192 protein-coding genes, 4 tRNA genes, 3 rRNA genes, 1 pseudogene, 1 riboswitch and 2 other annotated features (1 of these 203 cut by a window edge) are annotated in these 230,686 nt (G+C 52.3%); of the genes and pseudogenes, 31 read left to right on the top strand and 169 right to left on the bottom strand.

The features are described 5' to 3' along the window. Window positions 1-24: 24 nt before the first annotated feature. The 42 genes from NST04_RS11245 to NST04_RS11040 form a co-directional block, all read right to left on the bottom strand. Window positions 25-100 (bottom strand) — tRNA-Val (locus NST04_RS11245). An 87-nt stretch (window positions 101-187) separates the two neighbouring features. After that, window positions 188-262 (bottom strand) — tRNA-Glu (locus tag NST04_RS11240). A gap of 150 nt (window positions 263-412) precedes the next feature. Then, on the bottom strand, window positions 413-931 hold the full coding sequence (locus NST04_RS11235; RefSeq protein ID WP_341184301.1) for an AAA family ATPase: 519 nt from the start codon (window positions 929-931) through the stop codon (window positions 413-415). A 72-nt stretch (window positions 932-1,003) separates the two neighbouring features. Further along, window positions 1,004-1,120: ribosomal RNA gene (gene rrf / locus NST04_RS11230) — 5S ribosomal RNA — on the bottom strand. Between the two features lie 148 nt (window positions 1,121-1,268). Then, window positions 1,269-4,197, bottom strand: a 23S ribosomal RNA gene (locus NST04_RS11225). Between the two features lie 293 nt (window positions 4,198-4,490). After that, a 16S ribosomal RNA gene (locus NST04_RS11220) occupies window positions 4,491-6,051 on the bottom strand. Together the 16S, 23S and 5S rRNA genes form the textbook arrangement of a ribosomal RNA operon. A 464-nt stretch (window positions 6,052-6,515) precedes the next feature. After that, window positions 6,516-8,045 (bottom strand): LysM peptidoglycan-binding domain-containing protein, encoded by a 1,530-nt coding sequence (locus tag NST04_RS11215; protein WP_341184300.1) that lies wholly within the window; start codon window positions 8,043-8,045, stop codon window positions 6,516-6,518. Between the two features lie 214 nt (window positions 8,046-8,259). Then, window positions 8,260-9,141, bottom strand: coding sequence for a branched-chain-amino-acid transaminase (ilvE, locus tag NST04_RS11210; protein WP_340752117.1), 882 nt, complete (start codon window positions 9,139-9,141; stop codon window positions 8,260-8,262). A gap of 4 nt (window positions 9,142-9,145) precedes the next feature. Next, window positions 9,146-10,033, bottom strand: a complete 888-nt coding sequence (pheA, locus tag NST04_RS11205; RefSeq protein ID WP_209877018.1) for a prephenate dehydratase — start codon at window positions 10,031-10,033, stop codon at window positions 9,146-9,148. Continuing rightward, window positions 10,030-11,010 carry a homoserine kinase gene (gene thrB, locus NST04_RS11200; RefSeq protein ID WP_341184299.1) on the bottom strand — a complete coding sequence of 327 codons (981 nt, stop codon included), beginning with the start codon at window positions 11,008-11,010 and terminating at the stop codon, window positions 10,030-10,032. Before thrB ends, pheA begins: the two co-directional genes overlap by 4 nt. A gap of 64 nt (window positions 11,011-11,074) precedes the next feature. Then, complete coding sequence (locus tag NST04_RS11195) at window positions 11,075-12,361, bottom strand: homoserine dehydrogenase (RefSeq protein WP_341184298.1); 1,287 nt, start codon at window positions 12,359-12,361, stop codon at window positions 11,075-11,077. An 8-nt stretch (window positions 12,362-12,369) separates the two neighbouring features. Further along, entirely contained in the window at window positions 12,370-12,807 is a 438-nt protein-coding gene (locus tag NST04_RS11190) for an ACT domain-containing protein (protein WP_036698990.1), read from the bottom strand. Between the two features lie 169 nt (window positions 12,808-12,976). After that, window positions 12,977-13,735, bottom strand: a complete 759-nt coding sequence (locus NST04_RS11185) for a hypothetical protein (RefSeq protein ID WP_341184297.1) — start codon at window positions 13,733-13,735, stop codon at window positions 12,977-12,979. Between the two features lie 15 nt (window positions 13,736-13,750). Continuing rightward, window positions 13,751-14,497 carry a hypothetical protein gene (locus NST04_RS11180; RefSeq protein ID WP_341184296.1) on the bottom strand — a complete coding sequence of 249 codons (747 nt, stop codon included), beginning with the start codon at window positions 14,495-14,497 and terminating at the stop codon, window positions 13,751-13,753. A gap of 5 nt (window positions 14,498-14,502) precedes the next feature. Continuing rightward, on the bottom strand, window positions 14,503-15,678 hold the full coding sequence (locus tag NST04_RS11175) for an SPFH domain-containing protein (RefSeq protein ID WP_341184295.1): 1,176 nt from the start codon (window positions 15,676-15,678) through the stop codon (window positions 14,503-14,505). Between the two features lie 225 nt (window positions 15,679-15,903). Further along, window positions 15,904-17,211 carry a GTPase ObgE gene (gene obgE, locus NST04_RS11170; RefSeq protein ID WP_341017233.1) on the bottom strand — a complete coding sequence of 436 codons (1,308 nt, stop codon included), beginning with the start codon at window positions 17,209-17,211 and terminating at the stop codon, window positions 15,904-15,906. Window positions 17,212-17,226: 15 nt separating this feature from the next. After that, window positions 17,227-17,967, bottom strand: coding sequence for a Spo0B domain-containing protein (locus NST04_RS11165; protein WP_341184294.1), 741 nt, complete (start codon window positions 17,965-17,967; stop codon window positions 17,227-17,229). Window positions 17,968-18,219: 252 nt separating this feature from the next. Next, entirely contained in the window at window positions 18,220-18,531 is a 312-nt protein-coding gene (gene rpmA, locus NST04_RS11160) for a 50S ribosomal protein L27 (RefSeq protein WP_020429282.1), read from the bottom strand. A 17-nt stretch (window positions 18,532-18,548) separates the two neighbouring features. Further along, window positions 18,549-18,884 (bottom strand): ribosomal-processing cysteine protease Prp, encoded by a 336-nt coding sequence (locus tag NST04_RS11155; RefSeq protein ID WP_036698984.1) that lies wholly within the window; start codon window positions 18,882-18,884, stop codon window positions 18,549-18,551. A 12-nt stretch (window positions 18,885-18,896) separates the two neighbouring features. Beyond that, entirely contained in the window at window positions 18,897-19,208 is a 312-nt protein-coding gene (gene rplU / locus NST04_RS11150) for a 50S ribosomal protein L21 (protein ID WP_036698983.1), read from the bottom strand. A gap of 205 nt (window positions 19,209-19,413) precedes the next feature. Beyond that, the gene (locus NST04_RS11145) at window positions 19,414-20,655 is read right to left on the bottom strand and encodes an Rne/Rng family ribonuclease (protein WP_341184293.1); all 1,242 of its coding nucleotides are present in this window, start codon (window positions 20,653-20,655) and stop codon (window positions 19,414-19,416) included. Window positions 20,656-20,689: 34 nt separating this feature from the next. Continuing rightward, window positions 20,690-21,532: a M50 family metallopeptidase gene (locus tag NST04_RS11140; protein WP_341184292.1), complete on the bottom strand. Its 843-nt coding sequence runs from the start codon at window positions 21,530-21,532 to the stop codon at window positions 20,690-20,692. Continuing rightward, entirely contained in the window at window positions 21,525-22,391 is an 867-nt protein-coding gene (locus tag NST04_RS11135; RefSeq protein ID WP_341184291.1) for a M23 family metallopeptidase, read from the bottom strand. The genes NST04_RS11140 and NST04_RS11135 overlap by 8 nt, the downstream gene beginning before the upstream one ends. Before the next feature lie 165 nt (window positions 22,392-22,556). Further along, window positions 22,557-23,351 (bottom strand): septum site-determining protein MinD, encoded by a 795-nt coding sequence (minD, locus tag NST04_RS11130; RefSeq protein ID WP_076079452.1) that lies wholly within the window; start codon window positions 23,349-23,351, stop codon window positions 22,557-22,559. A gap of 5 nt (window positions 23,352-23,356) precedes the next feature. Next, window positions 23,357-24,016 carry a septum site-determining protein MinC gene (minC, locus tag NST04_RS11125; RefSeq protein WP_341184290.1) on the bottom strand — a complete coding sequence of 220 codons (660 nt, stop codon included), beginning with the start codon at window positions 24,014-24,016 and terminating at the stop codon, window positions 23,357-23,359. Between the two features lie 81 nt (window positions 24,017-24,097). Further along, entirely contained in the window at window positions 24,098-24,628 is a 531-nt protein-coding gene (mreD, locus tag NST04_RS11120) for a rod shape-determining protein MreD (RefSeq protein WP_340752103.1), read from the bottom strand. Beyond that, window positions 24,628-25,497 carry a rod shape-determining protein MreC gene (gene mreC, locus NST04_RS11115; protein ID WP_341184289.1) on the bottom strand — a complete coding sequence of 290 codons (870 nt, stop codon included), beginning with the start codon at window positions 25,495-25,497 and terminating at the stop codon, window positions 24,628-24,630. The genes mreD and mreC overlap by 1 nt, the downstream gene beginning before the upstream one ends. 67 nt (window positions 25,498-25,564) lie before the next feature. Further along, window positions 25,565-26,599 carry a rod shape-determining protein gene (locus NST04_RS11110; RefSeq protein WP_036698969.1) on the bottom strand — a complete coding sequence of 345 codons (1,035 nt, stop codon included), beginning with the start codon at window positions 26,597-26,599 and terminating at the stop codon, window positions 25,565-25,567. 39 nt (window positions 26,600-26,638) lie between these two features. Beyond that, window positions 26,639-27,328 carry a RadC family protein gene (gene radC / locus NST04_RS11105; protein ID WP_341184288.1) on the bottom strand — a complete coding sequence of 230 codons (690 nt, stop codon included), beginning with the start codon at window positions 27,326-27,328 and terminating at the stop codon, window positions 26,639-26,641. Between the two features lie 26 nt (window positions 27,329-27,354). Then, complete coding sequence (locus NST04_RS11100) at window positions 27,355-27,957, bottom strand: Maf family protein (RefSeq protein ID WP_341348304.1); 603 nt, start codon at window positions 27,955-27,957, stop codon at window positions 27,355-27,357. A gap of 35 nt (window positions 27,958-27,992) precedes the next feature. Next, window positions 27,993-28,238 carry a DUF4321 domain-containing protein gene (locus NST04_RS11095; RefSeq protein ID WP_036698966.1) on the bottom strand — a complete coding sequence of 82 codons (246 nt, stop codon included), beginning with the start codon at window positions 28,236-28,238 and terminating at the stop codon, window positions 27,993-27,995. 227 nt (window positions 28,239-28,465) lie between these two features. Next, window positions 28,466-29,806, bottom strand: a complete 1,341-nt coding sequence (locus NST04_RS11090; protein ID WP_341184286.1) for an SPOR domain-containing protein — start codon at window positions 29,804-29,806, stop codon at window positions 28,466-28,468. Between the two features lie 91 nt (window positions 29,807-29,897). Further along, window positions 29,898-31,085, bottom strand: a complete 1,188-nt coding sequence (locus NST04_RS11085) for a glycosyltransferase (protein ID WP_341184285.1) — start codon at window positions 31,083-31,085, stop codon at window positions 29,898-29,900. A 175-nt stretch (window positions 31,086-31,260) separates the two neighbouring features. After that, a complete protein-coding gene (locus NST04_RS11080; RefSeq protein WP_341184284.1) occupies window positions 31,261-32,442 on the bottom strand; it encodes a glycosyltransferase family 4 protein in 1,182 nt (393 codons plus the stop codon). Between the two features lie 160 nt (window positions 32,443-32,602). Next, window positions 32,603-33,799, bottom strand: a complete 1,197-nt coding sequence (locus tag NST04_RS11075) for a GGDEF domain-containing protein (protein ID WP_341184283.1) — start codon at window positions 33,797-33,799, stop codon at window positions 32,603-32,605. Between the two features lie 58 nt (window positions 33,800-33,857). Beyond that, complete coding sequence (locus NST04_RS11070; RefSeq protein ID WP_341184282.1) at window positions 33,858-35,015, bottom strand: GGDEF domain-containing protein; 1,158 nt, start codon at window positions 35,013-35,015, stop codon at window positions 33,858-33,860. A gap of 195 nt (window positions 35,016-35,210) precedes the next feature. Next, complete coding sequence (gene murC, locus NST04_RS11065; protein WP_341184281.1) at window positions 35,211-36,587, bottom strand: UDP-N-acetylmuramate--L-alanine ligase; 1,377 nt, start codon at window positions 36,585-36,587, stop codon at window positions 35,211-35,213. A gap of 7 nt (window positions 36,588-36,594) precedes the next feature. Continuing rightward, window positions 36,595-37,971, bottom strand: coding sequence for a bifunctional folylpolyglutamate synthase/dihydrofolate synthase (locus NST04_RS11060; protein ID WP_341184280.1), 1,377 nt, complete (start codon window positions 37,969-37,971; stop codon window positions 36,595-36,597). Window positions 37,972-37,976: 5 nt separating this feature from the next. After that, complete coding sequence (locus tag NST04_RS11055) at window positions 37,977-40,613, bottom strand: valine--tRNA ligase (RefSeq protein WP_341185223.1); 2,637 nt, start codon at window positions 40,611-40,613, stop codon at window positions 37,977-37,979. A 159-nt stretch (window positions 40,614-40,772) separates the two neighbouring features. Then, window positions 40,773-41,057 (bottom strand) — a binding site (T-box leader). Window positions 41,058-41,149: 92 nt separating this feature from the next. Then, complete coding sequence (locus NST04_RS11050) at window positions 41,150-41,812, bottom strand: stalk domain-containing protein (RefSeq protein WP_341184279.1); 663 nt, start codon at window positions 41,810-41,812, stop codon at window positions 41,150-41,152. 201 nt (window positions 41,813-42,013) lie between these two features. Beyond that, on the bottom strand, window positions 42,014-43,267 hold the full coding sequence (locus NST04_RS11045) for a LysM peptidoglycan-binding domain-containing protein (protein ID WP_341184278.1): 1,254 nt from the start codon (window positions 43,265-43,267) through the stop codon (window positions 42,014-42,016). Between the two features lie 138 nt (window positions 43,268-43,405). Further along, entirely contained in the window at window positions 43,406-44,824 is a 1,419-nt protein-coding gene (locus tag NST04_RS11040; RefSeq protein WP_341184277.1) for a glycosyltransferase family 4 protein, read from the bottom strand. Window positions 44,825-45,020: 196 nt separating this feature from the next. On the opposite strand from NST04_RS11040, the gene NST04_RS11035 reads away from it, so the two are divergent. From NST04_RS11035 to NST04_RS11025, 3 genes are all read left to right on the top strand, one after another. Beyond that, the gene (locus tag NST04_RS11035) at window positions 45,021-46,262 is read left to right on the top strand and encodes a GGDEF domain-containing protein (RefSeq protein WP_341184276.1); all 1,242 of its coding nucleotides are present in this window, start codon (window positions 45,021-45,023) and stop codon (window positions 46,260-46,262) included. Between the two features lie 236 nt (window positions 46,263-46,498). Continuing rightward, window positions 46,499-46,813, top strand: a complete 315-nt coding sequence (locus tag NST04_RS11030; RefSeq protein ID WP_340750738.1) for a helix-turn-helix domain-containing protein — start codon at window positions 46,499-46,501, stop codon at window positions 46,811-46,813. A gap of 5 nt (window positions 46,814-46,818) precedes the next feature. Then, a complete protein-coding gene (locus NST04_RS11025) occupies window positions 46,819-47,751 on the top strand; it encodes an IS3 family transposase (protein ID WP_340750729.1) in 933 nt (310 codons plus the stop codon). A gap of 307 nt (window positions 47,752-48,058) precedes the next feature. Here the strand turns inward: NST04_RS11025 and ypfJ are convergent, their stop codons facing one another. The 12 genes and pseudogenes from ypfJ to hemA form a co-directional block, all read right to left on the bottom strand. Further along, window positions 48,059-48,919, bottom strand: a complete 861-nt coding sequence (gene ypfJ / locus NST04_RS11020; protein WP_340752088.1) for a KPN_02809 family neutral zinc metallopeptidase — start codon at window positions 48,917-48,919, stop codon at window positions 48,059-48,061. A 194-nt stretch (window positions 48,920-49,113) separates the two neighbouring features. Then, complete coding sequence (locus NST04_RS11015) at window positions 49,114-49,665, bottom strand: hypothetical protein (RefSeq protein ID WP_340752087.1); 552 nt, start codon at window positions 49,663-49,665, stop codon at window positions 49,114-49,116. Between the two features lie 118 nt (window positions 49,666-49,783). Then, entirely contained in the window at window positions 49,784-50,203 is a 420-nt protein-coding gene (locus tag NST04_RS11010) for a hypothetical protein (protein WP_341184275.1), read from the bottom strand. A 776-nt stretch (window positions 50,204-50,979) separates the two neighbouring features. After that, a pseudogene (locus NST04_RS11005) lies at window positions 50,980-51,699 on the bottom strand (RluA family pseudouridine synthase); the annotation flags it as partial. A 125-nt stretch (window positions 51,700-51,824) separates the two neighbouring features. Then, on the bottom strand, window positions 51,825-53,126 hold the full coding sequence (hemL, locus tag NST04_RS11000; protein WP_341184274.1) for a glutamate-1-semialdehyde 2,1-aminomutase: 1,302 nt from the start codon (window positions 53,124-53,126) through the stop codon (window positions 51,825-51,827). 18 nt (window positions 53,127-53,144) lie between these two features. Beyond that, window positions 53,145-54,143 (bottom strand): porphobilinogen synthase, encoded by a 999-nt coding sequence (gene hemB, locus NST04_RS10995; RefSeq protein WP_036698946.1) that lies wholly within the window; start codon window positions 54,141-54,143, stop codon window positions 53,145-53,147. Between the two features lie 161 nt (window positions 54,144-54,304). Then, window positions 54,305-55,852, bottom strand: coding sequence for a uroporphyrinogen-III C-methyltransferase (gene cobA, locus NST04_RS10990; RefSeq protein ID WP_341184273.1), 1,548 nt, complete (start codon window positions 55,850-55,852; stop codon window positions 54,305-54,307). A gap of 101 nt (window positions 55,853-55,953) precedes the next feature. Then, the gene (gene hemC / locus NST04_RS10985; protein ID WP_341184272.1) at window positions 55,954-56,901 is read right to left on the bottom strand and encodes a hydroxymethylbilane synthase; all 948 of its coding nucleotides are present in this window, start codon (window positions 56,899-56,901) and stop codon (window positions 55,954-55,956) included. Window positions 56,902-57,196: 295 nt separating this feature from the next. Beyond that, window positions 57,197-57,844 carry a precorrin-2 dehydrogenase/sirohydrochlorin ferrochelatase family protein gene (locus NST04_RS10980; protein ID WP_341185222.1) on the bottom strand — a complete coding sequence of 216 codons (648 nt, stop codon included), beginning with the start codon at window positions 57,842-57,844 and terminating at the stop codon, window positions 57,197-57,199. Window positions 57,845-57,882: 38 nt separating this feature from the next. Then, complete coding sequence (locus NST04_RS10975; protein ID WP_341184271.1) at window positions 57,883-58,035, bottom strand: hypothetical protein; 153 nt, start codon at window positions 58,033-58,035, stop codon at window positions 57,883-57,885. A gap of 152 nt (window positions 58,036-58,187) precedes the next feature. After that, window positions 58,188-59,015, bottom strand: coding sequence for a cytochrome c biogenesis protein CcsA (gene ccsA, locus NST04_RS10970; RefSeq protein ID WP_341185221.1), 828 nt, complete (start codon window positions 59,013-59,015; stop codon window positions 58,188-58,190). 5 nt (window positions 59,016-59,020) lie between these two features. Further along, window positions 59,021-60,412 (bottom strand): glutamyl-tRNA reductase, encoded by a 1,392-nt coding sequence (gene hemA, locus NST04_RS10965; RefSeq protein WP_341184270.1) that lies wholly within the window; start codon window positions 60,410-60,412, stop codon window positions 59,021-59,023. A gap of 331 nt (window positions 60,413-60,743) precedes the next feature. Continuing rightward, window positions 60,744-60,846: riboswitch (purine riboswitch) on the top strand. Window positions 60,847-60,971: 125 nt separating this feature from the next. Between hemA and NST04_RS10960 the strand changes: the two genes are divergently transcribed. The 3 genes from NST04_RS10960 to hpt are packed head-to-tail and all read left to right on the top strand — an operon-like array spanning window position 60,972 to window position 63,638. Continuing rightward, on the top strand, window positions 60,972-61,532 hold the full coding sequence (locus NST04_RS10960; protein WP_341184269.1) for a phosphoribosyltransferase: 561 nt from the start codon (window positions 60,972-60,974) through the stop codon (window positions 61,530-61,532). A gap of 33 nt (window positions 61,533-61,565) precedes the next feature. Further along, the gene (locus tag NST04_RS10955; protein ID WP_341184268.1) at window positions 61,566-63,080 is read left to right on the top strand and encodes an IMP dehydrogenase; all 1,515 of its coding nucleotides are present in this window, start codon (window positions 61,566-61,568) and stop codon (window positions 63,078-63,080) included. A 30-nt stretch (window positions 63,081-63,110) separates the two neighbouring features. Further along, the gene (gene hpt / locus NST04_RS10950; protein ID WP_076079431.1) at window positions 63,111-63,638 is read left to right on the top strand and encodes a hypoxanthine phosphoribosyltransferase; all 528 of its coding nucleotides are present in this window, start codon (window positions 63,111-63,113) and stop codon (window positions 63,636-63,638) included. A 113-nt stretch (window positions 63,639-63,751) separates the two neighbouring features. Here the strand turns inward: hpt and NST04_RS10945 are convergent, their stop codons facing one another. From NST04_RS10945 to NST04_RS10845, 21 genes are all read right to left on the bottom strand, one after another. After that, window positions 63,752-64,036, bottom strand: coding sequence for a hypothetical protein (locus NST04_RS10945; RefSeq protein ID WP_341184267.1), 285 nt, complete (start codon window positions 64,034-64,036; stop codon window positions 63,752-63,754). 26 nt (window positions 64,037-64,062) lie between these two features. Next, window positions 64,063-65,625 carry a glycoside hydrolase family 76 protein gene (locus NST04_RS10940; RefSeq protein WP_341184266.1) on the bottom strand — a complete coding sequence of 521 codons (1,563 nt, stop codon included), beginning with the start codon at window positions 65,623-65,625 and terminating at the stop codon, window positions 64,063-64,065. Window positions 65,626-65,681: 56 nt separating this feature from the next. After that, on the bottom strand, window positions 65,682-66,740 hold the full coding sequence (locus tag NST04_RS10935) for a glycoside hydrolase family 76 protein (protein ID WP_341184265.1): 1,059 nt from the start codon (window positions 66,738-66,740) through the stop codon (window positions 65,682-65,684). Window positions 66,741-66,758: 18 nt separating this feature from the next. Continuing rightward, window positions 66,759-67,835 (bottom strand): glycoside hydrolase family 76 protein, encoded by a 1,077-nt coding sequence (locus NST04_RS10930; protein ID WP_341184264.1) that lies wholly within the window; start codon window positions 67,833-67,835, stop codon window positions 66,759-66,761. A 41-nt stretch (window positions 67,836-67,876) separates the two neighbouring features. Further along, window positions 67,877-68,764: a carbohydrate ABC transporter permease gene (locus NST04_RS10925; protein ID WP_341184263.1), complete on the bottom strand. Its 888-nt coding sequence runs from the start codon at window positions 68,762-68,764 to the stop codon at window positions 67,877-67,879. Between the two features lie 33 nt (window positions 68,765-68,797). Beyond that, window positions 68,798-69,685, bottom strand: coding sequence for a carbohydrate ABC transporter permease (locus NST04_RS10920; protein ID WP_339250561.1), 888 nt, complete (start codon window positions 69,683-69,685; stop codon window positions 68,798-68,800). Between the two features lie 48 nt (window positions 69,686-69,733). After that, window positions 69,734-71,035: an ABC transporter substrate-binding protein gene (locus tag NST04_RS10915; protein ID WP_341184262.1), complete on the bottom strand. Its 1,302-nt coding sequence runs from the start codon at window positions 71,033-71,035 to the stop codon at window positions 69,734-69,736. A gap of 49 nt (window positions 71,036-71,084) precedes the next feature. After that, complete coding sequence (locus tag NST04_RS10910) at window positions 71,085-72,371, bottom strand: glycoside hydrolase family 125 protein (protein WP_341185220.1); 1,287 nt, start codon at window positions 72,369-72,371, stop codon at window positions 71,085-71,087. A 248-nt stretch (window positions 72,372-72,619) separates the two neighbouring features. Beyond that, window positions 72,620-73,777: a GntR family transcriptional regulator gene (locus NST04_RS10905; protein WP_341184261.1), complete on the bottom strand. Its 1,158-nt coding sequence runs from the start codon at window positions 73,775-73,777 to the stop codon at window positions 72,620-72,622. 95 nt (window positions 73,778-73,872) lie between these two features. Then, window positions 73,873-75,033 (bottom strand): glycoside hydrolase family 88 protein, encoded by a 1,161-nt coding sequence (locus NST04_RS10900; RefSeq protein ID WP_341184260.1) that lies wholly within the window; start codon window positions 75,031-75,033, stop codon window positions 73,873-73,875. Continuing rightward, window positions 75,026-76,393: a hypothetical protein gene (locus tag NST04_RS10895; protein WP_341184259.1), complete on the bottom strand. Its 1,368-nt coding sequence runs from the start codon at window positions 76,391-76,393 to the stop codon at window positions 75,026-75,028. Before NST04_RS10895 ends, NST04_RS10900 begins: the two co-directional genes overlap by 8 nt. Window positions 76,394-76,464: 71 nt before the next feature. Further along, window positions 76,465-78,240 carry a cache domain-containing sensor histidine kinase gene (locus NST04_RS10890; protein ID WP_341184258.1) on the bottom strand — a complete coding sequence of 592 codons (1,776 nt, stop codon included), beginning with the start codon at window positions 78,238-78,240 and terminating at the stop codon, window positions 76,465-76,467. Next, window positions 78,237-79,853 (bottom strand): response regulator, encoded by a 1,617-nt coding sequence (locus NST04_RS10885; protein WP_341184257.1) that lies wholly within the window; start codon window positions 79,851-79,853, stop codon window positions 78,237-78,239. Before NST04_RS10885 ends, NST04_RS10890 begins: the two co-directional genes overlap by 4 nt. Window positions 79,854-79,903: 50 nt before the next feature. Continuing rightward, complete coding sequence (locus NST04_RS10880; protein WP_340980097.1) at window positions 79,904-81,502, bottom strand: extracellular solute-binding protein; 1,599 nt, start codon at window positions 81,500-81,502, stop codon at window positions 79,904-79,906. A 100-nt stretch (window positions 81,503-81,602) separates the two neighbouring features. Continuing rightward, window positions 81,603-82,469, bottom strand: coding sequence for a carbohydrate ABC transporter permease (locus NST04_RS10875; protein ID WP_340980098.1), 867 nt, complete (start codon window positions 82,467-82,469; stop codon window positions 81,603-81,605). 11 nt (window positions 82,470-82,480) lie between these two features. Continuing rightward, window positions 82,481-83,440, bottom strand: a complete 960-nt coding sequence (locus NST04_RS10870) for an ABC transporter permease (RefSeq protein WP_340980099.1) — start codon at window positions 83,438-83,440, stop codon at window positions 82,481-82,483. A gap of 269 nt (window positions 83,441-83,709) precedes the next feature. Then, the gene (locus NST04_RS10865) at window positions 83,710-83,976 is read right to left on the bottom strand and encodes a hypothetical protein (RefSeq protein ID WP_339250580.1); all 267 of its coding nucleotides are present in this window, start codon (window positions 83,974-83,976) and stop codon (window positions 83,710-83,712) included. Window positions 83,977-84,105: 129 nt separating this feature from the next. Beyond that, window positions 84,106-84,438, bottom strand: a complete 333-nt coding sequence (locus NST04_RS10860; RefSeq protein ID WP_341184256.1) for a DUF3139 domain-containing protein — start codon at window positions 84,436-84,438, stop codon at window positions 84,106-84,108. 409 nt (window positions 84,439-84,847) lie between these two features. After that, window positions 84,848-85,627, bottom strand: a complete 780-nt coding sequence (locus tag NST04_RS10855; RefSeq protein WP_339311318.1) for an SDR family NAD(P)-dependent oxidoreductase — start codon at window positions 85,625-85,627, stop codon at window positions 84,848-84,850. 116 nt (window positions 85,628-85,743) lie between these two features. Next, window positions 85,744-86,061, bottom strand: coding sequence for a hypothetical protein (locus NST04_RS10850; RefSeq protein WP_076079414.1), 318 nt, complete (start codon window positions 86,059-86,061; stop codon window positions 85,744-85,746). Between the two features lie 860 nt (window positions 86,062-86,921). Then, entirely contained in the window at window positions 86,922-88,112 is a 1,191-nt protein-coding gene (locus NST04_RS10845) for a hypothetical protein (protein ID WP_341184255.1), read from the bottom strand. A gap of 204 nt (window positions 88,113-88,316) precedes the next feature. Between NST04_RS10845 and NST04_RS10840 the strand changes: the two genes are divergently transcribed. Further along, entirely contained in the window at window positions 88,317-88,496 is a 180-nt protein-coding gene (locus NST04_RS10840; protein WP_341184254.1) for a hypothetical protein, read from the top strand. Between the two features lie 73 nt (window positions 88,497-88,569). Here the strand turns inward: NST04_RS10840 and NST04_RS10835 are convergent, their stop codons facing one another. From NST04_RS10835 to NST04_RS10815, 5 genes are all read right to left on the bottom strand, one after another. Next, window positions 88,570-89,460 (bottom strand): sugar phosphate isomerase/epimerase family protein, encoded by an 891-nt coding sequence (locus NST04_RS10835; RefSeq protein WP_341184253.1) that lies wholly within the window; start codon window positions 89,458-89,460, stop codon window positions 88,570-88,572. A gap of 44 nt (window positions 89,461-89,504) precedes the next feature. Further along, window positions 89,505-90,527, bottom strand: coding sequence for a LacI family DNA-binding transcriptional regulator (locus NST04_RS10830; RefSeq protein WP_209876948.1), 1,023 nt, complete (start codon window positions 90,525-90,527; stop codon window positions 89,505-89,507). A gap of 65 nt (window positions 90,528-90,592) precedes the next feature. Next, the gene (locus NST04_RS10825) at window positions 90,593-92,164 is read right to left on the bottom strand and encodes a DUF3502 domain-containing protein (RefSeq protein ID WP_341184252.1); all 1,572 of its coding nucleotides are present in this window, start codon (window positions 92,162-92,164) and stop codon (window positions 90,593-90,595) included. Window positions 92,165-92,242: 78 nt separating this feature from the next. Next, window positions 92,243-93,139: a carbohydrate ABC transporter permease gene (locus NST04_RS10820; RefSeq protein ID WP_340938624.1), complete on the bottom strand. Its 897-nt coding sequence runs from the start codon at window positions 93,137-93,139 to the stop codon at window positions 92,243-92,245. 27 nt (window positions 93,140-93,166) lie between these two features. Then, on the bottom strand, window positions 93,167-94,102 hold the full coding sequence (locus tag NST04_RS10815; protein ID WP_036725975.1) for an ABC transporter permease: 936 nt from the start codon (window positions 94,100-94,102) through the stop codon (window positions 93,167-93,169). 409 nt (window positions 94,103-94,511) lie between these two features. Between NST04_RS10815 and NST04_RS10810 the strand changes: the two genes are divergently transcribed. Both NST04_RS10810 and bglX read left to right on the top strand, forming a co-directional pair. Beyond that, the gene (locus tag NST04_RS10810; RefSeq protein ID WP_341184251.1) at window positions 94,512-97,838 is read left to right on the top strand and encodes a GH36-type glycosyl hydrolase domain-containing protein; all 3,327 of its coding nucleotides are present in this window, start codon (window positions 94,512-94,514) and stop codon (window positions 97,836-97,838) included. Window positions 97,839-97,867: 29 nt separating this feature from the next. Then, a complete protein-coding gene (gene bglX, locus NST04_RS10805) occupies window positions 97,868-100,033 on the top strand; it encodes a beta-glucosidase BglX (protein WP_341184250.1) in 2,166 nt (721 codons plus the stop codon). A 158-nt stretch (window positions 100,034-100,191) separates the two neighbouring features. Here bglX and NST04_RS10800 read toward each other — a convergent pair whose 3' ends face one another. After that, a complete protein-coding gene (locus NST04_RS10800) occupies window positions 100,192-100,962 on the bottom strand; it encodes a DeoR/GlpR family DNA-binding transcription regulator (RefSeq protein ID WP_341184249.1) in 771 nt (256 codons plus the stop codon). Between the two features lie 1,306 nt (window positions 100,963-102,268). Between NST04_RS10800 and NST04_RS10795 the strand changes: the two genes are divergently transcribed. From NST04_RS10795 to NST04_RS10785, 3 genes are all read left to right on the top strand, one after another. Next, entirely contained in the window at window positions 102,269-103,237 is a 969-nt protein-coding gene (locus NST04_RS10795; RefSeq protein ID WP_341184248.1) for a metallophosphoesterase family protein, read from the top strand. Window positions 103,238-103,261: 24 nt separating this feature from the next. After that, window positions 103,262-104,140: a DMT family transporter gene (locus NST04_RS10790; RefSeq protein WP_341184247.1), complete on the top strand. Its 879-nt coding sequence runs from the start codon at window positions 103,262-103,264 to the stop codon at window positions 104,138-104,140. Window positions 104,141-104,209: 69 nt separating this feature from the next. Beyond that, complete coding sequence (locus NST04_RS10785) at window positions 104,210-107,362, top strand: hybrid sensor histidine kinase/response regulator (protein ID WP_341184246.1); 3,153 nt, start codon at window positions 104,210-104,212, stop codon at window positions 107,360-107,362. A gap of 100 nt (window positions 107,363-107,462) precedes the next feature. Here the strand turns inward: NST04_RS10785 and NST04_RS10780 are convergent, their stop codons facing one another. The 33 genes from NST04_RS10780 to lonB all read right to left on the bottom strand — a co-directional run bounded on the left by NST04_RS10780 (window position 107,463) and on the right by lonB (window position 148,606). Then, entirely contained in the window at window positions 107,463-109,652 is a 2,190-nt protein-coding gene (locus NST04_RS10780; RefSeq protein WP_341184245.1) for an S-layer homology domain-containing protein, read from the bottom strand. A 144-nt stretch (window positions 109,653-109,796) separates the two neighbouring features. Beyond that, complete coding sequence (locus tag NST04_RS10775) at window positions 109,797-111,581, bottom strand: aminopeptidase P family protein (protein ID WP_341184244.1); 1,785 nt, start codon at window positions 111,579-111,581, stop codon at window positions 109,797-109,799. 77 nt (window positions 111,582-111,658) lie between these two features. Continuing rightward, the gene (locus NST04_RS10770; protein WP_340938610.1) at window positions 111,659-111,811 is read right to left on the bottom strand and encodes a hypothetical protein; all 153 of its coding nucleotides are present in this window, start codon (window positions 111,809-111,811) and stop codon (window positions 111,659-111,661) included. Window positions 111,812-111,976: 165 nt separating this feature from the next. Beyond that, window positions 111,977-113,335, bottom strand: a complete 1,359-nt coding sequence (locus NST04_RS10765; RefSeq protein ID WP_341184243.1) for a helix-turn-helix domain-containing protein — start codon at window positions 113,333-113,335, stop codon at window positions 111,977-111,979. A 226-nt stretch (window positions 113,336-113,561) separates the two neighbouring features. Further along, window positions 113,562-113,684 (bottom strand): hypothetical protein, encoded by a 123-nt coding sequence (locus NST04_RS10760; protein WP_341184242.1) that lies wholly within the window; start codon window positions 113,682-113,684, stop codon window positions 113,562-113,564. Window positions 113,685-113,791: 107 nt separating this feature from the next. Further along, the gene (locus NST04_RS10755) at window positions 113,792-115,171 is read right to left on the bottom strand and encodes a helix-turn-helix domain-containing protein (protein WP_341184241.1); all 1,380 of its coding nucleotides are present in this window, start codon (window positions 115,169-115,171) and stop codon (window positions 113,792-113,794) included. Between the two features lie 536 nt (window positions 115,172-115,707). Then, window positions 115,708-116,172, bottom strand: coding sequence for an immunity protein YezG family protein (locus NST04_RS10750; RefSeq protein ID WP_341184240.1), 465 nt, complete (start codon window positions 116,170-116,172; stop codon window positions 115,708-115,710). 7 nt (window positions 116,173-116,179) lie between these two features. Further along, window positions 116,180-120,028, bottom strand: a complete 3,849-nt coding sequence (locus NST04_RS10745) for a DNA/RNA non-specific endonuclease (RefSeq protein WP_341184239.1) — start codon at window positions 120,026-120,028, stop codon at window positions 116,180-116,182. Window positions 120,029-120,495: 467 nt separating this feature from the next. Continuing rightward, the gene (locus NST04_RS10740; protein WP_341184238.1) at window positions 120,496-121,116 is read right to left on the bottom strand and encodes a YdcF family protein; all 621 of its coding nucleotides are present in this window, start codon (window positions 121,114-121,116) and stop codon (window positions 120,496-120,498) included. A 30-nt stretch (window positions 121,117-121,146) separates the two neighbouring features. After that, window positions 121,147-122,142: a dTDP-glucose 4,6-dehydratase gene (gene rfbB, locus NST04_RS10735; RefSeq protein WP_341184237.1), complete on the bottom strand. Its 996-nt coding sequence runs from the start codon at window positions 122,140-122,142 to the stop codon at window positions 121,147-121,149. Between the two features lie 41 nt (window positions 122,143-122,183). Then, a complete protein-coding gene (gene rfbC, locus NST04_RS10730; RefSeq protein WP_341184236.1) occupies window positions 122,184-122,744 on the bottom strand; it encodes a dTDP-4-dehydrorhamnose 3,5-epimerase in 561 nt (186 codons plus the stop codon). A gap of 20 nt (window positions 122,745-122,764) precedes the next feature. Continuing rightward, window positions 122,765-123,643 carry a glucose-1-phosphate thymidylyltransferase RfbA gene (rfbA, locus tag NST04_RS10725; RefSeq protein ID WP_341184235.1) on the bottom strand — a complete coding sequence of 293 codons (879 nt, stop codon included), beginning with the start codon at window positions 123,641-123,643 and terminating at the stop codon, window positions 122,765-122,767. Window positions 123,644-123,691: 48 nt separating this feature from the next. Further along, the gene (locus NST04_RS10720) at window positions 123,692-124,942 is read right to left on the bottom strand and encodes a glycosyltransferase (protein ID WP_341184234.1); all 1,251 of its coding nucleotides are present in this window, start codon (window positions 124,940-124,942) and stop codon (window positions 123,692-123,694) included. Window positions 124,943-124,965: 23 nt separating this feature from the next. Further along, entirely contained in the window at window positions 124,966-126,222 is a 1,257-nt protein-coding gene (locus tag NST04_RS10715) for an O-antigen polymerase (protein WP_341184233.1), read from the bottom strand. Next, window positions 126,222-127,661 carry a lipopolysaccharide biosynthesis protein gene (locus NST04_RS10710; RefSeq protein ID WP_341184232.1) on the bottom strand — a complete coding sequence of 480 codons (1,440 nt, stop codon included), beginning with the start codon at window positions 127,659-127,661 and terminating at the stop codon, window positions 126,222-126,224. Before NST04_RS10710 ends, NST04_RS10715 begins: the two co-directional genes overlap by 1 nt. Window positions 127,662-127,737: 76 nt before the next feature. Continuing rightward, window positions 127,738-128,733 (bottom strand): glycosyltransferase, encoded by a 996-nt coding sequence (locus tag NST04_RS10705; RefSeq protein ID WP_341184231.1) that lies wholly within the window; start codon window positions 128,731-128,733, stop codon window positions 127,738-127,740. A gap of 149 nt (window positions 128,734-128,882) precedes the next feature. Beyond that, on the bottom strand, window positions 128,883-129,857 hold the full coding sequence (locus NST04_RS10700) for an SDR family oxidoreductase (RefSeq protein ID WP_341184230.1): 975 nt from the start codon (window positions 129,855-129,857) through the stop codon (window positions 128,883-128,885). Window positions 129,858-129,859: 2 nt separating this feature from the next. Further along, window positions 129,860-131,182 carry a nucleotide sugar dehydrogenase gene (locus NST04_RS10695; RefSeq protein WP_340980126.1) on the bottom strand — a complete coding sequence of 441 codons (1,323 nt, stop codon included), beginning with the start codon at window positions 131,180-131,182 and terminating at the stop codon, window positions 129,860-129,862. A 26-nt stretch (window positions 131,183-131,208) separates the two neighbouring features. Continuing rightward, the gene (locus NST04_RS10690) at window positions 131,209-132,309 is read right to left on the bottom strand and encodes a glycosyltransferase family 4 protein (RefSeq protein WP_341184229.1); all 1,101 of its coding nucleotides are present in this window, start codon (window positions 132,307-132,309) and stop codon (window positions 131,209-131,211) included. Continuing rightward, on the bottom strand, window positions 132,306-133,412 hold the full coding sequence (locus tag NST04_RS10685) for a DegT/DnrJ/EryC1/StrS family aminotransferase (protein WP_341184228.1): 1,107 nt from the start codon (window positions 133,410-133,412) through the stop codon (window positions 132,306-132,308). The genes NST04_RS10690 and NST04_RS10685 overlap by 4 nt, the downstream gene beginning before the upstream one ends. Before the next feature lie 32 nt (window positions 133,413-133,444). After that, window positions 133,445-134,083, bottom strand: a complete 639-nt coding sequence (locus NST04_RS10680; protein WP_341184227.1) for an acetyltransferase — start codon at window positions 134,081-134,083, stop codon at window positions 133,445-133,447. Between the two features lie 28 nt (window positions 134,084-134,111). Next, complete coding sequence (locus NST04_RS10675) at window positions 134,112-134,732, bottom strand: sugar transferase (protein ID WP_341184226.1); 621 nt, start codon at window positions 134,730-134,732, stop codon at window positions 134,112-134,114. A gap of 98 nt (window positions 134,733-134,830) precedes the next feature. Further along, window positions 134,831-135,883, bottom strand: coding sequence for a stalk domain-containing protein (locus tag NST04_RS10670; RefSeq protein WP_341184225.1), 1,053 nt, complete (start codon window positions 135,881-135,883; stop codon window positions 134,831-134,833). A 2-nt stretch (window positions 135,884-135,885) separates the two neighbouring features. Next, on the bottom strand, window positions 135,886-136,566 hold the full coding sequence (locus NST04_RS10665) for a hypothetical protein (RefSeq protein WP_341184224.1): 681 nt from the start codon (window positions 136,564-136,566) through the stop codon (window positions 135,886-135,888). 23 nt (window positions 136,567-136,589) lie between these two features. Continuing rightward, a complete protein-coding gene (locus NST04_RS10660) occupies window positions 136,590-138,422 on the bottom strand; it encodes a polysaccharide biosynthesis protein (RefSeq protein WP_341184223.1) in 1,833 nt (610 codons plus the stop codon). Between the two features lie 41 nt (window positions 138,423-138,463). After that, on the bottom strand, window positions 138,464-139,150 hold the full coding sequence (locus tag NST04_RS10655; protein WP_341184222.1) for a CpsD/CapB family tyrosine-protein kinase: 687 nt from the start codon (window positions 139,148-139,150) through the stop codon (window positions 138,464-138,466). Then, entirely contained in the window at window positions 139,131-139,913 is a 783-nt protein-coding gene (locus NST04_RS10650) for a YveK family protein (RefSeq protein ID WP_341184221.1), read from the bottom strand. Before NST04_RS10650 ends, NST04_RS10655 begins: the two co-directional genes overlap by 20 nt. A gap of 87 nt (window positions 139,914-140,000) precedes the next feature. After that, window positions 140,001-141,998, bottom strand: coding sequence for an S-layer homology domain-containing protein (locus tag NST04_RS10645; RefSeq protein ID WP_341184220.1), 1,998 nt, complete (start codon window positions 141,996-141,998; stop codon window positions 140,001-140,003). 92 nt (window positions 141,999-142,090) lie between these two features. Beyond that, window positions 142,091-142,873, bottom strand: coding sequence for a tyrosine-protein phosphatase (locus NST04_RS10640; protein ID WP_341184219.1), 783 nt, complete (start codon window positions 142,871-142,873; stop codon window positions 142,091-142,093). A gap of 101 nt (window positions 142,874-142,974) precedes the next feature. Then, window positions 142,975-143,562: a non-ribosomal peptide synthetase module gene (locus NST04_RS10635; RefSeq protein ID WP_341184218.1), complete on the bottom strand. Its 588-nt coding sequence runs from the start codon at window positions 143,560-143,562 to the stop codon at window positions 142,975-142,977. A 30-nt stretch (window positions 143,563-143,592) separates the two neighbouring features. After that, a complete protein-coding gene (gene yihA, locus NST04_RS10630; RefSeq protein WP_341184217.1) occupies window positions 143,593-144,258 on the bottom strand; it encodes a ribosome biogenesis GTP-binding protein YihA/YsxC in 666 nt (221 codons plus the stop codon). Window positions 144,259-144,270: 12 nt separating this feature from the next. Beyond that, complete coding sequence (gene lon, locus NST04_RS10625; RefSeq protein WP_341184216.1) at window positions 144,271-146,664, bottom strand: endopeptidase La; 2,394 nt, start codon at window positions 146,662-146,664, stop codon at window positions 144,271-144,273. Between the two features lie 232 nt (window positions 146,665-146,896). Beyond that, window positions 146,897-148,606 (bottom strand): ATP-dependent protease LonB, encoded by a 1,710-nt coding sequence (lonB, locus tag NST04_RS10620; protein WP_341017106.1) that lies wholly within the window; start codon window positions 148,604-148,606, stop codon window positions 146,897-146,899. Between the two features lie 184 nt (window positions 148,607-148,790). Here lonB and NST04_RS10615 point away from each other — a divergent pair, with 184 nt between their 5' ends. From NST04_RS10615 to NST04_RS10600, 4 genes are read left to right on the top strand one after another with little or no spacing between them, the layout of a single operon-like run. Continuing rightward, window positions 148,791-150,254, top strand: a complete 1,464-nt coding sequence (locus NST04_RS10615) for a spore germination protein (protein ID WP_341184215.1) — start codon at window positions 148,791-148,793, stop codon at window positions 150,252-150,254. Between the two features lie 18 nt (window positions 150,255-150,272). Continuing rightward, window positions 150,273-151,493 (top strand): Ger(x)C family spore germination protein, encoded by a 1,221-nt coding sequence (locus NST04_RS10610; protein ID WP_341184214.1) that lies wholly within the window; start codon window positions 150,273-150,275, stop codon window positions 151,491-151,493. Then, window positions 151,490-151,702, top strand: a complete 213-nt coding sequence (locus tag NST04_RS10605; protein ID WP_036726024.1) for a hypothetical protein — start codon at window positions 151,490-151,492, stop codon at window positions 151,700-151,702. Before NST04_RS10610 ends, NST04_RS10605 begins: the two co-directional genes overlap by 4 nt. A 31-nt stretch (window positions 151,703-151,733) precedes the next feature. Next, entirely contained in the window at window positions 151,734-152,837 is a 1,104-nt protein-coding gene (locus tag NST04_RS10600; RefSeq protein WP_036726026.1) for a GerAB/ArcD/ProY family transporter, read from the top strand. A gap of 98 nt (window positions 152,838-152,935) precedes the next feature. On the opposite strand, the gene ispG is transcribed toward NST04_RS10600, so the two are convergent. The 5 genes from ispG to NST04_RS10575 form a co-directional block, all read right to left on the bottom strand. Next, window positions 152,936-154,075 carry a flavodoxin-dependent (E)-4-hydroxy-3-methylbut-2-enyl-diphosphate synthase gene (ispG, locus tag NST04_RS10595; protein WP_209993588.1) on the bottom strand — a complete coding sequence of 380 codons (1,140 nt, stop codon included), beginning with the start codon at window positions 154,073-154,075 and terminating at the stop codon, window positions 152,936-152,938. Between the two features lie 130 nt (window positions 154,076-154,205). After that, a complete protein-coding gene (gene clpX / locus NST04_RS10590) occupies window positions 154,206-155,462 on the bottom strand; it encodes an ATP-dependent Clp protease ATP-binding subunit ClpX (protein ID WP_341184213.1) in 1,257 nt (418 codons plus the stop codon). A 12-nt stretch (window positions 155,463-155,474) separates the two neighbouring features. Next, the gene (clpP, locus tag NST04_RS10585) at window positions 155,475-156,065 is read right to left on the bottom strand and encodes an ATP-dependent Clp endopeptidase proteolytic subunit ClpP (protein ID WP_036697575.1); all 591 of its coding nucleotides are present in this window, start codon (window positions 156,063-156,065) and stop codon (window positions 155,475-155,477) included. A 282-nt stretch (window positions 156,066-156,347) separates the two neighbouring features. Then, window positions 156,348-157,691 carry a trigger factor gene (tig, locus tag NST04_RS10580; RefSeq protein ID WP_341184212.1) on the bottom strand — a complete coding sequence of 448 codons (1,344 nt, stop codon included), beginning with the start codon at window positions 157,689-157,691 and terminating at the stop codon, window positions 156,348-156,350. A 95-nt stretch (window positions 157,692-157,786) separates the two neighbouring features. Beyond that, entirely contained in the window at window positions 157,787-158,716 is a 930-nt protein-coding gene (locus tag NST04_RS10575; protein WP_341184211.1) for a hypothetical protein, read from the bottom strand. A gap of 153 nt (window positions 158,717-158,869) precedes the next feature. Between NST04_RS10575 and NST04_RS10570 the strand changes: the two genes are divergently transcribed. Next, a tRNA-Arg gene (locus NST04_RS10570) sits at window positions 158,870-158,943 on the top strand. A 1,114-nt stretch (window positions 158,944-160,057) separates the two neighbouring features. Here the strand turns inward: NST04_RS10570 and NST04_RS33995 are convergent. The 6 genes from NST04_RS33995 to NST04_RS10545 form a co-directional block, all read right to left on the bottom strand. Next, window positions 160,058-160,138, bottom strand: coding sequence for an SEC-C metal-binding domain-containing protein (locus NST04_RS33995; protein WP_445667910.1), 81 nt, complete (start codon window positions 160,136-160,138; stop codon window positions 160,058-160,060). A gap of 458 nt (window positions 160,139-160,596) precedes the next feature. Further along, window positions 160,597-161,478, bottom strand: coding sequence for a phosphate ABC transporter permease PstA (gene pstA / locus NST04_RS10565; RefSeq protein WP_341184210.1), 882 nt, complete (start codon window positions 161,476-161,478; stop codon window positions 160,597-160,599). Continuing rightward, the gene (gene pstC / locus NST04_RS10560; protein WP_341184209.1) at window positions 161,478-162,422 is read right to left on the bottom strand and encodes a phosphate ABC transporter permease subunit PstC; all 945 of its coding nucleotides are present in this window, start codon (window positions 162,420-162,422) and stop codon (window positions 161,478-161,480) included. Before pstC ends, pstA begins: the two co-directional genes overlap by 1 nt. A gap of 90 nt (window positions 162,423-162,512) precedes the next feature. Then, complete coding sequence (locus NST04_RS10555; RefSeq protein WP_341184208.1) at window positions 162,513-163,376, bottom strand: phosphate ABC transporter substrate-binding protein; 864 nt, start codon at window positions 163,374-163,376, stop codon at window positions 162,513-162,515. A gap of 44 nt (window positions 163,377-163,420) precedes the next feature. Further along, window positions 163,421-164,857: a stalk domain-containing protein gene (locus NST04_RS10550; RefSeq protein ID WP_341184207.1), complete on the bottom strand. Its 1,437-nt coding sequence runs from the start codon at window positions 164,855-164,857 to the stop codon at window positions 163,421-163,423. Between the two features lie 171 nt (window positions 164,858-165,028). Continuing rightward, window positions 165,029-165,472: a hypothetical protein gene (locus NST04_RS10545; protein ID WP_341184206.1), complete on the bottom strand. Its 444-nt coding sequence runs from the start codon at window positions 165,470-165,472 to the stop codon at window positions 165,029-165,031. A 184-nt stretch (window positions 165,473-165,656) separates the two neighbouring features. Between NST04_RS10545 and NST04_RS10540 the strand changes: the two genes are divergently transcribed. From NST04_RS10540 to NST04_RS10525, 4 genes are all read left to right on the top strand, one after another. Then, on the top strand, window positions 165,657-166,388 hold the full coding sequence (locus NST04_RS10540) for an ABC transporter ATP-binding protein (RefSeq protein WP_341184205.1): 732 nt from the start codon (window positions 165,657-165,659) through the stop codon (window positions 166,386-166,388). Then, complete coding sequence (locus NST04_RS10535) at window positions 166,385-167,422, top strand: ABC transporter permease (RefSeq protein ID WP_341184204.1); 1,038 nt, start codon at window positions 166,385-166,387, stop codon at window positions 167,420-167,422. Before NST04_RS10540 ends, NST04_RS10535 begins: the two co-directional genes overlap by 4 nt. Window positions 167,423-167,479: 57 nt before the next feature. Next, the gene (locus NST04_RS10530; RefSeq protein WP_341184203.1) at window positions 167,480-168,166 is read left to right on the top strand and encodes a TetR/AcrR family transcriptional regulator; all 687 of its coding nucleotides are present in this window, start codon (window positions 167,480-167,482) and stop codon (window positions 168,164-168,166) included. A 77-nt stretch (window positions 168,167-168,243) separates the two neighbouring features. Then, window positions 168,244-171,576: a DEAD/DEAH box helicase gene (locus tag NST04_RS10525; RefSeq protein WP_445667884.1), complete on the top strand. Its 3,333-nt coding sequence runs from the start codon at window positions 168,244-168,246 to the stop codon at window positions 171,574-171,576. Between the two features lie 472 nt (window positions 171,577-172,048). Here NST04_RS10525 and NST04_RS10520 read toward each other — a convergent pair whose 3' ends face one another. After that, window positions 172,049-172,408, bottom strand: a complete 360-nt coding sequence (locus tag NST04_RS10520; RefSeq protein ID WP_341184201.1) for a hypothetical protein — start codon at window positions 172,406-172,408, stop codon at window positions 172,049-172,051. A 193-nt stretch (window positions 172,409-172,601) separates the two neighbouring features. On the opposite strand from NST04_RS10520, the gene NST04_RS10515 reads away from it, so the two are divergent. Together NST04_RS10515 and argS are read left to right on the top strand one after the other, a co-directional pair. Then, window positions 172,602-172,907, top strand: coding sequence for a hypothetical protein (locus NST04_RS10515; RefSeq protein WP_341184200.1), 306 nt, complete (start codon window positions 172,602-172,604; stop codon window positions 172,905-172,907). Between the two features lie 233 nt (window positions 172,908-173,140). Continuing rightward, window positions 173,141-173,363, top strand: a binding site (T-box leader). Window positions 173,364-173,416: 53 nt separating this feature from the next. Next, entirely contained in the window at window positions 173,417-175,597 is a 2,181-nt protein-coding gene (gene argS, locus NST04_RS10510; protein ID WP_341185219.1) for an arginine--tRNA ligase domain-containing protein, read from the top strand. A gap of 602 nt (window positions 175,598-176,199) precedes the next feature. On the opposite strand, the gene NST04_RS10505 is transcribed toward argS, so the two are convergent. Beyond that, window positions 176,200-176,273: transfer RNA gene (locus tag NST04_RS10505), tRNA-Arg, on the bottom strand. A 190-nt stretch (window positions 176,274-176,463) separates the two neighbouring features. Beyond that, window positions 176,464-176,820: a hypothetical protein gene (locus tag NST04_RS10500; protein WP_076083164.1), complete on the bottom strand. Its 357-nt coding sequence runs from the start codon at window positions 176,818-176,820 to the stop codon at window positions 176,464-176,466. A gap of 148 nt (window positions 176,821-176,968) precedes the next feature. On the opposite strand from NST04_RS10500, the gene asnB reads away from it, so the two are divergent. Next, window positions 176,969-178,813 (top strand): asparagine synthase (glutamine-hydrolyzing), encoded by a 1,845-nt coding sequence (gene asnB / locus NST04_RS10495; RefSeq protein WP_341184199.1) that lies wholly within the window; start codon window positions 176,969-176,971, stop codon window positions 178,811-178,813. A 192-nt stretch (window positions 178,814-179,005) separates the two neighbouring features. Here the strand turns inward: asnB and NST04_RS10490 are convergent, their stop codons facing one another. From NST04_RS10490 to NST04_RS10455, 8 genes are all read right to left on the bottom strand, one after another. Next, window positions 179,006-179,842: an aldo/keto reductase gene (locus tag NST04_RS10490; RefSeq protein ID WP_341184198.1), complete on the bottom strand. Its 837-nt coding sequence runs from the start codon at window positions 179,840-179,842 to the stop codon at window positions 179,006-179,008. A 190-nt stretch (window positions 179,843-180,032) separates the two neighbouring features. After that, on the bottom strand, window positions 180,033-180,491 hold the full coding sequence (locus tag NST04_RS10485) for a cupin domain-containing protein (protein WP_341184197.1): 459 nt from the start codon (window positions 180,489-180,491) through the stop codon (window positions 180,033-180,035). Window positions 180,492-180,636: 145 nt separating this feature from the next. Continuing rightward, the gene (locus tag NST04_RS10480; RefSeq protein ID WP_341184196.1) at window positions 180,637-181,572 is read right to left on the bottom strand and encodes an SPFH domain-containing protein; all 936 of its coding nucleotides are present in this window, start codon (window positions 181,570-181,572) and stop codon (window positions 180,637-180,639) included. Then, complete coding sequence (locus NST04_RS10475; RefSeq protein WP_036694816.1) at window positions 181,572-182,006, bottom strand: NfeD family protein; 435 nt, start codon at window positions 182,004-182,006, stop codon at window positions 181,572-181,574. The genes NST04_RS10480 and NST04_RS10475 overlap by 1 nt, the downstream gene beginning before the upstream one ends. 696 nt (window positions 182,007-182,702) lie before the next feature. Then, on the bottom strand, window positions 182,703-184,655 hold the full coding sequence (locus tag NST04_RS10470) for a glycosyl hydrolase family 18 protein (RefSeq protein ID WP_341184195.1): 1,953 nt from the start codon (window positions 184,653-184,655) through the stop codon (window positions 182,703-182,705). A gap of 481 nt (window positions 184,656-185,136) precedes the next feature. Then, on the bottom strand, window positions 185,137-185,778 hold the full coding sequence (locus NST04_RS10465; RefSeq protein WP_341026634.1) for an XTP/dITP diphosphatase: 642 nt from the start codon (window positions 185,776-185,778) through the stop codon (window positions 185,137-185,139). Between the two features lies 1 nt (window position 185,779). Next, window positions 185,780-186,538, bottom strand: a complete 759-nt coding sequence (gene rph, locus NST04_RS10460) for a ribonuclease PH (RefSeq protein ID WP_340938506.1) — start codon at window positions 186,536-186,538, stop codon at window positions 185,780-185,782. Window positions 186,539-186,729: 191 nt separating this feature from the next. Further along, window positions 186,730-187,851: a GerMN domain-containing protein gene (locus tag NST04_RS10455; protein WP_341184194.1), complete on the bottom strand. Its 1,122-nt coding sequence runs from the start codon at window positions 187,849-187,851 to the stop codon at window positions 186,730-186,732. Between the two features lie 263 nt (window positions 187,852-188,114). Here NST04_RS10455 and NST04_RS10450 point away from each other — a divergent pair, with 263 nt between their 5' ends. Continuing rightward, window positions 188,115-188,714, top strand: coding sequence for a phosphatidylglycerophosphatase A family protein (locus NST04_RS10450; RefSeq protein ID WP_341184193.1), 600 nt, complete (start codon window positions 188,115-188,117; stop codon window positions 188,712-188,714). Window positions 188,715-188,756: 42 nt separating this feature from the next. Further along, a complete protein-coding gene (locus NST04_RS10445) occupies window positions 188,757-189,599 on the top strand; it encodes a hypothetical protein (RefSeq protein WP_341184192.1) in 843 nt (280 codons plus the stop codon). Window positions 189,600-189,639: 40 nt separating this feature from the next. Here NST04_RS10445 and NST04_RS10440 read toward each other — a convergent pair whose 3' ends face one another. The 16 genes from NST04_RS10440 to nifB form a co-directional block, all read right to left on the bottom strand. After that, entirely contained in the window at window positions 189,640-190,224 is a 585-nt protein-coding gene (locus NST04_RS10440; RefSeq protein ID WP_341184191.1) for a TetR/AcrR family transcriptional regulator, read from the bottom strand. A 733-nt stretch (window positions 190,225-190,957) separates the two neighbouring features. Next, on the bottom strand, window positions 190,958-191,953 hold the full coding sequence (locus tag NST04_RS10435; protein ID WP_341184190.1) for an MBL fold metallo-hydrolase: 996 nt from the start codon (window positions 191,951-191,953) through the stop codon (window positions 190,958-190,960). 41 nt (window positions 191,954-191,994) lie between these two features. Further along, window positions 191,995-192,732 carry a class I SAM-dependent methyltransferase gene (locus NST04_RS10430; protein WP_341184189.1) on the bottom strand — a complete coding sequence of 246 codons (738 nt, stop codon included), beginning with the start codon at window positions 192,730-192,732 and terminating at the stop codon, window positions 191,995-191,997. Window positions 192,733-193,012: 280 nt separating this feature from the next. After that, window positions 193,013-194,719 carry a glycoside hydrolase family 13 protein gene (locus NST04_RS10425; RefSeq protein WP_036699929.1) on the bottom strand — a complete coding sequence of 569 codons (1,707 nt, stop codon included), beginning with the start codon at window positions 194,717-194,719 and terminating at the stop codon, window positions 193,013-193,015. Window positions 194,720-194,976: 257 nt separating this feature from the next. Beyond that, on the bottom strand, window positions 194,977-196,167 hold the full coding sequence (locus NST04_RS10420) for a BclA C-terminal domain-containing protein (RefSeq protein ID WP_341184188.1): 1,191 nt from the start codon (window positions 196,165-196,167) through the stop codon (window positions 194,977-194,979). Between the two features lie 316 nt (window positions 196,168-196,483). Next, window positions 196,484-197,254, bottom strand: a complete 771-nt coding sequence (locus NST04_RS10415; RefSeq protein WP_341184187.1) for a Cof-type HAD-IIB family hydrolase — start codon at window positions 197,252-197,254, stop codon at window positions 196,484-196,486. Window positions 197,255-197,522: 268 nt separating this feature from the next. Beyond that, window positions 197,523-198,665, bottom strand: coding sequence for a homocitrate synthase/isopropylmalate synthase family protein (locus NST04_RS10410; protein WP_341184186.1), 1,143 nt, complete (start codon window positions 198,663-198,665; stop codon window positions 197,523-197,525). Next, complete coding sequence (locus NST04_RS10405; RefSeq protein ID WP_341184185.1) at window positions 198,662-199,414, bottom strand: HesA/MoeB/ThiF family protein; 753 nt, start codon at window positions 199,412-199,414, stop codon at window positions 198,662-198,664. The genes NST04_RS10410 and NST04_RS10405 overlap by 4 nt, the downstream gene beginning before the upstream one ends. A gap of 36 nt (window positions 199,415-199,450) precedes the next feature. Beyond that, window positions 199,451-200,017: a DUF269 domain-containing protein gene (locus tag NST04_RS10400; protein WP_341184184.1), complete on the bottom strand. Its 567-nt coding sequence runs from the start codon at window positions 200,015-200,017 to the stop codon at window positions 199,451-199,453. Beyond that, entirely contained in the window at window positions 200,001-200,411 is a 411-nt protein-coding gene (gene nifX, locus NST04_RS10395) for a nitrogen fixation protein NifX (protein WP_341184183.1), read from the bottom strand. The genes NST04_RS10400 and nifX overlap by 17 nt, the downstream gene beginning before the upstream one ends. Further along, the gene (gene nifN / locus NST04_RS10390; RefSeq protein WP_341184182.1) at window positions 200,386-201,714 is read right to left on the bottom strand and encodes a nitrogenase iron-molybdenum cofactor biosynthesis protein NifN; all 1,329 of its coding nucleotides are present in this window, start codon (window positions 201,712-201,714) and stop codon (window positions 200,386-200,388) included. Before nifN ends, nifX begins: the two co-directional genes overlap by 26 nt. Beyond that, window positions 201,704-203,215 (bottom strand): nitrogenase iron-molybdenum cofactor biosynthesis protein NifE, encoded by a 1,512-nt coding sequence (nifE, locus tag NST04_RS10385; protein ID WP_341184181.1) that lies wholly within the window; start codon window positions 203,213-203,215, stop codon window positions 201,704-201,706. The genes nifN and nifE overlap by 11 nt, the downstream gene beginning before the upstream one ends. A 68-nt stretch (window positions 203,216-203,283) precedes the next feature. Next, window positions 203,284-204,843: a nitrogenase molybdenum-iron protein subunit beta gene (gene nifK, locus NST04_RS10380; protein ID WP_341184180.1), complete on the bottom strand. Its 1,560-nt coding sequence runs from the start codon at window positions 204,841-204,843 to the stop codon at window positions 203,284-203,286. Continuing rightward, window positions 204,840-206,297, bottom strand: a complete 1,458-nt coding sequence (nifD, locus tag NST04_RS10375) for a nitrogenase molybdenum-iron protein alpha chain (RefSeq protein ID WP_341184179.1) — start codon at window positions 206,295-206,297, stop codon at window positions 204,840-204,842. Before nifD ends, nifK begins: the two co-directional genes overlap by 4 nt. A gap of 33 nt (window positions 206,298-206,330) precedes the next feature. Beyond that, a complete protein-coding gene (gene nifH / locus NST04_RS10370; RefSeq protein WP_036695744.1) occupies window positions 206,331-207,197 on the bottom strand; it encodes a nitrogenase iron protein in 867 nt (288 codons plus the stop codon). 6 nt (window positions 207,198-207,203) lie between these two features. Beyond that, a complete protein-coding gene (gene nifB, locus NST04_RS10365) occupies window positions 207,204-208,571 on the bottom strand; it encodes a nitrogenase cofactor biosynthesis protein NifB (protein WP_341184178.1) in 1,368 nt (455 codons plus the stop codon). A gap of 766 nt (window positions 208,572-209,337) precedes the next feature. On the opposite strand from nifB, the gene NST04_RS10360 reads away from it, so the two are divergent. Further along, complete coding sequence (locus NST04_RS10360) at window positions 209,338-210,165, top strand: TerC family protein (RefSeq protein ID WP_341184177.1); 828 nt, start codon at window positions 209,338-209,340, stop codon at window positions 210,163-210,165. A 232-nt stretch (window positions 210,166-210,397) separates the two neighbouring features. Here the strand turns inward: NST04_RS10360 and NST04_RS10355 are convergent, their stop codons facing one another. From NST04_RS10355 to NST04_RS10345, 3 genes are read right to left on the bottom strand one after another with little or no spacing between them, the layout of a single operon-like run. After that, a complete protein-coding gene (locus NST04_RS10355) occupies window positions 210,398-211,150 on the bottom strand; it encodes an ABC transporter permease (protein ID WP_341184176.1) in 753 nt (250 codons plus the stop codon). After that, the gene (locus NST04_RS10350) at window positions 211,144-211,926 is read right to left on the bottom strand and encodes an ABC transporter ATP-binding protein (RefSeq protein ID WP_341184175.1); all 783 of its coding nucleotides are present in this window, start codon (window positions 211,924-211,926) and stop codon (window positions 211,144-211,146) included. The genes NST04_RS10355 and NST04_RS10350 overlap by 7 nt, the downstream gene beginning before the upstream one ends. Continuing rightward, a complete protein-coding gene (locus tag NST04_RS10345) occupies window positions 211,907-212,878 on the bottom strand; it encodes an ABC transporter substrate-binding protein (protein ID WP_341184174.1) in 972 nt (323 codons plus the stop codon). Before NST04_RS10345 ends, NST04_RS10350 begins: the two co-directional genes overlap by 20 nt. 280 nt (window positions 212,879-213,158) lie before the next feature. Between NST04_RS10345 and NST04_RS10340 the strand changes: the two genes are divergently transcribed. Together NST04_RS10340 and NST04_RS10335 are read left to right on the top strand one after the other, a co-directional pair. Further along, window positions 213,159-213,725 (top strand): hypothetical protein, encoded by a 567-nt coding sequence (locus NST04_RS10340; protein ID WP_341184173.1) that lies wholly within the window; start codon window positions 213,159-213,161, stop codon window positions 213,723-213,725. Between the two features lie 252 nt (window positions 213,726-213,977). Then, window positions 213,978-214,163 carry a hypothetical protein gene (locus tag NST04_RS10335; RefSeq protein WP_036695723.1) on the top strand — a complete coding sequence of 62 codons (186 nt, stop codon included), beginning with the start codon at window positions 213,978-213,980 and terminating at the stop codon, window positions 214,161-214,163. A 104-nt stretch (window positions 214,164-214,267) separates the two neighbouring features. Here NST04_RS10335 and NST04_RS10330 read toward each other — a convergent pair whose 3' ends face one another. The 3 genes from NST04_RS10330 to NST04_RS10320 are packed head-to-tail and all read right to left on the bottom strand — an operon-like array spanning window position 214,268 to window position 215,987. Next, on the bottom strand, window positions 214,268-215,104 hold the full coding sequence (locus NST04_RS10330) for an alpha/beta hydrolase (protein WP_341184172.1): 837 nt from the start codon (window positions 215,102-215,104) through the stop codon (window positions 214,268-214,270). Between the two features lie 52 nt (window positions 215,105-215,156). Further along, the gene (locus NST04_RS10325; RefSeq protein ID WP_341184171.1) at window positions 215,157-215,579 is read right to left on the bottom strand and encodes a MarR family winged helix-turn-helix transcriptional regulator; all 423 of its coding nucleotides are present in this window, start codon (window positions 215,577-215,579) and stop codon (window positions 215,157-215,159) included. Window positions 215,580-215,627: 48 nt separating this feature from the next. Beyond that, a complete protein-coding gene (locus NST04_RS10320) occupies window positions 215,628-215,987 on the bottom strand; it encodes a winged helix-turn-helix transcriptional regulator (RefSeq protein WP_341184170.1) in 360 nt (119 codons plus the stop codon). Between the two features lie 193 nt (window positions 215,988-216,180). Between NST04_RS10320 and NST04_RS10315 the strand changes: the two genes are divergently transcribed. Next, on the top strand, window positions 216,181-216,711 hold the full coding sequence (locus NST04_RS10315) for an NAD(P)H-dependent oxidoreductase (protein ID WP_341184169.1): 531 nt from the start codon (window positions 216,181-216,183) through the stop codon (window positions 216,709-216,711). Window positions 216,712-216,718: 7 nt separating this feature from the next. On the opposite strand, the gene NST04_RS10310 is transcribed toward NST04_RS10315, so the two are convergent. The 10 genes from NST04_RS10310 to NST04_RS10265 all read right to left on the bottom strand — a co-directional run bounded on the left by NST04_RS10310 (window position 216,719) and on the right by NST04_RS10265 (window position 228,696). Further along, a complete protein-coding gene (locus NST04_RS10310; RefSeq protein WP_341184168.1) occupies window positions 216,719-217,480 on the bottom strand; it encodes a SagB/ThcOx family dehydrogenase in 762 nt (253 codons plus the stop codon). A gap of 246 nt (window positions 217,481-217,726) precedes the next feature. Beyond that, a complete protein-coding gene (locus NST04_RS10305) occupies window positions 217,727-219,448 on the bottom strand; it encodes a protein O-GlcNAcase (RefSeq protein ID WP_341184167.1) in 1,722 nt (573 codons plus the stop codon). 14 nt (window positions 219,449-219,462) lie between these two features. After that, window positions 219,463-221,169, bottom strand: coding sequence for a family 10 glycosylhydrolase (locus tag NST04_RS10300; protein WP_341184166.1), 1,707 nt, complete (start codon window positions 221,167-221,169; stop codon window positions 219,463-219,465). An 83-nt stretch (window positions 221,170-221,252) separates the two neighbouring features. Then, window positions 221,253-222,887: an extracellular solute-binding protein gene (locus NST04_RS10295; RefSeq protein WP_341184165.1), complete on the bottom strand. Its 1,635-nt coding sequence runs from the start codon at window positions 222,885-222,887 to the stop codon at window positions 221,253-221,255. Between the two features lie 34 nt (window positions 222,888-222,921). Continuing rightward, window positions 222,922-223,812 (bottom strand): carbohydrate ABC transporter permease, encoded by an 891-nt coding sequence (locus NST04_RS10290; protein WP_341184164.1) that lies wholly within the window; start codon window positions 223,810-223,812, stop codon window positions 222,922-222,924. A gap of 94 nt (window positions 223,813-223,906) precedes the next feature. Further along, the gene (locus NST04_RS10285; protein WP_341184163.1) at window positions 223,907-224,833 is read right to left on the bottom strand and encodes an ABC transporter permease; all 927 of its coding nucleotides are present in this window, start codon (window positions 224,831-224,833) and stop codon (window positions 223,907-223,909) included. A gap of 24 nt (window positions 224,834-224,857) precedes the next feature. Then, the gene (locus tag NST04_RS10280; protein WP_341184162.1) at window positions 224,858-226,156 is read right to left on the bottom strand and encodes a 6-phospho-beta-glucosidase; all 1,299 of its coding nucleotides are present in this window, start codon (window positions 226,154-226,156) and stop codon (window positions 224,858-224,860) included. Further along, window positions 226,141-227,130, bottom strand: coding sequence for an N-acetylglucosamine kinase (locus tag NST04_RS10275; protein WP_341184161.1), 990 nt, complete (start codon window positions 227,128-227,130; stop codon window positions 226,141-226,143). The genes NST04_RS10280 and NST04_RS10275 overlap by 16 nt, the downstream gene beginning before the upstream one ends. A gap of 19 nt (window positions 227,131-227,149) precedes the next feature. Beyond that, a complete protein-coding gene (locus NST04_RS10270) occupies window positions 227,150-228,139 on the bottom strand; it encodes a LacI family DNA-binding transcriptional regulator (RefSeq protein ID WP_341184160.1) in 990 nt (329 codons plus the stop codon). Between the two features lie 332 nt (window positions 228,140-228,471). Next, the gene (locus NST04_RS10265; protein WP_019908812.1) at window positions 228,472-228,696 is read right to left on the bottom strand and encodes a helix-turn-helix domain-containing protein; all 225 of its coding nucleotides are present in this window, start codon (window positions 228,694-228,696) and stop codon (window positions 228,472-228,474) included. A gap of 422 nt (window positions 228,697-229,118) precedes the next feature. On the opposite strand from NST04_RS10265, the gene NST04_RS10260 reads away from it, so the two are divergent. Next, entirely contained in the window at window positions 229,119-230,096 is a 978-nt protein-coding gene (locus tag NST04_RS10260; protein ID WP_341184159.1) for a LacI family DNA-binding transcriptional regulator, read from the top strand. Window positions 230,097-230,188: 92 nt separating this feature from the next. On the opposite strand, the gene NST04_RS10255 is transcribed toward NST04_RS10260, so the two are convergent. After that, on the bottom strand, window positions 230,189-230,686 hold the 3' portion of the coding sequence (locus NST04_RS10255) for an IS4 family transposase (RefSeq protein WP_341182832.1). It continues 633 nt past the right edge of the window; the window shows 498 of its 1,131 coding nt (coding positions 634-1,131); its start codon lies beyond the right edge, outside the window; it ends in the stop codon at window positions 230,189-230,191.

The following is a 230,686-nucleotide window of genomic DNA, read 5'->3' as shown; positions in this document are numbered from 1 at the left end:
CTCTTCTGGCTTGCAAAGTCTGCATGGTGGAGGCTGAGGGGTTCGAACCCCCGACCCTCTGCTTGTAAGGCAGATGCTCTCCCAGCTGAGCTAAGCCTCCATCGAAGAAGCAACTTAATGATCATAACACATTTACATGAGATATACAACCATTATTTATTTCCGCTTTAGAGATTAAAGAAGTGAATGGTGACTCGTATGGGATTCGAACCCATGTTACCTCCGTGAAAGGGAGGTGTCTTAACCCCTTGACCAACGAGCCAGATCAACAAGCATTCTTTCGACAACAAAATATATTATATCAAATATATGAGAATAGTGCAACAAGAAACAACATTATTATTAAAAAACTAATGAGCCTCTAGTTCCACTTCAATGCTAACCTGAACAGACGATTCCCGCTCTCACTGTCCTAATCCTGTGTTTCTATCATAGCTATAATAACCTCAGCAACCTGTGAAATCGACTTATACTCCGTATCCACATGATGTTCGAAGACCTTGTTCTTAAGCCCTTTAAGACATCTCTGCATCTGTAGAGCAGCCCAGGAGTCTCTGCCATCTCCACGGCTCTTAAGTCTGTCAAGCAGGGTCTCAGGTGAAGCAAACAACGTAAAATGACGAACTTGCCGGCCCTCACTTCTTAGTCTACCCACTATCTCTATAAAATAATCCGGATCCACTAGAGTCATAGGTACAATAATCGTTCCTTCATACTCTGAGTCAATACATTTAAGCATCGAATAGGTAAACTCGCGCCACAGATAGTGTTTCTGGAAATCATCCTCTGCCATTTCAGCAGGAATATTGTCACGGATGTAATAGCCTGCATTCTCCGGATCGAATACATAAGAATCTGGAATTCTCCGGTGGAGTTCAGCCGCCGTCTGCGTCTTTCCCGAACCAAAGGTTCCATTCAGCCAAATAATCACACCCGCACCTCCTTCATATTCAGCTTACCCATAACAAAAAACCACCATTGATAATCAACAGTGGTCTTGTGTGCTTGGCAACGTCCTACTCTCCCAGGACCCTTCGGTCCAAGTACCATCGGCGCTGGAGGGCTTAACGGTCGTGTTCGGGATGGGTACGTGTGGAACCCCTCCGCTATCGCCACCAAACGGGCATTTGAGTATCAAATGCTATTATTCAGGTCTCAGCATCGCCAAATGCTGAAAACAAATCTTCTTTACCGAGCTACTTGAGCTCCATAAATTACAATTTGATTCCTGAAAACTGAATCCGAAACGAATCTGCGCGTTAGAATTTTTGGATAAGCCCTCGACCGATTAGTATTGGTCAGCTCCATGCATTGCTGCACTTCCACCTCCAACCTATCTACCTCGTCGTCTTCAAGGGGTCTTACATACTGGGAAATCTCATCTTGAGGGGGGCTTCACGCTTAGATGCTTTCAGCGCTTATCCCGTCCGTACGTAGCTACTCAGCCATGCTCCTGGCGGAACAACTGATGCACCAGCGGTACGTCCATCCCGGTCCTCTCGTACTAAGGACAGCTCCTCTCAAATTTCCTGCGCCCACGACAGATAGGGACCGAACTGTCTCACGACGTTCTGAACCCAGCTCGCGTACCGCTTTAATGGGCGAACAGCCCAACCCTTGGGACCTACTTCAGCCCCAGGATGCGATGAGCCGACATCGAGGTGCCAAACCTCCCCGTCGATGTGGACTCTTGGGGGAGATAAGCCTGTTATCCCCAGGGTAGCTTTTATCCGTTGAGCGATGGCCCTTCCATGCGGTACCACCGGATCACTAAGTCCGACTTTCGTCCCTGCTCGACTTGTAGGTCTCGCAGTCAAGCTCCCTTATGCCTTTGCACTCTGCGAATGATTTCCAACCATTCTGAGGGAACCTTTGAACGCCTCCGTTACTCTTTAGGAGGCGACCGCCCCAGTCAAACTGCCCGCCTGACACGGTCCCCGTACCCGATAAGGGCACCAGGTTAGAACCTAGATACGATCAGGGTGGTATCCCAACGGCGCCTCCGCAGAAGCTTGCGCTCCTGCCTCCACGGCTCCCACCTATCCTGTACAGATCGTACCCAAATTCAATATCAAGCTGCAGTAAAGCTCCATGGGGTCTTTCCGTCTTGTCGCGGGTAACCTGCATCTTCACAGGTATTAAAATTTCACCGGATCTCTCGTTGAGACAGCGCCCAAGTCGTTACGCCATTCGTGCGGGTCAGAATTTACCTGACAAGGAATTTCGCTACCTTAGGACCGTTATAGTTACGGCCGCCGTTTACTGGGGCTTCGGTTCACAGCTTCGGGTTTAACCCCTAACCGCTCCCCTTAACCTTCCAGCACCGGGCAGGCGTCAGCCCGTATACTTCGCCTTACGGCTTCGCACAGACCTGTGTTTTTGCTAAACAGTCGCTTGGGCCTTTTCACTGCGGCCCCCTCGGGCTATTCACCCTACCGAGGCACCCCTTCTCCCGAAGTTACGGGGTCATTTTGCCGAGTTCCTTAACGAGAGTTCTTCCGCGCGCCTTAGAATTCTCTTCTCGCCTACCTGTGTCGGTTTGCGGTACGGGCACCTTCTCCTGACTAGAGGCTTTTCTTGGCAGTGTGAGATCATGACCTTCGCTACTGTAATTTTCGCTCCCCATCACAGCCCAGCCTTACGGTGTGCGGATTTGCCTACACACCAGCCTCACTGCTTAGACGGACATCCATCAGTCCGCGTCACTACCCTCCTGCGTCACCCCATCGCTCATAGCGGATTACGGTGGTACAGTAATTTCAAACTGTTGTCCTTCGACTACGCCTTTCGGCCTCGCCTTAGGTCCCGACTTACCCTGAGCGGACGAGCCTTCCTCAGGAAACCTTGGGCTTTCGGCGGATCAGATTCTCACTGATCTTTTCGTTACTCATACCGGCATTCTCACTTGTATGCTGTCCAGCGCTCCTTACGGTACACCTTCAACCCACATACAACGCTCCCCTACCCCAGATACATACGTATCTAGCCATAGCTTCGGTGGTGTGTTTAGCCCCGTTACATTTTCGGCGCAGAGTCACTCGACCAGTGAGCTATTACGCACTCTTTCAATGGTGGCTGCTTCTAAGCCAACATCCTGGTTGTCTGTGCAACTCCACATCCTTTCCCACTTAACACACACTTGGGGACCTTAGCTGATGGTCTGGGCTGTTTCCCTTTTGACAATGGATCTTAGCACTCACTGTCTGACTCCCGGCAAGAAGTAAATGGCATTCGGAGTTTGACTGAGCTTGGTAACCCTTGCGGGCCCCGCACCCAATCAGTGCTCTACCTCCACCACTCCATTCACCGAGGCTAGCCCTAAAGCTATTTCGGGGAGAACCAGCTATCTCCGAGTTCGATTGGAATTTCTCCGCTACCCCCACCTCATCCCCGCATTTTTCAACATGCGTGGGTTCGGGCCTCCAGTGCGTGTTACCGCACCTTCACCCTGGACAGGGGTAGATCACACGGTTTCGGGTCTACGTCCACATACTCATTCGCCCTATTCAGACTCGCTTTCGCTGCGGCTCCGGCTTCTCACCTTAACCTTGCATGTTAAACGTAACTCGCCGGTTCATTCTACAAAAGGCACGCCATCACCCATAGACAGGGCTCTGACTTTTTGTAAGCACACGGTTTCAGGTTCTATTTCACTCCCCTTCCGGGGTGCTTTTCACCTTTCCCTCACGGTACTGTTTCACTATCGGTCGCCAGGTAGTATTTAGCCTTAGCAGATGGTCCTGCTGGATTCATACGGGGTTTCACGTGCCCCGCACTACTCGGGATCCGTCTCGGAGAGAATACCATTTCGGCTACAGGGCTTTTACCTCTATCGCGGGCCTTTCCAGACCTCTTCGCCTACCATATTCCTTTGTAACTCCATGTGAGACGTCCCACAACCCCAAGAGGCAAGCCTCTTGGTTTAGGCTGTTCCGCGTTCGCTCGCCGCTACTGACGGAATCACTATTGTTTTCTCTTCCTCAGGGTACTTAGATGTTTCAGTTCCCCTGGTCTGCCTCTGCGTATCCTATGTATTCAGATACGAGTAACTGCGAATTACCACAGCTGGGTTTCCCCATTCGGACACCCCCGGATCAAAGCTTGCTTACAGCTCCCCGAGGCAGTTTCGTTGTTCGCCACGTCCTTCGTCGGCTCCTGGCGCCTAGGCATCCTCCGTGTGCTCTTAGTAGCTTAACCTCGATTTTTCCGTCAGGAAACTATCGGACAATGAATTTCTTCAACGTCTGTATTTCCATCAAGATCATCGTAGCATCGCCATTAATTCAAAACTTGTTTACACAAGTTCAGCTTAAAGGAATGTTCTAAAACGCAAATTCGTTTCGGTATCCAGTTTTCAAGGATCAAAGGTAAAGATGAGAGCTTAAACTCTCAAAACTGACCAACGAGTGAGTAACAGGCCTAAACCTGATTGGTTTGGAAGTTAAACTTCCGATTTGAATGTCTTCATTGCAGAAGACGATTCTCCATAGAAAGGAGGTGATCCAGCCGCACCTTCCGATACGGCTACCTTGTTACGACTTCACCCCAATCATCTACCCCACCTTCGGCGGCTGGCTCCCTTGCGGGTTACCCCACCGACTTCGGGTGTTGTAAACTCTCGTGGTGTGACGGGCGGTGTGTACAAGACCCGGGAACGTATTCACCGCGGCATGCTGATCCGCGATTACTAGCAATTCCGACTTCATGCAGGCGAGTTGCAGCCTGCAATCCGAACTGAGACCGGCTTTGCTGGGATTGGCTCCACCTCGCGGCTTCGCTTCCCGTTGTACCGGCCATTGTAGTACGTGTGTAGCCCAGGTCATAAGGGGCATGATGATTTGACGTCATCCCCACCTTCCTCCGGTTTGTCACCGGCAGTCACTCTAGAGTGCCCAGCCTTACCTGCTGGCAACTAAAGTCAAGGGTTGCGCTCGTTGCGGGACTTAACCCAACATCTCACGACACGAGCTGACGACAACCATGCACCACCTGTCTCAACTTTCCCCGAAGGGCACCTGATGCATCTCTGCTTCGTTAGTTGGATGTCAAGACCTGGTAAGGTTCTTCGCGTTGCTTCGAATTAAACCACATACTCCACTGCTTGTGCGGGTCCCCGTCAATTCCTTTGAGTTTCAGTCTTGCGACCGTACTCCCCAGGCGGAGTGCTTACTGTGTTAACTTCGGCACCAAGGGTATCGAAACCCCTAACACCTAGCACTCATCGTTTACGGCGTGGACTACCAGGGTATCTAATCCTGTTTGCTCCCCACGCTTTCGCGCCTCAGCGTCAGTTACAGCCCAGAAAGTCGCCTTCGCCACTGGTGTTCCTCCACATATCTACGCATTTCACCGCTACACGTGGAATTCCACTTTCCTCTTCTGTACTCAAGTCACCCAGTTTCCAGTGCGACCTCAGGTTGAGCCCAAGGTTTAAACACCAGACTTAAATAACCGCCTGCGCGCGCTTTACGCCCAATAATTCCGGACAACGCTTGCCCCCTACGTATTACCGCGGCTGCTGGCACGTAGTTAGCCGGGGCTTTCTTCTCAGGTACCGTCACTCCGGTAGCAGTTACTCTACCGGACGTTCTTCCCTGGCAACAGAGCTTTACGATCCGAAAACCTTCATCACTCACGCGGCGTTGCTCCGTCAGGCTTGCGCCCATTGCGGAAGATTCCCTACTGCTGCCTCCCGTAGGAGTCTGGGCCGTGTCTCAGTCCCAGTGTGGCCGTTCACCCTCTCAGGTCGGCTACGCATCGTCGCCTTGGTGGGCCGTTACCCCACCAACTAGCTAATGCGCCGCAGGCCCATCCCCAAGCAGCAGATTGCTCCGCCTTTCATTCTCTCCTCAGGAGAAGAAAGAAATTATCCGGTATTAGCTACCGTTTCCGGTAGTTATCCCAGGCTTGAGGGCAGGTTGCCTACGTGTTACTCACCCGTCCGCCGCTAAGTTTGAAAGGAAGCAAGCTTCCTTTCAAACTCCGCTCGACTTGCATGTATTAGGCACGCCGCCAGCGTTCGTCCTGAGCCAGGATCAAACTCTCCAAATTGGTATTTAGAAAGAGCGATTGCTCATTTTGAAACATCTGACGAGAATTTACATTCTCATTTTTGGATCTCACCGAAGTGATTTCCGATACTCACTCGTTGTTCAGTTTTCAAAGATCAAGCTCGTTGTTAGCGCCGCTTACCGCGTCACCAGCAACTTTTATAATATAACACGTTCATCTTCTGAATGCAACACTTTTTTTGATGAAGCGAAATCTGTATTCAGCAGAGCAACATGTCCAATCTTCTTGCAAGGCACCCGCCTTGCGACTGGATATATAATATATCATGATATGTACCTGCTATCAACCCTTAATTTTATACCATTTATGAGATAGTCCTATAGCCTTTCATAGATATCCTATACCAGCCTCTGTACCTGCATAACATTGCCCGAAAAGCACATGCCGGCCCTCATATCTAGCAGGACCTGCATGTGCCACTCTCTCCTAAGGGGACTCCTCTCTTAATTCGGAATCCACGGAGTCTGATTCTTCTTAGCTGTACTAGAACGTCCGCTTGAGTTCGAATGCGGCTTGGCGTGGGCTTTATCCTTGGCAGCAGAACCCTGGCTGGAGGTTTTCGCTTTTGCCGCTGCCGGTTTCGACTTCCCTGGTTTTGTATCCTTTGCTGCTGTGGCTTCAGTGCGCCCCTTATCCGGCAACTCCTCCGCTTCCTCCACTACAGGCTCAGGAATCTGAATCTCGGGTACGCGGTTGTGAGCGAAGTTCTCCATGCCCGGATAAGCAGGATATGGTGGAATGTTAGATACCATAGGCTGTTCATACATGGGTGACACAGCGTTAGGCATGGCATTCATTCCTCCGGCATATGGAGAAACCATCCCCATCTGCGGCGGCATGCCGTATACCGGATACCCGTTATACATCGGCTGCTCATAAGGATAGGGCTGAATCGACATTGCGCCGCACCCGCAGGAAGGCCATGGAAGGTTAACCTGCTCGCTCTGGTACTGCGGAGCAAACGCAGCATTGTCACTGACAGGACTGACTGCAGACATATTCACATTATTATAATCCGGTGCTGCATTAGGATACCACGCTCCCGGATATTGTCCAGGCGGACAAGGATTAACCGGCTGAGCATAGAAAGGCGGGCAGTCCGGCATAAACGCTGCAGGCTGAACATAACTCGGAGCGTTATTCATATTGTTCATATCCATATTGGCCATGGGCTCATATACAGGATACACGGGTGCATAATTCATAAAATACGGATTCTCGCTGAGGCCGGGATAGCCATCGGTCTTTCCCCAGGGCGAGGTTTTACCCTCATCCCAAGTGGCAGGCTGAACCTCTGTCTTATTATGATGCACTTCTTTGGACTTCTCTTCCTGTGCAGGAACAGAGATTTGCACATACAAGCTTTGTTTCTCATGGACGACTTCCTGAACCGGCTTGACTTCCGGCGCTTTGTTAGGTGCAGGGTTAGGTGCAGGAACCGCCAACGGGATAGGGACTGCTTCTGCAGCAGGTGCAGGAGCTGGCGCAGGAGCCGGCTTTTCGATGACACCGGTGTAGGTTTTACCGCCAATCGCCGTTTTATCGACCACTGCCGGTGCGGTTGACTGAGCCTGAATCGGGGTCGTATTAGCTTTTACCGGATCGATGGATTGGGCCTGGATTGGAGAAGTACTAACCTTCTTAGGGATATTCACGACTTCACCTGTCATCAGTGCGTTAGGGTTCTTAAGCTGCGGGTTGGCATCAATCATATCCTTGAGTGTAATGCCCCAAGCCTTGGAGAGCTTCCATAAGGTATCGCCTTGCTTGACTGTGTGCTTATAGTAGATATCGTTGTTGTCCGGAACAGGCAGAGCCACGGGCGCAGCCGGGATCTTAACCTTGTCTCCAACCGCAAGCACATCTGGATTGGTGATTTGCGGATTGGCCTCGATTATTTTTTGCAGCGGCACTCCATACTTCTGTGATAACGCAAACAGCGAATCACCTTGCTTAACAATGTGTATTTTCACGCAGCATTTACCTCCTAAAAGTATCTATTGATCGGCACTGCACCCCGGTTCAGGGATGATAGCCCTCCAGATTCGGTAGTTGCGGTACAGCCGCCTCCTTCGTTACTACATCTTATGCAGCCCATGGGCGAATGACATCCCTATATGCAAAAAAAATCCTTCCATGCTTGGCATGAAAGGATTTTTCTCTATTCGCTCCCGGGAAATTAATGTACTATTCCCAAACCTTATAACCGTCTTTATCAACCACATTGCGGAATTCTTCCAGCAATTGCAGGGTAATCGGCCCGGCCTGGCCGGAACCGATGACTCTGCCGTCGATCTCACGGGCAGCAATAACTTCAGCCGCTGTTCCGGTGAAGAAGACTTCATCGGCAATATAGACATCATGCATGGTGAACGGCTCTTCCTTCAGCGGCAATCCCAGCTTCTCACACAGCTCAATGATCGCCAGACGGGTGATTCCCTCCAGGGCGCCCAGGTAACAAGGCGGTGTATAGACTACGCCTCTTTTGATAATGAAGATATTATCGCCGGAGCCTTCGGTTACATAGCCCTGAGCGTTCATCATGATCGCTTCATCGGCTTCCGCCAGATTCGACTGAATCTTCACCAGAATATTGTTCAGATAGTTCAGCGATTTGATCTTAGGATTCAGGGCATCCGGGAGATTGCGGCGCTGGGAGACCGAAACGGCACGAAGTCCATTCATATAAGCCTGCTCCGGGTAGATGGCGAGCTGCTCCACAATGATGATTACACTTGCTTTGGGGCAGCGGCGCGGATCAAGACCCAGGTTGCCGGGACCGCGTGATACGATCAGCCGGATGTAACCGTCCCGCATGTCGTTCAGGCGGATTGTCTCAGCCATAGCCTCCAGCATCTCATCATAGGTCAGCGGAATGTCCAGCATAATCGACTTTGCCGAATCATACAGCCTGTCCAGATGCTCCTTACACTTGAAGATATTGCCGTTATAAATACGGATACCTTCAAAGATTCCGTCTCCATATAAAAAACCGTGATCGAATACGGACACCATTGCCTTGTCCTTCGTTACATGTTGTCCATCCAGATAGATCCATTGCTCAGCCATGAACTTACTGCACCTCCGCTTTCTCTTCCTCATAGGTGTATGTGGGATAGGACCCCAGAATCCGTACCTGACAGCCCAAGGCTTTGATCTCTTCGATCGCACCCGGGAGCAGTACCGATTCTATCGGTTCCAGCACATCAATATAGAAATAATAAGTACCCAGCTTCTTCTTCGTCGGCCGTGATTCAATACGGGACAAGTTCAGCTTACGCCAGGCAAAAGCAGCCAACACCTGATGCAGGGCACCAGGGAAATCCTCAGGCAGCGTAACAAGAATACTCGTCTTGTCTCCACTGCTCTTCTGCGGAAGCTCCAGCTTCTGCGGGCCCACCAGGACAAACCGCGTGTAATTGTTATTATGGTCTGTAATCTGGCGCTCCACAACCTCGAGTCCGTGCGTAGCGGCTCCAAGCGCGGTACCGATGGCAGCCCAGCCTTTGCCGGGATTGCCTTTTACAATCTCCACCGCTTCAGAGGTGCTTCCCACAGACTCCAGCTCAGCCCAGGGCATAGCCTTACGGATAAACTGCGTGCATTGCGCCATAGCCACCGGATGGGACAGAATCTTGACAATCTTCGTATAATCCTTGTCCCCGTTCTCCTTCGTGAATTCCTGCGGACAGCTGATCAGATTCTGTATCGACGGGAAAATCCACTCCGCCTGCATCGGCAGGTTCACTTCATTAATGAGCCAGTCGATATGCAGGCTGACCGAGCCTTCTATCGTGTTCTCAATCGGAATGACACTGTAATCGGTAACTCCGCCGGCCGTGGACAGAAAAACATCGGATATGAGCTTATGATGCTCCAGTTGAACAGGGTTACCGCCAAATAAATGCAGCAGCGCTTCATGCGAGACGGAGCCCTGGGGCAATAACGCTATTGATTTCATGGCTGTAATTCTCCTTTTATCATATCCAAAAATGATTCGTTTTGCATCCCGTTTCTTTCAAGCAGCTCTGCCGTGACACCAGTGGTGCAAGGAGGCAGCCATAAGGTACGGGCAGAGATTCCGTTCTCCTGCATGGTCTCTGTCAAAAACAGCTCCAGCTCCTGCTTCCGCTGCTCGCTGCGGTCCACCATACATAACAGAGTCGGGCCTGCACCGCTAAGCGCAATCCCCAGCGCGCCGTGGCCCGGAGCTTCAGCCAGCAGCTTCTCCATCCCCGGCACCAGCGGTGCGCGGTAAGGCTGATGCAGCCGGTCCTGCATCGCTGTGCCAATCAGGTCCAGCCGCCCTGCGGCTAACGCTGCGGTAAGCAGCGAGGTGCGGCTGATATTATGAACCGCATCGCTCATGGTAATCTCCGCAGGCAGCGCCTCTCTGGCCTTGACGGTCTCCAGCTCGAATTCAGGAATGACCACCAGGAATTCCAGCTCCTGCGGCGGCTCGATCCGGATATAATCGGCATGCTCGCCGTCCCATACGGCCGTAATAATTCCCCCGAACAGCGAGGCTCCGACATTGTCGGGATGCTTCTCTATAGCTGTAGCCATATCGAACAGCTTCGCCTGACTCAGCGGTGAACCTATCATAGCATTCGCCGCAGCCAACGCGCCAATAATGGCCGTAGCACTGCTGCCAAGCCCGCGGGTGAGCGGGATTTCCGAATACATGGAGATGGACAACTCCGGAACCTGAACCCTGGCCTCTGCAAATACCATTTGTGCAACCTTGTAGAGCAGATTGCTTTTATCCCGGGGAACTCCAGCCATCTCATCTCCATACAGATGAAACACCGTTTCAGCAGCTTCCTCCATTTCAATCCAGGCATACAGCGACAGAGCCATGCCCAGCGTATCGAAGCCCGGACCGAGATTGGCGGTACTCGCAGGGACCTTCACTCTAGACCTTCCGTAAATACTCATGGCGGGTAAATCTCCTTCGTTATATTTGCGCGCAGGGCCCTGTGTTCCAGGGAACCCGCGATATTTAGCCTTCTACACGATAATGGCTTTTGATGCGGTGAATGACATTCAGTTGCTCCAGGTGGCGCAGCACTTTGTTCATACTGGCTCTGCTGGCGTTATGCGTTACAATAATAATTTCGGCGTCCGGATTATTAGGATTGGCCTGCTGCACCACAGAATCCAGGCTGACATCATATTCGGCAAACACCTGGGTAATCTTCGCAAGGACCCCGGCCTTGTCGTCGACATGGAGCAGGAGGAAGTTTTTGTAATAAATATCCTCGTCGCTCTTCAGCTTCTTCTGCTTATACGGCACAATTTGCTTAAGCCCGTTGACACCCAGCTTCAGGTTCTTAATGACCGCCACCAGATCCGCCACAATCGAGGTTGCCGTAGGCATCGCCCCTGCCCCCGCACCGTAGAACATCGTCTCACCTACAGCTTCACCATATACATATACCGCATTAAACACGCCGTTCACGGAGGCAATCGGGTGGTTCGTACGGATCATCGTAGGCTGAACGCTAATGCTGAATTCTTCATCCTGGCGCTCAGCGATTCCGAGCAGCTTCATCTCGTACCCCAGCCGTTTGGCAAAAGCCATATCCTCCTTGCTGACGCCGGAAATCCCGCTTACACTGACGTCGCTCAGCTCCACATTGGTCCGGAAGCCCAGCGTGCCCAGAATGGCCATCTTGCGGGCCGCATCCAGTCCCTCCACATCGGAGGTCGGATCAGACTCGGCATACCCCAGCTCCTGCGCTTCCTGCAGTGCGTCCAGGTAAGACGCGCCTTCCTGGCTCATTTTGCTGAGAATGTAGTTGGTTGTCCCGTTCACAATCCCCATAATCTTCATAATCTTATCCGAGGAAAAGCCTTCGATCAGGGTGCGGATAATCGGAATGCCTCCCGCCACACTTGCCTCATAGAACACATCACACTGCTTCTCCTGCGCCTTCGCCAGAATCTCCGAGCCGTGCAGGGCCATCAGATCCTTATTGGCGGTTACGATATGCTTGCCGCGCTCCAGCGCCTCCAGAATGTATTCCTTCGTCCCCGCGATTCCGCCCATGACCTCAACAATGACATCAATCTCCGGGTCACGGATAACGGCCCACGGATCATCGGTTATCTTGGACGGGTCCACTTCAATATCACGCGGCTTCTCGGTATTCTTCACGGCAATACGTTCAATCAGGATCGGCGAGCCCACCTGGCTGCTCAAATCCTCCTGATTTCCTTCCACAATACGGACAACGCCCGTACCTACAGTTCCCAGACCCAGCAGACCTACTCTAACCGGCTTCATTCGTATTCTCACCCCTGACCAATAATTAACGCACGCTTCACACCGGGAATTGCCTTGAGACTGTCCAGCAAGTCGCCCAGCTCTTCATTCAGGTGGGAGATCTCAACAGAGATCACCACGTTGGCCCGCCCCTGCAGCGGGATACTCTGATGGATTGTCAGCACATTCGCCCCGTGGACAGCCACGGAACCGAGCACCTTGGACAGCATGCCGGATTCGTGCTCCAGATCAATCGAGATCGTCACAATGCGCTCGCGCTCCAGCTGATGAATTAAGTGTATCCCATCTTTGTATTTATAAAAAGCACTGCGGCTAAGCCCAACCTGTTCCACGCCCTCGTGTACGGTTTTGGCATCTCCTGCTTCCAGCAGCTGTTTGACCTGCATGGTCTTCAGCACCGCATCGGGCAATATGTCCTCCCGGACCAAATAATAGCGTTCTTTCACGAACGTCCTCACCCCAAAGACTTTTGTATGTACATAGTGGACATTATACGGGATTGAAGGCTTTTATGGCAATAACTTTCTGCAAACAGCGGAAAAGGCTGTTCCCCTATCATCTAGGAGGAACAGCCTTCACTACAGAAATGAAAACAGTTGTACTTGCCGCGCATGCTCAGCTGTAAGCAAGGGTTGTCCCGCAGTAATCACAGCTTGTGGACTGGTTAGGAGCTACTGTATTCTGTGCCCCGCAGCCCGGGCAGCGTACCGATTTCGGCAGTTGCTGCGGACCGCGCTGCTGATGTTGCGGTCCGCCGGCAGGCGGCGAGAACGGAGATGACGCCGCCTGGCCTCCCTGCGCCGCCGGAGCTGCTTCATCCGCCCCTTCTTGAAAGAGGAGGCCGGAGTCCAGCACCCCGTACTTCTGCAGATAGAGAAGGTCTCTGCTCACATCACCTTCACTTTGCCCGGTACGGTCCGCCAGATTCCCGGTATAGCGGACTCTCTCCACTGTGATCAGTTGTACATACTGATTGGCGAGCTGCGAGAAGCGGAATCTGGCTTTGGCTGCGCTCCTCGCAAATACGGCCGCAGGCAGAAGAGAAACCAATGCGCAGAGGATTAGCATAGTAATCAGCGTTGCCGCGTCAATCCCGTCTTCACTGAAGATGGAGTAGACGACAATTCCCATCAACTGCACGAAGCCGCCCACAAACACATGATGCATCAGACTATAATTGACTGCCTTGCGGTAATTTTTATAGTGTGTACTCAGCATGCGTACCAGCGCAAGCACAAACCCTAGCGGCATAAACAAATATCCGGCACCGATAGTTACAATATCAAAAGTAGTCCGCTCATACTTAGGCAGACTATCAGAGGGCTGCCCTTCCCGGCCCGGCAGTAGTCTGCCTGGCTGATTCCCTATCCCCATTGCTGTCTACTCCTCCTATTTAAGCCCCGCCAGCTCCAGGTTACGCCGCTGGAGCGTGCCGGCAATACTCTCGGTTAATTCCTCTGTCTCCGTGTCCCAGCTGGCCGGCAGCTCCTTCAGAACAAGCAGCAGAGCCACATGGTCATGCAGCAGAGAGATCTGCTGCCTAATGATGTCTTCGGTTGCATACAATCCGGGTCTCGATACCGGGTCACTGTAGCGGAACTTCTCCTCCAGAGCCTCAATCAGCTCCACCAGTCTGCCTGCCTCAGGATGCTTCCAGGTACCTGCAATCCCTCTGATCTCCTGAAGCTCCTGCATGTGAGTACGCAGGCTCCGCGAAGCGTCCGCAGCCCTGCGCTCCCCGGAGGCGGCATTCCAGCCATATCCCGCTGTAGCTGCAAGCACGATCACAGCCATAATCAGGATAAGCAGCTGCTCTCCAGCATACCAGAGCGGGCTCAGCTCCAGAATCCAGTCCAGCAGAATAGCCGAAGCTAGTACCGCAGCCAGATAGAAGGCTATAATTACAACTCCGCTGATGAATACTGGCGAAGTCCTGCCTGCTTCAGGAGCACGGCGCAGCCATAGCATACAATATAGGTAAACCGCAGTCTCTGCCATACCTACAGCGAGCAGAGTCACTACGAAGCGCAGCAGCGATTCCGAGAATCCAAATGTGAAGAAGGTGCCCGCAGTAACTGCCAGAACAGCAACATAAATGCCAGTGACAAGACCCGTATATGACCTCTGCCTCTGCATTCCGCTCACCCGTTAGCCGCTCTGGTACCGCACTCTGGACAGAATTTCTGTCCGGGCTTCAGCTCATGCCCGCAGCCTGCACATTTCAGGATCAGGCCTTCTCCGCAATGAGGACAGAATTTGGCACCAGGGATGACCGCCTTGCCGCAGCTAGGACATAGCTTATTCTCCGCTTCCGGCGGCGGTTGCAGACTGCGGCCGCAGCCGGTACAGAAGCGTGCATCTGCCGGATTAAGGGTTCCGCAGCCCGAGCAGGATTTAGAAGCAGCAGATGCCGGCTGGCTGCCCGTACTGCCGTCCAGGGACATGCTCCGGGTCATCCGGGTGGCTATCTCAGCCGCAGGTCCGGCCAGCCCGAAGCCCATGCCGAGCCCCAGCCCCGCATTCATCATGCCCACGCCTGCGTTGCCCGGATTGCCTGCGGCCTCCTCCATAGCATCGAAGCTACGTTCCTGCTGATAGGTGAAGCCGATAATGTCCATCTCCGCCTTTTTGGCCAGGGCTTCCTTCAGGCGCTGCGTTGCCGGATCATCATCGGGAATATTGATCGAGTCAATATAGAAATTATTAAGTTCAATACCGCTGTCCAGGAACGAGGAGGCCAAGCGCCCCTGAATATGCTTGGAGATTTCAACCACGTAGGCGTTGATCTCCAGGATGCTGATTTTTTTGTGCACCAGATAAGAAGAAATGAGTTCATTGATATTAGACATCAGCAGGCCGCGGAAATAATTAATCATCGTATCCTGATCGAAGAGCGGCAGCGTTCCTACCAGCTTCAGCAAGAATTTGCGGGGATCTTCGATCCGCACGCCAAATTGCCCGAAGGCACGTACTGCGACCATGATCTTGTATTTAGGGTCCTGTAGCTGCAGCGGTGCACTAGTCCCCCACTTCACATTCATGGAGTTCAGCTTGTTCACAAACCATATCTCTGCGGTGAACGGTGACTTGCCGCCGAACGGCAGGTTCACCACATTCGACAGAATCGGAATATTCGCTGTGCTTAAAGTGTGGCGTCCGGCTGTGAAGGAATCCAGTGCCTCTCCACCCTTGAACAGAATCGCTTCCTGGGATTCATTTACGATCAGCTGTGTCCAGGTCCCCAGCTCCTGATTCGGATACTTCCAGGCGAAGACACCCGGAGGTCCGTCATATTTGACTACTTCAATAATTGCCATCTGTCCATTCCCTCTTTCCTGACAGGTATGTATGATATACGCAGATTACACCCTTTGGATTCAACTTAACATCACTTATATAATGATTGTAGTAAATTAATCCAGATATATAAAGAAAACTTTATTAATATAAATGGCTAAACCCTCTGTGAAGCCCACCTGACTCCCATTAAAAAAGGCCGCATCCCCCTCTCGGAAGATACAGCCGGTATACTTGCTTCTCTATTAATAGTAGCTGCTGTTCTCGACAAATTCGAATTCAAAATCAGCAATGCGCACGATTGTGCCTTCGACAGCGCCGCGTCTGCGCAGCTCGGCATCCACACCCATGTGACGCAAAGTACGGGCCAGCCTAAGAATGGCATCATGTGTGCTTAGCTGCATTCTCTTAATCATCCGCTCAATGCGCGGACTGTTGACTACAAACGCCTCGTTGTCACGGGTAATCGTGAATGAGTTATCCTCTTCTGCTTCCAGCTTATACACCTTGCGCTCTTTGCCAGCCACTTCTTCAACCACCGGAGCCACAGGAATACTGTCAAGAATATCTGTAGCACGGTAGAGCAGCTCCTGAACGCCCTGACGTGTCAGGGAAGAGATCGGCATAATCTCAAGGTCCGGACGAAGCTCCGCGATACGCTCACGGAAAGAAGCCAGGTTCTCCTCGGAATCAGGCATATCCATCTTGTTCGCCGCCACGATCTGCGGACGGTCAATCAGCGCCGCATTGTATTGCTTCAGCTCATCGTTAATCAGTACCCAATCTTCAAAAGGATCGCGGCCTTCCGAGCCGGACATATCCACGACATGAATGATGATACGCGTGCGTTCAACGTGGCGCAGGAACTCATGCCCCAGGCCCACTCCTTCACTCGCGCCTTCAATCAGTCCAGGCAGATCCGCCATTACAAAGCTGCGGCCATCCCCGACATCAACTACACCCAGATTCGGGGTAATGGTGGTAAAGTGGTACGCTCCGATCTTCGGCTGGGCAGCAGATACGACCGACAGCAGCGTAGATTTACCTACGCTAGGGAAGCCTACAAGGCCTACGTCGGCCATGACCTTCAGCTCCATTACGATGTACCGCTCCTGGCCCTCTTCCCCATTCTCAGCCAGCTCCGGCGCTGTATTGTTCGCCGTCGCAAACCGGGTATTCCCCCGGCCCCCCCGGCCGCCGCGGGCCACTACAACCTGTTGTCCATGACGGGTTAAATCGGCAAGGATCTCCTGGGTATCATCATCAATCAACACGGTTCCTGGTGGAATCCGCACGATCATATGCTCGGCGTTTGCCCCGTGCTGGCTCTTGTTGCGTCCCTTAACTCCCTTATCGGCCTTGAAGTGCCGCTGATAACGGAAATCCATCAGAGTCCGCAAGCCTTCATCCACGCGGAAAATCACATCTCCCCCACGGCCGCCATCGCCGCCGGCAGGACCGCCATCCGGTACATATTTCTCCCGGCGAAACGCTACGAGACCATCTCCGCCGTCTCCGCCTTTTACATAAACCTTAGCCTTATCTACGAACATAAATGTTCACCTTCCTTACATCTCCAGCGGTAACCGCAGCTCCAAATAACCCTTGGCAGGCTGAACCTGCTCCGCCTTCATGATTTTTCCTTGTACTATATTATAAATTTGCCCCTGAAGCAGTTCGGGATTACCTTGCTCTCCCTCACCTTTGAAAGAGATCAGAATGTCCCTTCCCTCCTGTGAAAAGCTAAGCTCAAGCTTCCGCGTGTCTCCATGCTGTGTTATTCCGCTGTACTGGTACGCCCTGACCGTCTGCATAATGACCGAAGTCAGCTCAGCCCCTGCTTCAGGACTCAGCTTGTCCTCCAGCTGGAGCCCTTCCTCCACCTGTATGTCCAGCTCCAGACTGCTTCTGAACGTACGGAAGGATTGCAGGTAGAACACCAGGGAAGGTACTCCCAATTTGGCAATACGGCTGTCGAGCGCAATACGCTCCTTTATTCTTTCCACACATTGTACGGATTTATCAGGCTTGCCCAGCTGGATATATCCGTAAAGCACCTGCAGATCATTCATCCAGTCATGACGATGATGATTCAGTGTCCGGTTTGCCGCCTGCTGCAGAGTGTTCTCCTGTATACGCAGTTCCTCTTCATATTGACGCCGGTTGTAAACAAAGCTGAATGCAAGCACTGCCGCTACCCAGACTCCGAGCAGCAGGCATGTGAAAAGGGAGGTTTGCCAATACACGAGCCCTAAAGGAAACACTGCGGATAACATGACTGCCCAGACCTTACTTTTCCAGGATTTCATTCTTTCTCCCCGTCCCTTGGTTCGCAAAATTGATTCCAATGTAAGCACTGCTTATCTTGCTTCATATTCACCATTTCCCAGTATAACACAGGCTTTCTCTGCAATCACCAGAATCCCGCCACAAAGTGAGGCTTAAGCTTTGATGCTTACTCAGGTACTTTGCGGGGACCCCGAAGCATATGGACTCTTAACTTCAAAAAAAGCCCCCGGCACTGATGCCGGAGGCTTCTAATCTTCATAGGTTCCGTAAGCTTACGCTTCCAGTGCCGCTGCTACCGGAGCGACATCCACCGGATACACGCTCACTTTTTTGCGGTCGCGTCCCCAACGTTCGAACTTCACTACGCCGTCCACAAGCGCGAACAGTGTGTCATCTTTACCGATGCCCACGTTCGTGCCCGGGTGGATTTTGGTTCCGCGTTGGCGAACCAAGATGTTGCCGCCGGTTACTGCTTGACCGTCAGCCCGTTTCACGCCAAGACGCTTAGAGTGGGAATCACGTCCGTTCTTTGTGGAACCAACACCTTTTTTCGATGCGAATAATTGAAGATCCAATTTCAACATGTTGTCAACCTCCTTCTTCAAATGATGACTTCCTGTATCTGAATATATTTCCTGTAGGATTTAGCAATATCCTTGAGCATCAGCACCATGGATTCCAGCAAAAGCTGTACCTTGGCGGAGACTTCGGGATCATTCACGGGAACCAGAGTTCCGCTTAAGAATCCATCCTTCATCGAAGTATCCAGAACCACTCCGGTCAGGCTCTCAATCGCATTCACCGTTCCAACGGTAACCGTCGAAACACCCGCGCAGACGATATCCCTGCCATTCCTTGCGTATTCCGCATGCCCCTTGACGGCAAAACCGACAATGACACCCTGAGCAGAAGCCCGTGTAATCCGCACGTTAATCATTAACGCACCTTCTTACGCTTGAATCTTCTCGATAGTTACTTTGGTGTACGGTTGACGATGGCCTTGTTTCTTGTGGTAGTTCTTCTTAGGTTTGTATTTGTAAACTACAACCTTATGTCCCTTACCATGTTTCTCGACTTTGGCTGTTACAGACGCGCCGCTTACCAGCGGAGTTCCTGCAGTCAAACCACCTTCGTTAGAAACAGCCAAGACACGGTCAAACGTTACGCTTGCGCCGTCTTCAGCTTCCAGCTTCTCAATGAACAAAACATCGCCCTCTTGGACTTTGTATTGTTTACCGCCAGTTTCGATAATTGCATACATTGTACTTGCACCTCCTCATGTCTCAGACTCGCCTAGTCAAGGTGGCAATCCCCGGAGGAATCACGCTTCATCTACCCGATCGGAGCGGTTACAGCATGTGCAGGAATGGAACAACCAAACACATACTTGAAGATATTATCACACATATGGGTCCTAGTCAATATCCCCTCACAAAAATAGAGCTTTGGCTCCGCTCTTCTCTTCCCTACTCCAGCCAAGTCCCAACCTTGCCTGTACCGCCGCAGCACTGGCAGATCACCGGGGCAAACCCGGCGGAATCATGTCTCGCCTTCTTACGGGTCATCTCCAGCAGACCGAGATGGGTCCAGCCGAGAATATGCGTCTTGGTCCGGTCCCGGCTGATAATGCTCTCCAGCTTGTCCGTCACCTGCCTGCGGTGCTCTTCCCGTTCCATATCAATGAAATCAACAATAATAATACCGCCCGTATCCCGGAGCCGGACAAGGCGCCCGATCTCTTCCGCAGCCAGCAGATTGGTCCGTGTTACCGTATCTTCAAGGTTCGTCCCGCCGGTGTACTGCGCTGTGTTAACATCAATCACAGTCAGGGCTTCTGTCTCGTCCCAGATCAGCGTAGCGCCGCCCTCGAGGATGATTTTACGGCTGAAGCTCTTGTGCAGCTGATCCGTCACTCCGTAAGCAGAGAAAATGGGCTCTTGTCCCCTGTAGAATCCCACAGGCTTGTACCCTTCTGGAGCCATATCCGTCAGGAAGGCTTCCGCTTCCTTAACCGCCTTAGCCGAATCAATCATCAGCTCATCACGCTGCGGATTGAAGGCATCCCGGATGAACCGCTGGACGATGCTCAGATCACAGTGCAGCAAAGCCGGTGCCTCCACTTCCTGGGAACGCCGGGTAATCACCTCCCACTGTGCCCGCAGAAAAGCCAGATCTCCCTCCACGGCTTCCACCGGCTCATCCTCGGAGACGGTGCGCATAATGAGTCCTTCCTCACCCTGGCGCAGCCGCTCGCCGATGCCTTTAAGCCGGCTGCGCTCGGATTCCCGGCTTATTTTCTTGGAGACCCCGACATATTCGGCAAAGGGCATGTACACCATCCAGCGTCCGGGCAGCGTATAATGCGTGGTTACCCGCGCGCCCTTGCCGCCCCTCGGTTCTTTTCTCACCTGAACGACAATCTCCTGACCGGGCTGCAGCAGCGTCTCAATCGAAGGCTTGACGGCCGGCTGCTTGTCCAGATGGGGATGCAATACATCATCTACATATAGGAATGCATTCTTTTTCTGTCCGATATCTACAAAGGCCGCCTGCATACCAGGCAGCACATTCATGACCCGGCCTTTATAATAACTCCCGACCAGACCTTGCTGCTGATCGCGTTCAGCTGCATATTCCACCAGCCTCCCGTTCTCCAGAAGTGCCATGCGGGTAATATGCTGTGTACAGTGAACGATCATTTGTTTCATGGCTTCACCTCTGGTTTGAATCGTTTCTCGCTTGTTACTTTCCGAAATACGAAGCAATCAGACGCTGCTCCGGCACAACGGTAACGATATCCCCATCGTTGTTCATCACATAGATATAATGATAATGGTTACGTTTAAATAGACGCAATATCTCATCCAAAGGTTTCGCGAGCGTGGCAACTATTGGGCGGGCAATGTTCTCTGCCACTAGATACCGCTCATAAATCCGCTCACGGTTCATCAAAAAACCGACAAACCTGTACGGCAAATTACGCTGGTCCGTCCAATTAGAATAGAGCAGAAACGCTCCGATCATGAGGAGATTAAGCCGGAGACCGTCCCCGTTCCCAAGCGGAAGCAGGGCAAACCCTATCACAAGCAGGCTGGCCGCAATGCTGACTCTGCCGGTCCACAGCAGTGTGTAATAATACGGAAGCAGCAGACTCAGGGCTGCCTGAAGGATTTTGCCGCCGTCCAGCGGAAGCACCGGGAGCAGATTGAACAGAGCGATCATGGCATTGGCTCCGATAAAATAATCCAGATAGGCGATATTTCCATACTGCACCTGCTTAAGCGCCAGCGCCATCAGAATCATAATTCCGTTCTGCAGCGGACCGGCCAGGGCAATCCCGATCTCACGGACAGCTGTAAGCCGTCCATGATCCTCTATAACCGCAACGCCGCCGAATGGCAGCAGTTGGACCGATCTGACGGTAATGCCGGCCAGCAGCGCCGCACATACATGTCCAAGCTCATGAATGAATACGATCAGGAACAAGGTGAGCAGCTCCAGGAACTGTCCGGTAAACACGGAAACCATGAGAATCAGCACGAAGAGCGGATGCAGAGACAATTCAATGCCGCAGACCCTAATCAAACGATACCACTTCGGCCGGATCAATATAAGTCTTGTCTTTCATAACTGCAAAAAACAGCAACGGGACACGGGCATCCTCCGTCCCCTGAATCCAGCCTATTTCGTCTCCGCTCTGTACCCAGTCATCCACCGCGAGCCGTGTCCCGCTCAAATGACCGTATTCTGCCGTGATCTCCCCGGTATGGCGGACCGTAATACGGATGCCTCCCCGGGCTTCCTTCGACACGGCCAGGACACGGCCCGTATCTACACTTTTCACCGTGACGCTGGCACTTGAATCGTCTGCCGGTATAATTTCGACGCCATTAAGCGAAGTAGCAAAGGGACGTACAATGCTTCCTGCAAGCGGAGCGCTAAGCTCATGAGCGGCTGTCACCTTCTCCGCCGGCACCTGTTCATCTCCAAAGATCGGAATGAAGGACGGGGCTCCATTGAAATGTTCCTCGTACCACACCTGTGCCGCTGCAAAATCCATATCATTGCTAAGGATGTCTGTAACAAAGTACTGTGCCTTCACTGCCCACGGCTCCTGCACGGCAAAAATGCCCCATACAGCGCCGAAGACCAGCAGACTGGCCACCGTCCGCCGCAGCAGACCAGCACGGAAGCCCTGCCCCGGTCCCCTGCCGCCTTCATCTTCCCAGTGGTTACGCTGCTGCTTCCACATCGCCTCGGGGTCAGGCTCAAGGGAAGAGTCAAATTCATTCCTGTCCCCAGCCCCCCATTCTCTGAATGAGGGAGGACTGCCTGGCAGACGAAACCGCTCTGGTGCTGGTGCTGCTCCGGTTGCCGGCTTCTCCTCCAGCAGATTTTCTATACGTTTCTTGCGGCGGTTCTTGGACTCTTTCGGGTATTTCATATCGATCCCTCCGGCGGGCTTGTTTTACTTCCATTTTATGAGTGGCGGAAGCCGCTTTAGAACAAGCCCTGTCCAAGTTACTGCACAACAAAAATAAGCCCGCCAGCGATTTCTCGTCAGCGGGCTCTTACGGAAGAATGCCATATATAAGTGCGTGGCCGGGATTCAGCCCATTCCAAAAAATTTCTTGAGCTTCTTGAAGGCGCCTGTCTTCTGGTCAAGCTGCATCAGCGGCACCGCGTCGCCCAGAATACGCCGGGCAATATTACGGTAGGCAATCGCAGCCAAGGAGTCCGGGTTCATCACGGTAGGCTCTCCGTTGTTCGCCGCCCGGATGACCTGTTCATCATCGGGTACAATCCCGATCAGATCGATGTTCAGCACCTGCAGAATGTCTTCAATATCAAGCATATCCCCCGACTTGATCAAGCCCTGACGAATCCGGTTGACCACCAGCTTCGGAGATTCCACTGATGACTGCTCCAAGAGACCGATAATCCGGTCTGCATCCCGCACCGCAGCATGCTCCGGAGTGGTGACTACAATTGCTTTGTCGGCACCGGCAATCGCATTGCGGAAGCCGTGCTCAATACCGGCCGGACAATCGATCAGAACATATTCGTACTCTTTCTTGAGCTCCAGAATGATATCCTTAACCTGCTCCGGTGTAACTGCTGTCTTGTCCTTGGTCTGGGCAGCGGGCAGCATGTACAGCTCATCGAAGCGCTTGTCCTTGACCAGCGCCTGATTCAGCCGGCAGCGGCCCTCCGCCACATCGACCAGATCATAGATAATCCGGTTCTCCAGCCCCATGACAACATCCAGATTCCGCAGTCCAATGTCCGTATCCACCAGACATACTTTTTTGCCCTGCAGGGCAAGTGCGGTCCCAATGTTGGCTGTTGTGGTTGTCTTGCCAACTCCGCCTTTACCTGAGGTTACGACAATCGCTTCTCCCATGGAGGCTACACCCCTTTAAACACATTTAAATCCTGACGTAACTTCACTATATTATGAATTTTGTCGATTTGCATAGCACCGCCTGATAAATAGGCAAATTCCATACTGCTCTCCCGGGTTCCCCATTCATCCGGCGGTCTGCTAATAATCTCAGCAATCCGGAGCTGGGTAGGCGCCAGGAGGGAAGCGGCAATAATGGCCTCCTGGTTACCGTTGATTCCGGCGTGTGCCATTCCTTTGAGTGCTCCAAGAATATAGATATCTCCTGAACAGGTAATCGTGCCTCCCGGATTCACATCACCGAGGAACAGCAGATTGCCCTCATGATGCAGCACCTGGCCCGAGCGGAGCATTCCGCTCATCATGAACAAGGCCTCTGGATCCTTCTCTTCAGGATCTTCAACAGCTTCAACCGAACGGATTAACAGATTCCCCTGACTCTTGAGGATCTCCAGTACCGCCTCTTTATCTTCTTCAGTAACAGCACGGTTGCCAAGCTTAATATCCACATGCACAATCGGTCCGGTCAGAATATTTTGATGGCTGTGCTCCAGCTTGTAGCGAAGCTCGCTTAAGAGATCTTCAAAGGGACACTTGTCGTCTAGCAGGAATACCAGGCCATCCTTGATGCCCTTAATCCTTACGTGCTTGGATTTAACTGTCATATGCCTGTCCCCCTATCCTCATTCATTCGTGCCGGGCCGGGCAAACTCCTTCTTTGGGCGATAAGAAAATACCGCTGCCGCTTAGGCAGCTTCCTCATCAAGTGTCTCTTTCTTCAGCAGTTCCAGCTGTCGCCGGAGCGGAATGTAGAGAAGCAGGCCTGCAGCAAAATGAATGAGCATGGTAGGCAGCATATGATGCAAGAGCGCCCAATTATATGGCTCCTGGCTTAAATTAAACACATTATAAATGGCAAAAAGAATACTGTCTTCCAGCAGACTGCCCAGTAACACCACTGTCATCATGAGCGGCAGCGGCGCGCGGGGAATCTGGAATATCAGCCCGATCAGGTACGCAGATAAGCCCATAGCGAAGGAATGAGCACCCAGTATGCGGCCGTAAAAGACCACATCATGCAGCATACCAAACGACAAGCCCAGAATAAGTGCTGTATGCCGGTGATGGTATACCGTTACGAACAGAATGACGATGAAGACGAGATTAGGAATAATCCGCATCTGCCAGCCGTCAGGAATCAGCCAGGGAAGCACTGTGCCTTCCAGAATAAATAAAATGAATAACAAAAGTACCAGGACAGGTCTGCGCATCCTCACTATTCTACACGCTCCTCCGTATAGACAACGAAGAGTTCCTTCCAGTCCTGGAATCCTGCCGCCGGCTTGATAATCGCTGTAGAGGTTAATCCGAACTGTCCGATCTTCACTTCTTCCACCGTACCGATAGTCATACCACGCGGATATCGTCCGCCAATCCCAGAGGAGATAATAACATCGTCCTTGGCAATCGGATCGCCTACGGGGATTTTGTTCATCAGCAGCATTCCGGTCTGCTGGTCATAGCTCTCAATCATTCCAAAGGTCTTGCCCTCCTTGTTAACAGCGGTTGCTGCTATAGGAGGCTGAGAGTTGGGGTCGTTGATATCCATCATCGTCATCAGCTTCACGGTAGAGGTGAAGTTACTAACATTGCTTATAACTCCTACAAGCCCCTCGATAGAAGTTACGGACATATTCAGTCTAATGCCATCTTTCGCACCCAAATCAATAACAAGTGTGTTATTGCCCGGTTCTGTCGTTACACTGACCACATTGGAGATCAGATATTCATATTTATACATGTTCTTTTGAGCTTTAGTGAATTGAAGATCCTTTTCATATTGTTCATTCTTGGCTTTAATGAAATTAAATTGCGCCTTATCCCGGGCGTACTGTGCAGCCAAAATCTTAAGCCGCTGGTTCTCTTCGGCCATTTCGCGGAGATTGCCAATATCTTCGAAGAAGCCCGCTACGTATCCAGCGGGCTTGTAGAACAATTTCTGCACGAATCCGGTCGTATCTCTGAGGAAGTTCTCCGGCCAGGACAGGGTCTTCCTCTGCCCCAGGCTGAAGCCCATCAGAACGATAAACGTAACCAGCGTAATCAGCAATATAAACAGTCGTTTATTGTTAAACAGCTTGAACAATCTCGAGCACCCTCTAATAACCGTATTTCTCCAACCTCAGGGGTTGACGTTCACAGTCCGCATGTTCCTAGCGTTTGGAGCGGAGGCCCGAACTGCTGCGGCTCTTGAACAAGTGGATATTCTCCAGCGCCTTGCCTGTGCCGATCGCAACACAGTCCAGCGGATTCTCGGCCACAATCACCGGCATTCCGGTCTCGCGCGCCAGCAGCTTGTCCAGGTTGCGCAGAAGCGCACCGCCGCCCGTAAGCACAATGCCGCGGTCCATAATATCGGCAGCCAGCTCCGGCGGACATTTCTCCAGTGTAACCTTCACGGCTTCAACAATCGCATTCACAGTATCGGACAGAGCTTCGCAGATTTCATCGGAGGTAATGGTCAGCGTCTTCGGCAGACCGGTTACCAGATCGCGTCCTCGGATCTCCATCGTCTCAGCCTTCTCAAGCGGCAGGGCGGAGCCCACATCCATCTTGAGCTGCTCGGAAGTGCGTTCACCGATCATAAGGTTATACTGGCGCTTGATGTATTGGATGATAGACTCATCCGCATCATCCCCGGCCACACGTACAGAACGGCTGGTAACAATACCGCCGAGTGAGATTACCGCAACCTCGGTAGTCCCGCCGCCGATATCTACAACCATACTGCCGGTTGGTTCCCATACCGGAAGATCTGCACCGATGGCAGCAGCAAATGGCTCCTCGATAATGTAAGCTTCCCGTGCTCCGGCCTGCTTCGTAGCATCCTCAACTGCACGCTGTTCAACGGCTGTAATTCCGGAGGGTACACACACCATGACATTCGGATGGCGCTGGAACATCGAGCGCTGCTTCTGGGCCTGGCGGATGAAATATTTGATCATAGTTGCTGTAGTATCGAAATCAGCGATGACCCCGTCCTTCATTGGACGGATGGCACGGATGTTGCCCGGCGTGCGTCCGATCATTTTTTTGGCAGATTCCCCTACGGCTTCAATCGTCTTGCTATCTGTATTAATGGCTACCACGGACGGCTCTCTGACAACGATCCCCTTACCGCGCACGTAGACAAGCGTATTCGCTGTCCCCAAGTCAATTCCTAAGTCTTTCGTAAAACCACCTAACATCTTGTTTGCTCCTTTTCCATGTGAATCTAGACAATTGTATTACATGTAGCCTTTCTCTTTCAAACTTACGTAGCTGCTGTCTCCGATCACCAGATGATCCAGCACATCAATGCCGACAATTTCGCCTGCCTGCATAAGCCTTGCGGTCAGGGAGATGTCTTCAGGGCTCGGCGTAGGATCACCGCTCGGATGATTATGTGCGCATATAATTGCTGCGCTGCTGCATTTCATGGCTGCCCGGAACACCTCGCGGGGATGCACAATGGAGGCATTAAGGCTACCCATGGACAATGTTTCCTGCGCAATAACATGATTCTTCGTATTCAGGAACAGGCAGATAAAATGCTCCTTCTGCAAGTAACGCAGCTGTTCAGTCAAAATCTCCGCCGCATCCTGGGGACTGCGGATAATGACCGGTTCGGTAAGCCGGGAATTCGCCATGCGTCTTCCCAGCTCTATGCCTGCTTTGAGTTGCACGGCCTTGGCAGGGCCGATGCCGTTGATTGTTGTCAATTCTTCAATGCTCAGATCCGCCAGTCCGCGGAGACCGCCTGCATGGCTCAAGAGCCGCTGGGCGATAAGAAGGGCTGATTCACGGTGCGCACCTGTGCGCAGCAGAATAGCCAGAAGCTCCGCTTGACTTAATGATTCCGCCCCATAATGCATCATGCGCTCTCGTGGTCGTTCTTCATGGGGGAGGTCACGCAGCATAAATGTTTGCGACTCCATCCCTAACCTTCTTTCTTCGGCTACCCTTACCGGTTCAGCACTGAAATGCCAAACCCGGACAACATACCGCTCAGCAGTGACAGCGGCAGACCGACCACGTTAAAATAGCAGCCTTCAATTTCTTCCACCAGGGTGGCGCCCAGTCCTTGTATCGCGTAAGAGCCGGCTTTGTCGGCAGGCTCCCCGGTCGCTATGTAGGCGGAGATTTCCTCTTCGCTCATTGCTCTCATAGTTACAGAGGTTACCCTATGATCTACCAGGGTACGTCCCTCTGCGGAACCGATGCAGGCCACCCCGGTGTATACCTGATGCGTCCGGCCTTGCAGCATCTCCAGCATTCTGGAGCTGTCCTGCTCATCCGCCGGCTTGCCGAGCACCATTCCGTCAAGCACAACAATCGTGTCGCTGCCGATGATAACAGCATCACGGTCTCCGGCAACAGGAATCACAGCTTCTGCCTTACGCAGAGCCAGATTCCGTACAATAGCTTCAGGACTCCATTCGGGCGGTGTACTCTCATCAGCATCGCTGGACAGCACCTCGAAAGGCAGTCCAAGCGAGGCTAACAGCTCACGCCGCCGCGGTGAACCTGAGGCCAGAATAATATGCCGTGAATTGTCATGCTCCACTGTAATTACGTCCCTTCCTGTGCTGCCAGCTAAGGCTACAGCCTGCGGTACAGCCATACGGCTGTAATAATTCCGGCAAGACTGAGCAGGCACAGTTTCAAATGGATTGTGATGTCATAGGTTATGATGTCTAAATCGGCTTGCGGCGACCACTTGAGAACAGTCGAAGCTGTAAGAAAAGACAGAGCTTGTACAGGTTCCAGCAGCTTGGCAATCCAGGCTCCGGCCAGCCAGCCCAGAATAAGAAATAACAGCAGTGTTCCTACATTTTTCTTCTTCATTCAAGTCTTCCCTCGCCATTTTTTGACACCCTATTTATTATACGGTGAAACGGAGTGCAATACAAACTCAAAATCCATCCAGGGAATGTTTACCACGATAGAAGCCTGCGGATCTTATCACACCGCATGAGTACCTCTGGAAATACAGCAATCCCCCGCCGGGCACATGCCTGGTACGGGGGATCATTTATTTAGCCTATAGTCAGCGGTTCGTTACGCCTCTGCTCTCAGCTCATGGCGGACAACAGGCTTTTCTGGCCGGTCAGGAAGCTCATCATGGCTTCCTGCACCTCCCAGAGCAGCCCCTCCGCCTTATTCTTATTGTATTCGTTCAGGGCGGCTATCCCCTGGCTCATGGATTTCTCCAGCCCGTCAGCGATTCTCTGCCCTTCCGGTGTGAGGCCCGGCTCCAGTGCCTTGACTGCCTGGGTCCACTGCATATGGAGATCGCTTACCGCTGCGCCAGCGTCCCCGCTGCTCCCCCCGCCAAGCAGGGAAGCAGACAAGCTGCTCAGCTCGCTTAACAGCTGGCTGCTGAGCGTGAAGTAGCTGTCCACCTCAGCTGCCGTTCCGGTGTAGCGGACCTGGTTCACAGCTGGCAGAGCCACTTCTCTCACGTACAGCTCGATGCCTTGCCCCTTGAGCCCATTGCTAAGCAGCTTGGCCTGCTCACGGTCAGGAGACATTCCGGCGTACACACGGTTGCCGTCTGCCGGATCAAGACCGGCGGCAAGGCCGGCGGTCAAGAGCTCCTGCCGGGCTTGTTCCGCTCCTGCCGCTGTACTGAAGACGCCATACTGCAGCAGATAATAGCTCTGTGGCGCAACCTCAACCGGAATCTGCGCGCTCACCGCTTCTCCCGTCTGCTCAGCAGGCACACCCGTTATGTCTGCTGCGTTACTGCTGGTTGCCGCCTTCTGCCCCTGGGTGATTCCCGCCTTAACCTCCGCATTGCCGGGAGCTTTAGCAGTCTCCCCCGCCCCTCCTGTGATGAACGACAAGGCTGCATATCCGAGCAGAATCCCCGTTCCCAGCGCTCCAGTTATGGACAATGCGAACTTCCACCAGTACGAGGGACGGCGGGTATGATAAGAGCCGCCGTAGCTATCCCGGTGAGCGCCGGATTGCTCATAACTGTCTGTAGCGGATTCACAGTTATCTTCATACAGCGGGTAGTAGTCATCTGCTGAATGCAGACCTTCTTCATCCGCCCCTCCATAGGAGGAATCCTCCTCCGAGTCTTCACTCTGTTCCCATAGATTCCTTGCAGAAGCAGGACGGACAACAGAATACAGCCCCAAATCATAGTTATCCTCAGGAGCTTTCGGTTTCCGGCGGCTGGCGCCCGGAGGCTTCATGTAAGCTGTCTCTAATGGCCGGGGCAACTCCACCTTCTCCAGATCCACAATATATTCATCGGCCTTGGAATAGGAGGATGTCTTAATCCCCCCGCGCTGCACCTTGTCAGTATCCTTGTCCTCCAGAACCACACCGGTTTCGTTCGCCGCCCGGAGCTCTGCCGTCTCTGTCCGCTGCCTGCCCTGGTCACCGTCGAAGCGGAATGTCATTCTTCCGTTATTCAATACCCTCACCTCGCGATCTTCAGTTCTATACTGAAAGATATGAAAGATGCGAGAGAGATATGCTATTTTAATATATTTACACCAGACTAAGCAGCTTCGCCTTAACTCCCTCTGCGGCATAATGCCTGCTGAGCGTCCTGTAGGCCTGATCCGCAATAATAGAACCAAGCTCCGGCATCGTCAGCAGCCTGATCAGATGATCGGCAGTGCCCGCCGTTGTTCCTGCCAGCAGAATATTCCGCCCCGGCTCACACATCAGCTCCTCCGAGCCCTTCAGGCTGCTGACCACCGGCGTGCGGAGGGCCCAGGCCTCCAGAATGCTGCTCTGACTGCCGCAGTCCTCACAGCATGAAGCAACCACAGCTCTGGCCTTGCGGATATAATCGGCTGTCTGCATAGCTTCTCTGATGAGTACAACAGAAGAGTCCTTCTGGGCGGCAGCTGCGACCTCTGCATGCACCTCACTGCTGATAATGCAGCAGCGGATATCCGGCACTGCCGCCCGAATCAGCGGATATACCTTCTTGAAGAACAGCAGCGCTGCATTCTTGCCGTCAGTGGAATACATGTTCCAGTGCAGAACGATGGAGTTATCCTTGGCAGTATCTCCGGGAGCCGCATAGGGTAGGGCAGTCAGATCAATGTACGGCGGAACTACATGCACCTTGCCTGCGTCGGCAAAGGATAACGCCTTAAAGGACAGGGCCTCTTCTTCTGAAGCGGCCAGCAGGAGGCTGGCCTTGTTCATTAAGCGGCGCTCTTCCCGGCGGATCAGCGCATCGTTCAGCTTGCGGTAGCCTGTGCCGATTCCCCGCTTGCCGGCCGCCCGGCTCTGCACCCGTATGCCACCTGCACGCCGGGCGTCGGTGACGATAACAGCTCCGGGAAGCAGTGAGGCAACCAGGTCCAGTACGTTACCGAGCATGGCATACGAGACAAACACATGACTGTAGGCGTTCTGGCTGCACATCTCGCTAATTACCGCCCGCAGCGACTTGTCATTGCCGAGCATCGAGGCATCCGTGCGTAGCCTGTTCAGCGGAAACAGCAGGCTTCTGCGGGTGGACGCAGGCCGCTTCACCTGATGAACGGTCAGGGCAGGACTGCGTAGAATCTGCGTCTCGCGGCGGTGGTGGCAATACTCCAACAGATCAATATCAAACCGCTCCAGCAGCATATCAAGGAAATTCTCTGTTCTGATGTCTCCCTCCCGGTCTTCCGGCATGTGACTCCGGGCAGAAAGGAACAACATTCTCTCTCTCATGGCTATAGCTCCTTGGTTCTATGTAAATGTGAATGAATGTGTACGAAACAAAAAAGGCCGGATGACATCCAGCCCAGAAATGTGAAACTATCGATGTAGATCTATAGTAACGCAGTCCTCCTGAGAAGGTTGTCGATTTATGGGGAAAAATAATTATTTTACATTCCATATCCCTTCAGACCAGACGAAGCAGCTTATCCTTGACACTTTCCGCCTCATAATTTGCCAGCAGAACCTCGTATGCACGGTCCGCAAGCACTACTCCTCTTTCATGATCCTGAAGCAGCAGTGTCACACTATCGGCAAAGGAAACCGGGTCATCGGCAATCATAATATTCTGCGAATGCTCATAGAACAGCCCTTCTGCCCCTTTGGAACTGGATACGACAGGGGTTCTCAGCGCCCAGGCCTCCAGAATTTTCAGCCTTGTTCCGCTGCCTTCCAGGAGCGGAGCTATGACCACCTGCGCCTTGCGTATATAATCCGCCACACTGTCCACATACCCGGTAATGACGATAGAGGAATCCTTCAAGGCGAGCGCCGCTACCTCCGGATGCACGTCCCGTCCGACAATATACCACTGGATATCCGGTACGCTCGCCTTAACCAGAGGATATACCTCACGGTAGAAGTAGAGGGCTGCGTTAATGTTAGGGAAGTAGTTCATATTACCCGGAAGAATAATCCACTTCTCCTTGGGCAACTGCGTCTTGGTCCGGTAATCCTCCATGCGTATGAAATTGGGAATGACATGGACCTTCTGTGACTGGCTGGGGGCCAGTGCCTTGAAGGCCAGAGCATCCTCTTCCGAAGTGGTCAGCAGCAGATTCGTCTTGTCCATCAGCTTCAGTTCATCCTGGCGCGTCCATACAGCATTAAGGGAATAATAGACCTTGGCGATCCCCTTTTTCCCGCCTGCCAGCTGTGCAGACAATCCGCTCTCGAAATTATGCGCATCGGTAATAATCACAGTACCAGGCAGGCAGCGCTGTACAATGTCGATGCAGCAGCCCAGCAGACTATGCGAAATAAATACATGACCGTAGGAATTCCGGCTGCAGAGCTCTATAATCTTCGCCTTCATGTCCACATCAACATGGCTCATATAAGAACAATTCCGCCAGGTATACAGGGAACGGAGCAGCGCTCTGCGGTAGCTGACTGTACGCTCTACTTCATGCACCGTAAGTGACGGAAGTCCCTCCGGCGTCCCTGTCTTCCGGGGATTGGCATAGGTGATGAGCTCTACCTCATATTTGCCCTGCAGAAGCTTCAGAATATTGCCCGTTCTCAGCTTGCCCCCGCTATCCTGCGGATATGGATTCTCTGCGGAAATGAATAGCAACGGTTCCTTCATGGCCTCTTCTCCTACTCTCCATTGATCAATTGGCCCTGGACTGCCCGGGGCATCTAGGATCTATTACCCAAGTTAAGGTGGTACAGTCATACAAAAAAGCGGCTCCCCGATAATATGGAGAATCGGTGTCATGCGGCATACTATTGATAATCGGCCCTGTCTACTTCGCAAAAGAACCAGCTTCCGGCACCTTGCCCTTGTAGCTGTCACTCCTGACCACGCAGTTCCTTCCCCGCTGCTTCGCCTTATATAGAGCGTTGTCGCTCAGTTTGTACAAGGTGCCGAGCGGCACACGTTCACCGGAGAGAATCGTAATCAGACCGATGCTGACCGTATAGGACAGCGGCATGCCTTCGACCGTCGCACCAAGCACAGAGCAGCGCAGCCGTTCCGCTATTCTCTCACCGTCTTCCTCATCCGACCGGTGCAGCAGCACCGCGAATTCCTCGCCCCCGAATCTTCCGAAGAGATCCCCGCTGCCGAGCTGACGCTCAATTCTGCGGGCGAAATCCTGCAGCACCCGGTCTCCCGTATCATGGCCATAGGTGTCATTAACCTGCTTGAAGTGGTCCACATCCAGCAGCATGAATGAGAAGGGCACCATCTCCTTGGCGGCAGCAGCAATCAGAGGCTGGGCACGCAGCACGAACGCCCTGCGGTTCAAGACGCCTGTCAGTTCATCATAGGTTGCCACACGCTCCAGCTCCGCATAGGACTGTTCCCGGGAGAGCAGCATGAAGCCCGCAGTTCCGAGGAACATCAGCAGATAGATTCCGGCGTAAAAAAAGCTCTGCAGCCACGCCGCTGCAATCGATCCTCCCGGCGGAAGATAGAACAGGCTGCTGGCCTTACTGAGCAGAGAGAGGATCGCCACGCCGTACAGCATACCCGTAATTTCCTGCAGCGGGGTCTTTCTGACCTTCCAGGATAACAGATAAGCCGGATAGAGCAGCAGAATCGCACCCGTAAGTGCAGATGCTGCGATCAGCCGGGGAACATCCGGATGCAGCAGGTAGGGCAGAAGCAGACCTAACGCAGATATCGCAGCCAGCGTGTAATACCGCTGCTTCATTCGCTGAGAATCGGCTTCCAGCTTCTTCAGCAGGGCCAGAATCTCCGCAGTTCCTGCAGCCACGCTCAAGAGAATAATACTTGGAAGCACGAATGGACAATCATGAATTCCCTCTAATAACAACAGCTGCAGAATAGCGAGCTGCAGAATTTTGGCTGTCAGGAACAATGGGGTTGTCTTTTCTTTCGGATAACTGGGCCGGTATGCCAGAATAAGCAGAACCGTAAATAGATTGCCGAAAAAAAGACAAGCCAGCAAAGTCTTCAAATCCAAGCCGGCTGTCATCATGTCCACCCCTTTGTTTAACGATATGTCTATGTATGCTATGTATTTGAGAGTCCGTTTACCCGGACCTGACCACACGGTCCCGGCCTTCCTGCTTCGCCTGATAAAGCGCCAGATCACATAGCTTGTAGAGTGCGTTCAAGCTGGTCTGCTGATCAGGCAGCACAGAGACTATACCAATACTGGCCGTATACCCGCAGGGCAGGCTGTGCACAGAAGATTCTTTGAGCGTCTCCCGCAGCGCTTCTGCCTGATGGCTGCTGCTCAGCGCATCCTGCCCGTACAGCAGAATGGCGAATTCCTCACCGCCTACCCGTCCGAGCAAGTCACCGCCCGCAAGCGTACTCTCGGCAGTAAGGGCGAAATCCTGCAGCACACTGTCGCCGGTGTCATGACCGTAGGTATCATTCACTCTTTTGAAATGATCCAGATCCAGCAGCAGCAGGGAACAATATTCCCTCTTCTTGGCGGCAAGCGCCAGCTTCAGTTCGGCTTCCAGCAGGAAGGCCCGGCGGCCCAGAATCCCGGTCAGGCTGTCATAGGTGGCGATGCGCTTCAGCTTCTGGTAGGAATGCTCATTGGAGAGCAGGATGAAGGCGGCAATGCCTCCAATCAGCATCAGGAACATCCCGAGATAATACAAATACTGCGCCGGATTAGCCGTCAGCGGGCCCATATCCGGTTCCACCGCCAGAGCAACGAACGACCTGAGTAACATCACCGCTGCGATCGCATAAAATACGGCGGCGAGTATCTTCTGGAGCGGAGAGCGCTCCGGGCTCGCTGTCAAGCGGCAGCCAGGGTAGAGCACAAACAGCATGACCCATAACGAGGTCGTTGCGACCCGTATATTCGGATGGTTGAAGAACAGGGTAACGATAACAAAGCTGAGTATGCTCCCTGCCGTGATTGTCAGATAATAGAGCTTCGAACGGCGGTCCAGCATGCCCATCATCATCAGCAACGCAGCGATCTCCAGCCCTCCGCCGGCCAGAATGAGCGCATTGCTCAGAGGTACAGCGATTCTATGGGGAATATAGTCCCACAGCAGAATGGAGCTCCAGAAGATCACCTGAATCCACTTGGAGGCAATGAATAGACTGGAGGCAATGTCTTTGGGAAAGTGGTAGCGGTAAAACGTAATCATCAGCCCGGAAAATAAATTTCCCAGAATGAACAAGTATAACAGCGACTTAATATCAAGCTGAAAGCCCATCAACACACCACCGAACTATGCGGATATACCTGCTCTATCCGAACGATCACATTCACAGCTCATATCGGCAATATCATTATTATCTATCACCTCTAACTTCTTGTTCGCCGGATGCAAAAAAGGGGCGGTCCCATAAGCCATAAATGGCTAATTGGGACCGCCCCTTTTTTAAAAAGTTTAACGGTTCCTGAAATCTTAGCGGTTCTTCAGGCTGTCTGCCAGCGCATAACCGACCTTCCAGATATCGCCCGCACCCATGGTGATGACCAGGTCACCGGGAGCAATGCGGTTCTGCAGATCGGCCAGCACAGCTTCCTTCGTCGGCAGATGCCGCGCACCGGCGTTGCTGTTCTGCACAATCAGCTCTACCAGCTTGGCGGAGGTGACACCCTCTATCTGCTTCTCACCCGCAGGGGAATAGATATCGGTAATAATCACTTCGTCTGCTTCGCTGAACGCGCGGCTGAACGCATCCAGCAGGAAGAAGGTACGCGTGTAGCGCTGCGGCTGGAACACGGCGATAATGCGTTTGCCGGTTGCCTTGGCGGCGCTGATCGTAGCCTGAATCTCTGTTGGATGATGCGCGTAATCATCAATGACGAGAATCTCGTCAACCTCGCCCAGCACCTGGAAGCGCCGTTTGGCGCCGTGGAACTTCACAATCGCAGCCGCAATGGCCTCAAAGGCAATGCCCGATTTCAGACAGGAAATCACTGCAGCCATGGAGTTATACAGATTGTATTTTCCCGGAATAGAGAGCTCAATACGGCCTAGCACCTCGGTTCCATGGTTCATGGTATAAGATACCTGGCGGTCGCCGAGGACAATATCTGTTGCAATATAATCGGCCGTCTCTGATTCAATCCCGTAGCTGATTACTTTACCTTTTACCTTAGGCAGCAGGGATTTCAGGTTCTCATCATCTGCACATACGATAGCTGTTCCATCCTCGCGAAGCTGATTCATGAACTGAGCATAAGCATCCTTCAGCTTACCGAAGTCGCCGCCGTAGTTCTCCAGATGGTCCGCTTCAATGTTCGTAACGATTCCCAGCCAAGGATGGTATTGCAGGAACGAGCCGTCGCTCTCATCGGCCTCTGCCACGACGAATTCCCCTTGTCCCGCTTTGGCATTCGTGCCGACATTCATAATCTCCCCGCCGATAATGTAGGTAGGGTCCACGCCGCAGTCTTCCATAACCAGAGCAATCATGGATGAGGTGGTAGTCTTACCGTGCGCTCCGGCCACCGCTACGCCCTTGCGTTCATTCAGCAGCCGGGCCAGCATCTGCGAGCGGTGAAGAACCGGAATCTTCAGGCGCTCTGCCTCCACCCATTCCACATTATCCGCGGCAAGCGCCGTGGAATAGACGACCAGATCCGCACCTTTCACCTGCTCCGCCGTATGCCCGATGAAGACCTTGGCACCTTTGGCTATCAATTTCTCCGTTAACTCCTGGGCAGCTACGTCAGAGCCTGTAACTGTATATCCCATCTCCAGCATCACCCGGGCAATCGCGCTCATACCATAGCCGCCGATCCCTATAAAATGCACACGTTCAGTAGTATCCAACAGTTCGTCACCAGCCTTTTTCAGAATCGGGTTGCCGTAAAAGCGTACTGCGCACATCAGAAATCAAATACAGCGTTCCGGACACAACTGCGAGGTCATCGTCCGCTGTGATCGTCTGCAGCTTCTGCAGCGCTTGGCCCCAATTACGTTCTACTATGATTTCCAAGTTTTCCTTGGCATATTTACTCCGCAGACTTTCTGCGATCGCCTGCAGATCTTCCGCGTCCATTTTCTTACGGAAATCCGGTTCGGTCAGGATGAGCGTATCCACTATAGGCAGTATATGCTTGAGATACGACTCGTGATGCTTATTTGCCAGCATCCCCATCAGCAAATTTAATTTACCGTAAGGCTGGAACTGCGGAAGGCTCTTCGCAAGGCTCTCAGCCCCTTCCGGGTTATGCGCGCCGTCCAGAATAATTCTGGGCGCAGTGCTCACTTCCTCCAGTCTTCCGGCCCAGAATGTGCCGCGAAAGCCCTCCAGCACATCCTCGTCCTCCAGCATGAAGGCCATATACTGCCGCAGCACCTCAAGCGCCATCATTGCTCCGGCTGCATTCTGCAGCTGGTGTTCGCCTTTCATGGCAATATCCAGCTCAAGCCCGCGGAACGGCCCGTTGAAGGTGAAGTGCTGGTAGCCGTCTCTCTGCTCTACCTTACTATAGCTGAAATCTTCTCCGGCTAAATAGAGTGTCGAACGGGTAGCCGCCGCCTTGGCTTTCAATACAGCTACAGCTTCGGGTTGGCTTACACAGCTGACTACAGGAACGCCCGGCTTAATAATCCCGGCCTTCTCGCCGGCAATCAGTTCCAGCGTATCTCCCAGCACATCGGTATGGTCATGTCCAACATTCGTAATGACCGACACCACCGGAGTAACGATATTCGTTACATCCAGCCTTCCCCCAAGCCCCGTCTCCCATACGACTACATCGGGATAACAAACTTCGCCGTAATAGAGAATCGCGAGCGCCGTCGCCACCTCGAACATGGTCGGTGAGCCCAGCTCAGTGCCCGCAATCTCCTCCACCAGCGGACGCAGCTGATTGGCAAGCGCAAGCAGCGTCTCTTCAGGAATATCCGTCCCGTTGTACTGGAACCGGTTCGTGAACTTCGTGATATAAGGAGAGGTAAAGGTCCCCACCGAATATCCACTCTGAATAAGGGCCGAGGTTAAAAAGGCGCAGGTTGAGCCCTTGCCGTTCGTCCCCGCCACATGAATGAACTTAAGCTTCCGGTGCGGATGTCCCAGCTTCTCCATTAGAAGCTCTATCCGCTCCAGACCCGGCCGGATTCCAAAAGGAATCAGGCTGTTGATCCAGTCTACGGCTTCTGTATAAGAACTTAAGGGAGCGGCAGCGCCGCTCCGGGTGATCTCTTCCATGTCAGTTATCCTCTCAGCTCTGCAATACGGGCCAGCACTTTCTCGCGTCTGTCGGAATAATCCGCCTGCTTCGCCCGTTCCTCTTCGATGACTTTCGCCGGAGCTTTGGCTACAAAGCCCTGATTACTGAGCTTCTTCTCCACACGCTCCACTTCGCTGTTCAGGGTCTGGACTTCTTTCTCCAGACGGATAATCTCCTGATCGATATCGATCAGACCGGACAGCGGGAGAAGCAGCTCCGCTCCGGTAACCACGGCGGACATCATTTTATCCGGCGTCTGCGGCGCAAGGCCTGCTTCGAACGAAGAGGTGTTGCAGAAGCGCCCGATGTAATTGTCGTTACGGGAAATAATGTCCAGGGTGTCCTGGCTGCCGGCCTTGATAATCAGCTCGACCTTCTTGCTCATTGGCGCATTCACTTCCGCACGGATACCGCGAACAGCCCGGATGATATCCATCAGCAGGTTCATCTCTGATACCGCCTGCGGATTCTCAAGCGCCGCATCGTACTTCGGCCATTCAGCCAGCGTAATCGATTCTCCTTCATGCGGCAGATGCTGCCAGATCTCCTCGGTAATGAACGGCATGAACGGGTGAATCAGGCGCAGTGTGCGGTCCAGCACGTAAGCCAGAACAGACTGGGTCTTGGCCTTGGCGGCTGCGTCCGCTCCGTACAGCGAAAGCTTGGCGAATTCGATATACCAGTCGCACAGATCATCCCAGATGAAGTTGTAGAGCAGGCGTCCGGTCTCGCCGAACTCGTACGAGTCAATTAGACGCGTAATATCACGGGAAGTTTCGTTCAGGCGGTGCAAAATCCAGCGGTCTGCTGTGCCAAGCTCACCTGTAATGTCAATATCTTCAAAGGCTACGCCTTCCAGATTCATCAGCGCGAACCGGGAGGCATTCCAGATCTTGTTGGCAAAATTGCGCGCCTGCTCTACCTTTTCCATACGGAACCGCAGATCCTGGCCCGCTGTACTGCCGGTAGTAATCATATAACGCATGGCGTCAGCGCCGTACTGCTCGATAACATCCAGCGGATCGATGCCGTTGCCCAGAGACTTGGACATCTTGCGTCCTTCGGCATCGCGTACGAGTCCGTGCATCAGTACATCGGAGAACGGCTTCTGGCCTGTGAATTCCATGGCTGAGAAAATCATCCGCGCTACCCAGAAGTAAATGATATCGTACCCGGTAACCAGTACGTTGTTCGGATAGTAACGCTGATAGTCACTGCTCTCCCCGTCAGGCCAGCCTAATGTAGCGAACGGCCAGAGGTTGGAGCTGAACCAGGTATCCAGAACATCCTCATCCTGCTTCAGGTCGGACAGCCCGCTGATGCGGCGTGCTTCTTCTTCGTCGTGCGCAACAACAAGCTCCCCGGTAGATTCGGAGTACCAGGCCGGAATCCGGTGACCCCACCACAATTGGCGGGAGATACACCAGTCGCGGACATTCTCGATCCAGTTCAGGTACGTCTTCTCGAAGCGGTCCGGCACGAAGTGGACCCCGTCACCGTCCTTCTGTGCAGCGATGGCCGCTTCTGCCAGCGGCTGCATTTTGACGAACCACTGGGTGGACAGATAAGGCTCTACAACAGCCCCCGAACGCTCACTGTGCCCAACCTGGTGTACATGATCCTCAATGGAGATCAGCACGCCTTGCTCCTTCAGGTCGGCTACGATGGCCTTACGGCAGTCGCTGCGGTCCATTCCCTGGTAAGCGCCTGCTTCCTCATTCATCACTCCGCCTTCGTCCATTACATTGATCTGCGGAAGGTTATGGCGGACTCCCATCTCGAAGTCATTCGGATCATGCGCCGGTGTAATCTTAACCGCACCGCTGCCGAACTCCTTATCTACGTATTCATCAGCAATAACCGGAATCTCTCTGCCTATAATCGGCAGGACCAGTGTTCTGCCAATCAGATGCTTGTAACGGTCATCCTCCGGGTGTACCGCTACCGCTGTATCGCCCAGCATCGTCTCGGGCCGCGTGGTAGCCACCGTAATATGGCCGCTGCCATCCTTAAGCGGATAACGCAGATGGTACAGATGCCCGTTCACTTCCTTGTATTCAACCTCGATATCCGACAGCGCTGTACGGGCAGCCGGGTCCCAGTTAATAATCCGCTTCCCGCGGTAGATCAGGCCCTTCTGGTACAGCTCCACAAATACCTTGCTGACCGCCTTCTTCATTCCATCATCAAAGGTAAAGCGTTCGCGGGAGTAATCGAGGGACAGGCCCATCTTGGCCCACTGGTCATGAATGGTCTCTGCATACTGGTCTTTCCAGGCCCATACCTGCTCCAGGAACTTCTCGCGTCCCAGATCATGGCGGGAGATTCCCTGCTGGCGCAGCTTCTGCTCCACCTTGGTCTGTGTAGCAATCCCTGCATGGTCCGTACCCGGCAGCCACAGGGTATCATATCCCTGCATCCGCTTGGTGCGGATCAGCACATCCTGAAGCGTGAAATCCAGCGCGTGTCCGATATGCAGCATTCCTGTTACATTCGGCGGCGGAATCACGATGCTGTAAGGCTCCGCATCCGGACGCTTGCCGGCTTCGAAGAAGCCCTTCTCCATCCAGTACGCATACCACTTCTTCTCTGCCGCTCCCGGATCATATGTAGTCGGCATGTCGCTCTGCTTGTGATTAGCTGAAGCGGTAGCTTCTGCCGCTTCCTGCCCGTTCGGCAGCTCTGCTGCTGCATTGTTGTTATCAGCCATTGTGAACCCTCCACTGTTAAATGTATTGAGTAGCTAGCGGTTTCTGAGAATACAAAAAGGCCCTTCGTCTCAAAGGACGAAAGGCCATTCTTTCGCGGTACCACCTTTGTTTCGCGCCAATAAAAAATAAACCACTGCCTTAAGTTCCCCTACAGGTTCCTGAAGCTTAGCGCGACACTCATGCAGGGTAACGGCTGCAACCGGCCGCATCCTAACCGGTCTTCATGATGAAGACAAGCTCAGAAGGGCAACTCCGGGGCGACTTCGGGGGCTGCATCCTGCGGGAATTCACACCAATAATAATCCCGCTCTCTGAAGGGCTGACCGCCTACTCTTCCCGTTCCCAGTCTTTATGCTAGTTATTACTTAGTTCAATAATACATTCAGTGTTATCCCTAGTCAACCAGCATATACACAAAGGGCGCGCAGCAGACGAACCTTGGCGCTTACTCCCCGCTCCAGATCACTTGAACCACGTTGAAGCCCTGGCGGCTGCCCGTTCCGGGAGCCCCGTCCACGGTAACAGCAAACGTGCTACCTGCATCAATAATCTGGAAGGCGGCTGCAGAGACCTCCTCCGATTTGGAGGTGGCTCCTTTTTGCGCGAAATAGTCCTTATACGTATTGCCCAGCGTCTCCAGCCCCTGCTTCGTGGTATAGCTGAAGGTCGCGGACGGCTTGCCGGTCGCCGAGCCTTCGATCAGATCAAAGATCTTCGCGTCCGCCGGAAGCGGGAAGTCCGCCGGCAGGCTCTTCGGCCGCTTCACAGAATCCGCTGGTGTTCCTGCGGACGAGCCGCCGGAGGAGACAGCCGGAGCAGCCCCATTACCGATGATGACCCGGCTGGTTGCAGCATCGTAAGTAACAGCGGTGTTCAGCGCTTCGCCTATGGAGCGTACAGGCAGATAAGTGATGCCGTTGTAGGTAATCGGGGCGAGGGTTTTGCCGTTGCCGTCTTTGGGCGTGTACGCCTGGCCATTCACGACGATCCCGATTTTGTTGTTCAGGAGCGCCTTGATCTCCTGCAGATTGCTGGCGGCATAGACACCGGCCGAGACTGTGAGCGTCAAGCTTAGTGCGGCCGCAGTGGCTGCCACTTTTCTCTTCATGTGAATGATCATCCTTCCAGAAGTAGTGTACCAGCGCATAGCTGCCTGAATGTGTAATGTATGTAGGCCGGTAGTGACTATTACCCCCGGCTGAACGGTTTGTAAACCAGAAGCGGAAATCATATACAGAAACAGGAACAGCCCCATCCGTAAGGCAAGGGCTGTTCCTGTTAAGCCTGAATTCTCCGCGCATCATCAATCTCAAGGGATGTATAATACCTGTCCCTCTTCTACAACCTGACCGGACAGCCGGTTATACATGGTCAGCTCCCGGGTGCTTAGCTGGTATTTCTCGGCTATGGTGTCCAGCGTCTCTTCCCGCTGTACAATGCAGAGCCTTACCTTGCGGAACAGCTCCGTTCCGCCCATGCCGCCGATGAACCGGCTCTTCCACGCTGTGTCATTGCCGGCCTCAGGAACAGCCTCCGCTACAGAGTCTAAATTGCCCGATAGCAGTTCTTCCTGCTCTCTGTTGGCGCGGCTTGCGCTGAGCAGCGAGGAGAAGGTGAGCGGCTCCCGCTCGGCGGCTCCAGGTTCTTTTTTGCTGCCAAGGGCAACCTTGAGATCCTGCTTCTCCTCAGGGGGAGCCAGAGATTCCGCAGACAGGAAGACTTCATTGTCTATGGCCTGGATCTCCTCTGCCGCCTCCCCTTCTTCGTTCCCGGCAAATAGCGCAGCAGCGTCACTGGCAGCGGAGGTTAACACCGGCTCAGGCTGCGCGGCGGCTTGAAGCTTCGCATTACCCCAATGATCCACTGTGTTCAAGGCGGCGCTGCCTGCCGAAGAAGCCGTATCCAGGCTATGGGTCCTTGCTCTGGGTTCCTTGTCCTTCAGGGGTGGGGAGAGATAGGCGGCGGGCTGGGTGTACGTAGTTTCTTCCGCATACAGAGGTTGGACTACAGCCTCAGCCGGATTAGCAGAGTTCTGATCTTCTTCAGAGCCCTCGGCCGCCCCCTCGCCATAGGTCCAGAGCGAATTCTCATACAGGGTATCATTCTCCGGACTGCGGAATTTCTCCTCAGACGTATTGCTGTCTCCTGCCTCCGGCGAATACGCTACTGTGTATTCCTCCTGCTGCCAGGCCGGCTGTGCATCTGCACTTCCGATTCCCCGCAGCGAGAGCACTCCGGTAATGTTGACGGTTCGCATCGTCAGCAGATCAATATCGAAATTCTCGATCTCCACCCCTATGTCATCAAGTGAGCTGACCCGGGTCAGCGGAACAGTGATTTCAACGGGAATTGCATGCTCCAGACGCTGTGTAAGGTCATCCTCCCCCCGGTAGAGTCCGGTGAGCAGCAGTTGTCCGTGCAGTTCAGCCCGGTCCTCCCGCTGGATGACCTGGATGTCGGGAACCAGCTCGACTTCCTCCAGCTCTGCTATTCCCGGAAGCTCTTCCGAAAGGTGAATGCGTTCATAAATATCAAACCGCAAGCCATGGGACTGGTCAAACACGGGAAATGTCCTCCTTCTTGGCATAATCTATCCCTGAGACAAGCCCAGAGTATAAGCCCAAAATGTTACTCCCCTCATGTATATGCTTCAATCAGGCAGGCATGACAACTTTGCCGCTTCAATTGCGGACAGCGCCTATTACAGGGGAGGAAGAGCCGTACGTGCATCAGGAATAGAGTAGTGCTGTGGAAGCTTCACACGCAGCGTTACGGCAAGCGGATTCCCTGGACTACACTCGTTAAGCACATCCGCCGGATGAAAAGCTGCCGGCAGCGCACCCGCGCCCGGTTCTTCCTCAAACCGGAGGTGGTCCGGAATTCCCGGACGGCCCGCCCGCAGTCTGACTGCTCTCTGGTATACATTCAGCGTACCCGCAGCCATAACATCCAGCGAACGGGTCTGCTCTGCCCACTGTTTAGCCTGGAGGCCGGTGCGTCTTCTCAGCTCCTCATCCCCCAGCAGCTGCTCGATTTGCAGGGCAAGCTTCGCGGCATCTCCGGGAGGAACAATCCAGCCCGTCTCTCCCTGCCGGACCATCTCCGGCATGCCTGCGGTTCCGGCGACAATCGGCGCGATCCCGGCAAGCTGCGCTTCCGTAACCGAGAAGGGCTGCGTGTCCTGGAGAGAGGGCTGAACATAGATGTCGGCAGCCCGGAGTGCAGCCGGAATATTGTTCAGCTTCCCGGTGAAATGGACCTTCCCTGCGATACCCAGCAGGCGGGTCTGCTCCATGAGCTCCTCCAGGAGGCTGCCGATTCCGGCCACCGCACAGATCCAGTGCTGACAGCGCTGCTGCAGAATGCCCAGCGCCTCTATCAGCACATGGACGCCTTTGATATATTCAAGACGTCCGGCATACATGATCACAGGGATTCCCGCTGCAAATTGAAGCGGCGGTGTCTCTGCGGCCCTGGCTGCGTATTGATGCAGGTCCAGCCCGTACGGCAAGGTATGGATACGGTCTTGGCTGACCCCCAGGCTCTGCGTAAGCTGTCCGATCCACTCCGAAGAGACCAGAATCTGGTCGGCCGCCTGGGCCCCCAGCCTCTCAAGCCTGCGGAAATATCTCCAGATCGGCCGCTGCTCATAGGCCTCCCGGGTCAGTCCCGGCTCAAGTCCCTTGTACTCATAGTAGGTCTCCTTGGTCAATGCCCCATGCACACTTGCGACCAGCGGAACAGGACGGCGCATGATCCGCCGCAGTGCATAGGAGGCGATAGGGTCCTGGGCATGAATGACATCGTATTCCTCCAGGCCCAGCACAGCGGCGCCGCCCTCGAACACGTAACGCCCCAGCTCAAAGCTGAAGATGCCGTGCTCCAGATGCAGCGAGGGGAAGCGGCCGATATCCAGCTGGGGCAGCAGCAGCGAGTAGAACGCTTTTTTATCAAAAGACTCTGTCCGGTTCAGCAAATACAATGTATTGTTCTCCACATGGCTGCCCATCAGTGTAACGGAATGGCCCTGCTCGCCCAGCTTGTCAGCCAGCTGCTTCATATATGTCCAAATTCCGCCCATATTGGTGAGGCCCCAGTAGGTGACTAGCAATATCTTCATGCATTCCTCTCCCCGGCTATAGATTTATTTAGACACAGGTGCAGTCTGCTCCACCTTAAATCAGAATAGTATATGTAGGCTGCGGGCAGGCGGAAAGGGATATATGGTCATTCCCTGCAAATTTCAAAAATATCTTTTAATCAAGAATCATCTTTTCGGGTATAATCGGTATAAATCCTGAAAGGAAATTTCCGACATGTCAAAAGCGAGGGTATTTGACCTTTTCCTATTCGTCGCAGCCCTGGCTATAGCCTTCATTCCCGCGCATGCTGTAGTCCTGGACGCTACCTATATAAAAGCATTACTGCTATACACTATCTTCTCAAGCATCTATTTCCAATTGCGGATTGTGACCCGGAGCGGGAACTCTACAATCGATTATGCGATCAGCTATACCTCCTCCTTCGGGATTTTTGCCGGTCCGCTCGGCACGCTCCTGTTCGAGACAGTATACCGGTTCATCGTATATTTCTATAAAAAGAAAACAAAGACCGCCGATCCCGGAGAGTTCCTGGATACCTTCTACAATATCGGTTCGTTTACACTGGGCGGCTCTGCTGCGTACTATCTGTATACGGCGCTCTCTCCTCTGGCGGACAAGCTTCCGCTCGGATACTGGCTGCTGTTCCTGCTCGTTGTCTGCGTCACCACCCTGCTGTCCTCCACCTTCCTGGTGCTGACCTTCGCCCTGTCGGGAGATATCAAGACACGCAGTGAAGCACGGAACCTGTTATTTCGAAGCCGGAATCTGCTGGACTTCAGCAAGGTGGCCCTGAGTAACGCTCTGCTGCTGCGGCTGCTGCAAATGGAGAAGTGGGAGATGCTGATCGCCCTGTTCGTGCTCAATTATGTGGTCAGTATCTCGTTCTATTCCAAATCGCAGAGTGCCCAGCACAAGTATGAACGCGACAAATTCGAGCAGATGGCCTACCGCGACTTCCTCACCGGAACCTATAACCGGGCGCATATGGACAAGATGATGAAGGAGCTCAACCAGAGCGGCGAGTACATCGGAATTGTAGTGGCGGACATCGACCGGTTCAAAAAGATCAACGACACTTACAACCACGCCGTCGGCGACCGGGTCATTGTTCATTTTGCGCAGACGCTGCAGAAGCATCTGCAGGAGGGGGACATCCTATTCCGCAGCGGCGGGGAAGAGTTCACGCTGCTGCTGAGGGACAAGACCTTCGAGGAGTGCAGGACACAGATTCAGGAGATTCTGGACAGCCTTCACGATCACAGCGTAAGTGCGGAATTCGAGGAGCAGATGATCCGCGTGCCGTATTCGGCATCCTTCGGGCTCTTTTACTATAAGGCGGACCCGGACCAGAAGACTTCTATGGAAAAAGGGTACGTCTACGCCGACCAGCTCCTGCTGGAGTCCAAGAAGCTTGGCCGCAACCGTCTCTCTTACCGGAACGATGTGCAGCCATAAGCACATGTTCCCGCGCAGGGGGACGGCCTGTCAGGGCCGGGCAGACCCAGTCGAATGTATGCTGTTTTTCGCATACATTTGGACCGGGCGCCTGCGCGTCAGCACAATGTATGCTGTTTTTGGCATACATTCGGGCCGGGCGCCTGCGCGGCAGCACAATGCTCCACAGCCCCCTAATGAAGTTGGAGTCCTCCCCCACAAAAATGTAGACTAGAGATAGGAGGAGGATGAACGGTATGGGACACTTAACAGGAACAAGAGAGAAGGCAGCGCAAGAGGTGTTATCTGGCATTAAGGCGGCGGTGGTTGCCCGAAAGTATGGGGTGACTCCGTCCACGGTGAATCAGTGGGTGAGGGATTACCGGGAAGCCCATGGAGAACAAGATCATCCGTACCCCCAGGAGCAGGTAGAGGAACTGAAGCGCCTGGTAGAGGTCGAGCAGAAATATGAGAAGGCGGTCAAGATGCTTGGTGAAAAGGAGTTAGAGATTGAGATTCTGCGTGAACTGCTAAAAAAGCCAACCCCTGCTTATCCGAAAAAATCGAGGTAGCCGAGATGTTCATTAAGCAGGGATATTCCGCAGCGTTGGTACTACGTCTCATCGGGCTCGCAGAGTCCACGTACTACGACCGTAAGAAACGCAAGTCACAGGATGCACAGGCCGTACTCCAGGGGCGCGGAAGACCCGTACCCGGCTACTCTCTGACCGAGTCTGGAGCGAAGATTAGCGACGAGGAAATCCAGGAATGGCTGCTGGAATTAATTGCTGGAGAAGAGCACGTGTACGGATACAAACTGCTGGCCAAGTGCTTGTGGAACCAGCACCGTTTAAAGCTCAATCACAAGAAAAGTTACCGGCTGTGTCAGGCGCTGGATATCCTGCAGCCGCAGCGTCACAAGCGTTTTAAGCATCCCCGGAAGCTGCCGGAGAACCGGGTCATTACCGGAGCAGGCCAGCTCTGGCAAATGGACATTAAGTACGGGTACGTGGCGGGCCGCGACCGGCATTTCTTTGTCCTGAGCATTATCGATGTGTTTACCCGTGTCATCGTCGGCTACCACCGCGGATCGTCGTGTGAGGCCAAGCACGCCTGCCAGACGCTGGGACGCGCCATGGAGCAACACTGCGCCCCTGACAGCGCACGCCCGGTGATCCGCACCGACAACGGCCCACAGTTTGTCAGCCACCTGTTTGGCGACATGTGTGAAAGCTGGGAAATGACCCATGAACGCATTCCGCCTCGAACGCCGGATTTAAACGCTTTTATTGAATCGTTCCACAGTAATATCGATCGGGATTTGTTCCGCAAAGAGGCATTCGACACGTTCGAAGAGGCCTATGAAGCGGTGGACCGGTACATGGACTTTTACAACAACCGCAGAATGCATACGAGCCTTCGGAACATGCCGCCAGCTACGTTTGCGGAGTGGGTCCTGACCCAAGAAGACCGCTCCCGCTTCTTCTGGCCGAGAGAAAAAGCGAAATAAAGAGCATTTCTACGACAAGTACCGATTTGATACGGAGGACTCCGGGATAAGGGGGTCGCACCGAATGTATGCTGTTTTTGGCATACATTCGGGCCGGACGCCTGCGCAGCAGCACAATGTATGCTGTTTTTGGCATACATTGTGGCCGGGCGCCTGCGCAGCAGCACAATGTATGCTGTTTTTGGCATACATCCCAGCTTCCCGACGGAGCAGAAACGGCTCCTCATACTAATATCCCCAATAACAACAAGAGCCGCCCTCCGGCAACCGGAAGAGCGGCTCTTGTTGTTCCTGATGCAGGCGGCGGCTACAGTTCAGCAGCCTTGAAAGTATCTCCGCCGGCAATCGTGCCGGAGTTGAAGCCCTTATAGAACCAGCGCTTGCGCTGTTCGGACGTTCCGTGCGTGAAGCTGTCCGGCACCACATAGCCCTGCGCCCGCTTCTGGATCGTATCATCCCCGACTGCGCTTGCCGCAGTCAGTGCCTCCTCGAGGTCCCCTTCCTCCAGCAGATTCTGGCCCTGGACATGATGCGCCCAGACCCCAGCATAATAATCGGCCTGCAGCTCGAAGCGGACCTGCACCTTGTTGAATTCGGCCTCGCTGAGGCGCTGGCGTTCTGCATTCAGCTGCTCGGAAGCGCCCAGCAGCGTCTGCACATGATGTCCCACCTCATGAGCAATCACATACGCCATGGCGAAGTCACCCGGCGCCTTGAACTGCTGCTGCAGCTCATCATAGAAGCTGAGATCGATATACAGCTTGGCGTCTCCCGGACAATAAAACGGGCCTACGGCTGAGCTTGCGGTTCCGCAGGCAGAGTTCACACTACCGCTGTAGAGCACAAGCGTCGGGTCCTGGTAAGTCATCCCCTGCTTTTTGAAGATATCGGACCAGACATCCTCGGTATCGGCCAGCACCACAGATACGAACTCGGATAGCTCCTTCTCCTGGGCACTCTGTTCATAAGGGACACTTGAGTTCGTACCCGAACCGGTTGAGGTCAGATTCCCCATAATATCGCCGATATTCCCGCCGCTCAGCAGCGTAACAATCACTATAATCACGATCCCGCTAATTCCGCCGCCGATCAGCTTGCCCCCGCCGCCCCCGCCGCGGCCTCTGCGGTCTTCCACATTAGAACTGCCTCTTCTGCCCTGCCATTTCATGGCCTTCCCCCCAGTTATGAATACTCACGAATACTGATGTCTTTGTACTTATTACTGTTATACCCATAATTGCAGGGGTGCCACTCTCTTGAACAGCGGAGCCGGTCTGGTGACAAATGGAAACCGCATAGCAAAACCCCTCCACAGCCGCAGCCATGAAGGGGTTAACATCGGTTAAATGATGGAACAGTTGTTTATTTTGCAGCCTTAGCTGCGCTTAGAATAGCCTTCAGGTAACCTTGGGTATCCACCAAAGTTGCACCGCTTACAGCATCAACGACTTGCTCTTTGCTTTTGTTAGTCAGTGTAGCTTCAAGGGATTTAATCGTTTTGCCAGTGGCGAATTTCTCGATCGCTGCCAGGTTCTTGTCATAGGCTACTGTCGATTTGGCTTCTTCCTTCATGTGCTCACTGTAGTATTTGGCATTGGTCTTCTTGGAGGCCAGCACCATGTTCGGATCTTTGTAGTTCTGGCCGAAATCCTTGTCCGAGTTCGGTACGCCAGTGGCTACATCGGTGCCCAGGAACTGATAATCATCCAGCGAAGCCGCAACGATTACGCCATTTTGTACTACAGCAACCGCTACAGTGAAGCATTTGGTGCCATGGGCAGCCGCTTCCACCCGGCCTACCTTAAGCGGTGCGCTCGCTGCCGAAGTGACATTGTTCAGGGCGCCGCTGTTCCCTACCCCGACAAGTGCCAATGAGATGCCGGCCACGAGCATTAACTTAGTAACTTTTTTCACAAATATTCCCCCAGTTCATGAAATGAGCTTCGCTTACATACTATATTTATCAATATATTGGAAGCCCGTCAGTTACAAATGTTACTAGGAATCTGCAAATATATGGATCACTTATAGATTAGCTGCAGTTTTGTTCGATTGTCACCTTGTCATTCGTAATAATAACCTTGGAATATCCGGATAAAGTCTCGGTGTAGGAGCATACTCCGATGGTTTTGGGAACATCCGGTTCCCTAGGGTCTGAATACTTCAAATAAATACCGCCCTCACCGCTTAAGGTCAGCTGGGGTTTAATTTTTACTGTTTTTCCGCTTTTGAGTATCTTGCCAACTTCGTCTACTGACGCCTCCGCAGCTGCGCCGGTTACCACTCCTGTCTCCAGTATACGCAGCTCAAAGTCCGATTGGTTGTCCACCCTCACTTGGAAGCTCTGAAGCTGGGCAACCAGACCCAGTACGCCATATTTGTTGTCCAACTGCACAACCAGCATTATTCCGGCGGCAATCACCAGAGTCGAGGCAGTTAAGATCACTAACACTAAGCGATTCCTTCTTATTCTCACAGCCAGATCATCTCCTCATACTAGTAAGACGGGCTTGAGCACGGAAATGTATCAGAGGGGACGCGGGCGAACTGATGGCTTCAATTAATTAAGCGGAAAAAGGGCAACTATTGATCAGTAAATCTACGAATATCCAGCAATAGTTGGACAAACAACACTTATATAAGCTGAAAATAAACATATAGGGCATATTGAGAAAATTAGATGCCCTAAATCCACTTAGCGCTCCTCGGGGAGTAATGGTTCGTAAATTAAATAGCATAAATCCGCTTATTGTTCGATGTTCCGGCTGGAGGGAAGGTCGCCTGAACAACAACAAAAAAGCCAAGCCGCATCCTCCAGAGTTCAGAGAGACGCGGCCCGGCTGGGCATGACATCTATGGAGTTGTCTTAACTTCACAGGCTCCATTAGTTAATGGCTACTCCTGGTCTACGCCGCCGATTTGCCCGCGCAGACGGCGCATATCCTCCGGCCAGGGATCGGCTACTTCAATCTTGTTGCGGGTCCAGGGGTGGGCGAAAATCAGCTTCTCGCCATGCAGCGCCTGGCGGCCGGAGCTCTCCGGCTTTGCCTTGACTCCCGGCCTCAAGGGAGGAGCCGGCTGCTTGCCGGAGATTTGCAGACCAGGGGTAAGGCCTGCCTTCTCCTGCTCTTCGAACCAGGCCGTAATGGCAGATTTCACCTGACCAGGCTTCGTGCGCGGCTGCTTCTCATCATATAAAGAGGGAATACCCGCGGTATGCCAGCCCGCTCCGCCGTAGAGGTCATCCCCGAAGAGCGGATGCCCCGCGTGGCTGAGGTGGACACGAATCTGGTGCGTCCGGCCCGTCTCCAGCTCCAGCTTCACTACGGTTCCGCCGGGCAGGGCTTCGCGCCCCACAATCCGTGTTACCGCCGCCTGCCCTCCAGGGGATACCCGTCTGCGCGCCGCATGATGGCGGTCACGGCCGATGGGGGCATCAATCACTGTAAGCTCAGGCGGCACTGTGCCTTCAACAATCGCGGCATACAGGCGGGATACCTTCTTCTCACGCATATCTTCATCCAGCACAAGCTGGGCGTATTCGTTCTTCGCATACAGCACAGGTCCGGTGGTATCCTTGTCCAGCCGGTGGATATGACGGACGGCAATGCCGCCGCCGGAAGCCGCATAATGCGCGGCTACAAGATGATCCAGCGTCACCTCGGTGCTGGTGCCGTCCGGATGAACTGCCATACCCGCAGGCTTGTGGACCACGAGGCAAAAGTCGTCCTCGAACAGCACCTCAGCCGCAGCTTCCTGCCATACCGGCTCTATTCCCGCTTCCCGGTGCGGGAACAGGGCCAGCCGCAGCCGGTCGCCCCTCCACTGGATGCCGTCCTCGAGGCGCAGCCGGGCATGCAGCTTCTCCGGCATGCCGGCTACGCCCAGCAGCCAGGCATCGATGGCTGCCGGTCTGTCGGCAGCCGACGTAATGACCCGGCCAGGCATGGCTTCCAGCCATTCCCCGCGCCGGGTCCACTTGCCGCCGCCCGCGAAGGGGGCGCTGGCGGTATCACTTCCGTCTTGGCCCGCGCCGCTGCCATGCTGGCCGGACAACTCCTCCGGTCCGGCCGTCATAGCGATTTCAGGGCCTGATAATGGCCCGCAATTGTATCGTCAATATCCTGCTCGCTATGCGCAGCGGATACGAACATTCCCTCGAACTGGGACGGCGGAACGCTGATGCCCTGATCCAGCATTTTGCCGAAATAACGCTTGAACAGCTCCAGGTTACTGGTCTTGGCCGTCTCGAAGTTAATGACCGGCTCCTCCGTGAAGAACGGACATACCATCGAGCCCACGCGGTTAATCGTCAGCGGAATTCCCGTCTCCTGCGCATTGCGTTTAAGTCCGGCTTCCAGCCTTGCGCCAAGCGACTCCAGACGGGTGTAGACCTCAGGGGTCAGCAGCGCAAGCGTGCTGTAGCCCGCCGCCATCGCCAGCGGATTTCCGCTGAGTGTGCCTGCCTGATAGATCGGGCCGGACGGGGCGATCTGCTCCATGATCTCTCTTTTGCCGCCATAAGCCCCTACAGGAAGCCCGCCGCCAATAACCTTGCCGAAGCAGGTCAGGTCCGGGTCCAGCCCGAACAGTCCCTGCGCACATCCCCGGTCCACACGGAAGCCGGTCATCACCTCGTCAAAAATCAGCAAAGCCCCGTACCCCGTAGTCACCTTACGAAGCCCCTCCAGGAACCCCGGAAGCGGAGGCACCACGCCCATATTTCCGGCGATCGGCTCAACGATGATAGCGGCAATCTCGTTGCCGTAACGTTCAAAAGCGGTTTTGACCCCGTCCAGGTCATTATAAGGTACCGTGATCGTATTCACCGCCACACCTTCCGGCACGCCCGGACTATCCGGCAGCCCCAACGTAGCCACCCCGGAACCGGCTTTAATCAGCAGGCTGTCGGCATGGCCGTGATAGGAGCCTTCGAATTTGAGGATTTTGCTGCGTCCGGTGTAGCCGCGGGCCAGTCTGATCGCGCTCATCGTCGCTTCCGTCCCCGAATTCACCATGCGGACAATGTCCACCGAGGCTACGCGTTCCACCACGGTTTTGGCCATTGCGGTCTCAAGCAGGGTAGGCGCGCCGAAGCTTGTCCCTCTGGCCGCAGTCTCCTGCAACGCCTTCACCACCTCAGGATGGGCATGCCCCATAATCAGCGGTCCCCACGAACATACGTAGTCAATGAAGCTGTTGCCGTCAATATCGTAGATCCGCGAGCCTTCGCCCCTCTCGACATACACCGGGGTCAATCCTACGGATTTGAATGCCCGGACCGGGCTGTTCACCCCGCCGGGAATATATTGTTTTGCCTCTTCAAAAGCGGTGCGGGAAGCCTCTTCCCGGCGGTTCAGCGGTATATTGCCCATGCTTGTTCCCTCCTGATCCTAGCCGCGCAGCCAGCGGGCTGCGTCCTTGGCGAAATAGGTAATGATTACATCTGCTCCGGCGCGCTTCATGCCGGTCAGCATCTCCAGCACAACCGCCTGCTCATCGATCCAGCCCTGCTGCGCAGCCGCCTTGACCATCGAGTACTCACCGCTGACATTGTAGGCTACGAGAGGCAAATCGAACTGGTCGCGGATCGTACGGATTACATCCAGATAAGCCAGTGCAGGCTTCACCATCAGCATATCCGCGCCTTCCAGCACATCGGAATCCGCTTCGCGGATAGCTTCCCGCAGGTTGGCCGGGTCCATCTGATACGTCTTGCGGTTGCCGAACTGGGGAGCGGAATCCGCTGCTTCGCGAAACGGGCCGTAGAAGGCGGAGGCGTATTTTACCGAATAGGACATGATCGGCACCTGCTCGAAGCCATTCGCATCGAGTCCGGCACGGATCGCCTGCACGAATCCGTCCATCATGTTGGACGGCGCGATAATATCCGCCCCTGCCCGGGCCTGTGAGACCGCCGTGCGGGTCAGCAGTTCAAGCGAAGCATCGTTGATTACATCCCCATGCACCACACCATCCACCGTATGGGTATGCACCATGCCGCAGTGGCCGTGGTCAGTGAATTCACACAGGCAGGTGTCGGCGACGACCAGCAGGTCGGGATACCATTTTTTGATCAGACGCGTGGCTTCCTGCACAATGCCATCATCTGCGAAGCCGGACGAGCCAACCGCATCCTTCGTCTCGGGGATACCGAACAGCAGTACCGCCGGAATGCCCAGGGAAGCAATCTCATCCACCTCCGCCTTCAGCGTGTCCAGCGAGAAATGATACACGCCGGGCATGGAGCTGATCTCATTCTTCACACCGGTTCCATAGGTTACAAAAATCGGCTGGATGAAATCCAGCACATTCAACACCGTCTCGCGCACCATGCCGCGAATACCGGCCGACCCGCGCAAACGGCGGTGTCTGGTTATTGGAAAGCTCATTGCTGTAAACCTCCTGTTCAGTAAGTAGTTAATAAGCAGTTAAGTAGATACGCACATCTAATCGTCTTAAGCCGTATTGAGATGTTAAAATTAACGAAGATAATAGGCCGGACCCGATTGTAACGCTCAAAGGCAGCGCTGACAGATCTGGAAGGAACAGGCTATCTCAGCCTTGTCGTTTCATTCCAGCGGCACAGCTCCTGCACCAGTCCTTCTATGGTGGCTTCCTCCGGGAGCAGTCCCGGAGTGAAGCCTGCTTCGACTGCGGTCTGTTCGGTAACCGGACCGATACAGGCAATCTTAACGCCTGCCAGCAGCGCCAGCGGATCTTCCAGGCCCATCCGCTGCAGGATGCCGAGGAAATTGCGCACTGTAGACGAGCTGGTGAAGGTCACCGCATGAATGCGCTTCTCCTCCAGCAGCTTCACCAGTTCAATATCATCCTCGCCGGTGACCACCGTCTCATACGTATCCACTTCCGTCACTGCAAGTCCCAGCTCCCTCAGCTTGCCGGGCAGCCATTCGCGCGCCAGATCGCCGCGCGGAAGCAGCACCTTCTGCCCTGGCTTAAGCTCCGGGCCGAACGCTTCAATCAGCCCTTCCGCCTGGAAGCGGCCGGGCAATTCTTCGGAGATCAGCCCGCGCTCTGCGAGCGCTGCAGCCGTACCCGGTCCCACTGCGCATAGACGCGCCCTGTGCAGGCTGCGGATATCCAGCTTCTGTTGCGTCAGATGCCGCATGAAGAAGTCTACGCCGTTCGGACTGGTGAAGAACACCCAGTCATACGCCGCAAGCCCGCCAAGTGCCGCAGCGATCTCCGCCTGCTTGTCCGCATCCCGCTGCATCACCGTCTCAATGACCGGGAACTCATACGGCTCGCCGCCCAGCTCCTCGATCCGGTCCACCAGTTCGCTTGCCTGTGCGCGCGCCCGCGTCACTACAATCCGCTTGCCGAACAGCGGCAGCGCCTCGACCCACATCAGGTGCTCCCGCTGGAGCACAACGTCACCGACCACAATAACCGCCGGCGGCTGAAAATCGGCCGCTGTAACCTTCGCCTCAATATCGGCCAACGTGCCGGTCAGCGTCTCCTGATCTGCACGGGTCCCCCAGCGCACCAGCGCCACCGGAGTCTCCGGCGGACGGCCATGCTTCATGAGCTGGGCGCTGATGTAACCGATTTTGGCGACACCCATCAGGAATACCAGCGTGCCTGTCGCATTCGTTACTTTATCCCATTGAATGGAATGATCCAGCTTATCCGGGCTCTCATGGCCCGTAATAATCGACAGGGAAGACGACGCCTCCCGGTGGGTTACCGGAATACCGGCATACGCCGGGACGCTGATGGCTGAGGTAATGCCCGGCACAATCTCATAGTAGATGCCATTCCTGCGCAGCAGCTCTGCTTCTTCACCCACCCGGCCAAAAATCACAGGGTCCCCGCCCTTCAGCCGCACCACCGTTTTGCCCTCAAGCGCGAGATTCACCAGCAGCTGATTAATATCCTCCTGCTTCATCGTATGGCGGTCCGAGAGCTTGCCTACGTAAATTTTCTCACCGCCGGGCTTCATCCATTTCAGCAGCCTTGGACTGGCCAGTCTGTCATAGACCAGCACATCGGCCTTTTGGATACACTCCAGCCCCTTAACCGTAATCAGCTTCGCATCCCCCGGACCTGCACCTACCAGATATACCTTCCCCGCCATCTCCGTCATCCCCTTATCCCTATACACATACTATTCAGGCCTGCATAAGCTTCTCGGTAACCTGCGCTGCTCCCCTGTATAACCCGTACCCCATGTACTCCTTATTCCCTTACATCGGCCAAAATCTTCTCCGCACCTCGGGCCACCAGCTTCCGTGCAACCTCCGCACCCAGCTCCACCGGATCTTCACCGGTGCAGGTCTCCTTCAGAATGACTGTGCCGTCCGGTGTTCCGACCATTCCGGTTAACGTTATGGACGGCCTCGCAGCTGTTCCGGCTTCTGATTCAAGTACCGCATAGGCGCCAATCGGCACCTGGCAGCCCCCGTTCAGAGCGCCGAGGAAGGTCCGCTCCGCCGTAACAGTAAGCGCCGTGCGCTCATCGTTATACAGCGCCAGCAGCTTGCGCAGCTCGTTGTCGTCCTTGCGGCATTCGATGCCGAGTGCGCCCTGGCCGACAGCGGGCAGGCAGACCTCAGGCGGCAAATATGCCGTAATCCGGTCCTGCCACCCCATTCGCGACAGCCCCGCCGCTGCCAGCAGAATCGCGTCATATTCGCCGCTCTCCAGCTTCTTCAGCCGGGAGTCGATATTGCCGCGTACCGGCTCAATGAGCAGATCCGGTCTCAGCGCAGCCAGCTGGCTGGAGCGCCGCAAGCTGCTGGTGCCTACGCGCGCGCCTTCCGGCAGCTCCTCAAGGCCCGCTCCGCTGCTTGAGATCAGCACATCGCGCGGATCTTCGCGCTTCGGCACCGCTCCATTCATTAAGCCTTCCGGCAATTCGGAAGGCATATCCTTCATACTATGTACCGCCATATCAATGTCCTTGGCGAGCATCGCCTGCTCAATTTCCTTGACGAACAAACCTTTGCCGCCCACTTTCGACAGGGTCACATCGAGAATCCGGTCACCCTTGGTCACAATCTTATGCACCTCAAAAGTAAAATCAAACCCATGCGCTCCGCTAAGCCGCTCCAGATCGGCAATCACATGCCCCGTCTGCGTTAAAGCCAGCGCACTTTGTCTGCTGCCCACGATAATCTTCCGCATGCCCAATTCCCCCTGTTTAAGTCAGTCCCTTATTCCAGCCGCCGCCGTGCAACTCTCCCGTGGATAAACACGCCCGGGCCGCCTCGGTTGAATTCAAGTGTATTTATACACTTCATTTGCTCACTTGAGCCGCTTCGGCCGAATTCAAGGGTATTTATACACCTCATTTGCTCAATTGAGCCGCTTCAGCCGAATTCAAGGGTATTTATACACCTCATTTGCTCGATTGAGCCACTTTCGCTGAATTCAAGGGTATTTGTACATCTCATTCGCCCGCCTCAGCCACTTCCGCCGCCTATTCCTCCCGGTTGCGCGCCACCCAAGCCTCAATCTCCCCGCGTGTCCATGGTATAAAGGTGCCCTGCCGCAGCTCATTCAACACATCCAGCTTCCCCAGCCGCCGCAAGAGCCGCGCCCGGGTCTCTGCCGCCGGCTCCAGCTGCTTAATCGCTGTCCGCAGCTCATGCAGGAAATCCAGATACGGCTCGTATTCCTCGCCGAGCAGCCCCGCAATCTGCTGCGTAATCTCCGCAGCCGCCGACGGTCCCGCCCCGGAGGTCGAGACCGTAACCGTCAAGCGCCCGCGGCGGAGCACGCCGGGCGTAATGAACGTGCCCGCCTCTGCATGGCTGGCCACATTAACGGGCAGCCCCAGCTGCCGGGCTTCCGCGGCAACAGCCTCGTTCACCGCCCTGTTATCGCTGGCGGCATAGACCAGAACAGCTCCCTGGAGATCCCCGGGAGCATAGGGGCGGCTGATCCATTGCAGCCGCCCCTCATCAGCCATCGCAGCCAGCGTCCCGCTGAGCGAGGGGCTGACAATGACCAGCTCCGCGCCCGCTTCCAGCAGCGGAGCCGCCTTGCGCACAGCCACCGCCCCGCCGCCAACGATCACCACCCGCCGGCCTTCCACATCCAGCATAATCGGCAGATACTTTTTCATCCCACTCACTCCAGCTCCCCAGCACTTCCGACTCGCCCTCATCCAACGTCCATCCGCAAGCTACTCTCCAGCCCGCTCAATCCAGCTCTCCCCAGCACTTCCAACTCACTCTCATCCATCTTCCATACCACCGGCAAGCTACTCTCCATCACGCTCACTCCAGCTCCCCAGCACTTCCAACTCGCTCTCATCCATCTTCCATCCCACTGGCAAGCTACTCTTCAGCCCGCTCACTCCAACTCAATCGCAGTTATTACCGCCTTCATCGCTGTGAACCTTACCTCTCGCCCTTATCTTCCATCCCATGCAATCTCCCATGGAACACCTGCCGCTCCATCCCGCTTCACTCCCCGCCCCAGCCATGGAACTCCGACCAGGAATTCAGCAGGAAGTTAAGAATAATGAAGCCGTACCCGGCAATCGCCCAGCGGGCCATGACTGTACCGCTTCGGCGGCCGGAGAACTTCAGCACCAGGTAGACGATGTAGACACCCAGGCCCGTAAGCGTGGTCAAGACCTTCGTGTCCTGAAATAGCGGCGTCCGCCCTTCCGCGACAATCGACAGACCCGCCAGAATCAGCGAGGCCAACAGAAGCGGAACTCCGGCCAGGATCGCCGTGTAGGAATATTTATCCATCGTCTCCAGGCTAGGCAGCCTGCGGACGCGGTCATCCCACTTCTTATTCTTCAGCTTCGTATGCAGGAATAGATACATTATCGCAAATACCGTCCCCAGTGTCAGTGCGGCAAAGCTCAGATTCGCCAAAATTACATGCATCGCCAACCATCCGTGCACCGCACTCCAGCTCTGCAGCGTATGATCCTCTGCCGTCAGCCATACCCGGTTCAGCAGGAAGACGCTGAAGCCCGCCATGCTGAGCAGCAGCACCGTGAACTCACCCCCGCGCGTATACGTCACGGCGAACGAGGTAACCACCATGCTGAAGGAGAACCAAAACAAGAAATCATAAGGCGTGAAAATCGGCAATCCGCCCTCCTGGGCGAAGCGAATTGCAAGTCCGGTCAGCTGCAGCAGGCCCACGACAGCAAGAAGCCCTGTGCCCAGCCGCTTTCCGCCCGGATTACGCCGAAGGCAATCCGAGAAAACAAACAGCAGGCTCAGGGCATATAGCAGCAGAGCGGCATCATATATTCCGTTCAGCAGTAGCATGTGGCTCACCCGCCCAGCAAACCGGCTGGGGTAAGCACCGCTCCCGGCACACGGATCTCTCCGCCGGAGGGCCGTTCAGCAGCGCTGCGCTGAAGCGGTTCAACACTTTCACCGGCCGGACCTGCATCCAGCTGCTCCTGCAGGGCGAAGATTTGAGTGAAATATTCCAGCGCTTCATTCCCCTGCTTGCCGCCGGACATCTCCTTAATCACGTTGATCGGATCGTGCATCATCTGGTTGACGATGCTCTTGGTCAGCCGGCGGATCACCTTGCGCTGATGCTCATCCAGCTCAGGCAGCTTGTTGAACAGACTATCCATCGTTTCTTCATAAATTCCGTTTGACTTGTCCTGCAGCGCACGGATCACCGGTCTGACTCCCAGCGTCTTCAGCCATTGCTGGAATTCCTCCATCTCACCTTCAATCATAACCTCAATCTTGGCGGCTTCACTGCGGCGCATCTCCAGATTGCTCTCCACAATGCCCTCCAGATCATCAATATCATAGAGGAACACATCCGGCACACTGGCAGCGGCAGGATCAATATCCCGTGGCACAGCAATGTCGATCATGAACAGCGGCCGTGAAGGGCGGCGCTTCATGCCCTCGGCTACCTGGGCTGCCGTCAGCACATAGCCGTCCGCACCCGTGGAGCTGATCACAATATCCACTTCATCCAGAGACTTCAGCGCCTCTTCAATCGTGCGGGGTTTACCCGAGAATTTCTCGGCCAGCTCTACAGCACGGGACAAGGTACGGTTGGCGACAATGACTTCCGCCGCGCCGCTGCTGTAAAGATGCTTGACCGTCAGCTCGCTCATTTTGCCGGCGCCGAGAATGAGCACTCTTTTGCCGGTGAACATGCCGAAGATTCGCTTCCCCAGCTCCACTGCCGCATAGCTGACCGACACCGCACTCTCGCCGATCGAGGTCTCACTATGCGCACGCTTGCCGAGCGTCACCGCCTGCTTGAACAGCCGGTTGAACCAGGTTCCGGTAACCCCTTCCGCCTGAGCCGTCAGGAAGGCGCTGCGCACCTGACCCAGAATCTGTGTCTCGCCAATCACCATGGAATCCAGACCGCAGGTGACACGCATCAGATGGGCAATCGCCTGCTCGTCTTCATATATATACATATGTTGCGTAAATACATCACTTCTTACTCCGAACCACTGCTCCATGAAGCTGCGGATGAAATATCCGCACATATGAAGGCGGTCCACGACCACATAAATTTCCGTCCGGTTACAGGTGGCGACAACGACCCCTTCCAGAACGCTCTTCGTCTGCAGCAGCTGATGAAGCGCAGCAGGCAGATCCTTTTCGGCAAAAGCGAACTGTTCCCTCACCTCTACGGGAGCCGTACGGTAATTCAGGCCAACGACGACAATATGCATCGCTTGTTCACCATCCTAATCTATATTCATTGGTGTAGGCGCTGTTACTGCTTATCAGCAAATAATAGAATCAATTTCACAAGATCTCAAAACGCTGTGTTAAGTATATCACATCAAAATACGGCTTTTAACAAAACCTTTGAACTATTTATGAATTGCAGATAATAATTATTATAAACAAGTGCATAAGTAATTAAATATAACATATTGATGAAATATTGACACACTTTATTGCGGATGATAGCATATAACAAATGATCTGAGTTAAGTTTTATAACATATGTAGCGAAAATAATCTGATTCTCCGTATCCAAGTTAGCATCGCGTCAGTTATATCTCTTCAAACCTCTCTTGTATAAGCCCGTTAATCCGGAATGGGCGTATCTACAGGCAACCGTAAATTGCCCCAGGCTACAAGAGGCCAGCCCCCTGCTGGATTAATCAGTGTGAGCTCACGGGCGAAACCGGGCTTTTCTCCGCTGATGTATCCTGCTTTGGACTGCGCCTCCTTTAGCCTGGGGTTTTTGGCATCCATTTATAATAGAAGGAGTGAGGGCAAATGAGTGCTTCCTACACAAGCTTAAGTGAATCGATCCGTAAGGCTAGAAATGTGAGGATCTACAAGAACAAGGACACCGCCTATGACTTCAAGCTCTACCCCTTCGGAGAACGCGGTACGTACATCGCCCCCGAGCTGATCCGTGAAATCACTCACAATCTGGCGGATGCTGTAACGGAGCAGTTTCCCGATTTTGATTACATTGTCTCCCCTGAACCCGGCGGTCATACCTGGGGGATGCTGGCTGCCTATAAGCTGATGAAGCCGATGAATATTCTGCGGCTCAGCACGGAGCTGTATGAGAATTATGAGGTTAGTGTCAGACGCGAGACGGCGTATAATGAGAATTATATTTATTTTGACGGCTTCTCTGCCGGTGACCGCGTACTGCTGCTGGATGATGTGATTAGTTCAGGTGCTACGATCCGCTGCATTGCTGCTCAGTTGTCCGTGATGGGCATAGAGCTTGTCGGTGTGCAGGCAATTCTGGCCAAAGGGGAGCATTACAGGCAGCTGGAAGCGGACATTGGAGTACCCGTCAGATTTTTGTCCCAGGTATGAGTTGTCAAAAAAATAGCAGGGGAGTGACAAGCCATGGCTTTTTATTACGAGCAGCCTTCAAGAACCTTCAGTGAGTTCCTGCTGGTACCCAGCCTGACCACCAAAGATTGCATTCCCGCAAATGTGGATCTTAGCACACCGGTCACCAAATTCCGGCGAGGAGAGACCCCGGCACTGACCATGAACCTCCCCGTGACTTCGGCCGTAATGCAGGCGGTATCCGACCATAACATGGCGATTGCCCTGGCCAAAAGCGGCGGCATCTCCTTCATCTATGGCTCGCAGTCTATCGAGCAGCAGGTCGAGATGGTCCGCCGGGTCAAAAAATTCAAGGCCGGCTTCGTCCTCAGCGACTCCAATCTGCGGCCGGAGGATACCCTGCAGGATGTGCTGGCGCTCAAAGCACGCAGCGGCCACTCTACCATTGCCATTACGGACAACGGGGAACCGACCGGCAAGCTGATGGGGATTGTCACCAGCCGCGATTACCGCGAGAACCGGCTGCCTCCGGAATGCCCGATTACGGAGTTCATGACTCCGCTCGCTTCGCTGATCTTCGCGCGGGAAGGTATTACCCTGACCGAAGCGAACGACATGATCTGGGACCACAAGCTGAACTGCCTGCCGATTGTAAATGCCGGCGGCCATCTCGTCCATCTCGTCTTCCGCAAGGATTATGACAGCCATCAGGAGTATCCGCTGGAGCTGCATGACGACAACAAACAGCTCATCGTGGGTGCCGGAATCAATTCGCGGGATTACAAGGAGCGTGTACCTGCGCTGGTGGAAGCGGGAGCAGATATCCTGTGCATCGATTCCTCTGACGGGTATTCGGAGTGGCAGGCGGAGACCATCCATTATATTAAGGAGACTTTCGGGGAGAGCGTGAAGGTCGGCGCGGGCAATGTTGTTGACAAGGAAGGCTTCCTGTACCTCGTAGAGGCAGGAGCAGATTTCATCAAGGTCGGTATCGGCGGCGGCTCCATCTGCATCACCCGGGAGCAAAAGGGCATCGGCCGGGGCCAGGCCTCCTCTGTCATCGAAGTGGCGGCGGCCCGCCAGGAATATTATGAGCAGACCGGCATCTATGTTCCCATCTGCTCGGACGGCGGGATTGTCCATGATTATCATATTGTGCTGGCGCTGGCGATGGGCGCTGACTTCGTGATGCTGGGCCGCTATTTTGCCAGATTTGATGAGAGCCCCGGACGTAAGCTGCTGGTCGGCGGGAACTTCGTCAAGGAATATTGGGGCGAAGGCTCCAGCCGGGCCCGCAACTGGCAGCGTTATGACTTCGGCAATGCCGATAAGGAGAGCAAGCTGGAATTCGAGGAGGGCGTGGATTCCTTCATCCCCTATGCCGGCCGGCTAAAGGATAATCTTGATCTCAGCATCAGCAAAATCAAGTCCACCATGTGCAATTGCGGCTCGCTGACCATCCCGGAACTACAGCAGAAGGCCAAGATTACCCTGGTCTCCTCGACAACGATCTTTGAAGGAGGCGCACATGATGTTATGCTTAAGGAAAAGGACAGATCATCCTCGTGATCACATCCTAATCCATAAGGAGCGTCAACCATGACCCAAATTACAAAAGTTCTGGTTAGCAAGGACCAGTTACAGCAGAGAGTACAGGAATTGGGCGCTGAAATATCGCGCGACTATGAAGGCAAGGAACTGGTGCTTATCGGCATTCTTAAGGGCGGGGCCGTCTTCATGTCTGATCTGATGCGTGAGATCACCTTCCCGGTCGGCGTCGACTATATGTCGGTGTCCAGCTACGGGGCAAGCTCCACCTCCTCCGGTGTCATTACGATCAAGAAGGATATCGACATGGATATCCGCGGCAAGCATATCCTGCTGGTCGAGGATCTGATCGACACCGGCCTGACGCTTCAGCATCTGAAGGAGCTGTTCGCCCTGCGCGAGGCGGCAAGCGTAAGGATCTGCACTATCCTCAGCAAGCCTTCCCGCCGCCTCGTCGATGTCCCCATTGACTACAGCGGGATTGACATCCCGGACGAATTCGTCGTCGGCTATGGCCTGGATTACGCCGAGCAGTACCGCAATCTGCCGGAGGTCTGGATCGTAGAGACCGGGGACTAACAGGGTCAGATTTAAAAAGTTGGAGTGGGCGCGATGAGTGGGCTCTAACGGACCTGATAGACCCTATTCCCAGGAAAACGCCCCTTTTTGAGGTTTAACGGACGGAGTGGACCTTATCGTCTCTCTACGAGATGGTTAAGATTAGAAATTCCAAGAATAAGCTCCATGGGGTCCGTTACTTTGCCCAAGCGGTAGCTTTCATCTGGAATAAGCGCGCCCCAGTCCGTTACACCTTGCCAAACGCCGCAATGAACAACTCCCATCTTCATCTTTAAATCTGACGCTGTACTAGAACTAATAAGCAAGCAGAAGGGAGCGCCAATTACGGCGCTCCCTTTGTGCTGCAATATTACCTCAGGACCCAGAAACTCCTGCGTGCCCTTGCTTTTTGCTTTCACAATCCGCCTGTTCTGCCGCCCCGCATTTACAGCCCGCTCAGCAAATCAACATTCAGATAGTTTGAATTTCCGAGCGCACTGTCATACCCGAGTTGAACGGTGTTCGAGCCTGCGTTCAGCGGAATCGTGACAGATACCGTTCCGTAGGCGCTCCAGCTGGAGGTAGAATTGAATACCAGATTGGAGGCTGTTACCACGCCGTTCACTTTCACGTAGCGTGAAGCATTGCCGGCCGCCGCCGCGTAGCGGAAGGTGACGGTTCTGGTGCCGGCCGTATTCTGGTTGACATAGAAATCAATGGAGGTGCCGCTTGTGTTCCATCCCCCGACGTACCCTCTTCCGGTAAAACCGGCATTGGTGCTCTCATTGATCATTCCGCCTCCGCCAACCAGCGTCCGCACTGCGTTCTCCGCTTCATAAGCCCCGTTGCCCGCAATGTACCCGGTGTAGCCGTCAGCGGGAACGAGCTGCAGAATAGAAGCGCCCGCAGCGGCGGCCAGGCTCTGCACATAGGAGGAGCCTGTATTACGCAGCCAGTCGCTGCCGATGATTCCATCGCTTACGCGGCGGTGATTCCAGGCCTGCGTTGCATTCTGCTGGAGAAAGTTCAGGTATTGCGGCTGTCCGCCCAGCGTACGGAGACGGTTCAGGTTGCGGGCGAAGACCATCTTGAAGCCCGCGGCATCATTCTCCCCTTCATACATCAGAGTCTGGGCTGATACCATTTTGTTAACGGCATACCCGGCTGCATTATTGGCATCCGTAAGGTAGGCGGCAGTTCCGGTAGCCTGATACAGGGACACAGCCGCCCCCAGGAACGTTCCGTAATTGTAAGTGAAGTCCCAATCCTTAACGATACCGCTGCCTGCACCTTCAATATGATCGTTGATTTTGCTGCCGCCAACCAGGGTAGATTTGGTCCAGTTATAGATTTGAGTAGCCTTGGTCAGATAAGCAGGATCATTGTAGGCACTAGACAGCTTGACTGCGGTCATAACCATCGGAGCATTCGTGGCCATATTCTTCTGGGCGTTGGCCTGGCCCGGCACATGGGCGTCCCTTCTCCACCAGATCCCGCCGCCGTACGTGCTGTCCCATTCGCTGTAGATTTGGCCAAACAGGAAGCTGGCACGGTTCAGATACTCCGTCGTTCCAGTCAGTTCATAGGCTCTTGCGCAGGCCAGCGCCCACCAGCCCAGGTCATCGTTGAACGGATTTGTCATCATATCCGGGTATTTGGCGTTGAATCCGGTGTAGATGTCACCAATCATCGTGCGGTAGACATTGCTGCCCGTGCGTTCGTAGGCATCCATTACGGTCTCCCAGAGCTGGGCTTCCCACCAGAAATCGGTGTAGAGTCCTCCATCCGGTCCATGGGCATGTTCAGAATGAATCTGATGATCGCTGTTGGTATAGAAGTATTTGGCGGAAGAATCATAGAATACTTGCACAAAAGAGTTCATTGCAGCATCAGCATTAGAGACGGTGAAAGCCTCTGCCGTACTTCCCGCACCGGGAGACGGTACAGACAGAGAAAGGGACAACAGACAGAGAACTGCGGCCGTTCTTACTTTCTTCCAGGTGAACATTTCCAAATACCCCCTTCATTTGTACATCCAGTCCACAACCGTCAGGCGGCAGCGGGCTAATGGCTAAGCTTGACTGCTCCCTCCAGCAGCATCAGACCGCTGAGCTGTACACTGAGTTGTACCGGCAGTACGGGAACCTGCTCCCAAGAGGGTCCGCACAGCCCCAGCGTCCGGTCCAGCCCTTGCGCCCATAGCGTACGGGCATTGGCCCATATGACTTCACGGACCCGGTCATTTCCGGGGAAATGCTGCTCCAGCTGTACCAGATAGCGGATCAGAATTCCCTTGAACAATCCGGTGTCGTCAATCCCTTCATCCGGCAGCAGCAGCGAATCAGAATGGCATAAGCGGCCGATGCAGGCCTCGGCGGTCCGGCGGGCATCTGCGGCATAGCCGGAATCGCCGGTGACACGGCAGAGCTCTATCCCCGCTCCCACGAACACGCCCTGACAGTAAGTGAATTCCCAGTCGTAATCGATCTGCCCATTGCCCTGCCGGTTCATTCCATCCCATACGAACCCGGTGTCAGGGTCAACCAGATTGGCCTGGTTCCAGCGGTAAATCCGGATCGCCCAGTTCAGATCCTCCTCATGCCCAAGCAGCGAGTATAGGCGGGCGGCCAGAATAGCGGCCGGAGCATTCGCCGGCGTGTTCTTGTAATCCAGCTGATCTTTTTTCCAGGCCATGCCGCCCCCGCAGTGCTCATTCCAGGCCGTCTGAATATCCGCCCATAATTCAAGTACAGCATTCAGATATTCCGCTTCACCGGTAGCCTGATGCGCCCGCAGTAGCGCAAGGGCAGTCCATTCCATATCATCATAATAATTATGCTTGAACGTCCCGCCGTTATAGGTTTTCAAGCTGCGGCTCAGGCCGCGGATGCGTTCGGCATATCCAGAATCCCGCGTCCGTTCGTAAGCATCGGTCAGAGCATCAATGACATGCGCCTGCCACCAGTAGTAGAAATTGTCGCCTGCCCTGCTGTATTCCCGCGGATACCACTGGTTCATAATTCCGCTGTCCGCATTATAGTAGTGCCGCCACAGGGAGTCCTGGAGCCAGTCTGCACGCGCTGCCCATTCTTCTGCTGATGATGTCCCGTTGTAATGATCCATACGCCACCTCCTCCTATTCTAAAATGAGGTTCGAGTTTTCGGCTGCCCGGTCCCTGCAAGCACAGCCATCCGCTCCAGCAGCTTCAGGCCGCTCAGCTGGGTGCTCAATTGAACTACGCCTGAAGGCACCGCAGTCCAGTCAGGTCCGAACAGAACCCGGTCTGCCGGCTTCCCCTGGTCCCACAGCATCTCTGCGTTACTGCGCAAGAAGGCCGCAGCGGCTCCGTCTTCCGGTACGGCTTGTGCCAGTTCTGCCGCATAGCGGACCAGAATGCCCTTGAAGAGACCGGCATCGCCGCCGCCCTCATCCGGGAGTATACCGGAATGCGGGCCAGCCAGCTCCTTGACCGCTGCGGCGAACGTGCGCCGGGCCTCCTCAAGATAGTCACGGCTCCTGGTAACCCGGTACAGCTCGATAGCCGCACCGATATAAACACCCTGATTGTACGTATATTTCCAATCCTTATCGATCCCGCCGTCACCGGTACGGTTCATCCCATCCCAGACGAAGCCCGTGTCCGGGTCCACCAGACGGGATTGCTGCCAGTTATAGAGCGCATGCGCCCACTCCAGGTCCTGCGGATCTCCAAAGGCCTGATACAGGCGGGCGGCAAGGATGGCCGCCGGTGCATTGGCCGGGGTGTTCTTGTAATGCAGCTGCGATTTCTGCCAGGCAATGCCGCCCCCCGAATGGCTGTTCCAGCCGGTTTTGATATCCGTCCAGAGGATAAGAACCGTCTCTTTGTACAACTCATCTCCGGTTGCCTGATACGCGCGAAGCCAGGCCAGGGCCATCCACTCCATGTCGTCGTACAGCTCATTGGGCCATACTCCGTCATTGCGGCGGAGCAGCCCCCCATGTAGAGCGGACAGTCGTTCGCGGTACTTAGCAGCCCCAGTCCGCAGCAGGCCGTCCACCAGCACATCCACGCCATGGGCCATCCACCAATAATGAAAGACCGTATTACATGCGTCTTCGGGACAAGGTGTCTCAATGTCATACATTCCGATGTCTTCGTTCCAGAAGAATACATCCAGCGCTTCCTGCGCCGAGTCCGCCCGTTCCGCCCATTGTTCAAGCTCTATTTGCTTCATATGGCCTCTCTCCCGTCTATAATTTGCCTCCCTTAATTGGCTCAGCCTTTGATGCCGCTGAAGGCAATCCCCTGTACAAAATAACGCTGCAGCGCCAGGAACAGCACCAGTATCGGCAGAATCGCCACCAGCGCCCCGGCCATCATCGGCCCGTAATCCGTCTGAAAATTATAAGAAAAAGCCTGCAGGCCCATCTGAATCGTCGCCTTGTCCGGATCATTCAGCACGATCATCGGCCACAGGAAGCTGTTCCAGCCGGCCTGGAAGGTGAAGATGCTCAAGGTAGCCAGCGCCGGACGGGTAAGCGGCAGATAGATCCGCCAGAAAATTTTAAATTCCCCGCAGCCCTCAATCCGGGCCATCTCCAGCATGTCAGTGGGGAGCGTAAGAAAAAATTGCCGCATAAAGAATACAGCGAAGCTCCCGGAAGCACCGGGAAGAATAATGCCCCAGAAGGAGTTCATCAGCCCATTGCCGCCCCCGCCAAAAAGATCATTGCCTCCGGCAAACGGAATATGGCGCATCACATACACTGTCGGGATCATGGTCACAATGCCGGGAATCATCATTGCCGCCAGCAGCACGCGGAACACCGGCTTGTTCAGCTTGAATCTCAGCTTCGCAAAGGCATAGCCGCTAAGTGATCCGAAAAACAGGTTAGCCAGGACGCCCGACACGGCAAGCACGAGCGAATTCCAGAAGAATAAAGCAAACGGCACCGTTGAAAAGGCTTTGCGGTAATGCTCGAAGGTCAGATGCTCCGGAAACCACTGGATCGGCATCGCAAAAATCTCATCATCCGGCTTGAGTGAGGTTAGCAAACTCCAGTAGAATGGCAGAAACATGACAACCGCTATAAGGATACATACAATATAGAAAATGAGCTTGTAGAGGCCCTTCTTCAAGGCCGAACCCCCAGTAACACCCATCCTGCAAACCTCCTTTTCCTGGACAAGCTGCCCCTAAATGATCGATTCCTCCGCTTTGGAGACCCGCATATTAATCAGCGAGAAAATAAGAATGGCTACAGCAAGCACAAAGGCCTGCGCCGAGGCATAGCCCATCTGCAGCTGATTGAAGCCCTGCTGATAGATTAGGTAGACCGGGGTCTTGGTCACATTGGCCGGGCCGCCCTGCGTCAGTACAAAGGCCTGGTCAAACAGCTGCAGCGCACCGATAATCGCCATCGTGCTGACCAGAAAGGTAGTTGGCCGCAGCTGCGGCCAGGTGATGAAGCGGAAGCTGTCAAATGTATTCGCCCCGTCCAGCCGTGCCGATTCATAGAGATAATCCGGGACACCCTGCAGACCGGCCAGATAAATAATCATATTGGAGCCGACGGATTGCCAGAGGGTGAGCATTACAATGGACAGCATTGCCGTACTTGTCTCGGACAGCCAGGCAGGACCGGTAATGCCCACATAGGACAGCAAGCCGTTCACCAGACCGAATTCCGGATGCAGCAGCCAGATCCATACGGTTGCCGCCGCTACAGCCGATGTCAGCGTGGGCAGATAATAGAAGGTGCGGAACAGCTTGACTCCCCGCCACGCCCTGCTCAGCAACATGGACAGCAGGAGGGAAATGATAATATTCAGCGGAACAAAAATAATCGAGTAGAAGAACACATTCTTGAACGTCTTCCACAGCAGGCTGTCTTCAATCAGGCGGCGGTAGTTGTCCAGGCCGACCCAGTCATTCTGGCTAAGCACATCATAGTTGGTGAAGCTTAAATACAGGGCCATCACTACAGGTATAACTGTAAACACAGTGAACAGCAGCACCGTAGGCGTAATGAATACATAAGCCGTCCGGGCTTCGTGCCGTTCCACTTTTCTCATGGAAGCCATACAACTCCCCCTCTCATCATCCGGCAAGGCTCCATGGCAGCAGGCTGGTTACTTAACAACCGCGTTATCCTTCAGCATCTTGTCGCCTTGTTCCTGAGCCTTTTTCAGCGTGTCTTCAATGCTCTGCTTGTTCTGCTGGTTCAGCTGAAGATTAGGCGCAAGCGCATCGGTCTCCATCACGGAATAGCCGGGATGAGTCGGGCGGATTTTGGCAAATTCCAGCGTATCGAGGAACGGCTTCCACTGCGGGTCATCCTGGAAAAACGGATCTTCCATCGAAGGCTTAAAGCCCGGAAGATTCAGGCTGGTCTTGGCCCACATCAAGGCATTATCCTTGTTCGCGGTCCACCATTTAATGAATTCCCATGCCTCATCATGATGCTTGGAGCCCTCCGGAATCACGAGTCCGAAGCCGCCCATCACACTGCCCTTGTCGCCGTTCGGCCCGGCAGGAGGGGGTACAATGCCATATTCGAGATCTTTACCGTATTTGTTATAGGTACTGAGCATCCAGGGGCCGGAATAGAGCATGGCGACCTTGCCTGTAACGAAGGCATCCTGCCCTTCGCCAAGTCCCAGCTCAAAGCCAACCTTATACACCTTGTCTTTGTTCATCAGGCGGTCCCAGAATTCAAGCACCTGCTTGCCCTGCTCATTATTGAAATTGGTTTTGCCGTCCTCTGTAAGCATCTGGCCGCCTGCCTGCTGGAGATACATATTGAACAGGCCGAGGTCGCCCATGGAGAAGCCTGCCACCTCCAGCTTGTCGCCGTTCCACTTGGTCAGCTTGGCAGCAGCCTGCTCCAGCTCATCCCAGGTAGCCGGAGGCTGAAGCCCCGCTTCATCCAGCAGCTTCTTATTGTAGAATAATGCCCGTGCATCAACGGTCAGCGGAAGCCCGTATAATTTATCGTTATAGGAGAGCTCGGTCAATGACTCGCTGTAGAAATCATCCTTGGAAATGCCATCACGCGTTAAGTACTCATCCACCGGATGCAGCACGTTCTTGGGAGCATACAGCGAGGTCCGCCAGCGGTCCCAGAACAGCACATCAGGTGCACCGCCATTGGTGGCCGCCGTCAGGAATTTGGTAATCATATCCTGCTGCAGCACATATTTGACATGAATTTTGTCCTGTGATTTGTTGAAGGCATCCACCATGGTCTCGAACTGCTTCTGGCCTTCACCGCCCCAATCGCCCCAGAACGTCAGCTCCGTCTTCTTGCCGCTGCTGCCGCTTCCGGCTTTGCCGTCATTCGCAGGGCTTTCTTTTGCCGAATTACCGCTGCAGCCTGCCGCCAAGGCAGCGACCATCATCACCGAGAGTACCGTAACCCATCCTTTTTTCATTATTACATCCCCTTCATTTGTATTTGTCTGTTATTAGAGCCAGGGCTGCTCAGCCTCTACTCACCTCAATTCCGCAGCGCATAAGCAGCAGCTCGCAGAACATCATATTGGCCCAGGAAAACCAGGGTCTGGTATACTCTTCCGGATGATCCGCATGAAAAGCCTCATGCATCAATCCGGTTCCGGCATCCGTCTGTTGCAGCAGCTCAAGCATTGCCTCCTGCTCCTCCCTCTTCCCGGAGGTCATTCCCTGAACCGCCAAGGCGATAGGCCATATATAATGCGGAGGGGTATGCGGACTGCCAATACCCGCTGCCGCCTTGCCTTCATAGAAATAGGGGTTGGTCCGGCTTAGAATAAGCTTGCGGGTGTTGAGATACAGCGGATCATCCGCAGATGCATAGCCAAGGTAAGGAATAGACAGCAGGCTGGGCACATTGGCGTCATCCATAAGGTTCACGCCTCCCAGGCCGTCGGTCTCATAGGCGTAGACAGGACCATATTCAGGGAGCTGCACAATGCCATGCCGCCGGATCCCCCCGTCAATCTGCTCAGCCAGATCTTCCGCCGCCTGTGCAAGCTCTAGGTTGCCAAGCACATCGGTTGCGATTTCGCTAACGTACCGCAGGACAACGACGGCGAACATATTGGCAGGCACCAGGTAACCGTATTCGCAGGCATCATCGCTTGGACGAAAGCCCGACCAGGTCATTCCGGTATAGGCGGTCACAGAGCCCTTGCCCCCGCGGACAAGTGTATCTGTTGGCGCACAGTTCACGCGCTCAAAAACATAATCGGAACCGCTCTCATGATTCTGCTCCCTGATCCATAATTTAATAATCTGCCACACTCCGGCTTCAAACGCTGAATTGAACTGCGTGACCCGCCCGGTGTTTTTCCATAGCAGATAGCTAAGCTGAATGGGGTAGCAGAGGGAATCGATTTCGTATTTCCGTTCCCAAATCCATGGACTCATCGCCGTTTTGTCTTCCTGGTGACCCCGCCCATTCGCTTCCCGGTTGAACGCATTCGCATAGGGATCAATGGCAATATAGGCAAATTGCTGTGCGATAAGCCCTTCAATCATGCCGGCAATTTCTTCATCTTCGGAGGCGGGGATCAGGAAGGGACGGACTTGTGCGGTGGAGTCCCGCAGCCACATAGCCGGTATATCACCGGTAATGACAAAGGTTGTTCCATCCGGGTTGCGCTGTATCGTTGTGTTCCAGGTATTGAGCATGCACTGTTCAAACATATCTGCCAGGTGCGGATGGCTGGGCAGTTTTTGACGTACACGGCCAGCCAGCTCCCGCAGGGAATTAGGTGTTTCCTTCATCGCTTTCAATCGGAATGACCTCCTCTGTAATGAATGAAGCGCTTTCACAAATGAGTATATTGGTATGTGAATGATATGTCAATATGTATTTTTAGATAATAATATATTAACATATGAAATACACTGATATTGACTAGACTAGGCTAACTTGCAAGCTTAATCTTCCGGCCGGAAACGGATCACATTGGACACAGCAAAAAACCCATCCGGCGGAATATCCGGCGGAATGGGTCTTTAGATTACAGCAGTTAGTTGTGACGGACAGGGCCGGTCGAATTCCCGGGCACCAGCTCAGCTTCCAGCATCACCTTATGGGGAACAGCCTCCCCGTTCATAATACGTAGCACATTCTCCAGGGCAATCCGGCCCATCTCCTCTTCATTCTGCCGCATATGGGTGAAGGCATACCCGCCTCCCAGATGGGTCGGCGGACTGTCGAAGCATATAATGGAGATATCCTCAGGTATGCGCAGCCCCAGACGTTCCACCGCAGTCTTCGCGAGCAGCGCGATATTGTATTCTATGGCAAATAACGCCGTGACGGACGGATGGCTCTGCAGATGGGTGACCAGCCGCGAGATGTCCCGTTCAATATTATCCGCATTAAAAAACTTAGGCAGCGTCGAGGTCAAATCGCTGACCCACAGCTCCTTGTCAACCATGACCCCCCGCTGCGCATGGGCCTGAATGAAGCCCTCAATCCGGTCCTCCACCGCAGTGGTGTCCACGGGAGGCGGAGACAGAAACGAAATATGTGTATGCCCGAGGTCAAATAAATACTCCGTCGCTTCAAGGGCCGCCTGCAGATTATCGGTGCTGATGGAGGCCGCAGCTACTCCTTTTAGATGTCTGTCTACCAGCACGAGCGGAAAACGCCCGATGACCAGCTTCAGAATTTCCGCATTGAAATACTCGCCCTGGGCCGGGAAAATAATCAGACCGTCTACACCCAGATTCAGCAGCTTCTGGATCGCCTGCTCTTCATTCTCCGGAATCCCGAAGGTTCTCCGCAGCACCAGAAAGCAGTCATTATCGCGCGAAGCCTGCTCCATCCCGTAGATCAGCCCCGTCCCGTAGCTGTTGCCGAAGTCGGTGATGATCAGGCCGATTGTTTTCTCATCGGAATGTATGGTAGCTGGGGCTGTACTGATCATCCCCGGGTCAGACTGTTCAGCAGAAGCATCGGCCACGAACGAGCCCCGGCCGGGCTTGCGGACAATCAGCCGTTCGGCGGCCAGCATCTCAAGTGCTTTTTTGCTGGTTATGCGGCTGACACTATAGGTCTCAGCCAGCTCTTTCTCGGAAGGAACCCGCTCGCCGGGTTTATAAGCCTCTGTAAGGATACTCTCCTTCACTTCATCAAAGATCTTCTCATACATCGGCTTGGAAGAGGTTGTTTCAGCCATAACGTTCCTGGTCCCCTGACGTTCATTTTTCGGTATCATACATAATAATATATCATGATATATTTAATTTGTCGATCCGGGTCACCAGAACTTGTCTACCAATAACTCCGCCACTCTCTAAGCACCCGTATCAGGGCCTCACAGTAGAAATAATCCCCCCAGAGGGTGCACTCGTCGATTCCCCAGCCCCGCGGTTTATTATAGACACCATGCAGCAGAATACCGTTGGAATGCAAATGGTCCTTCGTCGTATACCCTTCTGCGAGTGCGGCCAGCATCTCCAGGGCAGCTTTCCTGTACCCGGCTGCACCCGGATCATCAGCCGGTAATTGCCGGCAGAGCTCCAGCAGCCCGCAGACGGCAATAGCAGCAGCCGAGCTGTCCTTCTCCTGGCCGTCGCCGTCCGTAAATATCAGATCCCAATACACAATGCCGTCCGCCGGAAGTTTGGCCAGGAAATAGTCGGCCAGCTGCCTGGAGGCATCAAGCAGCGATGAATCGCCTGTATGGGCGTAGGCAAGCGCGAAACCGTAGATGCCCCAGGCCTGACCTCTCGCCCAACAGGAATCATCGGCATACCCCTGATGAGTGTTGCCGTACAGCGGGTTGCCCGTTTCCGCGTCCATATAATAGGTGTGATAGGAGGTATGGTCGGGGCGGACCAGATACCGGGCCGATTGCCGGGCATGTCTGTGGGCTATGGATGCCAGGGCGCTGTCCCCGGTCTCTTCAGCAGCCCAGTGGAGCAACGGAAGATTCAGCAGGCAGTCGATAATCATCCGGCCGCGCTGCGCCGGGTCATTCAGATCTCCCCAGGCCTGGATGATTCCAGCCTCCGGAAAGTAACGGTCCGCCAGCAGTCCGGCCGCTTCCAGCGCCATCTCCCGCGCCGCCGGATTGCCGGTAATCCGGTGAGCAGCAACCGCCGAAAGGCTGTACAGAAAACCCAGATCATGCGTATCCACCGCGATCCGCTCCTCCACCCGCCGCCGGAAGCTGGCCAGCTGCTCTTCTGCCGCTTCCCGGTACCTGCTGTCTCCGGTCCATTCATACGCCAGCCAGACCATGCCGGTCCAGAAGCTGGCCGTCCAGTCCGTATTCTCTATCGCGGGATAGACCAGATCTTGGCTGGCCGGCGCCGGATACAGATCTGTATATACGGGCAGGTTCTGCTCAATTTTACCCATCGCATACTTCAGGGCCTGTTCGAAGAACAGCCGCTCATCCTCCTTGAGTTCACGCAGCGCTTTATGCATGGCCTTCCAGCCTCCTTTTTAAGCGGAGTGTAAGTCCGATTGTCTGCCGGCCGCCGGTCAGATTGAATCTGAGGAAGGCTAGCTTGTCCTTAATCAGCTTAACCTCCGCCCCGCCTGAACAAGCGCTGACTTCATAGTCCTCCAGATCATCCCAGTATACTAACCCGAACGGAACAGCGCTGCTGCTCCCAATCTCATATTCAAGTTCAATCACCGCATCCGTCTTCAGATACTTCGTCACGAACACCGGCGGAACAGCTTCTGTGAAATCATCGTTCATATTCAGCTTCCCGATGTAATTGCGCAGCAGACGGGGCCTGCATTCTCCCTCCACGAAGGACAGCTGGCACTCTTTATCATAGTACAGGAAGGTTTCCGGCCAAGGGCCGAAGCCTACTCCGCCCAGAGTCATGGTGTATTCGTTAACCTCCGGCCGTACCGGATAATCATGGGTCAGCATATAGGATGCTGCCGTATATTCATTCTGCTCTTTGTACAGGCGTACAGCATGCGGTAAAGTCGTTAAGGTAATAGGATAGCCGGTAATATATTTGAAAAAGAGATCCAGCATTCCCGCACATTCCCCGACATGGGAAGCCGGGAATACAGTGAACCGGTCAGTGAACTCCATCTCATGGCCTTCCTGCTGCTGGAGGAAAAACACCTGCCCGTTATGATCCGTATTGAACAAATATTCATCGAACAGATGCTTCCAGTAGTCGATATTCTCTCCCGTACACAGACCGGCGCGCAGCACATCGTTGGGGTCCGTGGAATAGATGACCGGGCTGCCGGTATGGTAGGTGGCGTGCAGGTCACGGGCGGTCCATTCACAGGCCACCACCTGGCCCCGGCCGGAATGCGGCACCTTGAAGCTCCCGCTGTCCACATACCATGACCCCCAGGGAATGCCCTTATGGGTGATGCCATCCCACCAGAACTGCTCAAAGCAATATCCCCACATGCCCTCAAAATCCAGTTCCTCCAGCACTTCAATCACTTCATTGTAAATCTTCCCCCTTGCGGCCACCTTGGTGGTGGCCCATGGGAAGGCCTCCTGCAGCAGCGACCAATCCTCTTCCAGCCGCTGCTTCAGGACCTCCTTGGAGGAGCCGGCCTCCTCTTCAAAGAAAGGACATTGCAGGATGACATCATCGCCGAAGGCGATATGCCATTCCCCGATCCGCTCCCGCAGAACCGGAATCGAGCCCCGGTTGACAATCCAGGTTACGGGAATGCGGTATTTATGCGCAAGCTCCGCAGTCAGCTCAATCCCGTCAAGGGCAACACCCTTGCCCCAGTCTGCATCATAATGGGCAGCGTAGCTGACAAAGGTATAAATAAGTCGTTCCGGTTTCAACACAATCCCTCCAGGTAATCATAGTTTGTTTCCTGCCGGCCCCTGACCGGCGCGGCTTCTCCGCCGCTGCCCTAGCTATCCGCATACTCCCCCGGAAACCGGAGGGTTACGGAGGTAAGCCTGTAAGGCTCACTCTCCAGCTCCATTACGGCCTTGTCCCCATAGTGCAGGCGCAGCCGGGTGTAGACATTCCGCAGAGCATAGCCGCCATTCTCCTGCCCGGCTGCTGAGACAAGTCCGGCTTCTACCCGCTCCTTGTCGAAGCCCTCCCCATTGTCCTCCACCTTACAAACGAGGAAGGCCCCTTCCCGGTACACGCGGATGTTAATCCGTCCGGTATAGTCCTCACTTTGGAATCCATGGAGAATCGAGTTCTCCACCAGGGGCTGGAGCAGGATTTTTAGCAGCGGCTGCTCTTCCAGCCCTTCCTCCACTGTTATCTCATAGGTGAACAGCTCCTCGTAGCACTGCTGCTGCAAGCTTAAGTAACGGCTGACATGATCTACCTCCTTGGCTACGGTTGTCAGATCATGGCCGTTATTAAGCCCAAGCCGGAACAGCTGGGACAGGGAGATAATCATCTCCTTCACATCCTCCTGCTTGCGGGATTCCGATTTCCAGAGAATCGTATTCAAGGTATTGTAGAGAAAATGAGGATCAATCTGCGCCTGCAGCGCCTTGACCTCAGAGACACGCTTCTGCTTCTCCGCCTCGGTGACGTTCTGGATGAGCTGCTCAATTTTGACCAGCATGATGTTGAAGCGTTCACCCACTTGTGCTACCTCATCCCTGTAATCGCTGGAGAAGCGCACGGAGAGATCGTTGTCACCGGCTCTGGACATCAGACGCTGCAGCCGGTAGAGAGGCCGGATCAGCAGGCCGGTAATCCACTTCGACAGAATCAGCGCCAGCGGAATGAGCGCGAGTACGATAATAAGCGTGGCCCACCACATATAGCGGATATCCTTTAGCAGCACAGCCTTGGGCTGGAAGTAGAAGATCATCCAATTATCCGGAAAGGTCACCTTGGCCCAATTGACCAGATATTCCTTCCCTTCGAACCTGTATTCAAAATGATTGCGCCCCGCGTTAACCTCGCGCTGGAAGGCCTCTTCCCGCATCGGGGCCACGAAGCGGGAATGCTCATCCATCACCGGATTACCCGCTGCGTCAATGACTGCAATGCTTCCGCTGTCGCCGACCACATTCGTCTCGGCATATTCTTTGATGGCAGACTCCCGCACATTGACGACCACCTGCACATCGGTTCCCCGATAGACGGAGATCGGCTCGATCAGCAGGCTGAGGACACTGCCGCTGTTCTCGAACAGCTCGTCACGATGGGCAGGAACCCATAGCGGCAGCGTCTTCTCCTGCATAATCCGGCTTAGCGGAGTGTCCGCGAAATCCAGATTCGTCCGCTTCGCCCCGGTGACGGAATAGAATTCACCGATGGGCGTGGACACAAGCACCGAATCAATGGATGGCTCGATCAGCTGCATCTGGACCAGGGGCACCTGCAGCGCATTGTTCAGCGCGAAATAAGAGTAGTAGCTGGCTTCTGTTCCCGGCGAGGCGCGGAGAACATCCTCGAAGGGCGGACTCATCATAAAGGTCAGGACCGACAGCCGGACCTTGCGCAGCTTCTCCTCCAGCGCCTGGGCCGATTTGCCGATCATCATCTGGCTGAGCTCTGCCGTCTTTCGCTCCAGAAGCCGTGAAGCCAGGTATTGCGAGGAGACGCCTGTAACCCATATTGCCAGAATCACGATGGACACAATACCGATCCAGAGCCTGGTCTTGAAGGTGGAATTGTGCAGGAATGTCCGCAGAACAGGCTTTCTCATCCGTTGCCCTGTCTGGGTCCATAGGCCGCCCGGAATTCCGTGGGCGTCATGCCGGTCGTTTTCTTGAATACATCGCTGAAATAGGAGCGCTCCTCATAGCCGAGGTTTTCGGCAATTTCGGCAATGGGCCGGTCGCCGGCCAGCAGCAGCTTGGCCTGTTCCATCTTCTCCTGGATGACGAAAGCGCCAACGGAGAGCCCGGTCACCTTCTTGAACAGGTTGGAGAAATAGCTGGTGCTCAGGTGAACATGGGCAGCATAGTCGCCGACCATCAAATTGAGATGCAGATGCTCACGCATGTAACGGATAACCGCCTGAATCGTCTCCTGGGCACTGTATTGCAGCCGGGACTGGACCTGCACACAGCTCAGCTTGCACAGCTGCTTCAGCGATTCGCGCAGATCGTTCAGCACCGCCCGGGGCGAGGTCAACACCTTCATTAACTCGGGCAGCTCCGGACTCTCGGCCAGTTCAGGCACCGCATTGCGGATCAGAGCGGCAAGCTCTACACAGAGCGCCTTCGCACTATCCGGCGAAGGCAGGGCCTCTGTCTTCCCGGCAGTCTCCAGCAGCGCCAGCAGCGACTTCTCAGCCTGCCCGGCATTGCCGGAGCGCAGCGCATAGACCAGCTCCTTCTCCAGATCGGCATCAGGACGCGGAAGCACCTCGGGGCGCTGCGTGATATGCTCCCAGAAGAACACACTGTTGCCCCCGGTATAGAACGTGTAGGTTAGTGCTTCTACTGCCTGCTGATAGGCAACGGGAAGCTCATCCAGCTCCTGAACCGTCCGGCTTACGCCTGCCGAGACCGTGCATTTGGAGTAACGCTCGGCGTTCTCCCGGCATTCCTCGGCGATTCCCAGCGCGCTGGCCCCATTCCCTGTGTTGACAATGAGCACGAAGCGGTGAACCGATTCGCGGAACAGGGTTCCCTTGGCCACCCGGAGTACAGTCTCCTCTACGATGTTCTGCACGGCAAACCGCAGCAGCTCCGCATCATTGACCGGAATCTCCTCGCTCTTCTGTACGAAATGGTCAATCTCCAGCACCACGACGGCGAGCGGAGAGGACTGCATATCCATCTGCAGAAATTCCCAGCGCCTGCGCAGCGTCTCCGGTTGGGCCGAGAAGCGGACCAGCAGGCTGAGGTATTCCTGGCGCAATAACGGCATGCTCTCCCGCAGCTTCTGCTGCATGTCGCTCAGCTCCTCGCTGTGCTGCCGCTCTCTCTCCAGCTCCTCCACAGCCTTCTTCACCACTTCGGCCAGCTGCTTCGGGGTGAAGGGCTTGAGGATATAATCGAAGGCGCCCAGACGAAGCGCTTCCTGCGCATGATCGAAATCGGAATAGCCGCTGATGAAGATAAATTTGGCCTGCGGGAGCTGCGGCCGCAGCTCCCGCATCATCTCAATGCCGCTCAGTCTGGGCATACGGATATCCGTCACAATGATATCGGGCAGCTTCTTCTTAACGAGCGCCAGACCTCCCTCGCCGCTGGATGCCGTGCCCACGATGTCTATCCCCAGCTCGCTCCAGTCCATATCCCTGGAGATCCCGTTCACGACAGCGCGGATATCATCAATTACGACCATGGTATATGTCCGCTTGATCATAGGTGCCTCCTCCTTCAAAAGCCTCCTCCAGACGGAGGAGGCGGAACCGGTTATTGTTGTTCCAGGTAACGCGCGTAAGCCGTATTATAGATTTCCAATACTTCATCCAGCTTAAGCTGCTTAAGCTGCTGAACGAAGGCGTCATAGCTGCTTTCCACTGCCTCTCCGCCCATGAACCACTTCTGTGAAGTCTCCATCACATAGGTTTCAATCGGCGGGAACAGCTCCTTAATCTTCTTGTCTTCATCCAGGGTGAAGTTCAGCTGCGGCACCTGGTACTCAGGGGCGAAGTAGTTATTGTCCACATACATTTTCACGCCTTCCAGTGCAATCTTATTCGTCCATTGCTCTTCGTAGGCGAAATCCTGATGTCCGCCGATGATTAACTGGGCACCGGTAGTCTTGATCAGATAATCGACTACAGCGGGCTCATTCAATACCTTCTCGGTGAATACCGGCTTGCCGTCCACCATCGTGTACGTTTCACCTTCAATTCCAAAGTTATGCAGACGGCGCCCTTCTTCAGTCCACCAGAAGTCCATATAGCGCAGTACAGCCGCCGGGTCCTTGGCGTTCGCGGAAATCGCCCACCCGGCATTGTTGCCCAGCGGATTGCGCTTGGTTACTTCAAATACCTTGCCGGAGATGCTGGCCGGAGGTGCAATTGGACGCAGCGAGAAATCAGGCAGAGTCGGCTGAAGCTTGTTATTGTAATTGGCGGTGCTGGCGAACCAGTCATGTACAGAACCGCCGGTATCATTCGCAAAGAGAATATCACGTGCGGTATTGCCGCGGGTGAAGATCTCCTTATCAATCAGCCCTTCCTTGTACCACTTGGCTGTCTCCGTTGCAGCCGTCTTATACTCCGGCTCGTTCGGCCCGTATACGATCTTGCCGTCCTTCAGCTTGAAAGACAGCGAGGCATCCCACAGCGGAAACAGGGAAGCGAAGCCGGAAGTGGCATTACGGGAGAAGAAAGGCACCTCATCCTTCTTGCCGTTTCCGTTAGGGTCTTGTTCACGGAACGCCTTCAGCACCTCATAGTACTCCTGAACCGTTGCCGGAGCCTTCAGTCCCAGCTTGTCGAGCCAATCCTGACGGATATACCAGCCCTCCTGGGCTTCCCCGTCAGACACGAACGGCACGACATAAATTTTGCCGTCTGAGGCAGTGATAGCACTCTTAATCGCCTTGTTCTCGTCCAGGAACGCCTTGAAATTCGGAGCATTCTCGGCCAGCAGATCATCCAGCGGCACAAGCGCACCCTGAACAGCGATATTATTAAGTCCGGACAGCTGGTAAGCCACAATATCAGGCAGTTCACCCGAAGCTAGCAGCAGATTCCACGCCTGGGCATCGTCGCCTCCGGTCGGAGCTACATTCTTCAGCGTGACGCCGGTAGCCTTGGCCGCTTCCTGAAAAATTGGCATATCGCCGTTAATCTGAAGCGCCTGGCTATAATAGTAGAAATTAAGGTTAAGCGGCTCCACATTTGCCGCCGGTGTTGCGGCAGGTGCAGCAGAGGCGGCAGGCGAAGCGCCTGAATCATTCGCTGACGGGGATGGGGCTGCCCCCTGGTTGCCCCCGCAGCCTGATACCAGGATCGCCATAAGCGCTGGTGCAAGCAACAGGCTTTTCATTTTTTTCATGTACAATAATCCTCCCTTTTATCTATTATATCGTATCCCTTTTCTATGCAAACAAGTACGCCTCCGGTTCAAGGCTTCCCTGGCGGCACCGCTATTGTCCTTAGCCTTTGATGGAGCCGATCATGACTCCGTGTACGAAATACTTCTGGATAAACGGATAGAAGAGCATCATCGGCAGAACGGCAACCACAATCGTGGCATAAATGACCGTTTCTGCAATCAGGTAGGAGCTGTCCGTGACCATCATGGAATCGCTCGGCTTCATCTGTACCACCAGACGATTCAGCAGCACCTGCAGCGGCACTTTGTCTTCACTGCGCAGCAGCACCATGGCCCAGAAGTATCCGTTCCAGCGCCCTACCGCATAGAAGAGCGTAACTGTCGCCAAGGCAGCCTTGGACAGGGGCAGCATGATCCGCATCAGAATCGTGGCCTCGCTCGCCCCGTCAATGCGGGCTGCCTCCTCCAGCTCTTCGGGAACAGACTGGAAGAAGGTGCGCAGAATAATAACATTAAAGGTCGAAATGGCGAAGCCGAAGATGATCGCACTCCGCGTATCCAGCAGGTCCAGACTGCGGAAGTTCATATAGATAGGGATAATACCTGCATTGAAGACAAGCGTGAAGGAAATCATCAGATTGATCGCCTTCCGGCCTTTAAGCCTGCGCTTGGACAAACTGTATGCACCGCAGATCGTAAGTATCATGCTGACCAGTGTACCTGCAACAGTGTAAAAGAGTGTATTGGCGTACCCGAGCCAAATGGTCGGTTCCCGGAAGACCGCCTTATAGGCGTCCAGTGTCGGCTCGACGGGGAACAGAATCACCCGGCCCGACACTACCGCATCCGGAGAACTGAAGGAAGCGGACAGCACATAGAGTACAGGGAACAGGACAATGATCATCAGAAGCGTCAGGAATACATAATTGAAGCGGTAAAAAAGCTTTTCGCCGCGGCTTTCTGTCATAATTTCTTCACCTACCAGAGACCGTTGCCGGTGTATTTTTTGCTGAGCCGGTTAGAGATTACAATGAGGAGCAGCCCCACAACCGAGTTGAATAATCCGACTGCTGTAGCCATGTCGTAACGGCCGTTCAAGATCCCTTCCCGGTAGACATAGCTGTTGATGACATCTGCCGTCTCGTAGGTTGCAGGCTGGTAGAGCAGAATAATCGCCTCATAGCCGACCTCCAGCAGACTGCCGATCTTCAGAATCAGCATGATCATGATCGTAGGCAGAATTCCTGGCAGCGTCACATTTAGAATACGCTTCCATTTATTAGCTCCATCTACCACCGCCGCCTCATAAAGATCCGTATTGATGCCTGCCAGCGCTGCAATGTAGATAATGGCAGAGAAGCCCATTTCCTGCCAGATACCCATCGAGACGAAGATGGTGCGGAAATACTCCGGCACGGCGAGGAAATAAATTTTCTCGAAGCCCATCTGCTCCAGCAGGAGGTTAACGATACCGTTGCCGGGTGCGAGCAGATTGGTTACAATGCCGCATACAACGACAACAGAGATAAAGTGGGGCAGATAAGTAATGGTCTGCACCGTTTTTTTGAACATGGCATTCTTCACTTCATTAAGCAGCAATGCCAGCAGGATCGGCGCCGGGAATGCGAATAACAGGCTGTACAGGCTGATCAGTAGTGTATTCTTCAGCACCCGCAGGAAGTAATCGCTCTGCAGGAATGTTTCAAAGTGGCTGAAGCCTGCCCACGGACTGTCCGCGATGCCCTGAAAAACGCTGTAATCCTTGAAGGCAATCTGCAGCCCGTACATCGGCTTAAAAGCAAACAGGATATACCATAATACAAAAGGCACAAGGATCGCATACAGGAACCAGTCCCTGCGCAGTGTCTTCCCCAGCCCCCCGGTCTTGACCGGTAATGCCGGCAAGCCGTTCTGACTCTCCTTAATCCGAAGTTTCATCTCTCTTCTCTTCCTTCCTTGGCTGCCTGTACGGCCGCCGCTGTCGTAACTTCATTATAAGTAACGGCACTGCAGGCCATAAGGCAAAATCCGATTGTGAGGGACGGTTATTCTACTGTAACCGGATTCACCCGGATCGGCCCCGGTTATCCGAAGAAGGGGGTAAGCCACCTTCTGCCCACAGCAAAAAACACCCGCAGCAGGAGACCTATCTCCAGTCTGCGGGTGTTCGGGTAATATCGTTTATTCCTGCCAGGATCAAGGGCAGGCTAGTAGCTGCGGCTATCCTGAATATGAATATAATTAACGCCCTGCGCAGTCAGTTTAGAACCGCTCGTATTCGCGACGCGGACTGCCTTCTTGCCTTTCCCGCTAACAGAGAAACTGATATTGCTCGCCAGCTTGTTCTCTGCGATCTGTTCCAACGCGCTGTGGTAGCCTCCGATGGTCACGCCCTCCAGGTTCTCCAGCACCGGTTCCTTGCCCTCTTCAATCGTCTTGAGAATTTGATAGATTAACGACTTGCTTCCGTCCATCCTGATTCGCCTCCTGCATCAATTGTGAGCGTTTACACAACAATAACCTTACATGCGAACTTTTCCCTCTGTATATCTATTCTCTTATTCGACGGCACAGACCTTTTACCTCTTATTGGAATTCAATCTTCAATAAAAAGTCTCATCTATATGATTTCCGTACACGCTGCTGACCCCAACCAGTCTGAACGCTCCATTTACTTTGGCGTATGTATAATTCTGATCAGGTTCATCCTTATACCGTACCTCCGCTTCATAAACGCCCGATTTCAAGCTATAGACTCCACGGATCTCTTGAATATCTGCTTCGGGATACGCTCTAGTATGAATCAGGTATGCTTTGACCTCATTAGCGATGTGGCTTCTTTTATAAGGTGACCCGGTTAGCGACAGGTAGATCCCTCCTGCAACAACAACGAGTACCAGCACAGCAATTATCGTCCCCCGGTTAGTAAGCCTCATGCGGATAACCTCCGTTCAACATTAGTTTTTGCTCTGAGTGGGAATAACATAATTTTACATGTGTCAGTTCATTTTACCACACTGATGAATGCCAGCACATTGTATGCGGTTTTTCTGTGAAAATACGTCTGGCACTGCGATAAAAGTACGGCTTACGCGGCGCTCCCAGTCCAATTGTGTTCGGTTTTTCGATTACATTCGGCTTATGCGCTGCACCCGGTCCCATTGTGTTCAGTTTTTCGCATACACTATATCCGCCTCCGCACTAGACGAATATCATAAATCCCCTATACAAAAGGCACAAAAACACCCCGTAGGTGCTTTTGTGCCTTTTTGTAGCTCGTAGCTCGTGGCTTGCAGCTTATAGCTCGTAACTTATGGCTTGTAGCTTATAGCTTATACTTACGCGTTATGCATTCTGCCGGTATACCGGCGCGCCCAGCGGTGAGCTGCCTGCACCGCCGTCCACGGCGATATCTGCACCTTGGATATACGAAGAATCATCGGAGGCCAGGAACAGGGCGACCTTAGCGATCTCTTCGGGTACACCCGCACGGCCCAGAGGAATCGACAGTGCCATGCCTGCCTCGACCTGCTTCCAGTTATCCATCGCCGACTCTCCCCAGATCGGAGTGCGCGTTACGCCAGGCGCGATGTTGTTGACGCGGATGCCCAGCGGAGACAGCTCGGAGGCCAGTACCTTCGTCATGCTGCTGACTGCTCCTTTGCTGGCAGCATAAGCGGAATTGCCGGGTCTTCCGGCCTTGGCTAACACGGAGCCGGTCAGAATGACGGAAGCTCCGGCCTTCAGATGAGGCAGTGCAGCCTGGACGGTGAAAAAGGTACCGGTCACATTGATCCGGAGCACTTCCTCGAAGGTGGCAAGCTCTGTGCTGCCCAGCGGTGTATAGCCCGCGATTCCTGCATTCGCATAGACCACATCCAGTCTGCCGAAGGCCTCTATTGCTGCATTCACAGCCTTCACCGCACTCTGCGGATCAGTCGCATCCGCCTGGACAGCAACTGCATGCTCCGCACCCAGCTCTTCTACCGCCGCCTGCAGGGATACCGGATTACGGCCGGTTATGACCACTCTTGCGCCCTCTGCCACAAATAGCCTGGCACTAGCCAGCCCAATCCCGCTATTCCCCCCAGTAATCAATGCAACCTTCCCGTCAAGCTTCCCCATCGTTACCACTCCTCATCTGTTTTATTTGAGACCGTCCGTTCTACTATAGTCAAAAAAATAATCTGCCTCGTACCAGCATTTTAGCATATTCGAGAACGATCAGTAAAGTATTATTTTTACCGGACGTTCTCAAATAGCATCAGCCTTGCAAAAAGCAGAAAATATCCCCCAATCCACAGCAGTGCCCCTATCATGATGAAGATTCCTATGTACCCCGCCCAGCCTGGCGGCTTCCTTGTGTACTTCAACAGAAGAAGCGACGCAACAACCAAAACCGCAGAGGGGATGCCTAATATCTGGAGCAGCATTATATTTACAACATCCAGGATAAACCCTTGGCTGAACCCCGGGCTCGTCTGTAACAGAAAGAGGGCCAATCCTACGATATTCACTACTACAGCGCTTATCCAGAGTATTCTAACGGGTCTAACCATACTTCACCCCCTATGCTATCCCATTACCCGCTACTCACAAGTATTACACCAAAGCTAACGTTATTCTCCACAATACCTCTTCTTCTGCTGCACCACAATAGAAACGATTTTCGCATACATTCAGGCCGGGTGCCTGCTTACGAGCACATCGTATGCTGTTTTTCGCATACATTCAGGCCGGGCCTGCTTGCGAGCACCGAATGTAATCGAAAAACCGATTACAACGGGACGGCGAGCGGCGCGTGGGCCGAATGTAATCGAAAAACCGATTACAATGGGACGGCGAGCGGCGCGTGGGCCGAATGTAATCGAAAAACCGATTACAATGGGACGGCGAGCGGCGCGTGGGCCGATTGTAATCGAAAAACCGATTACAATGGGACGGCGAGCGGCGCGTGGGCCGAATGTAATCGAAAAACCGATTACAACGGGACGGCGAGCGGCGCGTGGGCCGAATGTAATCGAAAAACCGATTACAATGGGACGGCGAGCGGCGCGTAGACCGAATGTAATCGAAAAACCGATTACAATGGGACGGCGAGCGGCGCGTGGGCCGAATGTAATCGAAAAACCGATTACAACGGGACGGCGAGCGGCGCGTGGGCCGAATGTAATCGAAAAACCGATTACAACGGGACGGCGAGCGGCGCGTGGGCCGAATGTAATCGAAAAACCGATTACAACGGGACGGCGAGCGGCGCGTGGGCCGATTGCTCCTATTACAACAATCAAGACGGGCCCGCCCCCATAGGGAGAAGACCCGTCTTTGTCTTTGCCTTTGACCTTCGTCATTTGTCATTTGTCATTCATCTTCGTCATTCATTCTTTCCTGCGCCATTCATCATTATCTTACGAACAATCTACCGCCCTGCCGTCTCAAAAGAAAACCGCGCTTTCCAGGTAGCACCTGCATCCTTCGTCACGTAGAGGGTGGAGCTATTCATATCCTTCACAGCCATCCAGCCCTGATTGGCATCGGTGAACGAGATTGTTCCTTCGAAGCCGGGAACGGTCTGCTGATTCTTCCAACTCTGTCCGTTGTTCTTGGTGAGCCCGATGCCCACTTGCTCCGCTGCCGGCTGGTACCCAGCCAGGAAGGCTGCCGATTTGCCGATCAGCACCATATTGCCGGGGGTGCCCGAAGCGGGGCCCTTCTTCGCTACAGCTACGCCGCTGCCGGGAGCCGGACCGCCGCCTGCGGTCTCCTGGGCAATCACCCGGGTCCAGCTGCCGCCGGAGTTAGAGCTGCCGTAGAGGGAATAAGAGGTCTGCGACATGCCGAAGCCGCCGTACAGCAGCGCATACACCTGACTGTCCTTGGCGTAGATCTGTCCGTAATTCGCCTCAGGGGAGGAGGCGCTTAGCACCTGCTTCCAGGCCGCACCGCCGTTAGTTGTCTTCATTACCCGATAGCTGCTCCCGGGAACAACTACCACAGCCCAGCCGTTATTCCTGCTGGTGAATTCTGCTCCGCGTGTGTTGGCAGGCGTCTTGATCAGACTCCAGCTCTCCCCGCCATCCTTCGTATAATATGTAGATGCGCGGTTGTAGCCAAAGCCCTGGTTGCTGTCCATGAACTCTATCCGTTCAAAGGTTACTGCCTGATTCGACAGCCTTGTCCAGGTAGAGCCGCCGTCTGCCGTTCTTAACAGATATTTAGCCTGTCCGTCCTTAACAGCGGCAAGCGCCCAGCCGTGAACATTATCCGGGAAATCAATCTGCTGGAAGCTCCACTGTCCTTCATAGATCTTTTGGAAATGGCAGCCGCCGTCCGAGGTTCCAATCAGGAACCCGTTCCCGGCTGCCCGCCCCGTATCTGAGCTTAGGAACTCTACATCCGAGAAGGTGAGCGGAACGCTGTCAGCTCCGCTATGTGCCTTTTGTAAATCCTGAAGCAGCCCATGGTCTCCGGTGCTGCATCCCTGCGGCGGAGTTGGGGCCGGTGCTGCTGCCTGAACCGGGGAAGCCGCCGCTCCCCAGCCTGACAGGGTAAGCAGACCTGTGGTAAGAAGAGTTACGGTTATCTGCTGTAATCTGGTCGTTCTATTCATCGGTAACACCTCCTAGAATATATATACCCTCTGAGCAGAGCATTACTCTGACAGTACATGAACATGTTACTCCATCTGAGGCCAACTATGTAGGTGTGAAATGGTACAAAACTGTAACCAATTTTGCTGTTAAAATGTCCTATCCATGTTTAATAATAAGTATAGAGATTTACAAGCAATGCATTCAAGGAGGAAGTGGACGGTATGATTAAACAGGATATTCAGCATGCACTTCTCTCCAATCTATGCCAGCGTGTGCACTTGATCAGCGGAGAAACGTATACCGGAAAATGCCAAATCGACCACTCCGCAGATAAACTGCATATTGAAACGAATAAAGGGACCTTCACCGTCCCCTATTGGACCATCAAGCGATTCATCTAATCACATCACTACAACCAAAAAGACCTCACGGCCACATCAGCAGATGTGAACCATGAGGTCTTTCTTTTTATACTCATACAACCGGATTTGGGATCATATTGCCGCCCCGGCAATGCTTCAAGTAATTCAACGCATGGACCTGACCAGTCATCTCCAGCTCCCCTTGATAGACCGGATCATGCCAGCCTTCAATATCAATCGTGCCCTGATAGCCGCCCTGCCGGAGAATGGTAATAATATCCGTCCAGTTCGAATCCCCGAAGCCCGGTGTCCGGTCCCATACATAAGACTTCGGTCCATGAATTCCGTACTCCTTGATGATATCCCAGGCGATAGTGACATCCTTGCCGTGCACATGGAAGATCTTATCCACCCATTTGCGCAGCTGCGGGATCGGATCGATCAGCGCAGTCAACTGGTGGGCAGGCTCCCATTCCAGCCCGAGATTGTCTGCCGTAACGGCGTTGAACATCTTTTCCCAAGCTGTAGGGTTATGCGCGATATTCCAGTCGCCCTTCTGCCAGCTCCCGCCCATCGCACAGTTCTCAAAAGCAATCCGCAGACCCTTGTCTGCCGCCCGCTTCGACAATTCGCCGAATACCTCAGCAAATCTCGGAAGCGACTCGTCAATCGACGAGCCGGGCAGCCGTCCGGTGAAGCCGCCGATAATGTCCGTCCCGAACAAGTGAGCGTGCTCAATCAGCTGCTCCCAGCCCGCAAGGGTATCCCCGCTCTCGGGGTTGCCGCCAAGCGGATTACCATAGATGCCGACAGCAGAAATGACGAAGTGATGCTCCGCCGCCAGCTCCCGAATCCGGGCCGCCGCCTCCACCAGATCGGTATCGCCAATCGTCTGCCAGAAATTCAGTTGAAAGGATTCGAAGCCATGCTCCACAATCTGCGGAATGACCTGGACGGCTTCGCCACCACGGACCAAAGTGCCTATTCTCAGAGATTCTTGCATCCTAAATATCAACTCCAGTTAGTTTTATAGTCAGCGCCCTGCTGTTACCGGCCCTTGATCATCTTGCAAGAACCCCGTTTGAGCAATACCGCATCATAGACAATATGCTGATGGGCTGAATGTTTGGTGATCAGGTCGAACAGAACCCCCACACTCGACAACGCCATTTCAGTGCCCGGCTGGCTGATCGTATCCAGCGCAGGATGATAGTACTCAGCCATCTCAATACCGTCGAAGCCAATGATGGAAATATCATCAGGGATAGATAAGCCTGCGGTAAGCACAGCTTTGGCCGCACCGATCGCAATCGTATCGGAGGCCGCAAAGATAGCGGTTACCGTTCTGTCACGGTTAAGCAGTCTGCGTGCAGCATTGAAGCCTGAGCTTGGACTGTATTCACAATCCTCTACAAATCCCGGATTATAAGGTATGTTATGTTCTTCCAGCGCCATTTTGTAGCCAAGAAGGCGGCGGCTGCCTGTGGTGTCTTCCAGTAAGGGGGATTTGGCGAGAAAGCCGATGTTCCGATGACCAAGTGAAAGTAAATAAGAGGTCGCCTTATAGGCTTCCTTGGATTCATCGATCGTTACGCTTGAGAAGATGGACGGGTCCACTTCCTGTGAGGTAGTGATGGTCGTAAGTACGAATGGAACCGTTAACTGCTTGAATTTCTCTTCGGAGTGATTATAGGTACCGCCCATGAAAATAATTCCGCTGAGATTCTTCTCCTTCACCAGCTGAATAGCCGCATTAATCTCATCGGTGCCGTCCTCAACCTGATGGATAAGAAACGGATAGCCGCGCAGATTGACCTGACGTTCAATCTCCTTAATCATAATGGAGAAGAACGGGTTAGTGATCCCTTTGACCATGAGTGCAATATTCTTGGATTGGGTTGTTTTCAGATTTCGGGCATTGGAATTGGGAATATAGTTATATTCCTTGACGACACTCAGTACCTTCTCCCGGGTGGCATCGCTCACCAGACCCTTGTTATTAATGACTCTGGACACTGTTGAGATGCCGACACCGGATATCCTCGCGATATCCTTAATGTTTACGTCCACTCTACTCCCCCATTTACAGGTAAGGGAGCTATAAGATATAGCTCCCCTGTAACCTATACATTCTTTTAGTTAACAGGTGTAAATTCTGCCAATTGTTTCTCTACTTCGGCAATGACCTTGTCAACTCCTGCTTTTTTCAGCTGATCGCGGTATTCAGCTACAGCCGTTTTTGGATCTTTGTTTGTTTTACCCAGCATGAGCTGGATACCAAGCTGTGCATTCACGTTAGAGATCGAAGCAATTTCAGTAGTTACATTAGCCGGGTCGAAGCTGAAGCCGTTGTACGGATCATCGATCGCTTCTTTATCCCATGCAGCGAACAGTTCTTTACGGACCGGGTTCTCAGTATCACTAGGGATCACGAACTTATCGTTTCTGAGCGACCAAGCCGAGAAGCCGCCGCCATCTGTTTTCTCATTGAAGCCTGGAGGCTGTTTCTTCACGCCGTCTTCAATGATATAGTGCTTGCCTTCAATACCGTACTGCATCAGATCGTAGTAGCTCTTATCTGTCATGAACTTCTCAATAACCATCAGAGAGCGCTCTGGATTATTGGAATTGGCGCTGATAACGGTTGAGTTGTCTACACCCATTTTACGTTTGATTTTCTTGTTGGCTTCAGCAAAAGTATAGAAAGCTGTAGGAGCATCAGGCAGCGCCTTGATATCTCCGCCATACTGGCCGATCCAGTCCTGGGCATGAGTCAGATAACCTGCAGAGTTCGCGGCTCTGAAGTTGTCTTTGCTGCCGAGGGAAGCAGACAGAACATCTTTACCCCAGTAGCCCTTGTCGCCCCACTCACGCATTTTCACAGCCCAATCCTCGAATTCCTGGGTGAAGGCCGGATGGAATACAGTCTTGTAATCCTCTGGGCTCTTAGTGACCAGGTTCAATTCATTGAGTGAGATACCAGGTGCGTTCAGCCACATGCCTGTAGTATCAACGAGCATTCTGTACATGTTCTGTGCATCCTCAGCCTTACCGTTAATTGGCGGGAAGGATTCATTGGCAACCACATTATCCATGTATTTAACCATATCATCAACAGACTTAATGTCAGTCATGCCGTATTTCTTCAGCAGATCGGTACGGTAGGCATAACCGGCAGGCGTATATTCACTGAAAAGACTCGGTACGCCGTAGATTTTGCCGTCCACCTTGGTGTTCTGCCAGGAGGATTCTGGAACCTCAGCCTTCAGCTTAGGCGCTACCTTATCCAGCATGTCGGTAATGTCAGTCAGCGCACCTTCAGTAGCCAGGGTGTAGTAAGACACAGGAGCACCCGGAGATGCATGCGACAGATCGAACGATTCGCCGGAAGCGAACAACAGCGGATACTTGGTTGCTACGTCTCCCCAGTCAATATATTTGATTTCAAGCGTAGTATTCAGATCAGCCTTAAGCTTCTTGTTAATCTCAGCCAGAATGTCTTTATTGGTAACTCCCTCACTGCCCCACAGGTAGTACGTCAGCTTCGCTTCCTTAGAAGTGTCTACGCCTCCGGAATTAGTGGAAGAGGATGGAGTATTCGACGAACCCGTATTTCCATTTGCATTATTGCTTGACGAACAAGCGGATAGCACTCCAGTAAGCATGAGGACAGCAGCTAGAGAAGAAGCAATCTTTTTACCTTTCATTCGGTAAGCCTCCCTTTTCTTTTCTATATTGGATCTTGCATCTATAACAAACACCCTTCAAATTGAAGCAGGCGTCCATTAACCCTTAACAGCACCGATGGTAAGACCGGTTACGAAGTAACGCTGAATGAATGGATACAGGAGAATGATCGGGCCTGTGGCCAGCACGGCTGTAGCCATTTTGATCGATTGGGTCGGCAGATCGGCTGTATTAATGACCGCCCCCGAGTTGATGAGACTGCCCATATTCGCCTGATTGATCATGCGCTGCAGGAAGTACTGGAGCGGGAATTTGCTCTGAGTGTCCATGTACAGCATCCCGTTGTACCACTCATTCCAGAAGCCCAGTGCCGAGAACAGACCAATCGTTGCCAGTGACGGAACCGCCAGCGGCATGAAGATCCGCCAGTAGATGCGGAAATCGCCTGCGCCGTCAATCGTCGCTGATTCATACAGGGAATCCGGGATTGCCTTCATGAAGTTACGCATCAGGAAGATCGACCACGCCCCTACCACCGCCGGCAGGATCATGGCGAACAGGTTGTCCTTGAGGTGCAGATGCTTAACCATCAGGATGTAAGTCGGAATCAATCCTCCGCTGAACAAGGTGGTGAAATAGATCAGGAAGGAGAAGAAGTTACGGTATTTGAAATCCTTGCGGTTCAGGACAAATCCGGCCATGGACATCATGAACAGCCCGAGCACCGTACCGACGACTGTGATAAAGATCGTTACCTGATAAGCATCCACCAGTTTGGAGGAGTTACTGAGCAACAATTCATAGGCCTTGAAAGAGACCTCATTCGGTATCAGCTTGTACCCCTCGCGGATAATCTCCTGCTCATTCATGAAGGAGGAAGAAATCATCAGCGCAAAAGGAAACACACAGAACAGGGCAAATACGGAGATGCAAATGTAGCTGATCACCTTAATGAAAATGCTGCCTGAATCCTGTTTAATAGTATTACTTGCCATATTAACACCCCTGTTTCTTATCTTGTCTTAGAACAACGCACTATCCGGCTCAACCTTGCGCACAATAAAGTTAACGACAAGCACCAGCACCAGACCGAATAAGGATTGGTAGAAGCCTACTGCAGCACCCATGGAGAAGTTAAATTGTCCCACGAGCGACCGGAAGACATACGTATCTATAATATCCGTCTGCGGATACAGCACGGAGTTTGTTCCAATCAAATTGTAGAAGAGGTCGAAGGAGCCTTTGAGAATTCCGCCCATACCGAACAGGAGGAGCAGAATGAAGGTTGGCTTCAGAATCGGCAGAGTCATATAACGGATACGCTGCCAGGTAGTGGCGCCATCCATATACGCTGCTTCGTAGAGATCATGGTTAATCCCCGTAATGGCTGCCAGATAGACAATCATACCGTAACCGGTACTTGCCCAGATCTTGAACGCTACAATGATGTATTTCCAGATTCCAGCGTCGGAGTAGAACTCAATCTTGTCTAAGCCCGTACTGGTAAGCATCGTATTGATAAACCCGGAGTTGAAATTGAACAGGTTATACGCGAACACGCCGACGATAACCATCGAGATGAAGTTCGGAAGCAGAATAACCGACTGGGAGATCTTCTTGAACCACTTGCCTGCAATCTCCGACAGCATGATGGCAAATACAATCTGGATGATGTTACCTAGTGCAAGGAACACCAGATTGTAGAGCAAAGTATTCTTGGTGATATTCCAGAGGTCTCCGTTCTGAATCAGGAACTCGAAATTCTTGAGTCCGATAAAGTCACTGCCGAAGATCCCTTTGTTGAGCTTGTAATCTACGAATGCAACGTAAGCGCCAGGCATTACCGCATAATGAAACACAGCAAAATACACAATGACAGGCAGCAGCATGAGATACAACACTTTGTTCTTCAATAATTCCCGGACAACATTTCCGCCCGATTGTACAAATCTTGCCAATGAACCCACCTCCAAATTAAACATTGCATTCCACTGCAACTAATTAACCCTTTTCGACCATATAGAAACGTTTCCATTATTTCTTTGTGTTTCCCCTTGCTCAGAGCATACTCCTTCCTTGTATACGCTGTCAAACATTTTTTATTTTTAAATAACAAGTAATAAAATTACATTTCGCTGTACATAATAGATGAAAAGGCGTTTTTTTTATAGATAATTGACTTTTTTCAGTCAAAAGTCTAAACTCGAAATGTATCGCCTATGGAAACGTTTCTATTTATTCTTTACATGGACATGTCAGCCCTTTTTGTGACATCTGATGATGAATTCCCCCGTTCTGATCGATTTCATGTCCTAACTTAAGCACTGGAAAGCGAGGCACGATATGATATTCAAACAACAAATGAACATGATTACCTTAACCCGGGATGACCTGTCGTATACATTCCTGCCTACAGGAGATATTTTTGAATTCACGCAGGGCTCCACTCTAATTAATCTGTTCCAGGGTAATCCGGCAGATGGCTCTTCCAATAATATCTATCTGCGCGTATATAAGGAGCAAGGAATCCAGAGCTATCCGCTGCTGGGTATTAAGGCGGGCTCCAAGCTGTCACGTACCGACGACAACCTGATTTTTGAAGGTTCTATAGAAGCAATCAGCTACCGCGTTACCTTCGCACCGGCCAAGGATGGCATCTGGTTCTGGCAGCTTCAGCTCTCCGGCAGCGGTGAGACTGTAGATGTAGTGTATGGCCAGGATGTCGGCATTGCAGACAAAGGCGGCATTCTCGCCAATGAGCTCTACATGAGCCAGTATCTGGATCACAGCATCTGGGAAGGCCCGCAGGGCTACGCCGTCTGCTCGCGCCAGAACCAGCCGCAGGGAACAGACTTCCCGTATCTCCAGCAAGGTGTAGTCGGCTCACGGGCTGTAGGCTATTCCACGGATGGTATGCAGTTCTTCGGCATTTCCTATAAAGGCAATTATGTGCCTGAAGCGCTTAACGGCAATCTGCAGAACCGTAATTATCAATACGAGCTGGCTTATACCGCTCTCCAGACCGAGACTATGGTCCTGTCGGCTCCGGTAGAATTCGCCTTCTACGGCCTATTCCGTCCGAATCATCCCGCTGCTGTAACTGAGCTTGAATTCCAGGCTGAGCTGCAGGCAGCTTACGCAGAGATCGACTGGAGCGGCAAGGAAGCCGTGCCAAACCGGGATGTCCCTGTACTGAGTGACGATATCGGCAAGCCTTATGTCTCCGCGCAGTGGTCACAGGCCGAGATCGATGCTGCCTTCCCTAACCGGAAGCTTGAGGAGATGGAGAACGGCCAGCTGCTCTCCTTCTTCACAGACGGGCATGTCCATGTGGTTCTGCAGCCTAAGGAGCTGCTGGTGGAACGTCCGCATGGCCATATCATCACCTCGCTGCTGGGCGACAAGCAGGTAGACAACAACCTGATCTCATCCACTAACTATATGTACGGTATTTTCAATGGGCAGACTGTGGTGGGGAATACCTCTTTCCATAAAGGGCTCTCCACGCCGCGCGGCCTGCTGAATATTCAGCGGAACAGCGGTCAGCGGATCTACGTCCGCATGGACGGGGTCTACCGGATTCTTACGCTGCCTGCGGCTTACGAGATGGGCGTGAATTTTGCGAAATGGCACTATCAGCTTGAGGATGATGTACTGACCGTTACCTCAATCGCCGCAGCGGGTCAGCCGGATGTTGCCCTTCAGGTTCAGTCGAAGCTGGGCAGATCCTATGATTATCTGATCACGAACCAGCTGGTCATGGGCGAGCATGAATTCCAGCATCCAGTACGGGTAGAAGAGAAGGACGGCATCCTGCAGTTGCTTCCTGATGAAGCATTACTTCAGAAGCTTCCTTATCCGGGCCTGCATTTCGATATCCAGCTGCCGGAAACTTCCTATACGTATAGTGACGACCGGATGTTCTATGCCGACAAACAGCCGCGCAACGGCACTCTGCTTACCTTGTCGGTAACGCAGTCCTCCGGCTTCCAGCTCGTGCTTCAGGGCAGACTTACAGCAGCAGAGGCTCTTCCGCTGACTGCCCCTTACACACTGGAGAAGGAGCAGGCACAGTATAACGAATTCTACGCTTCGTTCACTTCCGGCTTCCAGCTTGAACTGGATGGAGCCGAGCAGTCACGGATCGATATTCTGAATGAGACCGCATGGTGGTACACCCATAATGCGATGACCCACTTCATCATGCCGCATGGTCTTGAACAGCCGGGCGGAGCAGCCTGGGGTACACGCGATGTCTGCCAGGGCCCAATGGAATACTTCCTGATGACCCAGCATTATGAGCTGGCCCGCAATGTTCTGCTGAAGATCTATTCGCATCAGCTGTGGGAGAGCAAGGAATGGCCGCAATGGTTCATGTTCGACCAGCACCCGGTCCAGGCCCATGAATGGCATGGCGACGTAGTGCTCTGGCCGCTGAAATGCATCAGCGATTACATCATGGCTACCGGAGACTACGCGATTCTTAACGAAGAGATCGGCTATCACCATCTGGCTGACGCTCAGCCAAGCCAGCAGACTGAGACTGTCCTTGCCCACGTGAAGGCTGCCGTAGAGACCATCCGTGAACGCTTCATCCCGGGCACGGCCCTGATCAACTATGCCGGCGGCGACTGGGATGATACCCTGCAGCCTGCCAATGAGGCGCTTAAGACCAAGCTGGTCAGCGCCTGGACAGTAGCACTCGCCTTCCAGGTGATCCGCAATCTGTCCCAGGTGACTTCCGCCGATGCTGAATTCTCCTCCAGCCTGGCAACTATGGCCGAAGAGATGAAGGAATCATTCCGTACCCTCTTGATTAAAGACGGCGTGATCGCCGGCTTCGCTTACTTCCAGGAGGACGGCAGCATTGACTACATGCTTCATCCGCTGGATCAGCAGACCGGCATTCAATACCGGTTATTGCCGATGACCCGCAGCATCATTGCCGAGCTGGTTACACCGGAGCAGGCCGCAGCCAATCTGCGCCTGATCGATGAACACCTGAACTGCCCGGACGGCGTGCGCCTGATGGACCGTCCTGCCCGCTATGAAGGCGGCGTAAGCACCATCTTCCGCCGTGCGGAGCAAGCAGCCAGCGTCGGCCGTGAGATCAGCCTGCAATATGTACATGCCCATATCCGCTATATTGAAGCTTCAGCCAAGCTGGGCGAAGCGAAGCGGGCCTGGGACGGCCTGTTCCAGATCAACCCGATCAACATCCGGCAGAGCGTGCCTAATGCCCAGCTGCGCCAGAGTAACATGTACTTCAGCAGCTCGGACGGCGACTTCCCTGACCGTTACAGCTATCAGGAGAACTTCGACCAGCTGCGTGACGGCAGCGTTGAGGTGAAGGGCGGCTGGCGGCTGTATTCCAGCGGTCCGGGGATCTATCTCAATCAGCTGATCTCAGCCGTGCTGGGTATCCGCTTCAGTGAAGAAGAGCTGATTATCGATCCGGTCCTTCCGGCCAGCCTTGACGGTCTGCGCTTCACTTATGAGTGCTTCGGCAAGAAGATGACCTTCGTCTATCACATCAGCGCAGGTGAGGCCCGCACCCCGGAAGTGCAGGCAGCAGGCGTTGCTGTTACCGGCCAGGTTCTGCCGAATCCATACCGCCCGGGCGCGGTAAGCATTGCCAAGAATCACCTGCTGAGCCTGCCCGGCGATGAGCTGCATATCTATGTAACACAATAACTTTCAGTACGCTTACGAAGGAGTTAGCCATGACTAAACCGTTTATCCAGGATCTCGTGAACGATATGACACTAGACGAGAAGTTAGCCCAGCTTACCCAGCTTGGTCCGTACTATTGGGGTCTGGATGATACCGTGGATTTGACGGGTCCATTCAAAGAACTTAATATCGAGCCGCAGGTGATCAAAAGCATCGGAAGCGTTCTGAACGGCATCGGCGCACGGAACGTCATTGAGCTGCAGACCCGGCATCTGGAATCCAGCCGCCTGAAGATCCCGCTGATCTTCATGGCCGATGTCATTCACGGCTACCGGACCATTCTGCCGATTCCGCTCGCCATGGGCTGTTCCTTCGATCTCGATGCCTGCGAGCAGTTCGCTGAGGTAGCTGCGCGGGAGAGCGCTGCCGCCGGCATTCACCTCACCTTCTCTCCGATGACCGACCTCGTGCGCGATCCGCGCTGGGGCCGGGTCATGGAGACCTCTGGTGAGGACCCTTACCTGAACGCCCGGGTGACCGAGAGCATGGTCCGGGGCTACCAGGGCAAGGACCTGAAGGAGCCGGGGCGGATCGCTGCCTGCGTGAAGCATTTCGCCGGCTACGGCGCGCCGGAAGGCGGCCGTGAATATAACACGGTGGACATGTCCACCGGCGTACTCCGCGAGTTCTATCTGCCAGCCTATAAGGCGGCAGTAGATGCCGGTGTCGCTATGGTGATGGCTGCGTTCAATACCATTGACCGCATTCCCTCCAGCGGCAACAGCAAGCTCCTGCGCGGCATTCTCCGCGAAGAATGGGGCTTCGATGGCGTAACCATCGCCGACTTCAACTCCGTGAATGAGCTGGTGCCCCACGGCGCAGCGCAAGACGGACGTGAAGCAGCGCTGAAGAGTCTGGTAGCCGGACTCGATATCGAAATGATGTCCACCCACTATCTGAACCACGCTGCCTCGCTGGTTGAGGAAGGTCTTCTCGACCTCCGCCTCATCGACGAAGCGGTTACGCGGGTACTGGAGCTTAAGGATGCCCTCGGCCTGTTCGACAATCCGTTCAAGGATGCAGACCCTGTAGCTGATGAAGCCGATAAGCCAAGTCCCGAGCATCTTCAGGCAGCACGCGAGCTGGGCGCCCGCTCGATCGTTCTGCTGAAGAACGAAGGCGGAATCCTGCCGCTTACGCGCGGCATGAAAATCGGCCTCGCCGGTCCTTTCGCTACCTCAATTAATGTTCTTGGCGGCTGGGCCGGTACCGAGAAAGACCCGGCGGTCTCCCTCTACGAGGGCATCACCGGCAAAATCCCGGCAGCGGACCTGCTCACAGCAATGACCGGCGAGCTGGGAAGCATGCTGGAGGGTGTATTCGATGTGGAGGATGCTTGCGAAGCGGCTTACGAGCAGCTGAAGGACTGTGATGTGATTCTTGCTGCAGTCGGCGAGAATCAGCAGGATACCGGGGAAGGCGGCAGTAAAGCCAGCCTGCGGCTGTCCGCCAATCAGGAGAAGCTGATCCACCGTCTCAAGGCAACTGGCAAGCCGGTGGTCACCATTGTGTTCAGCGGCCGTCCGCTGGAGCTTGCGCCAGTGCTTGCGTCAAGTGACGCGCTGGTACAGGCCTGGTTCCTCGGCACCGAGTCAGGGAATTCCATTGCAGACGTGCTATTCGGCGACTATAACCCGTCCGGACGCCTCTCCATGAGCTTCCCTTACTCCGTGGGACAGATTCCGGTGTACTATAACGCTTATCAGACAGGACGCCCTTATGATCCCCAGTATCCGAATGTGCGTTATGTAACCCGCTATCTGGATATTCCGAATGATCCGCTGTTCTGCTTCGGCTACGGCCTGAGCTATTCTACCTTTGCTTACAGCGGCTTCACGGTAGAAGCTGCGGCAGACGGCAAGGTGCTCGCTTCCATCCAGGTGGAGAACACCTCAGAGGTTACTGGCAAGGAGACTGTTCAGCTCTATATCCGCGATGTTACCGCAAGTGTGGTCCGTCCCGGCAAGGAGCTGAAGGGCTTCAAGCAGATTACCCTTGCCCCGCATGAGCAGCAGACGGTATCCTTCGAGATCACCAGAGACATGCTCATGTTCTACGGCCAGGATGATCAGCTCGTGTTCGAGCCTGGAGACTTCGATATCATGCTCGGTGCAAGCTCCGGCGACCATAGCACGCAGCGGATCTGGATCGGCTGATCCTAGTTTTCGCTCCATGGGAAGCTACCCGATAGACATAAGTAGAAACGGCTTTGCCTTCCTTTTGAAGGGCGGCCACCCGTTTCAACAAGAAATAGCGCCAATCCTCCACTTCACAAGTGTAAGGATTGGCGCTATTTATAATGTGCAGCTCTGTGTTACGCCCCGGTCAGCAGCTCGATATCCAGCCGGGCAAAGGTATCTTTCCATTCCGCCGAGCAGCCGCTGTCGGTCAGCACCATGGAGATATGCTCGAGCGGAGCGATCTGGGCAAAGGTAGTCATGCCGAATTTAGAATGATCCGCGACCAGAATAGATTCCTCGGCCCGTTCCATCATTTTGCGGGAGATGAGGGCTTCTTCCAGGTGGTAGTCAGTAATGCCCTCCGAGAGCGAGATCCCTCCGGCAGAGATGAACGCCTTATTCACCTTGAACTGCCCCAGCAGATCATGCGCGGTGCCCCCTACTGCCGCCTGATACCCTGCATTCACCTCGCCCCCGGCAAAAATAACCTTCCCCGCAAACTGCTCCAGCGCACAATTCAGCACGGGAACAGAGTTCGTAATCACCGTCACCTGTGTACGGTCCTTCAGCGCGCGCATAATCTCAAGGGTCGTTGTCCCGTTGTCGAGGATGACCGTCTCGCCGTCTTGAATGAGTGAGGCGGCCAGCCCGCCGATAGCCTGCTTGTCTTGGAGATGTGTCTGGGCGCGCTTCATGAACGCAGGCTCATGGTTCTCCGAGCGGATTCGTACCGCTCCCCCGTACACCTTGCGCAGCCGCCCTTCCTTCTCCAGCCGGTCCAGATCGCGTCGGATCGTCTCCGTCGTCACCCCGAACCGCTCCGCGAGAAAATGCACCTGCACCTTCCCCGCAAGCTCCAGCTGGGCGAGAATCGTGTGCTTGCGTTCTTCATAGGTCAGCGACATCCATGCTTCCTCCAGTTCGTTGTGGATTTTATATAGATTGTACTTGAAATTTGTTCTGTATTGGGATGGCCGTGTCTCCAGAGAGCCGTGTCTCCAGAGAATAGTTGGCCCTCCAGCCACTTTTGTCCCAGATTCCCATGATTCAGCCACTTTTCGCGGGAGAAATCCGGTGACGTCTGCTGCACGAGGTAGCCAGGGCAAATGTATGCGAAAAACAGCATACAATCCGTCTACGCGAAGGTATCAGGCCCATTGTATGTTAAAAACAGCATACAACCTGCCTACGCGAAGGCAATCAGGCCCAATGTATGCGAAAAACAGCATACAATCCGTCTACGCGAAGGTATCAGGCCTAATGTATGTTAAAAACAGCATACGATCCGTCTACGCGAAGGTAAGCAGGCCCAATGTATGCGAAAAACAGCATGCAATCTGCTGCACGAACTAGTAGAGCATCCGATTAAAAAGGATGGATGAGCATGTTAAACCCTATCCACCCAAAATCTAACGGACCGGAGAGATCTTATCCCCGCGAAAACGCCACTTTTTGCAGCTTAACGGACTCAGGCGACCTTATAGTCTCTCTATAAGACGTTTCGGAGCTGACGTGCAAAGAATAAGGCCTGTGGAGTCCGTTACTCGCCCAATTGGCGACTTTCTTCCCAAATAAGAGTACCTCAGTCCGGTACGCTAAGCCAAACGCCCTTAAGAACAAGGCCCGCTCGGAAAAAAGATGTAATTTGAAGAGGAATTGCGTCTGCTCCACTATTTTCGGTACTATTAGTAAATTCATTTTTTGGTTGCGTCTTCCAAAATGTTGTTTCTAGTGTATTGATGTTGTTTTCACCAGTATATGAATCTGAATTCCACTTGTCAATGCGAGACCCCTGCTACAGAAACATCCTTGGTAGATATGTGAGTTGATATGTGAGTTGATACATGGGTATGGCACACATTGTATTTTATACAGCAGATTACTCCAAAATCGTCCGAAAGGTAGCGCCTGCTGCACTTTGTACACTAGAATTCTGCTAAGAAGAGGTTTTGAAGCTATATTAGTAAAAACTATTGTATGAACTACAGCAGAATGAGTTTTTGCCTAATCTCGCGCTAATTCTATTGCAGAGAATACAATCAGCCATAAAGGAAGCTTGACAGAATAACCAAACGAGCCTAAAATCAACATGAAACAACACAAAGAGACACGAATCAACAACACATCAAGTCGACAACTCTGCACTATTAGATCACCACACGTATTACTGCCATACCCATAATCGGATTGAAAAGAGAGGGGATTTCCCGCATGAACAGTAAATTATCATTTCGGCCAGACGGTACCTTCACCATCGTACAGTTCACCGACCTTCACTGGATGGATGGAAGAGCAGAGGATCAGCAGACCCGGGAGCTGATGGAGCTGGTGCTGAAGGCGGAGCAGCCGGATCTGGTTATTTTCACAGGGGATACGATCTATACGGGTCCGGTCCGTGAAGGCGAGCTGCCTTGCCAAGACCCCAAGCAGGCCTTCCGCGATGCTGTGGCTGCTGTTGTGAATTCCGGTGTGCCGTGGGCGTTCGTATTCGGCAACCACGACACGGAGAACGGAGTGACCTACAGCGAGCTGATGGAGATTGCGCAAGAGTCTCCCCAGTGTCTGGCAGAGGCTGGTCCGGCGGAACTTGCCGGTTCAAGCAATTACGTCCTGGAGATTGAGGGCGCGGGCAACCATGCGGGAGCCATCCTCTATATGCTCGATACGGGTGCCTACTCTCCGCTGGAGCAGATTCCCGGGTATAGCTGGGTCCGGCGCAACCAGATGGATTGGTTGGCAGAGCAGTCTGCGCGGCTGAATCCCGGAGAAGATCAACCGAAGCGGCCTGCACTGGCGTTCTTCCATATCCCGCTGCCCGAATATGACGAGATGTGGAACACGAAGGTTTGTTACGGACACAAGTATGAACGGGTCTGCGCTCCGGTTCTGAATTCAGGGTTATTCGCTGCGCTCGTAGAGATGGGCGATGTGGCAGGCACTTTTTGCGGACATGACCATATCAATGATTTCACCGGCACACTGCATGGCATCCGTCTCAGCTATGGCCGGGCAACGGGCTATAACACTTACGGGCACGACAACCTCAAGCGGGGCGCACGCGTCATCCGTCTAGAGCAGGACCATCCGTCCTTCGATACCTGGCTCCGGCTGGCAGACGGCTCCCGTTGCACAGAACAGCCTGCCCATACACCTGCCCCTGCTGCCGATTCACAACACTAACTACTCTTGAGGGGCTGACAATCCATGCTGCTGCCAATTCTTTTGGTGCTGGCTTCCGGAATGTGCCACGCGGTGTGGAGCATGTTCACCAAAAGAAGCCTGAATAAAAGCATCTTCCTGTGGTCGATCATGATGGTCTCCACGGTGCTGCTGCTGCCGGTGCTGCTTATCGAGCTGTGGACACAGCCGCTGGCCGCCGGCGCTTACGCTCTGCTGCTGCTGTCTGTAGCGCTGCAGGCCTTGTATTCCTGGCTTTTATCCATAACCTATGAGATGGGCGATCTGTCCCAGATCTACCCGGTGATGCGGGGGACAAGCACGCTGCTGATCCCGCTGATCGGGGTTATTTTCCTGAAGGAATCCTTGTCTGTCTATGGCTGGATCGGGATCTGCTGCATGCTCGGCGGCTTCGCTGTCCTCAGTGGAATAGGCGCAAGAAAAAGCCTCCCGGCTTCCTCTGGCTCCGGCCCCGGCACCGCCTTAGGCTACTACACACCGATACTCATGGCCCTCTGCGTGGGATTATGCACTACCTGCTACGTGTTCGTCGATAAGCTGAACCTTCAGCATATGTCGCCGCTGGCGCTGCTTGAGGTGACCAATATCGGCTTCGTTGCCGGACTGACCCCAGCGGTCCTGAGATCGCGGAAGCTGCTTGAAGAGTGGCGCCGGGGCACATTTACCATCCTGCTGGGCAGCGTGCTGAATCCAGGCTCCTATCTGCTGTTCCTGTTCGCGCTTCAGCAGGCACCGCTTGCCCACATCAGCCCGCTGCGGGAGATCGGAACCATATTCGCTACGCTCCTCGGTGTGCTGCTCTTGAAGGAGCGGCAGGGCCTGCGGCGGATGATATGCTCGGTTGTCATTTTTTGCGGAATTTTGCTAATTGGCATCTGGGGGTAAGCAGGATAAGGATCACAGATGTCGAATTGAAACCGTATGATGAAGATAACCTCGATGAGTACACACCTAATGAAGGCACGAGCCAGATTCAACCCCAAGCAGGCTCTATTGCTGCTTTTCTATCTAATGATTCTAATCAGTCTGCGCTATCTGTGGTTCAATGCCAATACCGCGTCTGAGCATCCCGAAGCACAGCAAGGTGTGCTGGATATGCGGGGCTGGGATTTCATGAATTCCCCGTCCATCCAGCTGGATGGAGAGTGGGAGTTCTATCCCGGCCAGCTCCTGGGCTATGAGGATTCCGCCCTACTTGCTGCGGGCACACCGCATGTGGTCCAGGTTCCCGGTGACTGGAGCAGCGGCTTCCCCGAAGGAGAGCAATCCTCTCTGGGCTATGGTACATACAAGCTGCGTATACTCGTAGACCCGTCACAGACCGAGTCTTACGGCTTCTGGATTCAGCGGATTCAGGCCGCCTCCAGCATTGATATTAACGAGCAGAGAGAGACCAGCTTCGGGAAGCTGGCGGTGAATAGCGGGGACTATATTCCTAAGGCGGTCTCTTACACCGCAGCCTACGAGAACCCGGGAAGGCAGGAGATTGTTCTCCTCGTCCGGGCAGCCAACTACGACCATCCGCTGGAGGGCGGGATTGTGAGGTCGATCCGCTTCGGCTCCCAGGCCGCGGTGGATAGCGAACGGATGTATTCACTCGGCTTCCAGCTGGTGGCGTTCATGATCATGCTGCTGCATGCGCTGTATGCTGGGATTTTATTCTTTTTTAACCGGAAGCAACGGGCGTTCCTGCTCTTCTTCCTTCTGCTGATGGCAGTAGCAACCACCATTGTAGCCGATAACGATACGATTCTGCTGATCTGGTTCCCCATTAACTATACCTGGGCACTGAAGCTCAAAATGCTGGCCTATCCTATGTTGTCTCTATTCATGCTGCTGCTGACGCGCAGCTTCTCTGCCTACGAGCGCCCGGGCCGATTGTTCAAAATCTATCTGCTGGGTCTCCTGCTCTATACCGCCTATGTCCTGATCTTACCGGCACATTACGTGGTCTATGCCAGACTGTTCTTTTCCGTCCTCTACCTGCTTCCGGTAGCCGGAGTCATCTTCTATATTGGCCGGATGATGATGCGGCAGGAACAGGATTCCTTCTTCCTGCTGTTTGCTGCCGCCGCTATCGGCTCCAGTGTTATTGGCGGGGCTATGGAATCCAATGCCAAGGGAAGTATCCTGTATTACCCTGTAGATGTCATTGCAGCCATCATTGGCTTCTCCTCCTACTGGTTCAAGCGGTACTTCCGCAATGCGGAGGAGAACCGGCTGCTCAACCTGCAGCTGAAGGAGAGCGACCGGAAGAAGGACGAATTCCTGGCGAATACCTCCCATGAGCTGCGGACACCGCTGCACGGCATCATCAGCATTGCCCAGACTGTAGCCTCCAAGGAACAGCAGACGCTGGACGAACAGAGCTCTAAAGATCTGGAGCTGCTCATTACGATCAGCCGCAGAATGTCCCTGATGCTTAACGATCTGCTCGATGTGACCCGTCTGCAGGAGAAGCGGATTGTGCTCCAGCGCGAGCCGCTGGCCATGGGTTCACTGGTCTCGGGTGTGCTGGGGATGTTCGAATTCATGATCGAGGGCAAACGGCTGCAGCTGCGTAATGAGCTTCCGGCTTCATTGCCGCCGGTCTGGGGGGATGAGAAGCGGATTGTGCAGATCCTCTATAACCTGCTGCACAATGCCATCAAGTACACGCAGGCCGGAACGGTCACCGTCTCCGCTGCAGCCGACGGCAAGCTTGCGTGGATCAGTGTAGCCGATACCGGAGCGGGGATCGACAAGGAGACGCAGGCGCGGATCTTCTCGCCGTATGAGCAAGGCAGCAAAGGCATCATTGACGGCGGCGGCATCGGTCTGGGCTTAAGCATCAGCAAGCAGCTGACCGAGCTGCACGGCGGTGACCTTACACTAGACTCTGAGCCGGGAAAAGGGTCGGTGTTCACCTTCACCCTTCCGCTGGCCTCGTCGGCCGGGGCCCGGGAAGAGACGAATCAGGATACAACCACCGCAGGGCAGCCGGACCAGGATCTGAAGGGGCTGCTGCTTGAGGAGAGCCGGCTGCTATTACAGCAGTCCGATATCCGCAATCTCACAGTCCCTGTGGAGTTAGCAACTCTGCCGCAGATGCAAGATGCCTCCCAGGCGGCCAAGTCTCTGATCCTAGCCGTCGATGATGATCCGGTCAATCTCAAGGTCCTCGCCAGCATGCTCTCGGCAGAGCATTATCAGCTGGTCACCGCGACCAGCGCCGAGGAAGCCTTGGAGCTGCTTGGCACCGAACCATGGGATCTGCTGATCGCCGATGTGATGATGCCGTACATGTCCGGCTATGAACTGACACGGATCGTCCGGCAGCGCTTCTCCATCTCGGAGCTGCCGATCCTGCTGCTCACGGCCCGCAACCAGCCGGCGGACATCTATACCGGCTTCATGGCCGGAGCCAACGACTACGTCGCCAAGCCGGTAGACGCGCTGGAGCTGAAATACCGGGTCCGCTCACTGACCGGACTGAAGCAGTCCGTTACCCAGAGCTTGCGGATGGAGGCAGCTTATCTCCAGGCCCAGATTCAGCCGCATTTCCTGTTCAACACGCTGAACGCGCTGCTGGCGCTTAGTGAATTCGACCTGCCGAAGATGCGTGATCTCGGGGAGGCCTTCTCTTCCTATCTGCGCATCAGCTTCGATTATATGAATTCGCAGCAGCTCGTTGGATTATCCCATGAGCTGGAGCTAATAGAATCCTATCTCTTCATTGAGAAAGCCCGCTTCGAGGAGCGCCTGCAGATCGAATGGGAGGTGGATCCCGGCATCGAGCTGCTGCTTCCTCCGCTCACCCTTCAGCCGCTTGTGGAGAACGCCGTCAGACACGGCCTGCTGAGCCGCAAAGCCGGAGGCAAGCTATCGATCCGCATTCACCGCCAGAAGGGCTACACCTCCTTCGAAGTGGAGGATAACGGCAAGGGCATGAGCGAGGAACAGGTGGCCCGTCTGCTCGACGACACCTTCCTGGCCCACCGCGGCATCGGCCTGCTGAACACCAACCGGCGCCTGACCCAGCTCTACGGCGAAGGCCTCGTCATCCGCAGCCAGCCCGGGGCTGGCACTACGGTATCCTTTGTGATTCCTGAGCGGAGGCAGGGCTGATCCGGCCATGCCTTCCATAACAGCAGCAACAGCAGCATAAATAACCCGCAGACCGGAAGTGATGACTCCGGCGCTGCGGGTTTTGTTATTTTCCCTCTACTTACTCTTTACTCTCCTCCGACGTATAAACCACCGTCTTCTCAACTGTAACCATCTTGCCGAAGCTGTTGGTCACCTTGAATACGAACGTATTACTGCCCTCTGTCAGCGTCACCGACTCATAGAAGCTGCCATAGCTGCTGATCAGTTTGTCATTCAGATAGACTTTGGGACTGCTGTCGTTTGCATCCGTGACACTCCCAGTCAAGGTAAGCTGTTTCGTCTTAGTTGTCTCAGGAATATAATCCAGCTTCAGCACCGGCTCACTCACGTTAAAAGTAATAGTCTTGGTCACTGGCTCCGAGCTTTTACCCAAGCTGTTTATTGCTTTGAAGGTGAAGGTATTCGCCCCCTCCTTGAGGGTTACCGACTCCCTGAAGGGCCCATAGCTGCTCACCAGTTCATCGTTCATGTAAATCTTAGGACTGCTGTCATTCTTGTCGGTGGCCTTTCCGCTCAGGGTAACCGTCTTGCTGCTGCTGGTCTCCGGGATCAGATCCAGCGTCAGCACAGGGCCGTCTACTTTAAAGGTAATCGTCTTGGTAATCGCCTCCGAGCTTTTGCCCAAGCTGTTCACAGCCTTGAAGGTGAAGGTATTCACTCCCTCTTTGAGGGTTACCGTCTCTCTAAAGGGTCCGTAGCTGCTTACCAGTTCATCATTCATGTAAATCTTCGGGCTGCTGTCGTTCGTATCGCTCGCCTTCCCGCTGAGGGTGATTGTCTGGCTGCTGCTAGTCTCCGGAATCAGGTCAAGCGTCAGCACAGGGCCGCCCACATTGAACACGATCGTCTTGGTGATGACGGAGCTTTTGCCCAGACTGTTAGTCGCCTTGAAGGTGAAGGTATTCACTCCCTCTTTGAGGATTACCGTCTCTCTAAAGGGTCCGTAGCTGCTTACCAGTTGATCATTCATATAGATCTTCGGATAGCTGTCATTCTTGTCGGTCGCCTTCCCGCTCAGGGTAACCGTCTTGCTGGTGCTGTTCTCCGGGATCAGATCCAGAGTCAGCACAGGCCCGCCCAAGGTCACGACAATCTGCTTCTCTACCACAGCTTTTTTATCAAATTTATTCGTTGCGGTCACCACGATCTTGTTAACGCCTTCCCTCAGCGTCACATCCGCACTGAATTCCCCGTTGTAAGCCACATAGGCGGTCTTATCATTAACCGTAACTTCCGGATTCATATCGCCGCTGTCCTTGACTTTACCGGTGATCTTGGCTGTAAGCTGATTGGACGTTTCGGGAACCTGCACGGTAAGCTGCGGCCCGGAGGTCTGATAGGTCACCTGCTTCGTCACTGTATTCGAGCGTCCGTTCGGCAGAACCGCCTTGAAGACAAATTCGTAGACCTTCTCTCCCCCATCCAGATCATACGCCTCAGCAAAAGTGCCCTCCACATTCTCTACTTCTTCATCGTTGATATACACCTTGGCGTCCGCATTCACTTTACCCGTAAGCTTGACCGTTCTGTCCGACACCTGTGCCGGAACCTGCACGTCCAGCTTCACATCCTGTGTTGCGGTAGTATAGGAGGACTTCAGTACGCGGTACAGCAAAGTAGCTACAGAAGCCCGGTTAATCGGACTAGTCGGCCCGAAGGTTCCGTCCGGGAAGCCCTGAATCAGCTTATGCTCCACAGCCACCGCTACTTCCTTCGCCAGTTGAGGGGTCACATCCTCATAGTCATCGAATCTGTACTGCAGAATGTTGTCCGCATCTACATTATCCGTCTCCAGCCCCATTGCACGTACCAAGGCAACAGCCACATCTTCACGTGTAGCGCTTGCCTGAGGATCGAAGAACGGCTTGCCTTTCACTGGAAAATACCCGGTCAGGTAATCCTTGGCTGTCTCCACGTATTTGTAGGCCCAGGAGGAGGGAGCCACATCCGAGAAGGTCTGCGTTCCATCCGAGACCAAATCAAGTCCAAAGGTCAATGTAATCAGCTTGGCTAGCTGCTCTCTGGTAATTGCCGCTTCAGGCTTAAAGGACCCGTCCGGGTTCCCCGTAATAATGCCTTGATTCGCCATACTTTGTATCGCTTCATTGGCCCAGTATGTGGTCTTCACATCCACGAATACATAAGATGACGTCTGTTGTACAACTGTTGCCGCACTAGCCACTCCCCCGAACAGCATACTCAGCAGCATCACCCATGCCGATACTACTCTCCATCTTCTCGCCTTCACACTCATCGCCCCCAACCATAGTAAGCAGCCCCGGCCGTCAACTCTTCTATTACTATACTAAGAGAACAGCCTGCTAGACTCGCAGAGACAATTATACATCAATTAGTTCCAAGGTAATAGTTCCCAAGATATAAAATATTCCCCTCACACCGCCAAAGCCGCCGTCTCCCACTTCAGCCACGCCCGGTGCTCCTCATCCAGCAGCGGAGCCAGCTTATCGCACACCTCAGCATGATAATGGTTCACCCAGTCCAGCTCCTCCCTGCTCAGCATAGACGGCTCAATCGCCCGGGTATCGATCGGCAAATAACAGAGGTCTTCAAACTTCAGGAATCTGCCAAACTCCGTAGTCACATCCTCCGTAATCAGCAGCGTGTTCTCCGTGCGGATACCATGACGGCCTTCCTTATAGACTCCCGGCTCTATCGTGATAATCATCCCAGGCTCCAGGACAACAGGATTCGGCTTGAAGCTGAACCGCTGCGGCTCCTCATGCACATTGGAGTAGTAGCCCACACCATGCCCGGTTCCGCACTTGTAATCGAGGCCATTGTCCCACATCGGCTTGCGGGCGAGAATGTCGAGCGTAGATCCGGTGGAGCCGTAGAGGAACTTAGCCGTAGACAGCGCAATCACAGACTTCAGCACCAGCGTAAAATCTCTCTTCTCCTCATCCGTCAGCGGGCCAAGCGCCAGCGTGCGGGTGATATCCGTTGTCCCGTTCTGGAAGTGTGAGCCCGAATCCAGCAGATACAGGCCTCTGGCTTCCAGCTCTACCGGATGATCGGCGGACGGCGAGTAGTGCATCATCGCAGCATTCGCGCCGTAGGCAGAGATACTGGAAAAGCTAAGCTCAGCGAATAACGGTTGCTGCCGCCGCAGCTCCAGCCCCTTCTCATCGGCTTCAAGCTCGGTCACCGGACGGAGCGGAACCGTCTCCTGCAGCCATTTGAACAGCCCGACCAGGGCGGCCGCATCCTTCAAATAGACATCACGGATATTACGGATCTCCACCTCGTTCTTGATCGACTTAAGGGCCACCACAAGGCCCGGCGCTTCTATAGGATGAGCGGATTCCGGGATGGCCGCCGCCAGACTATATCCGGTTTTGTTCGGATCATACAGCACGGAAGCCGCTTCCGGGAGCGTCTGCAGGAAGGGAAGGATGTCCTCATACTCCCTGATCTCCACACCATCCCGGGCCAGCGTCTCCTTATCTTCCGGGGTGGCTTTATGCCCTCCGGCGAACAAGATTGCATGATGTACCCCTACTACGGCAAAAGCGGTCACATACGGATTGAACGGAATATCCCGTCCCCGGATGTTGAACAGCCAGCACAGATCATCCAGCGCGGACAACACATAATAATCAGCGCCCTTACGCTTCATCCCCTGCCGGACCTGCTCCAGCTTGTCCACCCGGCTGAGGCCCGCATACTGTTCATCATGCAGCATTAGCGGCTCGGCTGGAATCGCCGGTCTATCCGTCCAGATCGCGCCTACCGGGTCGAGGTCTGTAATCGTCTGAATCCCTTTCTCTGCGAACTTAGCCTGCAAACCCTTCATAGCGGTTACGGACAACGTTCTGCCGTCTACCGCCATACGTGCGCCCTGCGGCAACTGCTCGGCCAGCCATTCATCCCATTGCAGGACGCCCGGCTCGGCCATACGGAACATACGGATGCCCGAGCCCGCAAGCTCCCGCTCCGCCTGAATGTAGTACCGGCCATCCGTCCACAAGCCAGCATCCGCTACCGTGATCACAGCCGTTCCTGCGGAACCGGTGAAGCCGGTAATCCAGCGGCGGCTTTTCCAGTGCTCCCCCTCATATTCACTTAAGTGCGCATCCCCGCTCAATACCACACAGACCGCTATCCCGCGCTCCGCCATCCATTCTCTTAGCTTATGTACTTTCTCCTTCGGCAACATATCAGCATCTCCTTCTCTCTATCTAGTCTACTGAATTATCATACACCTGCATTTCCTATAAAAAAAGATGAAGACCCTCAGGTCTCCATCGTCTCATTGTCCTCTTTCCGTACCAGCTTCCGCCGCTGCTTCCCCTTCTTGATCCACAGCCGCTCCTGGTCATCCCGGTAGAATCTGATCCCGAACAAGCGCAGCGGGGTCCACATTTCCCTAAAATAATAATTGGGCATGGTCCATTTCTCCCAGACTATAAATAGATTTGCTCCTAATTATAGACCGGGATACCTGGTTTGTTTGTCGCATTGTGGAGACGGAGCCTTAAGGTTACCACCAGTTTCCCAAAATCGCCTTATCTGCGGAACGAGCGCTTGATCCGCTCCAGTGAACACATTGATTTATAGGTATGCTCCAATTTGAACTTTGTATTGTTCGTTCTCTTCTTCATTTGCTTGATTCCGATGCTGCCCAAACAGATCGACACATTTGATTACATTGCTCTCGTTATTGATTCTAGCAGACGATTCCAAGCTTTGCAGGATGAATCCAATTCCTTCTTTGCGCTTGTTATTTAAATAATTGGCTGCTAATTCAGCGAGGAATTGAGTATATTGGTTGGTTATGATTTGTTTGTTATGAAGAACCCCATATTCTGCAAGATCTGTCCGGTAAGGAATATAGGAAGCAAAACGCTCCAGAATAGAATCGACATTCCAATCGTAGCGGTTAGCCGATGAGATAATATTGTGTAAAGCTATGAATATCTCATCTGGTCGCTCAGAGATAAATTCGACATATTCAGAGAGGGCCTCATATTGGCCTCCCATCACCCGATAGAGCAGTCTGTTTGCGGTCCCCCACTCCTGGAACTGAGCCACAATACGCTTCACTTCTTCATCGTCTTCCTGTATCCAGCTTCCATCCATATAGAGGGATACCCAATCTAATGCCGAATCGAAATCTCCTAATTCCTCACACACAGTTGAACGGATAAGTTGTGCGTACAGGATATAGAAGTACAGGGGGTTCTCGGTTTTTTTCTCGTTACTCTCTCTACGGTTCGACTGCCGCTGGAGATTATAACGAATAGTAGCTAATTGCTGCATCTTCTTCGCGAGTTCGTCCACCTTATGCCATCGCTGCATTGAACCGTAGACATGACCCAAATGATTCAACCCGTCCAATTGATCCGCTTCATCCAGCCGGTCCAGGTAACCTTCAAAGAGATGCGCAGCCTGTAAATTCCGCGCCTGGTCATCACCAATGGCGATACGGAACAGACGGTATTGGCATAACGCGAGTCGCTCGGAATTCTGATACTTCTCGCTGGCACTCACATTCTTATACAGCAATTCGGCAGCTTGCCACAGCCCCTCTTGAAACAGTCCTTCAGCCACTTCGAACAGCATGGGGGCATAGACCAGATTCTCCAGCAGATTCTGGACCACCTGTTCAACGCAATCCAGACGGCCCAGCTCAGCGGAGCGCACAAGAAAAGGCCGCAGACGCCGCCAGGTGGGTGACGAGAAATAGAAACATTCATCCACATATAAGCTGTAGAAATGATCCTCCGGCAGATCCATCGCCCGGGTGATTCGCTCCAGATGATTCATAGCAATGGGCTGGTGACCACTAAGTATCCGGCTAAGCGTTCCTGAATTAATTCCGGATTGTCCCGAGAATTGATTAATAGGCATTCCCTTCTGCGACAAATGCAACGCTAATAGATCTCGAATCATAGTTCTAGTAGGGACCACGCAAACACCACCTAACTGGAATCCAATATAATTTCTTTTATAGTTGCAATAATATGTCACATTATTCCAATGGTCAATAATTTAGAATACTACAGATTAGTATAATCCGTGAACTACGGGCAAGCGGTTTGCAATGATGGCAAAAAAAAAGAGACCCTAGTAGTCTCATAAGGTCTCTGTCGTCCCGGTAGAACCTGCTCTGTCATCGCAAAGGTGTCGTGCCTTATCAGCGGAACCAGCCGCTTAATCTGTTCCAGCGCCCCTTCGCTTCCGGGCCATTGTAGCCGAAGGCATTGCCAATCATCTTAATATTTAATGTATTTGCTGCCCCGTAAGCATCAACCACCACCTATACCGTGACCCATAGTTTGAATCATACTTTGAATTACAGCTGGAGCGCTGATGTTTGCTACGAACTCTGCAGTACCAACAGATATAATAACTGCAACAACCAGACTACAGGAAGTTAGAAGCTTGATGAATTTTCTTTTCATGTGAGTCCTGCACCTCTCTAATTAGAAGTTTGTATTGCTCTTGCTCTTCTTCATTTGCCAGATGCCGATTCTGTTCGAATAGATCAACACATTTGATGATATTTCTCTCATCATTGATTCTAGCAGACGATTCCAAACTTTGCAGGATGAAGCTAATACCTTCTTCACGCTCATTATGTAAAAAATATGCTGCCATTTCAGCAAGGAATTGAGTGTGTTGGTCCAACATAACCTGCCGGTTATAATCGCCAAATTCTGTAGAATACGTCCTGTAAGGAATATAGGCAGCAAATCGCTCCAGAATATAATCAACATTCCAATTGTAGCGGTTAGCTGATAAGACAACACTGTATAACGCTGTAAATATCTCATCAGGCCGGTGAGAGATATATTCAACATATTCAGAGAGCGCCTCGTGCTGTCCTTGCATCACCCGATAGAGCAGTCTGTTTGCGGTACCCCACTCCTGGAACTGAGCCACAGTCCGCTTCACTTCTTCATCGTCTTCCTGTATCCAGCTTCCATCCATATAGAGGGATATCCAATCTAATGCCGATGGGTAGTCTCCTATTTGCTCACACACATATGAACGGATAAGCTGTGCGTACAGAATGTAGAAGTACAGGGGTTTCTCGGATTTTTTCTCGTTACTCTCTCTGCGGTCCGACTGACGCTGGAGATTGTAACGAAGAGTCGCTAATTGCTGCATTTGCTTCGCAAGCTCATCCACCTTAAGCCACTTGTTCAATGACACATATACATGAGCGAGATGCTTCAATCCATCTAACTGATCCGCTTCATCCAGCCTGTCCAGGTAACATTCGAAGAGATGCGCAGCCTGTAAATTCCGCGTCTGGTCATCACCAATGGCGATACGGAACAGACGGTATTGGCATATCGCCAGTCTCTCGGAATTCTGATACTTCTCACTGACACTCACATTCTTATACAGCAATTCAGCAGCTTGCCACAGCCCCTCTTGAAACAGTCCTTCAGCCACTTCGAACAGCATGGGGGCATAGACCAGATTCTCCAGCAGATTCTGAACCACCTGTTCAACGCAATCCAGACGGCCCAGTTCAGCGGAGCGCACAAGAAAAGGCCGCAGACGCCGCCAGGTAGGTGACGAGAAATAGAAACATTCATCCACGTATAAGCTATAGAAATGATCCTCCGGCAGATCCATTGCCTTGGTAATTCGCTCCAGATGGTTCATCGCAATGGGCTGATGACCACTAAGTATCCGGCTGAGCGTTCCTGAATTAATTCCGGATTGTCCCGAGAATTGATTAATAGGCATTCCCTTCTGCGACAAATACAACGCTAATTGATCGCGAATCATAGTTCTAGTAGGGACCATGCAAACACCACCTAACTGGAATCCAAAAATTATTTGTTTATTGTATAGATGTAATAATATGTCACATTATACCAATGGTCAATAACATAGAGTACTACAGATTAGTCTAATCCGTGAACTACAGGCAACCCGTTTGCCATATGAGGGCAAAAAAATAGAGACTCTAGTAGTCTCATAAGGTCTCTGTCGTCCCGATATCACATTTGCGAAGCCGCTGTCTCTGCTGCTGTCTCTGATGTTCCCCCCGCTTCACCTACTGCCGATCCGCAATATTCCGCTAGAACCGATCTGTATCCATCACGAAGGTGTCGTGCCTTATCGGCGGAACCAGCGCTTAACAGCTATAAAATAGCAGAGTAAAAATCTATTTAGAAGACTTTTCGCTCTGCCTTATTTTTAAATTAAGTGCTACTGGAAACCAAACAAAATTTACAAGACACTTAATTATATATCTCATACAACAAACAGGAGGTGTCCCGTTCAGCTTTATTATAGCTAAACGGGACACCTCTGAAGGATTAATCTGTTTTTCTTTTGAGATATTCATCTAAATACGATTGGGCAAATTCGTCCGTAGGATGTAGCCCTAAATTTTCATACTTCCAAATTGTAAATTGTTCAGCAGGGGAGAACTGAACTTCATCGTAACTATAATCAATATTAAATTTTCCGGATTGATCTAAATACATTGTAAGATTCGTCCAAGGTTCAGGAGAACTTTTAAGTGATTCTTGATTTAGCTCAACGAAATATTCTACCAACTCTCTGTCCAACCTATTATATATTTGATCGTCTACCCCATATATCTCAGGAATAGATTGACCAAATATCAACTCGTTTCGAGTGGTAGAATTGTAATAAAAATAGACTATTCTTGATCCTGGCAATATCTCAGCATAGAGATAAATTTTATCCCATTCATCAGGAATTATTCCTACGAGCTTATTCCCTATACGCTGATACAATTCTTCAATCTTATTCACAGATAGGTTAACCTCCAACTTGATTTAAGATTGTTACTTTAGGATATGCAACATTATTAATCTTATATATAACTTCAAAAGAAGATGGTCTTTGTGATATAGCAGAATAAATTGGCATTATTTTAACATTAACACTCCCATTTGATTGTAGCGCTTTCCTCCAATCTTCCTCCATTTTGTACCACTTTCCTGATGCTCCATTAATTTGTGCATTCATAGCAACCAGATTATCCAATTCACCAGATCCATTAAATGAAGAAGCTATTAAATGCCCTCCTACATCAGGATTATCCAGTTCTCGTACACGATCTTGTCTGCCCACTATACCTTGGGCATATTCATTTCTTGGCGCTGCTTTTAGTACAAGATCTCCTTCTACTTTAGCAATTCTACCAAGATTATCAGTGGAATAAGTATATCCATTTACTTTATAAGTTGTACTCGCTTTAAGCACTTTGATTCTACCACTCTTCGTAAAATGCTGTCCAGTCATTGCATCTTCATAAGTTGTATTAATTTGTGGAGTTGTTTCAGCCCATTTTGTCTCTAAGAAGTTTTTATATCTAGCCTGTGCAACTTCATTAGTTCCTTCAATTAATTGAGCTTGATTAAAATTCATTCGTCCAACGTCAGCGAACTCAAGTTCTATTCTTCCATTATACCCTGAGTAAACATTAGTGATTAATGAATTCAAGTCACTTGACGTATTTTTTATGGCCGACTTTAAATTACTTATCGAGCTTCCTGCTTTTTGTAGAATCGTATTCACTTTTGTTGAGTTATAAACTCTTAGTATAGCGCTTCCTGCATAGTTGGTGAATTTCCCAATGACTGGACCAGCAGCAGTAAAACCAGCCGCAAGAGCAGCATCTTTTGTGTTTCCTGATACGAAACTAATGATTATACTTCCACTTCCCGCAACAACACCAACTAATGGAAAAACAGAAATTAAATCAAGACTTTTCTGAAGATCTCTTAACGCATCTGAATTGGTATAAGCAAGATATTCTGTTTCCCACAAGGGTCCCATGGAATTTATAAAAGTATTGATATCAACCGAACTACCATTTCTATTACCACCAAAAACGTTAAATTGCGACATACCATCTACCTTATAGAAAGTCCCTGACGATTCAGCCCCCCATTGTCTTACATAGATACCACTATTCTTCTTCTTTTCAAAGTATTTTGCTAATGCTGCTTTAATACTCTGCGGGGTAGCAAAATATCCTGCTTTGTATAGAGTCATCTCCATAGGTATTGTGATATCTTCATAGGTTTTCCCTGTGAAAGTATTATTAATCCAAGCTCTTATAGTAAGCTGATTGTTTCCGACAAATTGAACTTGTCCCCAACCATTTTTAAATCTATTGATTGAGAGATACGTTCTGATGTGTACCATTCCTGCTGGAGCTTGCTGAGTTGATGTCTTTTTTCCCGTCGTATCTGTTTTCATATGTTTCGCAGACATTTCGATATTATCATAAGGGTTAATTGTTGCACCCATAGGAGTGATAGTATTTAATGAGTTAAAAGTTGCAGCCTGGGTTTGTGATGTAAACATTGGCTCATTATCTATTCTTTTTAATTCTCCATTATCTAAAGCTCGTAATACTTCGTCACGCAGCACAGGCATATAAAAGATAGATAACGGTAAAGGTTTACCATTCAAACTATTTACATATTTAAGCCCAATCATTCTTCCTGCAAAGTTATTATATAAATCCATTATTTTCTGATCTTCAGGATTATTAGGTTCTCCCAACTCATGGGCTGTGCCCCATCTACCTGCCCAATTGTAGTTAGTTTCTACTACCATTAGAGCTCCCCAAAAAGCATGCCTAAATGCATCTCCATTGCCGTCAGTTAATTCATTTTTATCAAACTCACTTAGAGAATAAGCGTATGCCCAAAAACCTGCCCATATAGATCCGGATGCATTATCATAGTTATCATTCATTAGAGCCAATTCTTGAGGGTTTAACTGAGGATCAAATTCATCAGGGTCATAGCTACCGGATGATGAAATACTCTCTGTATTAAATGAACCTGCGTTCATTTCAACATCTTCATTTATCTCTGTAATTTTTGATCTAGAGTTTTCTTTCGCCAAAATAGATTCATAATATTCTTGCACCTGTTCCATTTTGAAATCGGGATGTTCATCCAAATAGGCATACATTTTCTTGACTTTATCGATATCATCGAACGTGGAGACACTTGTCAAAGAATAAACACTTTCAGAGACGCTTGTAATATTATAAACGTTTTTGGTAACAGATAATGAATTCACTTTATCCATAGGTGCAACTGGTTTTGAAGTAAATACTACTTTGTCACCTGTTACAGTTACATTCATCCGTTGTGATAAATAATTTGTCGAGTACCAGTAATCCGTACCTTCTTTAATGTAATCATTACCTTCAACTAAAACATCGACATCACCTGATAAGCCAGAAATCATTACAAATGTTTTACCGTTCTGGTAGGTTCTCGCGTTATAAGGCCCCTCATTAGTTAAGAGACCATTCTCAATAACCTCTATACTTTTGTTAATATAACCATCAGTCGTGACTTGAAGTACTTCACTAGTATGTGATCTATTCCCTAGGAGGTCAAATGCAGTTACTGCATAGGAATAGGTTGAAGAACTTTTCAAATCATTGATGGTGTATTTAGGTTCAGTTGATATGTATGCTTTGCCTGTCTTTTGATCATGAATTATATATTTACTAATTCCCGAACTATCAGTTGATGGTGTCCAATATAATGTAACACTATTTAACTTAACATCTCTATAAGCTAAATTGGTCGGTGTAGTTGGACGCGTGGTGTCGCTAAAATCAATAATACTGATATTACTTGCCAAAGATATATTATTTGCTTCATCAACTGCCTTTACCTTGAATCTGTTGATAGATGGCACACTAATGTTAGGGACTAAAAAATTCGTATTTGGTGTCACCCCAATCAATGAGTCACCATTGTAAATGTTATACTGCTTTATACCTACATTGTCTGTCGCTGCATTCCAAGATAGGTAAACGTTAGTATAATCAAAGGTTTCTGACACTAATCCCGTTGGAGCACTTGGAGCTTCTGTGTCTCCATAAGAAGTATTTAAAGTTATAAGTTTCTCATGACGATTCCAATCACTAGTACTATCTGCATACCACACCTGCTGAATTGTGTATATAGTGTTAGGCTTCAAGTCATATATTTCATAAAATCCGCTAGAAACGCTCCAACTCTTACCTATATCAGACCAAGTATTTGTACTATGGTCAAGTAGAAATAACCCATTTCCGTGCTGATTTGGTATGGGATAATTAACGAAAACAATTAATGAAGTTGAACTAGAACGCATTACAATTAATTCTGGAGCAATAGTCTTAGTTTTTGCGTAAGCAAAATTCTCTTGTCTAGTCCAAGAGTGTGTGTCATCTGTATACCAATACATCTGTGCAGCATAGGATCTTCCTGGGATAAGACCTGTAACCTTATATGTACCTGTTTTGGCATAATAAGAACCATAAACATCTTTCCATTCCATTGTGGTTTGATCTTGAATTGCCAATCCATTTCCGAACTGACCATCAATTGGATATGTTACATTAATATTAAGGGAGTACTCTGTTACATCACTTACACTTATTGTTGGGGTGGATTGTAAAGTAGACACTCCTTTTAAAGACATTTTTTTCACAATATTCTTCGGTTTAACTGGAGCACTCAATGGCGCAGCCGTTTCAACCTTTTTTTTCGCTTCCTGTTCAGCTTTTTTTAGTCCATCAAGAATTTCTTTTGGATACTCAGGGAGGCCTGAAGTGGGGAGGTTTGAGGATGCATTTGCCAAGTTTGGAACAATAAGCATAAATACCAGGTTCAGTACTAAAAGTACTTTTAATAATTGAAAATTTTTATTACCTTTTTAAATTCCATTTACAATCTCCTTTTATATGTTTTTAACAAATCAAAAGTCAATAGTTAATTACTCACTAATATCTCCTCCTTTAGTATCGATTAGGCCAACTTTTCCAATATACAGCATAGTATAATTTTTAGTAAAGAGTTTTTTTACATATGTTTTGTATAATTTCTTTGATAATTAATAGTATTTATAATAATCATTCGTCTTTTGTAAATACAAACCAAGCTAACATGGTGGCAAAAAAATAGAGACCAAGTGGTCTCGTAAGGTCTCCATCGTCTTGATATTACGTTTGCGAAGTCGCTGTCTCTGCTATTTCCCCCGCTTCACCCAACGCTGATCGGCAACTTCCCGCTAGAACCATCCAGACTTCTTTTGTTGTCAGAACTACCTTAGCGGCGGAACCAGCGCTTGATCTGCTCCAGCGAAACCTTCGCTTCCGGGCCATTATAGCCGAAGGCATTGCCAATCATCTTAATATATTCGTTAAAAGTCGTCTCCCGGCTATACCGGTCACTCCACCACGCCTTCGCATTATAGCCCGAGTCCGCCCCGATATAAGTCAGCTCAATCCCCGACTTCTTATACACATAATCAAATATAAACTTCACCCGCCGCATATGAAAATCCGACGACACCACAATCGCCGACTTGAAGCCCTTCTGCTGCATAATCGGGAGCGTGAGTTGGGCGTTCTGGTAAGTACTCTCGGCAGCGTCTTCCGTCAGAATAGCTGATTCCGGGATGCCCAAGGAGTGAGCGGTTTCGCGCATGTCACCGGCGGAGCCGGTAGTTTCTTCGGAGTTGGAGAGCAGGAGCTGCGGCGCATAGCCTTCTTTATACAGCTTAACCCCTTGCTCCACCCGTCCTCCGCCACCGCTAAGGATGATGATGACGTCTGCTTGCTTTGGAGTCTCCGATACGGGAAGGAAACGCCCGGCGCACAGGAGCAGCAAGACGATTAACAGAAGGGGCAAGTACAGAAAGAGAATTCTTTTTCTGCGCTTGCCCATCTTAGTTCTATTTAGGTTACGGCTCATAAGCTAATTCCGGTACTCGCCGCTAAGAATCTGTTCCCACCACTGTGCATTCTCCGTATACCACTGGATGGTCTGTGCAATCCCGGTCTCGAACGTATACGTAGGCTTCCAGCCCAATCTCTCCAGCTTAGCCGGATCAATCGCATAACGTTTATCATGACCCAGCCGGTCGGCAACGAATTCAATCAAATCCTCAGATTTCCCCAAGGTATGAATAATCGTCTTCACAACCTCAAGATTGGTGCGTTCATTATGCCCGCCTACGTTGTACACCTCACCGCTTACGCCCTCATGCAGCACCAGGTCAATCGCAGCACAATGATCCCACACATGCAGCCAATCGCGGATATTCGCGCCATCTCCATAGACAGGAACCTTCTGTTCATTCAGGACCTTAGCGATCGTAAGGGGAATGAGCTTCTCCGGGAAGTGGTACGGGCCATAATTATTGGAGCAACGGGTAATGTTCATCGGCAAGCCAAAGGTCTCGTGATACGCACGGACTAACAGATCGGACGACGCTTTGCTTGCGCTATAAGGGCTGTTAGGCTGCAGCGGGGTCTCCTCCGTGAAGAATACAGCAGGGTCCCAGTCCAGCTCACCATACACCTCATCCGTAGACACATGAACGAACTTGGTCACTCCAATCGCACGGGAAGCTTCCAGCAGCACCTGAGTTCCCATCACATTCGTACGGACGAATACCGCCGGATCGGTAATAGAGCGGTCCACATGACTCTCGGCAGCGAAATGAACCACATAATCAAAGCGCTCTTGTTCAAAAAGAGACTGAATAGCCTCACGGTCAGCAATATCCGCCTGGATGAAGTGGTAGTTATCCCGATCTTCAATCTTCTTGTGCTTGGAGAGGTCACCCGCATAGGTCAACAGATCCAGGTTATAGACATCGTAATCAGAGTACTTATCGATCATGTACTGCACGAAATTCCCGCCAATGAAACCGGCACCTCCGGTAACCAGCATTTTCTTCTTACTCATGAATTACACCTCAGAATCATTCAATTAGATTTCCATCTACTTCAGGGAGTGTAGGTAAAATTCAAAACAGCGTCCTGCAGCAACGGAGCCTTTTCATCTTTGCCGGATAGAACAGGTGTAACATGTAAAGGCCATTCAATCCCGATAGCCGGATCATTCCAGAGAATACCGCCATCACAGTCTGGAGCATATAGCTCATCACACTTATACTGAACTTCAACATCCTCGGTCAGCGTCATGAACCCGTGGGCGAACCCCTTGGGAATCAACAGCTGCTTCTTATTCTCTGCGCTTAGTTCAACACCGAACCACTTGCCGTAAGCGGGACTGCCTGCTCTGACATCCACGGCCACATCGAATATGGCCCCACGGGTACAACGCACCAGTTTGGTCTGAGCTTTGGGATTGAGCTGATAATGCAGGCCGCGCAAGGTGCCCTTAACCGCAGAATAGGACTGATTATCCTGTACAAAAGCAATATCAATGCCCTGCTCTCTGAACTTCGCATCACTGAACGTCTCCATGAACCATCCCCGGTGATCCCCGAATACCGCAGGTTCAACTATATACACGCCTGGAAGCGCTGTTTCTGTTAACTTCATATCCTCTACACCTCTAATGCTTAATATTGAATTTTCCCGGTAGCAACCTTGATCAGGTACTGGCCGTAGCCCGTCTTGCTTAGCTTCTGCCCGCAACTCAGCAGGTGCTCCTTCGTAATCCATCCGTTAATATATGCAATCTCTTCGAGCGCGGCAATCTTAATCCCCTGATGATCTTCAATCGTCCGGACAAAATTAGTGGCATCCACCAGACTCTGATGAGTCCCCGTATCCAGCCAGGTGAAGCCGCGGCCCAGGAGTTCCACATCCAGCTCCCCCATACTAAGATACGCTTCATTAATCGAAGTGATCTCAAGTTCACCCCGGGAAGAAGGCTGCACGTTCTTGGCAATCTCCACAACACGGTTATCGTAGAAGTAGAGACCCGTAATCGCATAATTAGACTTAGGCTGTACCGGCTTCTCTTCCACACTCAGTACCTTGCCTTCATCATTGAATTCCACCACACCGAACCGTTCCGGATCATGGACATGATACCCGAACACAGTCGCACCCTGCGCCTTCCCAGAAGCACGCTGAAGCATCTTACGAATGCCATTCCCATAATAAATATTATCGCCAAGAATCATAGCCACAGCATCATTCCCAATGAACGATTCGCCCAAAATAAAAGCCTGAGCTAAACCGTCAGGACTGGGTTGTACTATGTATTGTAGAGAGATCCCGAACTGAGAACCGTCCCCGAAAAGACTCTCAAACCTTGGAGTATCCTCAGGTGTTGAGATGATAAGAATGTCTTTAATCCCCGCAAGCATTAAGGTGGATAAGGGGTAATAGATCATAGGCTTGTCGTAAACAGGCAGTAGTTGCTTACTGGTAACCATTGTTAATGGGTAGAGACGGGTGCCGGAGCCACCGGCTAGGATTATGCCTTTCATAATATCCCTCTATTTCAAAATTAAGTTGAGTTCTAAATAAATGATTTATTATAATAAGCTAGTCATTATTTCAGATAATTCTTTAACCCGATTTTCCCAGGTGAAAAGCTGATTAGCTTTATTTGAATTTTCAAAACTTGATCTCGATTCTAGTTCTAATAAAACTTCTTCTATAGAAGATTGATTATTTTCAACTTTCCAATATATTGTTCCACTCTCATTAAGAATTTCATCAACTGGATCTCTTTCGCCACTTAAATTTGTAAAGTATACAATTGGAGTATTACTCCCAATATAATTAAATGTTTTACCAGGAACCTGAATACTATTATTATTACCAAATAGCATCAAGTAATCAACTTTACATAAGTACTCCATACAAGCCTTGTGATCCATCCATGGATGGAATTTAATAATATCATTTAAGCCCATACTTTCTACCATATCTAATAAATCTTTATTAAACATCCCAATAAACTCAAACAAACAATATTTCAAATGACCTCTTTCATATAATCTTTTTAAAGCTAAGAAAAATAGATTTGCATCTCTACTCTCAGGTTCTAATCTTCCAGTATACAAAAAACGAATTGATTCATTACTCTTATAATGCTTTGATATTGGAAAATCATTAGGATCGTATCCCATAGGGATCACTTTCAACTTGGTTGGCTCAACATTGTATTTATCAATGTATAGATCTTTGGTTGAATCCGTTGTCACGCTAATGATATTTGAGTTTGCTATAACCATGGATTCGAGGAGCCTTTCAATAGAATATCGAATACCTTTTCTCAAATTCCCAGGATCATAGACCCATGGATCCCCATAATCTGCAACTAACGGCGTTTTCCATTTTTTCGAGATAATAAGAGCGATTAAGTGAGATGTATAGGGCACCGCAGAACTTAAAATAATATCTGGTTTCTTTTTTATTTTCTTTTTTATAAATACATCAAACAATGCGCTAGGTAACCATTCAATATAAGTATCAGGAATGAGCAACTTTTTTTTAAAACCCGGTTTTTTTTTTGCTTTTACTGCCCCAGGTAAAGAGCGTTTCTTCCTGTAAGCATAAAAGTGTAAGGGGCCTGGAAAAGTTCTAACAAAGGAAACATTAATAGGAATGCTATCTAGTAACGAATTATCAATTAATGGTGTACCCGGATATATTTTTGTAGTTAACACTTCAATTTCCCAACCTAGTTCAGCTAATTCTTTTATAAAGTATTTAATTCTCGTTGCATGAGAGCCACCATTAGGTGGAACTGCTTGGGCTACTATTAATACTCTCGGCATTTTTCTCCCTCACTTTTTTCAGTCTAATTCCGATTATTTTTCAGGACAACCCCAATAAGCAAAGATATCAATATTAAAAAGAAGGAATTATATGTAATCCAAATATTTTCCCTGAAGGAAAAAACAATTCCCATCAACAAATAACTGTAAATATACACAATGGAAAAATTATTACTTTCGTTATAAAAACCCAATTTATGAATTTTATAATATAAAATAGTAATAACATATGCTATTAAGAATACAACAAGAAACGATCCCCAAATTCCAAAATCCATTAGAAAGTAATAGTTATAAGGAACAGTATTAAATGGAATTGGAATATTGACAAAAGCTATACTTAAATCCACATTAGTAGAAGGGTAGCCTATCGCTTTCAATATATTGTAGAGAATCGAGAAAGACATATAGCCATCACTCTCTCTCTTTATATCCATTAGTACGCTAAAGGAGGGGATATTACCAGTAACATATACGTATATATCTTTTAAAGCACCTAGCATGCCGTTGCCCATACTTTTGTTAAGAATAAACTGGGAATATGAAAATAAAAACAATAAAAGTATAATTATAAAGATTGTTTTTAATGTAATTTTAATTTTTTTCGTAATTAATAATATTAATATAATTAAAACAGCAGTCTGAAATAACAAAGCTCTCCTTGGTGATAGCAAGAATAACATTTCAACAATACTTATAATAATTAATTTTTTTCTGTAAGTTGGATAATAAGGTATCATGAATAGATTAAATGGTATGGCTATTTGTGGTAGGGTATACAATCTACCCATAACACCTCCAAATCCCCCTAATGCACCATATGCTTCTTCATAATTCCACTGCCTAAAAACTCCAATGATTCCTGATCCTAAATTAACGGATTTTAAAACTAAACTTATGTAGCTAAAATAACCAACTGCACTCAGAAGAAAAAGGAAAAAAGAAAGATAAATTATTTTCTTTGAATTCTTTGGAATGTTTGAATTGCTTGAAATGGGTATGGATATTGTCCCCTTCACTCCCTTTTGTGAATATAATTGCATAAAACCGGCACTTATACTCCCTAATGCAAAAGCGAAGTGTACAACAAAGATATTCATCCATGCTTTATCTGAAATTTTAATATAACCTATAATTGTAAAGATATCGTCAAAGGACCAAAGCCCAATTACTAATAACCACACCCCAGCATATACTAGTAAAGGGTGATATGGCGCTTTATGCCACAAATAAGAAATGGCTAATAGTAAAATAAGTAATAAAAATAATACCACCCACATTAATATACTCCGTTCCTTTTAATTATTTTTAACTTTCTCCAATAAAATAGTAGCAAATATAATACATAAATGATTAAGAACAAGACAAATGATAATAATTTATTAGTTAAAGAATTATCGGTAATATTTAAAGTTAAAAAAATAACGAGAACACCTAATACTGTAGCTGACATTAAGTTAAGCCATACTTTCCATGGTATCACCCATGCAAGAAAATTTCGAGATCCATAGTACACAAGAACACCGTATAACAAATAACTTATCAACGTAGCCCATGCCGCGCCTAAAATCCCTAAAATAGGAACGAATATCAAGTTTAACACTATATTAGTTATTGCAGTAATTATACAATAGATCATCATTTTAAAGGTTTTATCTGATACTTCATAAACCTTATGACCATATATAGATAATTGCCATAATACAAATCCTATTGAAATAATTCCTATCAACTGGTTGCTTATTGCATATTTATTATTAATCAACATTGAAATCACTTCATTACCTATCAAAAAAATTAATATTATGACTGGTATTGCTCCTAATAAATAATATGTAGTCATCTTTGAAATTATATTTTGTATTTTAATATTTTCATTATTTTTTTTATATTTCATAATAATGGGAGATAAGGCTAATATAAATGGTGTACTTGCGAGTCCTATACCTCCATATATTAATGAATAGTTTGCAGAATAAATACCTACCTGCTCTGAACCATAAAAATAGCCAATTATAAATCTATCACCAGAATTCAATATTTGAGTACTTAGAAAAAACATAAGCATAGGGAGTCCATATGAAAGAAAAGCTATGATTTGTATTTTTGTTTCTGAATATTTATAAGATTGAATCGCTTTGCTAACATCAAATCTTATGTATAAAAACATAGGTATAGTAACTATAATTAATGCTACCATATTACCAAGTAATATATGCTCTGCTGAATTTTCTAACAACCATATAAGGGCAATTGGGATAATTAATTTTAATATTGAAAGCGCCAAGTTAAATAAACTATACATACTAGCCTTTAATTGACTTTGTAAAACAACTAAAAATATAAAGTAGAAAATATTAAATATAGTTGAAAACACTATAATTCCATATAGATAAATATCTGCAAAGAAAAAAGGTGTTAAAATCAAAGAAATAGCTAGTACAATTAATAACAAGAATATCAAACTAATAAGAATAGAATTTTTCATATTTTTTAATGCTTCATGTTCCAAAACTCCTGGTAAATATCTTGCAATTGATTGTTTTAACCATTCCGCTAAAACAGAAGTTAATATATTTATAGCGGATAAACCTAACATATATACCCCATATTCAGAGGTAGATAAAATATTGGTAAACACTATTGTAGAAATTAGCGTTAATACAGCCGGAATCAGTGTCCCTGGGACGTATCGAATAATTTGATTAAAAACACTCATTTTTCCACCTAGATCCTTTGTTTAATAAAAAAAGCAAATGCCCACCTTTCTTATTTCAAATAATATAAATGATTAATTAATCAGTTAATAAATCCAACAAAACGCTTTGATTTTTATTTGAATTAAAGCTTTCAAGCCAAAGTTCTCTTGAACGTATTGAATAACCCTCCCATTTATCAACTTGTGAACCCAAGTTAATTATTGCACTCTCCCATTCCATCTTTGATTTAATTAAGATACCATTATCTTTTACAATAACATCTTTATTCATACCAACATCTGATACAATAACAGGTAAACCACAACCTATTGCTTGAACAGCTTTAAAGGCACATTTGCCTAAAGTTAGCTGATTTTCTGAGAGTGGCATTATACCAATATGTGCCTTCAACATTTCCTCAAATGCTAATCTTCTATTCCATTGAATATTATCAACGATTAAACATTTAGTAGATACCTCTAGTTTCTTATTACTCACAACTTTAAGAATAACCTTTTTGTTTGGCATTTTTATAGCTGCTTTATCAATTTCAATAATTATTTTTTCTAGAAAAATCAAATTACTTTTAGTCCCTACCCAAATTAGTATTAATTCCTCATTAAATGTCCCTTTTCTATCTTCATTTATAAAATCCAGACGAATATCTTCCATCATTTTATCGCTAGTATTTAAAACTAAAATATTTTTATTACCTTTAACTTTAGACTGAAGAAATGTGTTACCAACTATAATCAAAGTTGCATATTTATTAAGTAAGTTTTCTTCAAATTTTGAAATTTCTAAAGCATCAAAAATATTATCATCAAAGTCCCAATAAACTTCATTTGCTTCTTTCAAAACCTTTTCTAATAAAATCTTTCCCAAAGGACTAATTTTTCTTGGAAAACATTCTCTTTGTATAAATACTTTATATGATTCTTTTGAATTAACAATTTTAATAAGACCTATTATTCTCCGAAGATGCCCTGGCATTAATGCATATACTAATAAATAAAACAAATTAATAAATAGAAACTTAGATTTTTTTTCGTAAAATAGATTAGTTTCGTATTCAATAAATTCATAATTCATCTCAATATTGCCGTCTAGATATTGAAAAACTCTGTAATACGTACTAGGACGATACTTTTTATTTCTCACAAATAAGTATGTTTTCATTATAATCCCCGTTTTGTTCAAAATTCTTTTTTATCAAAACATATTATCAATGCATTAAATCATTATAAATTAAGCTTATACCAATCTACCGCCAATTCAATACCTGAGTTAAAATCAAATTCCGGATCATATCCTAAAAGTCTCTTTGCTTTAGATATGTCGGCATTTGAATGTTTAACATCACCAGCCCGATCAGGTCCAAAATTAGGTTGAATACTCTTCCCTAGTAATTCAGATAGCTTATTATACAAATCTATCAAGAATACTCTACCGCCAAATGCAATATTATATACCTGACCAGCAGCCTCCTTTGGAGCTAGCATTCCCTTTAAGTTTGCTTCTATCACGTTCTCAATATAAGTGAAATCTCTTGATTGTCCACCATCTCCATTTATAGTAGAGATTTCATCATTTAAAAGTGCTTTAACGAATTTAGGAATAACCGCTGCATAATAACCATGAGGATCTTGTCTTCTACCGAAGACATTAAAGTATCTAAATCCTACTGTTTCCAGCCCATATATCTGAGTGTACAATCTTCCATACTCTTCACCAACTTTTTTGGTAAGTGCATAAGGAGACAATACTTTCCCTACTCTATCTTCGACCTTAGGAAGATTGGGTTCGTCACCGTAAACTGAGGAGCTTGAAGCGTAAACGAATTTCTTCACCTCATTTTGTCTCGCAGCTTCCATCATATTTAAAGTGCCTTTAATGTTAATTTCCTCATAAAGAAGTGGCATTTCAATACTTCTTGGCACACTTCCCCACGATGCTTGGTGTGTAACATAATTCACTTCTTTACAAGCTTGCATACAAGTATCAAGATCTCTAATATCCCCTTCAAATAGTTCAAATAAGGGGTTTTCTAAGAATGGAGCTATATTTTCTCTTTTTCCTGTAGAGAAATTATCCAAGCATCTTACAGAGTACCCCATTTCTAAAATAGCCTCACACAAATTAGAGCCAATAAATCCTGCTCCGCCTGTAACTAAAAATTTACTATTTATAGGAAACTCTAATCGTTTATAGCTCATTCTTATAATCTCCAATATCTATAATTTGATTTTTCTGTTTCTCCTCGATCTAATATTGCTTTAACATCAATAATTATTTTTTTGTTATTATCTACTTTCTTAAAAAGGATATCCAAATCATTTAAGTTCATATTCAAAAACTCTTTATGAGATACTGCTAAAATAATTACATCCAGATTATTGATTTTTTTAATATCAGAGAAGGTCACTCCATATTCATGTTCTGCTTCTACAATATCAGCTACAGGATCATAAATAAGTGGTTCTATCTTGTATTCTCTTAACTCATTAATAATATCAATTACCTTGCTGTTTCTAGTATCTGGACAGTCTTCTTTAAATGTAAATCCTAATACCGCAACTTTTGCATCGTGAATGGAAAGGTCTGCCTGAATAAGATTTTTAACAACATTCTCAGCCACATATTTCCCCATCCCATCATTTATTCTTCTTCCAGAAAGAATGATTTGTGAGTGATATCCGACTTCTTCTGCCTTATATGTTAGATAATATGGATCTACACCTATACAGTGTCCACCTACTAGCCCAGGCTTGAAGTCTAAGAAGTTCCATTTAGTCCTTGCCGCTTTCAACACTGACTGAGTATCAATCCCCAATTTATTGAAAATAATCGATAGTTCATTCATAAATGCGATATTTATATCTCTTTGAGAGTTTTCTATTACTTTTGCAGCCTCGGCAACCTTGATGCTCTCTGCTTGATATACTCCTGCAGTTATGACCATGCTATATATCTTTGAAATCTGTTCTAATGATTCTCCGTCCATTCCCGCTACAACTTTTACAATTGTTTCAAGCCTATGTAATTTATCTCCAGGGTTAATTCTTTCTGGAGAATAGCCTACTTTAAAGTCTACTCCACATTTCAACCCCGAGTATTCTTCTAGAATCGGAACACAAATATCCTCAGTAACCCCTGGAAAAACTGTGGATTCAAAAACAATAATCGAATTTGCAGTCAGATTTCTTCCTAAAGTCTTACTCGCAGATATAATTGGTGTGAGATCAGGTGTCTTATCTTTATTTATAGGTGTAGGAACTGCAACTATATGAAACTTAGCATCCTGTAAGTGAATTTCCTCAGATGTAAAGTAAGCTGTAGTATTTTGTATTTCTTCATTACCTACTTCTTTGGTAACGTCATTGCCCCTGTTGTACTCTTCTACTTTGCTCTTAGAAATATCAAAACCAATAACGTCAGCCGCTTTGGCAAAGGCAATTGCTAAAGGCATTCCTACATACCCTAGCCCGATAATAGATATTTTTTGTTCCTTTCTGGATATCTGTTCATAAAGATTCGTCATGGTCATCCTCCAAAACTTTATTTATTTTAAATCTCCAAAATATTCATAACACTGTTATTAACCTTATTAACTTCATACTTCTCTTTACATATTTCAAGGCTTTTTCCAGCTTTTCTTATAAGATCATCATTATTTTCTATAAGAAATATCATTGCTTCCACTATACTATTAACATCTTTAACCGGGACCAAAAATCCGTTCACACCATGAACCACTGTTTCCCTGCACCCAGGAGCATCGGTGGTAATAATGGCCCTTCCCATAGCCATAGCTTCTAGAACAGTTCTTGGCGTACCTTCTCTATAAGATGGTAATACAAATACTGAAGCCGCTTCTATGAACGGCCTAACATCCTTAGCCTCACCCAAATAATCAACAATTTTTGAATCAATAAAGGGTTGTATGGCCTCATAGCTTAATGAATTAGGGTTAGTATCAAAAGGTCCCACTAATGAAAAATTAATTTGAGGATAAGATTGCTTTACGATTTCAGCAGCCCTTAGATATTCTGTTACACCCTTATCTTTAATAATTCTGCATATCATTAAAAAACTTGTCTCCTGAGGCAAAGGTACAGCACTAAAATAGTCCATATTCACGCCAGAGCCATTAATAAGAGCAGTTTTACTTTTATCAACTAATTGTTGTGATACGAATTCATTTAAGTCATCCGGATTTTGAAACAGCACTCTTTTACAACTCTTCAAAGCAACTTTGTACAGAGTCTTACTAATGCTTCTAATGATTGCTGCTTTCTTCCCACGAGCTGTAAAGACATACCCCAGCCCGGTAAGCATAGCATGAATATTTTTGACACCTGCCATTCGGGCAGCAATTGATCCAAAAATAACAGGTTTAATAGTATAACTAAAAACTAAGTCTGGTCTTTCGGATTTAATAAATTTATAAATTTTTAATATTAATGTAAGATCATTTAAAGGATTGGTCCCTGTTCTTACAAGTGGAAGTTGAGCAAATCTAGCTCCTAATTCTGCTAATTGCTCTTCATATCCACTTTCAGGTCCTACTGCTATAACTTCATATCCCTTGGCAACCATTGCCTTGATTAAATCTCCACGGAAGTTTAAAAGCGATGGAGTATAACCAGAAATCATTATAATTTTCATTGCAATACCAATTTAAAGGTCTCTTTAATTACTGAGACAACCCTTTTAATATCATCATCGGTCATTCCTGTACCTGAAGGGAGACAAATCCCCGTCTCAAATAATTCATCAGATATAGAATTCTTATGGCTAAAGAACTCATAATCTTTAAAAAGTGGCTGCAAATGCATAGGCTTCCATACAGGCCGAGCTTCAATATTTTCCTTTTCAATTTCATTAAGAATATGATCTCTTAAGTTGCTTTCATTTGTTGTTAAATTCAATACTGTCAACCAATTGTTCGGCTCATATCCTGTTAAACTAGGCATAAATTCCACTGGATAATTAGTTAACAATTCCTTGTATCTTGTATTAACCAGTTTTCTTTTTTCCACTATATTGTCCAACTCTAATAGTTGCCCCCGCCCAATCCCAGCACAAATATTAGACATCCGGTAATTGTATCCTACCTCTTTATGCTCATAATGCTTCGCAGGCTCTCTAGACTGTGTAGCCCAGAAACGCATCTTCTTAATAGCCTCTTCATCATTAGAAACGATCATCCCACCGCCAGAGGTAGTGATGATCTTGTTCCCGTTAAATGAAAAGATACCAATGTGACCAAATGAACCGCATTTTTTCCCTTTGTAGGAAGCCCCAAGAGCTTCTGCTGCATCTTCAATGACAGGTACACCATAGCGCTCACAGATCGGAAGTAATGCATCATAATCTGCACTTTGTCCATACAAATCAACTATAATAACTGCCTTCGGCATTTTATTTTCTTTTTTGGCCCACTCGAATGCTTTCTCTAAAGCTTTGGGTGACATGTTCCAAGTTTCCGGTTCGGAATCAATGAATACTGGATTTGCATACTGGTAAAGAATCGGATTACAGCTTCCTGCAAAAGTTAAATCTGAACAGAATACATAATCACCAGGACCTACACCAAAATATTTCAGTGCCAGGTGAATTCCTGCTGTACCTGATGACAAGGCTAGCCCATGCTCCATGCCAACATAGTCGCAAATTTCTTCTTCGAACTTATCAACGTTAGTACCTAAAGGGGCAATCCAGTTACTATCGAATGCCTCCTGTATGTATTTCATTTCATTTCCACTCATATGTGGAGGTGACAAATATATACGCTCCTGCATTACGATTCATCTCCAAAGCATTTTTTTATTTGTGCTGGTACACCTGCTACCATTACACAATCAGGAATATCATTAATTACTACAGCGCCAGCGGCAACAATCACATTGGAGCCTATAGTGATATTATTTACAATCTTCGACCCTACACCTAGCCAAGAGAAATCATTAATTGTAACTGTTCCGCTAATATTGGTGCCTGGAGAAATATGCACCCCATTTCCTATCACACAATCATGATCAATAGTACTTGAAGTATTAAGGATGCATCCCATTGCGATCCTAGCGTTTGCATTGACCACAACACCCGCGAGAACTACTGTACCGGACTCAATTTCACAGAATTTACTTAATATGCTGGAGGGATGAATTATTACAGGGATTTTGTAGCCTGCTTGTTCAAGTGTAGTCAGCCAAGTCAACCTATTGTAATTATTTCCTATCGCAACGATCGCATTAGAATATGTCTCTTTATGGTTATGATAAGTATCGAAACCTCCAAGAACAGGAATGCCTATTACCTTATTAAGGGTACTATCATTGTCCAAAAAAGCTATCTCATCCCATAAACCAGTAAGCATAGCTGTTTCAGCGACAACCTTACCATGCCCTCCAGCCCCCAAGATCAATAAGTTCCCCAAATGAAATCACCTGGCCTCGATAGAATAATCAACTTTCAATTGTCTTGCCACCAGTAAAGACTGGCATTGTATCTGTCTGAGAGTTGTTAACCCCTTCTCTAATCAAAACATTCTTTACCGTTTTCCAGAAAATTTTCATATCGAGCTTTAAATTAACATGATCAACATACCAAACATCATAATCGAACTTTTCTTCCCAGCTGATTGTGTTTCTTCCATTCACTTGAGCCCACCCTGATATCCCTGGTGTAACTTCATGCCTACGGTTTTGTTCAGGTGTATAATATTCAAGATATTTGACTAACAGAGGCCGCGGTCCAATAAAGCTCATATCCCCTTTAAGAATGTTAAACAATTGAGGCAGTTCGTCAATGCTTGTCTTACGCAAAAAAGAACCTACCTTGGTCATTCTTTGAATATCGGGCAAAAGTTCCCCCTGCGCATCCGTCTCTAGAGACATTGTCCTAAACTTGTAAACCGTAAAGATTTTGCAGTTCTTTCCGGGGCGTTTTTGCTTAAATAAAGCAGGCCCCTTAGAGCTAGTCTTCACAGCTATAATTGCTGCTACCATAAAGGGTGAACTGAGTACAATAAGCACACATGCAATGAGCCAATCAACAACCCTTTTTACTACTAAGTATGGCCTCATTCCCTATCAACCTCTGTTTTCAGATATTGAAAATAGCGGATGTTAACCCGCCATCTTCTCGACAATGTCTCTACTTTGTTAAAGCTATTCAACGCCTATTATTTCCCCAAACCCTCAGCCGCAGCTCTTCCATTATCCAGTTCAGCCTCAAAGGCCGCTCTATATTGAGCAATAATAGCTGTGCTATATCCATTAGTGTTTAGTTTTTGTTCAGCGTCAGCGATTATACTGTTAAATGAGGCTTTAAAAGAAGCTAGTTGCTCTATCCCTTTGGCCTTGATACTTTGCTTAGTTGCAGCATCTGTAGCATTCACATATTCCAAAGCAATTCCAAACAAAGTAGAAGTACTTTGTGATTTTAGCGCATTTAACTTCGCCTCAGTCTCACTAGTGATACTCTCATAAGAAACTTTACCGGACCCTGTTCCTGCCGATCCTGAACCGCCTGCTGCTCCACCTGGTTCAGCCGCCGGAGTTGCTGCTGGTGCCGGTGTTGCACTTGCAGATGGGCTAGGACCCTTGTCAGTTGGTTTCGCAGAAGCCGTATTTTCTTCGTAGTTCTTGGAATTTGCTGTAATGGTCTTCGTTTTCGGATTCCAGCTAATGGAATTTCCTGCAGATTCCGATAAGAATCTTAGAGGGACATAGATCGAGCCGTTCAGCAGATAACTGGACTGGCCTTGGGGCAATGCCTTCGTACTCCCGCTAAATACATAACTTGCATTAACGTTGTTCAGCGTAATATTCTTGGCTACAAAAGAAGGGCTGGAAGTCGCATTCATCAAGTATTCCTTAATGACTACCATCTCTGAACTGCTTGGCTCAGCTACGGTTACCTTCAGGTTCTTGGCATCCCAGCTTACGCTCTTCTGCAGGGCATAGGACATGAAGCGCAAAGGGACATAGGTGGTGTTATTGTACATGAACACATGTTGTCCGGCTGGCGGCTGTAGTGCTACACCATCGAATAGCATGGTTACATCAACATTCTGTACTTTGATAGAATTGGACGCTTTGATAGGCGCTGCTGTTGTAGTTGCTACAGGGGTAGCAGCTGCTACGGTGGTAACTGGAGCCGATGCTGTCAGAGGCTCACAGCCCATTAAGGCTACGCTCAGAAGTGCTGCTGCTGGAATCTTGATCTTGAACATGCCTATTCACTTCCTTTTTCTTGGGCTTTGAGTTGTTCTTCTTCAGCTAAGATCTGATCCCGGGTCTTGCCTTGACTGACGCCGTACTTCTTGGCAATCTGTGCAAGCTCGTTATACTGCTCCTCTGAGACTTTGCCGAGGATAATGCTGCGGGCTTCCCGCTTCTCTTCGTTGGTTAGTCCGCCTTGGGCTAACTCTTGCAATCTCTTAATATCTGATACACTGAGCTGCTTGGCTACGATGGCTGCCACATTCGCTTTATCTGTGATCGTTACGTTCTCTTGAACTTCCTTAGCCTTGTCTGTTGAAATATGGGCAAGTCCATCCACACCCGCAGGGGTTGGCGCAGGAGTGCTTGCAGGCTTGCCCTTACTTCCCGGCTTGTCCGTGCTGGCGGCTGCCGGCTTGGCGGTATTACCGGATGCAGGTGTACTCTCTGGTGCAGCACTTGTAGCCGGGGCAACAGAAGCTGCTGGCTCCGCAGACGGGTCACTATCTGCTACCGCAGGCTCAATCACTTGTCCCTGAGGTACAGCGGGCGTATTATCGGCTTCCACATCGAAGCCGCCTGCCATAGAGTTCATCAGCTTATCGACAGCATAATTGGCTGCGAATGCTCCGCCAACACCCAACACCACGATGACCGACAGCGTCCAGATCAATACTTTTTTCCATCTTTTCAATTCAGGTACCTCCAACTCTCTATTTAGCTAATGGCTGCCTGGATGACTGGCTGCATCGGTACGATCTGGTTGATCACTTCACGGATGGCTTCCGCATCTTCAGTGACCACCCGTTCTAACCGTTTGAATTCAAGCTCCATTTGGCTCCGGGTGAAGACATTAGGTCTGCCGATGAAGATCCGGTCATGCTGAGTAGAACCCAGGTTCTCCTCATCTGTCAGCAGTTCTTCATACAGCTTCTCGCCTTCACGAATGCCTGAGAAGGTGATGTCGATGTCCTTGTAAGGCTCATAACCGGACAGTGTGATTAAGTCCTCGGCCAGAGCCAGGATCTTAACCGGTGCTCCCATATCCAGGACAAATACTTCTCCGCCATTCGCGAAGGAGCCGGACTGGATCACCAGTTGAACCGCCTCAGGAATAGTCATGAAGTAACGGACCATCTCTGGATGCGTGACGGTGACAGGTCCACCGGCGGCAATCTGCTGCTTGAAGGCGGGAATGACACTGCCCCGGCTGCCTAATACGTTACCGAAGCGTACCGCAGAGAACTTGGTAGGGCTTGCTACATTGAGACTCTGCACATACATCTCGGCAATCCGCTTCGTAGCCCCCATGACACTGGTAGGGTTCACTGCCTTGTCTGAGGAGATCATCACGAAGCGCTCTGCACCATACATGTCTGCACAGTCGGCTACATTGCGTGTCCCGAAGACATTATTCTTAATCGCTTCGGAAGGATTACGCTCCATCAGAGGAACGTGCTTATGTGCTGCCGCATGAAAGACCACCTGCGGCTTGTAGCTCTGAAATACATCCATTAACCGGGTGCGGTCCTGAACGTCAGCAATCACGGTCACGATCTCCAGGTAAGGGAAGCTCTTGCGCAGCTCCATCTCAATCGTATAGATACTGTTCTCACCGTGCCCTAGAATCATCAGCTTGTCCGGTGCAAAAGGAGCGATCTGGCGGCATAGCTCTGATCCGATCGAACCGCCCGCGCCCGTAACCAGCACGGTCTTGTTATGAACATAGCCTAGAATACTGTTCATATCTGCAACAATCGGCTCACGGCCCAGAAGGTCCTCTACACTAACATCGCGGAGCTTTTTGACAGAGATCTTGCCTGCAATCAGGTCATTCAGAGCCGGGATAATCTTCAGCTTCGCGCCTGTAGCCTTAGCCAGATTAATAATCTCGGATATTTGGGTTCTGGAGACCGAGGGCATGGCGATAATAATCTCGTGAATCTCCTTGTCCTTCACAATCCGCGGAATGTCATAACGGTTACCCAGTACGGGTACACCCAGAATGGACAGGTGATATTTATCTGCGCTGTCATCAATGAATCCAACCAGCCGGGTGCTTGCGAAGGACGGACCCATCATCTCTTTGGCAATTAGAATTCCGCAATCTCCGGCCCCTACAATAAGTGTATGCGTCTCCGTGTCCTTATTGGTACTCCGGTCATTGCGGAAGACTCTCCAGAAGAACCGGGCTCCCCCAACCAGTAACAGAATCGTCTCCATTGACCTTATTTGTATACTGAAGGGTACGCGCTCCGGCAGAATGATATAGGCTGCTGCAAATGATAGTACGGAGCCTACCACAATAGCTTTGAGGACGGATATAATCTCGTTAATACTGGCATATTGCCACATTCTGCGGTAGAGTCCGAAGTAGACCAGGCTTCCCCCGATGGCTACCGTGGAGATTACGCCGAACACGATCATCTGTACCACATATTCCGGCGGAATCTCATTGTAGAACCGGAACAGGTAAGACGTCACGATGCTGAACCATATGATCGCAATATCGATCATGAATAAGACCAACACTCTGGTTTTTGCTGTCATTTTCAGTGCCTCCAAAAATAACATTTTATCTATTAAACAATTCAATTGCCATAGTAGTAATAGTAGTAGCCCTCACTGGCCTTGCGCTTCACGTTGTTAAGGACCACGCCCAGCATCTTAGCCCCGACCCGGTCCAGATTGTCCTTGGCCTTCGCTGCAATATCGCGCTTCACTTTACCGTAGCTGACCACCATGATTACGCCATCACTCTTGGACGCAACAATCTGTGCATCTGTAACAGCCAATAGCGGCGGAGTATCAATAAGAATTACATCAAATAACTGGCGCAGCTCCTGAAGCACCGCACTCATCCGGTTGGAGGCCATCATCTCCGCAGGGTTCGGAGGAATCGGGCCGGAGGTCATCAGTGAGAGGTTGTTCACACCGGATTCCTGAATCACCTCGGTCAGATTCGCCTGCTGCGAGAGCAGGGAGGACAACCCGTACCGGTTACTCAGTGAAAAAGTCTTATGCGCCGTTGGCTTACGCAAGTCACCGTCAATCAGCAGCACCTTCTTATCGGCCTGCGCGTATGCAGCAGCCAGGTTAGCAGTAACGGTTGATTTTCCTTCCTCCGGTCCGGAAGAAGTGACCATAATAATCTGGATCTGTTCATCTACAGAGGAGAAATCAATGTTCGTGCGCAGTGCCCGAAAGGCCTCAGATACTGGCGAACGCGGGTTGGTCACGGTGATCAGATGGCGCTGTTTATTTGGCTGCTGTGACATGCTCTAGTTCCCCCGCCTTTCTGCTCTGTGTCTGAGCCTGCTGCCCGGTAGTCTTGGTTTCTTCCTGGCCCAGCCGGGTAATCATAGCTATAGTCGGAAGTCCAAGGTATTTCTTAATGTCGTCTTCTGTCTTCAGCGTATCATCGAGATACTCCAGCAGGAAGGCAATCCCCAGGCCGATCATCAGGGATACGATAAAAGCAATCGCGAGGTTCATGACCACATTCGGCTCTACCGGTCCGGGTGCGACTGGCGGATTAAGCTTGGCTTCGTTGAGAATGGACACATTCTGTACGTTGAACAAGGACGGAATCTCCTGCTTAAATACAAGTGATATGGCATTCACGATCTCTGCGGCTCTCTGGTATGAATTATCTCGAACGACAAGTGTCATCACCTGCGTATTATTTACAGAACTCACGTTAACCTTCTTCAGCATTTCCTCTGCCGTAATCCCGAATTGCGGATAGTCCTTGGCCACAACATCGAGGATCGCCGGAGTCTTGATAATTTCCTTGTACGTATTGATCAGCTGAATGTTGGTATTAATCTGATTCAGATCCAGCTGCGCCGCCGTAGCTTGGGTAGGCGTCTGATTAACAATGATCTTCGTTGAAGCTTCATAGACCGGATTCTTGATATATAAGCTGTAGATCCCGGCAAGAACACAAGCCACGATAACAATGCTGATAATCATCCACAGTCTCTTCCTGACAATCTGGAAATAATCGCGCAAATCCAATTCTTGTGCTGACAAGTGCATTTCCCTCCAAGCTGTAAATTCTTATATTCTCCAAAAAAGTGCCCCCTCTCTAAACGACGAGAGGAGGCTCTCCACAATACTATTTACTTACTTGAAGTTGATGGTGCGGTAGATAATCACTGCAGCTTCAGCACGTGTAGCTGTGTTGTTAGGGTTAAACTTGCCGGCGTTGCCGATAACCAGGTTATTGCTGGCAGCAAAGGCTACTCCGTCTTTCAGGGAAGCAGCGATCTTGCCTGCATCAGAGAACTTGCTCAGGGAGCTGACATTCGTTGCAGCTTCCGGCTTCTGCGACTTCACGGCACGGGCAATCATTGTTGCCATTTCTGCGCGCGTAATCGTTGCACTAGGATCGAACTGGGCTGCACTGCGTCCAGTAATGATGCCCTTCTCAGCAGCAACAGCTACATAAGGAGCATACCAGGCAGTGGAGCTTACATCGCCGAAGCTCTGCTTCGCGGAGTTGTTCTCCAGGTTCAGTGCGCGGATCAGCATCTTGGCGAATTCTGCACGGGTTACATTGCTCTTCGGAGCAAAGTTGCCGTTGCCTACGCCTTCAATAGCGCCCTTGGCTGCTACAACCGAGATCTGTCTTCCAGCCCAGGCTTGAACACTTGCAACATCCTTGAAGCTGACTTTGTTCTCAAGTACAGCGTAGGAGGAGAAACCGTCACGCGGTTCAGTGATGTAATCACCATCTACAACACCGCCCTGGTATTGCAGTTCTTTGTAGACTACCTTCGCAACGGACAGCAATTCTTTGTCAAGGCCTTCTGTATTCTTAAGCGGCAGCTTGATGATGATTGGCTGCTTGAAGGTGGATGTAACCACACCGCCCACAGTCAATTCGAAATCATACACACTGGATGCCAGCTTCATGCTGGACAGGGAAGTTACGGTTGTATCTGCTACAGTGGAAGTAGTCAGTGTAATAGCTTCACTGAACTGTCCTACTGGAATCGTCACTGTCAAGCCGTTGAAGGTAATTGCAATGTTGGCAATGCCTTTGGCCTTGGCTGCTTCGATGATTGCTTTGGACAATGGTACTTCTACTGTTGCCGCATTCACTGTACCCAGGTTCAGGGTCAGTGTAAGACCTGTCTTACCGGCATTAGCTGCAACCAGTGCATCAAAGGCTTTCAGTACGTCAGCATCTACGAGCTTCAGGGTTGCTTTGTCGCCAACAATCGTTACCAGCTTGGATACATCGTATACTCCTGGTGTAGCTGTAGGGTTCGTAACTGGAGTTGTTACTGTGCCGCCGCCATTGCCAGTTCCAGGAGGGTTAGTAGTACCGCCACCGTTAAAGCCGTATGCTTTGATATAAGCTGTAGCAAGAGCTTTCACTGCTGGCTTTGTTGCTGGAATCGCAATATTCAGGTTCGTCAGGCTCTGCTTCACATCAGCAGGAGAGATTTTAAGGTTGTATACCACTTGGCTTACTGTAAGGGCTCCAGTACCTGTCTTGTGGTTAAGCACTGTAGTAATGGCATCATTAATCAAGTTATCCTGGCTTGCAGGATTAGCAACGATGTCCAACAGTTCCGAGCTAGTTTTGCTGCTGAGTAATGCGCGGAGCTGGGCTTCAACACCATCAGCGCCGAACAGGAAATCAATGAAATCATCAGTTGTAAGATTCTTTACGCCAGCCTCAGCAGCAATCTTCTTCAGCAGGTCCACATTCTTCAAATCATAACGGATATTCTTGATTGCCGTATAATCCTTGTCATACACATCGTAGACTACACTGGATACGCTCTTAAATGCTTCATGGGCGGTTACCACGTCAGCTTCTTCCAGGAAGGTAAGGTGCTTCAGTACTGGATCGAAGATTGATTTGAAAGTATCAATACTGATATTGCCTGCTTCCTGTTCATAAGCAAGAAGTGCCTGTCTCTCAGTCTCTGTAAGCTGAGCATAAATCTTCTCAACCTTCGCCTTCACATCTGCCTGCGATACTGCTGCTGCGGAAGCGGTACTTACTCCAAAATGTTCAGCCAGCCCCTTGCTGCTGAACGGGAATCCGGCAACGGATGCCGCTGCCATGCTTACTGCTAGTGTAGATACTGCTAGTTTTTTCTTCAAAGTCACTTGTCATCCACCTCGTCGTATGTATTTGTATTAATACTAGTGCAAGAATCCAGTAATACCCATTCTACCATTAATGACACAGCAGGTCACCCTTTACGAGAAAAAAATCCGAACAATCTATGAAGTTTGCTGTTAGATTGAATAGAATTAACTCGATTAATCTCCTTATTTGCAAGGATATCGCGCGAATTTTGTAGAAAAAAGTCGACTGACTCTGCTCCTAATTCCCGCCGTACCACCCCGTAAGCCTGGCTTAATCCAAAGGGACGGTTCACAGAATCATGCGCATCGGATGCAATAATATGCACGGCTTGCTGCCGGCATAATTCGAGCGACAGCTTCTGCAGCTTACTCCCGAAGACGCCGGCTATACTCTGTGCAGTGACCTGTCCCATGGCACCGAGCTCTATTAACCGCAGCAGCTTGGACGGATCGGCAGCAATCTCCGCGTTACGTTCAGGGTGGGCGATAACCGGCACCATTCCCTGGATGACCAGCTCATGGCAGGTCTCTTCCATCGTGCGGGGCACCCGGGAAGAGGGCATCTCCAGCAGAATATACCGGGAACCGGCAAGCGTCAGCAGTTGTCCGCGCTCCAGATCATCGAGCAGTTCTCCGTAAAGGCGGATCTCCTGCCCCGGCAACACCACCAGCGGATTGCCTGCCTCCTGCAGCTTCGCACTCAGCACCTTCACCGCCGCTTCAATCTCCGGGGCCGGATTCATATAGACTCCGTTCGCATGGTGGGGGGTAGCTACTACAGTTGTAATACCATCGTTATGGGCGTCAAGCGCCATGGCGAGAGCGGCGTCGTAATCAGCGGCTCCGTCATCCATGAAGGGTAGAATGTGGCTATGGATATCTATCATATGTTGTTTATCGGTCCTTTCGTAGAGGATATGTATAGTTTTCGCAAAAAAATACAACCATTCCACTAGGAAATGATTGCCATATTTTAAAACAATATCACCTACGCTTCCAGTCGGAACAGCCGGCCGGCCGCCTCTGCAAGTCTCTCATCTACTTCATTAATCACTGCCTGTTGTTGGCTACGGTTGCGCAAATCGAGCAGTCTATTAATCTCTTGACGGAGCTGCTCAATCTCACCTTCTACCCTCTGACGCTTGAAGACAGCCAGCATCTCTGCCACTGAATATTTATGCTGATAGATCAGCTTGGTGCCTTCCGGCCTCACTTCCGAGATCCGGCGCACCGAGCCGCCTTCATAGTAATACATCATCGTTAGATCCTTATAAATGCGGTTTACGGTCCCCGTGCCCTTATACATGAAGAATAATTTGCGGACTGCATTAATCAGATGAGGATTCACCACCCTGCAGGACAAGGAACCCATATAGATGCCGCCTTTGCGTTCAAAAGACAGATGGACCTCCTCGCCTCCGGCCTCCTCCAGCACAATCTCCTGTTCGCCCGCGCCAAGTACCTTGACACGGTGACTGATATAGCTGGTATCGGCGGTCAGCAGGAACTGGTTCAGCTGAAATTCGGTCATTTGCATCGTTGCATTCACATATTCCATCGCCAGACGCTGAGCCATAAACATCCCTCAATTCTTAATGACAAACCCTTAAGTCTCGGAAGGCGCTTCGTGCTGCGGTTCATCCCCGGAATTCGGATCATCCGGTTCTGCCGGAAGCTCTTCTTCGGTGGGTAGAGTATGTCTATCTATAAGTTCCCATAATTCGTCTTTGCCAAGTCCAATCTCTGATGAATACGCAATGAAGCTGTCTCCCGGCAGCACACCGAGCTCCTGCTTCATTACCTTGATATGCTTCGGCCAGCGGGTCTTCGGAATTTTGTCCGCTTTGGTAGCCACTACGCAGAGCGGCAGATCGTAGTGCTTCAGCCAGTCGAACATCATTTTGTCATTGGCCGTCGGCGGGTGGCGCAGATCCACGATCAGCAGGACCATCTTCAGCGTCTCGCGCTCCGCCATGTACTTCTCGACCATTTTGCCCCAGGAGGCGCGCTGTGTCTTCGAGACCTTGGCATAGCCATAGCCCGGGAAGTCAACGAAATACATGCTCTCATTCACACGATAATAGTTCATATGCTGCGTCTTGCCCGGTGTAGAACTGGTACGGGCCAGATTCTTGCGGTTAATCATCCGGTTGATCAGAGAGGACTTCCCTACATTGGAGCGCCCTGCCAGAGCAATCTCCGGCAAGGCATCCACAGGGTATTGGTCAGGGCCTACGGCACTGATAATAAATTCGGAGCTAATAACTTTCATAGGACTTCCTTTCTAATGCACACTACTCGGCGCTTCAATGCTTATTTCTGTATCTGAGTCTGAATCGGTATCGATGCCTTCTTCATGATCTACGAGCGCGTGCTTCAGCACCTGGTCCATATGGGATACCGGCACGAACTCGACATCACTCAGGACACTCTCAGGAATATCCTTGAGGTCGCGTTCATTGTCCTTCGGGATCAGAATCTTCTTGTAGCCTGCACGGTGGGCTGCCAGCGATTTCTCCTTAAGGCCACCGATAGGCAATACGCGTCCGCGCAGCGTGATCTCGCCGGTCATGGCCACATGCTTGGAGACATAACGCTTGGTGAGCGCAGAGATCAGCGCCGTGGCGATTGTAATCCCTGCGGACGGGCCGTCCTTGGGAATCGCACCTTCGGGAATATGGATGTGAATATCGTTCTTCTCGTGAAAATCAGGGGCAAGCCCTAGCTCCTCCGCCTTAGAGCGGGTATAGCTGAAGGCGGCCTGCGCCGACTCCTTCATCACATCGCCGAGCTGTCCGGTCAGCGTCAGCTTCCCGGTGCCCTGGACTACCGTTACTTCAATCAGCAGCGTATCGCCGCCAACCTCTGTCCAGGCCAGCCCGGTAACGGTCCCGATCTGATCCTCCAGCTCTGCCATTCCATAGCGGAACTTGGAGGCTCCCAGGTAATCCTTGATCTCCTCCGGAAGAATGCTGACGCGTTCCTTCTCTTCGGAGACAATCTGCTTCGCCGCCTTGCGGCAGAGAGCAGCAATCTGCTGCTCCAGATTCCGCACACCGGATTCGCGGGTGTACTCGCGGACAATCTTCAGCAGCGTATCGTCGCCGATGGACAGCTGTTCTTCCGCAAGGCCGTGGCTCTTACGCTGCTTCGGCAGCAGATAACGGCTGGCAATCTGCAGCTTCTCCAGTTCCGTATAGCCGGGAATGAACAGCATCTCCATCCGGTCCAGCAGCGGACGCGGAATGTTGTGCACGGCATTCGCCGTAGTGACGAACATGACGTTCGACAGGTCGAACGGCAGCTCTACGAAGTGATCGCTGAACGTATTGTTCTGTTCCGGGTCCAGCACCTCCAGCAGGGCCGCCGACGGATCGCCGCGGAAGTCCGCCGCCATCTTGTCGATCTCATCCAGCAGGAAGACCGGGTTGATGCTGCCTGCCGTCTTCATCCCCTGGATGATCCGGCCCGGCATTGCGCCGACATATGTCCGGCGGTGACCCCGGATCTCGGCTTCATCCCGCACGCCGCCCAGCGAGATGCGGACGAACTTGCGGTTCAGGGAGCGGGCGATGGAGCGGGCGAGCGAGGTTTTGCCGACACCCGGAGGACCTACCAGACACAGAATCGGCCCCTTCAGCCCCTTGACCAGCTTCTGCACGGCCAGGTATTCCAGCACCCGTTCCTTCGGCTTCTCCAGACCATAGTGGTCAGCGTCCAGCACCTCTTCCGCCTTGCGGATATCCAAATCATCTTCCGTGGCGTCGCTCCAGGGCAGACCGAGCAGCCAATCCACATAGTTGCGGATGACGCTGCCTTCGGCCGAGCTTGCCGGCATTTTCTCCAGACGGTCGATCTCCTTCAGGATCTTCTCCTGCACCCGCTCCGGCAGATTCTTCTCTTCCATCTGGGTGCGCAGCTCATCGGCTTCACCGGCCCGGCCTTCCTTCTCGCCAAGCTCCTTCTGGATCGCCTTCATCTGCTCGCGCAGGTAATATTCCTTCTGGGTCTTTTCCATCTGCTTCTTCACGCGCTGGCTGATCTTGCGTTCGAGCTCCAGCACTTCGCGCTCATTATTGAGGATATCGAGCAGCTTCTCCAGACGCTTGCTGACGTCAATGGTCTCCAGAATCTCCTGTTTGTCCTTGATCTTCAGCGCCAGATGACTGGTGATAACATCGGCCAGCCGCCCGGGCTCCTCTATATCAGAGACTGCAGCGAGTGTCTCTGGCGTTACTTTTTTGGACAAAGTGATGTAGTGTTCGAACTGGCTCAGCACGCTGCGCATCAGGGCATCGCTCTCCTGGTCCACATCCTCCTGCTCCGGCAGCTCACGCGCCATCACCTCATAGTACTCCTCGTTGTCCGTATAATGAATAATCTCGGCCCGCTCTACGCCCTCCACCAGTACACGAATCGTACCGTTGGGAAGCTTCAGCATCTGCCGCACATTCGCCACCGTACCCACGCGGAATATATCCTCTTGCCCCGGCTCCTCAATATTAACTTCCGACTGGGAGCAGAGGAGAATCAAATTATCTTCAACCATAGCTTTCTCTAATGCCCGGACGGACTTCTCACGGCCTACATCCAGATGCAGAACCATACTGGGATATACAAGAAGACCTCTAAGCGGTAATAAAGGAAAACGACGACCTTTGGATTTACTTTGTATCATCGCTTTCGCACCTCCCATGGTTCATAAGTAGTGTCATATGCATTCATTCTAACAAAAGCCGCATGAAAACACCAACAACCGTGTCCGCAATTGGCGTTATTGGCACGCTCACCCATCGGTAGGTAGTATTCGCTGAACAATCCTGTCCTATGCCGCTGCTCCTCCCTCCTCCTCCACTAAAAAAATCCCCCGGCAGCTGCCCGCCAGGGGATTCCTTCATACCATGCCTGTCTTAACCGGGCAACCCCTCGCCCGAAGCGTCCGCCTTCAGCAATGAAGGCGCTGAAGAGAAGGTCTCGCCGGATACGGCGGGCATTCTGATGTCTGCCGTATCGGTGCCGAACAGGTGGCGGAAGACCTCCTCCACCGTGTCCACCGGGATCACCCGCAGCGCACCGAGATCGGCGAACAGCGACTGCCAATTCTCCTTCGGGATCAGCACGGTCGTTGCTCCCGCCTGAAAGGCCGCCTCCACCTTAGCGACCACGCCGCCGACCGGCTTCACCCGCCCATGGATGCCAACCTCCCCGGTGATTGCCACCGTGTTGTCCACCGGCAGCTGCCGGATGGCCGACACGATGGCCACCGCCATAGCCACCCCGGCGGACGGCCCGTCAATCGGCGTCCCGCCGGGGAAGTTAATATGCAGATCATACTTGTCCGGCTCCAGCTTCATGGAGCGCAGGACGGTCAGCACATTCTCAATCGAGCCCCGGGCCATGCTCTTGCGGCGCACAGTCCGCGAGCCGCCGCGCGTCTCCTCTTCATCGACTACCCCGGTGATATTCAGCCTGCCCGGTCCGTTAAGGGCAGGTGCAGCCGAGACCTCGATCTCCAGCAGCGTGCCCATGCCGGGTCCGTAGACGGCAAGGCCGTTGACCAGCCCGACCTGCGGGGCGGAAGGGATCTTGCGCTCGGTCCGCAGCGGCAGCTGGCTGCTGCTGGCGACCCATTCCACTTCCGCAGCGCTCAGCGTGTCCCGGCCTTCGGTCAGCGCAAGACCCGCCGCCAGCTGAATCATATTCACCGCCTCGCGGCCGTTCGTAGCATACTGCTGCACGACCTCGACCGCTTCCGGGCTTGGCTTCAGCCCGATCTTCTGAACGGCATCCCGGCCAATCACGGCAATCTCCTCCGGCAGCAGCGGACGGAAATAGATCTCCATGCAGCGCGAACGCAGCGCTGGCGAGATCTCGTCCGGCGACCGTGTCGTGGCTCCGACCAGCCGGAAATCGGCAGGCAGGCCATTTTGGAAAATATCATGAATATACGCGGGTGTATTGCTGTCCTCCGAGTTGTAATAGGCGCTCTCCAGCAGCACCTTGCGGTCCTCCAGCACCTTCAGCAGCTTATTCATCTGAATGGGATGCAGCTCGCCAATCTCATCGAGGAACAGAATCCCGCCATGCGCCTTGGTTACCGCTCCCGGCTTCGGCTGCGGGACTCCGGCCACGCCCATGGCCCCCGCTCCCTGATAGATGGGATCATGTACGGAGCCGATCAGCGGATCGGCAATTCCTCGCTCGTCGAAGCGCGCCGTAGTGGCATCGATCTCGGTGAATTTGGCGTCACGCTTGAACGGCGACAAGGCATTCTTCTTCGCTTCCTCCATAACCACCCGCGCCGCTGCCGTCTTGCCCACACCCGGCGGCCCGTAGATAATGACATGCTGCGGATTGGCGCTGCATAGCGCGGCCTTCAAGGCGCGCAGCCCGTCCTTCTGTCCGACGATATCGTCGATGGAGGCGGGGCGTGTCTTTTCTGAGAGCGGCTTGGTCAGTGAGATCATCCGCATCTTCCGCAGCTTATCCAGCTCCTTGCGCGATTCCCGGTCCACCGCCGTCTTGTTCGTCTTCTGTCCCCGCAGCAGATTCCAAAAATAAACGCCGATGACCAGCGCGAAAAAAAGCTGCACGACCATCAGCAATATACTTAGTTCCATAGGTCACCCTCCTGTATCCTTCCGTCTATCTGTTCTGAGCTACTACTAGGTAGTATAGCCTTTTCAACCATTCGTAAACTCCGGCGGCAAAAAAACAGAACCCGCACCGCCCTGCCGGGCAGTCTATTGCATACGTTCTCCCATAACCGGAGAGACTATACGGGATGACAGGAGGCGAATTCATATGACACAACTAGAGAACGCAGGCTCGCCGCAGGAGAAATTGCCGGACTCTCTGTCCGCTTTTATAGAGGGAATCCAAGTCCGTCTGGGTACAAGCACAGATATCATCTACCGGTTCATGAAGCTCGGCCCGCTCGCCGCTGTCATTATCTATATTGAAGGCATGGCTGATCCGCAAGAGATGATCCACGCGATCCATGAGGACGAGGATCTGTTCAATGCATTCAGCAACCCTGAGCCGGCAAGCTGCCTGCAGCTGCTGAAGACACGCACCCTCGCATTGGGTAAGGTCGGGGAGGTTCGCGATTATCCCCGGGTAGAGAGGGAGCTGCTGGCCGGCAATTCTATCGTATTCATCGACGGAGGAGAAATCGCCCTCTCTGCCGGAACAGAAGCGCTCAAGCAGCGGGCCGTAGAGGACGCCAGCTCCCAGTCCGTGGTCAGAGGGCCGCGCGAAGGCTTCACAGAATCCCTGCGGGATAATACCGCGCTCATCCGCCGGAGAATCCAGAATCCGAAGCTGCGCATTGAAGAGAGAATTCTCGGGAAACAGACACAGACCAACATAGCAGTCATGTATATTGAAGGCAATGTTGATCCGGGAGTGCTGCAAGAGCTGCGCAGACGGCTGGATGCGGCCAGACTCGACAGCGTGCTGGAGAGCAATTACATTGAGGAGATGATTCAGGACCGGCAATACAGCCCTTTTCCTACGGTCTACAATACGGAACGCCCGGATTCCGCCGCATCCGCACTGCTCGAAGGACGGATTACCGTTCTGGTGGAAGGCACGCCGTTCGTGCTGATCGTCCCTGCGCTGTTCGTGCAGTTCTTCCAGTCCAGTGAGGATTACTACCAGCGGAGCGATTTTGCCAGCCTGGTCCGTATCCTCCGGTATTTCTGTTTCGCGGTGGCTCTGCTGACCCCCGCCTTCTATATTGCGATTACCACGTTCCACCAGGAGATGATTCCGACATCCCTGCTGATCAGCCTGATTGGACAGCGTCAAGGTATTCCGTTCCCGGCCTTCTTTGAAGCCTCCCTTATGGAGATTACCTTCGAGATTCTGCGCGAAGCCGGCATTCGCCTGCCCAAGTCAATCGGCCAGTCCGTATCTATTGTCGGCACGCTGGTTATTGGCCAGGCTGCGGTGGATGCGGGGCTGGTGTCGGCCGCTATGGTTATCGTAGTCGCCATTACCGCCATCTCCAACTTCGCTCTACCAGCATTCAACATCGGCATTTCGGTACGGATTCTACGCTTCGGGATGATGGTAATCGGCGCCTCCTTCGGCCTGTACGGGATTATTGTCGCCTTATTAATTCTGGGACTGCATCTATGCAGCCTGGAATCCATGGGCCTCCCTTACATGACCTCCTTCGCACCCTGGCAGTGGAAGAGCCAAAAGGACAGCCTAATCCGGATGTCCAGGCGGAGCATGAAGAAATACACGGGGCATAACTGACAGAGAGGAGTGCTTCCTATGAATACCCAACGTTTCCAACAAGTCCTCCCGGTTCTTCTTCTGGTCTTCAGTCTGGCGGTATTACCCGGATGCTGGAGCAGCAAGGAGTTGAACGAGCTGGCCGTGGTCATGGCGCTGGGGATTGATACCGCTCCTCAGGGTTACGCCGTGTCCGCTCAGGTGCTGAATTCCGGGGAAGCCCGTAATAATAAAGGGGAATCCGGCAAAAGCCTGCCGGTTCTCACCTACAAAGCCACCGGACAGACCGTCCCCGACGCTCTGCAGCATATACTCAGCGCCGCACCGCACGCTCTCTATTTATCCCATGTCCGGGTTCTGGTTCTGGGGGAAGAGCTGGCCCGGCAAGGGGTCAGTGACATTATGGACTTCATTACACGGAACCATCAGCTCCGCAGTGATTTTTTCCTGGTGGTTGCGAAGCATTCCCAAGCCTCTGACATTCTGGAGATTAACACACCGCTCGAGCAGATTCCCGCCAATTCGCTCTACTCCTCCATTATGGTCTCCCACAAAAACTGGGCGGCTACCGGCAGCATCACCTTGCAGCAATTCATTCTTGAGCTGGAGCGCGGCGGCTCCAATCCTATTATGTCCGGCGTGCAGCTTAAAGGAGATAAGTCGGAGGGGGGCACGCTCCAAAACGTCCAATCCATTGTGCCAAAGTCACAGATTGTCCAGGCGGGAATGGCCATCTTCAAAAAAGACCGCCTGGTCGGCTGGCTGGGGGAGAGCACAAGCAAGACCGTCAATTATACACTAAATGAAGTAAGCTCTACTAACGGCAATGTCACCTGCCCCGATGGAGGCAAGATTGGATTCATCGTCACCCGCTCTGAGAGCCGTATCCATCCCCGGATCGGCCCGGACGGTAAGCCCGAATTCACGGTTAGGATCAATGTCGAGGTCGACCTTACTACGATCCAGAGCACCATCGATCTCAGCAAGCCAGCCAATGTGGAGACGCTCCAGACCGAAATCGAGAAGAAATACAAAACAGTGATGAGCAGGAATATTCAAAATGTGCAGAAGACGTTTGCCTCTGACATCTTCGGCTTCGGCGAAGCGCTGCACCGCAAATATCCCCGGCTCTGGAGAACCTACCGTGAGGAGTGGGACGAGCATTTCAAGCAGGTGAAGATAAGCGTAGACTGTGATGCGCATGTCCGGCGGATCGGTTCAATTGATCAGCCGCAGAGAAGGGAGATGGAGTCTAAATGAACTGGGATGGGCTGCTGCTTCTGATCCTGCTGGTTGCCGCCGTTACGCAGCTCCCTCAGTTGATCCGGCTGCGTTCTCCGCAGGATACGGCGGTCTTCTGCGTGCTCTGGCTGCTTACTGCTTCAGCCACCATTGCCGACATGGCAGGCTCTACCGTGATCCGGCCCATGAACTGGGTAGAGAGCATCGTTAAGCTGCTTCACTTGTAACCACTAATTGAACTGAAAGGGTGACAGACCTGTGAGCAAGTCCAAGAAGCTCTCCTCCGTGCAATTCTTCATCCTGACCTTCGGGCTCGCCACCGGAACCTCCATCCTTGATTTGCCCGGCTCCATAGCACTGGTCGCCAGAGAGGATGCCTGGATCGCCGCCCTCATCAGCCTGCTCATCAATCTTTTGATGGCTGGTTTATGTCTCGCTCTCTCCCGCCTGTATCCGGGCCAGAATCTGTTTGAAATTCTGGAGTCCGTGCTGGGCCGATGGCCGGGCAAGGCATTTTCGCTCATCTACTTATTCTATTTCCTCACCCTTACCAGTACGTTACTCGGAGATATGGGAACCTTCATCACCACAGAGGTGATGCCTGAAACCCCGCAAGAGGCGATCAAGTTGATATTCCTCCTCGTTATCGTCATCGGTGCCCGGAAGGGTATCATTATCCTGGCCCGATTAGGTGAGCTGCTCTTCCCCTGGCTGCTGCTGCTGCTGATGCTGCTCATTCTGGCCCTGATTCCTCAAGTCACCTGGACGCATATTCTTCCCGTCATGGAGGATGGCGCTGGACCGTCTCTGTCTGCCGGCATCCAATCCTCCATGTTCCAGGAGCCCATTGTATTAATGGGCTTCCTCCCTCTGGTGAAGCTGCCTGGTAAGCAGGCGCGGGCTTTGCTCGGCGGAATGACCGCCGGCGGGCTGATCCTCTTCGTGCTGGTACTGCTTAGCGTAATGGTCCTCGGGATTGAACAGACCTCGAACAGCATTTACCCGGTGTTCGTTCTGGCGAAGACCATTAATATCGGCAACGTGCTGCAACGGGTAGAGGGGGTATTGATTACAATCTGGATTATGACCTTCTTCATCAAAATATCGCTGCTCTTCCTGCTGCTCCTGCAAAACTTGCAGACCGTCTTCCGCCTGAAACGCACCTCTCATCTGATCTATCCTTTGGCAGTCCTGTTATTCGTCTTAGCCTCCAATGTTTATATCAACATAGTGTATGTGCTAGATATAGCCCAAAATGTCTGGTGGAAATTCGCCGCCATCCACCTCGTATTTGTTCCGCTGGTCGTGTATCTGATCGCACTGATCCGCCAGAAACTGGGCACCTCCGCAGCCAGATCTTAAGATTCTGCTGCCTGGGTTAGCGCTGCCGGACATACCAAAAAGCCCTGCCCGCTTGCGGATCATCTCCGGGCGGACAGGGCATGATGCTATATATAGTATTAGTTCCCGGTATTGCCGGCTGGCGTTGCCGGAGCCAGTCCGGCGTGACTGCGGCCGGGAATCTCACCGGTCGCCTCGAAATGCTCGACAATAATGTCAATCTCCTTCTTCAGCTCGGAGACGAGCTCTGCCTCAGGCACCTTGCGGATCATCTTGCCGTAACGGAACAACAGCCCTTCTCCGCGCGCACCGGCGATGCCGATATCTGCTTCTCTGGCTTCCCCCGGACCATTCACCGCACAGCCGAGAACGGATACCTTAATCGGCACCTTCAGCTTGGAGATATACTCCTCTACTTCATTCGCAATCGAGAAGAGATCAATATCCAGGCGTCCACAAGTCGGGCAGGAGATCAGGGTAGCGGCATTCGAGATCAGACCGAAGGTCTTCAGCAGCTCGCGAGCTACCTTCACTTCCTCTACCGGATCGGCACTCAGGGAGATGCGCACGGTACTGCCGATCCCCATAGAGAGCAGCGCGCCGATCCCGGCGGAGCTCTTCACTGTTCCGGCGAATAGAGTACCGGACTCGGTAATCCCCAGATGCAGCGGATAAGGAATCACTTCTGCCGCTTGACGGTAAGCCTCGATGGCCATCGGTACATCGGATGCCTTCAGTGACACGATGATATCGTGGAAGTCCAGCTCTTCGAGAATGCCGATATGGTACAATGCACTCTCAACCATAGCCTCCGGTGTAGGATAACCGTATTTCTCCAGCAGGTGATTCTCCAGTGAACCGGCATTCACGCCGATCCGGATCGGTATCCCCTTGTCCTTACAGGCCTTAACGACAGCTTCCACCTTATCACGGCGTCCGATATTGCCGGGATTGATCCGCACCTTGTCGATGCCGTTCTCAATCGCCAGCAGAGCCAGCTTATAATTGAAATGAATATCCGCTACGAGCGGGATATGAATCTGCTTCTTGATTTCCTTAATCGCTGCTGCCGCTTCTTCATTGTTGACCGTTACGCGCACGAGCTGACAGCCGGCTTCCTCCAGCCGCAGAATCTCGGCTACGGTTGCCTCCACATCGGCGGTCTTGGTCGTACACATGCTTTGAATTGCAACCTCGTTGTTACCCCCGATAATCACTCCGCCAACATTGACGGGACGGGTCTGGTGTCTCAGGAACATGATTTTTCTCCCCCATAACGATCAAAGCTCCACCCTCTCCGCCCCCGCAGGTCATGCGGGGTGTGCGGGAGAAAGTGGAGACCCTGAGCTGTATTGTTAAGCCGGGTCAGGCCGGGTAATGAAGCCTGACTTACGCGCTTTCTTCTTTTTTCTTATCCTTCTTGAGACTAAGCTCCGGCAGGGACTTCTCGTTAACAACCTGCTCAGTAATGACACAATCCTTAATGTCATCACGTGAAGGCACCTCGTACATCACATCAAGCATAATGCTCTCAATGATGGCACGCAGTCCACGGGCACCGGTGTTGCGCTTGATCGCTTCCTTGGCAATTGCTTCAAGAGCAAGCGGCTCGAACTTCAGTGCTACATTATCCATCTCCAGCAGCTTCACATACTGCTTCACGAGCGCATTCTTAGGCTCGGAGAGGATACGTACCAGTGTTGCCTCATCAAGCGGCTCCAAGGTCGAGATAACCGGCAGACGGCCAACGAACTCTGGGATAAGGCCGAACTTCAGGAGATCCTCAGGCAATACCATGGACAGGTATTCACCAGCCTTAAGATCCTTCTGTCCTTCAACCGCAGCGTTGAAGCCGATGACTTTTTTGCCGATACGGCGCTTGATCATTTGCTCCAGGCCGTCGAAGGCACCGCCCACGATGAACAGGATGTTCGTTGTATCGATCTGGATGAATTCCTGATGAGGATGCTTGCGTCCGCCTTGCGGTGGAACCGAAGCAACCGTACCTTCCAGAATCTTCAGCAGCGCCTGCTGAACGCCTTCACCGGATACGTCACGGGTGATGGACGGATTCTCGGATTTGCGCGCTACCTTATCAATTTCGTCTATATAGATAATGCCGCGTTCGGCTTTCTCCACATCATAATCAGCCGCTTGAATCAGCTTCAGGAGAATGTTCTCGACGTCTTCACCCACATAACCGGCTTCCGTAAGGGAAGTGGCATCTGCAATGGCAAAAGGAACGTTGATAATCTTCGCCATCGTCTGCGCCAGCAGGGTCTTACCGGAGCCTGTAGGTCCGAGCAGCAGAATGTTGCTCTTCGTCAGCTCCACATCTTCAATCTTGCTCTGGCTGTTCACACGCTTGTAGTGATTGTATACGGCAACGGAGAGCGATTTCTTCGCTTGCTCCTGGCCGATCACGTATTGATCCAGAATATCGCGGATTTCCTTCGGTTTCGGAATATCCTTCATATCCAGCTCTTCTTCGTGGCCCAGCTCCTCTTCCACAATCTCCGTGCACAGCTCGATGCATTCGTCACATATATAAACGCCAGGTCCCGCTACGAGCTTACGAACCTGCTCTTGTGATTTGCCGCAAAAGGAACATTTCAACTGCCCTTTTTCATCATTAAATTTAAACATCTTACCACCCCTTTAAGATATGATCGGTGAAGAGAGAACCTGGTCAATGAGCCCGTATTCCTTCGCTTCTTCCGCGCTCATGAAGTTATCGCGGTCTGTATCCCGTTCGATTTTGTCAAGGGGCTGACCTGTGCGCTCTACATAAATCTGATTCAGCTTCTGCTTCGTCTTGAGAATCCAGTCGGTGTGAATCCAGATGTCGGACGCCTGCCCCTGAACGCCGCCGAGCGGCTGATGAATCATGACCTCGCTGTTGGTCAGCGCATATCTCTTGCCGGGCGCTCCGGCTGTCAGAAGCAATGATCCCATACTGGCTGCCATCCCTACGCAAATCGTTGAAACATCCGGTTTGATATATTGCATCGTATCATATATACCCATGCCGGCTGTAACAGAACCACCGGGCGAGTTGAGGTACAAGTGAATGTCTTTTTCGGGGTCATCTGCTGCCAGGAACAGCAACTGCGCAATAACCAGATTGGCGACATCATCGTCAATCGCACTGCTCAGGAAGATGATGCGATCCTTGAGCAATCTGGAATAGATATCGTATGAGCGTTCTCCCCGGCTTGTCGTTTCCACAACCATTGGTACCAGACTCATGCCACCAACCTCTTTTCTCTATACAGATTAGTCTTTCCGTTTCAGAAATATTTTAACACGTTCAAAGCGGGATGTCATTTATTCACTGTGCCATTAAACCGCATTGCTCATGTGCATGCCATTATAACGCAATTCCGCGGACAATGCCAATTGAAGGGTTCATGATATGTACTGATAAACGCCCGGCCCCCGATAAAAATAAGGCACGTAACAAAAACTTACGTGCCTTATCAAATCTCTATGGAGGCTAATGGATAGCCGTTCTAGGTAAAGGAATGAAGCTTACTCAGCCTTTGCTTCTTCTGCTGCCGCTTCTTCTGCAGGTGCTGCCGGAGCTTCAACTTCCACGCTGTTGCTAACGAGGAAATCGATTGTCTTGCGCAGGGAGATCTCATCATTCAGGCTGCTCAGGGAACCATTGGCTGCCAGGATGCTGCGGATTTCTTCAGGAGTACGCTTGTAAGCTTCAGCCATAGTAGCCAGCTCTTGCGTAACTTCTTCTTCCGACACTTCGATGTTCTCTTCCTTGGCAATAACTTCCAGAACAAGATTGTTACGAACGCGCTTCTCAGCATCGCCCTTCATTTGTCCCTGCAGGTCTTCACGGGTCTGGCCGGAGAAGCTGAGGAACATGTCCATGTTCATGCCCTGCTGGCGGAGACGGGTATCGAAGTCACGAACCATGTTCTCCACTTCGCTGGCGATCATCGCCTCAGGAATTTCCACTTCAGCATTTGCTGCTGCTGCGTCAACTACTGCGGATTCACGAACGCTCTTCAGTTCTTCCTGCTTGCGGGATTCGAGCTGTGCCTTCAGGTCTGCTTTGTATTCTTCCAGTGTATCGAATTCACTAACGTCCTTGGCGAATTCATCATCCAGCTCAGGAAGCTGTTTGCGCTTGATTTCATGCAGCTTCACTTTGAATACAGCAGCTTTGCCTGCCAGTTCAGCAGCGTGGTAAGTCTCAGGGAAGGTTACTTCAACATCCTTGAAGTCTCCAGTGGACATGCCCACTACCTGCTCTTCAAATCCTGGAATGAAGGAATTGCTGCCCAGCTCCAGGGAATGACGCTCAGCCTGTCCGCCTTCGAATGGAACGCCGTCAACCGAACCGTCAAAATCAATGATAGTGATGTCGCCGTTCGCTGCTGCTCCTTCTTCGATAACAACTAGCTCAGCGTGACGCTCTTGCAGACGCTTCAGTTCGGCATTCAGCTCTTCGTCAGTTACTTCTGCCTTCTGTACTGGTACTTCCAGACCTTTGTACTCGCCCAGCTTCACTTCTGGCTTAACTGTGATCTTCGCTTTGAAGATGAACGGCTGGCCCTTGGCGAATTGCTCGATGTCCACTTCAGGACGGTCTACAGGGAAGATGTCAGTCTGTTCAACGGCTTCGCCGTAAGCTTCAGGAAGAAGAATGTCGATAGCATCCTGATACAGGCTTTCAACACCGAAACGGGATTCAAAAATCGGCCGTGGCACTTTACCTTTACGGAATCCAGGAACGTTTGCTTTCTTTACCACTTTATTAAAGGCTTTGTCGAGTGCTGCAGCTACGCGTTCCGCTTCAACTTCGACTTCAAGAACTCCGAGGTTCTTCTCTATTTTTTCCCAAGTTGCTTTCATAATATACTTTTCCCTCCAAAAATAGGTTACATGTTTACTTAAATAGTCCAACATTTCACGCACAGAATAACCACTATATTATATACAACATTACTTTATTTATCAAGTAGAGAACTCTTCACGAATCCCCTGAGCGAACGGTAAGCTCCCTCAAATTGGAAGCGCATGCTATCGGTGATGCCGTACATGCCCCGTGTTTCCTCTTCTTTGCGGTCCCCGTTCAGGCTCTCCGACACCATCTGATGCAGGGCTCCCGCCCAAATATCCAGCTGCGAATACTCCCCGTCCAGCAGCTTGCGGTAATCCGCCGTCCCGTAGATGGACATGACGAACTGCCCCCACAGCTCCTGGGCAAAATAATACAGCGTCGGCTCATGCACCTCCGCCTGCTCGGCCACCCGTTCCAGCACCTGGCTGATCTGCGGCGGGAACTCGTCGTTCTGCAGCGGCACGGTCTCGATCTCCACCTCAGCGGCCTCATGGCCCCGGCTCAGCCTGATTGCCCCCTGCGCCCCTCTGCGCCGCAGTGTCTGCAGTGTACGGAATTGCAGCAGCGGATGCACCTCGGCCTGCTGGAGCCACCCGGTCAGCGCTTCATCTACCCCGCTCCCCTCCAGGTAGGAGAGCTGCTCCAGCGCCAGCACCGTCGCTTCGGACAGTGGTTCATTCATGACCCGCTTCAGCAGCTTATCCGGGTACTCCGCATCCTCCTCCAGCTTGGATCTGGCCAGAATCCGGGCCATATCCTCTTCCCCCAGATCCATCTCCTCCGCATCCGGGGCAACGTTCCCTTCCCCGCCCTGCGCCGCGTGAGGGAAGGCCGCCACCAGCCATTCCAGCAGCGACCGCCATTCCTCGTAGTGCCGCTCTTCCTGTCCCTGGCACTGCAGCAAAAAACGCAGCAGCTCCATCGCTTCCCCGTAGCGTTCACTCTCCAGCATAACTGTGAGCTGAATCTGATAGTAATCCAGGGTCTTGGGAAACAGCACGATGTTCTCTTTGGCGGGGGAATTGAATTGATTCATGAGGGCACCTCCTTTTCTCCGAACTGTAATCGCTTCTGAACCTTAATCAATTGTAGATTATAGCATATCCCTGCACGGTTTCAAAAAAACAAGTTGAAAAAGTTAACTATGTATGATAACATAATTTTTGCTTGCTTTTCAGTCAGTCTTCATGTCCCGGTAGCTCAGTTGGATAGAGCATGCGCCTTCTAAGCGCACGGTCGGGGGTTCGAATCCCTTCCGGGACGTCAAAGAAACAGCCTTCCTTCGGGAGGGCTGTTTTGTTGTCCGGAGGATGAGAACCCGGCGCGTCAGCGAGGGGACGTTGGAGCATACACTTCGACAGCATTACTTCGCAATCAGCCCTTATGGGCTGTATCCCTTCCGGGACGCCAAGAAAACAGCCTTCCTTTGGGAGGGCTGTTTTGTCGTTCGGAGGATGAGAACCCGGCGCGTCAGCGAGGGGACGTTGGAGCATACGCTTCGATGGCATTACTTCGCAATCAGCCCTTATGGGCTGTATCCCTTCCGGGACGTCAAGAAACAGCCTTCCTTTGGGAGGGCTGTTTTGTCGTCCGGGGTGGATTTTTTTTGAGTAGGATCAACGTGGGCGCTTGGGTGAACGCTGCGCGAACGGACCGTTGTTCCAATCGCTGTGTTTTCCAGATTTTTTTCATTCCCCTTAGCGGTGAAAATCCGGAAACCAAGGCGAACGCTATCGCTTTTACACAATCGTTCCGTCCTCTCCGCTGTTTGAGCGGGAAATGAATTTCCAAAGAAACCACTACTCTCTTAGTAGTGGAAGAGTGGAACTGTGCACGTACTATGCGGACTGGAAATCCCTTATTCCGGCAGATCACGCCTGTCCGCAGGGTCATGCGGACTCAGGGGCCGTTAAGTAACCCGTTCTCCGCATTTTTGCTCGAATGCACACTTTAACGTCCTCGGAGTCCGTTTAAGAACGAAAAGTTGGTTTTTTCGACGAATAGCGTATCCTCAGTCCGGATAGCTCTGCTGGTGGCTACATTCTATCCGTTCACCTTGTCTTCCACGTTGAACCGGCTACCTGGGGGGATGACCGAGTAACAACGAATCCTGCACGAACTATGCGGACTGGAAATCCCTTATTCCGGCGGATCACGCCTGTCCGCAGGGTCATGCGGACTCAGGGGCCGTTAAGTAACACGTTTCTCCGCTTTTTCTGCTCGAATGCACACTTTAACGTTCTCGGAGTCCGTTTAAGAAAGAAAAGTTGGTTTTTTCGACGAATAGCGTACCCTCAGTCCGGATAGCTCTGCTGGTGGCTATATTCTATCCGTTCACCTTGAACCGGCTCAAGTCACGCTATTAAGCGTCTGCGCCTCAGTATTTGCTGCAGCATTTTTTGAACTTTTTCCCGCTTCCGCAGGGGCAGGGGTTGTTATTACATAATGTGTAGTTCAAGCAGCTTCTTCTCCTTCGAGCCCTTCAGGATTTTGGCCAGAAGCGTACGTCCCCCTTGCGCGATAATCTCATCGGCTGCCTGCAAAATGGCTAGCATCTCCGGCCTTGGCAGCGGGGTATTCAATGGATACGCGGTCATCTGCTTCCGGTTCGGCGACGGTTCGGCTTACGGCGGTTCGGCTTACGGCGGTTAGTCTTCTGCGTGCTCACAGCGTTCTGCTTCCTTGGTCTTATAATTAAGATACAGGCTAGTCCAACATGCACCTATTTAGTAAAATCATAACATATCAGGGCCGGAAAACAGGAAATTCAGAGGTGAGTTACAGCGCTTCCCTGAGCACTCCGAAGCTCCCTCCATTACACAGCAAACAGGCTGCACGCCATGGATTGTCCATAGCAGAGCAGCCTGTTCTTACAGGGTTATAGCGATAGCGTGAATCCGCGCATCCGTATCCGTCTCAGCGCCCCCGGCGGCGGTTGCCCAGCCACAGCGGGAAGCGGAACATAAAGTTGATCAGCAGCACGACAAAGACCAGTACGGCGGCGGACTTATCCGCGATTTGCCGCGCATCCTCGACAATGGCCTCAGACTGCACGTACCACAGATGAACAGCCAGAGTCTCACCCGGTGAGAACAGGTTGAAGTCCCACATCTCGCCGGAGGTGCTGAGTCCGGCGGTCAGGATAATGACCGCCGACTCCCCGAAGGCGCGTCCGGCCACCAGGCAGACGCCTGTGACGATGGCCGGAAGGGCTACCGGCACGACAACCTTGCGGATGACATGGAACTTCGTCATGCCGAGGGCATAGCCGGCTTCACGGATCTCGCCGGGCACCGCGCGCACCGCCTCCTCTGTGACGCGGGCCAGCATCGGCAGATTCAGCAGCGCCAGGCTGACACCCCCGCCGAGGATCGTCAGGCCGACGCCGAAATATTCGGCGAAGATCGCCAGGCCGAGCAGGCCGAACACGATGGACGGCACCGAGGACAGGGATTCCACGCAGATGCGCAGCGCACCCGTGAAGGCATTATCCGGCGCATACTCCGCCATATAGATTCCTGCCCCGATCCCGATCGGAACCGAGATCAGCAGGGAGATGAACAGGATATAGAAGGAGTTGAACAGGACGGGACCAATCCCGCCGCCGGCATCGATCTCCTCCGGCTGCTTCAGCAGGAAGTCAGGACGGAGTGACGGCAAGCCTTTGCTCAGAATGGTGAACAGCAGCCAGAAGATCAGCAGCATGACCAGAGCGCCCAGCGTATAGAAGCCGATAGTCGCGAGTTTATTGCGCCGCTGGGCTCTGGCCGTATGACGTGTGCGTGTAAATCCGTTCATCAGGCATCCCTCCGTTTGCGGCCCAGGAGCCGGATAATCAGAATCAGTACAAATGAGATCAGCAGCAGCAGGAAGGCCATCATGTGCAGGGCATAGTTCCAGGTGGAGTCGAACTCCACGTTGGAAATCTGCATCACGATATTACTGGTCAGCACCGAGGTGGGTGCGAACAGGCTCTTCGCCAGCTGCGGCGTATTGCCGATGACCATCACTACCGCCATGGTCTCCCCGACTGCGCGGGTCATGCCAAGAATCACTGCCGAGATAATGCCCCGGCTGGCAGCGGGCAGCACGACGCGCATAATGACTTGAAGGCGGGTCGAACCGAGCGCATAGGCAGCGTCGCGGTATTTGCGCGGAACAGCAACGATGGCATCATCACTGATCCGGCAGATGGTCGGCAGTACCATTAATGCCAGCACGAGCGCGGCGGCAAGCAGTCCGTCCCCAAGACCTTCTCCGCTGACTCTGCGCAGGAAGGGCAGCAGTACGGTCAAGCCCAGATAGCCGTATACAATAGAAGGAATACCGACCAGCAGATCCAGCACCGGACGGATGAAGCTCTTCAGCCACTTCGGCGCAATCTCCGCACAGAGCACAGCCATCCCGACTGAGATAGGCACGGCAATGACCAGGGTCAGTGCCGTGAGCGATAATGTATTTACAATGAAGGCTGCTGCCCCGAACATCTCCTCTTCCGGCGACCAGTTGAACGAGAAGAAGAAGTCCATAGGCGAGATTTGGCTGAAGAGCAGCAGCGCCGTTTTGCCGATGAATACAATAACTAGTCCCAGCACAAGACAGAGCGCAAGGATGCTGAATAAAAAATAATAACGGGAGATGCTGTTGCCGAGCAGATGTCTGCGGTGCCGCTTGGTGTTACGTTTAACTTCCTCCAGGCTTGTCTGTGCCTTAACGCTCAGGCCATGTACCGGTGCCCCCATACTTTCCCTCCTGTAAGAGGCCAACCCCGAATATCCCGGAGCTGGCCGCTGTTACCTATCAATCTATTGTGCTTGCTTCGTTCAAAGATCTTAGGATTGCATAGCAGAGATTGGAATGAACTTAAGCTTCTTAAGCGAGCCCTGCTGGAACTTCTTGCTCTGTACATATTCGATGAATTCTTTGGTCGCACCGGTCGGCTGGCCCTTCGTCATATAGTAGCCGTAAGCCCAGATCTTGTACGAGCCGTTGATTACGTTATCCGTGTTAGCTTCCACACCGTTGAACTTCACAGCCTTGATATCGCCGCCCGTTACATAGACAAGGTCGATGTATCCGATAGCGTTAGGCGTTGTACCTACAGCTGTTTTCATGTCGCCGCTGGAGCCGGTTTCCTTGTAGTTTTTCTCTTTCTTCACGATATCTCCGCCGCCCAGCGCCTTGGCCTGATAGTTAACGCGGGTACCGGAGCCGAAGGCACGGGTGATCACTACGATATTCGCATCTGACCCGCCGACCTCTTTCCAGTTGGTGATTTTACCGGCGTAGATGCCTTTGAGCTGCTCTGTAGTCAGGTTGTCGACTCCGACATTCTTATTAACGATGGTTGCAAAAGGAATCACAGCGACCTTATTCGCCACCTGTCCGTCAAAGGCCTTGAAGCCCGGAACATCGATGCTGGCATCCCAGTCGCAGGCTCCGATATCGGCAATCCCCTTCTTCACGGCCTGTGGTCCGGTCACGGAACCCTTACCGGAAGCGGCGATCTTCACTTTAGGGTGAAGCTTCTGGAATTCCTTAGCGGCCTGCAGCGTCAGCGGAAGCAGGGCCGTAGAACCGTTAACGGTGATTTTACCCTTGAGGCTGTCCGCTGCTGCGGCTACCCCTGCAAAGGATGCGGTAACCGCGATCACCGCGGTGAGTGCTGTAACTGTGAATTTTTTGAATAGCTTCATATCTGAATTCTCCTCCCGGCGGTGTGCGCCGATAAATGTTGTAATTAATTTGCTACTTCCGGTGAGCCTGACAGTTGCAGCGCTTTGCCGTTCTGAATGACCAATACCTTGCCGTCGCTGATGATCGCTAGCTTGCTGCCGTCTGCCGATACTGCTACTTCCGATACGTCTTCGGCTGTCCGGTACAGTTCAACCGGAGCTGCGCTGCCCGCAATAGAATAGATTACCGTGCTGCCATCCGCTGTAGTTCCGGAGACTACAAGGCCCGTGCTAACTCCTGTGGACCAATTCACCTCAGCACCGAGGGCAACATCTGTGCTTTTACCGTCTGCTGTGATCAGCTTCAGCGTGTTAGCCGCATTGCCGTCTGCATCCGCACTCAGGTAGGACACGCTGCCGCCAGCCAGAATCTCTGGATACAGCTTGTTGTCAGGTGTAGTAGTCAAGGCGACTGGCTTAGCACCTTTGGTGGTAAGATCCAGCTTATAGAGCTGTTCTCCGGCCTTGCTGAAGTCTACGGTAAGTGAATCTTCTGTGCTATCGGCATCATTCTTCGCAGTACCGGTGATGTTGACAATGTACACTGCGCTTTTGCCGTCTGCCGATATGCGGAGCTCCGACTTGTTCTCTACTTTATCTTCAAGCAGAGCCTTAACCTCTCCGGTCTCTACTGAAATCTGTGCCAGCTTCTCCTGCTTGTCGCCCTGGACGAAATAGAGCGTCTTGCCGTCACTGGACCACACGATATCTGTCTTCACGCTGGTATCCTTGCCGAGCGGACTGATTAGGCCGGTGGACAGGTTGATCAGCTTCAGCTGGCCGGTCTCATCGCTGAATGCGCCCCATTGCTGGTCGGCGGAGACTGCGAAATCCACTGCACCTTCGCTGGAAGAGAACAGATCATAGTTACCTGGAGTCTGGGTGAATTTATAGAGCAGGGTGGATTCAGCGTCGCTCTGATTCGCAATCAGACCGCCGTCGGCACTCCAGTGAAGGGTATCGAATGAACCGGCCGGCCGGGCGAAGCTCAGGATCGTGTGGGCATCGGGCTCCAGCTCACCGCCAAGCGCGGTAACCAGCTTCGTCAGCTCCACATACGTTTTGCTGTTACGCACGACGGGGGCCACTGTGAATTCCAGGGTTTTGCCATCCGCCTGATAGCTTTTCACGCCTGCCTGGATTTGCACATTATGTAGACCTTTGCTGTCATTTAGCTGGATTCCGCTGCTGCTATGCACAAGACCTGCTCCCAGCTCTGCGGCTACCTGGCTCAATGAATAGAGCTTGTACCCGCCGCTGTTGATTGTGCTGAGTGTAACCGGCGTACCGTTGATGCTCCAGGACATGCTGCCCTCTACAGCTGCTGCTGTGTTGACTGCTGCGGCACTTACTTGGCTGCTTGTCGCCAGAACACTAACAGCCCCGCCTGTTACGAGAAGTGCAGAAGCCAGAGCCGCGCCGATCCATTTACTATTCTTCAATTAGATTCACCCTTTTCCTATAGGTAACTGCTAATGTTATTTTCGTCTACGAGTGTCAATTCTGTTGCGCAGGAATGTTATGGAAATATTAACTGTAAAAATAATTACTAGCCCAAACCAAAGAAGACCCGCCCGGGAACCCTCCCGGACCGGCCTATTGTAAACCCTCTGTTAATTCACAATCCACGTCACGATAATCTCATTCCCGCCGCGCTCTGAATCCGAGGGGCTGCCAATAATAGAATACGAATAAGAGCCATTCACTTTGCCGTTAATCAGCAGGTTGCGGCTGTCCATAATCTCTGTCCCGCGTTCCAGCTCCTTCTCTCGTACATACTTCTGATATGTAGTTCCAAGAGCGGCCATACTCTCCTTCGTCTGATAGATCAGCATCGAAGATTTCTTCCCCTCTGACTGTTCACCTTGGGTAAAAGTAATACCTGCCCCTTCAGGAATCGGCAGATCCTCCGGCAGATATTGTTTTGCCTCCGTCTTCTCGTCCGCCAAGGTATGAAACCGTCCGCCACCAGCTGAATGGTCTGCACCGCCGCAGCCGCTAAGTCCAGCCGCTGCCAGCAGCACGCCTAGAGGAAGGAGCAGCTTATGTCCTGCCATAATTTCACCGCCTTTAGTGAATTGGGTCTCAGGATGCCGGTTCACATAGGATGTCCCTTTTATTACCCGGATCTGGAGTGGAAGTAACGGATAATCCTTATAATTTTATTTACTTTGGAGCAAGGAATCATTAGTATAATGAGTGAGCACTCACTCATTATGAGGAAAAACGGAGGAGATTACTATGGATGAGGGGAAGCCAGTCATTGCGGTTACTCGTGTGAACCGGGCTTTTGGCAATAAAACAGTGTTGAAGGATATTACGCTTCAGGTGAATCAGGCAGAGACCTTCGGGATTCTGGGTCCATCCGGCTCCGGCAAAACCACGCTGGTCAAGCTGCTTACGGGTATAGACGAGGTAACCTCCGGTGAGGTCACCGTGCTCGGGGTGCGGATGCCGAAGCTTGCCATGCTCCAGCACATCGGATATATGGCCCAGTCGGATGCCTTGTATACCGAGCTTAGCGCCAAGGAGAATCTGGAGTTCTTTGCTGCGCTCTACGGACTGAAGGGCGGTAACCGCACACGGCGGATCGGGGATGTGATGGAGCTGGTGAACCTGCAGGAGCATCTGCGTAGACGGGTGGATCAATATTCCGGCGGCATGAAGCGCCGTCTGTCCCTGGCGATCGCCCTGCTGCACGAGCCGCCGCTGCTGCTGCTGGATGAACCGACTGTCGGCATCGATCCGGTGCTGCGCCAGTCCATCTGGAAGGAACTGAAGGCGCTGAACCGTAAGGGAACAACGATTGTCCTGACCACGCATGTGATGGATGAGGCGGAGAAATGTGACCGGCTGGCAATGATCCGGGACGGCGTGCTGCTGGCGGCCGATACTCCGGCTGGACTGCTTCAGGCTACCGGCAGCGCCAGCATTGAGGAAGCCTTTCTCTATTATGGAGGTGCACGCCGATGAGAATCCGGGCCATTACCCTGAGAATTCTGCAGCAGTTCATCCATGACCGGAGAACCATGGCACTGATGTTCATCGCTCCCCTACTGGTGCTTAGTCTGATGAGCCTGGTGTTCGGCAGCGATGCCTATGAGCCTAAGATCGGTGTCTCCGGTGGCGCAGCAGTGTTCAGTTCAGCGCTGGAAGCCCAGCAGGCTGAGGTTACCGGCTATGCCGATGAATCAACAGGTCAGGCCGCCCTGAAGGCGGGAGACATTGATGCTCTCCTTACAATGAAGGGGGACGTACCCGCTGTTGTCCTTGAAGGCAGCAATCCGGCGGCTAACCGCGCTGTGATCATGGCGCTCCAGGAAGCTGCGCAGAGCCTCCGGCCGCAAGCGCCGGGCGGCGGGCAGCTCCAGCCGCAGATCAGCTATCTCTACGGCGCGGAGGATATGAAGACGATTGACCGCTTCGGCCCGATTATGATCGGGGTGTTCGTGTTCTTCTTTGTCTTCCTGATTGCCGGGGTCTCCTTCCTGCGCGAACGGACCACGGGCACGCTGGAGCGTCTGCTCTCCACCCCGCTGAAGCGCTGGGAGATCGTCACCGGATATGTCTGCGGCTTCGGCATCTTCACCGTCTTCCAGGCCCTGCTGATCTCCTGGTTCTCGATCCAGGTGCTGGGGATTATGATGACAGGCAGCTTCGGCTACGTGCTGCTGATGACGCTGCTGCTGTCGATGTCGGCGCTGACCCTCGGCACCCTGCTCTCGGCATTCGCTGCCAATGAACTGCAGATGATCCAGTTCATCCCCCTGGTCATTGTGCCGCAGATCTTCCTGAGCGGATTATTTCCGCTGGATACCCTTCCCCTCTGGCTCCAGCGCATTGGACTCGCCACTCCGATGTACTACGGTTCACAGGCACTGATGGATATCATGGTACGCGGCAGAGGCTGGAGCGATATCGCCGGGGATGTGTTCATGCTGATCGGCTTCTCCCTGCTGTTCATGCTGCTGAATGTGCTGGCTCTGCGCAAGCACCGCAGAATGTGAAGGGTGAACGGGCTATGGTACACTAGGAGGAACTGCAAGAGTCTGGAGGTTCTATTGATGGAGAATAACCCTGCTGCCGATCAGGAGCAGCTGGAGCAAGACCAGTGGGTTCAGGAGTTGCTGGATCTCAGCGAGAAGGAGCAGGTCACACCCAAGCAGCTGTCCATTCTGCGGGCGGCGATAGATGTTTTTGCAGAGAAGGGCTTCTCGGCGGCTGCCACCAGTGAGATCGCCCAGAAGGCGGGCGTGGCCGAAGGCACGATCTTCCGTTATTACCGGACCAAAAAAGATCTGCTGCTCGCCATCATGGTCCCCACCATGAGCCGGATGATCGCCCCGTTCGTGCTGCGCAACTTCAGCGGTGTGCTGGATGTGCCGTTCGGGAGCTATGAGGATTTCCTTAAGGCCTTCATGGTGAACCGGCTGGAGTTCGTCCGCAGGAATCTGAAAATCGTCAAAATTCTCATTCAGGAGATCCCCTTTCAGCCTGCGCTGAAGGAGCAGCTGACCGAGAATATCTTCGAGCAGGTCCTGGCCCGCGTCACTGCAATTACTGAGCACTTCAAAGCGGAAGGTGAAGTGATTGATGCGCCCACACCTGCAATTATCCGCTTCACGATCTCGGCGATTATCGGATACCTGCTGACGCGGCTGGTGCTGATGCCGGAGCAGGACTGGAATGATGAGGCTGAGATTGAACAGACTATAAGCTTCATTCTGCACGGGATCGGCGGGAACAAATAATCTTTAAGTACGGTATTCCCCGAAGGGGCGGCTTAGACAGAAGCAATAAAAGGAAGTGAGTATAGGTGGGTTATCAGGTGCCGGAACGGGTAATCAAGCTGCTGTGCGGCAATGCCGCTTTTGATCAGGGAACGGCTTATTATCATGCCCATAAGGTGGACCTAGTCTACACGGAGCATAATGAGGAAGAGGAATATTCCAAATACCGCGCTGAGGTTCATGGGCTGGACAGCCATGAGATTGCGCTGATTATCGACAGTGACGGGGATGTGCAGGGGGAATGCACCTGCCCGGCTTACTACCGCGGCGGACCCTTCTGCAAGCATATTGCAGCTGCGCTGGTGGCGGTCCTCTACCGCAGCCGGGCGGCCGGAGTTGAACAGGCTGAAGATAGGCAGGCAGATGCGGAGGAGGCTTACCCCGCAAGGGACGGCAGTTTGCTGCTGGCACAAGGCAGCTCCGGCCCCTCCGGGGCGGAGCCCAGGGAGCGCAGCGGAGACCGGCAGCTGGTGAGCAGCATGCTCGGGATATTCACCGGAGGACGGCAGCGGCCAAGCGGTGCGGGCATGTACATCGATCTGCGGACACCGCTCCAGGTCGAGTTCATCTGCCGGCCCTTCAACTTCAGCTACGGCAGTACCATGCTTGGGATGGAAGTGAAGCTTGGTCCTAAGCGCCTTTATATCGTGCAGAAGATCAGACCTTTTTTGGAGCAGGTGCACCGGGGTGAGCCTTTTGAATTCACGGCGCATTTCAGCTATGATCCTGCCCTGCACAGCTTCTCCAAGGAGGATAATGAGGTCCTGCAGAAGCTGATTGAGATCATGCTCAATGAGAAGGTCTACAATAGTCTCACCAGCCCGTATGGTTCCCGCACTAACCCTACCGGGAATGACCGGCTGCTGCCGGTTGCCCCTTTTTTCTGGGAAAGTCTGTATCCCCTGCTAGAAGCAGCGCCTGCCGTTCGCCTTCAGCATGGACAGCTTCTGATGGAACGCTTGTCCCTCTCGGAGGAGCTGCTGCCGCTCAGCTTCCAGTTCGACCAGGCACAGGAGGACGGCTACCGGCTGGATGTCCGGGGACTTGAGCAGCTTACGATTCTGGAGAGCTACGGGATGGTCTTGACCGAGGGCAGGCTGCTGAAGCTTCCGGCGCAGGAATGCGGGCGGCTCTCCGAGCTGAAGCGGATGCTCAGCGGCAGCCGGCGGGATAGCCTGGCGATTGCGCCTGAGCAGATGGAGCCCTTCATGGAAACCGTCATTCCCGGGCTGAAGAAGCTGGGCAGGGTGAGCATTGCCGACACCATTGCGGACCGGATTGTCCAGACCCAGCTTCACGCGAGACTCTATCTGGACCGGGTAAGGGACCGGCTGCTCGCCGGGCTTGAATTCCAGTATGGCGGGATTGTCATCAATCCGCTGGAAGAGAAGGCGCATGAGCGGAGCAGCGAGGTCATTCTGATGCGGGACGGAGAAGCCGAGCGGCGGATTCTGGACCTGATGGCCCATGAGTCCTTCTCGCGGACGGAGAGCGGATATATCATGCGTGACGAGGACGGGGAATTCGACTTCCTGCATCATACCATCCCGCTGCTGGAGCCGCTGCTTCAGGTCTATGCGACCACTGCGGTCAAGGATCGGGTGCTTACGGAGCATGCAGCGCCCAAGGTCAGCCTGAGCTGGAACGAGAAGACTGACTGGCTGGACTTCAAGTTCGCCATGGAGGGCATCACGGAGAAGGACATTACCCAGGTCCTTAAGTCCCTCCAGGAAAAGCGGAAATATCACCGGCTCAAGGACGGAGCCCTGCTCCCGCTGGACACCGCAGAGTTTCAGGAAATTATCGCGCTGATGAACGAGCTCGGCGTCCGCAGCGTGGATATCCGGAGTACGGAGTTCTCCCTGCCGCTGGTCCGCGCTCTCCATCTCCATGCAGGCACCTTCCAGGGTCAGACCATCGAGACCGGCCGCTCCTTCCGGAGGCTGCTGGCCAATATGGCGAGTCCCGAGAATCTGGACTTCCCGCTGCCGGAGAGTCTTGCTCCTGTGCTGCGGGACTACCAGCAATACGGCTTCCAGTGGATGAGGACGCTGGCCCATTACCGCTTCGGCGGAATTCTGGCGGACGATATGGGCCTTGGCAAAACACTGCAGAGCATCACCTTCCTGCTCTCGATGCGGGAAGACATCCGGCAGAGCGGTGTGCCTGCCCTTATTGTGGCACCGGCCTCCCTGCTCTATAACTGGCTTAACGAGCTGAAGCGCTTCGCGCCGGAGCTGCAGGCGGTCATTGCCGACGGCAACGCCGGTGAGCGCAGCCGGGCCCTGCGGAACACGGCCGGGCATGATGTCATTATCACCTCGTACCCGCTGCTGCGCAGAGATGTAGATGAGTATGCCAAGCGGTCGTTCCATACGCTCATTCTGGATGAAGCGCAGATGATTAAGAATCATGAGACTATGACTTCGCAGGCGGTCAGACTGCTTCAGGCCCGCTACCGCTTTGCGCTGACCGGAACACCGGTGGAGAACGCGCTGGAGGACCTGTGGTCGATCTTCAGCGTCGTCTTCCCCGGCTTGTTCCCCGGGAAGAAGGCCTTCCATGACCTTCCCCGGGAGACGGTCGCCAGGCGCGCCCGCCCCTTCCTGCTGCGCCGCCTGAAGAGCGATGTGCTGAAGGAGCTGCCGGACAAAATCGAGTCCCTCCAGGCCTCTGAGCTGCTGCCGGAGCAGAAACGGCTCTATGTCGCCTATCTGGCCCGCCTGCGCAAAGAGGCGCTCAAGCATCTGGACAGCGACAGCTTCGGTAATGGCCGGATCAAGGTGCTGGCCGGACTGACCCGGCTGCGCCAGCTATGCTGCCATCCGGCCCTGTTCGTAGACGGATATACCGGAGGCTCCGGCAAATTCGAGCAGCTGCTGGAGATTATCGATGAGTGCCGCAGCTCCGGCAAACGGATGCTGATCTTCTCGCAGTTCACACAGATGCTCGGTATGATAGGGCGCGAGCTGGCGCTGCTTGGGATTCCTCATTTCTATCTGGACGGACAGACTCCTGCCTCCCAGCGGGTTGAGCTATGCGCCCGTTTCAATGAAGGCGAGCGCGAGCTGTTCCTGATCTCGCTGAAGGCTGGCGGCACCGGCCTCAACCTGACCGGTGCCGATACGGTCATTCTTTACGACCTGTGGTGGAATCCTGCTGTCGAGCAGCAGGCCGCCGACCGCGCCCACCGGATCGGGCAGAAAAAAATCGTTCAGGTTATCCGCCTGGTAGCCCAGGGTACCGTGGAGGATAAGATGTACGAGCTGCAGCAGAAGAAGAAAAACCTGATTGACGAGGTGATCCAGCCGGGGCAGGAGGCGTTGTCGAGCCTGAGCGAGCAGGACATCCGCGAGATCCTCTCCATCTGAGGCATCTGCGATAATGCCAGCCCCAGGCCTGGGAGATTTTCTGCTGTTCTGCTGTTCTGCTGTTCTGCTGTACTTTGTACACTAGAATAAGGCCATATTGGCTGAGAAATCGGATCTGCTGCACTTTGTACACTAAATTCTTACGTATCTGCTGTTTTGAAGCAGAAATTCAAAAATCAAATGTATGAAATGCAGTAGAATGGTTTTTTGCGCCCAAAAGTGCAGTTTCTATTGCACAGAATACATTTACCAGGAAACTGCGTGCGTTGAAGACGGGACAAGGTCCTGAAGCGGAACCTGGTTGGGAAGCATCCGGCAAGTCCGGTATATTCTAAGGGAGGGCACTGGATGCCCGCCGAGGTTTGCGATTTGGTATAACCCCAATTCAAAACAGGGACCTTCTGAGCGAGTAGCACTCTAAGGTCCCTGTTTCATTTTACATCCGGGAAGTCCAATTTATTACCCTGCCACTCTATACGTCTGAACTTAATTTCTCATGCGTCACTACACGGTGTGCATTCACCAGCTGGCCGGTTGATGTCTTGCCCCACACGGATATTCCAATCTCATCTTCGTCTACTTCTCCAGTGATGAACACAAATTCATAGGCATTCAGATCGGCAAAAAAATTCCGGGTTACCACCTGATTTGGAGCAACATCAATTACCTCACTGACATACAGCGTTCTGGTAGCACCCAGCACGTATCCCTGAATACTAATAGAGGCGCTCCCTGGGGCACTCCGCTTGACAATTCTTACCGTCACCGTCTGCGTAGGTCTGACTCCCGAAACGGCATTGTTCTCTATCGGTCCTGTTGACAAAATCGCCATCCTGTCTCGTCCTCCCTTGAAGTTCTAGTGTCAAAGTACGATATATTCATATTCGGACTTTCCTGTAACGGTGTGGACACAGGCCTGAGCCTATTCACCAATGACTGCAGGCACGCATATCCTTGAATAAGGAAAGACCGCCCATGCGCTGCGCTTTTACGCATACGAACGCCGAACGGAAGAAGGGACTCCCATGCCCCCTCCAGGAAAAGGAAAGAAGCCCGCCGCCAAAAAAACACCGTCCAGCTCCAAAACCCAGACTCCTAAAGGGCTTGAATTCGCCGTAGCTGCACTTCTATTGACCGGCAAGCTGAAAGTAGACTCTATCCAGATGTACACGGACGCGTCGCTGTTCGTCAGTCTGGTAGGCAAATATAAAACCTTAAGCGAGCTAAGTAGTGACAATGTCGATAAGCTGGTCAGCTTCCTCGATGACAACAGCAGCCTGACGCTGAACGAGATCATGACCGCTTTGAAAAAGAAAGCCGAAAACACCTGAACACATCCGGAAGTGAAAGTGAGGGACGGGGCGATGGACAGTTTTGACGGAGAAGGATTTGCCGGCGGGCTCCTGCTGGTCATTGTAATTATGCTGCTGATTTATGGTTCAACGGACATCAAGAACCTGACAGGGGCGCCTAGTGACGTGTGATTCTTAACGGTTGGGCTTCTGCTGCACGGTAATCCGCTCTTGCTTTCTCCCAGAAATTCGCTATACTGATACAAATCCATATTCAATCGATGACCGGGAGAGTAATGGTCTTATATCTAGTCCCCAGCGAGCCGGGAAAGTGAAAGCCGGTACAGATTAGAACCATGAAGCGCACCCGTGAGATGGACTTCTGAACCTTGTAGTAGGAAGCCCCGGCCGAGGACCGTTAACCTGTAAGGTGGCTGAGCCGTAAGGCTTTAGCAACGAGAGTGGTACCGCGAGCGCACAAGCCTCGTCTCTTAGGAGATGAAGGCTTTTTTGTCGTTATTTTATTCAGGAGGTTGTTATTCATGCCAATGTTAAGTGAGCTTATCCAAGAAAGTCTGAAGCAGTCTGTTCATACAATCGCGTTAACCCTGGGCGTGCCCGCCATTGCAGAAGTAAATGTTGCCCTGGAGCAGCCAGCGAGTGCTGACCACGGGGATTATTCCAGCAATATCGCCATGCAGCTGGCCCGCCCCTTGCGCAAAGCTCCACTGGTTATCGCCGGGCTAATCGTCGCCGAGCTCGAAGCATCGGGCTCTGTTCACGGACTGGTGCTGAGAACGGAGGTTGCCGGTCCGGGGTTCATTAATATGTATCTGGATTGGCAGGCCTGGGCACGGGCGAAGGGGAATTTCACGCTTCCTCAGCATGCTGGCGGGTCGAAGGTGATCGTCGAGCATACTTCCGTCAATCCGAATAAAAGTCTTCACATCGGCCACTTGAGAAACTCCTGTATCGGGGACGCGCTGGTGAGAGTACTGCGGGCGACCGGCCATACCGTTGAGGTGCACAACTATGTCGATGATCTTGGCAATCAGCTGGCAGATACCGTAGCCGGTCTGCTGAATGTTCCGCTGGCGGGAGAGCATGTAAGGTTCGGAGATTACTGCTGGGACATCTATGCCGAGATTAACAAAACGTACGCGCAGCAGCCGGAGATGGTGCAGAAGCGGACCGAGATCCTTCATGCGCTGGAGGAAGGCCATGGTAATACTGCCTGGATTGGCAACCTCGTCGCCGGGCAGATCGTGAAAGAGCATGTGGAGGAGATGCGGGGGTTCGGCATTGACTACGATCTGCTGGTGTGGGAGAGCAGTATTTTGAAGGAGGGCTTCTGGGCCTCGGCGTTTGAGCTGCTGTCGCAGACGGAGATCTTCGTGCAGGAGACCGAAGGCAAGCTGGCAGGCTGCTGGATTTTGAAGCAACCCGCTGAAGACGACGCACCGGACACACAGGAGGAGCATCAGAAGGATAAGGTGCTGGTGCGCTCGAACGGAATTTTGACCTATACCGCCAAGGATATCGCCTATCATCTGTGGAAGTTCGGACTGCTGGAGAAGGATTTCAGCTACAGCGAATTTCAGAGCGGGCTGTGGACGACCGGCTTGAGGGGACAGGCTCTGCCTTTTGGACGGGCGGACCAGGTCGTGAACGTCATCGATTACCGGCAGGAATATCCGCAGCTGATGGTCAAGCAGGCGCTCAAGGCACTGGGATTCGGTGCGCAGGCAGACGCGCTTCATCATGTCAGCTATGGGGTGGTCTCGCTGAGTCCCGCTTCTGCGGCCGGTCTGGGCATTGATACCTCCAGCGGCAAAAGCTCCTACGCCATGTCCGGGCGTCAGGGAATCGGCATTAAGGTGACCGAGCTGGTCCGGCTCATGGAAGACATGATTGAATCCACCCGTTCGGACAAAAACGGCCTGTCCAGCCGGCTCATCGCCACCGCTGCCATCCGTTACTACCTGCTGCGCTTCAATCTGGGCACCGAGATTGTGTTCGACTTCAAGCAGGCGATGGAAATCTCCGGCAACACCGGCGTCTACCTGATGTACGCCTACGCCCGGGCGCAGCGCGTGCTTAGTAAGGCCGCGGCGGCGGGTGATGTGAGCAGCGTGAACGCGGCTGGCGCTAGCGGGTCCGGCGTGGGCGCGGCTGGCGATAGTGAGTCTGGCGTGGGTGCGGCTGGCGTTAGCGAGTCTGGCGTGGGCGCGGCTGGCGTTAGCAAGTCTGGCGTGGGCGCGGTTGGCGTTAGCGAGTCTGGCGTGGGCGCGGCTGGCGTTAGCAAGTCTGGCGTGGGTGCGGTTGGCGTTAGCGAGTCTGGCGTGGGCGCGGTTGGCGTGGGTGAGTTCGGCGCTGGCGGGGCTGGCGATAGTGAGTCTGACGTTGGCGGGTCGGGCGTGGGCAAGTTCGGTGCTGGCGGGGTGCCGCTGTTCCCGGCGCAGCTCGAAGCGGCTGAGCTTGCCTTGCTGAGACAGCTCAGCTTGTGGCAAGACACACTCTATACAGCAAGCCGGGAGCTTACGCCGAATACGATTTGTAACTATGCTTATTCCCTGGCCTCGTTGTTCAGTAACTTCTACTCGGCTTGTCCGATTCTCAAAGGCGGGGAAGCCAGCATCACCTTCCGCCTGTGGCTAACCCGCAGCTTCACCTATACGCTGGGCGAAGCGCTCGACGTACTCGGTCTGCCTAAGCCGGAGCGGATGTAGACAATAGTGTGCTATGCGGACATAGAGGATCTTATTCTCCGAAAAAGCCTGATTTTCTCCGCGCTGCGGACTCAGAGGACGCTAATTGGTTCGGTCGAGCTCAAAATGAGGAGTGATGGGTTACTTAACGGATTCTCAGTCCGCCCAGCCTGCCAACAGGCCTGAATCCGCCGAAATAACGGATCTACAGTCCGCGAGGTTCGTGCTAGGTCACCCATATGTATCGAAGCGATGCTCCAACGCCCCCGGCTGGCGCCTAGGGTTCTCATCCCCCGGAAATCAAAACAGCCTTCCCGAAGGAAGGCTGCTGTTTTGACGTCCCGGAAGGGATACAGCCCATTCGGGCTGATTGCGAAGTAATGCTATCGAAGCTTATGCTCCAACGTCCCCGGCTGACGCCAAGGGTTCTCATCCTCCGGACATCAAAACAGCCCTCCCGAAGGAAGGCTGCTGTTTTGACGTCCCGGAAGGGATACAGCCCTTTCGGGCTGATTGCGAAGTAGTCCTATCGAAGCTTATGCTCCAACGTCCCCGGCTGACGCCAAGGGTTCTCATCCTCCGGAAATCAAAACAGCCCTCCCGAAGGAAGGCTGCTGTTTTGACGTCCCGGAAGGGATTCGAACCCCCGACCGTGCGCTTAGAAGGCGCATGCTCTATCCAACTGAGCTACCGGGACATGTAGGATAACGTTGTATCATTTGAATCTTTTGAAGAGTTATGTATTAACGCAACGTTATTTATTATACCTGATTCACCAGAATTAGCAAGACCAAACTCTTCCAGTTAAGAAGCTTCCCGTAACCGCCGTCACGGAAAGCCTCCTGCTCTATAGTCAAGCCTGGATATGACCTGCGGAAGATGTGAGCTCAGGGAACCTGCCGGAAATGCTCGCCCAGCTGCCGCTTCAGATCGCCGAAGATGAGCAGTTCGCGCTGGAACTTGGAGCGTTCATCCTCCGGGGTCATCACGGTGCTGCCGGTGAAGCCGCTGACCGTAACGTCCTGGAAGGCATCATGCAGATTATTGTCGAACCAGTCGGTGGCCGTATCCGCATCATTCGTCAGAATCCGGACAATTTCATAGCCCTCCTCGCGCTGATCCTCAACAATATACACCAGCAGCGCGGAATCGCCCACAGCTCCGGGCAATACGCCAACCTCTGCGCAAGGCGCACCGTCGTAATCAGTCATTCTGCGGATTTTGGCGTCTTTAATGTAATACACTTGTCATCATCCCTCCTGGCAAATTTCCCTCTCCCCTAGTGTTCGGATAAGGACATACATTTTATCCCTTCAATCGGCATATATCTGTATTACTTGGCAAAAAAGAAAGGACAGACAACAATCGCACAAAAGAGAGGATGAATCAGACATGTGCGGAATAACCGGATTTGTCCAGTGGCGCGGTGATCTTACAGGGCACTCGCAACTGCTCGTCAGAATGACCGAAACGTTAGCCAACCGCGGACCGGATGCAGCCGGAACCTGGATTTCAGGACCTATTGCCTTCGGTCACCGCCGACTCAGCGTCATCGATCCTGAGAACGGTGCACAGCCGATGATTGCCCGCCATGAAGATAAGTTGTACGCAATAGTATATAACGGCGAGCTATATAATGCCCCTGAGCTGAAAAAAGAGCTGAAGCAGCGCGGGCATCATTTTCTCACGGAATGCGATACCGAGGTTCTGCTGCATGCCTACATCGAATGGGGGCCGGATTGCACGGAGAAGCTCAATGGCATCTTTGCCTTTGCCGTGTGGGACAGCTTGCGCGATCAGGTATTCCTGGCCCGCGACCGCCTGGGCGTGAAGCCGCTGTTCTATAGCCAAGTCGATGACGTTTTCGTCTTCGGGTCCGAGCCCAAGGCGCTGCTGCAGCATCCCCTCGTCCAGCCGAAGGTCGGTCCGGAGGGTCTGGCTGAGATTTTCATTATCGGTCCGGCACGGACTCCGGGACAAGGGGTATATAAAGATATATTCGAGCTTCGCCCCGGTCATGCCATGATTTACAGCCGCAGCGGAATCCGCAGCTATGCTTACTGGAAGCTGGAGAGTGTCCGGCATACCGATAACGTGGATGAGACGGCAGCACGGGTGCGTGAATTGCTTCAGGATACGCTGGAGCGCCAGCTGGTCTCCGATGTCCCGGTCTGCTCGCTGCTCTCCGGCGGACTCGATTCCAGCGCCCTGACCGCGCTTGCCGTAGATTATTACAAACGGACCGGCCAGGGCCGGGTCGATACCTTCTCGGTCGATTATGTAGACAACGATAAGCATTTCAAAAGCCATACCTTCCAGCCCGGAGCCGACGGTCCCTGGATTCAGCGGATGGTCGACGAGCTGGAGACGAATCATCACTTTATCGCTTTTGACACACCGGAGCTGGTAGCCGCACTCGATAATGCCCTGTACTCCCGTGATTTGCCGGGGATGACCGACGTGGATTCCTCACTCTATTTGTTCTGCCAGGAGATCAAAAAGAAGGCCACAGTAGCCATCTCAGGCGAAGCAGCCGACGAAATATTCGGCGGCTATCCCTGGTTCCACCGCGAGGAGATGTTATCTTCCGGTACCTTCCCCTGGTCGGTGGCCCCCAACATGCGTGCCGGATTATTATCGCCGGAAATCCGGGAGTGGATACGTCCGCTGGAATATTTAGGTGACCGTTACAGCGACGCGGTGGCCGAGGTGCCGAGGCTTGACGGTGAGACCGGCAAACAGTCGCAGATGCGTGTGATGTCCTATCTCAACATTACCCGCTTCATGCCGACCCTGCTGGACCGCAAGGACCGGATGAGCATGGGCGTGGGACTTGAGGTACGCGTTCCGTATTGTGACCACCGGCTGGTGCAATATGTTTTTAACATTCCATGGGAGATTAAAATGGTAGGCAACCGGGAGAAAGGCATCCTGCGTAAGGCGCTGGAGGGCGTACTGCCGGACGATGTGCTCTACCGCAAAAAAAGTCCGTACCCCAAAACGCATAACCCCGCCTATCTGAACAAGGTGCGCTCACAGGTGCTGAGCATTCTGGACGATCCTTCTTCCCCCATCCTCCCGCTCATTGATCATGCCAAAATCAGAGAAATCGCCGCATCGCCAGAGTCCTCGACCAATCTGCCATGGTTCGGCCAGCTGATGTCCGGCCCGCAATTATTCGCTTATCTGGCCCAGGTCAACCTGTGGCTGAAGACATACAATGTGTCGATCGGCTGAGTTCAAATCAAGTAGAAACGGCTTTGCCGTCCTTTTAAAGGACGGTACCGTTTCAGCGGGAAATAGAGGGATAATTTATAGAGTGAAACATATAAATTCTATATTTCAAAAAGGGTGCCCGCCCAGAATGTAAAGCACACATTCTGGAGGGCACCTTTTGTATAGCAATAGATTCATCAATCTATCTTAACTCTAGAAATTGAAATTATCCGGGTCCGGGCCGAAGCGGTGATTCTGATTCAGGTCCTCAATGGCCTTAACATCCTCATCGCTGAGTGTGAAGTCGAAGAAGCCGGCGTTCTCGATAATCCGCTCCTGATGGACCGACTTCGGAATGGTGATGACGCCCTGCTGCAGATCCCAGCGCAAGACAATCTGCGCTACCGTCTTGCCGTACCGCTCCGCCAGTTCCTTCAGCAGCGGCAGATCCAGATTACCCTGCATGAGCGGACTCCAGGCTTCCAGCTGGATATCATGCTTCCGCGCATATTTCAGCAATTCACGCTGGGTCAGCAGCGGATGGAATTCCACCTGGTCTACCACTGGCACCACGCCGCTGTCCTCGATGATATCCTCCAGATGATGCGGCTGGAAGTTGCTCACCCCGATGGATTTGACCAGCCCTTCCTTTTGCAGATGGATCAGCGCTTTCCAGGTTTCTTTATATTTGCCGGCCACCGGCCAGTGAATCAAGTACAAATCTACCTGCTCCAGACCCAGCTTCTTGCGGCTGACTTCAAAAGCCTTCAATGTCGATTCATACCCCTGATCCGGGTTGCGGACCTTGGTGGTAATAAACAGCTCTTCCCGGGGAACTCCGCATTCACGGATCGCCTGCCCCACACCCTCTTCATTGTTATAGCCGGCAGCTGTATCAATACTGCGATACCCCGTCTCCACCGCAGACTTCACCGCACGGATAACCTCTTCGCCATCCTTGGTCTGCCATACGCCAAGACCCAGCCACGGCATCGTTACTCCATCGTTCAAGGTAGGCCCGCCTGTAAATGGTGCGTTCATTTCACTCATATCGATACCCTCCAAGCCTAATTTGAATTCAACAAGCTTCCTTAACCGTATTACCGCTCTCATAATCATCCAATTGCGAAATCAGTGAACCGGATAGCCCATAGGTTGCCAATATGTGACGATTGTATGCCCCGTATGTATCAAAAATGGAGCACAGCCCCTTCCCGGCCGCACTCCATTACAAACCTGCTTATTTCTTGTCAATCAGCTTGAAATCGTCAAAATGGAACTCCGGAGACACGATGCAGGAGACGAGTGACGGTTCTTCGCCTAACGGACGTGCAGCCTGCCATACACCGGGAGGAATCACTACCTGCGGCTGCTGGCCCGCAGCGATATCCAGACCCAGAATAACCTCCGTTACGTTCTCCGGCTCTGCGCCGTTGCCTCCCAGGCTAAGCACGATCGGGCTGCCGGAATGATACAGCCAGATTTCGGAGGACAGCACAGTGTGCCAATCCGAAGTCTCGTCAGCATGAAGCAGGAAATAGATCGATGAAGCTGAAGCGCGCGGGCCCGAGTATGCCTCGCCCAGCGTGTCCTTAGGAATCTCAAACGGAGAATTCCACAGTCTCTTGTACCATCCGCCTTCCACGTGGGGCTGCAGCCCCAAGGTTTCTACGAGCGGGGAAATTTCTTTTTGCGTCATGGGTTCTTCTCCTTCAAGTCTTGCACAGCGGCAAAACAGTCTTCATAAGCAAAGGCTTAAGAGGTACAAGCGTACCTGCTAAGCCTCGGCCTGATTGTGCTATTAACTGTAACGGATACTGCAGCAATTGTAAATTGTCTTACTCTTATTTGCCTTCTTTGCCAGCCTTGAATACTTCGGCAATGGCTCCCAGGCTGCCCAGTGTTTCCACCGCACTGGTCGGCAGGAATATTTTGTTCGCTGGTCCCTTAGACATGTCAGTCAGAGCTTCAAAGGATTGATAAGCCAGCACTCTTTCATCCAGTCCTGCGCTGGCGATCATGGCAATCCGTGCTTTCTCCGCCATCGCCACTGCTTCGATCGCCTTGGCCTGGCCGAGGGCTTCCAGCTCCTGCGCCTGACCGAGACCTTCCGCCTGACGGATGCGGGCTTCCTTATCCCCTTCCGCCTTCAGGATCTTGCTCTGCTTATCCCCTTCGGCACGGAGGATCATATCCTGCTTGGCGGCTTCCGCCTCCAGGACAATCGCACGCTTGCTGCGTTCTGCCTTCATCTGTTTGTCCATGGCTTCCTGAATATCGAGCGGCGGCTTGATGTCGATAACTTCGACACGCTCAATGCGCACGCCCCACTTCTCTGTCGCTTCATCCAGCGCGAGACGGATGTCGGAGGAGATTTTTTCACGGCCGGACAAGGTTTCATCCAGCTCCAGCTTACCGATAATCTGACGCATGGTGGCTGTGGAGATATTCCGCACCCCATACACATAATCGGAGATACCGTACGTTGCTTCTTCCGGACCCACTACCTGATAGAAGATAATCGTATCGATCTGCACCTGTACGTTATCCTTCGTGATTACCGTCTGCGGCGGTACATTCGCCTGTTGAATCCGCAGGTCATGATAGACCCGCACCTGATCAATTACCGGAATGAGAATATTCAGACCTGGTGTAAGCAGACGGTGGAATTTACCCAGACGCTCTACAACTCCAACTCTTTGCTGCGGGACAATCTTGATCGTCATTGCGATAAATACTACGACAACAACAATAATAATTCCGATAATTATCAATTCCATTAGTACATATCCCCCCATCGTTCTACTTCAATAATGGTCGTGCTTCTTCTTACTACAATTACCTGCTGACCCTTGCCCAGTGCCACTGTAGAGGTTGCACTCCATGTATCGCCGCCAATCTTGACCTGCCCATAACGGCCAGGCTCAATCGGTTCAACGACCAGACCTTGCCTGCCGATAATCTCGGTACCCGTATCCTTGAAGCCCCGCGCATTGCGCAGCCGCTCAGATAATGGCTTGGTGAAGAACGTCAGGGCCAGGGCTAACAGCGAACCCGCTACGACCTGCAGCAGCCATGCATCCGGCAGCACAAGCGCAACCAGTCCGGCAGCCAAGGCTCCCAGGCTAAGCCATAACAAATAGAATGTAAACGTAAACATCTCTACTACAAACAAGACGCCAGCGGCAATTAACCACAATACCCACATACTCATTGGTGAACCCACCACCTTCCGCTATATACTACTATAACGAAATAATCGGCATCACGTTTCACAAATTTTTAGAGGCCGGGGCAGCCGCCTGTCTGTTCATTATATTTCAGCCTGTGGAAGCTTATGAACCTTAAGCGGGATACAGGACGGCTAAATTGTATTTAAACATAAATATATCCAATCGAAGCGTAAAAAACTCACTAAGCGGAATTTCCGTACCCGGAAATCCTGCTTCCAAAACCTCCAAGGCACAGAATTAGCTATAAATATGGTGCAAACCACCATATTGGGACGGGAAATCTGAGATTCTGCGGGGAGTGGAGCTCGGCGGATGAAGCAGGTGGATATTGTACATCTAATTCGGGGTCATCGTGGCACATATAGAAATTAGTTGGAAAAACAACACTTAATCGGTCCGTTTTTTCGTGAATCGAGAGAGTCCGGCTGATTAACTGTACTTTTTCCAACTGCTTCCTACAAGGACCGCGTTTCAGCGAAATTAAATGCCTTTTTTCCAACTATGTCCGCTCACTAATCATAATAGCAAGCAGATTAAATAAGCAGGATCGCTCGCAGCAACGTATCATTCGGAAAAGCACTAAAAAACGGTGCCAGCTTAAAGCCGGCACCGCTCATTGTTCTATACTTAGGCTTACTATTCCCTATGGCTGGATTTCCGCGCTATCTGCTCCGCCTTTAGTTCAGCTTCCAGAGCGCAGGAGTGACATTCGGCTCCCAGCCGGCAAGTGAGGTATGGGCTTGCAGGCAGGTGTAGGATTGCCCGTTGTAAGTCACGATACTGCCGGTACTATAAGCAGTGCCCGCTTTCCAGGCAGCAGCACCTGGGGTAGCCGAAGGGACTGGCGTCACTACAGGAGTAGAAGTTGGCGCTATCGTCGGCGTAGCTGAAGGGCTTACTGTCGGTAGTGGCGTAGCTGTCGGCTGCGGGGTAGTGTTACCGCAGGTACCGGTCACCCGCCACACCCCGAAGGCACCGCTGAGATCCGGCCGGTCTCCCTGCGTCCACCACTGGGCCTGATAGATCAGCCCGCCATAGGAGACTTGCTGTCCCTGTGTGTAGACAGCGGTGGAACTCCAGGCTGCCGTAGAGCATTGCCCCCGCGTCGCCGTCGGTGCCACTGTCGCAGTCGGCGTGGCTGATGGCTTCACCGTTGCCGTCGGCGCTACCGTCGCCGTTGGTGCCACTGTCGCGGTCGGCGTGGCCGATGGCTTCACCGTTGCGGTCGGCGTGGCTGATGGCTTCACCGTCGCCGTCGGCACCGGCGTTGCTGTAGGTGTCACCACCCCGCCGCCCAGCTCTGCACTGAGCTTGGTCTGCAGCGTCTTATTGCGGTCTCCGCTGGTCTCCCAGAACATGGCTCCGGCAAGACCCTTGGATTTCAAGTAGCTGGCTTTGTAGCCGATGGATTCGGCATCATCATAGCTGATGAAGGTCTGGTTGGACGGGTTATAGAGATAAGGGACCTTGGAGGTATTGTTCCAGTAACGGGTATAACCGTTCTTATTGATATAATTGGCTTCCAGATCACTGAAATCGTAGTTGCCCTTCTCCCAGGTTCCGGTCTGGGAGATCCCGGCGGACACCTGATATTGTCCGTTGCCCGCAGCAGGGGCACCGCCCCAGCCCCGGCCGTAGAACGGCATGCCGAGCACCAGCTTATTCGCCGGTACGCCTGCACTCAGATAGCTGGTCACTGCCTTGTCGATATTATAGTTCGCCGGCTCGGTCAATCCTGATGAAGCGGCTGCCGGGTCATAATACAGCGGTGCATTGTGGCCGGTAGTAGGGTTCCAGCTGCCGTTGAAGTCATAGGTCATAATGTTGATCCAGTCCACCACGGAGGCGATTCCGCTGAGATTGTTATTCTGAATGTAAGTCGGACCTGCACCCGAGGCAATGGTCAGGAGATACGTTTTGCCGTCAGCAGCCCCGGCGGCATTCAGCTTTTCCCGGATCTTTTGGAGCAGCAGGATGTAGTTCTGCCTATCCTCAGGGCGGTAGCTGTTGCCCGCAAGTCCGCCGCTGACCGGATATTCCCAGTCCAGATCGACACCGTCCATCTTGTATTTGCGGATGAAATCCACGGAGGAGCTCGCGAACACCTCACGGGTTGCCGCTGTGGCAGCCACATCCGAGAAACGGTTGGACCAGGTCCAGCCCCCGACGGAGATCATCGTCTTCAGATTCGGATTCTTGTCCTTCAGCTTCCAGAGCTGCTTCAGATTCCCCTTGATCGGGTCATCCCATTTGTCATCGCCGAAGCTTTTCTGGGCATCGATCCAGGGATCGCCCAGCACTACAGTGCCATTGGGAACGCTGATCGCCTGCCCCTGCTCGTTCTGGCAGGACCAGGTGACCGGATTCGGTCCGGTCGGATCGGAATTGCCGTGTATTCCGTTCCAGCAGATGTCAGCAAAGGCATAGTTGATGACATTCATTTTGCCAGGATCGATATCCGTTACATTATAAGCCCGCCCATAGGCGGCCCATGAAGCATAATAGCCGACAATCTTGTAGTCACCGGCTGCCTGAACAGTTCTGTTATTTGCACCAAAAGCCGAAAAAAGAGTAAGGAAAAGGACTGCCGCCAAGCCAAGCACAAAGGATTTTCTTTTGATAAAGGCCATTTCGTAATTACCTCCCCGGTTCAATGCGTAGCCTGTAAAGCCTGCTTCATGGACATCCATGCGCCTCTGCCATCAAGGATATTAAGTGACCGTTCTTCCCTTGCTGCGAATGAGAAAGCTCAGCGTTCACCTCCCGGACCCGATTGGCCTTGACCTTCACCCTCTGAAACTATTAAATTCCTGGCAGTTTGACTGGTAGACTAGCATTAGACAGCTCAAAAAGCGCAGCTCAGCAGCATACGGATTACTCGCTCCACTGCGGCCTACGTTGTTGTCTGGTAAAGTTCAGGTGGGTAGAATGCGGCGATTTGCGGGAGGATGCAGGATCTGCGAAGGGGTGAAGTCAACTCTTATTCTCATACAAAGCCGGAGGATATGCTAGGGATAAATTTCCATAATCAGGGGGGATTATTATCTAAAAAAACAGGAAGCAGCCCCAAGCATAGTCTGCTTAAGGGCTGCTTCCAGGGCTCCAAATCTTCTATTGACCGCTGCTCTGCGCGGCAGCAAGCTTCTCGGTCAGACGCCGCAGCGCCGTTCCGCGGTGGCTGATCGCCTGCTTTTCCTCAAGCGTCAGCTCAGCCATCGTCTTCTCGTATTCGGGGAGATAGAACAGCGGGTCATAGCCGAAACCGCCGCCACCCGCAGGCTCCGAGGTAATCCAGCCTTCAACCGTACCCTCAGCCGTCCATTCCCGGCCGTCCGCCGGATCGTAGAGCGACAGGGCACAGACGAACCGGGCGGGACTCAGCAGCGGTTGTCCAGTATCCTCACCCTGCTTCAGCCGTTCCAGCTCGCTCATCAGCTTCAGATTATTCGCTTCATCATCCGCCGCCTCACCGGCATAGCGGGCCGAGTACACGCCGGGATTTCCGTCCAGCGCCTCTACACAGAGACCGGAATCGTCTGCCAGCACCGGCAGTCCAAGAGCGTCCCCTACAGCACGGGATTTTTTGAAGGCATTCTCGGCAAAAGTGGCCCCATCCTCAACCACATCCGGCAGATCCGGGTAGTCGTACATGCTTTTGACTGTAAGTCCCAGGGGAGCAAAGGCATGCTGGAACTCCCGCACCTTGCCTTTGTTCTTCGTCGCGACAATCAGAACTCCGCTGCCGGACTTCATCCTACACCTCTTGGCCGGTCTGGCCGGCAGGGATTTTGAGCGCGATGGCGCCAAGAACTTCTTTTTGCACAGCGATCAGCTCGTAGATCCCCTTCTCTCCGAGACCGAGCAGCTGGTCCAGCTCCTGGCGGGTGAACGGCCGCTCTTCGCCCGTGCCCTGAACCTCAACGAAAGCGCCGCTGCCCGTCATGACCACGTTCATATCCACCTTCGCCTTGGAATCCTCTTCATAATTCAGGTCGAGCAGCGTCTTGTCGCCGACAACCCCCACACTGATAGCCGCCAGGTAGTCTGTAATCGGGAAGACCGTCAGCTTATTCTGGAGGGCAAGCTTGTTCATGGCGAAGGCCATCGCTACAAAAGCGCCCGTGATCGAAGCCGTCCGCGTCCCGCCGTCTGCCTGAATCACATCACAGTCCAGCGTAATGCTGCGTTCGCCGAGCGCCTGCAAATTCACCACGGAGCGCAAGGCCCGTCCGATCAGACGCTGGATTTCCATGGTCCGACCGGTCAGCTTGCCGCGCGCCGCTTCACGCTGGTTGCGGGTCTGGGTCGCGCGGGGAAGCATCGAATATTCGGCGGTTACCCAGCCCTTGCCTTGTCCTTTCAGAAACGGCGGGACCTTCTCGTCCACGGTTGCCGTACAAATGACCTTGGTATCTCCCATCTCAATGATGACGGAGCCTTCTGCATATTTGTTGGTCTGGGTCGTTATCGTTATTGGCCGGAGCTGATCTTCGTTGCGTCCGTTTGATCTCATCTTTTCTGCCTCCTACATCGTATAGCGCAAAGTTTGTGTATATATTCATCCGTATCTTATACGCAGAAACGGGTGCCGCCCCCTATGGAAGAGAACGGCACCGCTGCTCCTGACCGTTATTCGGATGAACAATACTTTATTCTATCAAAGAGTAGGCACAAAAGCATCTTTTTAAGCCGGGAGGATCCGCTCTAAAGCGGCAGCTCGTTCACATATTCCGGCGCGGAGACCGGCTGTCCGTAATCGACATTATTGGTGCCAGTAACCGTATCCTTGCCGTTCAGGCGGATCTGTACCAGAGAATCATCTGTATTCTGGGCCACCGTCAGCACGACCGACTCCAGCATCTCCTCAGGAATGCTTGTGCTGCCATCGAACATATCATCGGTCAGCGATACGGTGACCACTCCGTTCTGCCCTGCTTTTACAGAATCTACTACCGTCCCCTGCGTCATGACCATCTCCAGACCATTCTCGGACTGCGGTCCGGCAATCAGCTCGCTCAGCGCCGCCTTCACCGTATCCCCGCCAGCGGGTACAAACCGGGTAACCGGAACATAATACTGGTGGCCGCCATCCGGTGAAGCCGCTGCGAAGTAGACTGTAACTGCGCTGGAATTCATCATCAGTGAGTTGTTCTTCGGCAGGTTAATCCCCATCGTACGGGACAGGGGGCGATCCAGCGGTGTGCCTTGCAGCGGCATTTCGTTCAGCTTTTTGCCATCGACCCAGAGCTGTACTCCCTTGATGTCATCCTGACCGGTCAGTGTCCAGGTAAGCGCCTCAAGGATTTTGCGTTCATCCGAAGGCTCATAGTCGTTAAACGCCGAGTTGAATTCAACAATAGCGACATGGTCCTGGCCGACAGATACACTGTTCACTTTCGTCCCTGCGGGCAGTACGCCCTGGAAGCCCTTAGGCAGTGCAGAGGCATAATCCCCCTTGCTGACCAGTGCCGTGAGGGAATTCTTCAGCATGGCTGTGTCCTCGCTTTTCGGAAAAGACAGAGCCACCGGAGCCAGCAGACCATTCTGATCCTCCAGATACACAGTGGTTCGCTCCCCGGCTACAGCAGGCGCACCGGTATCCTTCACCCCGGCGGACAGATCCGTCTCATCCAGAGAGGCCGGCCCGAATACACCAGTATCCAGCGTATCTTCCCCGCTCACTTGCAGCATTTGAGCTTCTACGGCGGCGGGCGGCGGGTCCACAGCAGCGGATTCGGAACCAAACAGACTGCAGCCGGAGAGCACAAGCGGAACGGCCAGCAGGCAAGCCGCAGACGCCCCGCGGAGGTGTTTCACTGGTTTCATCAATCTTCATTACCCCTTTCTAGCGTTAAGATCAGTTTGTACTGCTATGTATACGAGCCCTGTGTCCAAAAAATAACAACAGCTTATCCTAAATTACAGAAGTTCTGCCGGAACCCCTGCTTGGGGGCGGACACTGCTGTGTTCATCCAAGCTCAACCTGCCTGCGGGATACAAATCCGGACGTTTCTGGACATCGGTCTGCCGCTTGCGTACAATTTAGTACATACCCACATCACACCCGACTCACGAATGGAGGACTTCCTATGACTGATGCCAAAATTCCTTACAGCCTCAACAGCAAAGCCGTTGCCGAAGCAACCCGGTACTGGCTGCACAAGCGCGGGGTCACCCTGGAGGAGATTGCCGAGCTTGTCATGATGCTGCAAAAGAAATACTATCCGGGCCTGACCAGGGAGGAATGTATTCATAACGTTGAGATGGTACTCAGCAAGCGTGAGGTGCAAAATGCGGTGCTGACCGGCATCCAGCTCGATGTACTGGCGGAGGAGGGCAAGCTGTTCTCGCCGCTCCAGGATATGATTGAGAACGATGAAGGATTGTACGGGGTAGACGAGATTCTCGCCTTCTCGATCGTTAATGTATATGGCAGTATCGGGTTCACCAACTATGGTTACGTGGACAAACTCAAGCCCGGCGTACTGGAGAGGCTGAATGACAAAACCACCGGCCAGATCCATACCTATCTGGATGATATCGTAGGGGCTGTAGCCGCAGCGGCCAGCAGCCGTATTGCCCACCGCAAGCAGGCGGAACGCGAGCAGGAGCTGGGTCTGCCCCATGCCCCGGAGGACGCGGAAGAGGCTGCACGGCGTAGCCGGCTGGAGGAGACGTTGCCGGAATAAGCCGAGAGCAATTATTTATAACAGGAAAGGTGCGAAGTGTGCATGACCTATTCGTTCGTAGTGGAGCCGCTGGCTGTCCAGGAGTTCGAGAGTGAGGATGAGCGGATTGAGCGGTGCAAGGAATGGAATCTTCTGCCCGGGTCAGCCACCCGGGTCAAGACTTATCTGTACAAGCGGCAGGGCCTGACCCTGCCTTGTGAAATCGTAGGGTTTGTGGATAATCAGACGGTGGTGGTCCAGTTCGAGAATAAGCAGCAGCATTGTATCCACCCGGCGTACCTCAAAGAAATGCAGACCGGAAGCTTCGGCCAGCGCGCGCAAGCGGCGGCGGATGCACGGTCCGAGGACCCGGCAGAAGCTGCCGGAGAAGCCGAGCTGCTGGAGAACCAGCCGGTTGAGGGTGATCCGGAGGTTCGCGGTGAGGCTGATGCGGAGGGTCCGGGAAATGCTGGTGCTGCGGAGGGCGATACTGCTGAGCGTGCAGAGAGTGGGAGTGCTGCGGAAGGTAAGAGCGCTGCGGAGACAACGGCTCCTGCAGAGAAGCCGCGTAAGCCAGCCGCCTCCAAAAAGAAGCCTGCCCTGCAGCTGCCGGAAGACAAGCTTAAGGTTACAGCGGTTGTCAAAGAATTCACGACCGTTCCCAACCATTTCTCGGATAACGATGATGAAGTGATTATCTATGACAATGTAGTGATAGAAGGGCATGAGCTGGCCATTGACGAAGTCTGGTCAAGCCACAGTGCCACGCTGAAGAAGCTGGAGCTCAAGGAGGGCGACCCCGTTTCTTTTGAAGCGAAGATTGTAGCCAAGAAGCTCTCCCAGCATCCGGTCAAATACAAAATCAACAACCCGTCCAAGATGAAGGTGATTCAGCCGGATTCTTAAGAATGGGAATAACCGCAGGCCGCTGGACGGCACAGGTAACTTATTGTCTAGGCAGAGCCTCCAGCGGCTGCGGTCCCATCTGATTGCGTTCGAGGAGGATAGTGATATCCTCTATCAGCTTTTTGGCCGAAATAGGCAGCGAGTGTGTAATCCACCATTCCATGACTCCCACAGCAGCAGAGGCCATAAAATGCAGCAGCATCTCCTTGTTCATCCCCTGGTTCACACCATCCATATCGATCTGCTCCGCCAGTCCTTCCATCAGCATTGCATGCAGACGGCTTCTTAAGGCAGGAATGCCGCTGTTATTAATTAATGTAATGAAGACGGTGGCATGCTGCTCCACATATTCAGCCGTACGCAGCAGAGGACCGGAAGAGGTGAAATCCAGATTCTCCTGGACGCCCATACAGCGGTCACGCAGCTCCGTCATTTCCTTCTCAACACACTGATCCAGCAGATCATATTTGTCTACAAAATGCAGATAGATAGTCCCTCTGCTGACATTAGCCCGCTCCGCTATCTCATGTACCGTAATCTGCTCAAAGCCCTTCTCTTCCATCAGACTAAGAAACGCCTTAAAAATAGCATCCCGCGTCTTCCCGATCCGCCTGTCCACCGCCATCTCTCTTACATCTCCTTCGCCTGAGCACTTAGTTGCATTTATTATATTTAACAGTTGTCAAAAAAACAACAGGTGTGCAGAATTCAGGTGCACTTGTGCTCTTCATTTTCGCTTCCCGCCGACTTTTGGCTAATTCAGGTGCATTTGTGCTCTTCATTCACGCTTCCCGCCCGCTTTCGGCTAATTCAGGTGTACTTTTGCTCTTCATTTTCGCTTCCCGCCGACTTTCGGCTAATTCAGGTGCACTTGTGCTCTTCATTCACGCTCCCCGGCCACTTTCGGCTAATTCAGGTGCACTTGTGCTCTTCATTCAGACTGCTCAAAGGGATTTATCCCTTTGAATATCACATCTCACCACTTACAGCTAACTTTGGAGGAGGAATGAGTAGTGTTGTTGACAGGCTGCAAACTTCACCAATAAATTAGTCATTTCTTTCGGGTGTTCCAATAGTCGAGGTTTCCAGAAGAGTGTGGGGGCAACAATAGGTTAATGAGCGGTTTTCGGTCAGCAGGTTGTGTGCAGCGGGGGCATCAGCAGCGGGTATAAGCGGAGGGTTATGAGCATTGAATTAGGGCTACGTATTGTGAGCTGTGAGTTGCATGTTATGGGCTACGTTTCGTAAGTTGCGCTGCATGTGTGATCAACTACATGTGATGAAATGCAGGTTAGTGGCAGCAGAGTACAATATCTTGTAATCTGCTGCCAGCAGCCTGCACCGTTTCCTGCGCCGGCTTACTCCACAGCCGTGAAAAACAGGCTGCCGCCAGGCCCAGCCTCCGTTTCGGCTGCCCGCCCCCGGCGCACCAGCTCAGCCAGGTGGGCCAGCGCCTCGCTCATGGCGAACCGCATCTGGTGCGCTGTCGCGACCCGGCTGCGGAACAGCCCCTCGCAGACCGCGAACCCGCTCTGCGGTCCGCCTGCGAGCAGCGCGGCTGTAGTATCCAGCCGCTCCTCATGATGCCGGAGCAGGCTGTCCGCCCGCGCCGTGAACCCCGGGAACGGTTCCCGGTGGCCCGGGAACGCCAGCGTAACCCGCAGGCTGCGCAGCTCCTGCAGCCCCTCCAGAAACGTCAGCAGCGGCTGCGGATCGCTGCCCGGCTGCAGGCCGACATTGGGCGAGATCTGCGGCAGCACAGCATCGCCGCAGAGGATCTGCCCGCTGCCGCCGTGGTAGAACGACACATGCCCCGGCGCATGCCCGCCTGTGATAATGGGCTGCCATTTCCGGCTGCCCATCACAAACGGCTCCGCGTCATTGATATAGGTGACCTCCGGCTGCGGGGTCACCTCAGGCAGGAAGCTATCCAGATGCTCCCGGATACCCGCAAGCCACTCCTCCGGCATCCCATACCGCCGGAAAAAGAGCGGCAGCGCCTCATTCAGAGTCGCCGCTTCCCCCCAGGCCAGACCGGCCTCGGCATGCGCCCGTTCGCTCATCCATACCCGCGCTCCGCTGCGGGACTGCATCCAGCCCGCCAGCCCGTAATGGTCGGGATGATGGTGGGTCACCACGATATCCCGCACCTGCGTCCAGGTAAGGCTCAGTGCCTCAAGCACCCCCTGCCAGGCAAGCTCGGCAGCCGGTGTATGCGGGCCTGGATCAATGACCGTAACCCTGCCGTCCTTATCCGGCAGCAGATAGCTGTTAACCTGGCGCAGCGGCAGCCCCATTGGCACCGATACCTGAAGAACTCCGCCGTCCCAAGCTTGAATAATCTCCTTGTTCAACCTTCCTCCGCCTCCTCTAAGCCCTCTCCCTGATGCCATCTCTAAGGTCTACCTCCCATGAAGATCATGCGGGCCGAGGATTCAGCGTTATATTCCTCTTCATCGTAGCCGCCGTGAACAGTATCCAGCCGCAGCCCGGCAGCGGCAAGCATTCTGCGGAAATCCTCCAGCGTGTAGAGCTTTACCCGTTCCTGGCACTTGCGGGCCGGAGCGTTCCCGGCCTTCGAGGTCAGCAGGATATCCTTTTTCACATACCCCTCCTCGATCCGGCGGGTCTCGTCAATCCGAACATCTCCGTCCTCCCGGACCGAATGGGGCACCAGATGGCGGATGACGTAAGCCGGGTTCAGGAAATCAATGATGAACCGGCCCCCCGGCTTCAGCATCCGGCAAATCTCCTTAAGCACCTTAATCTGCTCCTCATCCTCTTCAAAATACCCGAAGGAAGTGAACAAATTGACCACAGCATCGAAGCCGCCCGCAAGCGGAAGCTCCCGCATATCCGATTGCAGCCAGGTTACCTGCTCTGCCCCAGCCTGCGCACACGCCTCACGCAGCAGCACCTTCGACAGATCCACACCTGTTACTTCATAGCCAGCCTGCGACAGAGCCAGTGAATGGCGGCCCATGCCGCAGCAGAGGTCCAGCACCTTCGCGCCCCGGGGCAGGCCAAGCCACTGGATCATGCTCTCCACCTCATGACGCGCACCGCTGAAATCCCTGTGTCTGTATACAATCAGATAGTCCTCGCCAAAACATTTCTCATACCACTCACTCATCTCTCTCCTAGCTCCCTCCATACTCCGCTTCACCGCACGGGCTTATCCCTGTCTCTAATAACGCCTATTGTACCGCCTTTTACTGTAGAAGCCCAGCGAAGTCACAGACCTGCAACACATAATCATTTATTTATAATTAAAGGAACAGGATCACTGTGCGGATAAAAAACGTATGATCTCGCAGCGTATATGTATTCGGTTTTACGCATAACAAACAGCAGTCCCGGTACTTCCGCCGGGACTGCTGCACATCTCCAGATCCGGTTGTAGGTTCGTTCGCTTAAGCAGAACCCTGATCTAACCGCTGCAGATACACGCGCGCTTCATAAGGGCGTAGCTTCAACTGCTGGAGATCTTCCTCCTTGGCAGGCTCATAATTGGAGATCAGCAGCTCCAGCTTCGCGGCAGTCTGGAATTCCTCCGGCAGCTCGAAGACCGGCTCATGTCCGAAGAAATTCAGAATCACGAGCAGGCGCTGATCCTCCAGCGTCCGGGTATAGGCATAGATTTCGGGATGCTCCTCCAGCAAGAGTCCGTATTCACCATAGACGATGACCTGATGTTTTTTGCGGAGCTGGATGAGCTTCTTATAATAGTTGTAAATAGAGTCCGGGTCCTTGACGCTGCTGGCCGCGTTAATCTCCCGGGAGTTCGAGTTGACCCTGATCCAGGGCGTACCTGTGGTGAACCCGCCTTCCTCGCCATCATCCCATTGCATCGGAGTCCGGGCATTGTCACGGCTCTTGGTATGAATCGCAGCCATGATGTCGGCTTCGGGAACACCGGCGTTGCGCTTTTCCTCATAATAGTTCAAGGTCTCCACATCCCGGTAATCATCGATCGACTCGAAGGCCACATTGGTCATGCCGATCTCCTCACCCTGATAAATATACGGCGTGCCTTCAAGCATATGAATGAAGGTGGCGAGCATCTTGGCCGACGGCACCCGGTAGTACAGGTCATCGCCGAACCGCGAGACTGAGCGCGGCTGGTCATGGTTACACAGATAGTTGGCATTCCAGCCCCGGTTATGCAGGACGGTCTGCCAATCGCTGATGATCGCCTTAAGATCTGTCAGCTTCCAAGGCACCACATCCCACTTCCCGCTGCCCGGCGAGGCAGCATCCAGATTCATATGCTCGAACTGAAAGGTCATATTCAGCTCACGGCGTCCGTCACCGACATAATCCAGCGCCTGCTCCGGCCCAAGCCCCGAGGTCTCCCCTACCGTCATGATATCGTAGTAATAGAGCACCTGATCGTGCAGATTCTGCAGCAGGGTATGCACATGATTCAGGTTCGAGAACATGTCATAGGCGCGGACCGTCGGAGTACCGCCAGGATTCAGGGCATCCGGATAGCCCTCTGCCTTCACAATATGGGCAATGGCATCGAAGCGGAAGCCGTCCACCCCCTTCTTCAGCCACCACTGCACCATCTCGTGCAGCTTATCGATGACCGCCGGATTCTCCCAGTTGAGATCGGGCTGGAACCGGGAGTACAGGTGCAGATAATATTCATCCGTCCGGGGGTCCAGCTCCCAGACCGAGCCGCTGAAGTAGGATTCCCAGTTGTTCGGGGGGCCGCCGTTTTTGCCTTTGCGCCAGATATAATAGTCCCGCTTGGGATTGTCCTTCGAGCTTCTCGATTCCACGAACCACGGATGTTCATGCGAGGTATGATTCAGCACCAGGTCCATCATCAGCTTCATGCCGCGGGAATGCATCTCACGCAGCAGTTCATCGAAATCCGCCATCGTTCCGAATTCCTTCATAATGTCGCAGTAGTCACTGATATCATAGCCATTGTCATGGTTCGGGGATTTATAAATCGGGCAGACCCAGATCACATCCACGCCGAGCTCCTGCAAGTAATCAAGCTTCGACAAGATCCCGCGCAGATCTCCAATTCCGTCGCCGTTACTGTCCATGAAGCTGATCGGATAAATCTGGTAGACTACGCTCTCTTTCCACCATTTAGGGTTCAATTCAGACGCCTCCGCTCTTGATTCCTGTTGTATAAGACATTTAATATATCTTAACCATACTCACTGAAGTGAATAACAATTTATTTTAAAAGACATGCGCCGCTCCCTTCGCCATCAAGCTGAGAAGAGCCGTCTTTCATTGAGGGATTTCCAACCTTTTGGATCATTGCTGCAAAAAAATGCGGGGTACCCGATCGGGTACCCCGTTCCTTTACCAAACCGCTCTCTATCCAAGCAGTTTGGTCTGTTTTAACCTGCTATGCAAGCTGTTTAATTACAATCGAAGCATTCACATTGGCTTGCGTCCCTCCAGCCAGCGTCTGCAATGTGACAGCAGCAGCCGAGCTGTGGTTCCGAAGCGTCAGTACATCTCCAGAGGACAAGGCAAGGATAGCTTGCCCAGTGTTCTGCTGGGTTCCTGCACCTGAACCGTAGACTGTTCCCGGAACCTGCGCCCCGTTCACGAATAAGGCAAATTGGCTGGGCTCCACTCCGGACACGGAGAAATTAACCTCATAACTCCCTGCATTAGTTACCGAAATTGTAGTTGTACCAGGGGCATGTGTAATCCCGGGGGTCAGCAGTCCGTTCGTATCAAAAGACACATCTGCCTCAATCGGCACTACCTGCGCACCGAGGTTATAGACGTAGCCGAACTGGGCAATTCCGCCAGCCGCTCCTGTGGCACCGGTTGCCCCGGCCGGTCCGGCGGCTCCAGTTGCTCCAGTTGCACCTGCAGGCCCTGCTGTGCCCGTAGCACCGGTTGCCCCCGCTGGCCCGGCAGCTCCCGTTGCACCGGCTGGTCCCGCTGGGCCTATAGCTCCTGCTGCTCCGGCGGGCCCCGCCGGGCCTATAGCTCCTGCTGCTCCGGCGGGCCCCGCTGGGCCTATAGCTCCCGCTGCTCCGGCTGGCCCCGCCGGGCCTATTGCTCCCGCTGCTCCGGCAGGTCCCGCCGGGCCTATTGCTCCCGCTGCTCCCAGTGCGCCTTGTGCTCCGGCGGCTCCCAGCGCTCCCGCTGCTCCCGCTGCCCCCAGAAGCCCGGCAGCCCCGGCAGCTCCACGGGCACCTGCTGCTCCGGCCGCTCCGCCTGCTCCCGCTGCTCCCAGTGCTCCCGCTGCTCCAGCCGCTCCCAGCGCTCCCGCTGCTCCGGCTGCTCCCAGCGCTCCCGCTGCTCCGGCCGCTCCCAGCGCTCCGGCGGCTCCCCCTGCCCCCGCTGATCCCAAGGCTTCTACTGCTCCAGCCGCCTCCAAGGCTCCTGCTGCTCCAGCCGCTCCCAAAGCACCTAATGGAATATTAACGCGGACAATTTGCTTTTTGACAATAATCTTCTTGCAGTTGCATTTGTTGTCCTTCCGTTTTCTCGCAGGACGTTTCGCTCTTGGCAGAGGGCATCCCGTAAGCTCCTCTTTGCAGCTCCGCTTTTTCTTCTTTTGTTCCATACTCCCCATATCCCTCACCTCCTATAGACTCTATGTATCCTACTCCATTTACCCAAGAGGGGCATGGACATTTATCCCGTAGGCATATATTTATTTTGGGTAAACCGGCCTGCGATTGCCCCAGTGATCATATTTGATCGCAGTTCGTCTACTTCTGCTGTACGGAGTGCAATGGAACCCGTTCAAAATGCAAAAAAAGTATTCGATTGCATAAACTGCAACCGAATACCCGTCTAAGCCTTACTGCTCCGGGCAACGCCCCTGGAGGTAAGCATATCCTCTCGTAAGTTCAATGAAATGAGACACAGCAACCGGGTTCTCCTGCCTACAGCAGCCCGACCATCTTCAAGCCTTCATAGATGCCGTCCTCACGGACAGACTTCGTAATGAAGGAGGCGGCCGCCTTCGCTGCCTTCTCGCCGTTGCCCATGGCAATGCCATACCCGACATACCCCAGCATCTCTACATCGTTCAGGCCATCGCCAAAAGCATAGACTTCTTCCTTCTCCACCCCGATCACCTTCAGCATCTCCGCGATCCCGTTCGCTTTGGAGCCGTTGCCGGGCAGCACATCCATACACAGCGGGTGCCAGCGGATGAAATTCAGCTCAGGGTACCGCCCGGCATATACCACCTGGCTCTCCTGCGGACAGAAGATCATCGCCTGGTAAATGTCATTTTTCAGAAAATATCCCGCATCATGCGTCGGAAATACCAGCTTCAGCGAACCGACGCTCGTATTAATGTACTCATGATCGGCCACATTCACTCTCATGCCCGCCGTATCCGTATACGCAACAGGGTGATCCAGCTTCTCCGCGAACAAGGTCAGTTCCTCCAGCACGCTGGTCGCAATCGGGTTCTTGTACACCGGCTTCCCTTCATAGACCACATATTGCCCGTTCAGCGAGACATACGAGTCAATCCCCAGCTCCTCGCGCAGCCCCTCGAACATATAATCCGCTCTTCCGGTAGCAATTGCTACATGGTGCCCGCGTCTCTTCAGCTCCGCTATCGCTTCTCTGGTGGAAGCTGGAATATTCTTGTCTTCATCATAGATCGTACCGTCAATATCGAAAAATACCGTTTTCTTCAAAGTGATGCCTTCCCTTCTCCATACGCTCTGCCTATTTACAGCCTGCTCAAATTGTAACAAAATCCTCCGTCAAAGTGGAGTCTATTCTCCCCGCCGCCCTGCCAGACCAGGATATCATCAGCCATTGTATTCCAAAAAAAAAGCTGCGCTGCACTCCACATGGAGAACAGCCCAGCTTAAGCATCAACATATATAAAACGCTATCGCTCCTACAGTTCCAAATCTCCCCTCCGCTTCTTTTTGCTTTTTGTTATCTATAGTGCGTTGCCTACACCGCATTCTGCGCGCGCTGCTGTTCTTCCATCAGCCACTGCAGCAGCATGACTTCCGGCACAGTGCCCTTGCGGGCCTCAGCGTAGGCCCGGACCTTCTCCAGCAGACGGCCGGCCGTCTCGGCGCTGACCGCAAGTCCCAGCTGCTCCAGCACATGAGCCACGCCGCCGCTGCCTGAATGCTTGCCCAGCACGAAGCGGTGCGCCCGTCCAACCACCGCCGGATCGAAGAACTGATACGTCTCCTGCTCCTTCATCAGCCCGTCCACATGAATCCCGGATTCATGGGTGAAGGCGAGCTGCCCCACGACCGGCTTCGCATCGCCGACACTGCGGCCGGATGCGGCAATGACCTTGTCTGCGAGGCCCTGGAGCCCCTCCAGCCGGACCGCACATTCCCCGCCGTACAAATAGCGCCAGGCCATGGCAACTTCCTCCATGGCCGCATTGCCGGTCCTCTCGCCAATCCCGGCCACCGTCGTACTGGCCCACACCGCTCCGGCCGCTATGCCGCTGAGCGTGTTCGCGCAGGCCAGCCCGAAGTCATTGTGGCAGTGTACCTCCAGCTCCACATCCCCAGGCACTTCTCCCAGCAGCCGGCTTACCCGCTCTGCCATCTGGCCCGGATGATGGGCCGAGACGGTATCTGCATACCTGAACCTGCGGATGCCTTCCTTGTATAGGGTATTCACCACTTCAATCAGGAAGCTCAACTCCGCCCTGGAGGAATCCTCCATGCCTGCCGATACGGTCATACCCTGCCGCAGCCCGTACTCCACGGTACGCAGCAGCTTGTTCAGACCTTCCCGGGGCGTCAGCCCCAGCTTGCCCTGCAGCTGAATCTCCGACACTGGAATGGAGATATGGCTCCAGTTCACGCCGGTAGCCTTGGCCTTGTCAATATCCGCGGGGACCGAGCGGTTCCATGTCATTAGCTTCATGGGTAATCCCAGCTCAGCAACAGCGGCAATATCCTCCTGCTCCCGCTTGCCCATGGCAGGAATGCCTACCTCTGCCTGCTCTACTCCGCTCTCCGACAGCAACTTTGCGATTTCCAGCTTTTCCGCCCTCGTGAATGAAACTCCAGCCGCCTGTTCACCATCCCTGAGTGTCGTGTCACATAGCTTGAGACGTTTCACGGTTTACCTCCCTCTCCGCAGCAAGCGCAATTCGGATTACGGGCAATACGGACGCTATAACAGGCGAAGTCGAGTGAGCTGAAGCGATGCATTACGCCCGCGTAAGTTGTCCCTACCCCTGTAATCCATTTTACGGCCTCCAGCGCTGCCAGACAACCGGCAATCCCGGAGGTGGCGCCCAGAACCGGGAAGCCGAGCGGCTCCCACTGCGGCGGCAACTCCGGATACAGGCATTCGAGGCAAGGCGTAAGTCCGGGAATCACTGTAGTGAGCGATATTTCAAAGCCATACATGGCCGCCTCCACCATCGGTGTATTCGTATCCACACACAGCCGATTCAGCGCATAACGCTCCGGGAAGTCGTAGCGGGCATCGATTACAATATCGGCTGCTTCTACCCAAGGCCATGCCGCAGGATATTCAATTCTGGAATTATAGCCTTCAATCTCAACATGCGGATTCAGCTGCTTCAGCCGGGCAATCGCCGTACTCATCCGCTCCTGGCCCAGATGCTCACTGCCCATCAGAATCTGCCGGTTCAGATCCGGGGCCACAATCACCCCCTCATGAGCCAGAATAAGCCGGCCCACGCCAGCCGCCGCCAAATAGAGTGCAGCCGTTCCGCCAAGCCCGCCGATTCCGGCCACCATAACTGTCGCTTCCTTCAGCGCCTTCTGCCCGTCTTCCCCGAGCAGCTTCAGCTGCCGGGTGTACCGTTCCAGCTCCAAACCTCCGGCAAGCTGCTCCATTCCTGACTCCCCCTGTGACTGAATTCATATTACTCCCTAGCCCTCCAGGCTAAGCAGGCCATGCGCTGAAGTCATCTCCGTATATTTCTCCAGAAAAGCCATTCCTTCTTCAATACACTCCACCCCGTACGAAATCGTCTTCTCAGCCGAAGTGAACGGGAAGGGAAAGCCGGCCCTCAGGCTCTTAAGCACCACAATGACTCTGCCGCTGTAGAGCAGCCCCCGGCCGAAGCCCTCGCCGTTAATCTCTGCTGTACTCTGGATCATAAGGCCGCATCTCTCCTCCATAACGCCTGCCATGGCCTGGAACAGCAGCGGCACCTGCTGGCGGACCTTGGACGACACCGCACAATTGAATTCCGATTGATCCTTATCCCCGGCAGATGCCAGGAACAGCTTCGCGATCTTCTCCAGCGGAGGAAGACTGCTGTTACGTCCGAAGAAGTCCCCGGCGTCCAGCAGATGACACAGACGCCGGATCAGGGCATCTGCGGTCTCCGGATTCAGCTCCTTACGTGCTCTGGGACTGCGCTGCCTCGCCGCCGCAGCTCCCGGAATCACCATACCCTGCAGCGCCGCACGCTCATTAGCCATGGGTTCCATTCGCTTCTCCTCCTTCATTCTCTTCCGCTTCCTCTGCCCGCAGCACCTTGGCCAGCCACATCGGCGGCTTGCCCTGAAGCATCTCGACCAGCCGCTTCAGCTGCTCCTCGATAGGGCTGCCCATCGGAACCTTCACCGGCATAATCTTCCGGCGTGTTACCCGCGCAGCAGCCGATGCGCCGATCTGCATGATGAAGATCAGAGTACAGTCGCCTACAGAATCCAGGCGGCTTTCGATTTTGCCAGCTTCATCCTGGTGCGGTACGGCAGACAGTCTGCGCAGCTCCACCAGCTCGGCCCCGGCTTTCGTTACATTATATACAGCGAACATCGGACTCTGTCCGAAATGCGCATTCACACGGCTTCCATCATCTGTGGCGAACGCTACTTTCACGGCTGCCTGCCTCCCTTTGCATTAACAGATTCCCTGCTTTATTACTCCATTCCATGGCTCCCCGGTACCCGGCCGAGACGGACATGTAAGCGCCAAGCTCATTCCAGACCGGGAACCCGGCCGGCATGAAGGCGGCACCCGTCCGCTGTGCCCCGGCAATCCCGTGGGAATTGCTGATCCAGAGATCAGCCCCCTTGCCCAGCACCTCGGCATCATCCAAATCGCCCACCCACACCTCGCGCTCCATTCCGGCAATGAGCGGGGTCTCAAACGAAGTGATCAGCGCCTTCTGCTCTACGCCCAGCTCCTCCAGCCACCCCGAGACCGAATGCAGATGATCCGGTTCCAGTGCGGCAAGCACCGACATTCCGGCAAATTGAAAATGCGCGTCCAGCATGCTGTCGAGCAGATTCTCCCGCTGCCAGCAATACCGCAGCGGCACCGGCTCCCCGCTGATCTGATGCAGGAAATGCAGCAGTTCATCGGTTGCTTTAAGCCCCATCGCCCCCTCGAATACCTTATACGGGGTACCTATGGCATTATGCAGCCGTCTGGCCGGACGCTCCATACTGCCGCCCACGGCAATCGTCAAAGCGGACTGCAGGCTCTGGAGCATAGAGTCCAGCGGAACCCCGCCGCGTGTCAGCGGCGAGAAGCCGGTAAGCAGATGGCCGGACAAGGAAGTCGAGATATCCGGCAGCGCAATCACCTCGAAGCCGAAGGAGGAGATGATCTCCTTCAGCTCCATCACATCGGCCGGGGTTAAGAACGAGCCCGGCAGCAGGGTAATCTGCCGGGTGTTCACGCTTCTTTGCCCCCGGTGTCCTACCTGCTGGATCATCTCGTCAATCATAGACTCCACCGTAGAGCTGAAGCCCGATTCCAGCGATCCGCGAAAATCTGGCAGAACCACAGAGAAGGCGAGACCTCCGCGCATATTCCGCTCTCTTTTATACGTCTTAAGCATGTTCTGATAATCCACACCGGCTACATCCGTCAATTCCGTCCCAATAATGCCGATGATATCCGGGCGGTGCTTGCTCAGCACCAGATTCAGCGCCTCCTCCAGATTGCGGTTGGCATCGAAGATGACATCCATCTCCTGCAGCGCCGAGGTCTGCACGGCAATCGGTTCCCGGAAATGACGGGTCAGGAGCGCCTTCGGAAAAGCGGAGCAGCCCTGGGAGCCGTGAATCAGCGGCATGGCCCGGTAGCAGCCCTGCAAGGCCAGTACGGCACCCAGCGACTGCCCGATCTTCATCGGGTTGACTGATGCGGGCTTTTTTCTCCGGTTAACGGTCATAGGGCGGCGCCTCCTTATCCCAGGGAGCAGGGCTTGCCGCCAGCTTCCAGATCGGGTTCGCAAGTGAATAGGTCAGCTCTTTGGCCAGCCGCAGCAGCCCTTCATATCCGGCATACGCTTTGTGGCGCTCCTGATTAATATCAATGAAGGGAATCTGCTCTTTCATCGCCACATACATATTGCGGCCGCCCGCAATCATAATATCCGCCTTGCGCTCTCTTACCGTCTTGATAATCCGGCTGGCCCCGCCCTCGGGAATGTATTCCGTATCATCTCCTACGCGGTCGGCAATCCGCCGCACATCATCCTCCGTGCTTTTGTTCGTGCCTACCCCGACGACCTGAACGCCCAGCTCCTTCAGGGCCGAGATGACGGACCAGCTTTTGACCCCGCCCGTATAGAGTACAGCCCGTTTCCCCCTCAGCAGCTTGCGGTAAGGCCGCAGCTCCTGGCTTAACCTGGCTTCCTCCCGCTCGGTGAGCCGGTCCACACGCCGCTCCATCTCCCGGTCATTCATCAGATAGGCCATCTGGCGCAGCGAATAGGTCGTCTCCTTCGCACCATAGAACGAGCCTTCGAAATACGGGATACCGTATCTCGACTCCATCTCCTTGGCAAGGCCGAGCAGCGCCCGGCTGCAGACCACCATATTCACTCTCGCCCGGTGCGCCCACGTAATCTCCTTATAGCGGGCATCCCCCGTAATCCGCGAGGTTACGGCGATCCCGGCGCTGTTCATCAGCTTCTCAATATCCCACATCTCACCGGCGATATTGTACTCCCCGATCAGATTCACCCCGAGATCCGTCTCCGGCTCCGGCTCTCCCGTCCCGATGACATACTGCAGCAGCGCATCCCCCGCCAGCCGGTTCCCGAGATTCTTGCTCCCGACGAAGCCGGGGCTGTTCACCGGGATCACAGGAATCCCGATCCGGTCCGCCGCCTCCTTGCAGACCGCATCCATATCTTCGCCGATCAGCGCGGTCACGCAGGTTGAATATACAAATATTGCCGGAGGCGCAAAGCGCCCGGCAATATAATCAATGCTGTCCTTCAATTTCTTCTCGCCGCCAAAAATAATATCAGAATCCGTAAGATCCGTAGCGAAGCCATATTGGGACAGGGAGGGGCCGCTGGATAACGCGCCTCTGCTCTCCCAGCTGTTGCCGGCGCAGGCAATCGGTCCATGAACCAGATGTGCAGCATCCATAATCGGCAGCAGCGTGATCTGGGCTCCGTCGAAGGAGCAGCCTCCAGCAGCTTCACCCGGCTTGGGCCTTGGACAGGGCTTCGCCTTAGGCGCTACACTCCCGCAAGCCTGGGAATCAAATTCATCTTGCCGTAAAGGGTCCATCGGCTCTTCATCTCCTTCGCTTGAGAGGCTTGTGTTCCATACGAATCTTGCGTACTTCCTGATGCGGCAGGTGCCCATGATGGCAAGAATCCCGGCCCTTCGCCGCCCCTTCCGGATGAACTGCAGCCGCAACAACCGCTGCCGCATATTCCGGGGGGGAGGAGAAGGCCAGGTTAGCAATCCAATCCTCTTATAATGGCTACAGACAAACGGCTCTAGCGCACCAGCTCAAAATTGAAGCCGGAGTTATGATCATCAAGCTGCTGCAGAATCGTGTTCACGATCAGACTGAGCAGATTAAGTGTTCCCTGATACCCGATAATCGGATAACGGTGCATGTGATGGCGGTCGAAGATCGGGAAGCCGACCCGCACCAGCGGCACCTCCGCATCCTTGGCGGCAAATTTCAGATGGGAGCTGCCAATCGTCAGATCCACCCTGTCATTCAGCAGCAGCGAGCGCATATGCCACAGGTCTTTGCCGACATGCACAGTAGCTTCGGTACCATACGGACTTGCTGCCAGCAGCGCTTCGGCTTCGTCCTTGAACTTCACTTCGTTGAAGTCCACATCACCGTTCGAGCAGATAATATGCACCGGCTCCATCCCGGTCTCCAGGCAGAACCCGATCAGGCCAATAAGCAGATCCGGGTCGCCTACCAGCGCTACCCGCTTGCCGTGCAGGTAAGGATGACTGTCCATCAGCGCATCCACGACACGGCCGCGTTCTTCCGTTAGCATTGCTGGAACCGGGAGGCCGGTCAGCTCACTGATCGTAGCCAGCAGAGTATCCGTGCCCTTAATGCCCAGCGGCGTGGATAACGCTGCCAGCTGCTGGTTCCAGGTACCGCTGATATATTCCTGGGTCTTCTTCAGCGTATACTTTTGCAGAGACAGGGTTGCAAGCGCATTGGCTGCCTGCGGAACATCCGCAAGCTTCGTACCGCCGTAGTAGTATTCATACTCTCCGGTTGCCGGTGAATCGTAGTTCCCGCTGTGGTCTCCAAGTATGGTGTACTTGGTATCGAAGGCTCCAAGAATCTTGCGCAGCTCTGCAAAGTTACCGGTGTACGGCTCAAAGCCCAGCATCACATTCAGCTTCTCTCCGCTCTCCGCGCCGCTTCCCGGCTTGCTCTCGATACCCGAACGGGTGTAGAGGTAGCTCAGGATCCCCTTGATCATGGCATCGTAGCCAGTGATATGTGAGCCGACGAAACTCGGCGTGTTGCAGTAGGCCACCGGATATTCCTCACTGATCACCCCTTTAATGCGGGCATTGCCGATAAAAGAGTTCAGGTCATCCCCGATGACCTCAGCCATACAGGTGGTACAAATCGCAACCATCTCCGGTTTGTACAAGGCGACACTGTTCTCCAAACCGTCAATCAGGTTGTTCATCCCGCCGAATACGGCTGCATCCTCCGTCATGGACGTGGACACGGATGGCGTTGGCTCCTTGAAGTGGCGGCTGAGATGGCTGCGGAAGTAGGCGTTGCAGCCCTGCGATCCGTGTACGAACGGCAGCGTCTTCTCAAACCCGAGTGCGGCCATGACTGAACCCAGCGGCTGGCAAGCTTTATGCGGATTGATCACCACATTCTGGCGGCTGAAATTCTTCTCCATATATTCGGCAGACTTGGAGTACGCGAGTGCTTCGGCGGTCTCCTTCTCGCTGCAGGGAGCTTCGAACTGCTTCTTGTTCTCCCGCTGCTGCACATAACGCTCTTCCTTGAACAAGCTGGTATTATCTTTAATGTTCAGTTCATCCCTGCTCATACGCCCGCCTCCTTCGGCTCCATTGTTCCTCGTCTGCTCACCAGATCCCATACCGGGCTGTTCACAGTCATATCCATATCCTTCGCAAACACCTTAAAGCCGTCGAAGCCGTGATACGGGCCGCTATAATCCCAGGAATGCATCTGACGGAACGGCACACCCATCTTGTGATAGACATATTTCTCCTTCACGCCTGAGCCTACCAGATCAATGTTCATCTTCTTCGTAATTTCTTCCAGCTCGTAAGCTGTGGGATCATCCATGACAATGGTTCCCTCGGCAAGCATCGGGAGCATCTTCTCATAGTCATCCTTGTGGGCGAATTCATAACCGGAGGCTACGATATCCATCCCCAGATCTTCATAAGCGCCGATGGTATGGCGGGAACGCAGGCCCCCGATCATCAGCATGACGGTTTTATTTTCCAGACGCGGTCTGTATTTGCGGATCACTGCATCCATAACCGGCTTATATCTGGCGATCATCTGCTCGCAATTCTCCTGAATCGTAGCATCGAAAAGCGCTGCAATCGCCCGCAGGCTCTCATACGTCTTCGTTGGCCCGAAGAAATTGTATTCCAGCCAAGGGATGCCGTAGGCCTTCTCCATATGGTCCACCATATAGTTCATGGAGCGGTGGCAGTGGATCAGGTTCAGCTTCGCCTTGTGGGCTATCTCCAGCTCGTTCAAAGAGCCGTCACCGGACCACTGGGCAATAACGCGCAGGCCCATCTCTTCAAGCAGGATACGTGAGGCCCAGGCGTCGCCGCCAATGTTATAGTCGCCGATGATATTCACATCGTAGGGACCGGTCTCCGCCAGCTCGGCACGGCCCATCACGAAGTCACGGATCGCATCGTTCGCAATATGATGGCCCAGCGACTGGCTGACCCCGCGGAAGCCTTCGCAGCGTACCGGAACAATCGGCATCGCAAGCTCCTTGGACATCTTCTTCGACACCGCTTCGATATCATCGCCGATCAGGCCGACCGGACATTCCGACTGGACAGAGATCCCCTTTGCCAGCGGGAACATCTCGGTAATCTCACGCATAATGACGGCCAGCTTCTTATCCCCGCCGAACACGATATCCGTCTCCTGAAAATCACTGGTAATCTGCATCGCCGTAAAGTTATCGATGCCAAGCGTCCCATTCGCAAAGTTACGGCGTGAGCCCCAGCTATACTGTCCGCAGCCCACCGGCCCGTGACTGATATGGACCATATCCTTGATCGGACCCCAGACCACCCCTTTGGAGCCGGCATAGGCGCAGCCGCGCGGGGTCATCACACCCGGACGGGATTTAATATTGGACTTCACCGCACACGTGCTGCAATCAATGGCCTTTTCATCCGCCACCTGAAAATGCTTCTCGCGGTCCTTCCGCGCCTTTTTGGGATAGGCTTCCAGAATCTCCTCAACCAGCTTCTGATTCTCTTCAATACTCAGTCCCATGATTTGACCCTCCTTTTCTCTTCGCCTCAGAGTTTATTGCCCGGAAGCCTGGAGCTTCTTGATCGCAGCTTCTTCATCTTCAATGATGCCGAATTCCATCAGCAGCTCTTCCAGCTCTTCCATCGAGATCGGGGTGGGGATCGTCAGCATTTTGTTATTGAGAATCTTCTCGGCCAGGATTTCATATTCTTTCGCCTGCTGGTGCTCAGGGTTATATTGGGCTACGGTCATTCTGCGCAGCTCGGCATGCTGAACGATGTTATCGCGGGGAACAAAGTGAATCATCTGTGTGTTCAGGCGGCGGGCCAGCTCCATGATCAGCTCATCCTCACGGTCAGTATTCCGGCTGTTACAGATCAGGCCGCCGAGTCTTACGCCGCCGCTGGTCGCATATTTCAGGATACCGCGGGCGATATTGTTGGCTGCGTACATCGCCATCATCTCGCCGGAGCAGACGATATAGATCTCCTGGGCCTTGCCCTCACGGATCGGCATGGCGAATCCGCCGCATACCACGTCACCCAGTACGTCATAGGAGACGAAATCCAGATCCTGATAGGCGCCCTCCTGCTCCAGGAAGTTAATCGCAGTGATAATCCCGCGCCCTGCGCAGCCTACCCCCGGTTCCGGCCCGCCGCACTCTACGTTGATAATGTCGCCGAATCCTGTCTGCAGCACATCCTCAAGCTCCAGATCCTCTACGGAGCCAAGCTCAGCCGCCAGCTCCAGCACGGAGTTCTGGGCTTTGGTATTCAGGATCAGACGGGTGGAATCCGCCTTCGGGTCACAGCCTACGATCATGACTCTTTGTTCAAATTTGGTGGCCAGCTGAGCCAGGGTGTTTTGTGAAGTTGTCGATTTGCCGATACCGCCTTTACCGTAGAAAGCTATTTGTCTCATTGTTCATCATCCCTTCGAAATGTTTATATTTTCAAAATAAGAGCTGTACTTCACACTTTCGAGAATGGCTTCCTGAATGCCGCCTTTGCGGACAAGAGGCAGGACACCGATTTTGTTCAGGCTGGCCCTTGGGGCCTCGCCGATGCCGGAGCAGAGAAGAATGCGGCAGTCACTTAGAATCGATATAATTTCTTGCAGCGTAGCTGCTTTGTCACCGTTACAATCGGCCTTCCCATGGCAGTAGGCCTGGATCTTGCGGACACCCAGGAGCTGTACATCCGTTCCGTCGGTGTCATAGACCAGGAACTCAGTGGCATGACCGAAATGCTGATTCACCTTGTCGCCGCCTCTGGTGGCAACCGCAACCCGTGTCTTCGGCCCTCCGGTCTGAATGCGTCTGGCCTGTTTGGCTAAGACATGCTCGCGGATTTTGGTGTCCAGCTCACTCTGGAACATCGCCCGGGCTTCTTCATTAATGACCGGCTCGGCCTCCATCGCTTCCAGCGGAAAATCGGGATTGCGGTCCTGGCCCAGCAGCCCGATCGCATCGGCCCGGCATTGCCGGCAGTGACGCATAACCTTCATCCCCCCGCGGCCCAGCTGCTCCTGCAAATTAAGCAGTTCCTTCGGACGGGGCGCCTTGCGGCCATCCGCTTCATACTGGCTGCCCGGTGCGATAATAAGAGGTGTTACATTGTGCAGTGTAGCCCCGAGCTCTTTTACCCGCGCTGACACGGCAGTCAGATGATGATCGTTAACCCCCGGAATCATAATGGAATTCACTTTGACCAGAATCCCCAGCTTGGCCAGCATTTCAAGTCCCAGTAATTGACGGCTTATCAGCAGCCCGGCTGCCTCTCTGCCTTCGTACCGGACCCCTTCATCGAACACCCACGGATAAATCGCCTGGCCTACATCAGGGTCGATCGCGTTGATGGTGATCGTGACATGACGGATGCCCAGCTCCATAATCTCATCCACATGCCGGTACAGCGTAAGTCCGTTAGTGCTGAGACAGAGGGAGACATCAGGCACATGTTTCCTGACCCGGGCGAAGGTATCGAAGGTCTGCTCCGGGTTCGCCAGCGGATCTCCCGGTCCGGCTACACCCACTACCGAGAGCTGCATCAGTTGGGCCGCAACTCCCCGTACCTTGCGTTCCGCCTGCTCCGGAGTAAGCACCTCACTAACCACGCCCGGCCTGCTCTCATTTACACAGTCGAACTTGCGGTTACAGTAATTGCACTGGATGTTACAGGCGGGAGCAACCGGGATGTGCATCCGGGCATAAAACCGGTGAGCCTCCTCGCTATAGCAAGGGTGGCGGCTAATTTCCTCCTCCGCTTCACTTGATAGACATGACGGCTGCATCATTTCCCACCTCCTGAAAGTTTTGTAAGCTAAGCTTCTCTGCACAATCTGCGTACAAAACTCGCTTCGGAAGCATTAACTTAAGTTTTACGGAGCATTTGCTCCTTGAAACCACTTCGCAGTAAAACTTGCTTCGAAAGCATACGCTAAGTTTTGTAAGCTAAGCTTCTCTGCGCATTCTGCGTACAAAACTCGCTTCGGAAGCATTAACTTAAGTTTTGCGGTTCAAATGGCCTTTGTTTGGTTAATGTTATTTTATCTAACATTTCACTTCACTTGGCCGCTTTAATTAGTCTCATCATATTTTCATTACCGGGGATCGTCAATTAGTCCAACGCTTATTCCGCCCTTGATTTCCTTTTGTTTGCAGTTTCGCCATATGATATGTCAACTTATATGACTCATACTTACCATGTTTCCGTTTTCAGGCCTGTCATTTTCTATTGATATTTGTTCTCAAAAGGCATTGACAATGCCTCTTAACTCGGATATGATACTTTTAGCCAGAAACGAATCACCTAAAATTTCATATAATCCCGTAAAGGGGAGTAGCTGTTAGATAAAATCGTCAATACGAGAGTATGAGGATATTCTCCGGTTTTATCGGCAATAGATTATTGTTAGCGAGACCTTTACCAACCAGGTTACCTTTATTCCAAAGGCTAATCTGTTTGGTAAAGGTCTTTTTTATATATATTTTTGGTTAAACTAATGGTATCACCGTTAGTTTCGCAAAAAAGCAGCTAAACCACTTGAGGAGGAAACAGCAATGGATTGGGGACTATTATTAGAATACGGATGGGTATTGCTCGTTCTCGTAGCACTGGAAGGGCTGCTTGCCGCAGACAACGCACTTGTACTAGCGATTATGGTTAAACATCTTCCTGATGAGGAACGTAAAAAGGCATTGTTCTACGGATTGGCCGGAGCTTTTGTGTTCCGGTTCGGATCGTTGTTCGTCATCTCCTACCTGGTAGACATCTGGCAGGTACAAGCCATCGGTGCGCTATATCTGTTATTTATCGCGGGGAATCACATCTTCCGAAAGGTCTTATTCGCTAAGCCGGTCACGGAAGAAGCCGCTGAGAGCGGAAGTCCTGGAGCTGTAAACAAGAAGAAAGCCAGCTTCTGGTTCACTGTACTTAAGGTTGAAGTAGCAGATATTGCCTTTGCCGTAGACTCCATCCTCGCAGCCGTAGCCCTGGCCGTTGCGCTTCCGGCAAGTGGTATCCGCAACATCGGCGGCCTCGACGGCGGACAGTTCCTTGTAATCTTCGCAGGCGGCTTCATCGGTCTCGTCATTATGCGGTTCGCTGCCTCCTTCTTCGTTAAGCTGCTTCACACCCGTCCCGGTCTTGAGGTTGCTGCCTTCTTCATCGTCGGCTGGGTTGGGGTTAAGCTCGCGGTTATCACCTTGGCCCACCCTGCTCTGGGTGTATTGTCCGAAGACTTCGCACACAGCACCTGGTGGAAACTGACCTTCTATGTCGTTCTGATCATTATTGCGGCCACAGGCTGGTTCATGAGCAGTGTCAAAACCGAAGAGAATGCCTCTGAGAATCCGGTCAAGGAAGTCGACAAGCAGCTCGGAAAGTAAGACCTCCGGCCATTTGAATAAGTCAGATTCTTAAATTTTCCAAAAGCTTTAAATGTTAAAAAAGCAGCGACTCTCCCGTTATTGGAGACTCGCTGCTTTCTGTTGTTGGTCCATGGACTAATATACAAAGAAATCGATCCTATTTGAAGTGGTTGGGCGGTACCTCCATTTTACCAAAGGACGGTTTCTTTTTGTTTTTGAAAAAAGTGTTTTTCGTTTCCCGCTTAAACAGCTATCTCCGCCACTTCATGAATCTGTAATCCAGCACATCCACCAGCAGGAACAGCACGAACCCCACCAGACTGAACAGCATAATTCCGGCGTACATCTCAGGGTAGTCCAGCCGCAGCCAGGCATCCATGATAAAGAAGCCCATGCCGTGCTCCGTACCGTAGATTTCGGTGAAAAAGAGTACGGAAATCGCTGTACCCAGCGATATGCGAATCGTACTAAGGATCACCGACAAAGCGCCGGGAAGCGTCACATTCCAGAATTTCTGCATCGTGCTGGCACCTATACTCGTCAGGACATCATAGGTACTCTCAGGGATGGCCTTCACACCATCGCGTACTGAGATAATGACCTGGAACAGCAGGATCAGCATAATCATCAGCACCTTGGAGGTTTCTCCTAGGCCGAAGAAGAGCATGACTACCGGCAAGAGCGCAATTTTGGGAATGGGATAGGTCAGATAGACGACCGGGTCCAGTACCCGGTTCCAGAAGGGAGAGCGGCCCATCAGCAGACCGGCCAGCAGACCGAGCAGCAAAGCCAGCAGCACACCTTCAAAGATCCGCATCAGACTGTAGCCGACATTCAGCGCCACATCATGGGCCCCCAGCTGAAACATTGACTTATAGACCGCACCCGGGCTAGGCAGAATCGCGTGATTCATGAGCAGATAAGCGACATACCAGAGCGCATTCATTCCGGCAAAAACGAGCAGCAGACGCAGCAGGTGAATAATATGCCGTCGTTTTACCATTTCTCCATCATTACCTTTCGGATTCTCTTGGACTGCATGAAGTATTCATCGCTCTCCCGCTTCTCGGAATGCTTCATGGCAAATACAGCAGCATTATCAAGAATCTCCGGCGGCTCCTGCTGTCCCGGCAGCATGATGATAATCTTCTGTCCCAGGAGAATGGCCTCCTCCACATCGTGGGTGACGAACAGCGTGGTCGCCGGATGCGCCTGCCAGTTGTCGATAAAAATCTGCTGCAGCCCTTCCCGCGTAATGGCATCCAGTGCCGAGAACGGCTCATCCAGCAGCAGAAGGGTCGGCAGAATGGCAAAGGCGCGGGCAATGGCTACCCGCTGCTGCTGACCGCCGCTCAACGAGAGCGGAAACCGGCCGGCGAGCTGGGCGATCCCCATGGCTTCGAGCCAATGCATAATTTGCCGGTCCTGCTCCTGTCTTGTATGGCCCGCCGCGCCGGGACGGGCGATCCGCATCGCAATCCGGATGTTGTCCCGGACCGTCTTCCAGGGCAGCAATCCGTAATTCTGCGGCACCAGCCCGATTAGCGTCTCCTTCTCATGAACAGATCTGCCATTGAACAGCAGCTCTCCTTCGTATCCGGACAGCAGTCCGGCAATGGCCCGCAGCAGCGTGGATTTGCCGCTTCCCGAGGGGCCGATTACCGTATAAATCCCGTGCTCCGGCAGGGTCAGGCTCATCTCACCCAGAGCCAGCTGCCCGTTCTGATAAGCTACATGCAGCTGATGAATGCGGAGACCGCTATTTTTTAAACTGGACATCGGAGATCACATCTTCAGCCGCCAGATCTTTGGTCAGCAGTCCTTTTTCACGGGCCCAGGCAAAAGCAGCCTCCACTTCCTTCACATCCACCTGATTCGCAGGCAGATACTCCGGCACCTTAATCTCATTCTTCAGCGTGTCCGGATAACCCACTTCCTTAATAATCAGGTCGATATATTCCGACTGGTCGTGCGTTTTCATATAATCTACAGCCTCATCATAAGCGGCGTACATATCGCGGATTCCCTGGCCCTTGGCATCAATGGCACTCTGCGGAAAAGCCAGCACAAACGGATTGACACCCGCGCTGTGGGTGGAGCTGAGAACGCGCAGACCGGCAGAGCGGCCCATCGTTACAAAAGGCTCCGGCAAAACAGCCGCATCCGCCTTATTATTCTTAAGCAGCTCCAGACGAGTTGGAATCTGCGGCACTTCCGTTACGGTAATATCGGCTTCTGTCAGGCCTGCCTGCTTCAGCATCATGGCGACAGTATACTGGGTGGAGGTATTCTTGGACAGGATGACGCTCTTCCCCTTAAGGTCCTTAACCTCTTTCACTTCATCATTTCCGGTCAGCAGGTCGAATTCACCTGTGGTCGTGCTGGTGATTTTGACATCGAGTCCTGCTTCGTTATAGATCGAGATCGCCACCAGATCTGCACTGAGGCCATCTACTTTGCCCGCCTGAAAAGCCACATCACGATCCTTCGCGCTCTTGAAGGTTTGGATATCCAGGTTCACCTGATGCTTCTGATCAAATCCCTGCTCATGAGCAATAATAAAAGGAATCGCATCGATGGATGGCAGCAGTCCCAGCGATATCGTAACAGCCTCAGCAGGTGCAGCTGCAGCAGCTCCTGTATTTGCATTCTTGGCATTTCCTGCCTGATTTGCGCTACCGCATCCGGCAGCTGTCACGCTGACAGCAGCAGTCAGTACGACTAGCTTCATAAGGTGTTTCCAGTTTCTTGTCTTCATGAATCTTAATTCCCCCATCTCTTATCGGTTACGCTTCATGCGAATTTATTCACATACATAGTACACCCATTGTCCTATTTTGTATATTTATAAATTTAAATATCAGTCTTCTAATGTCCAATATGTTCATGGAATTCTTTTTACAGCAGCACCCAATAATGACGCAAATATGCTATAATGACCTGTACCTATTCCGCAGGTATCCCCCTTCAAGCGGCAGTCCTACTCCAACCTCTCTAAGGAGCTGTGCCCTATGAGCGATGTAATTCTCCAGCAGATTCTTGCCGAGCTGCAAGGAGTGAAGTCTGAAATTACAGAATTAAAATCGGAGATTTCAGTAGTTAAATTCCAAGTTACAGGAATGAAGTCCGAAATCACAGAATTAAAATCCGAAATTTCAGGAGTTAAATCCGAAGTTACAGGAATGAAGTCTGAAATCACAGGGATCAAATCCGAGATTTCTGGATTGAAGGCCGATGTTAAAAATCTTCAGACAGAATTCACTTCATTCAAGACTGAAATTACGGCCGAGCTGGTGATCATCAAGGATGAAATTGAAAACATCAAGTCAGACATCTTTACCATCAAGGATGATATCGTTACCGTCAAGGCTGATATCGAAAGCATCAAGGAAGATACGAAGCTAATTCCGCTGATTCAACAGGCGGTGTCCAAGGTCAACACTGAAGTCGTTGCTGGCCGGGATTCTCTGGAGCGGATCGACCGGAGCCTGCGAGGACATGACGCAACGCTGGATATACTGGCACGGCGTTCTATAGATCAGGAAGCTGAATTGAAACGTTTAGCAGCTTCTGCATAACATCCTGCCCCGAAGCGACCGCCCTCCCGGCTGCCGCTTTTTTTGTTGCCCGTATGTAGTCCATCCCACACGGACATTATTCTCTTAGACAAATACAAACCCAGGTATCACAACATTATTCCTTATTTATTTGTCTTTTAGAGGCGGACATCACATTGATTTATTGATTATCCATGTTATAATGAAAGCGTAACCAGGATAGATGTCCCAGAGGTTCATTACCGTATTTCATCGCCAAGGAGGATGAATGCAATGCTGGCAGGAATTAAGGAACTGAAGAATTGGGTAACCGGGATGTGGCAGCCGGGCATGGCTTCCGGAGAAGAAGATTACCGGAAGATGGAATATAGTGCACATCGCCATCTGCACACACCGCCAACCCCAAGTCCGCTTACTTACGAACAGGAATCACGCATCAAGACCGTCAAATTTCACTAATTTTCAATTAGATGTATATATAGAACACCCTCCACCTATCAGGTTAAGGCCGCTAAGGAACGGGAGCATCCCGGTTCAGGCGGCCTTTTATTTGTGACACTACATTATCTCGCCAACCACCGCAGGATCGTCTGTGCCGCTTCCACATAGCGCTGTCCTACAAGCAGGCCGGTATGGGTGGTGCCCCAAAGACCTGCATAGGTTGCACGGAAATACGCTGCATTGGCTCTGCCCCGGCGCTCTTCCTCATCACTGTTAACCGCATGGATCACCAGACAAGGGCAAGTAATGGACCCGCTGTCTACAGGTACCCCTTCTGCCCCGAAGTGATAAGAGAAGGTTTGAAACGCCTTGGCAGACTCCATCGTCAGGTATTTCCGCTGAAACGCTATGTCCTCTGCCGTCTCATCCAGGCTGGTCTCGTCTTCGCGAACCGGAGCGGGCACTACATTACCTGGTACCGTTCTGACGATATCCGTATATGGAACCTCCTCATGTACCTCTCTGCATAGACTTGAATCCATCAACACAAGACCGGCCAGCCCGGCCCTCTCCGCCACCTTCTGGCTAAGAATTCCGCCCATACTGAACCCGATCAGGACAGGAGTAACTCCGCATTCAGCCTGGATCACCTGCACTACTTCATGGATATCCCCCAAGTAATCTTCAAAGGTAATCTGCGTCATATCCAGCACCCGGCTCCGGTAATGACTTCTCAGATTCATCACATAACACGTCCAGCCTTCACGGATGAAATGGGGAATGTACTTGCTCCACATCCAGCTTCCGGTATACGCACCGTGTACAAACAGCAGGGGTACCTTATCTTCCTGTTCTTGGTTTTCCAAAGACTCTTCTCCCTTGTAAATCTCCAGATACAGATCATGCTCACCGACATATCTCTCTGTATGCGGCGGTAACTCATCAGTGTAGTCTCTCATTGTAATGTCCTTCCCGTAATTAGTTTGATATCAAACTATAACACAAATTTTTTTAGAAATTATGATTGATTTTCATTAAAATCGTCAGTAAAGTCTTCTGCTCTTCTTCCGTGATATCGCGGTAGAACTGCTTCAGCATGGCAGAAGAGACCGATTCAAATACCGGCTCCAGCTCCTTCCCCTTCCCGGTTAGAGTAACATATACGTACCGGGTGTCCTCCTGATCCCTCTCCTTCGTAACCAGTCCCAGCCGGACCAGCTTATCCACAAGTGCTGTAACTGTAGATTTGTCCTTATGAATATATGCCGAGATCTCGGCCATGGTGAGTCTGTGCTTAGACAGCAGCGCATACAGAATATCCCCGTGTGAGGTGGCAATGCCGTTTACTCCCTGCTTCGCCATCTCTTGTACGATGAACCGGTTAACCTTCTCGCGGATCTTTGATATAAGTGAAATAGCATCTCTGGTTTCCATAAATGAATTATAGTTTGATATCAAACTAATGTCAATAGATCAGTTCTTCTACTCTTCGGAGTCCTCATCAAGCAGCATGATTTCCTCGCCCCGCTGCTGGCGGATCGCAATATTGGTTCTCCCCCAGGAGCACATCAGGTCAATGATCTCATTGGCTGTGATCCCATACTCGGTGATGTAATATTCCACCTTGGGCGGCATTTGGCTATAGACCAACCTGCCGATGATCCCATCCCGTTCCAGCTCGCGGAGCTGTTGAATCAGAACCTTTTGCGAGATGCCCGGAATACTGCGCTGCAGTTCACTCGTCCGCTTGGTCCCCGACATCAGTATACATATGATCAGCGACTTCCACTTCCCGCCGATAATCTCAAGCGTCGCCTCAATCCCTAAATGATATTGCTTCATCCCGGCACCTCCTCAGCAGTCATAACAATGCGCTGATCTAATGATTACTATTCTGCCACATCCGGCACTCTATTCCAATGCACACCTTGAGGTAACCTTGTTACTTCATTGTGTGTATTTACATTTTCAGGAACTTACAAAATAATAGAAGCAGCTGCACAACATAAATTATACACCGGAAAGGTGATCCCTAATGACAACCCTGGTAATCCTGGCACACCCCGATATAGAGGCTTCAAGAGTGAACCGGAGATGGAGACAAGAGCTGCTGCTGCATCCTGAGGACGTTACGGTCCACGAGCTCTACAAGGAGTACCCGGACTGGAGCATCGATGTTCCGCGGGAGCAGCGTTTATTGGAGGCGCATGACCTGATTATTTTCCAATTCCCCTTATACTGGTACAGCTACCCCCCGCTGCTGAAAAAGTGGCTGGACGATGTGTTCACTCACGGCTGGGCTTACGGCTCGAGCGGCAACAAACTGAGGGGTAAGAAACTGGGCATAGCTATGACCATTGGCGATAAAAAGGAAAACTACCTGCCAGCCGGGTCCGTTTCTTTCACTGTAGATGAGATCATCGCCCCGTTCCAGGCCAGTGCCATCCATGTCGGCGCAACCGCCCTGCCGTACTTCGCCGTGTTCGGCGCTTCCTTCCAGGCGAGTGATGATGAAATCAACCAGAGCGCTGAGGAGTATCTGGCGTATATCAATCAGAACCGGTAATGTGCTGCTAGTCCCGCTTCTTCCCGACCGCGCCAAGGTAGATTACAAATTCATCATCGCCATCCAGTTCGAGCACCTCATCAATCAGCTGCTGATCATAGATTCCGATGGCACAAGCTCCGGCCCCGATGGATTCACTGGCCAGGTACAGATTCTGGCAGACATGCCCGGCATCAATGAGAATTTTTTTGTGCGCGGAGATATCATATTTCCATTCGGACCGGTATGGGGTGGTGCTCCAGGCGAACAGAACGGCAGCCTTCCTGGCGAAGTTGGGGACAAAGGGCTGATCCAGCGTAATCGCATCAATCTTCTGCTCCAGCTGGTCTAATTCAAACATAAATAACAGCTTGTGCTCCACAGGAAGGTACCGGTAGATGCCCTGCGGTATGCCTACCACCCGCATAATCAGCAGATAGGTCTCAAACGTATGGGTCGCCCCGCTACAGGGTACCGTCCGCAGAGTCAGTCCATTCTTGCTCATTCCCGTAATGCCCTGGGTGGCCCATAGTAGATAGGATAGCTCTTCCAGACTTAGCATGTCAGCGGAATAGAATCTTGTACTCCTTCTTTGGCCAATGCAATTCACAATATTGTTCTGACTCACAACGTCCCGGCTGACCTCAGGCAATTCAATGATCCGCGATCCTTCATCATAGGGCTTCACAATCGGCGGCTGCGCGATGCCCTTCATCTTATCTGTTTTGATCTGCTTGAATTCATGAAAATTGGATTTCAGCAGTTGTCTTTGTTGTTCGTATCTTGTCATAAAAGTACCTCCCGAATTAAAAGAGCATAGCTTCAATGTACCACTCCCTCAAAAAAAGATTGTGATTTCATTCACTTTTACTCTTATCAGTTAACAAAAACCAAACCTTCCCTCCCCAACAGGGAAAGGAAGGCCTACATACGATACTCTGAAGCACGGCAGCTAAATTCTCAGCTCTCCAAGCCTATTCCGTTAGGAATACCTGTTGCGAACGGCCTATACGTCAGCTGTACAGTATTGTGCTGCTTAGATTTCCTTCTCAGCTTCCAAAATCAGCCGGTAGCCTTTCTTGCCCTCCCGGACAGCAAATCCCCAAGCCTCAGCGGCTGTCCAGGCCGGATCACTGCCCAGCCGGACCTCGAAGGCCTGACAGACTGCGGCCCGCCCGCGTAATTCTTCATCGGCTCCGGGTTCCGTCGTCCCGGCAGCCTTCCGCCGCAAGGCTCTCCACAGCTCTACATCCGCAAGCGCTCTGTGCAGCCAGGGTCCTGCTTCTTGCTTGAACTTGGAATTCTCCATTTCAAGCAACCGGTAAGAGACGCTCTCCAGGCGGTCGAAATACGCGTCAAGCCTGCGGATATCTTTGCTGCGCACAGCCTCATTCAGTTCCTCATATCCGCCGCTATAGAGCTGGCTGTTCAGATTCTGGCTACAGAAGAACATCATGTCGTCTGCCAGTTCTCCGGCGAATTCCCGGACCGACAGCTCCCAGGACAGCTCCGGCATATAACGCTCACTGTTCCACATATAGTCGGCCATGGTGTTCAGTGTAATCTTGGAGCATTCCCACTGAACCATCGGATTCGCTACCACGGCCTGATGTCCGGTCTGGCCAAGCTGGGAATAACGTCCGCGAACCGGGTCCAGAAACAGCCGGTCGTAGTCGGCATCATTGACAGGGATGTTGTCCCACAGCCACAGCTGATGTCCGTAATAGGTGTAATTATCCCGTGCCTGCCTGCTCCCGACCTGCCGGGCAAAGACGGCCGAGCCGGTCCAGAATACCTTGATATCCGTATGCAGCTGCTCACGGATATCCCGCTTATATTCGCTATCCCGGCAGGACCAATACTCGGAGGGGCACATCACCAGGCTGACCTTCTGCAATTGACGGCTTAAATAGTCATAGACACGGTTAGCCACATAAGCATGCGCCAGCCCGGAGCGCTCCAGGTAATGAAGGTTCTCCCCTGACAAGGCGTAGTCGATGTCGTCCATCAGCAAGGCGAAATGCCGCACCCCGATGGCGATCATCGCTCCCAGCTTCGCTTCCAGACTGGCAAAATCATCCTCACTACGAAACTGCAGATCATTCCCCGGACTAATGCAATAATAGAAGTCCACCAGCTGCGTATCGCATTCCTGCTTCAGCTCGCGAATCTGCTCGAACATAGCCTCTGGATAAGGCTCACGCCACAGCTCACGGTGATAGGGATCATCCTTGGGAGCATGCATGAAGGTGTTCATTCGATGAGCTGCCAGATAACGCACAGCATCGATCCGGTCAGCCCAGCTCCACGGCGTGCCATAGAAGCCTTCAATAATGCCGCGAACCGGAAAAGAGGGTTCATCGTGAATGGCAGCCACGGGCAATCGGCACTTGCCTTCCTCTACCCTCAGCAGCCGGTGCAAGGCGTCCATCCCATATCTGATTCCTCTCTTATTGGAGGCAGCAATGTTAATTTTGCCGTCCTTACCGATGTCCAGCCGATAACCATCGGCCTTAAGCGATCCCTCATATTCAAGCTCCAGCCTGATATTGCCCGGCTCGGGTGATTCTTCTCCTTCTCCAGGCGGTTCAATGATCATAATCGGGCCATCTGCAGCAAGCGGGCCTTCATATTTCTGAATCATGGAGAACGTTGAAGACAGCTCAATTCTCAGCTGCTGCCCTTCCAGCAACAGCTCTTCGCCCTGATCGTAGTAATCCCGGAAGAAATACTGGCGTTCCTGTAGCGGCATAGTCATATGCATCTCTCCCCTTAATCCGTAACCTTCACATTTCCAAACACAGCTTTGTTCCGCGAATCATTCCCGGGATTACTGAGGGCAATCCCGATATACACTTTATGCTTCATGGGGATCTGAATGGTTCCGACCGTCTGCCAACTGCTTCCGTTGGCCGATATAGACCCTTTGAACGTATTGCCGTTTCTCGTCAGCTTCAGCCATTTCGGAACCGAGGCAGCTGCGGTATGGTCGGCCATACTGCCCGCAGTTTCTGTTCGATACTGGAAGGTGGCCCCATTCGCAGGGGTTAGCATCATATCCGCGTGCCTGGAATTATGACTCAGCGACTCCCGGATCATAATACCAGCCTTGGCCCAGCCGTCCAGCCAGCTGGCGGACTGCACCTTGACCACGATCTCCGCATTGCCGCTCACGGGTTGATAGATATAATTCAGCTGATCCCCATTGCCCCAAATATCCGTTGAGCTGCTGCTGAGTGTAAATTGCTTATTGGAAGCATTGTAGGTGGCGTTCCCCGGCATGGAACCGATATTCCGCGCCTTCCATACCGCAGGCAGCTGGGCCGGATAATTCTGCTCTACCGGAGCCGTCCAGCCTGGCGTCGGCCAGGTCTCCCGTTCATGGATGTTCGCCAGTTCCTCTTCCGGCCAGGCCCCGTAGGCAAAGAACGACAGGCGCTTCACGCCCGGATAATTCTCACGGATGCCTTTGTACACCTCCTGATATTGATCATCGGTCCAGTCATTATCCAGGGTAGCTACAATGTCCACATTACTGCCGCTGATCCGGTCACTCGTATCCTTCAGGATGCCGTAGGAGGTACTGTATACCCAATCACTGTTGAATTCCCAGTCATCGAAGTACGCCATCGGTGCAACGAAGTCGATCTCATCCTTGAACTTGGCAACATTCTGTCCAACCTCTGTGAATTCCGGCGGCAAAATATACACACTGAGCGGCACATCCGGATTCGCGGACTGGGAAATATCCTCACGGATATCGCCTACATACTGTCCAATTTGTTCGGTTCTCCATTCATTCCACTGCTGGCGCTGCGGTGAATCCGTATCAAAGTCAATGCTGAGCGGCGAATATCCGAACTGAGCCTGATACTTCGCAACTGTGTAATCACTGACGTCCATGTTGTAATTGTCGAAGCGGATCCAGTCCAGCACAACACCGTCCACATCATAATTCCCGATCACTTCCTGAATGATGGAACGCTCATACTGCTGAACCTCATGGTGAACCGGATTGACGAAATATTCGTTGCCGTTAGAGCCTGTAAACGGAGTCTGAACCCCGTCCACAAGCGCCTGCATCTGCCATTCATCGTGAGCGAGGAAGGCCTGCTGGTCGTGGAACTGGGGAATCCAGGCATGAACCTTGATTCCTGCGGCATGGGCCGCCGTAATGACAGCCTGCAGAGCATCGAAATTCTGGTAACCCTGGGCGATGGGAGCGATATCACTCTGATAAAATACACTGCCGGACGGAACCTCATCATCTTCATCCTGCTTCACGTTCATGCTGATGACATCGACGCCGTAGGTTGTGGACAGCGCGATGAAGTTCTGGACATCCGCCAGGTTCTTGAACTGGTTCACGGTCCGTACAATCACTTCCGTCTCAAAAGGGGGATTACTCTCATCCTCGGCCATCACCGGAACAGAACCACCCGCTACCGAAGAAACCAACACCAAGCTTAACACTGCCATAAACCTTGATCTCAGCGTAAATGCCATAATCTCGCCTCCACATCATAGTCGTATTTAACTCAGTGCTTCCTAGATGACAAGAATTATTTCGTAGCGTTGATCTTCTTAACATTCTCCTGCCATTTCTCGGTTCTGAACGCCAGCAGCTTATCCAGTCCGGCCTTTTCGGTGTTTTTTCTGGCGGTATCCAGTGCTGCCAGCACCTCTTCGTCCGACTTCGCCTGAACCATCTGGGCGTAGGCAAGGGTGTAAATATCCGCAATATTCTGGGCGATGATGCCGGTCTCCGTGTCGGGAAGCGGATCGGTATTTACGAATTGTGTAATGTCCAGCGCGGTTTTCCAGGTCACTGTGGACTGCGCCACGGTCTCCCAGGATTTCTGGTTCGCGGAGAGCAGCGCCTCGAGGCTCATTTTCGCCGTATCAATGAAGGTCGTATTCCCGGCCCAGTTAAAATCCTCGAATTTCCGCATCGTATCCGTACGCTCGTTGGCAGGCGTTGTCTTGTATTTCTCGTTCGGAATCGGCGCTCCGGCCGCATCCTCTTCATCCCAGTATAAGCCCTTAGGGCCGAAGAACAGCACCTTCTGTCCCTCCGGACCCGTAATCCAGTCAAAGTATGCGAAGATCGCCTCCGGGTCCTTGGCTTGCTTGGTAATGACACTGACGTTCCAGCCCAGCGTCTCAAAGCCGCTTACAAATACTTTGGTCTTGTCTATTCCCGCTTTGTGGACCGGCCAGATAATTTCATAACCGCTGTCCGGATTGCTGGCTGTCAGTGCCCGGTGTCCCTCGGCTCCGTAGGTGGTGATATTGGATTCAACCATGACGGCTACCCGTCCGGTGTTGACCTTTTCCTTGACCGCATCCTGGGTTTGCTGAAGTGCGTCCTGCGTAATCAGCCGTTCACGGTACAGCTTATTGATGTACAGCACCATCTCCTCGTAAGCAGGATCATCCAGAATCGATGACAGCTTGTCGCCGTCCGGGTAGCCCATAAGTGTAACGAACTTGCTGGTAGAGTTCTCCTTGAAGCCGCCATACATAATTTCCAGACCGGCCCCCTTCTCCCCAACCTCCAGAGGGACTACATCCGGGTACTTCTCTTGCACCTTTAGCAAATATTGATATAAGTCATCGAAGGTCTCCAGCGCCGGCCGGCCGAGTGCGTTATAAATATCCTTATTCACCATCCACCCGCCGTTGCCGAATTGACCCGAGGTGTACCAGTTCGGGATTTGATAGATTTTCCCGTCATCGGAACGGAGCAGATTCAGCGTCGATTCCTTCACATATTTCTTGAAGTTCGGATACTTCTCATAGTAATCATCCAGGGCAACGAGCTGCCCCGCCTGCACCAGCCGTTCCACGGAGGACCCCCGGTCTGTAAAAATGACATCCGGCAAATCGCCGCCGACGATCATCGTGTTCAACTTTTCTCCGGCCGCTCCTCCCGACTGGATCGGTTCAACCGTAACCTTGCGGTTCTCCTGAATCCACTTCGTCGCCTCATTCTCCCCCCATGGTGATGTCGTAAGCCAGTCGTAGTTCCCATAGAAGCTGAAGGTCACGGGCTTGATCCCGCTGCCGTCATCTGTAGCGCCCCCGGTATCCAGATTGGTCTGTGAAGTGTCGGAATTCCCCCCTCCGCTACAGGCAGCGAGCAGAAGCACCAGCGAAGTCAGCAACAGAGCTACCCATGTCAGGCGTTTGCGCATTCTTTTTCCTTCTTTCTACGTAAGATGGAGACTGCTATTCTTTCAATGAACCGACCATTACACCCTTAACAAAGTACTTCTGGAGAAAAGGGTAGGTCAGGATAATCGGAATCGTAGCGATCATCATCGTAGCCATAGTCAGTGACTTCGTGGTAATCGTCCGATTCCGGTTCATATGATCCAGTGCGATCGCATTCGAGGAGCCAATCTGGGTCATGATGTTGGAGTTCATCACCTGCCGCAGCAGGGTCTGTATAGGAAGCAAGTGATCCTCAGTAATATAGATCGCTCCCGTAAACCAGTCGTTCCAATACCCTACTGCGGTGAACAAAGCTATCGTAGCCAGTACCGGGCCGGAGACGGGAATCACGATCCGGAAGAAAATGCCGTAGTTGCTGCTGCCGTCGATTTTGGCGGATTCCTCCAGCCCCTCCGGCAAAGCGCTAAAGAAGGTGCGGATGACAATCATGTTCCAGACGCTGATGATGCCGGGGATAATCAACACCCAAAAGGTATCCAGCATCCCCAAAGAACGGATGAGTAAATAACTGGGGATAAGCCCTCCGCTGAAGAACATCGTGATCATGAAGAACACCATGTATTGTTTGCGGAATACCAAGGTCTTCTTGGACATTCCGTAAGCTAACAGAGCCGTGAAGAAGACGGATAATGCCGTGCCGCAGAGCGTTCTGAGAATGGTGATCCAAAAAGAATTCAGCAGGCGGTCATCCTGAAACACAATATAATAATTTTCCAGCGTAAATGCTCTCGGCCACAGGGTCACACCACCGAGCGCCGTATCGCTCCCCAGATTAAGGGAGATGACAAGCGCATTCCAAAACGGGTATAGCATAAGCAGCGACAGCAGGACCAAAAGGATATAAATACTCCGCTGCATCACTTTGTCGCCCAGGCTTAGTCTCATTGTTCACCCCTCCTAAAAAGGTTTATGGAGTATTACTTACAGCCGGTACCTCGCAATAAAACTTGCACCCGTAAGCATTCGCTATGAGCAGCGGCTACCAGAGACTGACGTCTGCCCGGCGGGCGATTTTGTTGGCTGTCACCAGCAGAATGACGCTGATCACCGCTTTGAACAGCCCTACCGCTGTCGCATAAGAGAATCTGGCATTGAGTATCCCAACACGGTACACATAGGTGTCGATCACATCGGAGTAAGGGCGCAGCACCGGATTGGTTGCGAGCAGCAGAATGTCCTCGAAGCCCGCACTGAGCAGACCGCCGATGGCAAGAATCATAAAGATGACGATAATGGGGGTAATGCTGGGGAGTGTAATCAGGTGAATTTGTTTAAACCGGCTTGCTCCGTCTATGGATGCAGCCTCATACAGGGTCGGATCAATGCCGGCAATCGCAGCCAGATAGACAATGCTTCCGAAGCCGACCTCCTTCCACACATTTACACTTACCAGAATGGACCAGAAGTATCTGGGTACCGCCAGGAAGTTAACCGGCTCCTGGACCAGATTGAACCGCTCCAGCAGATAGTTCACCGTTCCGTTATCAACGGACAACAGCGAGAATACGAAACCGGATACAATAACCCAGGACAGGAAATACGGCAAGTAGCTGACGGTCTGGATCACGCGCTTGAAGCCCATATGCCCGACTTCATTCAGCATCAGCGCAAGCAGAATCGGGGCAGGAAAGCAGATAATCAATTTAAGCAGGCTAATCACAAGGGTATTGCGCATCACATTCCAGAACTCCGGCGCCTCGAAGAACATGCTGAATTGCCTCAGTCCAACCCAGGGGCTGTTCATCATGCCGCCGAAAATATCGTATTGCTGGAACGCCATAACCACGCCATACATCGGAATGTAACTGAAAATGAAGACAAAAATAATTCCCGGCCAAACCATAGACTGCAAATCCAGTTGACTGTTAAATTCCTTCCACCTGCTCGGTTTCTTGGCCGTATTCATCCGCTTGGCCTCCTCTGGACGATTCTATTGAAATAACGGCAAAAACGGTTTGTTCTTCTCCAGCATGACATCCAGCAGCTGTTCTGCCACGGTAACCGAAGGCATGAGCGGATGATGAACCATTGCCTGCAGGGCTACATCCCGGTCTCCGTGCACCGCCGCCTCAATGGTCAGGCTCTCATATTGCTTGACGGCAGCCAGCAGGCCTCTCATAGACTGGGGGACTTTGCGGAGCGGAATGGGCAGCGGACCCTGCTTGGTGACTATACAGTTCACCTCAATAGAGGCATCATCCGGCAAGAAATCAATAATCCCGTTATTCCTTACATTCAGGGTCTGAATATCGCGGGAATCATTATGAATGGAACGCATCAGCAGCACTGCCGCCTCCGAGTAATAGGCTCCGCCACGCTGCTCCAGCTGCTCCGGCTTCTCCTTCAGCTCTACGTTCCGGTACAGCTCAAACAGCTCCTCTTCCACCTTCTTCACGACTTCGGCGCGCGAGCCGGTTGTTGCCGCTGCTTCCTTCTGTTCCGCAAGCATCGCATCCGTCATATAGTAATAGCTCAAATAATAGGAAGGGATCGCCTGTAAACCATTCAGAAACCGGTGGTCCCAGGCGTCAAACGGCACATTGCTTGCCTTGTAGCTCTGGGGATAATCTATGAGCTCCTGCAGCCTGCTTTTTCCGTCAATCACAACATCGGATACCCAGTGCAGATGATTAATGCCGACAAACTCCGCATAGATCTTCTCCATGGAAAGTCCGAAGAACCCGGAGAGCCACTTTTGAAACCCGATGGGCGAGTTGCACAGGCCTACACTTTTTACCGATGAATATTTGTGAACAGCTTCAGTCACCATACCGGCCGGATTCGTAAAATTCAGCAGCCAGGCATCGGGGGCCAGCTCCTCCATATCCTTGCAAATATCCAGAATAACCGGGATCGTCCGCAGGCCCTTCATCATTCCTCCGGGACCTGTCGTCTCCTGACCGATGACACCGTACTCAAGCGGAAGGAGTTCATCCCATTTGCGCGCTTCCAGCATGCCTACCCGGATTTGTGTGCAGACGAAGTCGGCTCCGGCAATGGCCTCCCGGCGATCAAGCGTCTGCGTAACGGTAATCGGCAGCCCGGACTCTGCAATCATGCGCTTGCTCAGTTCCGTTATCGTATGTAGCTTCTCTCTCCCCTCTTCAATATCCACCAGCCATATTTCGCAGACAGGAAGCTCCTGGTGATGCAGGATGATCCCTTCAATTAATTCAGGCGTATACGATGACCCCGCTCCGATCACAACCAGCTTCAATGTGTTCTCCATGAATATTGCTCCTCCTTACCCTGTGATAGTTGATCAAGTACCTTGCGATTCACATGCAGCCCGCTGCTTTCCATCGCCAGAACGACCGACCCTACCACCGGCTCCCGGGTTAAAATCCTTAATGTGCCGTTCGGAGCCGCCTGCTTCACTCTTTCCTCAATCGCCCGCCGGATGATGCCCGGGCGGTCTCCCTTGGTCAGCAGGCTGCCGGCAAGCACGATGTCGAAGGACTCCTCCTCCATGCCCAACCGGCGGATGGCCGATGCCGCCGCCAGCCCCAGCTCCTCGCCTTGCTTGACCAGCAGCCCGTTGGCTACCGCGTCCCCTTCCTCTGCCGCCTGAAACAGCAGCTCCGCAATTTGCGGAGGCAGATCTCTGAAATGATCCAGGTAATCCTCCCTCAGCTCCGGGACGTTGGAGTAGCCCAGCAGCTCAGTTAGACGCTCGCTCAGGACCGTCTTCTCTCCTCTGCCGTCATCCGCCCTGAGGACACTGCGGAAGACCTCCATACTTAAGTCATAGCCGCCGCCGAAATCCCCGAACCGGTAGCCGAATCCGCCGCATTGATAAGTCGCACCCACCGGATTTTTGCCGCTGCAGTTCACGCCCGAGCCGCAAATCAGCACGATTCCGTAACTCTTCTCTGTCCCTGAACGCAAGGCGTTCCAGGTATCGCAGGAAATCTCAGTCCGGGGAAGGCCGAGACGGCTGATGATGGGCCGCAGGATTCGGAAATCGGCTTCCCTGTCCGCTCCCGCCAGGCCGAACCAGGCGTGATCCAGCTGGTCCCTGGTCAGGCCGGAGGCCATAAGGGCTTCCGATACAGCCTGCTGCAAGCTGTTCTCCGCCTGCTCACGGTTCAGCTGATGATTCCCGTTCCCGCCCTTGCCTGCACCGAGAATCTTCCCCTGTTCATCTGCAATCATTGCGTAGGTCTTACTGCCCCCTGCATCCACTCCCAAAAAATACTTCACAGATCATTCACTCCTAATCTCAAGTTAATCGAACAGAGGCGGTGGATTCACGAATGAGAAGCTGTGGAGCAAGCTTCGTTACCGCAGGCGGCATCACCTCCCCATGAATCAGCTTCAGCAGGATGTCAACGCCGATATTGCCCATCTGTGCCTCAGGCTGCCGGACTGTCGTGAGCCGCGGGTAGAATTCACCGACAAACTGCTGATCGTCAAAACCCACCACCGAGATATCCTGAGGCACCCGAATCCCCTCCTCCCGCAGAGCTTGAACAACCCCAAGCGCAATAAAGTCGTCTCCGCAAAAAATGGCCGTCGGCAGCTTATCTTCACGAATCCGTCTCTGGGCCATCTCATAACCGCTGCTTACCGTAAATCCGCAGTATTCCGTGGCAAAGGGCGATAGTCCCGCATCATCCAGCGCCTGGACGTACCCCCGTTTGCGCTCCGTTACACTGAGGAACTCGGGCGGGCCGCCGATATAGGCGATCCGGGTGTGTCCAAGGCTGATCAGGTGCCCGGCAGCTTCATACCCCCCTTGATAGTTATCAACGAGCACACTTGGAACATCTTCATGCTCGAACTGGTTATCCAGCAGGACCACCGGAATGTTCTTGCGCTTCAGCTCCTCCACGTATTCCTTCTCCTCCAGCGGAGACAACAGGATAATCCCGTCCACGCGGTCCTTCTGGAACAGGAAGTTGACCCCATCATCGTCATTCTCGGCGATCGACAGGGCCAGGAAATAACCCTGCTCTGCCAGCTTCCGGTTCACTACGCGAATCACACGGTCATAGAAAGAGTCGTTAAAATTGGTAATCGACATCCCGATGACTCCGGTCTTGCCGCGCACAAGGCTCCGCGCCGCTGAATTGGGATGATAGTTCAGCTCCTCCATCGCTTGCAGCACTTTCCGCCTGTTGCCTTCACGTACAGAAGGTGAATTGTTAAGGACTCTGGATACGGTCACTACAGAGAGTCCCGACTTCTTGGCTACATCATGAATATTCATCTAAATATCTATGCCTCCACGCTCAAAAGTTTAAACGATTTAACTTTTGAAGAAATAAAAAAGATTTACTCAGCATGCTACAACTTACAGCCTGACTGAAAAATCGAACATTGGACGTCAGCTTCCATTTTACTAAAAGTATCGAAATCCCCTCAAAAGTTTAAAGGTTTATACTTTACACAGATTTTACAACCAATCGCCCCATCCGTCAATCTGTAAATTGCAAAAAGCTTAATATTCACGGACTACAATCACCTGCAAACAACAAAAAACCTCCCCTCATCCCGAAGGATAAAGGAAGGCTTAAACGCATCACCTCTGAAGCAGGGCAGCTATATTTTCAGCTCCCCAAGCTTGATCAGCTCGACAACCGCTTGCGAACGGCCTTTTACGTTTAATTTTTGCATTACATTGGAAATGTGATTGCGGACGGTTTTTTCGCTAATGAATAGCAGTCCGGCAATATCCCGTGTAGTTTTGTCCTGCACAAGAAGCTCGAATACTTCGCGTTCACGATGCGTCAACAAAAATTTGCTATGATGTTCATTCCCCTTCAATGGTGTCACCCCTCCTTGCCCTGGGTTTGTTTGGTATAACAAGGTAAAGGGATACAGTCAAACCATACTATGTGGGGAGGCAGTTAATGGTGCTGTCGCAGCATTAAATTGGGCGGGGGCAGGAGCGGAGTCTGGACAATCCCGGCATATTGCAGCCAGGGCGCAGCAAAAACAGCCGCAGCTCCTTATACATTGAGGGCGGCAGCCGGCAGGCAAATGTTATAGAATTCGGTTACAGCAACAAGCTGTACCGGTCCGTCACGCCCTTGCGGTCACGCCGGTTTCTCCGGTAGAGCTGTTGTTGCACCCCCAGTGTAATGTATGAAATGGATTCCATAGCAAGCTTTTTATCGGCCGAAAAGCGGTTCATTTCTATGTTAGAATAAGGTCATACCAGTCTCACACAGGAGGCGCAGACGAGCGTGGCTAATATTAAAGAAATTGCCCGGATGGCCGGAGTATCTGTAACGACCGTCTCACGGGTGCTGAATAATCATCCGTATGTCAGCAAGGACAAAAGAGCCGCTGTACTGCAAACGATTGAGCAGCTCGACTATACCCGCAATATGAACGCCGTTCATCTGATTACCGGACGTACCGGTGCGGTGGCGGTGATACTGCCGTATATTCATGCTTTTTATTTCTCGATTATTATGAATGGCATTGCCCGCGAGGCGCTGCTCTCGCAATACCGGCTGATTCTGTGCCAGAGCAATTATCTGGAGGAAGAAGAAATCAAAGTGCTAGAGATGCTGCGCCATAAAGAAATTGACGGTGTCGTGATTGTCTCTACTGCGCTGAAGCCGGACATTATCGAGGAGTATACGGCCTACGGTCCGGTTGTCACTTGCCAGGACAACGGAGCGCGGCGCTACTCTTCTGTCTATATTGAGCATTATGCAGCTTTCAAGGAAGGTCTGGCGTACTTGACCGGCAAAGGTTACCGCTCCATCGGATATTGCGAAGGACGCAGTAATGGCAGCAGCGCCGTGATCCGTCAGGCTGCTTACCGCGAATTCATTGCTGAGCATAAGCTGGCTTTTGAAGAGGAATGGATGATCTATGACTGTACAACGGAGGAAGACGGCGCTGCCGTTGCACAGTCCCTGCTGAAGATGCCACAGCGGCCGGAAGCCATGATTATTACGGGAGACCATGTAGCGGCCGGGCTGATTATTGAAGCGCGCAGAGCCGGCCTTAGCATCCCTCATGACCTCGCAGTTATGGGCTTCGACAACCAGCCGATCGGACGGCTGCTTCAGATCACCACCATGGACAACCACCTGTATGAGATGGGGGCCGCCGCCTTCCGCATTATCCATGAACAGATTCACTCGAAGCACCTGGGGCCTGTCTACCGCAAGCTGGACTACCGGATTATTGAACGGTCCACGGTGTAGTTACAGATCGGGCGGTTGAGCTATGATAGGATTTCAGGAGTTTCCGGGATTACACATTGTTGTAGGTATTACAGGCGTGTTGATTACCTATATTATGGGATTTCAAAAACACCTATATGATCTTTACGCCTGAGCAGACTCAACTGAATCTGCCACTCCAGCGGAAGATTAAATATACGCCAGTACTGCATAAATTCCCAAAGAGTCAGCCTAGCAAAGACCGGTACCTTCGGATGAATTTCATCAAAAATGTATTTCAGAAGCACATACGCGGTAAGGGCCACAAACAATTGGCTATATACTGCATTTTCGGTGGTTCCAAATAGACATGGGACATTCAAATGCTGTTTCACCCAGCGGAAAAAGACTTCAATCTCCCATCGTGCTTTGTAAATTTCAGCAATCACCTGAGCGGACTCTTTTCTCAAATCGGTCACGACACGTACGACTTCACCCCGGTCATTTTCAAATTCAACGACGCGGTGGCGCTGGGCGGATTGGTGTTTCCCTTGACCAATATAACAGGTGATATCGCGTACGATTTGGGTGTCTCCCTCCGCCGGTCGCCGAAGCTTTCGCGGCATCACCAA

Origin of the sequence: Paenibacillus sp. FSL H7-0756 (assembly GCF_038006765.1) — a bacterium.
GTDB lineage: Bacteria > Bacillota > Bacilli > Paenibacillales > Paenibacillaceae > Paenibacillus_AQ.
Note: the sequence above shows the minus strand (reverse complement) of the source record. Positions and strands in the feature narration are given on the sequence as shown.

What these genes read in the sequence shown, in the direction of transcription:
- ilvE (WP_340752117.1), bottom strand. Translation starts at nt 9,141, where the DNA reads ATGGCTGAGCAATGGATCTATCTGGATGGACAACATGTAACGAAGGAC.
- pheA (WP_209877018.1), bottom strand. Translation starts at nt 10,033, where the DNA reads ATGAAATCAATAGCGTTATTGCCCCAGGGCTCCGTCTCGCATGAAGCG.
- thrB (WP_341184299.1), bottom strand. Translation starts at nt 11,010, where the DNA reads ATGAGTATTTACGGAAGGTCTAGAGTGAAGGTCCCTGCGAGTACCGCC.
- NST04_RS11195 (WP_341184298.1), bottom strand. Translation starts at nt 12,361, where the DNA reads ATGAAGCCGGTTAGAGTAGGTCTGCTGGGTCTGGGAACTGTAGGTACG.
- NST04_RS11185 (WP_341184297.1), bottom strand. Translation starts at nt 13,735, where the DNA reads ATGGGGATAGGGAATCAGCCAGGCAGACTACTGCCGGGCCGGGAAGGG.
- NST04_RS11180 (WP_341184296.1), bottom strand. Translation starts at nt 14,497, where the DNA reads ATGCAGAGGCAGAGGTCATATACGGGTCTTGTCACTGGCATTTATGTT.
- NST04_RS11175 (WP_341184295.1), bottom strand. Translation starts at nt 15,678, where the DNA reads ATGGCAATTATTGAAGTAGTCAAATATGACGGACCTCCGGGTGTCTTC.
- obgE (WP_341017233.1), bottom strand. Translation starts at nt 17,211, where the DNA reads ATGTTCGTAGATAAGGCTAAGGTTTATGTAAAAGGCGGAGACGGCGGA.
- NST04_RS11165 (WP_341184294.1), bottom strand. Translation starts at nt 17,967, where the DNA reads ATGAAATCCTGGAAAAGTAAGGTCTGGGCAGTCATGTTATCCGCAGTG.
- rpmA (WP_020429282.1), bottom strand. Translation starts at nt 18,531, where the DNA reads ATGTTGAAATTGGATCTTCAATTATTCGCATCGAAAAAAGGTGTTGGT.
- NST04_RS11155 (WP_036698984.1), bottom strand. Translation starts at nt 18,884, where the DNA reads ATGATTAACGTGCGGATTACACGGGCTTCTGCTCAGGGTGTCATTGTC.
- rplU (WP_036698983.1), bottom strand. Translation starts at nt 19,208, where the DNA reads ATGTATGCAATTATCGAAACTGGCGGTAAACAATACAAAGTCCAAGAG.
- NST04_RS11145 (WP_341184293.1), bottom strand. Translation starts at nt 20,655, where the DNA reads ATGAAACAAATGATCGTTCACTGTACACAGCATATTACCCGCATGGCA.
- NST04_RS11135 (WP_341184291.1), bottom strand. Translation starts at nt 22,391, where the DNA reads ATGAAATACCCGAAAGAGTCCAAGAACCGCCGCAAGAAACGTATAGAA.
- minD (WP_076079452.1), bottom strand. Translation starts at nt 23,351, where the DNA reads ATGGGAGAAGCGATTGTCGTAACCTCAGGTAAAGGCGGAGTTGGCAAG.
- minC (WP_341184290.1), bottom strand. Translation starts at nt 24,016, where the DNA reads ATGACAGTTAAATCCAAGCACGTAAGGATTAAGGGCATCAAGGATGGC.
- NST04_RS11110 (WP_036698969.1), bottom strand. Translation starts at nt 26,599, where the DNA reads ATGTTAGGTGGTTTTACGAAAGACTTAGGAATTGACTTGGGGACAGCG.
- radC (WP_341184288.1), bottom strand. Translation starts at nt 27,328, where the DNA reads ATGGAGTCGCAAACATTTATGCTGCGTGACCTCCCCCATGAAGAACGA.
- NST04_RS11095 (WP_036698966.1), bottom strand. Translation starts at nt 28,238, where the DNA reads ATGAAGAAGAAAAATGTAGGAACACTGCTGTTATTTCTTATTCTGGGC.
- NST04_RS11090 (WP_341184286.1), bottom strand. Translation starts at nt 29,806, where the DNA reads ATGACATTCCGCTTCGACGGTGACCAGGGCAGGCAGCGGACAGAGACG.
- NST04_RS11085 (WP_341184285.1), bottom strand. Translation starts at nt 31,085, where the DNA reads ATGAGAGAGAGAATGTTGTTCCTTTCTGCCCGGAGTCACATGCCGGAA.
- NST04_RS11080 (WP_341184284.1), bottom strand. Translation starts at nt 32,442, where the DNA reads ATGAAGGAACCGTTGCTATTCATTTCCGCAGAGAATCCATATCCGCAG.
- NST04_RS11075 (WP_341184283.1), bottom strand. Translation starts at nt 33,799, where the DNA reads ATGACAGCCGGCTTGGATTTGAAGACTTTGCTGGCTTGTCTTTTTTTC.
- NST04_RS11070 (WP_341184282.1), bottom strand. Translation starts at nt 35,015, where the DNA reads ATGGGCTTTCAGCTTGATATTAAGTCGCTGTTATACTTGTTCATTCTG.
- NST04_RS11060 (WP_341184280.1), bottom strand. Translation starts at nt 37,971, where the DNA reads ATGGAAGAGATCACCCGGAGCGGCGCTGCCGCTCCCTTAAGTTCTTAT.
- NST04_RS11055 (WP_341185223.1), bottom strand. Translation starts at nt 40,613, where the DNA reads ATGCCGACTACATATGATCCGGGAGCGGCAGAGAAGAAGTGGTATGCG.
- NST04_RS11050 (WP_341184279.1), bottom strand. Translation starts at nt 41,812, where the DNA reads ATGAAGAGAAAAGTGGCAGCCACTGCGGCCGCACTAAGCTTGACGCTC.
- NST04_RS11040 (WP_341184277.1), bottom strand. Translation starts at nt 44,824, where the DNA reads ATGAAGATATTGCTAGTCACCTACTGGGGCCTCACCAATATGGGCGGA.
- NST04_RS11035 (WP_341184276.1), top strand. Translation starts at nt 45,021, where the DNA reads ATGTCAAAAGCGAGGGTATTTGACCTTTTCCTATTCGTCGCAGCCCTG.
- NST04_RS11030 (WP_340750738.1), top strand. Translation starts at nt 46,499, where the DNA reads ATGGGACACTTAACAGGAACAAGAGAGAAGGCAGCGCAAGAGGTGTTA.
- NST04_RS11025 (WP_340750729.1), top strand. Translation starts at nt 46,819, where the DNA reads ATGTTCATTAAGCAGGGATATTCCGCAGCGTTGGTACTACGTCTCATC.
- ypfJ (WP_340752088.1), bottom strand. Translation starts at nt 48,919, where the DNA reads ATGAAATGGCAGGGCAGAAGAGGCAGTTCTAATGTGGAAGACCGCAGA.
- hemL (WP_341184274.1), bottom strand. Translation starts at nt 53,126, where the DNA reads ATGGGCAATATACCGCTGAACCGCCGGGAAGAGGCTTCCCGCACCGCT.
- hemB (WP_036698946.1), bottom strand. Translation starts at nt 54,143, where the DNA reads ATGAGCTTTCCAATAACCAGACACCGCCGTTTGCGCGGGTCGGCCGGT.
- cobA (WP_341184273.1), bottom strand. Translation starts at nt 55,852, where the DNA reads ATGGCGGGGAAGGTATATCTGGTAGGTGCAGGTCCGGGGGATGCGAAG.
- hemC (WP_341184272.1), bottom strand. Translation starts at nt 56,901, where the DNA reads ATGCGGAAGATTATCGTGGGCAGCAGACAAAGTGCGCTGGCTTTAACG.
- NST04_RS10980 (WP_341185222.1), bottom strand. Translation starts at nt 57,844, where the DNA reads ATGAAAAAGTATCTGCCGATTATGCTGGATGTGGAAGGCCGGCGGGTG.
- NST04_RS10975 (WP_341184271.1), bottom strand. Translation starts at nt 58,035, where the DNA reads ATGAGAGCGAGTTGGAAGTGCTGGGGAGCTGGAGTGAGCGTGATGGAG.
- ccsA (WP_341185221.1), bottom strand. Translation starts at nt 59,015, where the DNA reads ATGCTACTGCTGAACGGAATATATGATGCCGCTCTGCTGCTATATGCC.
- hemA (WP_341184270.1), bottom strand. Translation starts at nt 60,412, where the DNA reads ATGCATATTGTCGTCGTTGGCCTGAATTACCGTACGGCTCCCGTAGAG.
- NST04_RS10960 (WP_341184269.1), top strand. Translation starts at nt 60,972, where the DNA reads ATGAGTGCTTCCTACACAAGCTTAAGTGAATCGATCCGTAAGGCTAGA.
- NST04_RS10955 (WP_341184268.1), top strand. Translation starts at nt 61,566, where the DNA reads ATGGCTTTTTATTACGAGCAGCCTTCAAGAACCTTCAGTGAGTTCCTG.
- hpt (WP_076079431.1), top strand. Translation starts at nt 63,111, where the DNA reads ATGACCCAAATTACAAAAGTTCTGGTTAGCAAGGACCAGTTACAGCAG.
- NST04_RS10940 (WP_341184266.1), bottom strand. Translation starts at nt 65,625, where the DNA reads ATGTTCACCTGGAAGAAAGTAAGAACGGCCGCAGTTCTCTGTCTGTTG.
- NST04_RS10935 (WP_341184265.1), bottom strand. Translation starts at nt 66,740, where the DNA reads ATGGATCATTACAACGGGACATCATCAGCAGAAGAATGGGCAGCGCGT.
- NST04_RS10930 (WP_341184264.1), bottom strand. Translation starts at nt 67,835, where the DNA reads ATGAAGCAAATAGAGCTTGAACAATGGGCGGAACGGGCGGACTCGGCG.
- NST04_RS10925 (WP_341184263.1), bottom strand. Translation starts at nt 68,764, where the DNA reads ATGGGTGTTACTGGGGGTTCGGCCTTGAAGAAGGGCCTCTACAAGCTC.
- NST04_RS10920 (WP_339250561.1), bottom strand. Translation starts at nt 69,685, where the DNA reads ATGGCTTCCATGAGAAAAGTGGAACGGCACGAAGCCCGGACGGCTTAT.
- NST04_RS10915 (WP_341184262.1), bottom strand. Translation starts at nt 71,035, where the DNA reads ATGAAAAAAGGATGGGTTACGGTACTCTCGGTGATGATGGTCGCTGCC.
- NST04_RS10910 (WP_341185220.1), bottom strand. Translation starts at nt 72,371, where the DNA reads ATGAAGGAAACACCTAATTCCCTGCGGGAGCTGGCTGGCCGTGTACGT.
- NST04_RS10905 (WP_341184261.1), bottom strand. Translation starts at nt 73,777, where the DNA reads ATGGCTGAAACAACCTCTTCCAAGCCGATGTATGAGAAGATCTTTGAT.
- NST04_RS10900 (WP_341184260.1), bottom strand. Translation starts at nt 75,033, where the DNA reads ATGCATAAAGCGCTGCGTGAACTCAAGGAGGATGAGCGGCTGTTCTTC.
- NST04_RS10890 (WP_341184258.1), bottom strand. Translation starts at nt 78,240, where the DNA reads ATGAGAAAGCCTGTTCTGCGGACATTCCTGCACAATTCCACCTTCAAG.
- NST04_RS10885 (WP_341184257.1), bottom strand. Translation starts at nt 79,853, where the DNA reads ATGATCAAGCGGACATATACCATGGTCGTAATTGATGATATCCGCGCT.
- NST04_RS10880 (WP_340980097.1), bottom strand. Translation starts at nt 81,502, where the DNA reads ATGAAAAAAATGAAAAGCCTGTTGCTTGCACCAGCGCTTATGGCGATC.
- NST04_RS10875 (WP_340980098.1), bottom strand. Translation starts at nt 82,469, where the DNA reads ATGACAGAAAGCCGCGGCGAAAAGCTTTTTTACCGCTTCAATTATGTA.
- NST04_RS10870 (WP_340980099.1), bottom strand. Translation starts at nt 83,440, where the DNA reads ATGAAACTTCGGATTAAGGAGAGTCAGAACGGCTTGCCGGCATTACCG.
- NST04_RS10865 (WP_339250580.1), bottom strand. Translation starts at nt 83,976, where the DNA reads ATGGACGGAAGCAAGTCGTTAATCTATCAAATTCTCAAGACGATTGAA.
- NST04_RS10860 (WP_341184256.1), bottom strand. Translation starts at nt 84,438, where the DNA reads ATGAGGCTTACTAACCGGGGGACGATAATTGCTGTGCTGGTACTCGTT.
- NST04_RS10855 (WP_339311318.1), bottom strand. Translation starts at nt 85,627, where the DNA reads ATGGGGAAGCTTGACGGGAAGGTTGCATTGATTACTGGGGGGAATAGC.
- NST04_RS10850 (WP_076079414.1), bottom strand. Translation starts at nt 86,061, where the DNA reads ATGGTTAGACCCGTTAGAATACTCTGGATAAGCGCTGTAGTAGTGAAT.
- NST04_RS10845 (WP_341184255.1), bottom strand. Translation starts at nt 88,112, where the DNA reads ATGAATAGAACGACCAGATTACAGCAGATAACCGTAACTCTTCTTACC.
- NST04_RS10840 (WP_341184254.1), top strand. Translation starts at nt 88,317, where the DNA reads ATGATTAAACAGGATATTCAGCATGCACTTCTCTCCAATCTATGCCAG.
- NST04_RS10835 (WP_341184253.1), bottom strand. Translation starts at nt 89,460, where the DNA reads ATGCAAGAATCTCTGAGAATAGGCACTTTGGTCCGTGGTGGCGAAGCC.
- NST04_RS10825 (WP_341184252.1), bottom strand. Translation starts at nt 92,164, where the DNA reads ATGAAAGGTAAAAAGATTGCTTCTTCTCTAGCTGCTGTCCTCATGCTT.
- NST04_RS10820 (WP_340938624.1), bottom strand. Translation starts at nt 93,139, where the DNA reads ATGGCAAGTAATACTATTAAACAGGATTCAGGCAGCATTTTCATTAAG.
- NST04_RS10810 (WP_341184251.1), top strand. Translation starts at nt 94,512, where the DNA reads ATGATTACCTTAACCCGGGATGACCTGTCGTATACATTCCTGCCTACA.
- bglX (WP_341184250.1), top strand. Translation starts at nt 97,868, where the DNA reads ATGACTAAACCGTTTATCCAGGATCTCGTGAACGATATGACACTAGAC.
- NST04_RS10800 (WP_341184249.1), bottom strand. Translation starts at nt 100,962, where the DNA reads ATGTCGCTGACCTATGAAGAACGCAAGCACACGATTCTCGCCCAGCTG.
- NST04_RS10795 (WP_341184248.1), top strand. Translation starts at nt 102,269, where the DNA reads ATGAACAGTAAATTATCATTTCGGCCAGACGGTACCTTCACCATCGTA.
- NST04_RS10790 (WP_341184247.1), top strand. Translation starts at nt 103,262, where the DNA reads ATGCTGCTGCCAATTCTTTTGGTGCTGGCTTCCGGAATGTGCCACGCG.
- NST04_RS10785 (WP_341184246.1), top strand. Translation starts at nt 104,210, where the DNA reads ATGAAGGCACGAGCCAGATTCAACCCCAAGCAGGCTCTATTGCTGCTT.
- NST04_RS10775 (WP_341184244.1), bottom strand. Translation starts at nt 111,581, where the DNA reads ATGTTGCCGAAGGAGAAAGTACATAAGCTAAGAGAATGGATGGCGGAG.
- NST04_RS10770 (WP_340938610.1), bottom strand. Translation starts at nt 111,811, where the DNA reads ATGCCCAATTATTATTTTAGGGAAATGTGGACCCCGCTGCGCTTGTTC.
- NST04_RS10755 (WP_341184241.1), bottom strand. Translation starts at nt 115,171, where the DNA reads ATGATTCGCGATCAATTAGCGTTGTATTTGTCGCAGAAGGGAATGCCT.
- NST04_RS10740 (WP_341184238.1), bottom strand. Translation starts at nt 121,116, where the DNA reads ATGGGCAAGCGCAGAAAAAGAATTCTCTTTCTGTACTTGCCCCTTCTG.
- rfbB (WP_341184237.1), bottom strand. Translation starts at nt 122,142, where the DNA reads ATGAGTAAGAAGAAAATGCTGGTTACCGGAGGTGCCGGTTTCATTGGC.
- rfbC (WP_341184236.1), bottom strand. Translation starts at nt 122,744, where the DNA reads ATGAAGTTAACAGAAACAGCGCTTCCAGGCGTGTATATAGTTGAACCT.
- rfbA (WP_341184235.1), bottom strand. Translation starts at nt 123,643, where the DNA reads ATGAAAGGCATAATCCTAGCCGGTGGCTCCGGCACCCGTCTCTACCCA.
- NST04_RS10720 (WP_341184234.1), bottom strand. Translation starts at nt 124,942, where the DNA reads ATGCCGAGAGTATTAATAGTAGCCCAAGCAGTTCCACCTAATGGTGGC.
- NST04_RS10715 (WP_341184233.1), bottom strand. Translation starts at nt 126,222, where the DNA reads ATGTGGGTGGTATTATTTTTATTACTTATTTTACTATTAGCCATTTCT.
- NST04_RS10710 (WP_341184232.1), bottom strand. Translation starts at nt 127,661, where the DNA reads ATGAGTGTTTTTAATCAAATTATTCGATACGTCCCAGGGACACTGATT.
- NST04_RS10705 (WP_341184231.1), bottom strand. Translation starts at nt 128,733, where the DNA reads ATGAATTATGAATTTATTGAATACGAAACTAATCTATTTTACGAAAAA.
- NST04_RS10700 (WP_341184230.1), bottom strand. Translation starts at nt 129,857, where the DNA reads ATGAGCTATAAACGATTAGAGTTTCCTATAAATAGTAAATTTTTAGTT.
- NST04_RS10695 (WP_340980126.1), bottom strand. Translation starts at nt 131,182, where the DNA reads ATGACGAATCTTTATGAACAGATATCCAGAAAGGAACAAAAAATATCT.
- NST04_RS10690 (WP_341184229.1), bottom strand. Translation starts at nt 132,309, where the DNA reads ATGAAAATTATAATGATTTCTGGTTATACTCCATCGCTTTTAAACTTC.
- NST04_RS10685 (WP_341184228.1), bottom strand. Translation starts at nt 133,412, where the DNA reads ATGAGTGGAAATGAAATGAAATACATACAGGAGGCATTCGATAGTAAC.
- NST04_RS10675 (WP_341184226.1), bottom strand. Translation starts at nt 134,732, where the DNA reads ATGAGGCCATACTTAGTAGTAAAAAGGGTTGTTGATTGGCTCATTGCA.
- NST04_RS10670 (WP_341184225.1), bottom strand. Translation starts at nt 135,883, where the DNA reads ATGTTCAAGATCAAGATTCCAGCAGCAGCACTTCTGAGCGTAGCCTTA.
- NST04_RS10660 (WP_341184223.1), bottom strand. Translation starts at nt 138,422, where the DNA reads ATGACAGCAAAAACCAGAGTGTTGGTCTTATTCATGATCGATATTGCG.
- NST04_RS10655 (WP_341184222.1), bottom strand. Translation starts at nt 139,150, where the DNA reads ATGTCACAGCAGCCAAATAAACAGCGCCATCTGATCACCGTGACCAAC.
- NST04_RS10650 (WP_341184221.1), bottom strand. Translation starts at nt 139,913, where the DNA reads ATGCACTTGTCAGCACAAGAATTGGATTTGCGCGATTATTTCCAGATT.
- NST04_RS10640 (WP_341184219.1), bottom strand. Translation starts at nt 142,873, where the DNA reads ATGATAGATATCCATAGCCACATTCTACCCTTCATGGATGACGGAGCC.
- NST04_RS10635 (WP_341184218.1), bottom strand. Translation starts at nt 143,562, where the DNA reads ATGGCTCAGCGTCTGGCGATGGAATATGTGAATGCAACGATGCAAATG.
- yihA (WP_341184217.1), bottom strand. Translation starts at nt 144,258, where the DNA reads ATGAAAGTTATTAGCTCCGAATTTATTATCAGTGCCGTAGGCCCTGAC.
- lon (WP_341184216.1), bottom strand. Translation starts at nt 146,664, where the DNA reads ATGATACAAAGTAAATCCAAAGGTCGTCGTTTTCCTTTATTACCGCTT.
- lonB (WP_341017106.1), bottom strand. Translation starts at nt 148,606, where the DNA reads ATGGAACTAAGTATATTGCTGATGGTCGTGCAGCTTTTTTTCGCGCTG.
- NST04_RS10615 (WP_341184215.1), top strand. Translation starts at nt 148,791, where the DNA reads ATGACACAACTAGAGAACGCAGGCTCGCCGCAGGAGAAATTGCCGGAC.
- NST04_RS10610 (WP_341184214.1), top strand. Translation starts at nt 150,273, where the DNA reads ATGAATACCCAACGTTTCCAACAAGTCCTCCCGGTTCTTCTTCTGGTC.
- NST04_RS10605 (WP_036726024.1), top strand. Translation starts at nt 151,490, where the DNA reads ATGAACTGGGATGGGCTGCTGCTTCTGATCCTGCTGGTTGCCGCCGTT.
- ispG (WP_209993588.1), bottom strand. Translation starts at nt 154,075, where the DNA reads ATGTTCCTGAGACACCAGACCCGTCCCGTCAATGTTGGCGGAGTGATT.
- clpX (WP_341184213.1), bottom strand. Translation starts at nt 155,462, where the DNA reads ATGTTTAAATTTAATGATGAAAAAGGGCAGTTGAAATGTTCCTTTTGC.
- clpP (WP_036697575.1), bottom strand. Translation starts at nt 156,065, where the DNA reads ATGAGTCTGGTACCAATGGTTGTGGAAACGACAAGCCGGGGAGAACGC.
- tig (WP_341184212.1), bottom strand. Translation starts at nt 157,691, where the DNA reads ATGAAAGCAACTTGGGAAAAAATAGAGAAGAACCTCGGAGTTCTTGAA.
- NST04_RS10575 (WP_341184211.1), bottom strand. Translation starts at nt 158,716, where the DNA reads ATGAATCAATTCAATTCCCCCGCCAAAGAGAACATCGTGCTGTTTCCC.
- pstA (WP_341184210.1), bottom strand. Translation starts at nt 161,478, where the DNA reads ATGAACGGATTTACACGCACACGTCATACGGCCAGAGCCCAGCGGCGC.
- pstC (WP_341184209.1), bottom strand. Translation starts at nt 162,422, where the DNA reads ATGGGGGCACCGGTACATGGCCTGAGCGTTAAGGCACAGACAAGCCTG.
- NST04_RS10555 (WP_341184208.1), bottom strand. Translation starts at nt 163,376, where the DNA reads ATGAAGCTATTCAAAAAATTCACAGTTACAGCACTCACCGCGGTGATC.
- NST04_RS10545 (WP_341184206.1), bottom strand. Translation starts at nt 165,472, where the DNA reads ATGGCAGGACATAAGCTGCTCCTTCCTCTAGGCGTGCTGCTGGCAGCG.
- NST04_RS10540 (WP_341184205.1), top strand. Translation starts at nt 165,657, where the DNA reads ATGGATGAGGGGAAGCCAGTCATTGCGGTTACTCGTGTGAACCGGGCT.
- NST04_RS10535 (WP_341184204.1), top strand. Translation starts at nt 166,385, where the DNA reads ATGAGAATCCGGGCCATTACCCTGAGAATTCTGCAGCAGTTCATCCAT.
- NST04_RS10530 (WP_341184203.1), top strand. Translation starts at nt 167,480, where the DNA reads ATGGAGAATAACCCTGCTGCCGATCAGGAGCAGCTGGAGCAAGACCAG.
- NST04_RS10520 (WP_341184201.1), bottom strand. Translation starts at nt 172,408, where the DNA reads ATGGCGATTTTGTCAACAGGACCGATAGAGAACAATGCCGTTTCGGGA.
- NST04_RS10515 (WP_341184200.1), top strand. Translation starts at nt 172,602, where the DNA reads ATGCCCCCTCCAGGAAAAGGAAAGAAGCCCGCCGCCAAAAAAACACCG.
- argS (WP_341185219.1), top strand. Translation starts at nt 173,417, where the DNA reads ATGTTAAGTGAGCTTATCCAAGAAAGTCTGAAGCAGTCTGTTCATACA.
- asnB (WP_341184199.1), top strand. Translation starts at nt 176,969, where the DNA reads ATGTGCGGAATAACCGGATTTGTCCAGTGGCGCGGTGATCTTACAGGG.
- NST04_RS10490 (WP_341184198.1), bottom strand. Translation starts at nt 179,842, where the DNA reads ATGAGTGAAATGAACGCACCATTTACAGGCGGGCCTACCTTGAACGAT.
- NST04_RS10485 (WP_341184197.1), bottom strand. Translation starts at nt 180,491, where the DNA reads ATGACGCAAAAAGAAATTTCCCCGCTCGTAGAAACCTTGGGGCTGCAG.
- NST04_RS10480 (WP_341184196.1), bottom strand. Translation starts at nt 181,572, where the DNA reads ATGGAATTGATAATTATCGGAATTATTATTGTTGTTGTCGTAGTATTT.
- NST04_RS10475 (WP_036694816.1), bottom strand. Translation starts at nt 182,006, where the DNA reads ATGAGTATGTGGGTATTGTGGTTAATTGCCGCTGGCGTCTTGTTTGTA.
- NST04_RS10470 (WP_341184195.1), bottom strand. Translation starts at nt 184,655, where the DNA reads ATGGCCTTTATCAAAAGAAAATCCTTTGTGCTTGGCTTGGCGGCAGTC.
- NST04_RS10465 (WP_341026634.1), bottom strand. Translation starts at nt 185,778, where the DNA reads ATGAAGTCCGGCAGCGGAGTTCTGATTGTCGCGACGAAGAACAAAGGC.
- rph (WP_340938506.1), bottom strand. Translation starts at nt 186,538, where the DNA reads ATGAGATCAAACGGACGCAACGAAGATCAGCTCCGGCCAATAACGATA.
- NST04_RS10455 (WP_341184194.1), bottom strand. Translation starts at nt 187,851, where the DNA reads ATGAAACCAGTGAAACACCTCCGCGGGGCGTCTGCGGCTTGCCTGCTG.
- NST04_RS10450 (WP_341184193.1), top strand. Translation starts at nt 188,115, where the DNA reads ATGACTGATGCCAAAATTCCTTACAGCCTCAACAGCAAAGCCGTTGCC.
- NST04_RS10445 (WP_341184192.1), top strand. Translation starts at nt 188,757, where the DNA reads ATGACCTATTCGTTCGTAGTGGAGCCGCTGGCTGTCCAGGAGTTCGAG.
- NST04_RS10440 (WP_341184191.1), bottom strand. Translation starts at nt 190,224, where the DNA reads ATGGCGGTGGACAGGCGGATCGGGAAGACGCGGGATGCTATTTTTAAG.
- NST04_RS10430 (WP_341184189.1), bottom strand. Translation starts at nt 192,732, where the DNA reads ATGAGTGAGTGGTATGAGAAATGTTTTGGCGAGGACTATCTGATTGTA.
- NST04_RS10420 (WP_341184188.1), bottom strand. Translation starts at nt 196,167, where the DNA reads ATGGGGAGTATGGAACAAAAGAAGAAAAAGCGGAGCTGCAAAGAGGAG.
- NST04_RS10405 (WP_341184185.1), bottom strand. Translation starts at nt 199,414, where the DNA reads ATGGAGCAGCTTGCCGGAGGTTTGGAGCTGGAACGGTACACCCGGCAG.
- NST04_RS10400 (WP_341184184.1), bottom strand. Translation starts at nt 200,017, where the DNA reads ATGGAACCCATGGCTAATGAGCGTGCGGCGCTGCAGGGTATGGTGATT.
- nifN (WP_341184182.1), bottom strand. Translation starts at nt 201,714, where the DNA reads ATGACCGTTAACCGGAGAAAAAAGCCCGCATCAGTCAACCCGATGAAG.
- nifE (WP_341184181.1), bottom strand. Translation starts at nt 203,215, where the DNA reads ATGCGGCAGCGGTTGTTGCGGCTGCAGTTCATCCGGAAGGGGCGGCGA.
- nifK (WP_341184180.1), bottom strand. Translation starts at nt 204,843, where the DNA reads ATGAGCAGGGATGAACTGAACATTAAAGATAATACCAGCTTGTTCAAG.
- nifD (WP_341184179.1), bottom strand. Translation starts at nt 206,297, where the DNA reads ATGGGACTGAGTATTGAAGAGAATCAGAAGCTGGTTGAGGAGATTCTG.
- nifH (WP_036695744.1), bottom strand. Translation starts at nt 207,197, where the DNA reads ATGAGACAAATAGCTTTCTACGGTAAAGGCGGTATCGGCAAATCGACA.
- nifB (WP_341184178.1), bottom strand. Translation starts at nt 208,571, where the DNA reads ATGATGCAGCCGTCATGTCTATCAAGTGAAGCGGAGGAGGAAATTAGC.
- NST04_RS10360 (WP_341184177.1), top strand. Translation starts at nt 209,338, where the DNA reads ATGGATTGGGGACTATTATTAGAATACGGATGGGTATTGCTCGTTCTC.
- NST04_RS10355 (WP_341184176.1), bottom strand. Translation starts at nt 211,150, where the DNA reads ATGGTAAAACGACGGCATATTATTCACCTGCTGCGTCTGCTGCTCGTT.
- NST04_RS10350 (WP_341184175.1), bottom strand. Translation starts at nt 211,926, where the DNA reads ATGTCCAGTTTAAAAAATAGCGGTCTCCGCATTCATCAGCTGCATGTA.
- NST04_RS10345 (WP_341184174.1), bottom strand. Translation starts at nt 212,878, where the DNA reads ATGAAGCTAGTCGTACTGACTGCTGCTGTCAGCGTGACAGCTGCCGGA.
- NST04_RS10340 (WP_341184173.1), top strand. Translation starts at nt 213,159, where the DNA reads ATGAGCGATGTAATTCTCCAGCAGATTCTTGCCGAGCTGCAAGGAGTG.
- NST04_RS10335 (WP_036695723.1), top strand. Translation starts at nt 213,978, where the DNA reads ATGCTGGCAGGAATTAAGGAACTGAAGAATTGGGTAACCGGGATGTGG.
- NST04_RS10330 (WP_341184172.1), bottom strand. Translation starts at nt 215,104, where the DNA reads ATGAGAGACTACACTGATGAGTTACCGCCGCATACAGAGAGATATGTC.
- NST04_RS10325 (WP_341184171.1), bottom strand. Translation starts at nt 215,579, where the DNA reads ATGGAAACCAGAGATGCTATTTCACTTATATCAAAGATCCGCGAGAAG.
- NST04_RS10320 (WP_341184170.1), bottom strand. Translation starts at nt 215,987, where the DNA reads ATGAAGCAATATCATTTAGGGATTGAGGCGACGCTTGAGATTATCGGC.
- NST04_RS10315 (WP_341184169.1), top strand. Translation starts at nt 216,181, where the DNA reads ATGACAACCCTGGTAATCCTGGCACACCCCGATATAGAGGCTTCAAGA.
- NST04_RS10310 (WP_341184168.1), bottom strand. Translation starts at nt 217,480, where the DNA reads ATGACAAGATACGAACAACAAAGACAACTGCTGAAATCCAATTTTCAT.
- NST04_RS10305 (WP_341184167.1), bottom strand. Translation starts at nt 219,448, where the DNA reads ATGACTATGCCGCTACAGGAACGCCAGTATTTCTTCCGGGATTACTAC.
- NST04_RS10300 (WP_341184166.1), bottom strand. Translation starts at nt 221,169, where the DNA reads ATGGCAGTGTTAAGCTTGGTGTTGGTTTCTTCGGTAGCGGGTGGTTCT.
- NST04_RS10295 (WP_341184165.1), bottom strand. Translation starts at nt 222,887, where the DNA reads ATGCGCAAACGCCTGACATGGGTAGCTCTGTTGCTGACTTCGCTGGTG.
- NST04_RS10290 (WP_341184164.1), bottom strand. Translation starts at nt 223,812, where the DNA reads ATGAGACTAAGCCTGGGCGACAAAGTGATGCAGCGGAGTATTTATATC.
- NST04_RS10285 (WP_341184163.1), bottom strand. Translation starts at nt 224,833, where the DNA reads ATGAATACGGCCAAGAAACCGAGCAGGTGGAAGGAATTTAACAGTCAA.
- NST04_RS10280 (WP_341184162.1), bottom strand. Translation starts at nt 226,156, where the DNA reads ATGGAGAACACATTGAAGCTGGTTGTGATCGGAGCGGGGTCATCGTAT.
- NST04_RS10270 (WP_341184160.1), bottom strand. Translation starts at nt 228,139, where the DNA reads ATGAATATTCATGATGTAGCCAAGAAGTCGGGACTCTCTGTAGTGACC.